Consider the following 230,686-nt stretch of genomic DNA (forward strand, 5'->3'; position numbering starts at 1 on the left):
CGTGGGGAAGAGCCGGCGGGTGCCACCCTCGGGGCCGGTAGCGTAGGCGAGGGCTCCGACTGGACAAGGCCCGTCAGGGGGCCGGCCAGGACGGCCGGCCGTTTTCGCGCGACAGGAGTCGCGTCGAAAACCCCCAGGCGGAGCCCGACCCGGCCCGCAGGGCAATAAGTACACGGCCGCTTTTGGGCGGCCCTTCCCTAGCGGGTCGCCGCAGTCGTGGCCCCGAGGGTGGCACCCGCCGGCTCTTGCGCCGCACCGCGAGCGCAAAACGCAAGGCCGAAGGCGAGCCCTCCCGCAGCGCTTTTATCGCCAGTCAGAGGTGATCGGGTACCTACGCTCGCGGCCGAAGGCCTTGGTGGTGACGCGCGGCCCCGGGGCGGCCTGGCGGCGTTTGAACTCGTTGATGAAGACCATGCGGATCACCCGGCGCACGGTGGCGTCGTCGTGGCCGGCGGCGATGATGTCCTCGGCCGAGGCTTCGCCTTCGATGAACTGCTCGAGGATCGCGTCCAGCTCGTCGTAGGGCGGCAGGGAGTCCTGGTCAGTCTGTTCGTGGCGCAGTTCGGCCGACGGCGGGCGGTCGATCACGGCCATCGGGATGGCGCCGTCGATCGCCGCGCGCCAATGCGACAGGGCGTAAACCGTGGTTTTGTAGACGTCCTTCAACGGGGCATACGCACCGCACATATCGCCGTAAAGCGTGGCGTAACCGACCGCCATCTCGCTCTTGTTGCCGGTGGAAAGCAGCAGCTTGCCGGTCTTGTTGGACATGGCCATGAGCAGGACGCCGCGGGTCCGCGACTGCAGGTTTTCCTCGGTGATGTCCGGGTTGCGACCGGCAAACACGGGTGCCAGCGCGCCGGTAAAGGCCTCGTAGATGCCTTCGATCGGCAGCACGTGGTATTCGACGCCGAGATGTTCGGCCTGGGCCTTGGCTTCACGCAGCGAAAGATCCGAGGTGTAGACCGTGGGCATCATCACCGCGGTGACCTTGTCCTTGCCCAGTGCATCCACGGCGAGCGCGAGGGTCAGTGCGGAGTCGATGCCGCCGGACAGGCCGAGCAGCACGCCGGAGAAGTGGTTCTTGCCGATGTAGTCACGGATGCCGCGGACGATGCCCGCGTACATGATCGCTTCGGGGGAGCGCGTGTCGGCGGTGGGCCAGTCGATAGCGACCAGACGCCTGGTTTCCGTGTCGAATTCGACCGTGAGCAGCATCTCCTCGAACGACGGCGCACGGGCGAGTACCTCGCCATCGGCCTGGACCAGCAGCGAATGGCCATCGAAAAGCAGGTCGTCCTGGCCGCCGACGAGATTCACATAGGCGATCGGCAGGCCGGTTTCGCGCGCGCGCTGCTTGAGCAGCGCCTCGCGGGTGGCGGCCTGCCGGCGGTCCCAGGGCGATGCGTTAATGACGAGGATCAGCTCGGCGCCGGCCTGCGCGGCATAGGCGGCGGGTTCAGCCTCCCAGATGTCCTCGCAGATCAGCATGCCGACGTTGACGCCGTCGATGGTGAACACACGCGTGGCCTGGCCGTGCTGGAAGTAGCGCTTCTCGTCGAAGACCGTGTAATTGGGCAGTTCCTGCTTGTGGTACGTCCACTCGATCTGGCCTTCGCGGATGAGGGACGCGGCGTTGAACACCTCGCCCTGCGAATCCGGGTAACCCACGATCGCGGAGATGCCCTGGATGGTCGGCGCAAGAGCGCCGAGCTCGCGATGGCAGGCATCGAGAAAGCTCGGCCGCTGGAGCAGGTCTTCCGGCGGGTAACCGGAAAGCGTCAGTTCGGGGAAGGCAACCAGCGAGGCGCCCAGGCGGTCGCGTGCCTCGTCGGCCAGCGCCTTGACCCGTCGCGCGTTGTCGGCGGTGGCACCCACCGGGAAGTCGAACTGGGCCAGGGCGAAGCGGAACGTGGACATGGGGGATCCGTGCGGTCGCGGGGACTGCCTATGATAAGGCACAAGCCCTCAGGGGCGCCTCAGCGAAACAGGTCGCCGATCGCCAACGCCGTCCTGTACGGCTCAGGGTCATTTCGGTTGCTCAGCAGGACGACCGTCAGGTGCCGCTTCGGGTAACGAACGATCACGTTGCGAAACCCGATCGTCTCCCCCGAATGCCACAACGTCTCACCGGTCATCCGCCAGCCGTAGCCGTATGCCACGGTGGGATCATCCGTCGCCGTCCACGGCGTGAAGGCCGCCTTGCGCGACGCATCGCTCAACAATCGGTTGTCGTACAGCGCGGCATCCCAGCGCGCCAGGTCGTCGATCGACGAATAGATGCCACCATCGCCCAGCACCGAACTGGTCATGCTCTGGTCGGTACGCACCCAGTGCCCGCCCTCTTCGCTGTAACCGAAAGCGCGATGCGGCACGGACGGACCTTCGGTCACATAAGCGAGCGTATTCGTCATGCCCAGCGTCAGGAAAATGCGTTGACGCAGGAAATCCTGGAATGGCATGCCGGAGGCCCGCTCCACGACCAGCGCGAGCATCGCGTAACCGCCATTGCTGTAGCGGTACGAGGTACCCGGCGCAAAGTAGAGATGGTCGGTCTTCTCCAGCAACGCGAGCACATCCCTGTCGCGCAACGGCACGCGCGTGTCGGCAGCCATGATGTCTTCGTAGTCGATCAACCCGCCCTGATGGCTCAACAATTGGCGTAGCGTGATCGCGTCGGCAGCGGCCGGTAGCGACGGAAGCCAGCGCCGGACACGATCGTCGAGCGAGAGCCTGCCGTCCTGGGCGAGCAGGAGGATAGCCGTCGCCGTGAACTGCTTGGTCACCGAAGCGAGTCGATAGTCGGTCTGCGGCGACGCAGGTACACGGTGTTCCGCGTCGGCAAAGCCGTATCCGCGCCGCACCAGCGGCACGCCATCGCGAATCACCAGGAGCGACGCCCCCGGTCCGTCGCCGTCGTAGCGCTTCATCAAGGTATCCACCGACGCGTCACGCGACGGTGCGGACCCACATGCCGAAAGAACGCTGCAGAAGACCAGCAGGAACGCGAGGCGCATGCTCACTCCACGGGAACGTCGTAAATGGTGTCGGCGGCCACTGCGGATGGCAGCGAGTAATGCCACCACTCGAGCGCGTAGTTGACGAAGCCTTCGGCTGCCATCGCCTGCAGCAGACGCTGCCGGTTCGCGCGCTGCACGGCGGACACCCCAGGGTTGTCGGTATGCGCGCGCGGATCGAAGAAATCGAAGTCCGTGCCCATGTCCAACGGCGTGCAACGCGTGCTTTCGCAATGCATGAGCGTGAGGTCGACGGTGGCGCCGCGGCTATGGCCCGAGATCGGCGCGATGTACTCGCCAAGCAGCTTGTCCTTGCCCAGGTTCGGATAATGTTCGGCCTTGGTACGTGTTTCGGAAAGATCGCCAGCCCAACGAACGAACGCCGCCACCGCGCGCGCGGGTCGATAGCAATCCCATAACCGCAGGCGATACCCGTCCCTGCGCAGGCTTGCCTCCACCCGCGCGAGCGCCTGGGCGGCGGCCGTACGCAGGAGGCACTTCGGCGCGCCATAGCCGTCGACCGGCGCACCGGTGAAGTTGTCGCTCTTCGCGTAGTGGATGTCCTCGGCGATGTCCGGCACCAGCGAACGGATGTCGCTCAACCCGGCCTCCTGCGGTGTGCGCGCCGGCGACACCCGAGATAGGGGCTCGGCGGCTTGCGCGCTAAGGGCAAGCGCGCAGGCGAGTAAAAGCCAGGTCTTCATAGTCATTGCTGAAATCGGCATCGGGATCGACCTTGGTCAGGCGCAGCTGGTCCGGTGCAGGGAGGTCGAGCCAGGGCTCGGCGTCCATGCGCTGTCCATTCCACTGTACGAGGTATCGCGTGCCCACGCGCTTGAGCATGCCGGTCATCACCGGCGAGCGCGCGGCGGCAAAGCGCACCCCCTCCTTTGCTGGGCAGATACTCACCTCGCCGAACCACGGATCGCGCCACACGCCGAGCATCGAGCTTGCATCCTTCGTGGTGGCAGCGACGCGCGACGACGTGTCCGGGGCCCTCGATGCACCGGGCACCGAGGCCTCGGCCACGATGCGATCGGCGTACTCGCCCACCGTGTGCACCTCGGCCGGCGCGGTGAAGCGCTTGAGCAGGACCTCTGCGAGCGTGTCACGCGCGTCCTCACCACCACCATTCATGAGGATCACGAAGCCGCTGTGTTTCTCCGGCAGGAGGCTCACGGTGGAATACATGCCGGACAGCGTGCCCGTATGCGACACGCTCCATTGCCCGTCCACATCGGCGAGGCGCCAGCCATAGCCATAACCGTAGAGATGCGTGTCGTTCCAGTTCTTGCGGCGCTGGCCAACCGGCATGGGATTCTGTATAGACCACAACGGTTCGCGTTGCTTTGCGTCCAGCCAGGACAGTTGTGTCGCATCCGGCGCGAGCCAGTTGCCGGCCCAGCGCAACATGTCGTGCAGATCGCAGCGCACGCCGCCCGCGGCTGCCGAGGTGATCGCCGGCACGGTGGCAGGGTCGGCGTTCATCACTTCGTTGCCATGTTCGCCCAGACGATGTGGCTGGGCCACGTTGCCCACGCCATCGCGTGACCAGGTGCCGATCTGGCAACGACTCAGGCCGAGCGGTTCGAACACCTCACGCCGCAGCAGCGTTTCATACGGCACGCCACCCGCCGCGGCGGCTACCTCACCCGCCACGACATAGAGCAGGTTGTCGTAGGCATAGCGCGAGCGGAAGCTGTGCTCGGGCTTCAGGTAGGCCAGGCCGGCGAGGATATCCTTGCGAGTGAAGTCGTTCGGCTCGGGCCACAGCATGAGGTCGCCCGCACCTTCACGTAGCCCGCTGTTGTGGATCAGCAAGTCGCGCACCTGGATCTCGCGAGTGACCCAGGGGTCGTTCATGCGGAAGTCCGGCAGGTACTTCGTCACCGGGTCGTCCCAGTGCAGCTTGCCAGCGGCCACGAGCCGGGCCAGCAGCGCCGTGGTCATCGCCTTGCTGTTGGAGGCAATCTTGAACAGGGTCTTGTCGTCGACCTTGTGCCCCGAGCCGGCGACCAGCTCGCCCGCGGTCCGGGTGTAAACCACCTTGCCGTCTTCGATCACGCCGACGGCGATACCAGGAATGTGGTAGCGCGCAACGGCTTCGTCGACCAGCTTGTCCAGGGAACCGGCCGAGGCCGCTTCGTCGGCGGCCCAGACTCGCAGCAGGTTGCCACTCCACAGCTTCGCGGTGTCTACGTCGGAGAAGCCCCGGCGCTTCAGACCTGCGGTGACATTGCGCGTCTCCGAGGCATCCATCCACCCCGTCACTTCGCCGCCACCATCGAAATCCGAAGCGATGCCGACATGATCGACGCCTGCCACCTTCACCATGTGCTGGATATGGTCGAGGAAGTCGTCCAGCGTCGCCAGGGGGTGCTCGCGCTGGATCGCCTTCATGCCTTCGACATAAGCAGGCAGGTAGTCGTGTTTTTCGCTGTCGTAACTCTTGTCGCCGGCCCCATGGGCCACCTTGTCCTGCAGCGTCTTCTCCGCGGCCTCGCGTGCGGGATCTTTCTTCAGGAACTCCTTGTACGCAACAGCCTGGATGACACCGCCCTTCGCCGCGATGGCCACCAGCAAGTCGTCGGGAAGGTTACGCGGGTGGTCCGTAATCGCACGCGCGGACGAATGAGAGGCGATGATGGGCGCCTTTGAAAGCGCGAGCACATCGCGGACGCAGGCGTCGGAGGCATGCGAAACGTCGACCATCATGCCCAGCGCATTGGCCCGCTGGACGACCTGGCGGCCGAAGTCGGTGAGACCGAGGTTGCTGTCGGGCTTGTCGCCGAGCTCCTCCTTCGGCAACGAGCTACCGCAGAGATCATTGTTGCCCACATGCGCCAGGCCGACATAACGCGCCCCACGTGCGTAAGCCACATCGAGGCGATGCAGCTCGTGGCCGAGCGAGTAGCTATTCTCGATGCCGATCATGGCCGAAAGCCGTCCGGCCACCTTGTTCGCACGCACATCGGCCGGCGTGCGCGCCAACCGAATCTGGTCCGGGTAGCGCTTCAGCATGAGATCGATGGCGTCGTACTTGCGTGCCGCCTGTGATACAGCTCTGGCGTAGCCCGCTGGCGTCAACGGGCCCTGCTCCACGTAGATCACGAAGAACGCGGCATCAAGGCCGCCCCGGCGCATCTTCGGCAGGTCCACTTTCAGCGGCCCGTCCTTCCCGGCATCGAACCTGGGATCGTGCATGTACGACAGAGGAATATCGACGTGCGTGTCGAGGGTCAGCGGGTGGTCCTGAGCCTGCGTGGCGGCGCAGAAGCCCAGGCTAAGTAGAACGAGTCGCTTCATCGTTGCCTCCCTTAAAAAAAGGCACCCCGGTCCTGGGGTGCCGGCAAGTGGACCTTAGAAGTCCAGGGAGACAGTAAGTTGACCGAAACGCGGGGACTGGAAGCGCTGAGGCTGCAGGTAGGTCGGGTTGAGCCCGCCGACCGATGTCTGAAGATCCTGGTCGACACCCAGCGTGCGTTGCTGGTTGAGCACGTTGTACACAGCGAGCTTCACGCGCAGGTTGTTCTTCTCGTCCAACGGCAACAGGTAGGTGATGCTGGCGTTGAGATTGAACGTCCACGGCGTGCGGTCCGCGCCGCGGGGCGAACGCTGGTACACGCGATTCTCGGACACGGGATCGGCACAGTTCTCCACGCAGATGAAGTAGCTGTGGTAAACCGTGGCGTCATAGGGATTACCCACGCCATACCCAGTGATCGGGCTACCGGAAAGCGCCGTCACGTCTGCACCCACCTGCCACTGCCTGGTGATCGCATAGGTGCCGCGGACCTTGAACTGATGGCGATGGTCGTTGGGCAGGTAGCCCCCGTTGAGGTTCACCCAGGGGTCGTCGAAGTTCTCGGTACGGCCGGTGTCGTCGAAGTTCGTGTCGGAGTTGACCGGTCCTTCCGCGTTGCCGCGGTTCCAGGACAGCACGTACGAGGCATTCAACATCCACTTCTCGTCCCAGGCGCGATCGATCTGGAACTCCAGCGAGCCGAAGGTGCGCTTAGGCTTCTTCCAGCCGCGCTGGCCGAGGTAGTTGCCATCGGCGTCGTACATCGCCCAGCCCTGCTTCGAGGTATCGATATTGATGTAGCCGTCGGGCGTGCCGTCACAGTTGGTATCCCCATAGACCGTGAGTTTCTTGCCGGGGTTGCCCATGACGTAGCCGATGTAGCCATCACCGCCGCACTGCGGGGTGGCGCTGATCTCCATGTCGTCGATGGCATTGTGCAGCTTACGGTAGGTTCCACTCACGCCCCACGACCATTTGTCGTCGAGCGCCTGCTGGAAGCCGAGGATGGCCTCGTCCTGGTAGACCGAGTTCATCTTCTTGTCGACTTCGGCGCGCAGGTCACCCACGGTGCCATCACCCTGCGAGTCGTCCACCGCCCCGATCTGCGGCCCGAGGATCGGCATGGCGTAGGGCGAACCGTTGCGATCGAGGATCTGATAACCGTCGAAGGCGTAGTACGTACGCTCGTCAAGCAGGCCGCCGGCCTGCTTGATGTTGATGACATTCGCCACGGGCAGGTAGTAACGCCCGAGGTTGCCGAAGATCTTCGTGGTGCCGTCGCTCTTGAGGTCCCAGGAGAAGCCCAGGCGTGGAGCGATCATGTTGTCCATCTTGATATAGCTGGCGCCCTCGCCCGTCTTGTTGTCGAAGGCGTCGCGACGCAGGCCTGCGTTGAGCAGGAAGTCCGGCGTGATGTTCCAGTTGTCCTCGATGTAATAGGCATTGTTCGTGGTTTCGAACGTGCCGTCGATCTCATATCTGCGTGCACGCACGTAGGCGTCATAACCCGGAGGCACGACGCCGCCGTTTTCGATGGTCGCGCCGGGCGTGGTCGAGTAAATGTTGTAGTAGTACGAACCCGGTCCCGGATAGCGCCGCGAGTAATCGGAGGTGTCGACTTCATGGTCGTAACCGAAGCGCAGCACGTGGTCGCCCAGTGTCCACTCGAAGTCGGCACGGCCCTGCTTGCGCGTATCGTTGCGCTTCTCCACCGCCGTGCTCGTGCTGCAGCCGAGCGGGACGCCCGGACCGGGTACGGCCGAGACCTTCGCGACCGGGTTGCAGTCGATGTCCGACTGCGCACGGGTGAAGTCCTCGCGTTGATTGCGGCCGTACATCAGCTTCATCGAGAGGTCGTCGACGATGTAGCTGGTAAACGTGCCGTTCCAGTTGAGGCCACCGGTGTTGCTGTAGATCTCGTCGTTCTTCTTGCTCGTGGTGTCCGTGTCGTAGTCGTAGTTGTAGACCGAGCCGAGGTTCTTGTCCTTGTCCGAGAAGGCCATCAACTCGAGCAGGTTCTTGTCGTTGATATGCCAGTCGACCTTGGCGCCCCAGAAGCCGGAATCGGTGTCGTTCTGGGTGAGCACGGTCCCGAGGTTGTCGGTGTTCTGCGGGGTGTAACCACGCGCCTCGTACATGGCGAAGAAGAACAGCTTGTCCTTCACGATGGGTCCGGACGCGTACACGTTCATCTTGGTACGCGAGTAGTGATCCTCGGACGAGGTGATGTAGCGCTCGCCATCCCAGTAGCGGTTCTTCGTGGTGGCTTGCCAGTCGCTGGCTTCGAAGGTCATCTCCGCGCCGGTCTTGAACTCATTGGTACCCGAACGGGTCACCGCGTTCACCACGCCGCCGGTGGTGCGGCCGAACTCGACGGAGTAGCCACCGGTCTTGACCTGGAATTCCTGGTAGAACGCGAACGGCGCTTCGGAGAAGCCGTTGCGGTTGTAGAAGTCGGTGACGTTGAGTCCGTTCACATAAAACGAGTTCTCGGCCACGGACGAACCGCCGAAGGAGATGCCGCCGAACCCGGCATTGCCCTTATTCACACCCGGCGCCAGCAGCGCCACGGACTGCACGTTCTGATCAACCGGCAGGCGGCGGATTTCCTCGCGGCTTACATTGGTCGAGATTTCGGTCGAGCTGACATCGACTGCCGAGACGACCACTGGCGCACTGACCTGCACACCCTCCAGTTCCGTGGTCGCGGCATCCCGATCGACCAGGTTCACCGTGGTGGAATTACCCAGGCTTACGTCCACCTCGGTCGCGCCCACCGGCTTGCCATCCTTGCTGCTCTCGAGCCGGTAGTGGCCGATCGGCAGGAACGGAAAGCGGTAATTGCCTGCGTTGTCCGCGGTAACCGTGCGTGTCAGGCCGGTGCCCGGGTCGCGCACGGTGACCGTAGCGCCCGCCTTGGTACGGCCGACGATCGAGCCGTCGGTGTTCGCGCCGAAGGCACTGCCGGATACGGCAAGGCCCAGGCCAATGGCCATGCACAAAGCGCCGTGACGCAGGACGCGCCGGTTCGTCTTGATCTCCCCCATCTCCCCACTCCCATAAGATGATGTTTCGGGTTGTCGTGCGTTGTCCGGTCAGCGCGCCGTGTCACCGCCCCCTCGCGGTGTATCGACACGGTGCCACCGGAAGTCGTAATCGAACTGATCGAAGTAAAGGTTGCCGCCCTTCCACTCGACTTCGCCGCGCTGCGAGTCGACCGTCTCCGAACGGAAGAAGGTCTTCGGCGGCGCGAACGGCTGTGAATAGTCGTCGTTGAAGGCAATGCGGTAGGCATCCAGGCCGCCGAGGTAGAACCACTCGAGCTTGTCGTCGCCCGGCTTTGCGTTCGCTCCGGCCATCAGGCGGCCGAAGGTCACGTCCATAGGAACCCAGCCATAGGGCGCAACGTAGACCTGGCCCCAGTCGTGGATGTTGTTGTACTTGCCGTCGGAAAAAATCCAGCCCGACTGCCAACGGGCTGGAATGCCGTTGAGGCGCAACAAGGTCATCAACAGCAAGGTCTGCTCACCGCAATCGCCGTGCCCGGCATGCAGGGTGTAGTCGCTGATGTTGGAAAGGGTCGAGTATTCGCGTGCGCCCGCCCAGGGGATCGTGTCTACCGCGGCGAACAACTTCTGGGCGATGCGGTAGGGATTGGTTTCGTTGCCGACGACTTTCTTCGAGTACGCGCGCATGGCATCGGTAAAGACGATATGCGGTGCGCGTTCGGCGACGAAGGCTGCCAGCGCCGGTGTGATCGGACTGCGCGTGACCTTGGCCGGATCGATATCCACGTAGCTCGCGTAAAGCGTCAGTTCGTAGGTGATCGAGAATTCGGTGGGCTTGCCCGCCTCGGCTTTCTTTTCGAGGTAAGCGGTGCGCTGCAGCGTCGATTCGGGCGCGATGTCCACCTTGACCGGATCACTGGCCGTCAGGCGGATGTCTTCCTGCTGGCCTGCGATCGCGCGTGGATAAGGAATCCATGCGCGGATCGTCTCGCCCGCGGGCACCGCGTCGGCGTTCACCGTGAGGATCTGGGTCACGCTCTCGCGACGTGGCAGGACACTGGTCGCGTGGTTAGCGAGTGCAGCGTCGCGCACGGCACGGTGATGGTCGTTGAGGATTTCGTTGGGGCCGTCATCGAAGGGCACCTGCTCCTTGCGGCGGGCGCACGCCTCGGCACTGATACGGAACAGGTTTCCCGGTGCACGCTTGAAGTAGAGCGTGCGCCCGTCGATGACTTGCTTCTCGAGCAGGCCGGCCGCGTCCCACTTCGCGAATTCCGCGTCGGTGAGGTCGGGGATCTGCTTGCGCAGACGCGTCTTTACCGCGTCGGCGTCGAGCGTGAAGTCGATGAGGATGCGGCGCATGCGCTCGCGTTGAAATTCGAGGGTGCTGCGCTGTCCGGTGGTGAGGCCGGGTTTCGCCAGGGCGGTTGCGATGGAGGCTTCGGCTGCCTTGAAGCGGCCTGCGTCTATCTGCTTCGACGGAGCATCGCCGACGAAGTCGGCTCCTACCGAGCCTGGTCCGGCAAACGCGCCTGGTTCGGGAATGGGGGCTGGTTCGGGAACGGGGGCTGACGCGGCCAACGGGAAGGCGGCCGCGATGGCAGCGCAAACTATTGCGTTTCGTGTGGCCGCTTTCACCGTTCGGTATCCCCGATGCAACCGTGGTGGGTGGACGTGCGTCAGGGCTGTGTAACATGCTTGCAAAGCGCGGTCAATAATTTATGCTTCGCCCTACCTCGTTCGGAATACATATTCCTGACGACCGTCGTGACACCACCCGGGGAGGGACGCGTGATCCAGTCGGTTTGGCTTTACCTGGCCGTGATGCTGCTTGCCGCCGGCTTCTGGCCCGCGATCGAACGGCGTTTCGGCTGGAAGGTATTCGAGATCCTTCCACCCATCGTCCTCACCTACCTCACCGTCACCGCGCTATCGGTCGCCGGCCTCTGGACGGCCTCGGTGGAGATCCACGCGGCGCAGAACATGCTGGTGGCGCGGCTCGTGCCGGCCCTGCTCTTCCTGTTGATGATCAACTGCGACCTGCGCGCGATCCTTGCCCTGGGCCCACGGGTGCTCGGCGTCTTCGTCTGCACCTCGATCAGCCTGTTCATCGCCTTCCTGCTCGCCTTCCTGATCTTCCGTCACTGGATGCCGGGCAACGGCTGGATGCCGTTGGCCTCCCTGTCAGGAAGCTGGATGGGCGGCACGGCGAACATGATCGCGGTGAAGCAGGCGATCGGGATGTCCGATACGGCATTGGCGACGACCCTGCTTACCGACGCACTTTGCTACTCGATGTGGGTGGTGGTGCTGTTCGCGGTGGCCCGGCTCGCGCCCGCGTTCAACCGCTGGACGCGTGCGGTATCGAGTGCGGACCTTACCGTCGCCGAGGCCGCGCCGCGCGCTCCCGCCACGCCGGACAGCGTGCTGCTCTGGCTCGGCCTCGCCGTGCTGGTGGCCGCACTGTCCAGCGTATTCGGGGCGACACTGCCTGTCGGGAGCATGGTCTCCGCCACCACCTGGACCATCCTGCTGGCGACCGGCGCCGGCCTGGTCGTGGCGCATACACCGCTGGCACGATTGCCCGGTGCACAGACGGTATCGAGCGCGATGTTGATTTTCGTCGTGGCCGTGCTTGCCTCGCAGAGCAGCTTCGCCGGCATCGCCGCGGCACCTGTGTACCTGCTCGCCGGCGTCACCGTGATCACCCTGCATGCCGTGCTGCTCTGCCTCGCCGCACGCATCTTTCACTTCGACCTGTATCTGTGTGGCATTTGCTCACTCGCCCATATCGGCGGCGTGGCGGCCACGCCGGTGCTAGCCGCTACGTATTCGCGCTCGCTGGTGCCGGTGGGCATCCTGCTCGCGCTGCTCGGATATATCCTCGGGACTGGTTTCGGTCTCGTGGTCTCCACGGTGCTTTCGGCGCTGGCTTCCTGACCAAGGATCTCGCTATGACGACGCTTCGCCACACCTTGCTCGCCGCCATGCTCTTGCTGTCCCTGGGTGGGGCCGTCGCGGCGCGCGACACGCCCGTGCCGCCTTCGGGGATACCGGGTATCTCCGACGCGCAGCTCTCGCCGGAATTCTGGGTCGCGCGCCTGCCGGACGCCGACAAGGTCGTGCTCGATACGGCGGCCATCGCGGCGATCAACGAGCGCGTCGCCACGCTCGATCCATCGATGCACGACATCCGCCACCTGCCAGCCGCGTTGCCACGTGAGCAGGTGAAGGGATGGATCGAGAAGCTGACCAGCCGCCCCGGTAAGCCGCTGTTCGACATCGAAGGTAAGCCGGTGACCGCCACGGCCATCGACGCGGTGATGACCAACGCCGCCCTCACCGCGATTCCCGCGCAGGTAACCCCGCGCTATGGCATGGCCACCCGTCGTGGCGCACTGCGCGGCTATCCCACCGACCTTCGTGTGTTCAGCCACGCCGGTGACACCGACATCGATCGCTTCCAGGAAAGCACGCTGTTCCCCGGCGATCCGCTCGTCGTGGTGCATACGAGCCAGGACGGCAAGTGGGTGTTCGTCGTCAGCCCGCGCTATGCGGCCTGGATGCACGCCGACGAGGTGGCCTATGGTGAGCCCGCCGCGGTGTTCGCGCATGCCGATGCCACGCCATATCGCATCGTCACCGGCGCCAGACCGCTGACCGTCTACACGCCCGAGGCACCTGCGGTTTCGGAGCTGCAACTGGACATGGGTACGCGCGTACCGCTGGATACCTCGTTGCCGCAGGACCAGCCGGTGAACGGCCAGAGCCCGTACACCTCATGGGTGCTGAGCCTGCCCGTGCGCGGTGCGCAGGGCGCGCTGTCGTTCCATCCCGCCCTGCTCCAGCGGAACCAGGATTCCTCGGCCGACTACCTGCCGCTCACCCGGGCAAACATCGTGCGCCAGGCCTTCAAGTTCCTCGGCGAACGCTACGGCTGGGGTCATGCCTACAACGGCCGTGACTGCAGCGGCTTCGTTTCCGACGTGTACCGGAGCATGGGCGTGCAGATGCCGCGCAACACGCGCGACCAGAGCATCAGCCCCGGCCTCACCCATACCGTCTACACCGACAAGGACAGCCACGATGCGCGCGTGAAGGCAGCGATGGCGCTGGAGGTCGGCGACCTCGTCTACATCCCTGGCCACGTGATGATGGTAATCGGCAAGATTGACGGCGAGCCTTATGTCATTCACGACGTGGGCGGCATGAGCTACAGGCAGGCCGACGGCAGCCTGCGTCGCATCAAGCTCAACGAGGTTTCGGTGACACCGCTCCTACCCATGATGTTCAGCGACGACAAGACGTTCGTCGATCGCATGACCAGCATCGTGCGCATCCGCTAATCCGCCCAGCGAGACTCCATGAAGATCACCGATATCCGCTTCGGCATGCTGCGCGTGCCATTGAAGACTGCCTTCAAGACGGCCTTGCGCACGGTCGACAAGGTCGAAGACATCGTCGTGATGGTGCATACCGACGAGGGCAACGTGGGCTACGGCGAAGCGCCGGCCACCGCGGTCATCACCGGCGACACCCACGGCTCGATCGTCGACGCCATCCGCCATTACATAGCGCCACGCCTGATCGGCGAAGACATCGCCGATCTCAACCGGATCACCAAGCTGATCCAGGGCACCATGGAGAAGAACACCAGCGCCAAGGCGGCGGTGGAGATTGCGGTCTACGACCTCTGGGGCCAGCTCTATGGCGCGCCGCTGTACAAGCTCCTTGGTGGGGGCGACCCGGTTATCACCACCGACATCACCATCAGCGTCGACTACATCGACAAGATGGTCGCCGACTCCGTCGCCGCGGTGGAACGCGGCTTCGAGTCGCTGAAGATCAAGGTCGGCAAGGATATCGGCGTGGACATCGAGCGGGTCCGCGCGATCTACGCCGCGGTGGAAGGCCGTGCCCTGCTCCGCCTCGATGCAAACCAGGGCTGGACGGCAAAGGAAGCCGTCTACGCACTGCATGCGCTGGAAGATGCGGGCGTACGCCTCGAACTGGTCGAGCAACCGGTGAAGGCACGCGATCTGGAAGGCATGCGCTATGTCACCGAGCGCGTGCACACGCCGATCATGGCCGACGAGAGTGTCTTCGGGCCGGCGGAAGTCATGGACCTTATCCGCATGCGTGCCGCCGATATCATCAACATCAAGCTGATGAAGACGGGCGGTATCTCCCATGCCATCCGCATCGCGGACATCGCCGGCCTCTATGGCATCGAATGCATGATCGGCTGCATGCTGGAGAGCAGCATCAGCGTCGCCGCTGCCGTGCATGTGGCGGTGGCAAAATCCGATGTCATCACCAAGGTCGATCTCGATGGGCCTTCCCTGTGTGCGTACAACCCCGTCGATGGCGGCGTGAACTTCAACGAATCGGAGATCTCGGTGAGCGATGCGCCGGGCCTTGGTATCCGCGAGATCCGCGGCCTCGAGCCGCTCTGAGGGACGCCGCCATGTCGCCACTGGTGAAGATCCGCTCCGAACGCGACCGCATGTCGGCGGTGGAGCGGCGTATCGCCGACTTCATCCTCGAGAACGCCCAGCTGCTGCGCGACTACTCGTCGCAGCAACTGGCCAATGCACTGGGTATCAGCCAGTCCAGCGTGGTCAAGTTCACCCAGAAGCTGGGATTCCGCGGCTACCCGGACCTCAAGTACTCCGTGGGTGAAGCGATCGGCCGCACGGAGGAAGGTGGCAGCGAAGCCATGCCGGTCACCGAACGCCCGGGTGGCGACCCCCTCGGCGCGGCGCTGTGGCAGCGCAAGGCGCGTGCCGAAGAAGCGACTCGCCTCATCAACAGCGCCGAAACCTTGCATGGCCTGGTCGATGCCGTCGAGTCGGCGGGGAAGGTCTTCCTCATCGGCCTGGGCGAGGACGACCTGCACGCGCGCGGGTTCGCCGTGCGCCTGTCGTTGTTGGGCATCGTGGCTATCCGGCACTTCGACGTAAGCCGCATGGCGGCGCAGGTCGCGATGTCCGCGCCGGGTGACCTGCTGATCGTGTTCTCCGAGCACGGCAAGCATCCCGCGCTGGTCAAGATCGCCCGTTATTTCCGCGAGCAGCGTGGACGTGTGGTTACCGTGACCCGCCATACCTCCAATCCGCTGCGCGCGCTGGCCGATATCGCCCTGGCGGTGGCCGCGCACGACGATGCGTCCTACGTCCAGTCGTTGATCTACCAGTCCACCGTGCAGCAGTTACTCGACACCGTCTTCGTCCACCTGTGCGAGGGCGACGAGGCGCGTCATGCGCGCCTGGTGCAGAACCTCGACCGCATCCAGCAGATGCTCGAACCCTGACCGGAACGCCACATGACGTCACCCCGAACACTCAGTCGGCTTCTCGGCCTGGCCGCCTTCTTTCTCACCGCGTCTACGGGCGCCTTCGAGACGCCGTCCGCCTGGTCGGTGTCCCGCCAGATGATCGTTGTGACCACCGACGGCTGGGACGTCGATCATGGAAGGCTGCGCGCGTATGTCCGCGAAGGCTCCCAATGGAAACAGGAAGGTCCCGCCACCGATGTGACCATCGGCAAGCACGGTAGCGCCTGGGGCGTGGGCCTGAATCCACCCGGGCACGATGGCCCGGTGAAGAAAGAAGGCGACGGCCGCAGTCCGGCGGGCGTGTTCCGTGTCGGCGAGGCGTTCGGCTATGCGGAGAAGAACCCCACCGCACTGCCGTACCGCGGCCTGACTGCGTCCGACTATTGCGTGGACGTGGACAGCTCGGCTTATTACAACCAGGTCGTCGACGCGAAGAAAGTCGGTGAGAAGGCTGTCGCCGGCGCCACCGAACCAATGCGCCGCGACCTGCACTTCGATGGCGACCATGCCTATCGCATTGGCTTTGTCATCGAGCACAATCCCGACGGTCGAAGGGGTGCAGGCAGCTGCATCTTCGCCCACCTGTGGAAATCACCTACCTCGCCGACCGCCGGCTGCACGGCCATGGCCGACGACGCGATGGAACGGCTGCTTGGCTGGCTCGATCCGAAGAAGAAGCCGGTCTTCGTGCTGCTGCCGAAGTCCGAATACGCTCGCCTGCGCGAAGCCTGGAACCTGCCAGCCCCATGACTGCCACCCAACGGATCCTCCTTGGCCTCGCGCTTGGCGCCATGACTGGCATCGCCCTGGCGTCATGGGCACCCGACGTAGCGGAACGCATCGCCGATGCCGTGCAACCGGTGGGCAAGCTATGGCTGAGCGCGTTGCAGATGACGGTGGTGCCGCTGGTGCTTTCGCTGGTGGTCGTCGGTGCCAACACCGCGACCGACGCCGCCGCGTCGGGCCGCATCGCCCGTCGTGCCATCGTGGTGTTCCTGCTCCTGCTTGCGTTGGGCGCCGCCGTCGCTGCCTTGACCGCGCCTGCACTGTTCACGCTGTTCCCGCGTAGCGATTCGCTCACCACAGCGTTGAGCGCCACGGGCAGCCATCTTCCCGCGACCGCGCCAATCGGCTGGTCCGACTGGCTGGCCGGCATCGTTCCCACCAACGTGGTCATGGCAGCGGCGCAGAGCGCGATGCTACCGTTGGTGGTGTTCGCCATGTTCCTCGGCTTCGCCCTCACCCGGATCGCCCCTGAGCGCCGCGCGCTGGCGGTGGAGTTCTTCCGGGCGATTGCCGACGCGATGATCGTCATCGTTCGTTGGGTACTACTGCTCGCGCCCTTGGGCGTGTTCGCACTGATCCTTTCCGTCTGCGCGCGAGCAGGCCTGCACATGCTGGGTGCGCTGGGCGTCTATGTGCTGGTGGAATGCATGGTGTATCTCATCGTCACCGCGCTGATGCTGGTCGTCGCCCGCGCCTGGGGTCACGAGCCCTTCGCCCGCTTCGCAGCCGCGATCGCACCGGCACAAGTCGTCGCCGCGAGCACGCAGTCCTCGCTCGCTTCGCTGCCGGCCATGATCGAAAGCGCGGACCGTCGCCTCGGCTATCCCACCGCCGTGACCTCGCTCGTGTTACCGATGGCGGTGTCACTGTTCCGGCTCACCAGCCCGGTGCAATACGTCGTCTCAGCGAGTTTTATCGCGTGGGCGCTGGGCATCGAACTGAGCGTGGCACAGTTGGCTGCGGGTGCGGCACTCGCGGTGGTGATAAGCCTGGGCTCGGTCGGCCTGCCCGGGCAGGTCACGTTCATCGCAACCAACGTCCCTGTCGCGCAGGCCATGGGCCTGCCTATCGGTCCGCTGGGCATCATGCTCGCGGTGGACACCCTTCCGGACACGCTGGCGACACTCGGAAACGTTACCGCCGATCTCGCGGCGACCAGCATCGTCGCCGCGCAATCCCGTAAGGACGAGGCATGAACGAGACACCCGTCGATGTGATCGTGATCGGCGCCGGTATCGCCGGTGCATCGGTCGCCTGGTTCCTTGCGCCGCACGCGCGCGTCGTCGTGCTCGAGCGCGAATCGTTCGCCAGCTTCCACACCACGGGACGGTCGGCCGCACATTTCAGCGAAAGCTACGGCTCACCGCAGGTACGGGCGTTGAGTCGCGCCACGCGTCCCTTTCTGGCATGTCCGCCTGGCGGATTCGCCGAGCACCCGATTCTTCAGCGTCGTGGTGCCCTCGTGATCGGCAACGCGGCACAGGCTGATCGCGTACGCGAGGCATTTGAAGCCGTACGCCGCTTCACTCCTGCGCTGACCTTGCTCCATAGCGAACAGATCGCGGCACTCGTGCCGGTGCTTCGTTCCGACGCCGCGAGCATTGCGTTCTTTGAACCCGATTCGGCCGATATCGACGTCAATGAATTGCACCAGGGCTTCCTGCGCGGCGCGAAAGCGCAAGGGGTCGCCTTGCATGTCGACACCCGGGTCCACGCTATCCGTCGCGAAGGACGCGAATGGATCGTCAACGAACAATGGCGCGCGCCTGTGGTCGTGAACGCCGCCGGGGCATGGGCTGACACCGTGGCCGAACTCGCTGGCGTGGATACCATCGGTCTCGAGCCGCGCCGCCGTTCCGCCTTCACCTTCGCCGCTCCCGCTGGTATCGATGCAGCCGGATGGCCCTTCGTCGTCGACGTCGATGAAACCTTCTACTTCAAGCCAGACGCAGGCTTGCTTCTCGGCTCGGCCGCAAACGCCGATCCGACGCATCCGCATGACGTACAGCCCGAGGAGTACGACATCGCCCTGGGCATCCACCGTATCGAGGAAGCCACGACGATGACGATCCGCCGTCCCGCCCGTACCTGGGCCGGCCTGCGCAGTTTCGTCGCGGATGGCGATCTCGTCGGTGGCTTTGCGCCGGATGCACCGGGATTCTTCTGGCTCGCCGCACAGGGCGGCTACGGCATCCAGACCAGCGCAGCCATGGCGGAGGCCTGCGCATCGATGATCCTCGGCAAGCCGATGCCGGAGCACCTTGCGGAAGCCGGCATCACAGCGGCGTTGCTAAGCCCCGCAAGACTCCGCCGGTAGCAGGATCACCCCCGCCCTTGTAGGAGCCGATTCATCGGCGATCCCGCGACAGCGGGCCAGGGCACGGCGAGCACCTATCGCCGCTGAAGCGGCTCCCACACCGAAGCGGCCCCACACGATGGTCAGAAATCGTACGAAACGCTGAGCCGCCCGTACCGCGGCGCCTGCCGCTGTGTAATCACCCCATACGCCGGCTCCGGCACCCCCGGACCCGCTTCCGAATAGGGATACTTCTGCAGCGCCCGCTGTTCGTTGAGCAGGTTGAACACGTTCGCACTAAAGGCCAGTTTCCCTTCACTGAAGGAAGGACGCCAGGTCACGCCAAGATCGATCTGGCGGATCCATGGCAGCCGGCCCTGCTCGCCCGGAGGCGAGGGCAAGCCGTCGCAGAAGTGGTAATCGCCGCCATAGCCGGCGGGATCCGAGTGGTCGGCACCGTAGTAGGCAAGGCAATGCCGTGGCGTGCCGGAAACGACGCTTACATTGGCCGAAGCGAGCCACTCCGGTGTGATCTGCCAATAGCCGAACACCTTGAACTGGTGCGTGTGATCGTTGCTCTGCGGCCCGTTGGTGTGCTCCATGATCGGACCGTTGTCCCAGTCCTCGCTCGTCGACGCCGCGGTCTGGTTGAGGTCCGAGCGAAGCTGCCCTTCCGTATTGCCGTAGCTGCGCGAGAATACGTAGTTCGCCCGCGCGAACCATGTACCGTCGAAGGGGTGCTCCAGCAGCAACTCCAGGCTGTAGTACTTGCGCTTGAGCCTGTCGAAGCCGAGCTCCTTGTTGGTCACTGGCACTTCCACATGGTTTCCCGCCGTATCCAGCAGGGTGAACGTGTTGGCCTGTCCGGGATTGAACAGGTAGCAGCTGTTGGTCTGGTTCGTGTCGATATCCAGGCCGAGCGACTGCCCCTTGGCGACGATGCGGTCGATGTCGCAATAATCGTCGATGGCGTTGCGCAGGTTGCGGTAGGTCAGTTTGGCGCCGTAGAGCCAGTCAGAACCGAAGGTCTTGGTGAAACCGAGGATGTACTCGTCCTGGTTCTCCGCCTTCATGCCCTTGGCGGCAACCGTTTTGGGATCCGGCAGTTCGCCGAAGTTGTTGTTCGCCGACACCGGCACGCCCGGCGCGATCGCTGTCAGCCCGCTCGGCTGGCCGTCCGCAGCAATGCCCGTATAGGTGAAATACTGCGTAGTGCTCAACGCGCCGCCAGCAGCGTTCAGGGCCGGGTTCAACGGCAAGCCGAGGTAGTAGCGGCCCGCATTGCCGTAGACCTTGAAGGTCGCGTCGCCGAACACGTCCCAGCTGAAGCCAAGGCGCGGGGCCCACTGCGGCGAGGTCTGCTTGATGTAGATGTCGCTGTCGGCGTTGTAGTTGGTGAACTGGTCGTTGCGCAGACCCAGTGTGACCAGCCACCGATCCGTGACCTGCCAGGCATCCTCGATGTACTGGGCTCGCTGGCTCGAGCGCACCGTCGCAAGGCTGGACGACACCCCGCGCGCTACGTAGTAACCCTGTTCGCCACCGGGGTAGTTACCCGGGGCGTCGACACCGAGACCGGTCGAAATCGGAAGCGTCGGGTCACCCTGGTTATAGGTCCAGGTGTAGCCCGGCCCCGAGCTCTCCGAACCCTGGTCACGCGCCCTCGCCTGCTGGTTGTCGATGCCGGCCGTGATCGTGTGATCGCCGATCACGTAATGAAGGTCGAAGCGCGTGTTCGTGGTCTCGTTGCCACGGTTCGGATCGGTAAGCGAGGCGATGGTCTGCCCGTTCTGCCGGGCGGTGCCACCCGTATACGCGGGATTCTGAAAGTCGAGGCCGGCGATGTACACGGCGTCCGGGTTGTAACCGGAAGGCGAGACGTAGCTCACCGTGCGCATCTTGCCGTACTGGGCACTGATGGTCAGGCTGTCGGTGATATAGCCGGTGTACTTCGCGGTATAGACGTCGCCGCCGTACTTTTCGTCGTTCGCGCCGGTGATACGCTCGCCGCGCGCCTGGTTCGCGTAGTCGTAATCGTAAACTGTGCCCGAGCGATGCGTCTTGTCCGAAGCGCCGGTCACCTCGACGATATTGCTCTCGTCGATATTCCAGTCCAGCTTGGCGTACCAGCGAGGCAACTGGTAGCGATAGGCGCGGTCCGGCGACTGCGGCAGCGTCACGTTGCTCACCGCGTCACCTGTCTGTCGCTCCACTTCGGCGGCCGCGAAGATGAAAAGCTTGTCCTTGATGAGCGGACCGCCGGCATAGATGCTCGCCGTCGTGGAGGTCTCGGTGTTTGCACGATTTGGCTGGTAGAGCGAGCCTGCCTTCGGCTGCGGCGGAAGTCCATTCGTGTAGTAGCTATTCTGGCCGTCCGCACGGAGCCCGTTCGGCTCCCAGATGAGCTGCGCACCCGCGTGCCACTCATTGGTACCGCGCTTGCCCACGACGTTGATCACACCACCGTCGGAGCGCCCGTACTGGGCGCTGTAGCCGCCGGTATAGACCTCCTGCTGGTCGATCGCGCCATAGGGCAGCGAGATGCCGCCGAAGCCACGGAGTGGGTCAGTCGTATTGAACCCGTTGACGTAGTACGCGTTCTCGCTGGCAGCGGATCCACCGAAGGTAACGAGCGAGTTTCCGGTCGCACTCAGGTAGCTGCCACTGTTGTTGACGGCACCCGGCGCCAGCAAGGCGATCGCCTCGGAGCTGCGTCCCAATGGCAACTTCGCCAGCTGATCGGAGGTGACGACCGTACGCGAGTCAACCGTGGAGACATCGATCTTCGCCAGCGCGTTCGCCGAGACCGTCACACCGCCAAGGTCCTGTGCGGAGGGCGATGCAAACGACACCTCGACCCCGGAGCCGACGCGCAAGGCGACGTTTTCCCGACTCAGTACCGCGGCGCCCGCATGAATGACCGACACCGTGTACGTGCCCAGAGGAAGCTGCGCTGCGGAGTAGCGGCCCCTGGCATCGACAGGCACATCACGGGAAAGCCCCGTATCGCCGACGACCCGTACCACATCCCCCTCAGACGCCTGAACCTGACCGTAGATCGAACCGGTAGTGGACTGCGCCAACGCGCCCCCTGAAAGTGCAGCGAACAAAGCGGTAGCCAACAGCGACCGCTGCAACGACGAGTTACGCATGAAAACCCTTGATCGACAGAATGAAGGCAAGCCCCGACCACATCGCCTTCCCCTTGCGAGGGCGATGGATCGACTGCAGCGGCCGGCCGGAAGAGGGGCTCAAGCGCCCGTCACGCCTGCAAGGCGTTGGAAATCGGAACCGGAGTTAGTCGAAGACGCTCAGAACGGTGTGATAACCGTGGGCGCTGGCCGCTGGATCAGCGGCAACAACAACATCGCGCGGCAGCGAGGCAGGCGCATGCGGAGGATGAAGTAACGATGTCAGGGTGGCGCATAACAACCCCTTCGTTTCTTGTTGCGATGCGCCACCGTAACACGAGCCAATATGGCCATGTCAAGCATTTGGCCGTCTAGATGTCCGTTGCACATGAAACCGTGGGTCTATTCGGGAATCGCCACCTCGACCAGCCGTTCCAGCAGGGTCAGCGACTCCTGCCAGCCGAGGTAGCACTGCTCGACGGGAATCACATCGGGGATGCCTTCCTGGACGACCTGCAATTCTGTACCGCAGGAGACCGCCCGCAGGTTGATCGTAGTGACCATGCTGCCCGGCAGGTTGGGATCGTCGAAGCGATCGTCATGGACGATGCGTTCATTGGGAACCAGTTCCAGGTAGGTGCCGCCGAAGCTGTGTCCATTGCCGGTGGAGAAGTTGGTAAAGGTCATCCGGTACCGTCCGCCGACCCGTGCGTCCAGTTCGTGCACGGTGCAGGTGAAGCCATCCGGCGGCAGCCATTTGGCGTTGGCGGCGGCGTCGAGGAAGGCGCGGTACACGCGCTCCGGGGGTGAAGCGAATACGCGAAGCAGGCGGACAGTGCCGGTCATGGAAGTTTCCTGTTGCGAGGTGGAGTCCTCATTCTGTACGACGAATGGCATGGCGGTGAATCGACATCTCGGGGATGCGGCGGATCCTGGGCGGATCGGTTGGCCGGCCCGCTGCCGCGGGATCGCCGATGAATCGGCTCCCACAAGGTACCGGCATAAAAAAACCGCGGCCCGGGGGCCGCGGTTTCTTCAACACACGCCGAAGCGGGTGAGGTTTACTTCATCAGACCGGCGAGGGTCTTGCCGAGGTCGGCGGGCGACTTGACCGTGGTCACGCCTGCCTTCTCGAGCGCGGCGAACTTGGCTTCCGCCGTGCCCTTGCCGCCGGAGATGATCGCACCGGCGTGGCCCATGCGCTTGCCCGGAGGAGCCGAGGCGCCAGCGATGAACGAGACGACCGGCTTCTTGACGTACTGGCTGATGAACTCAGCCGCGTCTTCTTCCGCGCTGCCGCCGATTTCGCCGACCATGATGATGCCTTCGGTCTGCGGATCGTCCTGGAACAGCTTCAGGCAGTCGATGAAGTTCAGGCCGTTGATCGGGTCGCCACCGATGCCGATGCAGGTGGACTGGCCGAGGCCTTCGTTCGTGGTCTGGAACACTGCCTCATAGGTGAGGGTGCCCGAACGCGAGACGATACCGACCTTGCCCGGCTTGTGGATGTGGCCCGGCATGATGCCGATCTTGCACTCACCCGGGGTGATGACGCCCGGGCAGTTCGGACCGACGAGGACGACGTCCGGGTGCGACTTGAGCACGTTCTTCACGCGCATCATGTCGAGCACCGGAATGCCCTCGGTAATCGTGACGATGATCTTGATGCCACCAGCGATGGCTTCGAGGATCGAGTCGGCAGCGAACGGCGGCGGCACGAAGATCACCGACGCGTCGGCGCCGGTCTGGTCGACCGCGTCACGCACCGTGTTGAAGACCGGTAGGTTGATGTGCTCGGAACCACCCTTGCCCGGCGTGACACCGCCGACGACCTTGGTTCCGTAGGCGATCGCCTGTTCGGCGTGGAAGGTACCCTGCTGCCCGGTGAAACCCTGGACGAGGACCTTGGTGTTCTTGTTGATCAGGACGCTCATTTAAATATGCTCCTCAGGCCGCTGCGGCCACGGCCTTCTGGGCCGCATCGTTAAGATCGTCAGCCGGCGTGATCGCCAGGCCCGAGTTGGCCAGGAGCTTGCGACCTTCGTCGACGTTCGTGCCCTGCAGGCGCACGATCACCGGGATCTGCAGACCCACTTCCTTCACCGCGGCGATGATGCCCTCGGCGATCAGGTCGCAGCGCACGATACCGCCGAAGATGTTGACCAGGATGGCCTTCACCTTGTCCGACGAGAGGATCAGCTTGAACGCCTCGGAGACGCGCTCCTTGGTGGCACCACCGCCGACGTCGAGGAAGTTGGCCGGCTCACCGCCTGCCAGCTTGATCACGTCCATCGTGGCCATCGCCAGACCGGCGCCGTTGACCATGCAGCCGATCGTGCCGTCCATCGTGACGTAGTTGAGGTTGTGCTGGACGGCGGCCGCTTCGGCGGCGTCTTCCTGCGTGAGGTCGCGCATCGCCGCGAGGTCGGCGTGGCGGAACTCTGCGTTGTCGTCGGAGTTGACCTTGCCATCGAGGGCGGCGAGGTTGCCGTCTTCGAGAACGGCGAGCGGGTTCAGCTCGACCAGGGCGAGGTCCTTCTCGTTGAACAGCTTGTACAAGCCAAGCATGATCTTGACGAGCTGGCCGACCTGCTTCGGATTCAGGTCCATCTTGAACCCGAGTTCGCGGCACTGGTACGGCTGCAGGCCTTCGACGAAGTCCACCTGGAAGGTGTGGATGTCTTCGGGCGTTTCAGCGGCGACCTGCTCGATGTCGACGCCGCCGTGCTTGGAGGCGATGAACGAGATCGACTTGGTGTCACGATCGGTGAGGATCGAGAGGTACAGTTCCTTCGCGATATCGGTCGCGTCGGTGACCAGGACCAGGTTCACCGGCAGCGCGCGGCCGGCCGACTGGTAGGTTTCCATGTTCGTGCCGAGCATGCCCTTGGCGGCATCGCGGACGGCATCGAGGCTGCGGCAGAACTTGACGCCACCGGCCTTGCCGCGACCGCCGGCATGGATCTGGGCCTTGACCATCCACTGCGAACCACCAAGGTGCTTGGCGGCGTCGACAGCGGCATCGGGAGAGTTGGCAACCTTGCCCGGCGGTACGGCGATGCCGTACTTGGCGAACAGTTCTTTAGCCTGGTACTCGTGGAAATTCATTCGATACCTCGAGCGAACGGGAGAAACATGTGGACGCGTGCAGGCCGTGAACGGCTCGCACGGGGAGGGGGGATGGATCGATTGCGCGAGTTTCACGCAATACGGCCGCGTATTTTCCCGGAAGGCGCCCCGGATGGAAAGGGGCGCCGCCGCATTGGCGGTACGACGCGCCCCGCCGACCGCTTTTCCCTGCCGCCGACGCGTGTTGCCGCGGCGCCGCCGCCACCTATACTGAGCGTCATCCAGGCCCTGGGGGCCCCGTCGGAGAAGTACCCACGTGTCCACTCCCGCGTCGACGCTAGCCGCCAGACCCCCGGCGAGTCAGGCCACCGCCCGCCACGAACTGTTCTTTTTCAACTACTTCCGTCTAGGGCAGGCGGCGGTTTACACGGCGCTGGCGTTCCATCCCGAGCACCTGAACTGGCCAAACCTGCCTGAACCCCTGTTCGCCCGCCTTTTCGCCCTGGGCTATCTGCTGGCCGCGCTGGTCATGGTGGCGCGGACCCGGCAGTCGCTGAACCGTCCGGTCCTGATCGTCTCGATCGGCCTGTCGCTGGACATCGCCGCGGCCCTGCTCGCCCTGGTGCTCATGCACGACGTGCGCATGGGCGTGGCCATGATGCTGGCGGTGAACCTGGCCACGGGTGCCCTGCTGCTGCCGTTTCGGCTATCGATGTTCTTCGCCGCCGTGGCCACCCTGGGCATGCTCGGCCATTCGTTCTTCGGCCTGGTCGACGCCGCTTCGCCGGATCGCGAGCTGGCCGAGTACGGCCTGTTCGGCGCCGCCTACTTCGCCTGTACCTCGCTCTGTTACGTGCTCGGCCGCAATATCCGTGCATCCGAGGCGCTGGCCGAGCAACGCGGTATCGACCTGGCCAACCTGTCCCAGGTCAACGAACTGATCATCCGCCGCATGAAGACCGGCGTGCTGCTCGTGGACGAAGGCAACCGCATCCACCAGCTCAACGAGTCGGCCTGGATGCTGATGGGCAACCCCTCGGCGGACCAGCGCGACCTCGGCACCCTGGCTCCCGAGCTTTCGCGACGGCTTTACCACTGGCGCACCTCGGGCAAGCTGGACGAGAGCGCCACGATGCTGGCCGACGGCACCCCGGAGGTGATCCCGCGCTTCTCCCGCCTGGCACCGAACGACGACTCGCACGTGCTGATCTTTCTGGACGACACCTCGCTGGTCTCCCGGCGTGCCGAAGAGCTCACGCTCAGCTCGCTGGGCCGCCTGTCGGCATCGATTGCCCACGAAATCCGCAACCCGCTGGCGGCGATTCATTATTCGGCGCAGCTGCTGGCCGAGTCCACCGATATGAACGATACCGACCTGCGCATGGTCGAGATCATCAACAACCACTGCTCGCGCCTCAACGAGATCATCGAGAACATCCTGCAGTTGTCGCGCCGCGAGCGCTCGCGGCCGGAGACCCTCGACCTGAGCCAGTGGGTGCACCACTTCGTCACCGAGTACCGCCAGGGCAACGACCTGGGCTCGGACATCCTGCGTGCCGTGTCCGGCGGCGAGCCGGTGGCCGCCGTGGCCGATCCCCAGCACCTCCAGCAGGTCATCTGGAACCTCGTGCAGAACGCCCTTCGCTACGGCCGCCTACCCGGCGAGCCGGCCCGCGTGATGCTGGTGGCACGCCATTCCGAGGTAGGCATTCCCATCCTGGAAGTGATCGATCGCGGGCCAGGGATCCCTCCCAAAGTGGCCGCGCAGATCTTCGAACCCTTCTTCACTACGCACGAATACGGCACGGGACTGGGTCTCTACCTGGCCCGCCAGATGACCGAGGCCAACCAGGCAGCGCTCGAATACGTGCGCGTGGCGGGTGGCGGCAGCTGCTTCCGGATCAGCCTCACACCGCCGGCCCGCAGTACTTCAGCAGCGCCCGTGGCCGCACGGGCGTGAACAGCGCGCTTTGCTCCTGCGTCCCGGGCGGTTACATTGGGAACATTCACCGAAGCCTTCGGACCCAATGAGCAAGCAGACCGTTCTGGTCATCGACGACGAGCGGGATATCCGTGAGTTGCTGACCATCACCCTCGGTCGAATGGAACTCGACGTCGACGCCGTGGGGAGCGTCAACGAAGCGCGGAGCGCACTCGCCAATCGCCGTTACGACCTGTGTTTCACCGACATGCGGCTGCCCGACGGCAGCGGCCAGGAAATCATCGAGCTGATCGCGGCCAACCACCCCGACATGCCGGTGGCGATGATCACTGCCTACGGCAACGTGGACGCGGCCGTGAATGCGCTCAAGGCGGGCGCCTTCGACTTCGTTTCCAAGCCGGTGGACATCCACCTGCTGCGCCGGCTGGTGCGTACCGCGCTGAAGCTCTCCGAGGAGCGCAAGGCCGAAGCGGGCAGCAAGGGCGCTCCGGGGGCCGACCGCCTGATCGGCGATTCACCGGCCATGGCTGAAGTGCGCTCGAAGATCGCCAAGCTCGCCCGCAATCAGGCGCCGGTCTATATCGGTGGCGAATCGGGCGTGGGCAAGGAACTGGTCGCCCGTCTCATCCACGAGCTGGGACCGCGTGCACCGGGTGCTTTCGTGCCGGTGAACTGCGGCGCGATTCCGTCCGAACTGATGGAGAGCGAGTTCTTCGGCCACCGCAAGGGCAGCTTCACCGGCGCCCACGTCGACAAGGAAGGCCTCTTCCAGGCGGCCCAGGGCGGCACGCTGTTCCTCGACGAAGTGGCCGAACTCCCGCTGCACATGCAGGTGAAACTGCTGCGCGCGATCCAGGAGAAGGCTGTACGTCCGATCGGCGGACGCGACGAGATCCCCGTCGACGTGCGCATTCTCTCGGCCACACACAAGAATCTTGCCGCACTGGTCGAGGAAGGCCTGTTCCGACAGGATCTGTTCTACCGCATCAACGTGATCGAGCTGCGCGTGCCGCCACTGCGCGAACGCCGCGGTGATGTGCCTGCCCTTGCCGAGTTCATCCTGCGCCAGTTGGCCACGGAATCCGGCGGAGCGCCCGGCCGCTTGCGGGCCGACGCACTCGCCGCGCTGGAGGCCTACCAGTTCCCCGGCAACGTGCGGGAGCTGGAGAATATCCTCGAACGCGCGATGGCCATGTGCGAAGGCGACACTATCGAGGCCGACGACCTGATGTTGCCGCAGCGCAATGCATCGGCGGCTTCGGTGCCGGCAGCGCCAGGTATGCCGGATGCGGTCGCCGCAAGCGCGGGCGCACCTGCACCTCGTGTCGCCGCCACGGACGGCTCGCTGGAGGATTACATTTCCAACATCGAGCGCGACACGATCATCAAGGCGCTCGAAGAGTCGCGCTACAACAAGACGGCGACGGCGAAAAAGCTTGGCATTACGTTCCGCGCACTGCGCTATAAACTGAAGAAGCTCGGCATCGATTGATGTGGAGCTCGCAAGTGAACTGACGCCTCCACCCACCCTGTCGGTGCGCAGCGAGGCGTCAGCCACCTACCCGATCATTTTGCCGGCTTGGCCGCCTGATCCGTCACTGCTTTGCACGAAGCGTATTCGTCACGCGTGAGCCTGGAATCGTGGTCTGCGTCGCACGACTTGAGGATCTTCGCGACGTTGTCTGGGTAGACCATGATCTCAGGCAAGGTCACGATGCCGTCCTTGTCCTTGTCGATCTCGTCGAAACTGGGCAAGGTGGGTTTGCTCTGCGGTGGCGAGGCAAACGCCATACCGGCAAAAACCAGGGAAAGAATCAAGGAAGTGAGGGCAAGACGGGCGCTAACAGCGTTCATGACAAGGCTCCTGTCAAACGAATGTCTAAGGCCGATGCGTCGGTCGACGCCGCGCCACCCTGCGGCGCGACGGTACTATGCGCCGCTTCCCACCTTGCTTCAACGGAAACGGCGGCCGGGCCGCCTGCCATCATCGTCCTAACGCGCGCGCTGGGCTGCTCGAAGCTTTTCCCACTGACGAGCCCTCCGGTAGCGATAAACGCGATACCCGGCGATCGCGAGAGTCCAGTAAAGCGCCACGGCCATGACCGCGTTGAGGGCCAACCAAACAATCAGCATCGGGTCCCGCACGTAGTCGAGATCGGGTGATGGAAGCCCGAGCCACGGGGTGATGAACAGCGGGACGTGCATGACCGCACGGAAGATCTCGAACGCGATGCCGTCGACGCACCTTGGATACGCGCACGAGGTCTGTAACGCCAGCAGCATTGCCGATGCCACAAAGTGCAGTAACGAAGCGCCGACAAGACCGGCGATGCACGTATTGCGCCGCATGCTGCGCTGCATGTGGTCGACTTTCTTTTCGTAATCCGGGTACATCGCATTCCCCACGTCTCGATGGATGTTTCGCGGCGGCGCCGGAAACACGTCTCGGTTGACGTTACGAGGGAAAGAGACGCATCGAAATGGAAGGAATCTGAAAAATCGGACCGATTGCGCGAGGCACAACCCGCGAAATTCACCTTTGCGGGGGAAAGGCAACCACGGTGTCGCTCAAGGGTAATTGGCCAGAACCTTGCCGCGGCGTCGCCGGCTTCCACCGCTCGCCCATGCCGAACAGCTGACCTTCGGTTTCCGGGCCGAAGCTGTCCACCTTGTCGAAGACATAGGGCACGCCCTCTGAGCCTTCGAAGGTAGCGGCGTTGGCCACCTGAAAATGCAGATGCGGAGCGGCGGAATTCCCCGACTGCCCCAGCGCTCCGATCAGCTGGCCGCGCGCAACAACCTCACCGACCTTCACCGCAACGCTTCCACGCTTCAGGTGCGCATAGCCGGCGAAATTGCCGCCGCCCAGGTCAATGACCACGTAATTGCCGAATAAACCATCCAGCGTAAGCGAGGCCGGTTCCGGCTGGCCTTCCAATGGCTTGTTCTCGCCCTGCCCGTCGCGCATGGCGACCACCGTGCCGTTGCCGACCGCTAGCACCCCGGCCCCGTAGCCGAACCAGTCGGCGTACGTGGTGGCGTGGATATCCTTGACCGATTTAAAGGCGAGACCGTGTTTGTCGATGCCGACGAAGTCGATCGCGAAGCGTTGCGGAATCGTCAGCGTGCCGTTCACCGCGACCAGGCTGCCCCAATGATGGGAATGCGCATTGCCCGGCCCCTCGTGCGCCAGCCAGCGACCACCCTTCAACGGGGCGCCAAGGTGCAGCGCCGTGCGCTCGGAAACGGTAACCGGCACACCATCGACGCGACTGACCCTGTCCTTTTCATCGGTGAAAGCGATGCGGTGACGCAATGTACGCGGTGCCACGCCCGTGGGCAGGGTGATCCAGACGAACAGCGTGCCGCGCTTACCCGCGGCGATGCCGGCGGGTTTGCCTTCGTCGGGAACGGGTCGGATCGCCGCGTCCACTCCGGCCTCGTCCAGATGCAGGAGTACACGGTCCTGCTCGTCGATAACCTCGAGCGACCGCGGCCGCAACGTGCCGGTATCGCCATAGACGTTGGTCACCTGAACCTCGTAGGCGAGATGCACCGCACCGTCGCTTCCGGCGAAAGGTGACGGAGCGAATGGGATTCGTGCTTCGACGGGGGCGGGCATGTCTTCCGCGAGCACGGCTCCGGCGAACCACGGAAAACAGGCCAGGCACATCAGGCTGGCAAGGACCGACTTCCTCCGCGACTTCGTGCGGCAGCGCCTATGCATCATGTTCCGCCCCCCCTCATCGTGAATGCTATGTAGCACGACGAGGGGGTTATCCGCTAAGGCTCCACGCGAAGCTGAGCTCAGGGAATCACGTTCTCCGCCATGCTCCACGCCGAGCAGCCGACGGCATCAGCTCCCGCGTCTACGGAGAAGGGGTATCCAAGCGGAACAATGGTAGGCGAGAATGGTATTTCACATAGGCCCGCAACTGACACTAGTGGCCCTCGCATCGACATTCCGGCGAGTGGCGATAGGCCTCCGGAAACGCTTCACTATCCTCTTCCGGGCGCCTCACCCCCATGACCCATCCCTTCTTCGACACCCTTGAGAAACGAATGTCCGAAACATCGGACGTCTACATCCCTCGCGGGACGGATGCAGAAAGCTATTGCAAGGGATTGGCCGACGCCATTCGAGCGCATCGCTGTGAACCGTTCGTCGCCACCGCTCGGGTAACACCGCCTGGCTTCCCGGATGCTGAAGTTGGGACCAGTATGACTGGCTGGTGCCTAGCGAGAAACGCCGGCTATTGGCTGGTATACCAACCTGACATGGATCGCTTCTGCTGTTTCTGGGGTGAGGATGCGGCGCACCTCGGGGCGCCCGGAATTTTTGGAAGCCCGCTTTATTGTTGGTCGGCGTGAGTGCTGACCTGGCATGAAGATCCTGAAAACGATCTTGTTCCACGAAATTATGGCGGCGCTCATGGCTGCCGGACTGACCGGGATCATCGTGCTGATCTACGCCCCACCCGGCCGAACGCTCAGCTTCTATTTTTCTGGCTTGTCGCGCTACAAATTGTCGCTGTGCCTCAGATCGTACGCGCCGCCAGACGTTGAATGCACCCGGCAGGCAACTTATGTCACCCCGTAAGGCCGCCTGCCAGCGGAGGCGAGATTCTCTCAGGCGCTCCCGCTGGTCTCGAGAGCCTCACGCACCTTCCGCAACAAGGCCTTGGACTGGATCGGCTTCTCCAGGACGTAGAGGTGATCCAGCTGCGGCAGTTCATCGAGGTTCAATGGCTTGTCCGGACGGGCCAGGAGCAACACCGCACCGGTATAGCCGTGGTCGAGCAACGCCGCGAGCGTGCGCACGCCGGTGAACAGATTCATGTCGGCATCCATCACGACGAGGTCGGGAACGCCGTGCGCCTCGATCCATTGCAACGCGGCCGTACCGCTCTGGCTCGCGCCAGCCTGATAGCCGTAGGCATCGAGCGTATCGGCCAGCAACGAAAGCTGCACCGCTTCCTCGACGACGACCAGCACGCGCTCGGCCTCGCCCTGCAGGCTCGACTCCATCACCAGCGGCTCGGCGTCGACACCCTCTTCGGGATTGAGCGGCAGGTAGAGGTGGAACTGCGTGCCTTCGCCGGGCTTGCTACGCACACGCATCAAGCCGCCGTGGCTGGCGACGATGCGCTTGCACGAGAGCAGCCCGAGGCCCGTGCCCAGTTCCTTCGTCGTGAAGAACGGTTCGAACAGGCGTTGCAGGACTTCGGGCGTCATACCCGCACCGGTATCGACCACTGAAAGTCGCAGATAGCGTCCCGGCGCGGGCTGCTCGCCTTCGACGAAGAAATCCTCGGGCAGGTTCGCCTGCGCCGTCTCCACTTTCAGGTGGCCGCCGTCGGGCATGGCCTGGATGGCGTTGAGACAAAGATTGAGCAGGCACTGCTGCAACTCGGTGTGATTGCCCTCGAAGGAAACGTCGGCATCGAAGATATCCACGTTCATCTCGATCGAACGCGGCACGCTTCCCTGCATCAGCAGCTTGAGGGCTTCGAGCAACGCACCCAGTCGTACCTGCTCGGCACGCCGTGCGCCGCGTGCGAACGAGAGCATCGAGGAGACCATCTCCAGGCCGCGACGGCCGCAGTCGCGCACCAGCGCGCCAAGGCGCGCCAGCCGCGGATCGTCGGCATAGTCTTCGAGCGTATCCCCCGCCAGAAGCAACGGCTGCAGCAGGTTGCGAAGATCGTGGCTGAGTCCGCCGGCCAGCAAGGCCAGGCTCTCGAAACGCTGCGCGCGGATCAGCTCGAGTTCCGCCCGGGCACGAGCGCGCTGCTCTTCGGCTTCACGCAGTGCGCGGCGCACGGCGGACGCCAGGCGTGCCGTGTTCTGCTTGAGGATGTAATCCGTGGCGCCGTTGCGCAGCGCGACGATGGCCGCTTCTTCGCCCAGCGTCGCCGAAATGAAAATGAAGGGTATCTCGGCGCTACGCTCGCGAAGGATCTGCAGTGCGCGCTCGCCACTGAAGGACGGCATGCTCAGGTCGGACAGCACGATGTTCGGCTCGAAGCTGTCGAGTGCCGCGGTGAACGCAGGCTCGTCGTCGACCAGCATCACCTCGTATTCGAGTCCGTCGTCGTCGAGCTCGGTCAATACGAGCTCGGCGTCGAGGGGATTGTCCTCAACCTGAAGGATTCTGACTTTGCTGTCGTGCCCGCCCATGCTTATGCCCGTACGCTCCGAAGTGACCGTTTACTCGCCGTCCGGGCGCTGGTTGAGCACGGCCCAGAAATGGCCGAGTGTCTGTACCGCCGTGAAGAACTGTTGCACGTCCACCGGCTTTAGCACATAGGCATTCACACCGAGGTCCCAACTGCGTGCCAGATCGCTCTCTTCCCGCGACGACGAAAGGATAACCACGGGGAGGCGCTTCCATTTTTCTTCCGTGCGCAGCTGCTTGAGCACCTCCAGGCCATCCATGCGCGGCATCTTGATGTCGAGCAGGATCACCGAAGGATCACCTTCGGGGCGATTGGCGTACTGGCCGCGACGATGAAGCCAGTCGAGGCAGTCCACGCCGTCCTCGACATGGACCACGGGATTGGCCAGCTTGGCTTCGCGAAGCGCGTCGATGGCCATTTCGGCGTCGGCCATGGAGTCTTCGACGAGGAGGATGGTGCGCAGGTCGCGCTGGTTCATGTGTCACCCATTCTGGAGCCCGGGACATCCGAGGCCGGCAAGGAAAAATGAAAGGTGGCGCCGTTATCGGGCTCGCCTCTGGCCCAGGTGCGGCCGCCGTGGCGCGCGACGATGCGCCGTACGTTGGCAAGGCCGATGCCGTTGCCGGGAAATTCGGACGCGCGGTGCAGACGCTGGAACACGCCGAACAGCTTGCCCGCATACTGCATGTCGAAACCGGCGCCGTTGTCGCGCACTGCGAATTCGTAGTCGCCGGCTGGCGTGCGGTCGAGGGTCACCTCGATCTGCGCACGCTCGCGGTTGCCTGTGTACTTCACCGCATTGCCCAGCAGGTTCTGCCACACGGTACGCAGCATGTTCTCGTCGCCGATTACGATCGGCAAGGGTGCGACCTTCCAGTCGATGTGGCGGTCGCGTGCGTCGGTCTCGACCAGCGCGCGCGCCTCCTCGACCAGCGACTGCATGTCCACCGTCTGCAGGCGCAAGGCACCACGGCCCAGGCGCGAGAACACGAGGAGGTCATCGATAAGCTGGGCCATACGCCGCGAGGAGCTGCTGATCACGTCGATATAATGCCGCGAGCGCTCGTCGGCCTTGTCGCCGAGCTGGGTCTCCAGCTTGCCGGCGAAGCCGGAGATATGACGAAGCGGTGCACGTAGGTCGTGCGACACCGAGTAGCTGAAGGCCTCGAGCTCGCGATTGACGTCGGAGATCTGCTCCACCTTGCCCTCGAGCTGGCGGTTCAGCTCGCTGACCTTCTGCTCGACCAGCGCACGCGCGGTGATGTCGCTGACCGTGAGCAGCAAGGCCGGTGCGGTGCTCTCGGGTTGTTCGATGCGGCGGGCGTTGATCACCACGAAGCGATCGATGCCATCGACAGTGCGCTGCGTGAGCTCGTAATCCCACAGCTCGCGGTCGCGCGCGAGCACGTCCGAGAGGCGCTGCAACAGCGCGGTGTCCTTCCAGGCCCCATCGCCGATATCTTCCAGGGGCGAGTTGTGATCCTTCTCGGCGTCGTAGCCGTATAGCTCGGCGAAGGCGGCATTGACCAGCAGGGTCCGCAGGTGGCCGTCGAGCATGGCGATGGGCTCGCGCACGGCCTGCAGGATCAGCTGCGAACGCTGCACAGCCTGGGCCACCCGCGATTCCGCGGCAAGGCGGATGGCTATCTGCCGTTCGGACACGAATACCACGATGCCAAGCAGGACGATCTGCGCCAGGGCGGCCACCAGGAGCACGATGCGATTGTTTGACGCGAGGTCGTGGGCTGTCTGGCGGCGCGCATCCAGCAGCTTCGACTCGTCGTCCAGTATTTCCCTGACCTGGTCACGGAACGGGAAGAGCCGACGCGAGTCTTCCATGGTGGCGAATGCGCCGGCCCGGTCACCGGCCTGAAGCTGCTGCATGGCCTTTTCGAACATGCCCGCGCGCCCGTTGGCGATCGACTCCAGGCCGCCAAGGCGCGTTAGCTGCTGCGGGTTGTCGCGCATCAGCTCGCGCAGGTTGGCAACCAGAGCGGGAAGCAGCTTGCGCGGGGCCTCGATGCGTTCAGTGAGATCGGGCGCGTCGGGCCCACCTGCCACACGCGTGTATACCGCCGCCTCACTGCTGCGCAGGAGGGCATCGACCCGGTAGACGGCGGCCTTGATGTCCGCCGTGTGGGTGACCCAGTCGCGCGAGTCGAGGGCGTCCTCGGAACTCGAGCGAGTGACCACATAAGGCAGGGCGACGATGACGAGCACAGCTGCGAGCAGGCCTGCGAGGCGCCAACGCCATCCGGTACGGAACATCATGCTCTCGTCATCCCCGCAACGAATCCTGCCCTTGAAGGACCCTCATTGTAGACGCCGCGCGCATCGCTTCGGTGATTGGGCATGACAGGACCTCAGACACGGTGACGGGTGCGCCGTCCTGCCCCGTATCTGCCGCCCCATGGGGCGGCAGATACGGATAGGGAAAGGCGCACCCGTCCAGATGGAGTCGTGCTTAATGCCGAAGGACCCGTGAAGGCCCTGTGACGGGTCCTTACGGTGCGGACGGCGTCATCGAGTACGGCAGCGACGCCGGTGTCTGGCCCCAGTCCTTCGCCGGCTCGGCCTGCATGGTGAAGTGCAGTTCGCCGCCGGCGACGATTTCCTCGTGACGGACGAAAGTGCGGTCCAGGGCTTGTCCGTTGAGGGTCACCTTGCCGACGTACGGATGCTTCGCGTCGAGGTGATCGGCGGAAACGACGAAGTGCTTGCCGCCCGGCAGGTTGAGCGTGGCCTTCTCGATGAAGGGGCGTCCGATCACGTACTGGTTGCTGCCGGGTGCCACGGGATAGAAGCCCAGCGCGGTGAAGATGTACCAGGCCGACATCTGGCCCAGGTCGTCGTTGCCCACCAAACCCGTCGGCGTCGGCGTGTACTGCGTCTGCATGATCTGCGCCAGGCGTTCCTGGGTCTTCCAGGGCTGGCCGGCGTAGTCGTACAGGTAGGCCACCTGATGGCTCGGCTCGTTGCCATGCGCGTACCAGCCGATCAGGCCGGTGATGTCCTCGACATGGGCGAAGGACTTCGGATCGACCTTGGCATCGAACACCGAATCCAGCTTTTTGACGAAGGCTTCCTTGCCGCCCAGTGCGTCGATCAGGCCGGCCACGTCCTGCGGCACGTACCAGGAATACTGCCAGGCGTTGCCTTCGGTGTAGTCGCTGCCGTAGCCGGCCGACGAGGGATCGAACGGCTCGCGATAGTTGCCGTCGCTCTTGCGTGCGCGCAGGAAGCCGGTCTTCGTATCGAAGCTGTTCTTCCAGTTGCCCGCGCGTTTGGTGAACGTCGCAGCGATATCGTCCTTGCCCATGGCCTTGGCCATCTGCGCCAGCGACCAGTCGTCGAAGGCGTATTCGACCGTCTTCGAGGCCGCTTCGGGCTGGCGATCGATCGGCACGTAGCCGAGCTTCATGTAGTCATCGAGACCGCCGTACGGACCGTAGGTGGCACTGGCCACCATGGCCTCCAGTGCGGCATTGGCGTCGTAGCCGCGAATGCCCTTCATATAGGCATCGGCGATGACCGGCACGGCGTGGTAACCGATCATGCACCAGGTTTCCATGCCCTGGTACGCCCAGACCGGCAGGATGCCGAAGGGACTGGACTGGCGCGCGGCAATCAGCGAGCTGACGAAGTCGTTGCTCTTGGCCGGCTGCAGCAGGGTTATCAGCGGCTGCTGCGCGCGATAGACATCCCACAACGACCAGGTCGAATAGAAATCAAAGCCCTTGGCCGTGTGCACCTGGTTGTCCGGGCCGCGGTACTCGCCATTGACGTCCATCGAGAGGCTGGGCGAGATCATCGAGTGATAGAGCGCGGTGTAGAACGTTTTGCGGGTTTCCGCGGGTGCCTTGAGCTCGACCGTGGACAATGCCTTCTCCCAGCTCTGCCGCGCTTCGGCACGGCGGGCATCGAAGTCGAAGCCTTCACCGTCCTTGTCGAGGTTGGCCATGGCGTTGTCCTCACTCACCGAGGAGACCGCCACCTTGACGATGAGCGGCTTGGACAGGTCGCCGAAGTCGAACACGCCCTCGAGCGCACGGCCGCTCATCGCGTCGACGTCCTCCGCACGGTTGCCCGGGCCGCTGAAGCCCTTGTACGGCACGCCGGTCTCGCGATTCTTCAGGCTGCGCGAGGTCATCGGCTGGTTGAAGCGCATAGCGAAATACAGCTGGCGACCCGGCGCCCAGCCGCGCGTGGCACGGCCACCGGTGATGGTGCCGTCGGCACGTACGCGCAGGCTCGACCAGAGCACCTTGCCCTCGTAGTCGTAGATGCTCGGACGCAGGTCGAGCAGCAGGTGGGCCGGCTTGCCCTTGGGGAAGGTGTAGCGGTGCCAGCCCACGCGGGCGCCGGCGGTCAGCTCGGCGCGGACGTCGTAGTCGGCCAGCGTAACGGCGTAGTACCCTGCTTCCGCTTTCTCGCTCTTGTGGTCGAACCGCGAGCGATAGCCGCTACCAGGCTGGTCGGGGGAGCCGGGGTCCAGCTTCACGTCACCGGCGATGGGCATGACGAGTACGTCGCCCAGGTCGGAATGGCCGCTGCCGGAGAAGTGCGTATGGGAGAAGCCAAGAATGCTCGAGTCGCCGTACTGATACCCGGCGGCCCACTTGTACGCGTGCTTGACGTCCGGCATCGCGGTATCCGGCGAGAGCTGGATCATGCCGAACGGCACGGTGGCGCCCGGGAAGGTGTGGCCATCCCCACCGGTGCCGATCATCGGATCGACGGCAGCGTAGGCGGCCGAGCCGCCCTTGTCGGAAGCCGCCGCGGCGAGCGCCGGCAGGGCAAGGCACAGGGCGGTGGCCAGCAGGCCACGGCGCAAACGGATGGTGCTCGACATCGGTGGTTCCCCTCGGGTGGACGCGTTTCGAGTGGTCACGAACATTTGGATCGTGACAAACAGACCGAAAGTAGCAAAGATGCCGCAGACTCGCATGTTGCAGTGCGTGATGCATCCCTTTCGCCGGCGAGCGATGATCGCCCGGTTTAGATCGTTTGAAGGAGCCAAGATGCCGAGGATCACCCCGCAACGCCGCAAGGTCACGCTCGCCGATATCGCCCTGGGTTGCGATGTGTCGCGGGCCACCGTGTCCCTCGTGTTGCGTGGCAGCCCCCTGGTCAATTCGGCCACCCGCGCGCGGGTCGAGGCCGAACTGAAGCGCCAGGGCTATGTCTATAACCGTGCCGCAGCCAACCTGCGCCGGCGCACCTCCTCGAGCATCGGCCTGGTCGTGAACGACCTGGGCAACCCCTTCTTCGCCGAATTCGCCGCCGGAGCGGACGAAGCCCTGGCCAGCGCCGGGTACGTCACCCTGCTCGGCAACACCGGCGAATCGCCGGAGCGGCAGCAGGCCGTCCTCAACTCCCTGGTCGAGCACGGGCCGGCCGGCATCATTCTTTCGCCTGCCGAAGGCAGCGAGGGCGAGCGCGTGCTGGCCGCCGTCGGCATGCACACGCCGCTGCTGGTGTTCAACCGCGAACTGCCCGACGACGAAGGCACCCATCGCTGGGACACCCTGGAGATGGACAACGAGCACGGCGCCCGCCTGGCCACGGAACACCTTATCGGCCTCGGGCACCAGCGCATCGCCTTCTTTGGCGGCCATCGCGAATCGAGCTCGGTGGAACAGCGCCGCCGAGGCTACGCCAGCGCCATGAGCGCCGCCGGCCTGAAGGTGGATCCGGCATGGATGATCGAAAGCACACCCACTCGCCTGGAGGCCGCACGCCAGACCGGTGCCTTGTTCGCCCGCGATCCCGCGCCCACGGCGGCGGTTTGCTACAACGACGCCGTCGCACTGGGCCTTATGCTTGGCCTGACCAAGCGAGGCCGTCGCCCGGGCGAGGATTTCGCCCTGACCGGCTTCGATGATGTCGCCGAGGCCTCGGTATGCGTGCCGCCCCTGACCACCATTGCGGTCGATCCGCGCGGCCTGGGACGGCGCAGTGCCGAACTCATTCTGGAAAGACTTCGCAATCCCGAGACGGACACGGCTTCTACAATCGCGCCCGTCCGGCTGGTCGTTCGCGAAAGCAGCTGCCCGCCGTCCTCCCCCTGAAACCACCACTGGAGCGCCCCATGGCTACCGCTTCCACGCCATTGCCCAACTCGTCGAACTCGACGGGCGCCGGCGACACCCGTTACACCTATTTCCCGCTCGCGCTTGGCGTGATGTCGACGATCTTCTTCATGTGGGGGTTTCTGACCTGCCTGAATGACATCCTCATTCCGCACCTGAAGGCCGTGTTCGAGCTGAACTACTTCCAGGCGCTGCTGATCCAGTTCACCTTCTTCGGTGCCTACTTCATCATGGGCCTGCCGGCCGGCAAGCTGGTCGCCGCCCTCGGTTACAAGAAGGGTATCGTCGCCGGCCTGATCATCGCCGGCATTGGCGCGGCGCTGTTCTGGCCCGCTGCCGGCATGCGCGTTTATCCGCTCTTCCTCGGCGCGCTGTTCATCCTGGCCACCGGCATCACGGTGCTGCAGGTCGCGGCGAACCCGTATGTCGCCCTGCTCGGTCCCGAGAAAACCAGCTCCAGCCGCCTCACCCTGGCCCAGGCGCTGAACTCGTTCGGCACCTTCCTCGCCCCGTTCTTCGGCGGCGTGCTGATCCTGTCCAACCAGGTCAAGAGCAGTGACGATATCGGCAAGCTCAGCGCCGCCGAGCAGCTGAGCTATCGCGCGACGGAAGCCAGCGCCGTGCAGGTGCCCTACATCGGCCTGGCCGTGGTGCTGGTCGCCATTGCTATCGGCGTGTATCTGTTCAACCTGCCGAAGCTCGAGGAAACCACCGAGAAGGCCGACGAAGGCCACCACTCGCTGATGGATGCCTTCAAGACGCCTCACGTGTTCTTCGGCGTGCTCGGCATCTTCTTCTATGTCGGCGGCGAAGTGTCGATCGGCAGCTTCATGATCAACTACCTGCAGCTGCCGGAAATCGGCAACATGACGGGTGAAGTCGCCGCCTCCCACGTGGCTTTCTACTGGGGTGGCGCCATGGTCGGCCGCTTCATCGGTTCGGCGCTGCTCGCCAAGTTCTCGCCGCGCAAGCTTCTGGCTGCCTTCGCGGTGATCAACGCCCTGCTCGTCATCACCACGATGATGACCACCGGCAACGTGGCCGTGTACAGCATTGTCGTCATCGGCCTGTTCAACTCGATCATGTTCCCGACGATCTTCTCGCTCGGTATCGAGGGCATGGGTCCGCTGACCGGCAAGGCCTCGAGCCTGCTGATCATGGCCATCGTCGGTGGTGCCCTGATCCCGCTGATCCAGGGTGCGATTGCCGACAAGATCGGCCTGCAGCACGCCTTCTTCATCCCGCTCATCTGCTACGCCTACATCGTGTTCTACGGCCTCAGTGGTTCCAAGGTCCGTTCGGTGCCTGTCGCGCGTTAAGCCCCATGGCGACGGCCGGCCTCGCGCCGGCCGTCGTGTAGTACTTTCTTGCCCCAAGGACAGGCCGCAGCATGTCTTCCATCCTCTGCTTCGGCGAGGCGCTGATCGATTTCCACGCACAGCCCCAGGGCGGCGCCGGTCAGCCTCCCGCTTTCGTTCCCTTTGCCGGCGGCGCGCCGGCCAATGTCGCGGTCGCCGCGGCACGCCTCGGCGCCCACGCCCGCTTTGCCGGCATGCTCGCACGCGACATGTTCGGTGATTTCCTGCTGAAGAGCCTTACCGACCTTGGCGTCGGTACGGACGACATCGCGCGTACCGATGAGGCGCGTACCGCCCTGGCTTTCGTCGCACATGACGAAAAGGGCGATCGCAGCTTCAGTTTCTATCGTCCACCCGCGGCGGATCTGCTGTTCCGCCCGGAGCACTTCCGCAAGGAAGCGTTCGACGACCTTTCGATTTTCCACGTCTGCTCCAATTCGCTCACCGAAGCGGCGATCGCCGCGACGACTGTCGAAGGTATGCGGCGTGCACGTGCCGCCGGTGCATTGGTCAGTTTCGACATGAACCTGCGCCCGGCCTTGTGGCCGGCCAGCGAAGCACCGCTGCCACGCCTGTGGGAAGCGCTGTCCGAAGCCGACGTGATCAAGCTCAGTGCGGAAGAGTTCGCCTTCATCCATGCGGGTGCGGGTTCCGACGACGCCGTGCTCGAGCGTCTCTGGCGCGGCAAGGCCGGCCTGTTGCTAGTGACCGACGGTGCCGAACCGATGCGCTGGTTCTCCCGTTCGGCACGTGGCACGGTGCAGGGCTACGCCGTCGAAGCGGTGGACACCACCGCCGCCGGTGACGCTTTCGTGGGTGGCCTGCTCGCCCGACTGGCCGCGGAAAACGTTACGCCCGCGACCTTCGACGCGCTGGTCGCCGACACGGCCCGCCTCGACGACCTGATTCGATTCGCCGCAGCCTGTGGTGCGATCACCGCCACCCGCAAGGGATCGTTTACTGCCATTCCCGACCAGGCCGAAGTCAGGGCCTTCATGGAGAAGCACGCATGACGAACTACCCCCTCCCCGATTTCCACAACGTGGATGTACTGCGCGACCACGTCGCCAAGACCATGGGTTTCTACAAGCCGAACGAGGTCGACGCCGCCGGTGGCTTCTTCCAGTACTTCAAGGATGACGGTACGGTTTACGACCGCAGCCACCGCCACCTGGTATCGAGCACGCGCTTCGTGTTCAACCACGCCATGGCTTACCTGGAATTCAACAAGCCCGAAGACAAGGACCTCGCGCTGCATGGTCTGAAGTACCTGCGCGACGTGCATCTGAATCCCGAGACCGGCGGCTACGCCTGGACCATCGCCGACGGTAAGCGCGACGACCAGATGAACCACTGTTACGGCCTGGCCTTCATGTTGCTGGCCTATTCCTGTGGCGTGAAGGTCGGCATGGCCGACGCACGCGGCTGGATGGAAGAGATCTGGAACCTGCTCGAGAAGCGCTACTGGGAGCCGGGTCCGGGCCTGTACCGCGACGAAGCCGACAAGGACTGGAACTTCACCGGTTACCGCGGCCAGAACGCCAACATGCACATGACCGAGGCGATGATCGCCGCGTGGGAAGCGACCAAGGAAGACCGCTTCCTCGATCGCGCCCTGCTGCTCGCCGAACACATGACCCAGCGCCAGGCTGGCCTGACGCCGCAGAAGCTGGTGTGGGAGCACTACCACAGCGACTGGACGATCGACTGGGAATACAACCTAGACAATCCCAAGCATCTGTTCCGCCCCTGGGGCTTCCAGCCGGGACACCAGACTGAGTGGGCCAAGCTGCTGACCATGCTCGAGCGTTATACCAAGGGCACGGCGAAGCATAAGGACTGGCTGGTGCCGACGGCGAAGCACCTGTTCGACGAGGCGCTCGACAAGGCCTGGGACAAGGAATACGGCGGCATCGCCTATGGCTTCTCGCCGGAAGGCGACGTCTGCGACGACGACAAGTATTTCTGGGTGCAGGCCGAATCGCTGGCTGCCGCGCAACTGCTGTTCGAGACCACCGGCGAAAAGAAGTACGACCAGGCGTACGAGAAAATCTGGGCGTACAGCTGGGAGCACTTCGTCGACCACAAGTACGGGGCGTGGTACCGCATTCTCAAGCGCACCAACGAAAAGTACGACGACGAGAAGAGCCCCGCCGGCAAGACCGACTATCACACGATGGGCGCTTGCTACGAGGTGATGGCTTCGCTGCGCCGGATGCAGTCGAAGTAAACGCATCTGCCTCGCACATCTCGACGGAGTGTCGCGATGTGCGAGGCAGATACCTCACAATTCGCCGATTGGCACTCTCGCATCACTCGTACACTTCGCTCATGAATCGCAGGTAGTCGTCCAGGGAGACGAGTTCGCGGTCCACCGGTCGGCCCTTTCGTTTCGCGAAACGCTGCATGTCGAGCACCAGTATCCCTATACCCGAATCCCACTCATTGCCAATCCCGGGAGCCAGTTCGACATCGAACCTGTCGGTGGGCCTGAGGAGACCTCGGGGGATGCCAAGTTCCTGAGAGACGTGCGTAAGAAGCTCGGAGAAAACCTCAAAATCGATCTCATCCGGTCGATAACTCGCGTCGAAAATCTGACCTAACGAAAGGATTTGTCTATCTTTCGGAATGGGCATGGCGGGAACCTCACTTCATAATTAGCGGATGCGCGGCGCATTGCACTCGCCAATGGCGCCGAGATCGTAAAAACCTTCCCATACCGTGGTTACAACGGCGAAGCGGCCAACAGCCCTGCCCGCGGCGCTGACTCGCGCTTGTAACGGTCCGAAGGATCGGCCGCTCGCAGCCCGCTGCATTGCCTGTCCCGCCGCCGAGGCGGCACGGTGCTGCCACGACGTGGCATGGGACGCTCTGCTGATACCCGACCCCGTCGGCCCGGACATCGCGTTACCGATCGAATTGGCCAGATTTGCCGCGCTCCCACAAACTTGGAGCCAGAGCCCAGCTTGAGCCTAGCGCTGCGTCAGCTGCCTTTGCAACGGCGTCCGAAACCGTCGGGTACAGCCATCACCTTGTAGGCAACGCCTGCTTCAGCGATTCGATCCCCTCCCAGGGATCTGCTTTCGGCCCTTCGGTTCGCTTCAGCGCCTTCTTCAGGTCGAACGCCCCGCCCGTCTTCAGCCGGGCAATCTCTTCCCAGCCCAACGGCATCGCCACCGGCGCACCGGCCCGCGCACGTAACGACCAACCCGTCACGCTCGTCGCGCCCCGTGTGTTGCGCAGCCAGTCGATGAAGATGAGGCCCTCGCGTTTGGCTTTGCTCGCCTCGGCGATGTAGCGCTTTGGCGCATCCGCGACCATGGCATCGGCGATGCCTTTGCAGAAGGCCTTCACCACGTCCCAGGACGGGCCGCGCCGGAAGGGCGCGACGACATGCAGGCCCTTGCCACCGGACGTGCGAACGAAGCTTTCGAGGCCTTCGCCCTGGAGTCGCTCGCGGATCGCGCGCGCGCACGCCACGACGGTCTTCCAGTCGACATCCTGCGAGGGGTCGATGTCGAAGATGAGCCGGTCGGGCTGGTCGGGGTTGTCGACACGCGCGCCCCAGGGATGGAACTCCAGCGTATTCATCTGGACGAGTTCGAGGATGCCTTTGGCATCGTCGACATACAGGTACTCCGCTTTGCCGCCATCCTTCTCTTTCAGCGTTACGGCCTTCACGTGCTTGCCCAGCGTGTCAGCGTGGTGCTTCTGGAAAAAGCACGCTCCCTTGGTGCCTTGCGGGCAACGCACCACCGACAAGGGCCGCCCTCGAAGTTCCGGCAGCATGAGTGGAATCACCGCGTCGTAATACGTAGCAACGTCGCCCTTGGTCGGGCCACCCTCGCCGAAAACCTCGCGCTCCGGATGGGTGACGGCTACACCATCGACAATCAGCGGCCCCATGGCGTCAACCCGCCTTGCGACGGGTGGCCGGTGACTTGCGCGAGGCGCCAGCCTTAGCGGGCGACTTCTTGGCAGCGACTTTCTTCGTCGCGGCTTTCTTCGTTATCGTCTTCTTCGCCGGTGTGCGGGTCTTCGCGCCGAGACTCTTCTTCAGCAGTGCCATGAAGTCGACGACGTTGGTCGTCGCATTTTCCGGCGCGTGATCGTCCTCGTCATCGATTGTGGTCGTGACGCCCTTGCTCTTGAGGCGCTTCTCGATAGCCTTGCGCAGCTTGTCGCGGAAGTCGTCGCGGTAATCCCCGGGCTTCCACTTGCTCGACATGGACGCAATGAGGTCCTTCGCCATGTCCATCTCGCGTGGCGATATCCGGTACTCGGAGGTCGACTTGCCGGGGAGGTCGAAGTCCTCCGCATGGACGATCTCGGACTGGTAGCGAAGGAGGTTCAAGACGAGCGCGTCGCCCTGCGGCATGACGGCCGCGAGGTACTCCCTGGTGCGGATCACGACGCGGGCGATGCCGACCTTGCCGGTCTTCTTCAGTGTCTCGCGCAGCAGTACGTAGCCTTTCTCGGCCTTCTTTGCGGGCAGGAGCACATAAGGCTTCTCGAAGTACGCGGGGGCGATTTCACCAGCATCGACAAAGGTGTCGATTTCCACCGTCTCGTGCGCGTCGCTGGCGGCATTCTTGATGTCCTCTTCCTCGAGGACCACATAGCTACCCTTCTGGTATTCGAAGGCCTTGACGATGTCCTTCCAGGGCACTTCTTCGCCGGTGTCGGCGTTGACACGCTCGTAGCGCACGGGCGTGTTGCTGCGCTGGTCGAGCATGCGGAAATGCAGGTCGTTGCGCCGCTCGCCCGACATCAGCCGGATCGGCACGTTGAGCAGGCCGAACGATAGGGTACCGGTCCAGATGGGACGGGCCATGGGGCGATCCTCGAACCTCGGGGAGGTCGAGGATCGCCCTACGGGCGTGCACGGAACGCCAAAGGGGTCAGTGCTTCGGCTCGTCCAGTACCGGCAGTTCGATGGCACTGGCCGTCCCCGGCGCGTGCCAGACCTGCTGCGTGGCCTTCTGGTAGTCCGAAGGCTTCGCGAAGAAGATGTTCGGCACGTAGGTCTGCGGGTTACGGTCGTAGAGCGGGAACCACGAGGACTGCACCTGCACCATGGCGCGGTGACCCGGCAGGAAGGTGTGGTCCACGGTGGGCAGGCCGAACTTGTACTCCAGCGGGGTATTCGGCGTGATCGCCTTCGGATCCGAAAAACTCTCGCGATAACGGCCGCGGAAGATATCCATCGAGATGGCGAGTTCGTAGCCACCCATGGCCGGCGACGAGGCATTCGTCTCCGGAGCCACATCGATCAGCTTGACCACCCAATCGCTGTCCGTGCCGCTGGTGGAGGCGTAGAGGTTCACCTGCGGGGCGCCAGCCACGCGCAGCGGCGCGGTAAGCGGCTCGGTGACATAGGTGAGGACATCCGGGCGTCCGTCCACGAAACGCTGGTCCTGCACCAGCCAGGTGGTCCAGGAGGTGCGATCGGTGAAGCGAACGGGGCGCGGCACATAGGACACCGGCTTGGCCGGGTCGGAGACATACTCGTCGTACTTCGCCGCCGAAGCGTCGGGGGCAGTGAACGACAGGCCGCCGTTGGCAACGAGGTAGAGCGGCTTCGTGCCTTTGGCCTGGGGCCAGGACTTGAAGCGGTCCCAGTGGTTCTCGCCGGTGTTGTAGATGAGCACGGGCGGGGTGTTCGCCTTCGGCGCGCCGTCCATCAGGTACTGGTTGAAGAACGGCAGGAGCACGTCGCGGCGGAACTGCAGGGCGGTGTCGCCATCCCAGTTCAGCGCGCCGAGCGAGGACGCGCTGTAGTTGACCTGGCTGTGCCGCCACGGGCCCATCACCAGGTAGTTCTTGTCGTTGCCCTTGTCCTTCGGCTCCACAGCCTCGTAGCTGTGGATCGCGCCCCACATGTCTTCCTGATCCCACAGGCCCTGCAGCCACATGGTGGGCACCTTCAGCGGCTGCTTCGCCATTTCCTTGTCGAGCGCCTGCCCCTGCCAGTAGGCGTCGTACGAGGGATGCTCACTGAGCTTGCGCCAGTAGGGCAGCTGGTCGAGGCCGGCGGCCTTCGCATAATCGCCGGCCGAACCGGCCTTCAGGAAATTCGTGTAGTCGTCGAAACCGGCGCGCGTGATCTCCGCGCCCTTGCCACGTTTGGCGTTCTGGCCGGTGATGTAATCGAAATTGGTCTGGCGAAAAGCGCCGTAATGGAACCAGTCGTCGCCCATCCAGCCATCCACCATCGGGCTTTCCGGCGCAGCTACCTTGAGCGCGGGATGCGGGTTGACCAGGGCCATCACCACGGTGAAGCCCTCATACGACGAGCCGATCATGCCGACCTTGCCGTTGGACTCGGGCAGGTTTTTGGTCAGCCAGTCGATCGTGTCGTAGGCGTCGGTGGAATGATCCACCTCGGACGAATTGAGTGGACCACGCAGCGGGCGGGTCATCACGTAGTCGCCCTCCGAGCCGTACTTCCCGCGGATGTCCTGGAAGACGCGGATGTACCCGGCGTCGACGAACACCTCGTCGCCCTGGGGCAACAGGTCGCGCATGGTCGTGGCCCCGGCGCGCTCGGCGCGTCCGTCGGCGTTGTACGGTGTGCGGGTCAACAGGATCGGCGCGTGTCTGGCGTTCTTCGGAATCACGATGACCGTGTGCAGCTTCACCCCGTCGCGCATCGGGATCTCGACCTCCCGCTTGATGTAATCGTTGGCGGTGGTGGGCGAATCGAATTTTGCCGGGATGTCCGGCGTCATCGGCGCGGTCTGCGCCACCGCCAGGCTGGAGGCGACGGCCAGTGACAGGGCGAGCATGGGAAGCAACGAGCGATGCGACATGGGCATTCCTGTGGCGTTGGGACGAAACCCGCCTAGCCTGCCGTATCGCGGGCGCTGAAGCCATGGCAAAAAAAGGTTCTTCGCGGATTACCGGGGCCGGGCGCTCAGCTTTCAGGCCGTGCATTCTTTCGCACCTCGCACCTCGCACCTCGCGCATGGCTCGGCTTCGCCATCGCTCTCTACACTTGGGCGTCTCGCGGGGGAGACCTTGGTGTCCACCCTCGCTGCTCAGACAGTCCTCCGCGTTCGGATCGGAAGGCCGCTTCGCGGCCCATGTATCTATCTGGCCTACGGCCGCTCACTTGTGCGGAACTCGCCTCGAGGGTGGACACCAAGGTCTCTCACGACGATACGGTTGGGTGGAAGGAGAGCCGTTGCGTGGTGCCGTCGTCGGCCCCGGTCGCTTCCGGAACACCGGGGCGATGCGGACGCGGTTGCTAGCACCCGGTTGCCCAACACCTTCCTCGCGCCCGTGCTGGCATGCCGGCCGACGATGCTGCCGCGCGCTTTGGCTCGACCCACACGAACCTCAGGGCTCGGGAGAGCCTTCGGTGTCCACCCTCGAGGCGAGTTCCGCACAAGTGAGCGGCCGTAGGCCAGATAGATACATGGGCCGCGAAGCGGCCTTCCGCACCGAACGCGGAGGACTGTCTGAGCAGCGAGGGTGGGCACCGAATGCTCTGCGCCGCGACGTCACGCTCTGCGCCGCTACGTCCACGCCCGCAGCGACGTCCCCGGAATTCCGCGATGAACCAAAAAAAAACCCGCCACTCCCTGGGGAGCGGCGGGTTTGGTCGTACTTACTGCTTACTGAGCCGGAGCGGTCGAAGCCGGAGCCGGAGCAGCCGTGCCGGCAGCAGCCGGAGCGGTCGTGGCAGCAGCCGGAGCGGCGTCAGCCGGGGCAGCAGCCGGAGCGGCCGGAGCCGTGGCAGCAGCAGCCGGGGCAGCGGCCGGGGTAGCGTCTTCGCTCTTGTTGCAAGCGGAGAGCATGGCGGCAGCGACGAAGGCGAGTGCAGTGATCGAAGCAATCTTCATAGGTTTGGCTCCTCAGTTGTTATGTATAGGCGCAAGCGCGACGGCGGATACCCACTGGTTGGTGGGTCCTCCACGGCTTTCGCCGCGCGTGCAGATGATAAATGGTTTCATCCCTGGCGTGCCCGTGCGAAGACAGACACGACAAGATTGCAACGATCATGATGAAGCGTAGATGTCTGGTGACGCAAGCGTGACGCAATCGCACGCTTTTTTCAGAATAATCGCCTTACGCCTCCGGAAGCCAGCCCCTAGCCTTGTCAGTCATAAATTGCGATTTGGACAACCTGTCCCGTCGCCTGACAAGGAGAGAATGGATGCGCACGCAAAAACTCATTAAAACCCGGTACATGGCTGCGATGATAGCCACTTTTGTGCAGCCCGCCGTGGGCGCGGAAAGCCCACCCTGGGTTGCCGATGGGACTGAACTGGACCTTTCCGCAGGATCCTGGGAAACGACATCCCCCGGGGTTTCCGGCCTGCGGATCAAGAATGGAGGCAGGGTAACCGGCCTGGACGTCGAGCTCAAAACCCTCGGTAACGCCGCGCATGCCGTCTGGACCGACGGTGCCGACAGTGAACTCAGCCTGCGTGGCGGGGTACTGCAGACGACCGGCGACAGTGCGCATGGCCTGTTGATCGCCGGGTCGGGCCCCACCACGCTGACCGACGTCGCTATCGTCACCGAAGGAGGTAGCGCCCATGGCGCTCGGTTCGAAGGAGCCGATGTGGAAGGCCAGTTCGTTGGCGGCAGCATCACCACCACGGGCCACGCCGCCCTTGGCATCCTCGCGGTCGCCGGCGCCCATGTCACCATCGAGTCCACAAGGATTTCCACGAGCAACACCGCGGCGCACGGACTTGCGGCAGAGGGTTCCGCTGCGAGCATCAGGGCGGAGAAGTCCACCATCGAGACCCACGGCACGGAGGCGCACGGCGTACGCGTCTCCGCGACGGTCAGCGCCGCCCTTGCCGATACGTCGATAACGACCACCGGTGACGCTGCCAGCGCCCTGCACGCCGACCACGACAGCGGCCTCGTCACGGTGACCGGCGGCAAGTGGCAGACCACGGGAAAGCAGGCGGCAGGTTTCGACGGCGGAACGCTGCCACTGGCACGAATCAGCGGCACCCGGATCGAGACCTCGGGCGTGAATTCGGCGGGTATCGACAACCGCACAGGCTCGCTCAACATGACCGATGTAAATATCGCGACCCGGGGATACGAGTCCTTCGGCATCATCGCATTCGGTGACGGCCTTGTCGGACGTCCGCCCTACGTCACCGCCACGCGCACGACTATCGTCACTGAGGGCCGACTTGCCTATGGCGCCAACGCGCGGGACGGCGGCCGGATTACGCTCAACGACAGCAACATCCTTACGTCCGGCGAAGGAGCCTTTGGCCTGCGTGCGTGGAACGGCTCGATCACGGCCAACCATACCAACGTCCAGGCCATCGGCAGCGCCGCCTACGGTGCTGAAGTTCGCGAAGGCGGCTCGCTCACGCTGACGGGCGGCTCGATCGATAGCCCGCAAGCTGCCGCTCTTGTCCTCTACGACCCGGTGAAGGTCCGGATCAGCGGCGGAGCGGTTCTCAGTGGCGTCGCTTTCGCGGAGGTATATCCCAATTCCACCGCTCCTTTCACCATCGTGCTCGACGGCAAAAGCCAGGCGATCGGTGACATCCGACTCGCGCAGGAGAGCGGGACGCCCACACCAGATGCCACGAAGGCATCCGTGACACTCCGCAGCGGGGCCATGTGGCTCGGCGGCACCGACATCGTTCGCGACCTGACGCTGGAAGACGACGGCCACTGGATGGTCGGGCGCGACAGCCGCATCGGCAGCCTCACCAGCGACCATGGTGTCGTGACGTTCGCCTCTGCGCCCGGCAGCTTCGCGACGTTGACCATCGCCGGCGACTACGACGGCAACAACGGGCTGTTCCGCATGCGTAGCCGCCTCGGCGACGACACCTCGGCGTCCGACCTGCTGCACATCATGGGCAATACGTCCGGCAACAGCCTCATTGCCGTGGATGCCCTCGACGGCGCAGGCGACTACACCGTGGACGGCATCCGGCTGGTGCAGGTCGACGGTATGTCGAATGGTCAGTTCGAACTTGCCGGTCGCGTCGTTGCCGGTGCGCACGAGTACTTCCTGCATCAGGGCGCCCTCAGCGCAGCGAACGACGGCCACTGGTATCTCCGCTCGTCGCTGGAGCCCGAGACGGTCGACCCGACCATCATCGAACCGCCTGTTACACCGGAAACGCCCGATCCCGAGCTCGACCCCGACCCCGTCGTGGTACTCCCGCGCGTACTTCGCCCGGAAGTCGGCGCCTATCGAGCCAACCAGACCGCTGCCCTCGAGATGTTCCAGGGCGGCCCCGGCGCAGGCGAAGACGATGAACGCGATGGTGCTCGCCAGACGGTCTGGGCGCGTTTCGACCGCCGCCACACCAGCTTCGATATCGGCAGGCAGCTGACCACCACATCCTCCTCCAGCGAGCTCACGCTGGGTGCCGACCTGTTCCGCGATCCGGACAACGAGGCTCACCTGGGCGTCATGGCAGCCGCCGGCCGTGCCGACACACGCGGCACTTCGCTGCTGACACACTACGCCGCCAGGGGGCGAGTGCGTGGCGCGGCCGCGGGCGTGTACGGCGGCGTTCGCAGTGGTGACGGAACCTATGTGCGCGGCTGGACGCAGTACGCTCACGTCAACCAGCGCGTGGAAGGCGATGCCCTCGCGGCCGAGCGGTACGGCTCTGGCATGCTTACGGCAAGCCTGGAGGCAGGCCACCGCTGGCGGCACGCGCTCAGCCGTGAAACGGATACATACATCGAACCGCAGGCGCAGATACTCACCACCCGGCTACGGGGCGGCACCCATCGCGAGGCCAACGGCACCCGCATCTCGCCCCTCCATGGAAGTGGCACCACGGCGCGGCTCGGTGTGCGTGCTGCCGCGCGCTGGAACACGCCGAACGGCCACATTGCGTCGCCCTACTTCGCGGCAAACTGGATCCGTCGTCTCGGACGTCTCGATGCCACGCAGTTCAACGCCGAGTCGTTCGATGCCGGCGTCCCGCGCAACAGCTACGGGCTGAAACTTGGCGTCGCACTCATGCGCAGCAGCGGCTGGCGCCTGTGGACGGATGTGGAAACCCGCTTCGGTGCCCATCGCTACCGCCGGGTGACCGGTTCGATCGGCATTCGCAAGGCCTGGTGAGGCTCAACTGCGTTCGGGGCGTCGCATTACTGGGCGCCCCGACTCGATCAACTCACAAGTTCCGCCACTTCGGGACGCGCCCTGCGCGCCGTCACCGTACTGCCGATCGAAGCCATCACGATGAATCCGATAGCCAGCCACTGGCCACCCACGAGATGCTCGCCGAGCAGCACCATCGCCAGCAACGACGCCACGGCCGGCTCCAGGCTCACCATGATGCCGAAAGTTTCACTGGGCAGTCGCTTGAGCGCCATCATCTCCAGCGACATGGGTATAGCGCTCGACACGATGGCTACGCCGAGGCCGGCCAGCAGGATCATTGGATCAAGCAGGCTGGCACCCGCATGCGCGACCCCGTAGGGCACGACCACCAGGCTCGCCGCCACGAGGCCAAGAGACACCGATTGCCCGGCATGCAGGTGACCGGCCTGTTTGCCGAAGAGGATATACAGGGCCCAGCAGATGGCCGCGCCGAGAGCGAGCATCACGCCCGTCGGATCGAGTGTGCTGTCGTGACCGAGCGGTAGCAGCATCACCAGGCCGGTGATCGCACTGGCCAGCCAGACAAAATCGATCGCGCGACGCGACGCGATCATCGCCACGGCGAGCGGACCACTGAATTCGATGGCCACGGCGATCCCGAACGGAATGGTCCTCAGCGCCAGGTAGAACAACAGGTTCATGACGCCGAGCGTCAGTCCATAACGAATCACAAAACCCGCATCCCGCCGGCTCAGCGGCCAGCGCCACGGCCGCCAGAACAGAAGCAGCACCAGAGCCGAGAATCCGACGCGCAGCGCGGAGGTGCCTTCCGCGCCGATGAGCGGAAAGAGCTTCTTCGCGAACGACGTGCCGATGCACAGCGATGTGATCGAGCCGAGCACGGCGAGTGCCGGTAGCACGAGAGAGGGGCGCGGGGAGGTCATAGATGCACTTTAGCGGTTGCCGGGGATGCCGCCCATGGGAGTGCGCGCATCTGCTGACACGAACGATAGACAAATTGTTCATGATGGACATATAGTCCATACCCATGACTACCCTGCCCGATTTCCGCCTCGAAACCTACTTCTCGCGCTGGGAATTCGCCGCGCGCTATCACCTGACGGCGTCGGACGCCCAGAGCATGCGGGTGGACGAACTCCTCGCGCTGGCCGAGCCAGCGGATCGTGAAGCCTTCCAGTCCCTGCATCTGGGCTACACGCAAACCTACGGCGCGCCAGCACTGCGCGAAGCCATCGCCGGCACGTACGACACGCGCGGAGCCGACGACGTCCTCTGCTTCGCCGGTGCCGAGGAAGGCATCTACATCGCCATGCGCGTCCTGCTGGGTGCGGACGACCACGCCATCGTGGTGACGCCGAACTATCAGTCGGCGGAAACCGTGCCCCTGTCGATCTGCGAGGTCACCGGCGTCCCCCTCGATCCCGACGATCGATGGTCCCTGGATATCGAACGCGTCGCTGCGGCCATCAGGCCGAAAACACGGGTGATCTCGATCAACTTCCCGCACAACCCGACAGGCAAGATGCTGGAGCGCGACCGCTACGACGCGCTGGTGGCGCTGTGCCGCCGGCACGGCATCTGGCTCTTCAGTGACGAGGTTTACCGTCCACTCGGACCGCCAGGCACCGAACATCTGCCGCAAGCGGCCGACGTGTATGAGCGTGGTATTTCTTTGGGCGTGATGTCGAAGGCCTACGGCCTGCCCGGCCTTCGTATCGGGTGGATCGCCTGTGCTGATCGCGCGCTGCTGCAGAAGATGGAGCGCTACAAGCATTACCTCTCCATCTGTAACTCGGGTCCTTCGGAGCAGCTGGCACTGATTGCCCTCAAGGCGCGGGACACGATCCTCGAAAAGAATCGCCGGATCGTCGGCGATAACCTTACGCTACTCGACGCATTCTTTGCCGAATGGCCGGAGCACTTCGACTGGTACCGGCCTGACGGCGGCTGTGTCGCTTTCCCGCGCTATCTCGGTGCGGGCACGGTCGAGGCCTTCGCGGCAGACCTGGTCGAGCAGGCCGGCGTGCTCTTGCTACCCGCCGAGCACTACCGGTCCGAGCTGGCTCCTACGCCAATCGACCGTTTCCGCATCGGCTTCGGTCGGGCCGATTGCGCCGTAGCCGTGGCGGCCCTCGGCGACTATCTGCGGCGCTGACGCTCAGCGATCCTTTGCCTTGCGCTTCTCGACGTATTCCCTGAAGGCCTCGATGCCGACGTCACGCCGAAGCAGCTTCGAGTCCGGGTCGAGCGTGTAAGTGGCGCGCTCGGGTAGCGTGACGTCACCTTGGCCATCGGCCATGGGCAAAGTCACCACGTGGTCGCCTATGCGTACGTCTACCGGCATGGGGAAGGGCCCCTTGCCGGGCACCGACCATGCGAGGTGTAACTGCTGTCCGCTACGGGTTACCTGCAGGTCAGGCAGCGCCGCCTGGAAGAGGTATACGTTGAAGAACCAGTGCAGGTCCTTGCCCGTGACCTTGTCGACGTTGTAGATGAACTCGTTCGTGGTGCCGTATCGCGGCGAGAAATTGCCCGGCACGGGGTGCTCGGTGCCGTAAACCAGTAGGCGCGTCGAACGGTAGAAGGCTTCGTCACCAATGAGATTCCTCAGGGCGTGCAACATCATTGCACCCTTCCCGTAGATGTCCTGGCCCGGACCACCGCGCGAGTCCTCATACACGTCTTCTTCCCGTCGCGGCTTTCCCGAGACGATCGGATGGCGATTGGTGAGCCCGCTGCGGATACGCATGAGGCTGGCGAAATAGGCCTGCTTGCCGCCGATCGACTCGGCATAGAGCGGCTGCATGTAAGTGGCGAATGCCTCGTGCAACCACATGTCGTCCCAGTTGGCGTTGGTCATCTGGTTGCCGAACCACTCGTGCGAGAGCTCGTGCTGCAACAGGTCGTCATAACCGTAGGGCGTCTTGGCGTAGCCATTGCCGTAGGCGTTGATCGTCTGGTGTTCCATGCCCTTGAACGGCGTCTCCGCCACGCCCATTTTCTCGGCGCCGAACGGATACGGGCCGATCGTGCTTTCGAGGAAGTCGAGCATGGGCGGGAACTCGGCGAAGAGCGCCTTTGCCTGCTTCTCGTCATCCACATACCAGTAGTGCAGCGGAATGATGTTGCCGAAACGACTGGCGTAGGAGCTGGAAAGTTCGTGATAGGGCGCGATGTTCAGCGCGACGCCGTAGGTGCTCACGTCGTGGCTGCGCCAGTGATACGTGCGCATGCCATTGGCCTCGTCCACGCCCGCGGCAACACCGTTGCCGACAGCTACCAGCGGCGCCGGCACAGTCACATGCTCGTCGACCAGTTTCGGTCGCCCCATCGGATGGTCGATGCAGGGCCAGAACACGTCGCAGCCCTCCCCCTCCACGGCAGTAGCGACCCAGGGCTTCCCATCGGGCGTCTTCGCCCAGACGAAGCCGCCGTCCCACGGCGCGCGCACGGCGACATGGGGACTGCCGTGATAGGTCACGCGCACCGTCGTGCGCGCGCCCGCATCGAGGGGATGCGGAAGGTCGATCTCCAGGCGTCCCTGCGGATTGCGAAAGGCGCTGCGCGGCAACGGCTCACCGTCGACTTCGACCGTATCGATGGGCAGATTGCGGTCCAGATCGAGCACCACGCGACGCAGCGGCGCGGTCAGGCCAAAGGTCAGCTTCGCGTCGCCCTCGATCCAATGCCGTACCGGATCGACGCGAAAACTGAGATCGGCATGCTCGAACGTCACGGCGAGCTGTTCCGGCGCGCGCGGTGCACCAGAGTTAACCGTGTAATCGGTCAGCGGTGGGGGCCCCGGGGGAGCCGAAGGCGTGCAGGCAACCGAGCTCAGCGCAAGGCTTACGCCTAGCAGGAACGTGTTTCGCATAATCGCAACGGCCATCAGGGGAAAAGGGGGCGCGGGGCCACCATACGCACCCTCGTGCTCGTCGTCATCGGTCTTTAGATGGGTATGCAGCGGATATCCGCGGCATGTAAAACCTGATACCCGGGCCTATCGACACTTCGTGCAAGCCATCCGGCCCCGGGTGGCGCATCTTGGGAATGGCATAAGGCCAGGGGTCAATACCACCGTGCGACTACTCAAGCTGCTCCTTCTCACGATGACAGGCGCCCTCGCCTTCGCCGACGCACCTTCCGCGGCCGGATCTTCTCCCGCGCAGGCATTGCCCGTGGAAGGCCAGTTTCCTGCATTGGGCGGGGCGACATCGTGGCTCAACGGTCCGGCCCTGACGCCTGCCGGTCTGCACGGCAAGGTGGTCCTCGTCGATTTCTGGACGTTCTCGTGTATCAACTCACTCCGACCGCTGCCGTATCTGCGCGCCTGGACGACGAAGTACCAGGCGCAGGGACTCGTGGTGATCGGAGTGCAGTCACCTGAGTTCGCTTTCGAGCAGCGGCTCGACAGCATTCGTGACGCCGTGACCCGTCAGGCGATCCGCTTCCCCGTGGCCATCGACAACGGACACCGGGTATGGAACGCGTTTCATAACGAGTACTGGCCAGCGATCTACCTGATCGACGCCGAGGGACGCATTCGATACCACCGCTTCGGTGAGGGCGACTACGACCAGACCGAGCGAGCGATACAACAGCTCCTGGCCGAAGCAGGTGCGTCGGGTGTCGACCGAAACCTGGTCGGCGTGCAGGGAACAGGCGTCGAAGCGGCCCCCGACTGGGATCATGTGAAATCGCCCGAAACGTACGTGGGTTATGCGCGCTCGGAACGCTTCGCATCGCCTGGCGGTCCCGTGCAGGACACCCGCCATGCCTATACGGCACCGACGCCGCTCGATCTCAACGACTGGGCACTCTCCGGCGAATGGTCCATGGGCGCCGAGGCCACCACGGTACGCAAAGCCAACGGGAGACTGCTGTTTCGGTTCCATGCCCGCGACCTGCACCTGGTGGCGGGCCCTGCCACACGCGGCACCCCTGTGCGATTCCGGGTACGGATCGATGGGAAGCCGCCGGGCAGCAGTCACGGTGCGGATACCGATGAACAGGGCAACGGGACCATCGACGGCCAACGCCTGTATCAACTGATCCGACAGAAGGCACCGATCGAAGACCGGACCTTCGAAATCGAGTTCCTTGAACCCGGGGCGGACGTGTTCGCTTTTACGTTCGGCTGACCGACGTCGGTCGACCGACACAGAAAAAAAGGCAGAGCGTTTGCTCTGCCTTTTTTTCTGAACTGGCGCGATACATCATTTCGCCGCTGAAGCGGCTCCCACACCTGCGTGACACTGATCGACGATCAGAACGGAATATCGTCGTCGTCGAAGCCTTCGTTTGCGGGCGGGGCAGAGCGCTGCGGCGGCGCATTACCACCGCGAGGCTGACCGTAGTCGTCGCCACCGCGCTGCTGGCCACCGCCGTAGTTACCGCCACCACGCTGCTGGCCACCGCCACCGCCGCCGGCACCGCCGCCGTAGTTGCCACCGCCACCACCGCCACCACCGGCAGCGCGTGCCTGCTGCGGACGAGCGCCACCACCCTGACCACCAGCAAACCCGCCGCCTTCGCCGCCGGCGTTGCCACCTAGCATCTGCATCTCGTTGCCGATGATGTCGGTCGAGTAACGCTCGACGCCATCTTTATCAGTGTACTTGTCGGTGCGCAGGGAGCCTTCGATGTAAACCTGACGGCCCTTCTTCAGGTATTCGCCAGCAATCTCGGCAAGCTTGCCGAACAGCTTCACACGGTGCCACTCGGTGCGCTCCTGCTTCTCGCCGGAGGCCTTGTCGGTCCAGGCTTCCGACGTGGCAATGCGCAGGCTGGTGATGGCCGTGCCGCTGCCGGTGTACCGGGTCTCGGGATCCGCGCCGAGGTTGCCGACAATGATGACCTTGTTGATACCGCGTGCCATGGATTTCCCTCTTATATGTGTCTTCCCGCCCATCATAGCCAGCCTGCGCGATGTGCGGGCCGACGGGGTCGGACCGGGTAGTTTGGGCGATGGCCGCCCTCACCGCAAACCTTTCGATGTGGGCAGGATCCGTCACGAGCCCGGGCGCCAGTCTCATTCCCATGTGATCTGCACGAGGGCCGTCGCCGGGGCGTTCCCTGGCCCCAGTGGGCCGACCCGGACATACCTGGCCTCAAAGCGAAGCTCGGGTGACGCGCCCGCAAGATCGAAGCGTACCGGCGTCGTCCCGTCGGGCAGGACCGGCTGGCCGGACCCCGTACGCAACTCGACGGCGACACCGCGAGCATCCCCCGTGGTGGCGATGTAACGGGAGTCTTCCGCGGCAGAATCCGCACGCATAACCACCGAAGCATGCGTGGCACCGACGCAGTCCGCGCCAATGAACGCCGCCGCTCGCCAGCGGCTTCCCTCGCCCACCAAGGCAAGTTCGGACACGGGGACATTGCCCAGATCGATACGGATCCGGTTCGCGACCAGCGCACAGGACGGCGTAATCGCACCGGTGACGTCGAACTGGAGCGTGTCGGCCGACCCACCCGACGGTACGCGGAGGGATTCAGCGGCGACTTTGCAGGGAAGCGGGCCAAGAAAAAAGCCAAACAAGGCTACGGCAACGAGTCCGAGGGGCCGCCCGTTCATTCGCACACTCCCGTCAGACGCGCCAGGCCTTGCGCGGCCTCGCCGCCCCTCACCGCCCGAACGACGCAGCGGTCCGTCGACCGATCGCCCCAGCGGACCGTCAGGGGCGCACCCGGCTCCACGTCGCGGACAAAAATGTTACCCGCCTGACCGACGACCCCGACCGAACGGCCCTGTCCGTCCAGCACGTCCGCACCGAAGGCTGGTGGAGAACCGTCGGCCAGACGCGCCACAAGCAGCGACGTACGACCGACGTCTGTTTCGAACGGCACCAGAACCAGCGCGCCTGCCGTAGGCGCGACTCGCCTGCGCGTCGATGACAGGCTGACATCCAGCGACATTCCGGTCGGGTCGATCTCCACCGCATTCCATCGGAAGGCTGCAAGGTACGGCACCACGCCATAGCCACGCCGATCGAGCCGCACGCCCGTCGCGGATGGCAGTCTTGCGCCTGCCGCTCCCGGCGCATGCACGAGGGCCATCGCCTCCCCAAGCCTTTGCGCACGCGTGATGCCATGGCGGTGAAACACCAGGGCGCCAGCCGTCGAGAACGACTCTCCGTGCGCGGCACCGGCGCGATCGATGGCGAGGCTCGACTCACCCGCGCCGGACAGGTGGGAGGCGGACAGGCCCAGTCGACGAGCACGATCGGCGCCGTTCTCCACGAATGCCCCGTAGCCAAGTTCGCGTTCGGAACCGATGGCGCCACCCACTCCGACCTGCAAACGGCCGCCGTTGGTGCGACTTTCATGACCGGTCACCGTCAGCAACGTCGGCGATGACGGCGACCCCAGCGGCATCGAGATACCGACCCGCGCGCTCGTGTCGTCAGTGTCATGGCGCATGGACACGTCGAGCGTGGCCCTTTGCCATCCGCGCGTCCATGCGAGCGCATACGACCTCTCCGATCCGGAATGACGGGAAGGAACAGGACGCAGGCTGCGACGTTGACTGGCACTCGCCGTCAGGATGCCGTTGTCAGCGGGTAGTTCGCGATGGAACACGACGTCCAGGCGCTCGTGACCCGCGTTGCGGCCCTCGCTTGAGTGCCGGCGCCCGCCGACGGCCTGCGCTACGCTTCCGCGCTCTCGTACCAGGTTTAGCCACATGCTGGTTCCGTCGTGCCAACGCCGGCCATGACGCACGCGCCAGGTCCTGCCCCGACCCGACGAGCCGAAGTGGGAGCGTGTCGCCATGCGGGCACCGGTGAAGTCCACGGCGAAGGCACCCGCCAGGGTGTCGATCGCTGCTCCGATAAGTGCCGAGTTTCCGCTTCCCTGGCGGCGCAGACCCGTGTAAATCGTGGTGTCCCGCGCGAAACCTCGCCGCCAGGTCGCCTGCATCAAGTCACTCCCCTGACCCCGCGTCGCCACCGTATGGCCTGCACTCATCGCTACCGTGCTTTGACCTTCGCCGAGCAACTCGGGCATCGCGAAGAACGGTACGCGAAATGATGTGCGGCCACCGTCTTCCTCGTCGATCGTGACATACAGGTCACCGCCTCGCCCGAGGCCCTGAAGGTCATCAATCACAAAGAGTCCGGGTGGGACCGCAAGTTCCCGCAGCAGCACGGCGGCCTGGCTCACACGCACCCGTGCATGCGTTCGGGCGACGCCACGCACCGTCGGCTTGTAGCCTAGGTTCGCGTCATCCTCCATGCGCGCATCGCTCGCGATAGTCATGCCACGCAGGCGGACGGGGGCGAACGTGCCGTCAGCTACCATGACCTCACCGAGACGCCATTGTGCCCGCCAGGCGTCGACCTGTCGCTCGACATAGAGATGATGGCGCGCGTAGCGCGACGCGCTCCACGAACCCGCACCACGTACGCGCCAGTGTCCGGCATTGATGCCTGCCTCATGGGCAAGAAGTCGCACCGTCCGCGAGCGCCTTCCCGACGTGCTTCGATGGAGATTGAGGCGCCAGGCCAGCTGCCCTGACGGGATGCCATCGTCGCTCTTCCCTGGTGGAACCATGCCGAATCTGTGACGGATCAGTGCAGCCTGCGGCACCTCGATATCCAGCCTTTGTTCACTCACGTCGAAACGCGCGGTAGCACCCGGCGCGTGATCGGAAACCGGAAGGCATAGGTCATCAGCCGCCGCTCCCGCCGCCAGCGCGACCCCGAGTGACGTCAATGTCACGCCCGACAGGCAGGGCACGGCGTCGGATTGCGTGTCGTCGGCGGCAAAATGAACGCTGCGACGCACCTGCCATTCGCCATTCAACCAGACATCGGCTTCATAGGTACCGGGCATGACCGGGTTACGTCGGGCATAGCGAGAAAGATCGATCTTCATGGCGGAGCCACCTGGAAGAAATGCGGAATTGAACTGGACGGGTTTGCCGTCCTTCGGAGGAAGGTCCTCCGCCTGCACGAGCACCGCGCATAGCATCAGCGTGATCCCGATGCCTAGCACGCAGGCACGCGGCCCATGCAAAGCGACGCAACGGGACGCTCTTGCCTTAGTCATTGGCCCCGGGAACAGCGACCACCTTTGCCGTTCCGGGAACGACCGCGCCGTAATCGTTGATCGTCGCGAACATCACCACGGCACCGGTCGGCAACGATGCGCCCTCCGGCAATGACCACGTCGTCTTCCCCTCCGCAGCGACCATTCCACCGCCGAGGGGAAACTTCTTGCCTGGTGACCCCGCACCCATGATCGCCACCTCGTTGAAGGACAGCACATAGGGCGAAGGATTGCTGACATGCAACCGGGGCAGCGCACCGTCGGTTTCGATCGACCAGACCAGCAGTGAGGGCGCAGCAGACGGTTCGACGCTCAGGCCAGATGGCCGGTGCAGCAGCTTGAGCCTGTGCCGGAACGCGAACTGCAATGTGTTCATGGACTTTCCGGCGTCCGGGCTCGGTGGAATCTCCAGGACATTCAGCCAGTACAACACCTCATGCTTCGCAGGCGGAACGTCGCCGATATGGACGATACGTAGCGCATGCCCCCGACCGGCATCGATGCGAAATACCGGCGGTGTTATAGCGAACGGCACGTGCGCACTCTCCGGCGTGGATCGATCATCGCCATCGTCGATCCACGCCTGAACCAGACCCGGCTCCTGCCCCTTGTTCTCGATCCGCACGGCGACATCGCGACTTGCTCCCGGGAACACGATGCGCGTGGCGCCGATGACGATGCCGGCGTGGGCATCACCGGTCGCGCAGGCAGCACTTACGGCAAGCCAGATGATCGCTCGCGCGCGAACCATCACTGGTAGACGACCTGGAATCCCACCCGGGAGTTCGCGGCACCCTTCTCCGCCTTGCCCGTGCTGTAGTACCGGGCGATAAGCGGAATGATCGCGCTGGTGCCGACGATCGTCGTTCCTTGCGAGTCTTCCGTGTACATGTTGATCGGCGTGCCATCCTGATTGGCGATCTGGATCTGGACGTTCTTCGCTGCGTCGGCTACCGCGTCGATGTTGAGGCGGCCGGTCGTGCGGTCCAGTGAGGGACTGGCCGGATCGAAGCGAATCTTCGCCAGACCGCCATCGATGCACTCCGCATTGCCGCCGATATGGATCTGGAACCCGCGGTCTCCCGATGTCTGGCCCTCGGTCGCGAGATTTCCCGCACTGATGTCACCAAAGTCGACCGTCTTCGTGACGGCTCCCGAACCGGGAGGCTTGCCTTCTACCTCGCAGGTGGTCGCGGTGATCCGGCCGCTGATTTCGATCGTGCCATCGTTGGCGGCGATGACCGGCGAAAGAGGCATGGCGACGAGCACGGTAATGAGGGATGACGCGGTGATGATGTTCACGGTGGTGACCTTCTCGGTGGAGGAAGGTCAGTGTCTGCGCACGACGTGCATCTATCGATACGCGCTGGCTGAAACCTGCGGCGTCGCACGGCTCGTTTGCACGCGAGGATTCGGTGCGCCGCCGGGCAGGAGCATCCGGCACGGGTTGGGGGGAATGCCTAGGGGAACGCTGGGGGCGGGTCAGGTCAGGGACGGGGGCCAGCACCGAGGTCGTTCCGAACAGGCGACCCCCACCGGCCAGCGCGGTACCGGCCCCGGCAGCCCCCTTTGACCCGCGGTGCGTGCCCCGCCGGACGCCGATTATTCGGATCGCGCGGACGCGGACGGCGGAACGCCATGGCAGACCCTATACTGTGGACCGATTTGTCGCACACGAACCTGGTCCATGGACTCCATCGCCGATCGCACCACCTCCCTCGACTTTGCTGGCGTCCGCGCCCTGGCAGCCGACGACATGAAGGAGGTCGACGCGCTGATCCGGCACCGACTGTCTTCCGACGTCGTACTGATCAATGCCATCGCGGACCACATCATCGCCGGTGGCGGCAAGCGCCTGCGTCCGATGCTGCACGTATTGGCGGCCCGCGCCGCGGGCTACGGTGGCCAGGAGCATGCAAAGCTGGCAGCGATCATCGAGTTCATCCACACGTCCACCCTGCTCCATGACGACGTGGTCGACGAGTCCGACATGCGCCGGGGCCGCAAGACCGCGAATGCGCTCTGGGGCAATGCAGCCAGCGTGCTGGTAGGCGACTTCCTCTACTCGCGTTCGTTTCAGCTGATGGTGGAACTGGACGACATGCGCATCATGCGCATCCTCGCCGACACCACGAACACGATCGCCGAGGGCGAGGTGTTGCAGCTGCTCAACATCGGTAATGCCGACGTCGACGAAGCGTCCTACCTGGCGGTGATCGAACGGAAGACCGCCGTGCTGTTTGCCGCCGCCACCGAGCTCGGTGGCGTACTGGGCGGGCTGCCGGAGAACCAGGTGGCGGCCCTGCGCCGCTATGGCATGGAGCTCGGCTATGCCTTCCAGATCGCGGACGACCTGCTCGACTACGTGTCCGATGCGGAGACTCTGGGCAAGAACATCGGCGACGACCTGGCCGAGGGCAAACCGACCCTTCCGCTCATCTATGCGATGCAGTCGGCGGATGCGGAGCAGCTGAAGTCCCTGCGCCACGCCATCGAGCATGGCGGGCTCGACTCGCTTGACCGCATCGTGGCCGCGATTCGCGATTCGGGTGCGCTCGAGCGCACCCACGATCGCGCGGTGTCCCACGCCAACGCCGCGCGAACGGCGTTGGGGGAAATCGCCGCATCGCCCTTCCGCGACGCGTTGGCCGCCCTGGCCGACTACTCGGTCGAGCGGCGCTTCTGATCGACTGCGTCGATCACTTCTTCGCGAATGCTTCCGTCAGCCATGCGCGCATGGCGGCGTAGGCCCGGTTCGCCACTTTGGCGTCGTAACGGCAGTTGCCCGTCGGTGTAGTGGCTTCCTTTTCAGTGAAGCAATGCACCGCGCCGCCGAAGTCGGTGGAGACCCAATCCACCTTCGCATCGCGCATTTCCGACTCAAAGGCGGCCCGCTGCTCGGGCGGCACGTTGGTGTCGTCGGCACCGTTCAGGGCCAGCACCCTGGCATGGATGTTCGAGGCGAGTTTCGGATCGTCCGTGGCCAACAAGCCGTGGAAGCTGACCACAGCGGCGATATCGGCGCCGGTGCGCGCGAGGTCGAGCACGGCGGATCCGCCGAAGCAGAATCCGATAGCGGCCAGCCGCGCCGGGTCGATCGGTGCGTTCTTTTCCTGTGCCTTCAGTTCGGCGAATGCGCGCGACACACGCGAGCGCATGATCTTGCGATCCGCATACAGGGGCTTGACCGCCGCACCGGCCTCGGCTTCCGACTTCGGCCGCGTGTCGCCGCCGTACATATCGGTAAGCAGGATGACGTAATCCTTGCCGGCGATGTCCTTGGCTTTTGCCAGCGCCATGTCGTTGATGCCATACCAGTTAGGCACCATTACCAGGCCCGGGCGCTTCGTGGCGACGGCATCGTCATAGACCAGGAAGCTCTTGTAGGTCACGCCAGCATCGGTCCACTGGACCGGTTTGGCGACCATCGCGGCCGCCGCCGCTCCGACATGACCGAGGACGAGCAAGGACAGGACAAGCAACGAACGGCGCATCGGCGTGATTCCCTGGTTGAGTGCGGCAAGCATAGGACCGGCCGCACGACCTTGGGTAGCTACAGCCCCGCGGCGTGGCGTGCCAGCCGGCTCTTCAGCGGGCCGATGCGGCCGAGCAGGCGTACGCCAAGGCCACGCGCCGTAACCAGCGGTGGCGCTTGCCACGCATAGATCCGGGCCAGCGCATCGAACGACCACGCATCCAGGCCGTCGGCGCTGCGGCGACGCCTCGCATAGCGCCGGAGCACGTGCGTTGCGGCGAAATCCCTTCCGGCCTCGCGCGCCTCCACCAGCGTGTCGCGCAGTTCGGCGACATCACGTAGTCCGAGGTTCACGCCCTGCCCCGCGAGGGGGTGAACGGCATGAGCGGCGTCGCCGAGCAGCACCACTCGCCCAACTTCATATCTGCCGGCCAGCTTCAGTCGAAGAGGAAAGGCGGCGCGCCGGGTGACCGCGCGGATCGGACCGAGGCGGAAGTCGCTGGCAACCCCGAGCGCCTGCCGAAACGCCTCGTCATCCAAGGCCAATACACGCTTTGCCTCGGCATCGGGCAGGGACCAGACGATCGAGCTGCGGCCGTCGGCCAGCGGCAGGAAAGCCAATGGACCGGAAGGCAGGAATCGCTGCCAGGCCGTGCGCTGGTGCGCCTCGGTGGTTTCGACGTGGGCAACGACAGCACGCTGCGCATAGTCCCGGCCATGCGTACCGATGCCAACCATGGTTCTCAACGGGGATTCGGCGCCGTCGGCAGCGACGACGAGGCGCGAGGTAACGACCTGACCGTCGGCCAGGTCCAGTTGGGCCCGGTCGTCGCGCATGGTGTAGGCGATCACTTCGGCCGGTACGATACGGCGCACCCCAGCGGCGTCCAGCGCCTGCCAGAGTGTCGCCTGGACGAGGCTGTTCTCGACGATGTAGCCGAGCACGTCGCGCCCCTGGTCTGCCGCGTCGAAATGGATGGCCGCACCGTTTTCCGCGTCCCATACGTGCATGCGCTCGTAAGCGGACGCGCGCGCCTCGCGAATCTGCGGCCACACCCCGAGCTGATCCAGCAGCGCGACTGACGAGGGCGCCAGCCCGACCACGCGAAGGTCTACCTCGTCGACCGCGGCCCAGGCCGCGGGCTCGCGGGCATCGATCAGGGCGACCGAGAAACCGGACCGTGCCAAGGCCAGCGCGGTGGCGGCACCGACCATGCCGCCACCCACCACGGCCACATCGAGGAGGCTACCGCGGCGGCGCGCGGGCTCGTTCTGCCAGGCCTCGCTCATGGCGTTTTCTCCCGTACCGCGAGTGGCGCATGGGGCTTGAAGCCCATGCCGCGGCGGCTCAGCGCATGCCGCAAGGTCGGCACGCGATCGAAGGCGAGCATCGCCAGCGATCGCAGCGGGCCCAGCAGCGGCTGGTTCAGGCAGGCGAGACGGACCAGGCCGTGGCTCATGGCCATGGTCCCTTCGCGGTCCGCCGCACGTCGCGCGGTGTATTCAACCAATAAAGCCGGGGCACCCGGATCGTTCGCCCCGGCCACGAGTTCGGCCAGGGTCAGTGCATCACGCAGGCCCAGGTTGAAGCCTTGTGCGCCGATGGGATGGACGGTCTGCGCCGCGTTGCCGACCAGAACGGCACGCGGCGCGACAAGGCTGTCGGCGGCCACACGCCGGATACGATAGGGCGAACGCTTGCCAGGACGCGACAAGCGGCCGAGCCGCCAGCCGAAACGCTCCTGAGCGAGAGCAACGAAGGTCGCGTCGTCCATGGCGGCCACCGTGTCGGCCTCCCCAGCGGCGACGGTCAGTACGACGCCGACACGGCGATCAGCCAACGGCAGCACGGCCACCGGGCCTGAGTCCGTGAAACGCTCGAAGGCGCGGCCGCGCGGGTCACGCTGCGGCGTCATCGTGCTGACGAAGAGGGCCTGTTCGTAGTCGTATTCGGCCGTGCCGATGCCGAGCTGGGCGCGAATACCCGACAGTGTCCCGTCGGCACCGATGAGGAGCGGGGTAACGATGTGCCGGACTTCCCCATGGGCCGGGACGGTCACCGACCAGCCGCCATCCACGGCTTCGATACCCTCGACCCGCGCCGGGGCGAGGCGCGTCAGCAGGCGGCAGCGGTCGAGGCGGCGCAGTAGCGCGGCGCCGAGCTCCCGCGCCGGGAGAGTCCAGCCCAGGGCGTCCACGCCTTCCGCCGCGGCATCCATGCGCACGCTGCCGAAGTCGCCGGCGCGGCTTGTACGAATGTGTGTGATCGGGGTAGCCCTGTCCTGCGCGAACTCCCACACGCCGATGGCCGCCAGGCCGTTCACGGTCGCACGGGCCAGGGCCAGGTTGCGCTCGTCGTAGCTGGGCTGGTCGTCCACACGTGGTGCGGCGGCCTCGACGAGGATGGCCGGCAAGCCCGCGTTATCCAGGGCGATGGCGAGGCTGGCGCCGACCAGGCCGCCGCCGACGATAAGAATGGGTTCGGAAGAAGTCATGGCCGGATGATAACCCCGCCACGTGAAGGAGCCCGCGCAACGATAGAATGTCCCGATGGGCAATCGACTTTCCAAGATCTACACACGCACCGGCGACGACGGCACGACCGGCCTGGGCGATGGCAGCCGTACCGGCAAGGACTCCTTGCGCGTCACCGCCTACGGCACCGTGGACGAACTCAACAGCGCCATTGGCATGACCATGGCTGCCGAAGGGGTGGACGACGATATCCGCGAGGCACTCGTGCAGATCCAGCACGAGCTGTTCGACCTCGGCGGTGAGTTATGCATCCCCGGCATGGCCATGGTCGAAGCCCGGGACATCGACCGCCTTGAGGCGGTGCTCGACGCCCTCAACGCGGATCTTCCCGCCCTGAAGGATTTCATCCTGCCCGGCGGCGGGATGGCGGCGGCGTCCTGCCACCTCGCCCGGACGATATGCCGGCGTGCCGAACGCGATGTCGTCGCCCTCGGCCGGGTCGAAGACGTGAGGCCCGAGGCGCAGCGGTACCTGAATCGATTGTCCGACCTGCTCTTCGTCATCGCACGCGTTCTCGCTCGCCGTAGCGGGCACGGCGAGGTGCTCTGGCAGCATGAACGCCGCCCGCGCGGCTAAGCCGGCGGTGTAAGCTCAATTGCCAGGCGCGGCGATCGACGACGCGCTCTCCAGGGGTCCAGAGCTATGGGTGACTTGCCATCGTGCGGTGTTGCTGACGATTCTGCTAAGTTGGCCGCCTTTCGAACGAATAAGACCGAGCCTGTGACGTCACGCAACAGCATCCTGCCTAAACGCCGCCTGCTGGCGACAGCCGTCGCCTTCATCGTGTCCAGTGCCGCCCAGGCCGCCCAGGCGCCTGCCACGGTCGCTCCATCGGGCACGACTACCCAGACTGCGCCGGTGGCCACCTGTGCGCTGGGCTCGTTCTTGTGCCCACCGCGGCCGATCAACTACAACCTGTGCCGTCCGAACGCCATGCTCGCCTTCTACGAGCCGGCGATCACCAAGGACACGACGCTGCGCGAGACTGCCGTCACCGACGTACATTCAGGTATCGACGACGGCAATGCCAGCGGCGTCAAAGTCGAGAGTCCGGAGCCCGACGTCTACCACCTGACCGGTGGTGTACGTCTGGAGCGCGCCGACCAGGTCATGCGCGCCGACGACGTGACCTACAACTCCGCCTCCACCGCTTACGATGCGAAGGGGAATGTGCGGTACCAGGAGGCGGGCATGCTCGTTTCCGCCGACCGCATGACAGGCACTACTACGCCCAACCAGGCCGACGCCGACCATGTCACCTACCAGCTGCTGCAGTCGCGCGGCAATGGCGTGGCCGACCACGCCAAGGTGATGGACCCGCAGCATGGCCGCTTCAACATGGCCACGTATTCCACCTGCGATGTCGGTAGCCACGTGTGGGAGTTCCGCGCGAAGACGATGAACCTGAACAAGGACACCGGTGTCGGCGAAGCTCGCAGCGCGACCATGCGGTACAAGAACGTGCCGTTCATGTACCTGCCCTACTTCAGTTTTCCGCTTGACGACCGCCGCAAGAGTGGCTTCCTTTACCCGACGTTCGGCTCGAACACCTATTCGGGCGTGTACCTGACTCTGCCGTATTACTTCAACCTCGCGCCGAACTACGACGCCACGGTGGAGCCGGGTTTCTACAGCGATCGCGGCCTGATGCTCGGAGGCGAGTTCCGTTACCTGCTGCCGCAGTCGAACGGCAGCTTCGACCTGCACTACATGGCGCACGACAAGGGCGAGGACCAGGACGTCAGTCACACGAGCGACCGCGACGGCTCCAAGCAACGGTGGCTGCTGCAGATTGCCAACTCCACCAACCTGGGCGACGGCTTCCACTTCGGCGCGAACATCAACCGGGCTTCGGACAACCAGTATTTCCGTGACTTCGGTAACGATATCTACACCACGGGCGTCACCTTGCTTTCGTCCAGCGCGTACGTGAGCAAGGGTGGCAAATACTGGTCCGCCTCCCTCGGCGCGGACGATTACCAGAACGTCGACGCGGGCCTGCCGAATTACGTGGCACCGTACCGTCGCTGGCCGCGCGGCACCTTCAACTTCAACGCACCCGTGCTCAGCTGGCTCGACGGCGGCATCGACACCGAAATCGTGAACTTCCGCAAGGAAGATCCCGCACCGGTCTCCCCTGGCTTTCCCGGTCAGGTGGATGGCACCCGACTGGATCTCGCCCCGTTTCTCGCTGCCGACTTCCAGGGTGCCTCCTGGTTCGTCCGTCCGCGTATCGAGTACCGCTACACCGATTATCGCCTCGACACCGATTACCAGCACTACAACTACACGCAACGCGACCCATCCCGCTCCCTGCCGATCGCCAACGTGGATGCCGGCCTGATCTTCGACAAGCAGACCAGCCTGTTCGGCACCGACTACACGCAGACGCTCGAGCCACGCCTGTATTACCTGTATGTGCCGTACCGCAACCAGAACAACCTGCCGCTCTTCGACACCAGCGCGATGTCGTTCGATTTCTGGCAGCTGTTCACCAATAACCGGTTTTCCGGCGCCGACCGCCAGATGGACGCGAACAACCTCACCGCCGCCCTGACGACGCGCCTGCTCGACGATCACGGCGTGGAAAGGTTCTCAGCCAGCCTGGGCCAGATCCGCTACTTCAGCGACCAGAAGGTACAGACGCCTGGCGTGGCGCCGACCAATTTCGCCGGTTCGGACTACATCGCGCAGGTGGCCATGCAGTTCAACGACGACTGGCGGATGAACAGTTCGTACCAGTGGAACCCGAACAAACAACAGAGCCCCTACCTGAATACGGACGCGCAGGCATTCGTCCAGGGGCACGAGACCGACCTGGCCACGGTCCAGGTCCAGCGCCGCCTCAAGGGCGACGGCATCATCAACTTCTCGTACCGCTATCGCCGGAACGTGATGGAACAATTCGACACATCCGTGGTCTTTCCTGTGTCCGAGCGCTGGCGTGCACTGGCGCGATGGGTCTTTGCCCGCCGCGACGTCCTGCCTGTCTATGCGCCCGGCGGCATCGGGCCCTTCAACACCTTCACGTACTCGCATCGCACCCTGGATGCTGCCGTGGGCGTCGAGTACGACAGCTGCTGCGTCGCCTTCCGCGTACTCGGCCGCCACTTCGTTCGCGACTACACCCGCGAGACAGCCAACGCGATCATGTTCGAGATGGAATTCAAGGGCCTGGGCTCCTTCAACCCCGAGACGGGTAGCTTCCTGCGGCGTGCTATCCTTGGCTATCAATAAGAGGGGCAAGTGCCCCGGGCTCCCTATTCGATGAAGCAGATTCTTGCGTACTCCCTGCTCGCCGCGGCTCTCGCGTCGGTCGTCCCCACCGCCCATGCCCAGCTGATGCCCTCGGCCCAGCCGGCACAGGGCGGAAGTGCTTCAGGCAACGGTGCTTCCGGCAACGGCCCGATCGACCGCATCGTTGCCGTGGTCGAAGACGACATCATCCTGCAGAGTGAGCTCGACGAAGCGATCAACGCCATCGTCAAGCAGTACGCCGCCAATCCCGCCCAGCTGCCGCCGCACGACGTGCTGGCGCGGCAGGTGCTGGATCGCCTCATCCTGATGAAGATCCAGGTGCAGCAGGCCGCCAACCAGAACATCAAGGTCTCCGACCAGGATGTCGACCAGGCTGCGGCAAACGTCGCCCAGCAGAACAAGATGAGCCCCGAGCAGCTGCGCGCCGCGGTCGAGCAGGACGGCTACAGCTACGCCGGCTTCCGCCAGCAGCTGTCCGACCAGATCACTGCCCAGAAGCTTCATGAGAGCGTGGTTCGCGACCAGGTGAACGTGACCGATACCGAGGTCAACAACATGCTCGCCAGCCCGACCTACAAGGGCGGCGAAGTTCACCTGGCGCACATCCAGATCAGCACGCCGGCCAACGCCAGCGCGAGCGACATTGCCGCTGCCCAGGCCAAGGCCGAGGACACGATCAAGGCGATCAAGGGCGGCATGGACTTCAACGCCGCGGCCATTCGCTTCTCCGACGCACCCGACGCCCTCGATGGCGGCGACCTCGGCTGGCGCCGGCTCGACGAGGTGCCGCCTGCCTTCGCAGACGCCGTCACCGGCCTCAAGCCGGGGGACAATACCGCCGCGCTGCGTGGTCCGACCGGTTTCCACATCCTCAAGCTTGTCGAGACCCGTCAGGCCGGCCGTCAGATCGTTACCGAGTACCACGCCCGCCAGATCCTGATCAAACCGTCGGAAATCGTCACGCCCGAACAGGCTGAGAAGAAGGCGCAGGACATCTACACCCGCGTGGTCGACAAGAAGGAAGACTTCGCCAAGATCGCGAAGGAAGATTCCAAGGACACCACCACCGCGAACAACGGCGGTGACATGGGCTGGTTCGCCGCTGACGCCTGGGGCCAGGCCATCGGTAGCCAGATCGCCAGCCTGAAAGACAACGAAGTGTCGCAGCCGATCAAGACCGACGCCGGCTGGATCGTCATGCAGCGCCTGGGTACGCGCCAGAGCGATCTGACCGACCAGTTGCAGCGTGACCAGGCCCGCCAGGCCATCGGCAACCGCAAGGCTGATGCGGCTTACGAGAGCTATCTCCGTGAGCAGCGTTCCTCCGCCTACGTGAACATCCTCGTGCCGGAACTCAAGGATCCGGACGACAAGCAGGCTTCGGCCACACCCGCCGCCCAGTAAGCTGCCATGACCGCGACCTCCCTGCCACGGCTCGCCGTCACTGCCGGTGAGCCTGCCGGGGTAGGTCCGGAACTGGTCGCCCGCCTTGCCGCGAGCGACCTCCCCGCCGACCTCGTCGCGATCACCGATCGCGACCTGCTTCGCCGGGCCGCCGCGATCTGCGGCATCGACCTCACCATCAGCGACGACGACGGCACCCGCCTGGCGACAAGGGCCGCTGGTCATGTCCGCGTGCGACACGTGCCACTGGCAACACGGGAGGTACCCGGCCAGCCGAACCCCGCCAATGCCCGCCACGTGCTCGATATGCTGACCGTTGCGGCCGACGGCTGCCTCGGTGGCGAGTTCGACGCGGTGGTCACCGGACCCGTGCAGAAATCCAGCATCAACGACGCCGGCGTGCCCTTCAGTGGACACACCGAGTTCTTCGCCGAGCGCGCCGCCAGCGAGGTGGTCATGATGCTGGCGAGCCCGACGTTACGCGTCACCCTGGCGACGACGCATCTGCCGCTATCGGCGGTGCCATCGGCCATTACGCCGGAGCTGCTGGAGCGCACGCTGCGCATCGTCAGCGGCTCGCTGACATCGCTTTATGGCTTGCTTCGCCCACGCATCGCCGTGCTCGGCCTCAACCCGCATGCGGGAGAAGACGGCCATATGGGGCGGGAAGAGATCGACACCATCATCCCGCTACTCGAGCGTCTGCGCGCGGAAGGCATGGACCTGCTCGGACCACTTCCCGCCGACACCGCCTTCGTGCCCGCCCTGCGCGGTCGCTACGACGCCGTGCTGGCGATGTACCACGACCAGGCGCTGCCCGTCCTCAAGAGCGAAGCCTTCGACAGCACGGTGAACGTGACCCTCGGCCTCCCCTTCATTCGCACGTCGGTCGATCACGGCACAGCGCTGGACCTGGCCGGCACGGGCCGCGCGGATCCAGCGAGCCTGTTCGCAGCGACACGACTTGCCATCGACTTTGCCAACCATCGGGCCGCCGTATGAACGCACGCCCCAAAAAGAGCTTCGGGCAGCACTTCCTGCACGATAAGCGCTACATCGATCGCATTGTCTCTTCCATCGCACCGAAGGACGGCGACACGGTCGTCGAGATCGGGCCGGGCGAAGGCGCCATGACGATGCCCCTGCTGGCCGTCGCGAAGCGGATGACGGCAATCGAACTGGACACGGACCTGATCCCCGGCCTGCAGCAGCGCGCTGCCTCCATCGGCGAATTGCGCATCGTGCACTCCGATGTGCTGAAGGTGGATTTCACGGCGCTCGCCCGGGAGCTCGGCGCCGAACGCCTGCGCATCGCCGGCAACCTGCCTTACTACATTTCCAGCCCCATCCTCTTTCACTGCGTCGATCATGCCGCCGCGATCCAGGACATGCATTTCATGTTGCAGAAGGAAGTGGTCGACCGCATGGCCGCCGAACCAGGCAGCAAGGTCTATGGACGATTGAGCGTCATGCTCCAGCTCGCCTGCAAGGTCACTCCGCTCTTCCTGGTCCCACCTGGCGCCTTCCGGCCACCTCCGAAGGTGGACTCGGCGGTGGTCCGACTGGTACCGCTGCCACCCGAGCAACTGCCAAAGGGCGACCCGGCCAATATCTACAAAGTCGTGAAGGCAGCTTTCGCCATGCGCCGCAAGACGCTGTCCAACACGCTCAAAGGCCTGGTGGATGAAGCGACCATACGGGATCTCGGCATCGATCCGCGCGCACGCGCGGAAACCCTGCCCCCCGGGGACTTCGTCAAGCTCGCCAACGCGATGTGAAGGTCCTTGCGGGCATACTTGCCCGCCCTGTCCCTGTCCCCGACAATCGGTCCATGAACTCCAAAACCCCCTACACGATCGACGTGGAGGTCGAATCCCGCTTCGTCCCCGACCAGTCGCAGCCCACCGACAACCGCTACGTCTTTGCCTACACCATCACGCTGCGCAATGCCGGCGACACGGCCGCGCAGCTGATGACCCGCCATTGGGTCATCAAGGATGCGAACGGCAAGGTAGAGGAAGTACGCGGCGACGGCGTGGTCGGCGAGCAGCCCTGGATGCGCCCCGGGGAGTCGTTCGAGTACACCTCCGGCGCTGTCCTCGAGACCGCGGTCGGCACCATGGAAGGCACCTACAGCATGATTGCTGACGACGGCACCCAGTTCGATGCCCCGATTCCGACTTTCGTGCTTTCGATACCCCGCACGCTCCACTAGGATCGACTCATGGATAGCGTGCACGCCGGCAACGGCGCCATGGAGCAGCAGGACTGATGGCCGTCTACGCAATCGGCGACGTCCAGGGCTGCTACCCCGAACTTCAGCGCTTGCTGGAGAAGATTCGCTTCGACCCGGCGAATGATCGCCTGTGGTTCTGCGGCGATCTGGTCAATCGTGGCGGAGAGTCGCTGGCCACCCTGCGCCTGATTCATTCGCTGCGCGAACAGAGTGTCATTACGCTCGGCAACCACGACCTTTCGTTGCTGGCCATTGGTCAGCGCCGCGAAGACGCGCAACAGCGGGTGAACCCTGAGCTGCGCGAGGTCCTGTTCGCTGACGACGCCCCGGTTCTTCTCGAATGGATGCGCATGCAGAAGTTGCTGCACCACGACGAGGCGCTCGGCTGGACGATGATCCATGCGGGCATGGCACCGAGCTGGACACTGCGCCAGGCGCAGCGTGCGGCGCTGGAAGTCGAACGCGAGCTTGGCGGCCCGCGGCATCAGCGCCTGCTCAAGAACCTGTTCGGCAACCGCCCGCCAGGCTGGAACAATCGCCTGCAGGGCGTCGAACGCCATCGCGCCACGATCAACACGCTCACGCGCATGCGCTACTGCGACGTCGCCGGGCGCATCGACTTCGAAGGCAAGGGCACGCCTGGTACGCAGAAACCGGGCATGTATCCGTGGTTCGAAGTACCGGGCATGCGTCGTCGCGAAACGAAGATCGTTTGCGGGCACTGGTCGGCACTCGGCCGGTTTGCCGGCCTGGGCATCTACGCCATCGACACAGGTTGCGTGTGGGGCGGCCAGCTAACCGCGCTACGCCTGGATACGCCGGAGCCCGAGTACTTCACCGTAGAGGCCGAGCCCTATCGCCAGAAGCCCAAAGGTGGCGGCGACTGACGGGCCGACAACCCACCCTGTGGGAGCCGATTCATCGGCAATCCCGCGGCAGCGGGCCGGGTGAAGGGGAGCACCCCATCACCGATGAATCGGCTCCTACAAAAAGCCACAAGCCCAAAAAAACTACACTTGGGCGTCTCGCGGGGGAGACCTTGGTGCCCACCCTCGCTGCTCAGACAGTCCTCCGCGTTCGAGAAGGAAAGACCGCTGACGCGGCCCATGTATCTATCTGGCCTACGGCCGCTCCACTTGTGCGGAACTCGCCTCGAGGGTGGACACCAAGGTCTCTCACGACGATACGGTTGAGTGGAAGGCGAGCCGTTGCGTGGTGCTGTCGTTGCCCCCGGCCATTGTCGGAGCCCCGGGTCGATGTGGAGGCGGTGGCTGGCACCCGGCTGCCGAACACCTTCCTCGCGCCTGTGCCTGCGCGCCGGCCGGCGATGCTGCCGCGCGCTTTGGCTCGACCCACGCGAACCTCAGGACTCGGGAGAGCCTTCGGTGCCCACCCTCGAGGCGAGTTCCGCACAAGTGAGCGGCCGCAGGCCACATAAGACATGGGCCGCGAAGCGGTCTTCCGAACCGAGCGCGGAGGACTGTCTGAGCAGCGAGGGTGGGCACCGAAGGCTCTGCGCCCCTACGTCCACGTCCGCCGCGACATCCCCGGAATTCCGCGATGAACCAAAAAAAACCCGCCTTTCGGCGGGTTTTTTTATCAGCTCAGCTGACCGTGACAGTGCTTGTACTTCTTGCCGGACCCGCAGGGGCAAGGATCGTTACGACCGACCTTCGGGCCGTCGTTGAGTACAGGCGCGATCACCGGCTCTGCTACCGCGTTGTCACCACCCACACCCAACTGTTGGGCGTCGGCGTGCTGGAACTGCAGGCGCTGCCCTTCGGCGGCACGCTGCTGTTCGGCTTCCATCGCGGTGACTTCATCTTCGCTGCGGATGCGAATGCGCGCCAGCATCTGTACCACTTCGCTCTTGATGCGATCGAGCATTTCGCCGAACAGCTCGAAGGACTCGCGCTTGAACTCCTGCTTCGGCTGCTTCTGTGCGTACCCGCGCAGGTAAATACCCTGGCGCAGGTAGTCCATGCTTGCCAGATGCTCCTTCCACGCGTTGTCGACCACCGAGAGCATCACGTGCTTCTCGAGCGAGCGCATGGTTTCGGCACCTACCTGGAGCTCCTTCTCGGCAAACAGCGCATCCACCGCCGCACGCACGTGCTCGAGGATGGCTTCCGCTTCGATGTCCTTCTGGCCTTCCACCCAATGCGGCAGGTCGATGCGCAGGTTGAGCTCGCTGGCCAGTTCGCGATCGAGGCCGGCGACATCCCACTGGTCGTCGATGCTGTCGGCGGGCACGTACTTGCGCACTAGCGCCACGACGACGTCCTGGCGGATGTCGACGATCATGTCGGCAATATCGTCGACCTCGAGAAGCTCGTCGCGCTGCGCGTAGATCACCTTCCGCTGGTCGTTGGCGACATCGTCGAACTCGAGGAGGTTCTTGCGGATGTCGAAGTTGTGCTGCTCTACCTTGCGCTGCACCTTTTCGATCTGGCGCGTGATCAGGCGATCCTCGAGGGCCTCGTCTTCCTTCATGCCGAACATCTGCATCCAACGGCCGATGCGCTCGCCGCCGAAGATGCGCATCAGGTTGTCCTGCAGCGACAGGTAGAAGCGCGAGGAGCCGGGATCGCCCTGTCGGCCCGAACGGCCGCGCAGCTGGTTGTCGATACGACGCGACTCATGACGTTCCGTGCCGACGATATGCAGGCCGCCCGAGGCGAGCACCTGCTCGTGGCGCTTCTTCCACTCTTCGCGTGTTTTCTGGCGATCGGCATCGCTCGCCGTTTCCGGCAACGTGGCCAGGAGCGCCTCGAGGCTGCCGCCGAGCACGATGTCGGTACCGCGACCGGCCATGTTGGTGGCGATTGTGACCGAGCCCGGCGCGCCCGCCTGCGCCACGATGTGCGCTTCGCGCTCATGCTGCTTGGCGTTGAGGACTTCGTGCGGAATCCGCTCTTTCTTGAGCAGCTCCGACACGAGTTCCGATACGTCGATGGACGCCGTACCCACGAGCACGGGCTGACCGCGCTCGAAGCAAGCCTTGATGTCGGTAATGACCGCCTTGTACTTGGCATCCGGGCCGAGGAACACGGAATCCGGATTGTCCACGCGAATCATCGGCTGGTGCGTCGGGATGACCACCACTTCCAGGCCATAGACGGTCTGGAACTCGTAGGCTTCCGTATCCGCCGTGCCGGTCATGCCAGCCAGCTTCTTGTACATGCGGAACAGGTTCTGGAACGTGACCGTTGCCAGCGTCTGGTTCTCGCGCTGGATGGGCACGCCTTCCTTCGCCTCGACCGCCTGGTGCAGGCCGTCGGACCAGCGACGGCCTGCCAGCGTGCGGCCGGTGAACTCGTCGACGATGATGACTTCGCCGTCGCGCACGATGTAGTCGACATCGCGCTGGTAGATCGCGTTCGCACGCAGCGCCGCGTTCATGTGATGGACGACGGCGAGGTTCTTCGAATCGTAGAGGCCGCTGTCCGGCTCGATGACGCCGGCCTCGCGCAGCAGCTGTTCCGCATGCTCCATGCCCTCTTCGGACATGTGCACCTGTTTGCCCTTCTCGTCGACGAAGTAGTCGCCGCCGGTGTCTTCCTTTTCCTGACGGGACAGGCCGGGGACGATCTTGTTCACCGAGATGTAAAGTTGCGGGGAATCTTCGGCGGGGCCGGAAATGATCAGCGGAGTACGGGCTTCGTCGATCAGGATCGAATCGACTTCGTCGACGATGGCGTAGTGCAGGCCGCGCTGGTTACGCTGCTCCTTGCTGAGCGCCATGTTGTCGCGCAGATAGTCGAAGCCGAACTCGTTGTTCGTACCGTAGGTGATGTCTGCCTGGTAGGCGCTGCGCTTGTCGGCGTGGTCCATGCCCGGATACACGACGCCGACCGTAAGGCCGAGGAAGTTGTAAAGGCGACCCATCTGTGCGGAATCGCGCCGCGCGAGGTAATCGTTCACGGTGACGACGTGAACGCCCTTGCCTTCGAGCGCGTTGAGGTAGACCGGCAGTGTGCCGACCAGCGTCTTGCCCTCGCCCGTCCGCATCTCGGCGATACGACCGCCATGCAGCACCATGCCGCCGATGAGCTGGACATCGTAGTGACGCATGCCGAGCGTGCGCTTGGCGGCCTCGCGGGTGACCGCAAAGGCTTCGGGCAGCAGGGCGTCGAGGGTCTCGCCGGCAGCGAGACGCTGACGGAAGTCATCGGTCTTGCCACGCAGCGCGTCGTCGGAAAGCTTTTCGAATTCCGGCTCGAGGGCGTTGATACGCTTGACCGTCTTGGAGAGGTCACGCAGCACCCGCTCGTTACGGCTGCCGAAAATACTCGTCAGTGCACGATTGAACATCGATCATCCGGATCTGAAACGAAAAGGGCTGCCGGAAGGCACAAAGCCGACCGGCACGAAGGGACGATCATACTACGGGCGTCCCCGGCTTTCCTCGGGGTGGCGGCTGTCGGGTCCGGATTCAAGCCCGATCAGCGGTGGCTCTTGACGAAGGCCAGCGGATTCACCACCCGATCGTGGTACCAGACCTCGAAATGCACGTGCGAGCCGGTCGAACGGCCGGTGGAACCGGCCTTGGCGATCACATCCCCCACGCGGACGCGCTGCCCCGGATGGGCGACGAGGGCGCTGTTGTGGGCGTAACGGGTCATGTAACCGTTACCGTGGTCGATTTCGATGACATCCCCATAGCCGCTGCGCTGACCCGCAAAAGTGACCATGCCTTCAGCCACGGCCGTCACCGGCGTACCTGTGGGTGCGGCGATGTCGATGCCGGTATGGCGTGCGCTATGGCCGCTGAAGGGATCCGGGCGACCGCCAAAATACGAAGAAATGTAGCCGTTGACCGGCATGCCGGTGGGCCGCAGGCTCGATTCGATGCTGCGGTCCATCAGCATGTCGCGCAGGGCTTCGAGCTGGGCCTGCTGGGCGTCGAACTGACCCGACAGCTGGTCGATGCTCTTACCGAGGGACTCAGGCAGCGCGTAGGCGCCGGCATCCGGTCCATTGGCGACCTCGAGGCCGCCCTGACCGGGCTCCTCGTCGAAGTTGAACTCGCCGTCGTCCAGCTTGCCGACCTGGGTCAGGCGCTCACCGAGTGCGTTCAGGCGGACCGACTGGGCCTGGAGCTGGCCAAGCTTGACCGCCAGGGCATCGAGATCGCGCTGGGCATCACGCTTGATCCGGGCTACCTGGGCATTCTGGCCGCCCACCTGCGCCTGAAGGCCACTGAGGTCGCCAAGTGCACGGTCCTTCGGGCTGGCGACGGCAAGGGCCACCGCGGCGCCGACGCCGGCAATACCGATGAATCCGGCCAGGGCCATGGCTGTCATCCTGCAGCGCATGCGCCGACAGGTGAGATCCAGCGTTTTCGGCCCTTTCTGGCCACGAGACACGAGTATGATCTGCATACGTTCCACATCGAATAGTTGAAGCCGGTCCATGCCACCGCCGTACCAACCGACCCGACGCTCCACCCATGGACTGAAGTCCATCTCGGAGTTCGGGCCTGTCGCATCGCTGGCCAAACGGGCCCGCGAACTCGACACGTTGGACCGCCAGCTGCGCGCGACGCTGCCTCAACCGTTGCGCGACAACGTCCGCTTTGCGGACCTGCGTGACGGTCGGCTCGTCTTCCTTGCGCCCTCCTCGGCCTGGGCTTCGCGGGTGCGTCTTTACCAGACGCAGATCCTCGAGGCCGCCCGCGCCATCGGCGCTAAAGCCAGTTCGGTTGCCGTGAAAGTGGCCCCCCTACCGGTCGAGGAAGTGATTCCCGACCGACATAAACCGCTTTCCGCCTCGGCCGCCCGCCATCTGCGAGCCGCCGCGGCGTCACTCTCCGACCCCACGTTGCGGGATCTGTTCCTGAAGCTGGCCTCCGAGGCCGAAAACTCAGATTAATTCTATACTTACGAGCCAAAAGCTAGATCCGTAAGTAGCACCGGATCCACCGGGGCGGCAAACTTTATAGCACGCACTTGCCGTTTCAACACCTAAAATGGACGTAAAGTTCACGCAGGCGTGACGGAGATCACGGGTGCGGTTACAGGGAAATGTGGGAGCCGCTTCAGCGGCGATGGGCCCTGCCGCGTCTCCGCTCCGTTGGTTTTTCGCCGCTGAAGCGGCTCCCACATGAGCAAGAAAGCCCCCGAATCCCAAAGCCCCCAATCCCAACGAAAAAAGGCCGCGATCGCTCGCGGCCTTTCTGCTGTGACGGATGCCCCGAAGGGCCTTGCCTCAGACCGCGTGGGCGGGCTGGGCGTAGGAAATCGGCGCCTTGGCCGGATCCTTGAAGCTGACTTCTTCCCAGGCCGTGACATCGGCCATCAGACTGCGAAGGAGCTTGTTGTTGAGCTCGTGACCCGACTTGTGCGCGGAATACGCGCCGATCAGGCTGTGGCCCAGCATGTAGATGTCGCCGATGGCGTCGAGGATCTTATGTTTGACGAACTCGTTGTCGTAACGGAGGCCGTCTTCGTTGAGCACGCGGTAGTCGTCGAGCACCACGGCGTTGTCCATGGAGCCGCCGAGCGTCAGGTTGCGCTCGCGGAGCATCTCGATGTCGCGCATGAAACCGAAGGTGCGGGCGCGGCTGACTTCCTTGACGAACGACGTCGTCGAGAAATCCATCTCGGCCTGCGAATTGCGCTTGTTGAACAGCGGGTGGTCGAACTCGACCGAGAAGCCCACCTTGAAACCGTCGAACGGCTCGAGCTTGGCCCACTTGTCGCCGTCCTGGACGATGACCGGCTTCTTGATACGGATGAAGCGCTTCGCCGCCTCCTGCTCCTCGATACCAGCGGACTGGATGAGGAAGACGAAGGGACCGGCGCTGCCGTCCATGATCGGCACTTCCGGCGCGGACAGGTCGACATAGGCGTTGTCGATACCCAGACCGGCCATGGCCGAGAGCAGGTGCTCGACCGTGGACACGCGAACGTCGCCGTTGATCAGCGTGGTCGAAAGACGCGTATCGCCGACGTTCTCGGGACGCGAATGCAGTTCGACAGGCGGATTCAGGTCGGTGCGACGAAACACGATGCCTGTGTTCGGCGCCGCCGGACGAAGCGTCATGTACACCTTGTCGCCGGTATGAAGACCGACGCCGGTGGCGCGAATGATGTTCTTGAGCGTGCGCTGCTTAATCATATTGGGTCAAACCTTAGCCGGCAGCAGCCATAAGTGGCGAATAGGCTAACACAGTCTTAACCTCGTAATAAACGAACTCGCCAGTACAGTCAAGCAACGCTTTACTGTCCCTTCAGCATTAAGCGCGAGCTATTCTCATTCAATCTGCGACAGAAACCCAGATCATTCAAGAACTTGAGAATATTCGTAATTCTGTCCCGGCGACACGGCAACGCTCCGCCGCCCGGACGGGACCGGCGGCGGAGCGTCGGGTGACCCGGCATCGTGCCGGATCAGCCTCACGTTGTCCTTAACGTGCCTCTATTGATGTGACGCGGCAATCAATCGGCCTGGCGGCGCAGGAATGCCGGGATGTCCAGGTAATCGATCGTCGGCTCGGCGCCCTTCGCCGGTGCCGGCTCCGAGCGCGTCGATGAAACCACGTCGGGCTGAGCGTAATCGACCACTTCATTGCCGGTACCCGTGCGCAGCACGACCGGACGCGGGCGCTGGCGCATTTCGACCTGCTGCTGCACCGGCTGACGCACCGGCTGCTTCGATGCCACGCCCGCACGGTTCAGCCCCGTAGCGACCACGGTCACGCGGACGTCGTCCTGCATGTCCGGATCGAGCGAGGTACCGATGACCACGGTCGCGTCTTCCGAAGCGAAGTCGTGGATCACCCGGCCGATCTCGTCGAACTCGCGCATGGTCAGGTTCGGACCGGCGGTGACGTTGACCAGGATGCCGCAGGCGCCGTTGAGGTTCACGTCCTCGAGCAGCGGGTTGTTGATCGCGGCCTCGGCGGCAGCCTGCGCGCGGTCGTCGCCGCGGGCCGTACCCGAGCCCATCATCGCCATGCCCATCTCGCTCATCACGGTACGGACGTCGGCAAAGTCGACGTTGATCAGGCCCGGGGCCGTGATCAGGTCGGCAATACCCTGCACCGCGCCCTGCAGCACGTCATTGGCCGCCTTGAACGCATTGAGCAGGGTCACTTCGCGACCGAGTACCGAGAGCAGTTTTTCGTTCGGCACGGTGATCAGCGAATCGACGTGCTGCGACAGGTCCTCAATACCCTTGAGGGCGACCTGCATGCGGCGACGGCCTTCGAACGGGAACGGCTTGGTGACGACCGCGACCGTGAGGATGCCCTTTTCCTTGGCGAGCTGGGCGACGACCGGTGCCGCGCCGGTACCCGTGCCACCACCCATGCCGGCGGTAATGAAGACCATGTCCGCGCCTTCGAGCATTTCCTCGATGCGCTCACGGTCTTCAAGCGCGGCCTGACGGCCCACTTCCGGATTGGCACCCGCACCCAGGCCCTTGGTGACATTGCCACCGAGCTGGAGATGGGTGCGCGAGTTGCAGCTCTTCATGGCCTGCGCGTCGGTGTTGGCGACGACGAACTCGACGCCTTCGATATTGGAGTTGACCATGTGGGCCACGGCGTTACCGCCACCACCACCCACGCCGATGACCTTGATGACCGCGTTCGGCGCCAGCTTTTCGATGAGTTCAAACATTTCCCGTCCTCCGCAGAACTTTTAGTTTTTATGGTTTATGTCCCAAGTCCGACTCCTGTCGGCCATGGGTTGCGGGCCATCCTCTTGCCCCGGCACCCCCCTTCCATCGGGCACCGACATTCCGGGTACTGCCTAGAAATTCTTGGTGAACCAGCTTCGGAACTTTTCGACCACACTGCCGACGTTGCCGACGGCGGAACTCGTGTTACGCGAAGCGCCGCTCGACCGCGAGCCGTGCAGAAGCAGGCCCACGCCGGTCGAATGCAGCTCGCTGGATACGACATCGCCCAGGCCCGACACGTGCTGGGGCACGCCGATGCGGACCATCTTGTGGAAGATCTCTTCCGCCAGCTCGAGTGCGCCTTCCATGCGCGATGCGCCGCCGGTCAGGACGATGCCGGCGGCGACGAGGCTCTCGTAACCGGAGCGGCGCAGTTCGTCCTGCACCATCTCGAAGATTTCCTCGTAACGGGCCTGCACCGACTGCGCGAGCGCCTGGCGCGCGAGACGGCGCGGCGGCCGATCGCCGACGCTCGGTACCTGGATCGTTTCTTCCGCATGCGCAAGCTGGGCGAGCGCGCACGCGTATTTGATCTTGATCTCTTCCGCGTGAGCGGTCGGGGTGTGCACGCCGTAGGCGATGTCGTTGGTGACCTGGTCGCCGCCGACTGGCAGCGACTTGGTGTAACGGATCGAGCCCTGCGTATAGATGGCGATATCGGTGGTGCCCGCGCCGATGTCGACAAGGCAGACGCCGAGCTCGAGCTCGTCTTCGGTCAGCACCGCCTTCGCGCTGGCGACAGCAGCAGGTACCAGTTCGTCGACCGAGAGACCGCAGCGCTGGATGCACTTGGATATGTTCTGCACCGCGCTGGCCGCACCGGTGACCAGATGCACGCTGGCTTCCAGGCGTACGCCACTCATGCCGACCGGATGGCGAATGCCGTCCTGGCCGTCGATGCGGTACTCCTGCGATTCCTTGTAGAGCACCTTGCGATCGGCCGGGATGGCTACCGCGCTGGCGGCTTCGAGTACCTGCTCGAGGTCGGCTGCCGTCACCTCGCGGTCGCGGATGGCCGCGGTACCGTGCGAGTTGCGCGTCTCCAGGTGGCTACCCGAAATGGAGGCGTAGACCGAGCGGATATCGCAGCCGGCCATCAGCTCGGCCTCTTCGACGGCACGCTGGATGGAATGGACCGTCGATTCGATGTCGACCACCGAGCCACGCTTCATGCCGCGCGACACATGGGTGCCGATACCGATCACTTCGATCGGTTCGCCCGGCTCGTATTCGCCGACGATCGCGACGACCTTCGAGGTTCCGATATCGAGGCCGACGACGAGCTGTTTGTCGTTCTTGTTTCTCATGGTTTAGCTCAGCTTCCGACCTTGGGTGTGGCCGTGGTTTCCGATTCCGGCCACCGGATGGCGAATCCGTTGGTGTAACGAAGGTCGGCATAGGCGAAACCGCCACGCCGACCGGCGACAAGTTGCGGGTAGACATCGAGGAAACGGGCGAGGCGACGGTCGGCCTGATCGCGGTCGCCGATGACGATCTCGGCACCGCTTTCGGTCGTGACGCTCCAGCTACCACGTTCGCTCAGGCTCACGCCGACGATGGCGAGCTGCGCCCTGCCCTCGAAGGCTTTCTGCGCCTGCGCGTAGAAGCTCACGACTTCGGCCAGCCGCGAATCCGGTCCGCGCAACCGTGGCAGGTCGCCCATCTGGTCGGCGCCGGGGGCATCGAAGACGAGGCCCTGGCGGCTGATCAGGCGGTCTTCGTTCCAGCGCGCGAACGGCTGGCGCTCGTAGATACGCACCAGCAGTGTGTCGGGCCAGCGCTTGCGCACTTCCACCGACTCCACCCACGGCAGCGAACCGATCGCGTGGCGCACGTCTTCCAGGTCGGTCGCGAAGAAACCCTTGCCAAGCCGAGGCAGCACGGCGCTGCGGATCTGTTCGGCACTGACGTGCGCGAACTCCGCCTCGACCTTGATGTTCGTCACCGGCCAGCGGCCAGCGGCGAACCAGCCCTGCATCACGCCGACCACGGGAAGTACCACCAACGTAATGGCGATACCCCAGGCGACGATCCGCGTGGCGGCGGCTCCTTTCATGCCTTCGCGCCCTCCCGTTCCACGGAGGTTTCCAGGACGCGCCAGCACAGGGCCGGGTAATCAAGGCCCTCCACGGCAGCGGCTTTCGGCACGAGCGAGTGCGAGGTCATGCCCGGTGCGGTATTCACTTCGAGCAGCCAGTTCTTGCCATGGCGATCGCGCATCACGTCGACGCGACCCCAACCGAAGCAGTCGAGCGCGTCGAAGGCGGTCAGCGCCAGGGCGCGCATCTCGTCTTCGGCGGCCGCGGTCAGGCCGGGCACGATGTACTGCGTGTCTTCAGCAATGTATTTGGCGTTGTAGTCGTAGTACTCACCCTTCGGCACGATCTTGATCGTGGGCAGCACTTCGCGGCCGAGGATGCCGACGGTGAACTCGCCACCCTCGTCGCCATCGCCTTCGATCAACGTCTCCATCAGCATGTCGCCGGGGTACTTGCGCGCGAGCTCCACCGCGGCATCGAGACCGGCTTCGTCGAACACGCGCGTCACGCCGACACTGGAACCTTCCCATGCCGGCTTCACGATCAGCGGGAAGCCGACCTCGCGTGCCGCGGCGTGAACGTCGGCACCACGTGGAAGCGCGCGGAACTTCGGGGTCGGCAGGCCGAGTGCGATCCAGACCTGCTTTGCGCGGACCTTGTCCAGTGACAATGCCGAGCCGAGCACGCCGGAGCCCGTGTATGGCACGCCGAGCGCCTGCAGCGCACCCTGAAGCTCACCGTTCTCGCCACCGGCGCCGTGAAGAATATTGAACACGCGCGCGAAATGCCCGGCACGTACCGCGTCGAGCAGGGCCGGGATGCCGTCGATGGCATGCGCATCCACGCCGCGCGAGCGCAGCGCCTCGAGCACGCCGCGACCGGAGTCGAGCGAGACTTCGCGTTCGGCCGAATTGCCACCCATCACCACCGCCACGCGGCCGAAGTCGGCGGCGTCGGTGACCAGGCGGGGAAAGCGTGTGTCATCCATTACTTGTTCGTCCTCAGGTGGCCGGCATTACCCAGCTCGACGGCCGCCGCGCCGATGTCACCGGCGCCCAGCAGCATGATCAGGTCGTTGTCGCGCACCAGCGCGGACAGCGTGTCGCGCAGGTCGCGCGGGTGGTCGACAAGCACCGGGTCGGTCTTGCCGCGTGCACGGATGGCACGCGCAAGGGCCTTGCCGTCGGCACCGGCGATCGGCGACTCGCCCGCCGGATAGACCTCGGTGAGCACCAGCACATCCACTTCGGCAAGCACGTTGGCGAAGTCGTCGAGCAGGTCGCGCGTGCGGCTGTAGCGATGCGGCTGGAACGCGACGACCAGGCGACGGTCCGGCCAGCCGCCACGTGCGGCGGCGAACACGGCCGCGAGCTCGCGCGGGTGGTGGCCATAGTCGTCGATCAGGAGTGCCTTGCCGGTATCGAGCGTGACTTCACCACGACGATGGAAGCGACGGCCGACGCCTTCGAAGCGGGCCAGCGCGCGGGCGATCGCTTCGGCCTCGACACCAAGCTGCCAGCCCACCGCCGCGGCCGCGAGTGCGTTCTGCACGTTATGCCGGCCCGGCAGGTTGAGCGTGACCGGCAGCGTGCCGGCCATGCCGGGCAGGTGCAGGTCGAAGTGCATCTCGAAGCCGATCTGGTGCACGTTCGTCGCCGTGACATCGGCGCCGGGCTTGTCGATTGCGTAGGTCAGCATGCGGCGCGAGGTGTCCTGCGCGAGCAAGGCTGTTTCCTCGTCGTCGATACACAGCACGGCCATGCCGTAGAACGGCAGGCGATGCAGGAAATCGCGGAAGGCTTTCTTCACCTGGGCGAAGTCGCCGTTGTAGTTCTCGAGGTGGTCGGCGTCGATGTTGGTCACGACCGCCATCACCGGCGACAGCATCAGGAACGAGCCGTCCGACTCATCGGCCTCGGCGACGAGGTACTGGCCCGTACCCAGGCGCGCGTTGGCACCGGCGGCGTTGAGCTGGCCACCGATGACGAAGGTCGGGTCGTAGTCCGCCTCGGCGAGCACGCTGGCTACCAGGCTGGTCGTGGTCGTCTTGCCGTGCGTCCCCGCGATGGCGATACCACGACGGAAACGCATCAGTTCGCCAAGCATTTCCGCACGCGGCACCATCGGCACGCGGGCGGCCTGGGCGGCGACGATTTCAGGGTTGTCCTGGCGGATCGCGCTCGAGGTGACGATCACATCGGCGCCATCGATGTTGGCGGCGTTATGGCCGATGTGTACTTCGACGCCCAGCCTGGCCAGGCGCTCGGTGGTCTGCGACGGCGCGCGGTCGGAGCCCGACACGCTGTAGCCGAGGTTCTTCAGCACCTCGGCGATGCCGCTCATGCCGACGCCGCCCACGCCGATGAAATGGACACGGCGGAACGAAGTCATGAAATCGTCGTGGGCACGCAAACGACCGGGCGTCATGCGGAAACCTCCATGCAGTGACGTGCAATCGTTGCTGCTGCGTCGGGCTTGGCCAGCGTACGGGACGCATTGGCCGCGGAAAGGATGTGTTCCCTGTCCCGCAACATGCGGGACAGGATGAGTGCAATTTTTTCGTGTCCGTCGGACGAGGCGGCCATGGCATCGGCCAGCAGCAGGGCGCCGCCGACATCGACCATGGCGCGCGCGTTCACCGCCTGGTGATCGTCGACAGCGTGCGGGAAGGGTACGAGCAAGGCTTCAAGGCCGGCCGCACACAGCTCGGCCACCGTCAACGCGCCAGCGCGGCAGACCGCGACATCAGCCCATTCGTAGGCGCCGGCCATGTCCTCGATGAAGGGCACGACGTTGGCGTTGGTGATGCCGGCGGAAGCGTAGGCCGCACGCGCTTCCTCGAGGCCGCGCTCGCCGGTCTGGTGCACGACTTCCGGTTCGACGGCGGCGAAGTCCGGGCTGCTGCGCATGAAAGCAAGTGCCTTCGGCAGCGCGAGGTTGAGCGTGCGCGCACCGAGACTCCCACCGAGCACCAGCAAGCGTGGACGGCCATCGCGGCCAGCCATGCGCTGGTCGGGCGTCGGCAGCGCGGCGATCCGCGCACGCACCGGATTACCCACCCACTCGCCATTGGGCAACACGTTGGGGAAGCCCGTGAGCACCTTCTTCGCGAAGCCGGCGAGCTTGCGGTTGGTGAAGCCGGCGACGGCGTTCTGCTCATGCACCACCAGCGGAATGCCGGCCAGGCGAGCGGCGACGCCGGCGGGACCGGCGACGTATCCACCCATGGAGAGCACGCAACGCGGGCGCAACTTGCGCAGCAACTTCAGCGAGGCGAACAGGGCGCGGGCAAGCATCAGCGGTGCCACCAGGCGTGTGGCGATGCCTTTGCCGCGAAGGCCACCGACGGCGACGGTGTGCAGGTCGAGACCGTGTGCCGGCACCACCCGCGTCTCCATGCCGCCCTCGGCACCGAGCCACGCAACCGGCACGCCGCGCGAGCGCAGCTCGTCGGCGACGGCGAGCCCCGGGAAAATGTGTCCGCCGGTTCCGCCGGCCATGATCAGCACGGGAGCGCTCATGCCATGCTCCCGAGCGGCGCGGAGGCATCCGGCACGGCGTTGGCGGGCAGGCGCACCGCCGTCTGGCGTGCATCTTCGGCGCGATTGATCTCGAACGTGGCGCGCAGGAGCACGCCGACCATGGCGCAGGTCATCAGCACGGACGAACCGCCCGAGCTGATCAGCGGCAGCGTGAGACCCTTGGTCGGCAACACACCCAGGTTCACGCCGATCGAGACCATGGCCTGGAAGCCCATCATCAGCGAGATACCGTAGGCGACATAGCCTGAGAAGCGGTGGCCGAGCTCGACGCCCTTCAGGCCGAGGTAAAGCCCGCGGCCGATCAGCACGACGTAGAGGAAGATGACCAGGACGATGCCTGCCAGGCCAAGCTCTTCGGCAAGCACCGCCAGGATGAAGTCGGTGTGCGCTTCGGGCAGATAGAACAATTTCTGCACGCTCGAACCCAGGCCCACGCCGGTCCACTCGCCTCGACCCACGGCGATCAGCGCCTGGCTCAGCTGGAAGCCGTCGTTGTAGGGATCCTTGAATGGATCGAGGAACGAGGTAAGGCGCTTGATGCGGTAGTCCTCCGCGGTCGCCGCGTAGATCAGCGCGGGAACCAGCGGCGTCGCCAGCAGGAGCAGGTTGCGCATGCGCGCGCCGGCCAGCCAGACCATCCCCACCGTCGTGGCAACGACCAGGGCGGCGGAGCCGAAGTCGGGCTGGGCGAGCAGCAGAAGCACGATGAGACCCGCCACGCCGACCGGCTTGACCACGCCGAACAGCTCGTACTCCACGCCTTCGCGATGGCGGACCAGGTAGCTGGCGAGGTAAACGACGAGGATGAGCTTGACCGCTTCGACGGGCTGGAAGCTCGTCACCAGCAGGTTCACCCAGCGGCGCGCACCGTTGATGCGCATGCCGAACACAGGCAGGAACACCATGAGCAACATGATGATGCCCAGCAGCAGGAGCAGGAAGCTGTGCTTCTCGAGCGTCTTCAGCTCGGTGCGCATGGCCGCGGCGGCGAAGCAGCCACCGAGGAACAGGAACACGAGGTGGCGCTTCAGATAATAGAAAGCACCCTGGTGCGAACCGTCGGCAACGGCGATCGAACTGGAGGTGACCATCACCACGCCCAATGCGGCGAGCGCGAGCGCGGCCAGGAGCAACGGGAGGTCGAAGCTCCCCCGCGGGCCCTGTCGGCGTTGCGCCTGTTTTGTGCCGAAGCCAAACATGATTCTCAGCGCACCTTCAACGTGGCCAGACCGATAAGCACCAGCACGACGCTGATGATCCAGAAGCGGACGATGACGCGGGGTTCCGGCCAGCCCTTGAGTTCGAAGTGGTGGTGAATCGGCGCCATGCGGAAGATGCGCTTGCCACGCAGCTTGAAGCTGGCGACCTGCAGCATCACCGACGCGGTTTCCATCACGAACACGCCGCCCATCACCAGCAACACGATTTCCTGCCGCACGATCAGCGCGACGCAACCAAGGGCGGCGCCGATGGCCAGTGCGCCGACGTCACCCATGAAGACCTGGGCCGGATAGGTGTTGAACCAAAGGAAGCCGAGGCCCGCACCGGACAACGCGCTGCAGAAGATCGCCAGCTCGCCGGCGCCCGGGATAGCCGGAATGCCGAGGTACTCGGAGAACAGCTTGTTGCCGGCGAGGTAGGCGAAGATACCCAGCGCACCGGATACCAGCACGCTCGGCATGATCGCCAGGCCGTCGAGACCGTCGGTCAGGTTCACCGCGTTGGAGAAGCCGACGATGATGAAGTACCCGATCACCACGAAGAACAGGCCGAGTGGCACCGCCACCTGCTTGAACAGCGGCACGTACAGCGCGATTTCCGCCGGCGCCTGATGCGTCTTGTAAAGGAACACGGCCGCGGCCAGGCCGAACACCGACTGCCAGAAATACTTCCAGCGGCTGGCCAGGCCACGACTGTCCTTGAGTACCAGCTTGCGGTAGTCGTCGTAGAAACCGATGACGCCGAAGGCGAGCGTGACCAACAGCACCACCCAGATGTAGCGGTTGCCGAGATCGGCCCAGAGCAGCGTGGCGATGCCGATGGCGAACAGGATCAGCGTGCCGCCCATGGTCGGCGTACCGGCCTTGGAAAGATGCGTCTGCGGACCATCGCTGCGCACCACCTGCCCGGCTTTCAGCGCAGCCAGCTTGCGGATCAGCGCCGGGCCGAGCAGGAGCGACACGGCCAGCGCGGTGAGCGCCGCCATGATCGCGCGGAAGGTGATGTACTGGAAAAGATGCAGCGACGTGAAGTGCCGAGCCATCCATTCCGCCAGTTCAAGCAGCATCGGATGCTCCTTCAGCATGTTTCTTCATTGCCGCCACGACCCGGTCCATGCCGGAGGAACGTGACCCCTTCACGAGGCAGGTCACGCCCTCGTGGATCTGCGTGCAGGCCGCCTCGATCAGCGCCTCCTGTGTAGCGAAATGCTGCGCACCCGGGCCGAAGGCCTCGACCGCGGCGACCGTTTTCGTGCCGGTCGCGAGCAGCCGTTCGATACCGCGGTCATGGGCGAGCTTGCCGATGCCGGCATGCAGCTTGATCGCCTCCGGACCGAGTTCGGCCATGTCGCCGAGGATCAGCCAGCGTTCGCCACGAGCAAGCGACAAGGTGTCGATCGCGGCGGCAGCGGAACCCGGGTTGGCGTTGTAGCTGTCGTCGATCAGGACCCAGTTGCCCGGCATCACTTCCAGGTTGAGGCGGCCGGCGACACGCGGCACCTGCTCGAGACCTTCGACGATGACCTCGACGGGCACATCGAGCGCGGTCGCGATGGCGGCGGCGGCAAGCGCGTTCGCGACATTGTGACGACCGGCCATCGGCAGGTGCACGTCGCCGTCGCCATGCGGCGTCGACAGGACGAAGTGCGTGCCGTCGATGCGTTCCTCGATGATGTCCGCACCGATGTCGGCGCGGTGCTCGAGGCCATAGCGGAGAATGGTGCGCGTCCCGGCGAGGTTGGCGAAGAAGCCAGCGAAGCGCGTGTCGTCGGCGTTGATCACCGCGACGCCATCGACGGGCAGCGACTGGTAGAGCGCGCCCTTGGTTTCGGCGACGCCTTCGATCGTGCCCATGCGCTCAAGATGCGCGGGCGCGATGGAGTTGACGAGGCCGATATCGGGCCGCGCGATGGCAGCCAGGTAGTCGATGTCGCCCGGCTTGCCCGCGCCCATCTCGAGCACGAGGTATTGCGTATCCGCCGGCATGGCCAGCAGGGTCAGCGGCATCCCGATCTCATTGTTGAGGTTGCCGGCGTTGACGTGCGTGCGGCCGTGACGGGACAGGATGGACGCGGTCAACGTCTTCACCGTGGTCTTGCCGTTGGAGCCGGTGATACCAACCACGCGCACGCTGGTCTGGGCGCGTACGGCACTGGCCAGATCCCCCAGCGCGATCTGCGTGTCGTCGACGATCACCTGGGGAATCGCCACGTCGACCGGGCGCGTGACCAGCGCGGCGACGGCGCCGCGCTCGGCGGCTGCGGCAACAAAGTCATGGGCGTCCACGCGCTCGCCCGGAAGGGCGACGAACAGGTCGCCAGCCTTCAGCGTGCGCGTGTCGATGGAAAAGCCGGTGACCTCGGCATCGGCGCCTTGCAGGCGGCCGCGGGACCAGAGGGCGACGGCGGACAGGCGCATCATGCGCGGGCTCCTTTACTGCTGCTCTTGGCCATCGCCTCACGGGCAACGGCGAGGTCATCGAAGGGCAACTTGCCCTGCGGACCTTCCTGATAGGTTTCGTGACCCTTGCCCGCGATGAGCACGACGTCGTCGGCTTTCGCATCGGCCAGCGCCAGGGCGATGGCTTGCGCGCGATCGCGCTCGACCCGGATGGTGTCGCGGTGGGCAAAGCCTTCCATGATCTGCGCGACGATCGTGTCGCCGTCTTCCGAGCGCGGGTTGTCGTCGGTGACGATGACCGCGTCGGCGAGACGCTCGGCGATCGCGGCCATGATGGGGCGCTTGCCCTGGTCACGGTCGCCACCGGCGCCGAACACGCAGATCAGCCTGCCCTTGGTGTGCGAACGCAGCGCCAGCAACGCTTGCTTGAGCGCGTCCGGCGTATGCGAGTAATCGACGACGACCAGCGGCTTGCGGCCGTCGCCGCCCAGACGGCTCATGCGGCCGTTGACCGGTTCCAGGGCTTCCAGCGCCGCATGGATTCGGTCGAATGGCTCGCCCAGCGCACCCAGTACGGCTGCGACGGCGAGCAAATTGGCGACGTTGAAGCGGCCCAGCAGCGCGCTACGCACGGTGCGCATGCCCCAGGGCGTATTGAGGTTGAACGAGAGACCCTTGGCCGACGTCACGATGATGTCGGCGCGGACTTCGGCGTCCTTATCCGTGCTCTCGCCCGCCATCGTCGTGCGCAGCTTCGCGATGCCTTCGCCCAGACCCTTGGCCAGCTTGATGCCGAATGGGTCGTCGATGTTGATCACTGCGGCGCGCAGGCCTTCGAAGGCGAACAGCTTCGCCTTGGCGGCGCCATAGGCTTCCATCGTGCCGTGGTAGTCGAGGTGGTCGCGGGTCAGGTTGGTAAACACGGCGACATCGAATGCCAGCGCGTTAACGCGCCCCTGTTCCAGCGCGTGCGAAGAGACCTCCATCGCGACGTGCGAGGCACCGGCGTCACGGAAATCGGCCATCAGGGCCTGCATGCTGATCGCATCCGGCGTGGTCCGTTCGCCTTCGACGACGGCGCCGTGCATGCCCGCGCCAAGCGTGCCGACCGTGGCCGGCTTGCGACCGAGGAAGGCCAGTGCCTGCGCGATCAGCTGCACGGTGGAGGTCTTGCCGTTTGTGCCGGTGACGCCGATGAGATCGACCGACTGCGATGGCTCGCCGAAGAAGCGGGCGGCGATCGCGCCGGTCTTGTCACGCAGCTTGTCGACGACAACCACCGGCACGCCAGCATCGGCTTCGGTGAACGGCGGCTCGGCGAGGATCACGCTGGCACCCTGCGCCACGGCGTTCGCCGCGAAGTCGATGCCATGCCCCTTGCCGCCGCGCAATGCGACGAAGGCGTTGCCGTCGGCGATCTCGCGAGAATCCAGCGAAAGCCCCGAAACGACGATGTCACCGGCACCCGAGGCGTCGGCGAAGCCATGAAGAAGTTCGGCGAGCGGCATGGTCACGGGACCACCTCTTCCGCCGCGCTGTCGTCCGCCTGCGGCGGCGGTGCGTTGGAGCCGCCGATCAGACCACCCACGCTGGGGCCGCCGACGTACCAGCGGCCAACGTTGTCCGGCGGGATGTCGAGCAGGCGCACGGCACCTTGCATCACCTGGGCGAAGGCCGGACCGGCGACCGAGCCGCCATAGTAGTGGCCGCCTTGCGGGTCGTTGATCACGACGACGGTGACGATACGCGGCGCCGTGGCCGGGATCATGCCGACGAAGAGCGAGATGTAATTCTTCGCGTAGTAACCGCCGACGGAGAATTTATGCGAGGTACCCGTCTTGCCCGCCACGCTGTAGTTGGCCACTGACGCGAAACCAAAGCCGGTGCCGCCCGGCTGAAGGACGGTCTCAAGCATCCGCACGATCTGATGCGCCACCTCTGAGGTGATGACCTGGTTCGGCGGATTGTCCGCACCCTTGATGAAGCTGGGCGATCGCAGCGCGCCGCCGTTGGCGATCGCGGCGTAACCGGTGGCCAGCTGCAAAGGCGTCACGCTCAGGTTGTAGCCGTAGGCCATGCGTGACTTTTCGATCGGCTTCCAGGTACGGCTGACCGGCAGATAGCCGGCCGCTTCACCCGGGAAGCCGCTGCCCGTGCTGCTGCCGATGCCGAAGGACTTCCACATGGTGTAGAGGAATTCGGTGTCCAGCGTCATGGCGATTTTCGCGGCACCGACGTTGGACGACTTCGTGATCACGCCGGTCGGGGTGAGCGTGCCCCAGTTGTGCGTATCGCGGACCGGGTGCCCACCCATCATCCAGGTACCGGGCGAGGTCTCGATCAACGGCGAGGTGGGGGTGTACTTGCCGCTGGTGAGCGCGGCAGCCATGGTAAACGCCTTCATCGTCGAACCCGGTTCGACCACGTCGGTGACCGCGCGGTTGCGACGGTCGTTGGGCGTGCTGCCACGCACGGCATTCGGGTTGAAGGTCGGCAGGTTGGCCATGGCGAGCACTTCACCCGTGTGCACGTCCATGACCACGATGGAGCCGGAGTCGGCCTTGTTCTTCTCGAGGGCGTCCTTCAGCGAGCTGTATGCCAGGTACTGGATGCGACGGTCGATGGACAGCGTGATGTCGCGCCCCGGCTGCGGCTCACGCACCAGCTCCACGTCTTCGACCGCGTGACCCATGCGGTCGCGAATGACGCGCTTCGCACCCGGCTTGCCGGCCAGCCATTCGTCGAAGGCCAGCTCGAGACCTTCCTGACCGTGGTCATCGATATTGGTGAAGCCAAGGATGTGGCTGTTCACCGCACCTGACGGGTAGTAACGGCGGTACTCGCGCTGGGAGGCAATGCCCGGGATCTTCAGGTCGACGATGGCCTGCGCGTCCTCGGGACGCAACTGGCGCGCGATGTACATGAATTCCTTGTCGGCGCGGGCGACGATCTTCTGCTTGAGATCGTCGGCGTCGACGTGCAGCGCCTTCGCCAGCTCGGGAATGCGGTCTTCGTTCTCCAGCACTTCCGGCGGATTGGCCCAGATCGAGGCGACCGGAGTGGACACCGCCAGCGGCTCACCGTTGCGGTCGAAGATGGTGCCACGCGATACGGCGATAGGCATTTCACGCAGGAAACGGGCATCGCCCTGATCCTGGTAGAACTGCTTGCTCACCACCTGCAGGTAGAACGCGCGAACCACGAGGCCCGACGCACAGAGGCTGAGCAGCGCGACGACCACGGTCATGCGCTTGCGCGGGCTTGGGCCCTGGCCGCGGCGGCGGCTCGGCACGACCGGCTTGCCGTAACGCGCTTTCATCGACGCACCAGCTGGATGTCCTGCGGCCTCGGCGTGAGCATGCCGAGCTTGGCGCGAGCTTCCGCATCGATGCGGCTTGGTTCGGCGTACGTGGCCTGCTCCAGCTCGAGACGACCGTACTCGACGCCGATGTCGTCCTTCTGACCCTGCATGCGCGACAGCTCAACGAAGAGCACGCGGCTTTCGTGGCGCGTCCATACCACCCCGATCGCGCTGGCGAGGACCGCCAGCAGCAGGATCGAGAGGCAGATCGCGCCGAACACTTTCATGCGAGTTTCTCCGCGATGCGCAGCACGGCGGAGCGCGAACGTGGGTTCGCTGCCACCTCGGCGTCGGACGGGAAAATCGCCTTGCCCACCGGCTTGAGGCGGGCCTGTTTCGCTGCCTCCGGCGGCGGCCCGCGGCGGTTGCCCTGCACACGGCCCTCGTGGGAGCGGATGAACTGCTTCACCGTGCGGTCTTCCAGCGAATGGAAGCTGATCACGGCGAGACGACCGCCCACCTTGAGCAGGTCCAGCGCCGCTTCGAGGCCGCGCTCGACGGATTCGAGTTCGGCGTTCACGCGGATACGCAGCGCCTGGAAGGTGCGCGTCGCCGGGTTCTTGCCCGGTTCGCGGCGACCAACGCAGCCGGCGACGAGGTCGGCCAGCTCGGCTGTCCGGGTGATCGGTGCGGTGGCGCGGCGCTCGACGATCACTTTGGCGATGCGTCGGCTGAAGCGCTCTTCGCCGAAGCGCCAGAGCACGTCGGCGATCTCGACCTCGTCGGCTTCGGCGAGGAAGTCAGCGGCGCTGATGCCACGCGTCGTGTCCATGCGCATGTCGAGCGGCGCGTCAGCCATGAAGCTGAAACCGCGACTGCGATCGTCGAGCTGGGGGGAAGACACGCCGAGGTCGAGCAGGATGCCGTCGAGTCCGCCTTCGAGCGCGGTCCATTCGCCCATGGTGGCGAAGTTCTCGTGGCGCAGGGCGACACGCGGATCGGTGGCGAGATCGGCTTCAGCCACGGCGATCGCCGTGGGGTCGCGGTCCATCAGGAACAGGCGGCCATCGGCGGACAGGCGATCGAGGATCACCCGGGCGTGACCGCCACGGCCGAAGGTCCCATCCAGATAGCGCCCGTTCTCGCGCAAGGCGAGGCCCTCCACCGCTTCGTCGAGCATCACAGGGATGTGCACATCGCGCCCCGCCATTGCCACATCCCGCTCCCGTTCCACCAAGACCTCGAATTAGTTCGTCACAACCGCAGTTCCGCCATGTCGTCGCTGATCTCGTCCTCGCCGATCGTTTGCCGGATCTTGGCGAGGTGGGCTTGTTCGCTCCAAAGCTCGAACTTGTTGCCCATGCCGAGGAGGACGGCCTTTTTTTCTATTCCAGCCGCCGAGCGTTGGCTCGATGGAAGGAGGATGCGGGCCGCTCCGTCAGGCTCGACGATGGCCGCGGCACCCACCAGCTTCATCTGCAAAGCCCGATGTACGGCCTTGACGCTGGGCAGCGCATTGACCTGGTCACGGACCTGCTCCCATTCCGCGTACGGAAAGATCCACAGGCAACCCGTGTCGAAGGGGTTGTAGGTAACGACCAGACGATTCGCACAGGCGTCGGCAACCAGATCCCGATACGACGTCGGGATCGTCAGACGACCTTTGTCGTCGACCGTGATGGCTGTCTCACCTTGAAACATCTTTGTTGGCCGCCCCACCAAATCCCACGATTTCACACTGGGGCCCACGATAGTCTCGGGTCCTGAGACTGTCAAGGAAATTTTTCTTGTGAATCAAGGAGAAAGCTCACGTTCATCACCAATTCCAGCCGTTTCTGAGGAAGGCACGGAAGGTGGTTGAATCGTTGAGGTTTTTTAGGTTCGACGTCGCCGTTTCAGGGGCCCCGTAAATGCGAATTCGAATGTGTGACTGAACTCACGTTCATGCGACGACGAACAACCATGTAGGAGCCGATTCATCGGCGATCCCGCGGCAGCGGGCCAGGGTGAGGCGAGCACCCATCGCCGATGAATCGGCTCCCACATGACCTGACAAACAAAGCGGCGCCGTCGTTGTCGACGGCGCCGCGATGCCTTGAAGAAAAGGAGTCGGCCTGTAAGCCGGGTTCTGTTCGTCTTGCGACGTGACAGTCATTCTTCTCGGCCTGGCGTCACCGCCAGGCTCTAGCAACCTACCCGGGAACGACGCGGGCCGCGTCATAGTTCCCTTATTTGGTCTTGCTCCGGGTGGGGTTTACCGTGCCATGCGACGTTAGCCCCGCATGCGGTGCGCTCTTACCGCACCCTTTCACCCTTACCTGATCCCCTTGCGGGGCCATCGGCGGTCTGCTCTCTGTTGCACTAGCCGTCAGCTCACGCTGCCCAGGCGTTACCTGGCACCCTGCCCTATGGAGCCCGGACTTTCCTCGATACGCCCGAAGGCGTGACGCGACTGTCCGGCCGACTCCACCGCCAATGATACATGTGGGAGCCGCTTCAGCGGCGAAAAAGGACACGTAGGAGCCGATTCATCGGCGAATGGCAAATAAACCCGCTGCGCGGCAGCGCTCCTTCCACATTCCTGGCCCCATTCCCCATCGAAGGAAGAGCATCGCCGATGAATCGGCTCCTACAATGCCCGGTCTCACCCACCGGATTACCCTGATGTCTCTTTCCCGCCCCGGCATGCTCCATGTGGTCGCCACGCCGATCGGTCATCGCGACGACATCAGCGCCCGTGCGATCGAAACCCTGAAAAGGGTCAAGGTCATTGCCGCCGAGGACACCCGGCACACGCGCCCCCTCCTCCAGCATCTGGGCATCGACACGCCGCTCGTCGCCTTGCACGACCACAACGAGCGCACCGCCGTGGATGGCCTGGTCGAGCGCATGCGCGGTGGCGACGATGTGGCCCTGGTCTCCGATGCCGGCACGCCCCTGATCAGCGATCCGGGCTTTCGCCTGGTCCGTGCCGCGCGCGCGGCAGGCCTGAAGGTAAGTCCGGTTCCCGGCGCCAGCGCCGTCATCGCCGCCCTGTCCGTGGCTGGCCTGCCCAGCGACCGCTTCATCTTCGAGGGCTTCCTGTCGGCCAAGGCGGGCGCCCGACGGGCACGCCTGAACGAATTGACTGCTGAATCGCGCACGCTCATCTTTTATGAGTCGTCGCATCGCATCCTCGAGTCCCTCGAGGACATGCGCGATACCTTCGGTGCGGACCGGGAGGCCGTGGTCGCGCGCGAGCTGACCAAGATGTTCGAAACCGTACTCGACGGCGCGCTTTCGAGCCTGGTCGAGCGGGTCGCCGCCGATCCCAACCAGCAGAAGGGCGAGTTCGTGGTGATGGTGGCCGGGCGGGAGGAAGGCGAGGACGAGCGACTGGCCGAAGGCCTGCGTGTGTTCGCCATCCTCAAGGAAGAACTGCCGCCGGCCAAGGCGGCGAAGATGGCCGCCGCCATCACCGGTGCGCCCCGCAAGGCCCTGTACGGCAGTTGATCGGGCCTGCCCTTCGCGGGCAGCGCCTCACATCGGCCTCGCGAAGCGATGGGCTATGATCCGGACGTTTCAGTGCCGCCAGCGGCGCTGCCGTGCTGCCCAAGGAATCTTGCGATGCGACCGATCCGCGCTACCACCCTCGGCCTCCTGCTCTGCACCGGTCTCGCCGGCTGCGTGACCCAGGGCGGCGTGAGCCAACACGGCTCCGCCCCCACGGGCGAAGCCACGCAGGCGGCGCAGGCGCTCTACACCAAGGGACAGTTCGACCAGGCCGCCCAGGCCTACCTCGCTCTGGCTGGCCAGGATCCGGCGCATCGTGACTACTACAAGCTTCTCGCGGCGGAGGCTTACCGCCAGGAAGGTGCGCTCGACCGCGCCGCACCCGTCGTCGCCGATATCCATCGCTCGCACCTCGAGGGCGAAGACGCACTGCGCTTCGATGCCCTGCGCGCCGAGATCGCCCTGAAGAACAACGATCCAGCTGCTGCCCTTTCGTATACCGGCAAGCCCTCGTCACGCGTGTCGCCGCAGATCGACCAGCGGCTGGCCGAACTGCGTGCCCGCGCGCAGGCCGCGTCGAACGATCCCTGGAGCGCCGCGCAGACGCGCGTTGAGCTCGACGGACAGTTGCGCGGCCTCGACCGCGAACAGAACCGCAGGGAAATCCTTTCCCTCCTCACCGGCATGGGCGCGCAGCCGCTGGCCGAACGCGGTGGCGCGTTGCAGCCCAACGACCCGATGCGCCCCTGGGTGGTCGAGGCTCAGAGTCAGCTCGGTAGCGTGACGCGTACCCCCGCCGTGCTCGACCAGGCCGTGGGCACGGTCACGGGCGACAAGGGCGTGCGCGAAGGCTACAAGGTGCCGACCAAGGTCGCGCTGCTGCTGCCCCTCACCGGCCCACTGGCGGGCGCGGGGACGGCCATCCGGGATGGCTTCTTCACCAACTACATCGAAGCGGCACATACCAATGCGCCTCGCCCGGAAGTCGTCGTCTACGACGCCGGCAACGACGCGGCGCATGCCGTTGCCGCCTACGACAAGGCCGTCGCCGAAGGCGCCCGCTTCGTCGTCGGTCCGCTCAATCGTGACGGCGTGACGGCCATTTTCGCCAAGGGCGCATTGCCCGCGCCGATGCTTACGCTGAACTACCCCAACGACAACAAGAACCTGCCGCCGGCCGGTGCGAACGAGTTCGGTCTGTTGCCGGAGACCGAAGGCGCCCAGGTGGCCGACCATATGGCCGATCGAGGGATGCGCACCGCCACCGTCATCATCTCGACCGATGATTTCGCCCGCCGTGCCGGCAACGCCTTCAAGGCGGAGTGGCAGGCCCGCGGTGGCACCGTGGCGAGCCAGGCGACGCTGGACCCCGCGAGCATCGATTTCGCCTCGCAGCTTTCCGCGCCTCCCGCCGACCAGGATCCCGCCACCAGCGGTGTCTTCATCAGCATGAAACCGCAACAGGCGCGTCTGCTCCTGCCGCAGCTACGCCTGGCCAAGAACACCTTGCCGGTGTTTGCCACCTCCCACGTATACAGCGGCGGCGACGACGCCACGGCCGATCGCGATCTCGAGGGCGTGGAGTTCTGCGACGCCCCGTGGCTGTTCGATGGACAGCCCGGCCTGCCGCGCCGCGCCGACCTGTCATCGGCGCTGCCCTCGACCAAGGGTGTGGCCGCACGACTGTTCGCGTTCGGCATGGATGCATGGGGCCTGGTGCCGTACATCGACTGGATGCGCGGGCATCCTGGCAGCTATCTGCCGGGCGCCACCGGTCAGCTGGTAGCCGATGAGTTCGGACGCGTGCGACGCGTACTCATCTGGGCGCGCTTCACCGACGGCGTGGCCCACCCGGTCGCGGGTAGCCTCGAGCTTGAAGCGCCGGCAGCGGCCCCGAACGTGGAAAGCGGCGGCGGCTGATTCCCGCCGGCGCGGCCAGGGAACGCCGCGTGACCACAAAGAAGAACACCACCGAGCGCCGCGCCACCGGAGACCACTTCGAGGGCGCGGCGTTGTCGTTTCTGCAGGCACGTGGCCTGCGCCTCGTGCGCGCCAACTTCCTCTGCCGCCACGGCGAGATCGACCTGGTCATGCGTGACGGCGACACCGTTGTGTTCGTGGAAGTGCGCTATCGGCGCAGCGCTGCGTTCGGTGGAGCGCTGGGGTCCGTCACAGCGGCCAAGCGGCGCAAGCTGATCAGCGCGGCACACCTGTGGCTGGCGTGGCATCCGCATGACGCGCGAAGGCCATGCCGGTTCGATGTACTGGCGTTTGAGGGGGATGCCGTGGAATGGGTTCGGGGTGCCTTTGAGACGAGCCGCTGAAGCGGCTCCCACAACAACACGATCAGGCGGTGGCGAGGAAGGCCCCGCGGCCCATGTTCGCCAGCTCGCCGACGGCGTCGATCGTGATATCCGGCGGTGTTTCCTGCAGTTCCGCGCCGGCCGCTGTGGCGTAGTGGCCCTGCCTCACGAACACCGTGGTCACCCTGTCGCCGAGAAGCTTCTTCAGCGCGACGAGGATGCGTGGCTTGTCGTCGACCATGACGTAGTGGTCGGCCGGATAGCGCTTCTGCATATCGTCGAGCATGTCTTCCTTGTGGACATAGATCAGCACGTCTTCGCGGAACGCCTCCCACAGACCGGCGCGACGAATCTTGCGCGGCTGGAACACGGTATCGCCGTCGGACATGATCACCGGCCGGCCAAGCGTGCGAAGGTGATCGATCGCTTCGAGCACGCCCGGGAAACGGCGCTCCTCGAAGGGATAATCCAGCAGGAAGAAGGACATTTCCATGAAGGCCGGGCTGCTCTGCTGGCCACGCAGGCGCTGCAGCGCACCGAGATAATCCGCGTAGCCGACCTGGTCGCGGATCTCCTTGTCGATGGCCTTGTAGCGAGCCCGCCCTTCTTCGCCGAAATCACGCACCAGGCGTGCGGCGAGATCGGCGCTGAAACGGTCGTTGTCGATCAGCGTGTTGTCGACGTCGAACAGGAAAACGATGGGGTCGCGGGTGGACACGATGGATCCTTGCACGGGTAACTTCCCGGTTATATGGGGATGCTCATCGTGGACCGAAGGGGTCGGCGGGGTCTTGTATCAGCGGACCGTTCAAGCCCGGCGCGGAGGGACCAGGGAAAGCCGGGTACCACCGCTCGTCTTCGCATGTGGCGCCAGCAGGCGCTCGATCTCATCCGGCGGCAGCGGGCGCGAATAGAGGAAGCCCTGACCTTCCTGACAGCCGGCACGCAGCAGGAAGTCGTGCTGGGCTTCGGTCTCGATACCCTCGGCGATCGTGTGCAGGTCCAGGCTTCGGGCGATGGCCACCATGGCCTCGGTAATGGCCACGTCGTTGCCGTTGGTCGGCAGCCCGGTAATGAAGGAGCGGTCGATCTTCAGATAGGCCACCGCCGGCAGTTTCAGGTAGGCCAGCGAGGAATAGCCGGTGCCGAAGTCATCGATAGCCACGCCGACGCCCAGCTTGTGCAGGGCGAGCATGGCGCGCTCGGTGTCTTCGCCAAGGCGCAGGATCGCGCTCTCGGTGAGTTCCACCAGCAAACGTTTGGGCGCGATGCCGGTGGTAAGCACGGCCTGGCTCACGCCCGCAAGAAAATCCGGATGACCGAACGAACCCGCCGACACGTTCACCGCCAGACGCAGCGGCGGCAGCCGCGCGACGTCCCACAGGCGCAGCTGCTCGCACGCGGTCTCGAGTACCCATTGGTCGATCTGGCGGATCAGGCCGAGGCTCTCGGCCAACGGAATGAATTCGTCCGGCCCCACGTTGCCGCGGTCGGGGTGACGCCAGCGGATCAATGCCTCCACGGCGACGATGCGACCGCTCTTCATTTCCACGCTGGGCTGGTAGACCAGGTGGAACTCGCGACGCGCCAGCGCCTGGCGCAGTTCGGACGCCAGCTTAAGGCGGCGCCGCGCGTCGGCGTGCATCTTCGGCGTGTAGAAGCGCAAGGCATTGCGCTCTTCGGTCTTGGCCACGTACATGGCCGCATCGGCGTTCGCGATCAGGGTGACCGCATCGTTGCCGTCGAGCGGGTAACCGGCGATACCAATGCTCGCGCTGACATACAGCTCGTAGTCGCCCAGGTCGAAGGGACGTGCCAGCGCGGCCAGCATGGCTTCGGCGACCACGAGCGCCTCCTCGCGCGAGCGCAGGTCGGCAAGCAATACGGTGAATTCGTCGCCACCGATACGGCCCGCCACATCGTCCGGTGTCAACTGCGCACGGATGCGCTCGGCCACGCGCATGAGCAGGGCATCGCCCGTAGCGTGGCTGTAGCTGTCGTTGACCACCTTGAACGCGTCGAGATCGACGAAGAGCACGGCGATGGCCCCCCGCTCGTGCGCGGCACGCGTGATCGCTTCGGCACAACGGCGCTCGAATTCGGCGCGCGTGACCAGGCCGGTGAGCGGATCGTGCGTGGCCATGTGCTGCAGGCGCTGACGATCGGCCTTGCGCGTGGTGATGTCGGAGACCACCGCGACGTAATGTTGCGGGCGTCCCTCATTGTCACGAATGGTGCTGATACTCATCAGCTCCGGATAGGTACTGCCATCGGCACGCCGGCTTTCCACTTCGCCGAGCCAGTTATCGCCAGAGGCGATGTCTTCCCACAACGACGCCGGCAGGGGGCGACCATCCGGTAGCGTGCGCGTGGCGTCGAAGCGCGTGCGGCGCAGGGCCTGTAGCGAGATGCCGGTGAGTTTGGCGTGCGCCGCGTTGGCCGTGGTTACACGGCGGTCGGCGTCGGCGATGATCACACCTTCGGCGATGCTGGCCAGGGCCTCGGCGGCGATCCTGCGCTCCTGCTCCATCGCCACGCGGTCGGAGATGTCGCGCACGATCGCCTGGCAGACCTGACGCGAGCCCCAGACCACAAGACTGCTTTGCGTTTCCACAGGTCGATCGCTGCCATCGGCGTTGCGCAGCACGCCGGTACCCGCGTGATCGGAGCCTTCGACGATCAGGCTGGAAAGCTGGATACCGATCAGCTCGGCGCGTGAACTGCCCACCCAGTTGGCGGCCCTTCGATTCGCGTCGAGGATGCGCCCGCTTTCCTCGTCGACCATGAAGATGGCGTCGGCCGCGCTGTCGAACAGCAGGCTGTAACGCTCTTCGGTACCGCGGATGGTGGCGACGATACGCCCGGCCATGCGCAGCCAGAGCAGCGAGGCGAGCGTCGCCACGCCGAAGACCGTGAAGAACAGGACGCGGCCGATCCACGAGGCGCCGTTGGCGATGTCGAGTGAGAAGGCTTTGGCGCGCGGTTCGATGTAAGTGTTGAGCGCCGCGATATGGGCGCGTTCCGTGTCGATCGTCGCGGCCGGTGGCGTGCCTGCCGCATACGCGCGGTCGAGCCGGTCGGCGGTGTCGGCAAGGTCGATCAGGCTGGCGTCCACGGAACGCCATTCCGTCACGGCTTCGCGCACGTAGGGCATGCCGGAAAGGTATTGGAAGATGAAGACCATCCCTGGGATGGCCTCGGGAATCACGCCGCCCCTGGCGAAGGCGTCGTTGACCTCGGCGTGGACGAAGTCCCCGCTCGCGATCGAGTCACGTGCCCAGCGGTCGGCCACCAGCACGTCGTAATTTCGCCGGAACCCGGCAAGGTCTGACGGACGTCCATGCGTGGCGTATTCGTCAAGATCGATGACGGCCTGCTTCTGCGCCTTGGACCAAAGACTCTCGCCGTTGAGGAAACCGGCGAGAGTCACCTGCGTCTGGAGCGCCACCCACGTGAGGGCGAGGATCAGGCCAACGACCGCAACGAGCGCATAGGCCAACGGCCTGAGGCGCCTCGAAAGGGGCAATTGGTGGCTGGTCTCAACGCGTTGCATCGGTCCCTCAGATCCTCATCCGGTCGTGATAGTGCGCTACATGATGCCCAACTTGCGAGTTACGCGGCCGCCTCGTTCCACGTGCGAATCGACGTGGTGGCGTCCATGCAGCGATCAAGCGTAATGCTCATGCTGACGTAGCTGCGACGGACACACTCCCTGATGTGCTCGATCTGGTCTACCGGGGGGTTGGTTCCCAGCAGGGTGCAGACGATCTCAAGCGCTTCCCACGGATGTGTATCGTCATAAGCGGCGTGAAGCTGAAGCCAACGCAGGCCGGCTTTACGGCCCGTAATCGGCAGGCTTTCGGCGTAGGCCACGCTTTCATAGACAATTTGCGACCAATCGCCCGTTGCGCCTTCCACCGCATAGTTGGTGGCGGCGATACCCGCGGCCAGCGAATCGTTGCGGCTCACCTCCTCGCACCACTGGGCCAGGGCCTGCGTGCCCTTGGGCGGCTCGGCCCGGAGCAGGTCCTCACGGGACACCCCCGCGCTCTCCGCCCAGTTCAGCCAGTACTCGGCGTGGTTCTGTTCCACCCGGATGTTACGCACCAGCCAGCGACGGGCGAGGTCGTCGCCCGGGCTGCGGCCGTAACGTGTCTTCAGCAGGCTGTGCGACATATAGCCCGGGAAGCGTTCGATGACCGGCCAGACGCCGATCATGAAGTTGCGGGTGGTCTCCGGATCGAGGGTGGCGTCGATCATCGACGACCACATCTCATGGCCGACGATCTGTCGCCGCGTGTCCTCGCAGGACGAAACCATGTCCTGTGCCCAGAGCGGATAGCTGGCGATATCGGTCTGTGAGCCGGTCAGTTCGAAACGAGCGTTCATAAAGATCTCCCTAAGGATCTGCTGCCAATTGAAGGTCCAGGCAGGCCCGGGCGACCCGCGGCCCGCCTTGCCGGCCCTGTTGCAGGGCCGGACGATCATTAGGCCACGTAGCCCATTCGTCATGGACACAGGCGCCGCGGCGGGGTCTATCGTTGGCTTCCCGAATCCAAGGACATCGCTCCCATGGCCACGATCAACCGCATCCTCGCCGCTGCCATCGCCTGCGGCCTCGCCTCCACGGGCGCGCTCGCCGCGGGCGCACCTGTCGGCGTGGACCTGAAGGGCATCGACCATTCGGTGCAACCGGGCGACGACTTCGACGGCTATGCCAATGGGACCTGGAAGAAGACCGCGGAGATCCCCGCCGACCGGGCCAGCACCGGCGTGTTCCTGGAGGTGTTCCAGAAAGCCGAGAAGCGCAACGCGGAGCTGATCAAGGCGGCTGGCGAAGGCCACCCGGCGGCCGGCAGCGAGCAGCGCCTCATCGCCGACTACTACAAGGCGTACATGGACGAGGCCGCCATCGAGAAGGCAGGCCTGAAGCCGCTTGAGCCCGCGCTGGCTTCGATCGATGCGATCAAGGACAAGGGTGCGCTGTCGGCCGCGCTCGGTGCGCAACTGCGCGCCGATGTCGACCCGATCAACGCGACCAACCTCGACACCGAGCACCTCCTCGGCCTGTTCGTCGCGCAGGGGCTGGAGGATCCATCGAAGAACATGCCTTACCTCTTGCAGGGCGGCCTGGGCATGCCCAACCGCGACTATTACCTGAAGACCGACAAGGACATGGTCGACACGCGCGCCAAGTACGCCGCGTACGTCGAGGCCGTGCTGGCGCAGGCCGCCACGCCCGATGCGGCCGGCAAGGCCAAGGCGATCGTGGCGCTGGAAACGAAGATTGCCCAGGCCCAGGCTTCGATCGTCGAAAGCGAGGACATCCACAAGGCGAACAACCCGTGGCCGCGCACCGCCTTCGCGAGCAAGGCGCCGGGTATCGACTGGGCTGCCTACTTCAAGGCGGCCGGCCTGGACGACCAGCCCACCTTCATCGTCTGGCAGCCGGCGACCGTGGCGAAGTTCGCCGCGCTCGTTTCCAGCGAGCCGCTGGACACGTGGAAAGCCTGGTTACGGTTCCACACGATCAATGCCGACGCTTCCGGGCTGCTGCCCAAGGCCTATGACGACCTTTCCTTCAGCTTCTACGGCCACACGCTCACCGGCACGCCGAAGCAGCGCGACCGCTGGAAGCGTGGCGTCGGCCGCGTCAACGCGGATCTCGGCGATGCCGTCGGCCAGGTCTATGTGAAGCAGTACTTTCCGGCCTCCTCACGCGCCCAGGTGCAGGACATGGTGAAGAACATCCTGAAGGCGTTCGATGCACGCGTGGACACGCTGGACTGGATGTCGCCGGCGACCCGGCAGAAGGCCAAGGCGAAGATCGCCACGATCAAGGTCGGCGTCGGTTACCCGGATACCTGGCGCGACTATTCGAAGCTGGAAGTCCGTCCGGACGACGCCCTCGGCAACCATGAGCGGTCCAGACTTGCCGAATATCACCATCAGCTCGCCAAGCTAGGCAAGCCGGTCGATCGCGACGAGTGGTGGATGACACCGCAGACCGTGAATGCGGTGAACCTGCCGCTACAGAACGCGCTCAACTTCCCCGCCGCGATCCTCGAGGCACCTTTCTTCGACCCGAAGGCGGACCCCGCGTCCAACTATGGCTCCATCGGTGCGGTGATCGGTCACGAGATCAGCCACAGCTTCGACAACACGGGTGCCGAATTCGACGCCCAGGGTCGTCTCGACAACTGGTGGACCGATGCCGACCAGAAGCATTTCAAAGACGCTGGCCAGCGTCTGGTCGAGCAGTTCAATCAGTACGAGCCGCTACCCGGCCTGCACATCAATGGCCAGCAGACGCTGGGCGAGAACATTGCCGATGTGTCCGGCCTGACGATCGCTTATGCGGCGTACAAGGAGAGCCTGCACGGCAAGCCGGCACCGGTCATCGACGGCCTGAGCGGCGACCAGCGCTTCTTCCTCGCCTTCGCCCAGTCGTGGCGAACGAAGACCCGGGATGCCGCGTTGCGCGCGCAGGTGATCGGCGACGGCCATGCGCCCGGCGAATTCCGTGCGCAGACCGTGCGCAACCTGGATCCCTGGTATGACGCGTTCCAACCGAAGGCGGGACAGAAGCTTTATCTGGATCCGAAGCAGCGGGTGAAGATCTGGTAAGCCTGTAAGAGCATCGCCGCTGAAGCGGCTCCCACAAAGAGCAGGTCTGGCTCCTGTGGGAGCCGATTCATCGGCGATGTGGGAGCCGATTCATCGGCGATGTGGGAGCCGATTCATCGGCGATGTGGGAGCCGATTCATCGGCGATTCCTTCGGATCCGCCGCTCGACACTGCCGAGCAACCCATCGATCGACAACGCCAGCGCCCCGACCAGCAACGCCCCCTGCACCACGTAAGCGGTATTGTTCCCGACCAGCCCCTCGACGATCGGTGACCCGAGCGTCGTCGCTCCCACGGCCGAGCCGATGGTGGCGGTGCCGACACCGACGATCGCCGAGAGCCGCACGCCAGCCATGATCGGGCCGGCTGCCAGCGGCAATTCCACGTCCCACAACCTTCGCCAGCGTCCGTAGCCCATGCCATCTGCTGCATGCAGCGCCGCAGGCGACACATTATCCAGGCCGGCCACGGTCTGGCCGAGCACCGGCAGCACGCCGTAAAGGGTCAGGGCAAGCAAGGTGGGCGCCGCGCCGAAACCGAGCAAGGGCACGGCGATCGCCAGCACAGCGACCGGCGGAAACGTCTGCCCGATCACGGCGATCGCACGTACGGTCGGCAGCAACGAGCGCCCGGTCGGGCGCGTCGCCAGCACGCCGAGCGTGAGGCCGATCGCGACGGCCACGAATGTCGCCAGCGCGACCAGCCATAAGTGCGAAAGCGTCAGCGCAAGAAAGGACGTGCGCGCGTACAGCGGATGCGACAGTGTCGGTATCCAGGCGTGAAACCATGGCTCGCTGTGCGGCAGTACGAGCAGCAAGGCGACCAGCAGCAGCGGAGCGAAGATCACCTTCACTCGCGCGATGCCACGAGATCGGCGAGCAGGATCGTGCCGGCAGGATGCCCGTCTTCGTGCACCGGCAGGCGATCGCGACCCTGCGTCAGCATCGCTCCCAGCGCATCCTGCAATGACGAACCGCCATCGACGGCGTCGCCATCGGCGATCTCGCCCTTGCGCATGCTGTCGCGCACGAGCCGCACCGCCAGCTCGCGCAGTCGCGCACGCGATCCGCCGACGAATTCGCGCACGCGTTCGTTGACCGGCTGGCGGATCAATTCGAGCGGCGTGCCTACCTGGGCGACTTTCCCGTCGAGCATCAGGGCCACGCGGTGGCCGAGGCCGAACGCTTCGTCCATATCGTGCGTAACGAAGAGGATCGTCGTAGCCGTATCGCGCTGAATTGCTTTCAGGCTGGCCTGCAACGACTCGCGGGTGACCGGGTCGAGTGCGCCGAACGGCTCATCCATCAGCACGATGCGCGGCCGCGCGGCGAGCGCACGTGCAACGCCGACGCGCTGCTGCTGTCCGCCGGATAGCGTATCCGGATACCGATCGACGATGCCCGGTTCGTCCAGCTTGAGCAGGATGAGCAGCTCCTCGACACGCGCGTCGATTTCCGCCTTCGACCAGCCGAGCAGGTGCGGGACGGTGGCAACGTTCTCGCCGACGGTGCGATGCGGAAACAGGCCGACGGACTGGATGGCGTAACCAATGCCACGACGCAACGTTTCGACATCCTGTGTGGCCACGTCCACACCGTCGATGCGCACGTTCCCCGCATCGATGTGGACCAGGCGGTTCACTGTGCGCAGCAGCGTGGACTTGCCCGAGCCCGATGGTCCGACGAGAACGAAGAATTCGCCATCCTCGACGCGCAGCGACAGGTCGTCGATGACGACGTGCTCGCCGAAGCGTTTGTGGACGTGGTCGAACTCGATCATGAGCGGCGTTCCGTAAAGGCGAGCATGGCCTGGAAGAGGAGGTCGACGGCGAGCGCCAGCGCGATGATCGCCAGCGTACCCAACATCACCATGTCGTTGGCGCCCTGGCCGATACCGAGGAAGACGAAACGTCCCAGACCGCCCGCGCCGATCAGGGTGGCGACTGCCGCCAGTCCGATCGTCTGTACCGCGACGATACGCAAGCCGGCGAGCAACACCGGCCAGCCCAGGGGCAACTGCACACGCGACAGCAGCTGCAGGCGACTCATGCCGAGCCCGCGAGCCGCTTCACGCGCGTCCGGCGGCACCGCACCGAGGCCCGCGACGGTGTATCGCACCACCGGCAACAGGGCGTACAGCACCAGCGCAAAGACGGCGGGCGCGGCGCCCGTGCCACCAAAGCCAAGCGCGCCAAGGGCAGGCCATGCCCGCGCCAGCCATGCGAAGGGGCCGATCAGCAGCGCGAACAAGGCCAGCGACGGTACGGTCTGCAGGAAGGCAAGCACGCCGACGACGGCCCCGTCCGTTCGCCGTGCGCGCCATGCCCACCAGCCCAGCGGCGCGCCGATGACGAGTGCCAGCACCAACGTCGTCGCGGCAAGGCTCAGGTGGGTAAGCAGTGCGTCCATGAAAGGACCGCGCTGTGCGTGGAATTCACGGACCAGGGCCAGCGATTCGAAGGCGCCGGCCCTGCTCATCGCAACGAGTGCCACGAACAGCCCGGCCCAGGCGACGATCCGCCCCGACGTTCGCACACCGCGCAGGCGATCGAGCAGGAGCAGGTTCGCCGCGAGCCACATCAGCCAGAAACCCGCGCCCAATGGAACACGCGCGCTGGCTGCCGTCGCATGGAGCAAGGCGCGTGCATCCATGCCTGCAACCAGGGGCAGACCGGCGATCAATGCCCACGCCAGCAGCGCGACGGCAACCCGGCTACCCCGGACCTCGAGCATGCCAAGCCCCGCGAGCAGAACCCACGACAGAGCCAGCGCTACGACGTGTGGACTGTGCGGCTCGCCGCTCAGGAGCCGGTTGGGCGTGACATAGAGGAAGGGAAAGGCGATCGCGCAAAGGAGGCCGATGCCGGCCAGCACGAGGACAGGAAGCGCGCGCGGGTTCACGGCACCAGCCCCTCTTCGCGGAGATAGTCGCCGGCCACGACGGCCGGATCTTCGCCGCTGATCTGTGTTCGCGCGTTGAGCTTGCGCAATACCTCGACCGTCAATGGCCGGAAGGCGGCGTCCAGCGAACCGCGCATCGCAGGATAGCGGCGCAGCACATCGTCGCGAACCACGGGGGCGGGCTGATAGACCATTTCCACGTGTCGCGGGTCGGCAAGCACGACCAGGCCGGTGACGGCGATGGCACCGTCCGTCGAATAGACCATGCTCGCGTTCACTCCCGAAATACCTTCGGCGGCGGCCTTGATGGTCGCCGAGGTATCCCCGCCCGCGAGCACCAGCAACTGGTCACCGCGCAAGGTGAATCCGTAGGCGGCCTGGAATGCCGGCAGCGCCGCATCGCTCTCCACGAACTCGGCCGATCCGGCCAGGAACACCTCGCCCTTGCCGTTTACCCAGCGCGCGAAATCGTCGAGCGTGCCGAGCTGCGCCGCTCGTGCCACGTCGCCACGCACACCGATCGCCCAGTGATTGTCGGCAGGTGCCGGTGTCAGCCAGACCAGGTGGTTGGCGGCACGGTCGAGTGAGGCGGCGAGTGCGTACGCCTGGCGCGCGTCGCGAAAGGCGGGGTCATTCTCGCGATGAAAGAAAAACGCCGCGTTGCCGGTGTATTCCGGGTAGACGTCCAGATCGCCGTTGAGCAAGGCGCGACGCACGATGGACGTGGGGCCGAGCTGGGTCCGGTCGATCACCGGCACGCCGTCATGGCGAAGCACCTGCAACAGGATCTGCCCGAGTACCGCACCCTCGTTGTCCGCCTTCGAGCCCACCCGGACCGCGGCCTGCCCGTACGCTGTCGAAGCGAGCATGGTGAGCAGGGCGCAGAGCAGGCGACGCAACGGTCAGCGCCCGAGAAGGCTGGTAAACGTACGCTTGAAGGTCTCGTCGATCGGCGTGGCATACACGCTCGCCGGCAACCCGCGGAAGCGCGCTTCGAAAGCGAGTACGGCCGCCATGAAGCGGCCCGCACGACCTTCATCGTCGCCATCTTCCACCGCATAGGCCAGCACGCGCGCCGCCTGACCGGCAAGGTCGACGTCGTCAGGCAGTGCCGAGATGTCGCCCCATACCTGCTTCAGATAGTCCACGGCGATGCCGGCACGGCGCATGCGGTGCAGCAGGCCAGCCGGCATCGTGTGCTCAGGTGTGAACCGCGCGACGATATCCTGCGGCTCGTCCAGCGATACCGACCCCAGGTCGACGCGGATGCAAAGCGATGCCGTGTCGAACAGCCAGGTCCGCGGCGCGGGCGGCTCGCTGTACGGCAACGCCACACCGTTGACCTCGACACGTTCCGGTATGCCGGCGTCGAGCAGCTCGACGATGTACGAACGCGCGCTGGGACGTCCTTTGTAGTCTCCGCGCATGGCGTCGATGTGCACGCGTTGCGCACGATCGCCACGACGGCTGCGCACACAGGTGCGCGCGAATTCGCCGCGCTGGTAGCCCTGGCTCTCGCCGTCGTCATCGTAGAGCTCCGTGGCACCTTCGTCGCCGGGGAAAATCTGCAGGATCAGGGCGTCGGGCACGCTGGCGAGGTTACGCATGCCCTCGGGATACAGGGGCACCACGCTGCCCGGCCGGACGAAGATGGGAATCTCCTCGAGCGTGTAATGGCGTTCGATCATCTGCCCACCCTCGAACGCCTCCGCGCCGTCGCGGCTGTACCAGAGGCCGGGCGGTAACCACACCGGAAACGATGCGGCACCGTCCTCGCCTACCGGTGCCGTGACCGGCGCCACGAGGATGTCGTTGCCGAACATGTATTGCGCCGGGTGGCTGTACGCCTCTTCGTGCTGTGGCCAGTGGTAGTACATCGGCCGCACGATCGACAGCCCGGTGTCGTAAGCGTGGCGTGCGGCAGCGTAGATGTACGGCGCAAGCTGATAACGCAGCCGGATCGCGGCGAAGATCGCGTCGCCATAGGGCGGACCGAAGTGCCACGGCTCCTTGTGCAGACTCGCTTCCTTCGCCGAGTGCGTCCGCAGTACGGGACTGAATACGCCCAGCTGCATCCATCGCGCATAGAGCTCCGGCTCGAGATGCCGTTCCGGCCGCGGAATATGCTTGTGGAAGGTATGCCCACCGATGTCGTGGCTCCAGTAGCCGTAAAGCACATTGGACGCCATGGCGGTGAAGTGCGGCTGGAACGCCAGCGAATCCCAGGAGATCACGCTGTCGCCGGAGAAGCCTATGGGATACCGATGGTTACCGAGCCCGCCCCATCGATGGTAGATCAGTCCGCGCCGATCGCCGTCGCGCTGCATCTCGGTGAAGAATGTGTGGTTGAGCCACCACGTGTTCGACAGTCCCGGGTGTGCCTTCGACTCGGGCCATTGCTGCCAGTCGAGCCACCAGAAATCGACACCGACCTTCTCCAGTGGATGCAGCACCGTGTCGAACAAGGCACGCATATACGGCTGCGATGTGCCTTCGAAGGGAATGGCCGCCTTTGTCGAGGTGTCCCAAGACAAGGCCTTCGCCATGGCGTCGTATTGTTCTTCGTGAGGCAATACACCCGATGCCGGGTGCAGGTTCAGGGTCACCCGCAGGTGCTGTCCGTGCGCCCAGCGCATGAAGGCCTTCGGATCGGGAAACAGGCTGCGATTGAAGGTGTAGCCGGTCCAGCCGGATTGCTCGCCGAAGACGTCCTTGTGCTCGTGCCCCGGCCGCAGCGACAGGCCAGGCGTGGTATGCCAGTCCATGTCGAGCACCAGCACGTCCAGCGGAATGCGTTCCTTCTCGAAGCGAGCACCGAGCGTGCGCAGTTCTTCGTCGGTGTAGTTCCAGTACCGCGACCACCAGTAGCCGAAGACGAAACGTGGCGGGATTGGCTGGGGTCCCGCGATGGCGGCGAAATCGCCCAGCGCGGCACGGTAGGCATGGCCGTAGCCAAAGAAGTACAGGTCCTGTCGCTCACCCGCCGGACGCTCGAGCACCCAGCCTTCGTCATCGATGCCGTAGCCTTCGGTATCGTCCACCACGTGCCAACCGTCACGCGCGATCAGCCCTTCCTCGATCGGCAGCTTGCTGCCGTCCTGCCAGGTGTCGCCGTCATAGCGGTCCAGCGTGCGATAGGTACCGCCGAGGTTGACCTTCTGGGCATCGCCCGGTTTCCAGGTCAGGTCGTCTTCGCCCTGGCGAACGTGGATGGAAAGGTTGGCCGCGGTGAAGCGTCCACTGCCTTTCTCGTAGCGCAGCCGCAGCGCGCCGGTGTCGATCTCCAGCACGTGCTCGTCTTCGGCAATCCGGAACGGCGGCACGTCCAGCGCCCGGTGCACCACGATCTGGGTGCGGTTGTCGCGGAACTGGCCCGAGGCGCTCCATTCCAGGCGAATGAGCCGTGGCGTGAGGACGCTGAAGCGCACCCCGGCGCGCTCGATCACGGCCTCGGGGTGGGCCGCTGCGCCGGCATCGGGCCGGTGGTCTGTCGTGGCTTCCATGGGCGTGGAGCCCCCTTCTTCGACGCGAGGTAGGCCATTATGACGCGTTGCCGCATGGAACCGGTGAAAGACTGCGCTTGACGGGGTCTTGCCGCGCCATGCACATCCGGCCCATCACCTTCGTTGCTTCAATCAACGTCGGGAGCGGGACCATGAACGAAGACCAGATCCGGGGCGCAGCGAACACCATCGGTGGCCGCGTGCAGCGGGCAGCCGGCGCACTGGGCGGTGACCACGGCCTCGAAGCCGAAGGCGCCATTCGCGAGACCGCCGGCCGCGTCCAGGCCAAAGCCGGCGAAGCGGTGGACAGCGCCCGCGACGTCATCGCCCACCGCCCCCTCGGCGCGATCCTGAGCGGCTTTGGCGTTGGCATCCTGGTCGGCATGCTGCTCGCCCGCCGCGACTGAATACACAACTCTCGTAGGAGCCGCTTCAGCGGCGAACCCTCAGGTTGTCGAATTTGCGAATGAGGCCTTGCAATGATCGGGCGAGCGGTTGGACCGCCGGCACGATGCAATGCAATGCCTCATTCGCCACCGGCCTTTCGCCGATGAATCGGCTCCCACATGGCTCAGAGCAGGGCTCCCACATGGCTCAGAGCAGCAAGCACCGATTGCGCCCCGCTCGCTTGGCGGCATAAAGCGCCCGGTCCGCGCGGTCGAAAACGGTTGCGGCGGTGTCATCGGCGAGGAAACGCGTGATGCCGCCGGACATCGTCACGGTCACCGGTTTCTGGCTGGCGTGGAAGGCGAGAGCAGCGACCGTTTCGCATAGCGCCTGGGCGGCCGCTATCGCTTCTTCGGCGGAAATACCGGCGAAGACCACGACGAATTCCTCGCCGCCATAGCGCGCGACGAAGGCAGGTTCGGGCAGTTCGCGGGTGAGGGTCTGAGCGACGATGCGTAGCACCGCGTCGCCCGCCGCGTGACCGAAGCTATCGTTGATCACTTTGAAATGATCGATGTCGAAAGCGCCGACGCAGGCCATGCCGCCGTCTTCGCGCACGTCCTGTTCGATTTTGGCCATGCGCCGTTCGTAAGAAAGGCGGTTGGGCAGACCGGTCAGCGGATCGGTAAGTGCCAGTTCGTGCTCGCGACGCAGCGAGTCCTGCAGCGATGTCGCCTGCGTTTCCAGCTCTTCGACGCGATCTTTCATGCGTTCGGCGCGATCGCGATACGTTGCCAGGCGCTCGTCCTCGCGCACGCGAAAAGCACGAAAATGCTCGTCGATCATGGAAAGGCGCGCGTTGACCTGCGCCTGCAAGGCTTCGAGGTCGGTGGCACCCCGCGTCTGTTCGACGAGCAGCCGCATCTCCTCGCGCACCGTCGCGTCCAGGTCCCGGCCCTGCTCGTCACCCGCGCCGACGTTCCCGGTTTCGGCCACGAGATAGCGGGTCATGTCGCCGAGCCTTCCGCTGACGTCAGCCAGAAGCTCCTGCAGCTGGGCGATGTCATGGCGCAGCGAGTTGCGCTGTTGGTTGACCACATCGGCGACGCCGCGGGCCGCCGACGAGATGGCAGCCATGTCGCGGGCCTGGCCCAGCATAGCGTGCAGTGCGTCGACTCGCCCCGCGAACACAGGCATGAGCACGACGTGGAACAGCACCTGCCGCAAGGCCTCCGTCGCTTCCTGAACCCCATCGTGCTGTGGCGTCGGTTCCGGGCGCTGTTCGAGTGCGGTCACCGCCTCGGCCAGTGCTTCGAGCAAGGCATCGAGGGCATCCGGATCGGAAGCGAGGCTCAAGCCGTCGCCGAGCTGGTCCAGCAAGCGATCGGCTTGTGCGCTTTGCCCACGCGCGAGCGCAGTGAGTCGCAGCACAAGCCTGCGCAACCCCTCTTCAAGCCTGCGGAAGTCGCGCTCGTCGCGCTCCATCCGCTCGAGAGCGAGATGGTATTTGCGCTCCCATACGTCGTGCACCGTGCCGTCGCCATCGTTCATGTCAATAAAGTACCCGGGCGAGCAATTGCAGCTGGTTACCGCGTTCATGCGGTGCAAGTCCCACGTCCTCGCGATCCTCGCGCGTCGCATCGACGTGCAGCCATTCGGCGGTGAGACGCAACCAGCCGCTGGGCCGCCAGTTCAACGCCGCCGTAACGGCATGCCCGCGCTCGCCGGAAGGCCACGTGCGAAAGCGTTCGACGCGAAGGGTCGGACGCCATGCGCCACGGTTCCAGCCTGCCAGCAGGAAGCCTGACTGGAAATGGGTAAGGAGAGTCCTCTGGCGAGGGTGGACTTCGGTATCGCCGTCCATGCCCTGCGCGATCCATGTGATCGGTCCGGTCGGGAAGCTCGCGCCTGCCGACCAGAACCGCGTGCGCCAGGCGAAAAGCCTGTCGCCATCCGAATAGAGCCGGTGCGCCTGCGGATCCGCGCGGTTGTCGTACCGGAGCACGCGGAGGTCGAGACCGGAAGCGCCCTTCCAACTGGCGTCGGCGTACCAGCCGGTGCGGCCACCGATGCTCTGGAAGGGAGCGTACTGATCGCGACCGCCATCGTCGGAGGGCTCACGCAGGCGACCGCCCACGCCGTAGACCAGATCGCTGAGCGACCATCCGCGCATGGCCAGGATATTGCCAGCCGGATCGTTGTGCCGGAACAGGCCGCCACCGAAACCAAGCGTACCGGCGTCGCCACGCCATTCCTCGCGGGCTTCGGCACCCAGGCCACGCAGTTCCTCACCCACCCAGCTGTTGATCGCCGAGGGCGTGATCGTCCACGGGCTGGTCCAGCCGATGCCATCGTTCTCCAGTGAGATCGGGATGAAGTACAGGCCGCCCTTGATCGATGCCCGCCACGCCGACAAGGAGACCGGCCGGTAACGCAGGAAGGCTTCCGTCAGCTGGGGGCTGGCGTGATCGGTCTGCTGGAGCTGCATGTCGGCCAGCGCGAACAGGGCCGGCGTGAACTGCGCGGTCACCACGAGGGCGGCGGCGCCAAAGCGCGCTTGCGTGTCGCCGTCACCGTAACGCGTGCGTCCCGGGCCGCCGTTGACGAAGCTGGGGTCGTTGGGTGCGTCAACCAGGCGCACATCCGCATAGGCATGCACTTTCACATCTTGCGCGCCAGCAAGGGGTATGACGAGACAAACGGTGATAGCGGCGAATGCGCGGCGGAATCGACTCACGCGGATCCCACGCCTTGCGCGCCGTGGCGCGCGACCAGGGCCGCGAACGTCATCGGCCGGTCGACGTGGAATCCCTGGGCATGATCGCAGCCGACGTCGCTGAGGAAGGCGATGGTCGCTTCGTCCTCCACGCCCTCGGCAGTCACCCGATAACCCAGGCGATGGCCGAGTTCGACCAGCGATCGGACGATCACGCGGTCGGTTTCATCGGTGGCGAGGTGTTGGACGAACATCTTGTCGATCTTCAGTTCCCGGACGGGCAGGCGGCGCAGGTAGGCGAACGAGGTCTGGCCGACCCCGAAATCGTCGATCGCCATGTCGATACCCATATCGGCCAGGCGACGGAGGACTTGAAGCGCCGCCTCCGGTTCACCGATCACGGCGCTCTCGGTCACCTCGAGGGTGAGCAAGGTGGCTGGCAGGCGGTGGACCCGGAGCAGATCGGCCACGCGGTCGGGCAATTCCGTATCGCCGATGTCGCGCGCGGACAGGTTGATCGAAATGCGCATGGGCTGACCGGCGCGGGCCAGCTCGGCGGCCTGGGCAATGCCGCGGGCCAGGACCCAGCGGGTCAGCCGGCCGATGTTGCCGGTCTCCTCGGCCACGGTGACGAACTGCTCGGGCGACACCGTGCCGCGCCCCGGACGGGGCCAGCGCACCAGCGCTTCGGCGGCGTCGACGCGGCCGTCGGCAAGGTGACGCTTCGGCTGGTAGTACAACTCAAGAGCATCGCCGTCGATGGCCGCGCGCAACTCGCTCATCAGGGAAAGGCGTTCGGGCCGGTGCGGATCGGCCTGCGGGTCATAAACATCCACGCCTCGAGCCGAGCCCACCGCGGCGAACTCGGCCACCTCGGCGCGCCGCAGCAGGGCGGCCGCGCGCTCGCCATGGCTGGGTGCCAGGGCAATGCCCACCGCCGGGCCCATGTCCACATTTACCTCGGCCTCCTGGTAGGGCTGGGCAAGCGCATCCATCACCCGGAATGCCACCGAAATCGCCTCGGCACGGTCGGCCCCACGCAGCCAGACAGCGAACTGCGTATCCGTGGCCCGCGCCACGTAATGCGTGCCGGCGGCCTGCCCCACGCGAGCGCCGGCATCGCGCATCAGGCGGTCGGCCAGCGCATGACCGATGGTCTTGATAATGTCCGGAAGGCGCGTGACGCCAACGATCAGCAAGGCGCCCTGCTGGCCCGGCGCGGTCGCGAGGTCCTGGTCGATCGCTTCCTCGGCGGCCGCGCGGTTGGGCAAGCCGGTCACGCCGTCGTGCATGGCCTGATGGCGAATGCGCAGTTCGCGTTCGCGCACCGCGTCACCCATCGTGCGGAACGCGGTGGCCAGCTCGCCGATCTCGTCGCGACGGCGCACAGCGGGCGCGTCGTGGTAGTCGCCGCCAGCGATACGCCGCGCCGCCGCGGCAAGCGCCTCCACCGGCCGCGAAACACCCCGCGCCACCAGCCAGGCGACGAGCAGTCCTGCGCCGAGGCCCATGGCGAGCAATGCCAGCCATGCGTGCCATACCGCCTTGTAAGGCCGCAACGCATCGTCGAGCGAGTAACCCAGTACGGCGTACACGGCCCCGCTGCCCTTGGGCTGGCGGAGCAACTGCGCAAGCACAAGATAGTCACGCCCGCCGATAGTCACCGCGGTGGGCTGGGAGGGCAACGAACGGTCGCTGGAAGAGAAACTCGCGGTGAGCTCGGAATGACTGCTGCCACGTGCGATCACCGAGTAGTGGCCCGAACCGCTCGGCGTGGCCAGTTCGACATCGCGCGGCAGGGCCGACAGCTGTTGCATGTGCGCGATCATCGCGTCGTCGACCGGAATGCTCGCGGCCACCAGACCCACCGGCTGGGGTGCATAAACCGGCACGACGACGATCCAGAAGGCTTTGCCGTCGACCACGGTGACGGCCGCCGTGCGTTCATTGAACGCCCGGCCCAGCAGATCCGGAAACGCGAATGGTTGGCTGTCGTCGGAAGCGTCGACCGTGTCGGCCTGGATCCTGCCCTCGAGGTCCACCAGTTGCATGCGCGACGCACCGACGCGACGGCCATGGTTACGCAGGACGGAAAGAATGGTTTCCTTATCCCGCGCGCCGATGGCCGAGCGCAGCCCGTAATCCAGCGACATGATCTGCACGCCGTTGGCGACGCTGGCCGAAAGATCGTTCATCTGCGCCACGAAGGCACCGGCATTCGCGCTCAGCTGGTGGCCGCCTTCCTTGACCAGCTGGCGACGCGCGACATCGTAGGCCAGCACGGCGGTAAGCCCCTGGACCAGGATCAGCGTGGCGACGAAGAACAGCGCCAGCCGGGTGCGGAAACCGAGGACCCGCATGGCCCGCTCAGTAGCCGATGTGCTCGCGATCCATCGCGCCGCGCGGATCGGGCAGCAGGGCGAGGTTGAAACGGACGGTGGCCGGCGCCGCCTCGCTCACGGTGACACCCTGGATCGGCAGGGTCACCCCGGGGCGGAGTTGCGGGTGCCAGGCGTGGGCGCGGTACTGCCCCGCATTGACGCCATCGATGCTTGCCCTGCCCTGTGCGTCGGTCGTCGCCATCTCGGGATCCTTCGTCACGTAGAGATAGGTGAGCATCTGGTCGTGGATGTTGCAGCCGACCGCGGCGTTGCCGGGATTGTTCATCAACAGGGCGGGCGAACTTTCGCCGGGGCCGAGCATGTACTCGAACTTCACCATGTCCGAAAACGAGTAGACGTGGTGCCGCGTGTTGTCGCTGTTACGGAAGATCACGCTGTCGCCGGGGTGCAATGCGGTGACGTAGGGTAGGAAGGTTTCGTCCTTCTGGTCGACGAATCGGGTGGCCGGCGCGATCCCTCGTGACGTGGTGCCAGGCATCGGCGCAAGGCTCACGATCGCATCCGCCACGGGGCGCCCGTTCGTATCCACGACTTCGATAACCACCCTTCCGGCATGGGCCGGCGCGGCGCCCAGGATCAATACGGTCGCAACGGCGAGCAGGCAGCGCATAGGAATCCCCTGTGTCCCGCGGCTAGCCTAGCTCAGTTGGCGGTTCAGCCGCGAACGGGGCGCAGCATGCGGCAGATGGCGACCATGGGACGATGCGGACCGCAGGGGTCCGTACTCCAGAAGTCGCCGCGATGCGAAGCGGCGACAGCGTCGAACGGCGGTTGCCCTGGACCTTGTGCGCGGCCGCAGGCCAGGGCGAGCAGGAGCCCGGCCAGCATCGCTATGGACTTCGTGGTGACGTGCATGGCCTTCCCCCCGGTTGACGAGGCCGACGTTAGGCTCCCGCGCGTGAAGGAACAATAGACCGAATGGAGGGGCCGACGGTCACGCAGTGCTCGGCCAGCGCGCAAACGCCTTCGCGATGGGAGACGACGATCAGCAGGCTTCGCGGCAACCGGCGCTTCATGGCCGAGAGGACGGCCAGTTCCGAGGCTGCGTCCAGCGCGCCGGTCGCTTCGTCGAGCACGGCCACCGCAGGCTCGCGCAGGATCACCTGGGCCAGCAGTAACCGTTGCAGCTCACCGCCGGACAGCCGGCTGGATGCATCGTGCAGCGCGGTGTCCAGGGGCTTATCGAGGCCGACATCGCGCAGGACCTGACGCAATTGTCCGTCTGCCGCCGACGGCGCCGCCCAGCGCAGGCAGTCCCTGACCGTGGCCTGCCACGGCCGCACGCTCTGGCTGACGTAGGCGCCATGACGGACATAGGCGCGATAGGTGTCGTAGTCGATGGCATGCCCGCCGACACGCGCATCGAAGACCGCCGGTCGCGCCATGCCGGCGAGAACGTCGACGAGGCTGCTTTTACCGATCCCGGAATCACCCTGGATGAGCACGAGCTCTCCGCGGCGCATGACCAGGTCACCGAGTTCGATGCCGGGCACCGGCGGGGTGACATGAATGCGCCGGAGATGGATGCCGGCCTCCGGGAGCGTCGGCCGTGCCGTCGCCGCAGGTGGCTCTTCAGATGTCGGCAGGTGCATATAGCGCTGCCACAGTTCCAGGGCCGGCGCAGCCGAGCGTATCTGCTGGATGCTCTGCCGCGTCGAGACCAGGTAGGGCAACAGCCGGCCGAGCAGGAGGCACACGGCGATCAACGCGCCCTGGTCGATGCCATGCCAGCGCTGCGCAAGCACGAACAGCGTGGCAATGCCGCCGACCGCCAGCAGTTCCAGGATCAGCCGGCCCGACGCGATCAGCTCCAGTTGACGCGCGTAGCCGCGCGAAAGGTCCCTGGACACCTCGCCGTAACTGTCACGTTCGACATCCTCGCGGCCGAACGAACGGACATGGCGAAGCCGGCGGGGAAAATCCTCGCTGTGCCAGAACAGCCGTGTCATGTTCGCCACGTAGCGGCGGCCCACCTCGATCTGTTCGCGACCGTAGAAGCGCGACGCAAGCAACGCAAGGACAGCCAGCGGCGGCGCGACGAGAAGCAGTGGCGGCGATACCCAGAAGGCCAGCGAGAGGCTGACTGTCGCGGTGACCCCGGCGATCAGTAACTGCTGCAGCGCGCTGAAGCCCTGCACGACGATCTCGACGTTATAGGTAAGCACATTGGCGATCTCCGCCGAGCTGGCGGCGGCGAGCGGCCCGATCTCGGCGGCGATCAGGCGTGCGTGCACCTGGCGACGCAGGCGCATGCCGTAGCGGCCGACAAGACGTGCACCGAGGCACGACGCCTGCCAGCGCAACAACGCGAAGGCGAGCGTCACGCCAGTGAATGCGGCGGTCCGCCAGCCCATGCTCATGGAGGCATGGAACCAGCGGCCCTCGAACGGCAACCGCGCATCCGGCTGCACCAGCGGCACCAACAACATGGCGGCAAGGGCACCGGCGAGTGCCGAGCCCAGCGAGAGAGCGACGTAGATACCGACTTTCCAGCGGTCCGCCGGTGGCAAGGTCGCGACGAGCGATCGCAGGACAGTGTGCAAACCCGCGCCCGGTATCGCGTCCTTCATCGTCATGCGCTCGCGACGTGGCTCGACGTCAGCAACCGGCGCAAGGCATCGACCGAGGCGCTCGGGTGGCGGCCACGTCGGAGCAGGTGCACATCCATGTCTGCCAGTTGATGGACGAAGCGGTGCCATCCGGCCTGACCCGACGCATAGGGCTGGTCGGCAAGCAGCCGGGCGGCAATCTCGTCGTGCTCCAGCGGCAGGAGCATGTCGGCGGCGTCATCGACCACCTCGGCGGAAACGAACACCGCGCCCATCAACGCCAGCGGGGACGTTGCGACGTGTCCGCCACCGTGACGAAGATCGGCTTCGTATTTCTCCACACCGCTGCGCCGCCGTATCGTTGGCGACTGCTCGATCCATTGGCGCATCGGACCGTCGTCGATGAAGCGCAAAGCGTCCTCGCGCACGTGCAGGAAATTGCCGACGCCACGCGCTTGCATGCTGCGCGGATCGACGAAGATCGCGTCCTCGGCGACGAAGTCCATCCCGCCGAGCAACCCATGCAGGGCAAGCGTGGACTTACCTGCGCCACTGGCGCCAAGGAGGAGAACGCCACGGCCATCCAGGCCCAGGCATGCGCCGTGCAAAGGAAGAAGGTCCATGCCGCGTGCGGCGAGCACGAACACGGCGAACTCGACCAGTTCGTAGCGCACGTGATAACGCCAGTCGAGCATGTCTTCGGACACCACTACCAGCGCCCGTTGACGCGCGTGGTCGACGATCACGTAGTTGGAGGCGTCCATGATGCCGCAGAGCAGGCCCGCCCCCGATTGCGTAAGCAGCGGCGGCGGCTCGTCGAGCACCGCCGTGCGACGCGGCGGCGCCAGACGCAGCTCGACCTGGAAGCTCGGCTGCGGCGTGCCGGATACGTCGCGCGGCAGGCCGCCGTAGGCGGCCTCTACCGGCTCGAGCAGCGCCGGATGGGTGCTGTCGAAGCGGAACTGTGCACCGAGGATGGTCTTGACCATGGCGAAGGGATAGGGCGAGCGCTCGAAGAAGGGATCGATCTGGGCCATGCGGTATCCCGGCAGGTGAACCCGTGGGTGCGGAGCCCCGGCGGAAAGGTTGCGCAGACGCAGGTTGCAACCCTCGCCGTGCGCGGGGGCACTCACTGACCAACGCGATGATCGAGGCTCCCCCGACATGCTCAAGATTCAGGTCGGCCACTCCTACTTCCTTCGATACGATCCGAAGCAGTGGGAACGTGGCAAACCCTATCCCCCGCTCGCCACCATCCAGGTGGCCGCCCTGCTTCGCGAGATGGGCCATGAACTGGCGTTGTTCGACGCGATGCTGGCCGACGGCGTGGAGGAGTACTCCGGCGCCTTGCATGCCGCGCGTCCTGACCTCGTCGTCATCTACGAGGACAATTTCAATTACCTGACCAAGATGTGCCTCAGCCGCATGCGCGACGCGGCGTGCCAGATGATCGCGGAGGCCCGTGCCTACGGCGCGCGGGTCATCGTCGCCGGCTCCGATGCGTCGGACCAGCCCGAAGCGTTTCTCGCCGCAGGAGCCGATGCGGTATTGGTTGGCGAAGGCATCGCCGCGCTGGCAGCCCTGGTCGACCGGCTGCAACGCACGCCGGATATCGATCCCGCCGACTGGGCGGCCGGCCTCTCCGGCGTCGCCACCCTCGTCGACGGGAAGGCCGAGCTGGTTCGTCTCGGCGCCGTTCCGCCGGACCCGCGCGTGGTCGGGCGCCCTGCGTGGGACCTGGTCGACATCGAGCGCTATCGTTCGCTCTGGCAGGAACGCCACGGTTATTTCAGCCTTAACATGGCCGCGTCACGCGGTTGCCCGTTCCGCTGCAACTGGTGCGCCAAGCCGATCTGGGGCAACCACTACAAGCAACGCAGCGCGGAAGACGTCGCCGCGGAGATGACCTACCTCAAGCGTACCTTCCGGCCCGATCACATCTGGATGGCCGACGACATCTTCGGCTTCCACGTCGGCTGGGTGGCAGCGTTCGCCGAGCACCTGCGCGAGAGCGACGGGTCCGTGCCGTTCACCATCCAGACCCGCGCCGACCTCGGCAGCGAGCGCATGGTCGCCGCCCTGGCCGACGCCGGTTGTGCCGAAGCCTGGATCGGCGCGGAAAGCGGTAGCCAGCGCGTGCTCGATCGAATGAACAAGGGCACCACGGTGGCCGAGCTCATCGCGGCGCGGCGCCGCTTCGGCGAGCACGGCGTGCGCGTGGGGTTCTTCATCCAGCTGGGTTACCTCGGCGAGCAGTTGACCGATCTGCTTGCCACCCGCGACCTGGTCGCGGAGGCGGCTCCTGACGATATCGGTGTCAGTGTGTCGTATCCGCTACCGGGGACGAAGTTCTACGAGGAAGTAAAGGCGCAGCTGGGCAGGAAGACGCATTGGCGCGACAGCAACGACCTCGCGATGATGTTCCGCGGCGCCTACGACTCCGATTTTTACCGCAGCATGCGCGACCTGCTCCATCAGCAGGTCAACCTGCGCCAATCACGTGAAACGCTATCGGCCGCACGCCGAAACGATGCCCACGCCGTGCTCGAAACGCGCTGGAACACGCTGTTCGCACACGAAGCCGAACATCGCACGGAACAACCCACGCCCTCGCCGTTCATGGCGATGCAGACCATCGCCCTGCCCTTACTGTAGATACCGCCATGATGCCCTCCCTGAAGCTCGTCCGTAGCGGCCTGAACCGCACCACCGAAGCGCTCGCCGCGGAGCTGGCGCTGGCCAGGCCGGGCAGCCGGCTTCCGGCATGGACGGACCTCGAATGGAGGCTGGCTTCCGCGGTGGCGGTGGCGCACGGGGTTTCGCCCCTGCTCAGTCGCCTGTCGACCTGGCAGAAGCCCGCGTGGCGGCTGTTTCTCGCTGCCCAGCGCGAGCACGTGGAACAGCGGCATCGCCGGATCGCCGCGCTGCTGGATCGCATCGACGACGGCGCGCGCGATGTCGGCGTGGCCATCGTGCCGCTGAAAGGCTCGGCGTTGCACGCGCTGGGTATATACACCCCGGGGGACCGCCCCATGGCCGACATCGACCTGCTCGTTCGCGAGGAGGACGTCGGCCCCACCACCGCCCTGCTCCACGAACTCGGCTATGTGGAGTCATTTACACAGTGGAAACACCGCGTGTTCAAGCCGGTCGACAGCAATCCATTCGCCGGTCTGGGTGAACATCGCGACACACCGGTCAACATCGAACTGCACACGCGTATCCAGGAGCGGCTACCGGTTTCCGCGGTCGATATCACCACGCGTATCTATCCCCGCCATGCGCGACCCGGCCTCAATCCCTACCCCTCCACGGGGGCGCTGATGAGCCACCTGTTACTGCACGCGGCCGGCAACGTCTGTGGTCGCAGCCTGCGACTCATGCACCTCAATGACATCTCGCTGCTGGCCACTCGCATGCTCGCCAGCGACTGGCAGGCCTTGTGGGACGACGGGCGCCCTGGTTCGGCCTGGTGGGCGCTGCCACCGTTGCGCCTTGTCGCACGCTACTACCCGCACGCGGTGCCACCGATCATCCTCGCCAGGCTGGAACGTGAGTGCCCTGCCCTGCTCCGCACCATGTCGCGACGCTGGACGCTGACCGACATGTCCTGCTCGGACCTCTGGCTGCACGCCCTGCCCGGGGTGGAGTGGTCGCGCAACCTGACCGAGGTGGCACGTTGCGTCAGGAATCGCCTGCGGCCATCCGCGGAGAGCGTGAGCGAACGCGCCGACATGGTGCGTACGCAAGTGTGGTTGCAAGGCCAGAGCTGGGTGACACAGGGACATCGTCGACGCATGCTCACCTGGCTGACCCGGCCGGTGCCGCGCATGGACACCCTGTACGTCGTCCGCGCCGCGCTCGAACCCGCCGCGCCGCTCGCCTAGGCCACGGCGCCACGCCGCGCCAAAAGCTCCTGGTACAGGGCTTCGAAGGAGCGCGCGGTGTAATCGGCATCCTCGGCGAGTGCACGTCGTTGGGCGGCTTCGGCGAGGCGGCAACGCAGTGCCTCGTCCACCAGTACGCGCTGGATCGCCATGGCCAGGCCGACCCAGTCGCCCACCGCGACAGCGAGCGCAGCCGATGGCGACCACTCCGCGATATGACCCACGGCCGTACCCACCGTGGGCACGCCGGCGACCGCCGCTTCGAGCAGCACGAGCGGTCCGGCCTCGTGTAACGACGACATCACCAGCAGGTCGCAAGCCGCCACGAGCGGACGCAGTTCACGCTGCGTGCGGAAGCCCAGGAAGCGCACGTGGTTCTCCAGACCCAACTCATGAACCAACCGTTCCATCCGCCCCTGCAAGGTGTCGACGCCGACGATAGCCATCTCGAAGTCCACACCGGCATCGCGTAGCGCGGCCAGTGCGCGCAGCAAGGTGGTCTGGTCCTTCACCAGGTTGAGGCTGGCGACATGCATCAAACGGGCGCGCGGTGTGGCGCGGCGACGTGGCGCGAGCGGTGGCCACGCCGTCAGGTCGACACCGAGCGGGATGCGCCGCGACCGAATGCCAAGCGCGCTCAGCGCGTCGACGATGGGCGCGCTGGCTGCCGTCACGGCGTCCGTCGCGCGAAGCACGACGGCTTCGCGAAGCCGGCCCTTCCAGCGCCGACGACCGCCGTATCCGATCGCGTGCAGGGCCACCAGTTCGCCGCCGGCGATGTGCACGAGGCTGGATATGCGTAGCAGCTTTGCCGCCGCCACAGCGATGAAGCTGCACGAACCGGAGAAGATCGCGTGAATCATGGCGAAGGGGGCCACCCGGTGCTCCGCACGAATCGCGGCGATCGCACGCAGGCGCGGCCAACCATCACCTATGTTGTGCACCGTGGCGCCCAGTAGCGGCCAGGTCGCCGGCAAGGGTTCCTGATGCAGGACAAACACATGGACGTCATGCACGCGCGCGAGTCGTGCGATGAGGGCAAGGAAGACCGGGATCACGCGGTATTCGCCCGTGCGGTCCATGCCGCCCGGTACGACGATGGCGAGTTTCACGATCGACCCTCCCGCCGGTCCGCCAACAGTCGCGCATAGGCATCGGCCCATTGGCGACCCACGGCGGCGAAGGAGAGCGTGGCGTCGAAGAAGGAGCGCACGTCGGCGCGTGACGGGCGGATGCCCGCTGCGCGCACCAGCGCCTCGGTCAGTCGCACGGCGTCGCCGCACGGCCACAGTTCGCCGACGACGTTACCCGTGAGCGAACGAAACGACGGAATGTCCGTGACCACCGGCGTGACGCCACAGGCCAGCGCCTCGAGCAGCGCGAAGCCACAGCTCTCGCCGTGGCTACCCGAAACGAAGAGGTCCGCGGCACGCATCAGCGTTTCGATGCGCGCATGCGGCTGCTTACCCAGAAGATGCACCCGGCCATGCAGACGAGGATCGCTGTCGATCTTGTGACGCACCTCGTCCAGCAAGGGCGCGCTGCCAAAGGCACAGTAGAGCTGTATGCCCGGAAGGCGCTGCGCAGCACGCGCGACGCCCTCGAGCACGGTCAGCGGATCCTTGCCGTGGCTCAGGTGCCCCACCCACAGCACGCACGGATCGCCGCGCAATCCCGTCTCGACGCGTGCGGCCTGGTGATCGCCCGGATGAAAACGACTGCTCGATTCGGGAATGGCAAACAACCGCGTGCGTTGCGCGAACAGGCCGGCGCGCGTGAATGGCCCGGCCAGTCCCGGCGAAGTGAAGGCGATACCGGAAGCCGCCGCGTACCAGGTGCGCCAGCGGGGCCGCCGCCACCAGCGCGGCGGACGGTCGGCGTGGTCCTGGATGAGGATGGGCACCCGCGGCAATCGTTGGGCCACGGCAAACGCATCGGCGGCAAAGCCGAGGCTGTGCACGTGAAGCACCTGGCTGCCGATATCGGCGACGAGATCGGCGAGGAAGCGACCACGCGTCGTCGGCGAATGCATGCCGCGCAGGTCGACGAAGTGATAGTCGATGCCATGGCGAGTGAATATTCGTGGCCGCGCGGCGACCTGGATCACCGATACGCGTGTGCCCGACGCGGCCGCCGCTTCCGGAATGTCAGCCAGCGACGGCCAGCGTTCGAATAGTTCGTCCGGCGTGCAGTCCGCCGGCGCGCGGAGGAAATTGATCTGGGCGACATGCACGGGCGTACCTCGCCTAGAGACCGGAAACCTGGGGCATGCGCAGGCGCACGAGCCGGTTGGCGAGGTTGAGCTCCCAGGGCCGGTCGTACTGGCGTCGACGGTAACGCCACGAAGCCATGGCGCTCAGGCCACGCTTGGCCCACGACGGCGAGCGCAGGTCCTGCACGGTCGGGAAACGGCAGCGCAGCACGGTGACGAAGTCCTGGATGTGCCGGCGCAGGTCATCGGTCAGCCATGGGGCATCGGCGTGGCAGGCATAGTCCACCCAGCGACGCTCCGTCCATTCCTCGGGAGACGACGGGAAGACCACGGGCTCGCCATGCAGGTCGAGCAGTGGCATGGAGGCGTGCTTACCACGGTCCTTCTCATGCTTGCTGCTTTCCGGCAGCGGCGTGTAGATGTAGACGATGATCTCCGACGCCGGGTTGATCCGTTTCAGCTCGCGGATGAACTCGAACGTGTGCTCGGTTTCTTCCAGCGTGTTCTGCGGCGGCGCCACCATGAACGAAAGTTCGGGAATCACGCCGTTGCGGCGGCACAGTTCGGCAACCTGCAGCGTCTGGTCGGGCCGCGTGCCCTTACGGATCTCCTTGAGCATGGCGCCGCTGGGCGATTCGGCGCCCACGTAGGCCATGCGCAGGCGGCTCTTGCGTACCAGTTCCCAGGTGCTCTCGGACAGGTTCAGCAGCGCATCGGAACGTGCATAACACCACCATGGCATTTCCAGTTTCGCCATGACTTCGAGCAGCGGAATCATGTCGACTTCGCGATCGAAGAAATTGTGGTCGAAGAACTGGATCGAATCGGCACCGAGTTCGTACTTGAGGTAGCTCAGGTCGCGTTCGAGCCGCTTCGCCGTGGGCAGCTCGGTCTTGCCACCGAACATCGCGTTCACGCCGCAGAACGTGCAGCGAAAACGGCAGCCGATGGACGCCTGGTGCGCGGCCGTGCGCTCGCCAAGGAAGGTGCGCGCGAGATACCGGCGCGGATCGCCCAGCTTGTCGTACGGCAGGACGATACCGCTGTCACCGAGGGAGAAGCGCCGGTTAGGGTTGTGGACGACCGCGCCGTCGCGCTTCCAGGACAGGCTGCCGATGTTCGAGACGGCCGGCTCGCCGGGCCGGGTCAGGGCCGCGACCAGTTCCGGCAGACTCTCTTCAGCCTGGCCGCGTATCGCGTAATCGACATAGGCCGCGGAAAGTGCCGTGTCCGTGTAGAGCGTCGGGAAGTAACCGCCCCAGATGATCGGCAACTGCGGATAGCGCTCGCGGATCACGCGGGAGACTTCGATGGATGGCGCGACCTGCGGGCCGCCCATCACGCTGATACCGACCGCGTCGAATCGATCACCCTCGATCGCGGCCAGCGTGGCCCCGATGAGGTCGCGATCGACGTTGCCGTCGATGATCTGGCTATGCCCGTTGCGATCCAACGAGGCCGCCAGGTTGAGCAGCGCAAGCGGGAAGCGCGCGCTCGAACGCGATGTGATCGTCGGGTTGATCAGCAACGTCCGTGGCGAACGCCCCGTGTCGGGCGTCGATGTGTCGGATAGGCTCACGCGATACGCCTCAGCTGGAAGACCAGGGCCACGGGAAGTTCGAGGGCCATCGGGTCGAAATGCGCACCGACGGGGATATCGGCAGGATCGAGCATCGGTTCTTCCACGCGTTCGATGGCCAGGCCGAGCGTCGCGCAGGCCGCATGCCAGTGGCTGTAGAGATGCCGAGTATGGCGCACCGCGTAGCTCCGGCCGCCCGCTCGAAAGTCGCGCTGCCAGCCCAGTGCGTGCCCGATGGGGTGCACATCGCTGCAGAGGATGCGGCCGCCAGGACGGGTGGCCCGGCGCAGATCCGCCAGTGCGGGAGCCAGCGTTTCGAGATGCCCGATGGTCAGGCCGCATATCGTCAGGTCCGCCAGCGAACCGGGCACGGGCATGGCGGCAAGGTCGCCCTGGCGCAGCTCGACACGCCCTTCGGCGATGTATCCGTCCAGCGCCTCGCGCGCCCGACCGAGCATGTCGGGGGAGAGGTCGACGCCGGTCACGCGCGACGCGTCGCGGCGCAAGGCATGCAATAGATAGCGTCCGCTACCGCAGCCGGCGTCGAGCACGTGCCGACCTCGCAGGGCCTCGGGCATCAGGGCCAGCATCGCACGCTCCTCGGCCATCATCACCGGGTTGTGCGCGTGTGCGGGGTAGTCGGACGACCACAGCGCATAGGCTGCGAGGGGCTCCAGTACCGGCAAAGGGGACGTCAGTGACACCGGGCCTCCATGGCGAGATCGATCTCGCTTTCGTCATGAGAAAAGGAAACCTCGAGACCGGGCTCGAGCGCGAACACCGCGGGTTCGGCCAGCGAACGCGCGATCAGCTTCGGGCGGCCGTCCAGTTGCACCGCGATGGTGTCCACGCCGGCGGCGGCGAACCAGTCGGCGAAGTCGGGATCGGCGATGCGCGGCACGCCTTCGCGCACGACCGCGCGGATGTCGCTACGTGTCAGACCGACCAGGCTGTCCGCGGCCAGGCCCTCGCGATCCCGCACGATCAGCAGGTCAGCCGGTGCGCCGGCGGCCAGGCCGCCGCGCAGGCCGAGGCGGAAGATGCGAGCCGCTTGTGTCGTGACGAGAGCGAGCAGCGCCGTGCTCGACAATTCACCTCGCGCCGCGACATCGCTCAGCTCATCGAGCAGGTCGCGACGACCGCTGAGCCGCGAGTCGCTACCCAGCGCCAGGCAACCTGCCGCGTACAACCGGCGCGGGTCGAGCGTGCGTCCGAGCAGGGCGCGGTTGCTGCCGGGACACCAGACCACGGCAGCGCCACGGGCGATGACACGTTCGATATCGGCGGCGTCAAGACCGACGCCATGGATCAATACCGTATTGCTGCCGAGGCAGCCGAGCGCGTCCAGGCGCGCCAGCTCCGCGGCGGCCACCGCGTCAGTGCCTTCGGCAAGATGGATCATCCAGGGGCGGTCCGCAGGCGTCGAATGGTAGCTCGCGCTCACCGGCGGCCCGAATTCCGGACCATCGAGCGCGTAACTCCAGCCGTGGTCGCGGAGCAACGCCACCGGGAAGTCATCCTCATCGAGCGCCGCGTGCCAGGGGTCGTGGTGGACCACGCAGGTGGTCCCGGCGAGCAGGTTCTTCAGCGCGCCATGGCGAAGACGGACCGACTTCGGGACCCGCAGGGCGGCGGCGACATCGGCGTCGTGGAAATGCTGCTGGAAGGCATCTATCCAGGCGTAGCTGTTCGGAAAAGGCTCGGCACGGCGCAGCGGAGGCACGGCGTTAACCTGTAGATGCTCATGCGCGTTGATCAGCCCCGGCAAGATCCGGTGATCGCGCACGTCGACAGGGAAAGCGTTAGCTGCGGACGACGATGCGACGCGCCCGCCGCGGAGATTCAGCGGCGCGCGCGACGCACCCTGAGGCAGCATCGTCACTCCGCCTACCAGGGTCGAATCCGTCGAGGTAAGTCGCGCGGACATGGCGTCAGCGCCGGTGCATCACGATCAGGAAGTGATCGCCCATGTCGCGCAGCAGCGGCAGCTTGCCGAAGCGGTCATCCAGCCGGCCCAGGCGCTCGTACCAGCCCGGCCGCCGTTCGTAGCGATCGACCATGTACGGCGGCGGCATGAACAGGCTCAGCGCGCTGTAGCCCGCCAGCCGGAACTGGCCGGCGAAGGCACGGTAGAACTCGCGCGGCAGGTAGTACTTCGTCCAGATGGTATGGCGGTTCATGCCCACCGCCGTGGCCCCACGTGCGCCACGCACCGCCGCGCGACGGAACCGGCCGCGCAAGGCGTAGTGCGCCGCTTCCCAGGGGCAGATGCGACCCATCACCGAGAAAACCATCACCCCGCCAGGCCGCAGAAGCCGCGCGCACTGGTCGGCCACGTCTTTCAGGTCCGGCGCGCAGTTGAGCGGTCCGAAATTGGAGTAGATGCCGTCGAAACTGCCGTCGAGTCGACCGAGCTCCTGCACGCCGAGGTGCCTGGCCTGGAGGCGCCCGCCCAGCGAGACGTCGCCGGCGCGGGACAAGGTGCGCGCGACCATGGAGGGCGACCAGTCCGTCGCGACGACGTTGTAGCCGCGCCGCGCGAATTCGGCCGCGTCGATACCGGTACCGCAGCCGAGGTCGAGCAGGCGCGAGCCGGCGCCCAGCTCGGCCACCACGGTATCCCACAGCGTCTGGCGCATGCGCTGGATCAGCGCGTTGTTGCCGCGCGGGCCATCGTAGTCGGCGGCGACGCTGTCGAACGCCCGCTGCGTGTCGAGCAGACGCGCGTCGTCGATCGGTTCAGGCGTCGGTTGAGCACTCATATCGGTCGTTTCCGGGGGTTCGGATCAGTGAGTGCCGAGCGGGCGCGCTTTGGTTGAACGACGCCGTAGCGCATTGCGTCCGATCGCCGCCACGCCGGCAAGGAACAGGCCGAACACGATGCCGATCCCGATGCTGAGGACGCTGTTGGGAAAGGCACGGTATTCGGGCACGTACACCGGCCACGGCATGGAGGTCTCATAGGTGTAGTTGGGTGCAAGGCGCACGACCAGCTCGCTACGCGCCTGCTGCAGCGCGCGGATGTCTTCGTTCTTGCTGGCAAGCAGGACGCCGGCAAGCGCCGCGGCCGCGTGGTCGGCGGATTCGGTGCCGCTTGTCAGGCGGACGCGGTCGGCAAGCGCGATGCGCAGGTTGCTGTCCAGCTCATCCAGGCGATCGTTGGCCAGCTTCAGCGGCAGCGCATCGAGTCGCTGGTGTACCGCCTGCAGCTGGGTGAGCGTGGCCCTGGCGAGCTCATTCGCCTGGCGTGCCGAATAGGCGCGGATGGTGAGCTTGAAGAGATTGGCAAACGGGTTGGGATCGATCTTGAGGCTTCTGCGATACAGCCGCGCCTCGGCCGAGTCCGGTACGAGCCCCAGGCTGCGGACCACATCGTCCTGGAACGGCACGGTCTGCACGCGCGCAATCACGCGAAGCAGTGGCTCGACCTTGGGGTCCTGGCCGACCGGCGCGGATCCCACCTGACCGATCTGGATCCACGCGGTGGCTTCCCACTGGCTCCTCGCCGTGGATACCCAGGCAAACGTAAGCCCGAGCACCACGACGAGCACGGCGACAAACCAGCGCCATTCGCGTCGGAAGATGTGCCACAGGTCGATCAGGTAGATCTCGTTTTGTTCCATGCGTGAGGCTCGTTGGGAAGGTGAATGGCGACGCCGTCACGCCGGCTCGGCAGCAAGGCCGCGAAGAGCTGCATGAGCAGGCACAGAACGATGAAAGCCGCGTTGGTCCAGATGAAGGCCTGCGGCGCGAAGGGCGACATCAGGCTGACATAGGCCACGCGCAGGAAAATCAGCAACGAAAACAGCGACACCGAGGCACGGAGCCGGCGCACGCTCCATAGCAACAGGGCATAGAGAAGGATCATCGAGAGCACGGCGCCCCAGGGACCGAAGGCGAGCAGGAAGGGGAGAAACTCCGTGCCCACGTTGATGTTCGGCGCATCGAAGGGAATGTCCGCTGCGGCGGTGACCGTCGGGCCGCTGAGCGGGACGAGCTGGCCGACAAGGATGCTCGCGTTGGCGTAGCCCTTCGTCACCATCGATGCGAAGTTGTAAGGTCCGGCGCTCACATACAGGGCCAGCCATTTGATGCCCTGGGGCGAGGCACGATACAGCGCGCTGAATGGCAGGTTCACGTTGTCCAGCGAACCCGAGCGAACGGCGCCCAGCACCGAGAACACGGTGGCCCCGATCACGCCGATCACGCTGACCGACTTCCACGGCAACGGCCGGTGTGGGTCGCGGCGAAACAGGATGACCAGGGCGAAGGAGAACAGCGCCGCGAAGATCCGGTTGCGGTCGATCACCAGCACAGGGAACACCAGGCCCACCGTGATGAGCACGTTGCGCAGGCCACGGTAGCGCGTGCAGAGCAATCCGATCGGCGGGAGGGTCCAGCACAGCGACGAGATATGTCGCACGTGTTCGCGCCCAGGCTCCATCGTCGCGTAGGAAGCCGGATTGTCCAGCAAGGGCACCGGGAACAGCGTCAGGTCCAGACCACAGAAGACGATGACCACCGCAGCGAATATCAGCGCAACGAAGGCCTCGCGGCTCCCCGTGTAGTCGTGGGCGCGGAAACGGGCGATCGAAGGCAGGCGGATACCCGCAAAGGCGTCGAAGAGGATGATGCCGACCGCGCCCACCACCAGCAGCAGCATGCCCTCCACATAGCCGGCCGGAAGATCGTAGGCAAGCAAGGTCAGCCCGCACGCAAAAAGGAGGGGCCAGGCGATATAGGTTGCAGGCTGGCGCAGGAATCGCTTCATACGCCCTCCGCGTGGCGGTGCGCGGTGCGCAGGCGCAGCTTCGACAGGGCAAGCAGGGAGACGTAGGCGGCCAGATGCAGCGCCACGCGCGAGTGGCGCTTCTGCAGGAAGGCGATCTTTGCGCTGATGTATTGCGCCTGCGCACGCAACAGCGTGCGATACGGCTCGTCGAACAGGCACAGGCGACTCATCGCCACCTCGCGCGATTCGGCCAGGTTCACGATGCGCGTGGCGGTATGCCGTGTCTTGCTGAAATTGGCACCATGCAGCCGGTAAGCGCAGACGGTGACGTCGATGAAACCCAGCGCATCGCGCGCGGCCAGGCGAAGGAACATGTCCCAGTCGTCGATGCGCAGGCCCTCGGTCCAGCGCGCGACGGTCTCCAGCACGCTCTTGCGCAGCAGGGTGACCGGACCACCGATGGCCCAGTGACCGATCACGGCGCGACGAATGCCGTCGCTCGAATCATACAGGCGCTTGTCGGCACCATGCAGGTCGCACATGCCGCTGTCGTAGAGGCGGTTGCCGTCGCCGTCGATCACGATCGAATCGCCGATGACGGCGCCCTTGTGCCTGTGCGACATCAGGTAGCGCACTTGTGCCTCGAGGCCGCCGGGCAAGAGGTAGTCATCGCTGGCGCCGATACGAAGGAACTCGCCATGCGAGCGCGCCGCCAGCTCGTTGAGCGTCGCGGCGATCCCACGGTTCTCGCGCCGCACGAACTCCACCGCTATCTCGGCACCGTGCACGGCGACCCAGTGTGCGATGCGCTCGGCCGTATGGTCCGTGGAGCCGTCGTCGATGATGACGATCTCCTTGGCCGGGTAAGGATCCTCCAGGACGCTATCCAGGCAGCGCTCGACAAAACCTTCATGATTGAAGGCGGGGATCAGTACCGATACCAGCGGGGAGCGCACTGCCTCGTTCAGTTCGCCCGTCATGTGCGTAACCCTCCGAGGTAATGGCGAACCACCAGCACGTTGAAAAGCAGGTAGCCGACGTAGTTGATGGCGAAGGCGTACATGGCGCCGACCAGGCCGAAATGTGCCGTGCACACATAGACAAGCAGCAGGTAGGTCACGCCGAAGGCGATCTCGGAGGCCACGAACAGACGGGTCATCGCCTTGGCCAGCATCACGTAGGAGAGGACGAAGGAAGCGATCTTGACCACGTCACCGACCAGCTGCGGCGCATAGAGATCGTCGGCCGTGGTGAAGTCCGTGCTGAAGAGCATCCGTGTCACCCATCCGCGTGCCACGTACACCAGCGCGGCCAGCACGAGCACGGCAGGAAGGATGTGCCGGTAAGCGTTGCGCAGCTCGCCGACCAGTGCCCCACGCTCGCTGATCGAAGCGAGTTTGGGCAGGTAATAGATGTTTATCGCCGCGGTAAGGAACAGCAGGTAGGCATCCGACACCTTGCTGACGGCCTGCCAGTTGCCGACCTGTTGCCAGCCGAACTGGAGCGCGAGGTGGTCGCGTACGGCGATGTTCACCAGCGGCGGAAGCAAGGCCGAACTGATCGTCATCAACGAGAAAGCGGCAAGCCGGCCGTTCATCTCGCGATCGAAGCGAAGCCGCGGCAGGCTCTGGCGAAAGTACGGGCTGCGCCACCACGAGGGCAGCGCCACGGCCAGCCATGCCAGCTGACCGAGTACGAGGGCGAGCAAGGCGCCGTAGAGCTGGAAGCGACTGGCCAGCCACGCAGCCATGGCGATACCGAGCACCGAACCGATCACCTGGATGAAAGCCAGTCGCCGCACGTCCATGAAGCCGTTGATCACAGCCAGCACATAGTTCACCGCGGCGATGCCCAGCTGGGCCAGTGCAAGCACGCGGATGAGGCTCTCGAAGCTAGCGTCGCCGAGGATCCAGATCGCGAGCTGCCGGCTGAAGACCAGTGCGGCAAGCCCCATCAGGCAGGACGCGCACAGCGCGTATGAAAGTGCCGCGGCGAGCAGGCGCGAAAGACGCGGCGGGTCGCCGCGATACTCGGCCACGTACTTGACGATGCCAGCGCTGATGCCTCCACCGGCGAGCACGGCCAGCAGCGACATAAGGCTCATGAACTGCCCCAGCCGGCCGACGCCTTCGGGCCCGGCGAACCATGCCACCAGCTTGATCACGACCAGGCCGGCCAGCAGCCGCGCGGCTGTGCCTATGGCTGAGTAGAAGCCGGCGCGAGCCAGGTTCATGCCGGTGCGCCGAAGCTCATGCAGGCCGCGATAACGCGTTCCACCGCCTCGTCGCCGAGCGTCGGTCCGATCGGAAGGCTGAGTACCTCGTCGTGCAGGCGCTCCGTCAGCGGCAGGCTCACTGCATCGGCTACGGCGTAGGCCGGTTGCCGGTACGGAGCCACGGGGTAGTGAACCTGGCTATGGATGCCCTGCGCCAGCAGGTGCGCCTGCAGCGCGTCGCGACGGGCACTGCGGACCACGAACAGGTGCCAGGCGTGGCGCTCGTCGCTGTGAAGCGTCGGCACGAGGATGTCCGGATGATGGATGGCCGCGAGGTAGCGCCGGGCGATCGCCCGGCGGCGAGCGACATCCGCGTCCACGTACGGCAGCTTCACGCGCAACATCGCCGCCTGCATCTCGTCCAGGCGAGAGTTCACGCCCTGGTAGAGGTGCCGGTACTTTTCCAGCGAACCATAGTTGCGCAGCGCGGCCACGCGTCCGGCCAGTTCGGCGTCGGCGGTGACGACCGCGCCGCCATCGCCCAGCGCGCCCAGGTTCTTCGCGGGAAAGAAGCTGAAGGCCGCGGCGTCGCCGAAGGCGCCCGCACGGCGCCCTGACCAAGTGGCGCCGTGCGCCTGGGCCGCGTCCTCGATCACCAGCAGCTCATGCCGATGGGCGATGGCCGTGAGTGCATGCATATCGGCCAGTTGACCGTACAGGTGCACCGGCATGATCGCGCGTGTTCGTGGCCCGATGGCCGCCTCGACGCGCGCCGGATCGAGATTGAAGGTGGACAGCTCCGGCTCCACGGCGACGGGTACCAGTCCGCTCTGTGTGATCGCGAGGAAGCTCGCGATAAACGTGTTGCCGGGCACGATGACCTCGTCCCCGTCGGCCAGCCTGCCCAACGATTTGTACGCGCGCAGGATCAGCGACAGCGCGTCCAGTCCGTTGCCGACACCGACGGCGTGGGGCAGGCCGCACCATTGAGCGAACTCCCGCTCGAAGGCTTCCACTTCCGGGCCGAGCACATACCAGCCGGAGTCGATGACGCGTGCCGCCGCCGCCTTCAGCTCATCGGCGTGGCGGGCATTGATGGCACGCACATCGAGGAACGGCAGGTCCATTACGCTGCCTTCGTCACAGGGCAACCCCTTCCAAATAACGTTCACCGTGTACTTCGCGCAGGAACTGCGCGTAGTCGGTGATGTAGTCGGCCGGGTCGTAGAACTGGTCGGCCAGGACCATCAGCACGCAGTCGTCGCTGAAGTCGTAGAGCTCACGCCAGACCATGCTACCGAGCAGCAGCCCTTGGGTGGGATCGTCGAGTACGACCGTCGCCGGGCCGCTGCCATCATCGAGCAACAGCGTGACCGAGCCACGAACCGGCACCGCCAGTTGGGTGAGGTGGCGATGGGCATGTTGCCCGCGGTGTACATCCGGGGTGTTGGCAAAGATGTAGTAGACCCGCCGGATTTCGAACGGCACGTTCCGGTTCTGCTCCAGGGAAACGAGCATGCCCCGGCTATCGCCGTGCTTCTGTAACTGGATTCGCTCGATTTCCATGGGATCAGCCAGGCACTGTTTCGTTGATGGCGTCGTACGAAGTTGAGTGCCGGCCCTGTCGCCAAAGGTTGCGGCAACCTTCCGCCGCCTGCACGGCACTCAATCGCATTGGCAGCGATGCGAAGGGCAGCTCGGGCATGGGACTGAATCCACTGACGCCGTTGAAAGGCGGCTCCTTGAGGGGCAAGCCGGCGAGGAGCACGGGCCAGGTGGCCCTGACCCCCTTGCCGCGACGGCTGCGCGTACTGCACTGGCTCACGGTGATCTGCGTGGTGATGGCAGCCGCCTTCATCCTCACCCGCGACCAGCTCGATGGGCGCAACGTGCGCCTGTGGTTGCTCGAGGGGCATCGCCATTTCGGCCTGTTCGTACTGGCGCTGTTCGCCGTCCGCGTCTTCGTCCGCCTGCGGGTCGGCAAACTGTCCCCATCCGGCGAATCGCCCTGGCCGATGCGCGCCGCCGCCGGGCTGACCCATATCGCCCTCTACGCCCTGCTGGTCACCCTGCCCCTGCTCGGCTGGGCGCTGAGCAGCGCGGAAGGAAAGCCCGTGCATCTGTTCGGCGTCACGCTGCCCAACTTCGTCGCCGCCGACGAGGATCTCGCCGACACCCTGCAGACCTGGCACCTCAATGCGGCCTGGGTGCTGCTGGGACTGGTATGCCTGCATATCGCCGCCGCGCTCTGGCACCACTTCGTCATGCGCGACGGCGTGCTCCGCCGGATGTGGCCCAAACGCCGTCGCTGACCACACGAAAACAAGGAACTGTCATGTTGTCCCACCTGATCCGACGCGTCACCCGCCGGGCGCGGCCTGCACACCTGGGCTGGGCCGTCGCGGCGCTGCTGATGTTCGCCAGCACGTCGGTACAAGCGATTCCCGCCTACGCACGACAGACCGGCTCGGCCTGCGCCGATTGCCACGCCGGCTCCTATGGCCCGCAGCTGACGCCCTACGGCATGCGCTTCAAGCTCAACGGCTATACCGATACGGACGGCAAGGGCTTCAAGATCCCGGTCTCGGGCCAGTTGACCGAAACGCACACGAATCCGGCGACGGGTAAGAGCACGACGGACCTCACCGAAGGTGACCTCTACCTCGCGGGCCGTCTTACCGACCAGATCGGTGGCTTCGTAAAGGTCGAGGCCGATCGCACGGGAAAGAACACCTACAACACGCGACTGAGCAATGTGGACCTGCGCTTCGTCGCCAAGGAGCTGAAACTCGGCGGCAAGGACCTGACCCTCGGCGTGAGCGTGAACAACAGCCCCGGCTTCCAGGATCCGATCGCGGCCTTGCCCAACGCGTCGTTCATCTCACCGATAGGCGTCACCGGCACGTTCCTCAGCCAGGCCGCCCCCAACGGACCGACCAACCGTGTCATCGGCGCGACGATGTACGCCCTCTACGACAAGAACTGGTATGGCGAAGTAGGAACTTACCGTTCGCTACCGACGTCGACGCAGGATCACCTCGGTTACAACATCGCCAGCGACCCGGGCACGTTGCACGACACCGGCTATTTCCGCTTCGCGTACATGAAGGACATGAAGAAACAGTTCTTCTCCGCAGGCGTCGTGGCATTGACGACGCATCGATCGCTGCCGCGATCCGGGCCCAGTGACGACCTCACCGATCTCGGTTACGACCTCACTTACCAGTACCTGGGCAACCGCGAGCACATTCTCCAGCTGAGCTACGTCAACATCCTTGAACAGCGGAAATATGGCGCGGACCTGTTCGGACCGGGTGGCGTGGCCGCGCCGGACCGCGGCGATGTGCACGACCAGACGCTCACGGCCACCTACACGTTCCACCAGACCTACAGCCTCTCGGTTTCGCACCTGATCAGTTCCGGTAACCACGACGAGGTGCGCTACCCACCCTTCGGTGATCCGAACGCCACGTCCAACATCGTCACGCTGTTCTGGGCACCGTTCGGCAAGGACGATTCGTACACCACCATCGCCAACCTCAAGCTGGCCGCCACCTGGTATCGCATCACGCGGTTCAACGGTCGCAATGACAACATCTTCGGCGCTCCCCCCGGCGTCCGACCAACCAATGCAGGAGATCTGAATGCTTTCTCCCTTTCCGCCAGCCTCGCGTTCTGAGGCTCACCGGGGCCGGTGGCTGCACGGCGTTGCCGTGGCCGGGTTGATCGTCGGCTGGCTCGCGGCATCCCCAGCCGTCCGCGCCGGTGACGCATCCGCCGGCGCCGATGTCTTCAAATCCGAATGCGCCGAATGCCATGCCGTGAAGGAGGGTCGCAACAAGAAGGGCCCCAGCCTCTTCGGTATCGTCGGGCGCCAGTCGGGCAGCATCGCCGACTACAACTATTCCGATGCGCTCAAGCAGGCGCAGTGGACGTGGACCCAGGACAAACTTCACTGGTACCTGTCGCAACCTGCCAAAACAGCTAATCCCGGGACGAAGATGAAATACGATGGCCTCACTGACGCGAAGCAGCTGGACGATCTTTTGTCTTACCTGAGCAGCGTTCACTGAAGACATCCGAATGACGACGTGATGCGGCAAAGCCACCCCGGGTCCATACACAGGGGTACCCCGTCGGCATGGTGGCTCGCCACCGTGCCGACGCGTTCGTGTGCCCGGCGCGCCTGCCTGGTCGCCCTGCTGCTGGGGGGCTCTTCCGGCGTACTGCACGCCCAGTCGTCGAGCTTTGGCGGCGTCGTGGCGGTCAGCAACCAACTCGTCGATCGCGGCCTCGCTGTCACCCCGAAGACCCCCGTCGTCCAGGGCGCCCTGACCTGGACCACGCCCTCGGGCTGGTCGCTCGGCCTTTCGGCCAGCAGCGAAACGCGCTCGCCCGGACAAATCGTGGAGGCCCTGGCGCAGGCCTCGTATGCCTGGTCCCTGTCCAGCGACTGGCAGATGCAGTCGGGCCTTCTCTATTACCGCTACGGCAACGACTCCCACTGGCGCATCTACGACCGCGTGGAGCTGGCTGCCAACTGGATCTACCGTGATGTCCTCACCCTGGGCGTCTCCGCGGCCCAGCTCATCCATACGGGCGGTCGCGGGCCGCGCGGGGCCGCCGATATTGGCTTTCGCTGGCCGCTGGTGTGGAACCTGTCGGTGTCGGCAGGCGTCGGCACGGCCCAATACCTCATTCCCCCTTACGAGCGCGATTACCCGCGTTACCAGTACGGGCATGCGGGCCTGGTGTGGGAGAATGAGGGCTGGCGGGTCGAGCTCAATCACATCATGACCGAGCACGCACCCCGGCCGCGTGGGTCTCCCGCCGTCTCACCGTGGAATGCGACTGTCTCGCGGAGGTTCTGAGCCGGAGCAACCTTTCCCCTCGAAAGGGGTACTCACGCTGGTCTCCCGACTTGCTGCAACCAACCCATGAATGACGCGGACACCGACGCCGACTCCACCGATCGCCTCCTGCTGCAACGCATGGCGGCGGGCGACCGCACGGCACTCAGCGTGCTTTACCGCAGCTACCACGGGCGGTTGAGCCGTTTCCTGTCGCGTCTGACCCGACGCGCGGACATCATCGAGGAAGTCATCAACGACTGCCTGTGGATCACCTGGCAGAAAGCCGGGAGCTTCCACGGTGACTCGCGCGTTTCCACCTGGATCATGGGCATCGCTTACCGCTGCGGCCTCAAGGCGTTGCGTCAGCACGGCAGCGAACCGGTCGACGAGGATTCAATTCCCGAAGACCGTATTCCCTCCCACGACCCCGACGAAGACCGCGAACTGCGCGACTGGCTGGGCAAGGGGATGGATCGTCTCACCGCGGATCAGCGGGTCGTGATCGAACTTGTCTACGGCGTCGGCCACACCCTGGACGACGTCGCCGTCATCATGCAGTGCCCGGTTGGCACGGTGAAAGCACGCCTGTTCCACGCGCGGGTGAAACTGCGCAACGTGCTCCCGGGGCTGGCCGGTGCCACATCCGTTTCGAGGGAGAATGTGCCATGAGGATGCCGACGGATACCGGCCGTGAATGTGGTCGCGCCTGGGAAGCCATGCCCTGGGTGCTCCAGGACAGTGCGCCGCAAGAGCAGACCGAGTGGCTGATGAGCCATCTGGCCGAATGCGATGGCTGCCGCGCGGAGTTCGAGCAACAGAAACGCCTGCGCCTGGCAATGTCGCTGCCGGCGGATGTGTCCATCGACCCCGAACTCGGCCTGCGCCGCCTGCTCGCCCGCATCGACGCCCCGGTGCTGGTGACCGCGCCTTCGCGCGCCACCGGCGGCAGCTGGCTGACCCGTGCGCTCGTGGCTGCCGTGCTCATCCAGGCGGTCGGGCTAGGCACGCTGGGCGCCAGGTTCCTCGCGGAAGGCACGGCTCAGCCTGCTGCCTATCGCACACTGAGCCAGGACGCCGCTCCCGTGCCGGCGGGCGCCATCCATGTCGTTCTCGATAACAGCATGAAGGTGGCCGACTGGAACACGCTGCTGCGTTCGATGCAGCTGCAGGTGGTCGGTGGGCCGAACGACGTTGGCGCATATACCGTGATTCCTGCCGGCGGTGCCGCGGCATCGACCAAGACCGTGCAGCGCCTTCGCGCCGCGCATGGTGTTCGCCTCGCCGAGCCGGTGAACGCCAATCCATGAAGATCGGGGCCGCCACCCTGCTGGTTCTGCTTGCAACGTTGGCGGCCTGCGCCCCTGCGCGCTCGATTCCGTCCGTGGAATCCAGCGCAAGCGCCACACCGGCCAGCGCGGTCACGCGCATGGACAGCCGTCGTGACATCGTGCTCGCCGTGGCCAATCCCCTCACACCGGCCGCCACGCACGCAGGCTCCAGCCTGCTCGGCTACGCGCCGTCCGCGCACTACGGCGCAGGCCAGCGGGCGATCTCCGAGCTCGCGGATCTGAAACAGCGCTACGGCCTGCAGGAAGTCAGTGGCTGGCCGATCAAGGCCCTCGACCTCTACTGCGTCGTGCTCCATCCGGCTCCGGGCATCGATCGCGACGAGCTGATCGCGGCCCTGCAGAAGGACGAACGCGTGCAGCTTGCGCAGCCGCTGCAGGACTATTCCGTGTACTCGGCCGACACCGCCGACGCGCACAAATACAACGATCCCTACGCCGACCTGCAGCGCGGGTTCGTCGAAACCGACGCCGCCCTCGCGCACAACTCGAGCCAGGGCGAAGGCGTCCGCGTCGCCATCGTCGATACCGGCGTGGACATGAGCCACCCTGACCTGCAGGGGCATATCGGCGACGCACGCAACGTCGTCGACGACGATGCCTCCGCCTTCGACAAAGACAGCCATGGCACCGAAGTCGCCGGCATCATCGCGGCCATAGGAGACAACCACCAGGGCATGGTCGGCATGGCACCCAAGGCCAGGCTGAGTGTCTACAAGGCCTGCTGGTATCCGGCTGGCGCCCAGGGCGGCGCCCGTTGCAACTCGTTTACCCTGGCCAAGGCGCTTGCCGCGGTGAACGATACCGACGCGCGCATCGTCAATCTCAGCCTCGGCGGTCCCGCCGATCCACTGCTCAGCAAACTGCTCGCCAAGATCCTCAGCGAAGGTCGCATCGTCATCACCGCCATGCCGCCGGACGGCAAGCTAAGCGGCTTCCCCGACGGGGCGCCCGGCGTCATCGTGGTCCGTACCAGCGCGACCACGCCCGCTCCGCCCGGGGTGGTCAGCGCGCCGGGAAACGACATCCTGACCACCCAGCCCGGCGGCGGCTACGATTTCACCTCCGGCTCCTCGATGGCCACTGCCCACGTGAGTGGCATCGTGGCCCTGATGCTCTCGCTGACCCCCGGTCTCGACCCGGCGTCGATCCACGCGATCCTGCTGAGCACCAGCGCGCAGAAGAAAGGAATGCTCGAAGTGAATGCCGCGGGGGCTGTCGCCGCCGTGAAAAAGACCGCCAGAACGGCCCGCTGAACCGCCTGCGGGCGCCTGGCCACGCCGCCGCCCCGGATCGCGTAAAATCGCCCCATGCGTATCGGCCCCTACTCCATCGCGCCCGGCGTGGTGCTCGCACCCATGGCTGGCGTGACCGACAAGCCCTTTCGCCTCCTCTGCAAGCGCATGGGGGCGGGCCTGGCCGTGTCCGAGATGACCACCGCCGACCCGCGCCTGTGGAATACGACCAAGTCGCTGCGCCGCATGGATCACGACGGTGAGCCCGAGCCGGTCAGCGTGCAGATTGCCGGCTACGACCCCGGCATGCTTGCCGAGGCGGCGAAGTACAACGCGGACAACGGTGCGCAGATCGTCGACATCAACATGGGTTGCCCGGCGAAGAAAGTCTGCAACGTATGGTCGGGCTCAGCGCTCCTGCAGGACGAACCCCTGGTGGCGCGCATCCTCTCCGCCGTGGTCAAGGCGGTGGACATCCCCGTCACGCTGAAGATCCGCACCGGCTGGGATCGCGACAACCGCAATGCCCTGACCATCGCGCGTATCGCCGAGGACGCCGGCATCGCCGCGCTCGCCGTGCACGGCCGCACGCGTGCCGACAAATATGAAGGTGACGCCGAGTACGCGACCATCGCCGCGGTCAAGGCCAGTGTGCGCATCCCGGTGATGGCCAACGGCGACGTCGTCACACCCGAGAAAGCGCGTGAGGTCCTCGCGGCCACCGGCGCCGACGCCATCATGGTCGGTCGCGGTGCGCAGGGACGACCGTGGATTTTCCGCGAGATCGCGCATTTCCTCGAGACAGGCCATCACCTCGCCGAGCCCACGCCCACCGAGGTACGCGACATCCTGTGCGGTCACCTCGACCACCTCTACGCGTTCTACGGCGAGAAGATGGGCGTGCGCATCGCACGCAAGCACCTGGGCTGGTACGCGAAGGACCGCCCGGAGAACGCCGCCTTCCGCGATGTCGTCAATCGCGCCGAAGATGCCACCACGCAGACGCGCCTCACCCGCGACTACTTCGACGCCCTCGAAGCCGGCGTATCCCTCGCCGCCTGATCCCTCGCCGCCTGATCCCTGTGGGAGCCTGATCCCTGTGGGAGCCTGATCCCTGTGGGAGCTTGATCCCTGTGGGAGCCTGATTCCTGTGGGAGCCGATTCATCGGCGATCCCGCGGCAGCGGGCCAGCAGTGAGGCAAGCTCCCATCGCCGCTGAAGCGGCTCCCACAGGAGCAGCAATTACGCCGCTGCAAGAACCGCTTTCAATTTCTCACGGTCCAGTTCCTTCTCCCACGCGCACACCACGATGGCCGCAACACCGTTGCCGACCAGGTTGGTCATGGCCAGGCCCGTGCCAAGGAAGCGATGGATACCAAGGATCAGCACCATCCCTGCCACAGGCACCACCGGCACCACGCTAAGCGTCGAGGCAAGCATCACCAGCGCGGCGCCGGCGACACCGCTGGCACCCTTGGAGGTCAGCATGCCGACGATGGCCACGGTGATCTGCTGCTCGATCGTCAGGTCGATGTTCAGCGCCTGGGCGATGAACAGGATCGCCATGGTCAGGTAGATGTTGGTGCCGTCGAGATTGAACGAGTAGCCAGTCGGCACGACCAGGCCAACCGTTTCCTTCGGGCACCCCAGCTCCTCCATCTTGCGCATCAACGGCGCCAGCACGACCTCCGAGGAGCTCGTGCCCAGCACGATAAGCAGTTCGTCGCGGATATAGGCACAGAAACGCAGGATGCTGAAGCCCGCGATGCGCGCGACGATACCCAGCACCAGCACGACGAAGATCACGCAGACCAGGTAGAAGCTGCCGATCAGTTCCATCAGCGGTACCAGCGACACCACGCCATACTTGCCGATGGTGAAGGCCATGGCGCCGAAGGCACCGATGGACGACACCGCGGTGATGTAATGGACGATCTTGAAGAACACCTGCGCACCGGCCTCGATCACGTCGTAGACGGGCTTGCCGCGATCACCCGTGGCCGCCAGTGCGCAGCCGAACAGCACCGAGATGAGCAGGATCGAAAGCACGTCACCCTTGGCGAACGCGCTGATGAAGGTGTTCGGGATGATCGCAAGCAGGAACTCGATCGACTCGATGTTATGACCCTGGGCCACGAGATTGCCGATCTCGCCGGACTTCAGCGTGGTGGGGTCCACATTGAAGCCCGTACCCGGATGGAAGATGTGTCCGGCGACGAGGCCGAAGAACAGCGCCACCGTCGAGATCATCTCGAAATAGAGCAACGCCTTGCCGCCCACCCGGCCAACCTTGCGCATGTCGCGCATGCCGGCGATGCCGGTCACCACGGTGCAGAAGATGATCGGGCCGATCACCATCTTGATCAGCGCAATGAAGGCGTCGCCGAGCGGTTTCATCTTCACCGCGTACGCGGGCGACAGGTAACCGAGAATCACGCCGATCACCACCGCGACCAGCACCTGGATATAGAGCTGCCGGTAGAAGGGCTTGCGCGGCTTCGGCGTCGGGAGCGTGCTGGCGATGCTGGGTAGTGACATGAGTGTGCTCAGGTGAAGTCGTACAGGCGCGCGGGATTGTCGACCAGGAGACGCTTGCGCAGCGACTCGTCCGGGCAGAAGCGGAACATCAGGTCGACCAGACCGCCATCGTTGGGCATGTCCCTGGAGATATTCGGATGCGGGAAGTCCGTTCCCCACAGCACGCGATCCGGCGCGGCTTCGATAAGGGTGCGGGCGAACGGGATGGCGTCGTCGAACGGACGCTTGCCGACCGAGACGCGCTCCGCGCCGCATACCTTGACCCAGGCCAGGGGATTGTCGCGCATCAGCGCCACGAGCAGGCGGAATGGTTCCTGTTCGACGCCTTGCGCCGCCTGGACACGCCCCATGTGATCGATCACGAAGGGCACGCGGATCTTCCCGAGCACATCCTGGAGCTCGACGATGTCGTTGGCGTCCAGGTGCAGCACCACGTGCCAGCCCATTTCCGCCACGCGATCCAGCACGCGCCAGAACACGCGCATGTCCGGACGACCGCCGAGGTGTTGCACGAAGTTGAAACGCACCGCGCGAACGCCGCCGGCGTCCAGTTCGGCCAGACCCGCCTCGTCGATGCCGTCGTCGACGATGGCCACGCCCCGGTAGCGGCCCTGGCCGCGGGCGATGGCGTCGAGCATCGCGGTGTTATCGGTACCGTGACAGCTCGCCTGGACGATCACGCCGCGGTCGAAGCCGAGGAAGTCGTGCAGTGCCACCAGGTGTTCGTAAGGCGCATCCGGCGGCGTGTAGCTGCGGTCGGCCGCGTAAGGAAAGCGATCGGCAGGACCGAAGACGTGGCAGTGCGCGTCGCAGGACTGCGGTGGCATCTGCTGTTCGGGCTTGGTGGGGTTCGGATCGGGCGGGAGGCAGGATTTCATGTTCATTCGTTCGGCAGGTCGTCGACGTAGCGCAGGCCGGCTTCGGCAAGACGCTGGCGCATGTCGTAGATATCGAGACCGAGTTCGCCTTCGGCCAGACGCGCGCGTTTGGCTTCCTCGTTGAGCACGCGCTTGCGCGAAGCGGCGATGGCCGCATCGACGGTCGCGAAGGGAACGACGACGATGCCGTCGTCGTCGGCGACGATCGCGTCGCCCGGCTTGATGTACTGGCCGCCGATGACGACGGGAACGTTGACCGAGCCCAGCGTCGCCTTGACCGTACCGCGCGCATGCACGGCGCGTGACCAGACAGGAAAACCCATCCGTCGCAACTCGGCGGTATCGCGTACGCCGGCGTCGATGATCAGGCCGGCCACGCCCCGCGCCATGAGCGAGGTGGCAAGCAGGTCACCGAACATGCCGTCGTCGTTCTCGGTGGTGCAGGCGACCACGAGGACGTCGCCCGGCCGGCACTGCTCCACGGCGACATGGAGCATCCAGTTATCGCCAGGCTGGGCGAGGACGGTGACCGCGCTGCCCGCGATCGCCACGTCCTGCTGGATGGCCCGGATCGGCGGTTGCAGCAATCCGGTGCGGCCCTGGGCCTCGTGCACCGTAGCCACGCCCATCGCCGCAAGCGTAGCGGCCTGGTCGTCGTTGATCGCCGGACGGTTACGTACGACCACCCCGATCATGCGAGGGTGCCCTGGGTCACGTGCGGGAAGACGCGCTGGAACGCTTCCGCATAGGTGATCTTGAAGTCCGAGTTACGTGACGCCTGTGCACCGCGCTGCAAGCCGACGCGCGTGTAGTACTCCCACAGGTGTTCCTGGGCGCGCATGGTCTCGAAAGCCGCGCGTTTCTTTTCCCACACCGGAGTGATGTCGAGGAACAGTTCCGGCTTCCACTCGCACTGCTCGGGCTGGTGCGGTTCGAAAAGGAAAACCGGCGGTGCACCAATCACCGGCACCGCCGGCTCGTGACCATGCGCCTGTGCCACCACGCGCGCTTCCTGGGCGATGTGCGTGGCCAGCGGGTGGTCGAAGTTGTAGGGATCCTTCAGCGAGTGACTCAGCACGAAGGAGGGACGCAGCTCACGGTAGATCTTCGCCAGGTGAAAAACCACATCCAGGTCGGCGCGCATCGGGTAGTCGCCGATATCGAGGAACTCGACGCTGGCACCGAGGATGCCGGCCGCTTCTTCGGCTTCGGCGCGGCGATCGGTCTTCACACGGTCCATGGTCATGCCGGGCTGGCGCCACAGCTTGGCGGATTCCCCGCGTTCGCCGTAGGAAAGGCAGACGATATGCACGCGCCAACCTTGTGCGGCATGCAGCGCGATGGCGCCACCGGCGCGCCAGACGAAGTCGGCGGAGTGGGCGCTCACGATGAGCGCGGTCTTCGTATCGGACATGGGTTTACTGCTCCAGGGGGGAGATCAGGCGGCGGGGCCGCGCCAGATCGAGGGGGAGATGGGTACGCTGCCGCGCATCAGCAGCCGGGCGGTACGCAGCAAGGCCGCGCGGATCACGCGCGTGCCGTCGAGGCCAACCTCGACGCTGAATTCGCCGCTCGGGTGCTCGATCGACAGCGAGCGCGTATCGCCTTCGCCGGCGACCGCGAGGTCGTGGGCGACCGTGCCGGGCAGCACCGCTGCCGTGGCGACCGTCACGGCGCCGAGCACGCCGATCGAGCTGTGGCAGTCGTGCGGAATGAAGGTGCGCGTGCTTATCGCGCCGCCCGCGCGGGGTGCGGAGACGAGGGTGATTTTCGGGATCGGCTTCTTGCTCACGTCGCCAAGATTCATCAGCGGGCCCGCCTGCAGGCGCAAGGCCTCGATGCGAGCCTTCAGCGCCGTATCGGCATCGAGCGCTTCCGGCCGCTCGTCACCGCGCACACCGAGATCGCTCGCCGCGATGATCATCACCGGCATGCCGTTGTCGATCAGGGTCACCGCCACGCCGTCGATGATGTCGCGCAGGTTGCCTGTCGGCAGCAGGCTTCCGCTGACCGATCCTTCGGTATCCAGGAAGCCGCAGCTCACCGGAGCCGCCGGTCGCGGCACGCCGTCGATGCGCGCGTTGCCGTCGTACACGGGGCGACCGAAAGGCGTCTCGATGGTGATCTCGGCGATGACGCCGGTATTCACCGTACGCACGCGGCGCGTGGTGCTGCCATGGTCACCGGCGAGCAGCCCGGCCTCGATAGCGGCAGGCAGTGCCGCGGCGAGCATGTTCCCGCAATTCGGCGTGGTATCGACGGTGGCATCGGCGATGCCGACCTGGGCAAACAGGAAGTCGAGATCGGCGGCTCCGTCCTCCGGAAGCGAGAGGACGCCGGCCTTGCTGGTCAGGGTGCGCGCGCCACCGAGTCCGTCGATCTGGCGTTCGTCGGGAGATCCCATGACCGCAAGGATCACCGCGTCGCGGGTGGCCTTGTCCCCGGGAAGATCGCTGGCGAGAAAAAATGGCCCCTTCGAGGTGCCACCACGCATGTACCAGCAGGGAATCTCATGAGCCATCGTTATCACCACGGTCTTGAACCGGGACGATGGTCCTCGCGGCAGGCAAGGCGAACAACGCGATGCACCACTTATCTGCTATGCACAATCCTCATGACCGAGCACCCGGATTGCATTTGATGCAACGCACCAACGCCCCCCTTGTGGGAGCCGCTTCAGCGGCGAAGCTCTTGGCTCTTCGCGAAGTTTCGGGGGCGGGCTCGCCTTCGGCCTCGTTTTCACGCTCGCGGTGCTTCGCAAGAGCCGGCGGGTATCACCCTCGGGGCCACGACTGCAGCGACCCGCTAGGGAGGGCCGCAAGAGCGGCCGTTTACTTACTGCCCTACGGGCCGGGTCGGCGCCCCACCGGAGGTTTTCGACGCGACTCCTGTCGCGCGAAAACGGCCGGCCATCCATGGCCGACCCCCTGCGGGCTTTTTCCGGTGGCACGCCTCGCCTCCGCTACCGGCCCCGAGGGTGATACCCGCCGGCTCTTCCGAGTACTGAGGTTCGTGGGGTCGAGCGCACCGCTCGCTATCCGACAGGCGACCGTTTCTTTCGCATACGTCATGCATCGTGCATCGTGCATCGTGCGGCAGGCGGCAGGCGGCAGCGAGTAAGCATGCGGCGACATCGCACGCGTCGCCAGTGACCCCTCAGCACTGACAGCAGGGCACGCTCCGCAATCAACCTCGTCGTTGGGAAGAGCCGGCGGGGCCAGTGCCACCCTCGGGGCCGGTAGCGCAGGCGAGGGCTTCGACTGGATAAGGCCCGCAGGGGGCCGGCCATGGATGGCCGGTCGTTTTCGCGCGACAGGATGCCGCGTCGAAAACCCCCAGGCGGAGCCCGACCCGGCCCGAAGGGCAATAGATAAACGGCCGCTTTTGGGCGGCCCTTCCTGTTCGGGTCGCCGCAGTCGTGGCCCCGAGGGTGGCACTGGCCCCGCCGGCTCTTGCGACGCACCGCGAGCCCAAACGCGAGGCCGAAGGCGAGCCCGCAATCCGCCGAATGCTATTCCACCGGATCTAACCGACCCTCGGCAATCAACTCATCGACCAGCACCAGGGTGCGCTCGGTAATCGTGCTCATCGGGCGCTGAGTCGGCGTGGCCACGACCAGACGCGTCACGATGCTCGGCATCACGATCGGCACCGCGCGCAGGTGATGCTCACCGCGTCGTGCCAGCAGCGCATTGCGCGAGAGTACGCCGTACCCCACGCCACGCTCCACGAGGTCCAGCAGCGAGCGCACGGCGTCGATCTCGAGGCGGATGTCCAGCGAGACACCGTAGCGTGCGGCGTCGGCTTCGATCAGCTGGCGCACCGAATGCAGGGGCGAGGGAATGATCAGGGGATACTGGCCAAGCGTCCCCAACGGCACGGCGTCGGGTAGCGTACGTCCGTCGCGCGTGCTGCCGATCAGGTAGAGCTCTTCGGAATGCACGTGGCGGAAGCGCATGTTCGCGTTCACCGCGGGGTTGTACAGGAGCGCGCAGTCGAGGCGGCCCAGCTGCAGCCATTCCAGCAGGCTCGCGCTCAACGCCTCGACCACGCTGATCTGCGCGGCAGGGTAGCGTTCGCGAAAGCGCATCACCAGTTCGACCGTCAGCAGCGAGCCCACGCTGGGCGGCACGCCGATGGCGAGCTTGCCTGCCTGCACCCCGCGGGCCTGCCCGAGCTGCAGCCGCGCCACTTCCACCTGCCGAAGGATACCCCGCCCGTGCTCGACCAGCTCGCGGCCCGCTTCGGTGGCGACGACGCCGCGACCGTTGCGCTCCAGCAGGTGCGTGCCCAGCTCCATCTCGAGCTGGCGCACCTGGCGGCTGAGCAGCGACTGGGAGACATCCAGCGTCGCCGCGGCACGCGTAAGGCTGCCGAACTCGACGATGCGGATGAAGCTCTGCAGGTGTTTCAGGTCCAAGGTTGCGTCGCGCACCGGCTGTCCAGGGTGATCCGATTATGGCGCGAATGCGGCGGGAGCAGCGTCACTGGCTACCCGGGCCACCCATGTTCACCATGACCCGCAGGCCGATGACGATGGCGTTGGCCGGCACGCGCTTCACGCCCACCGTGTTGCCGAGGATGTCCGGGTGCACGATGTACTGCAGGTTCGGCACCAGGCTGACCACGGGGAACAGCTTGTAGCTGTAGTTGAGCTCGGTCATCCATTCGTTGCGGGTGAAGTGGTCGTTGGTGCCGCTGTCCTTGTGGATCACGTCGTCTTCGTAGCCGATGGCCTTGCGGCTGAAGCGGAACAGCGTGCCCTGGAAGCCCAGCGAATCCGTCGGGCGGGCCGCGGACAGGCCGGTCCACAGCAGGCCGAAGGTGGACTGCAGCGTGTAGTTCTCGGCATTGTCGAGCGGGCCGGTCAGCGAACCGAATACCGCGAGATTGCGCGTATTGGTGTTCGGATCCGGCTTCCAGACCACCTTGTCGGCGAGCACATAGACACCATACCGGCCGCCATCGTAGCTACGTGCGGTGCCACCGACGAGACCGCGATGCAGGCCCTTCGTATTGAGTTCCGGATCGGTGAAGTCGGCGGAGTTGTACCAGCCACCGATCTTCAGGTGCTTCGGATAGGGATCGTTGGCGAAGCTGGTTTCGTAACCGGCTTCCACCGGGATCATCACGCCGGTGGCATTGTTGAAGCCCCAGTTGAGACCGTTGTTGTTACGGCGGTCGGGATTGATCTCGAACGCGCCGATCGACAGGTAACGCGCGTCCGGCTGGTACTTCACGCGTGCACCCCAGTTCACATAGGGAAAGCCGCTGAAGCCACCGGAGGTGTTGGTGAGCTGGTACGGGCAATCCGGCGCACTGACGAAACGGCAACCGTAAGTGGAGCGCGCGAACTGCCAGGTCGCGTTGAGTCGGCCGGCGAGCACGTTGATGTGGCTGTCGGAGAACTGCTGTTCCCAGCTCAGCTGCGCGAGCTCCCACTGGCGTTTCGGGTACCAGTAACCCTGGATCTTCTGCAGCACGCCGATGTCATTGGCCGCCACGCTCTGGCCGTAATAGCGGGCGAAGGTGATGTGCATCTTGCCACCGTCGATGCCGGCCAGCTTGCCCATGTCCAGATCCGCACCACCGACCACGCCGCCGCCGTTGGTCGCGCCAAGGCGCTCGCCGCCACGCACGCTACCGGCCCAGTCGTTGGCCCAGACGAAGCGCAAGGCGATGCCGTCGTCACGCAGGCGATCCACGGGACCACGGGTGTCCTTGGGCTTCTCCGGTGTCGTCTGGCGAGGTTCCTGTGCGTCCGGGGTCGTCTGCGCCACGGCAGCCGAAGTGGCGAGAGCGAACAATGCGGCGATGGCGAAACGATGGATCATGGATTGAAGCCCCCTGGAGCCGCCGAAGGATGGCGGAGCGGGGGCGATGCTGTCGGCCCGGGGGCCGCAGAACAACGCGATGGGGCAACTATCAGGTATGCGTAGAACGCATGACTTGCGTTACGTCATGAATATTGTGCATTGCAGCAACGGGACCGATGCTCCGATGAGCGCCCTGTGGGAGTCAGGCAGGGCGTGATTGCGGCAGAGGCACATATGCCGCGACACGCAAGGATTCTGCCAGTCCGCCGACAACGGACGGCACATCGCGCGATTAATAACGCCGTCCCGTTTAGGATTGGCACAGGTGTCAGATCACGAGGCGAACCCATGAGCGAGAAAGAACTGCCCGATGTCCCAGGCGTCGCCGACTACGAAGCGGCGGCGGGCGGATGGGGCGCGCTTGGCGCCGTAGCGCGCGCCATCAGTGGGCAGCTCGCCTTCGGCCGCGAGACCCTCGCGCTGCACCGGATGAACCAGCCGGCTGGCTTCGATTGCCCGGGTTGCGCCTGGCCCGATCCGAAGGAAACCTCCTCGTTTGAGTTTTGCGAGAACGGCGCCAAGGCCGTCACCTGGGAGGCCACGGCCAAGCGCGTAAAGCCGGAGTTCTTCGCGAAGAACAAGGTCGCCGACCTGTGGAACCTCACCGACTACACCCTCGAGGGCCTCGGACGGATCACCCACCCGATGGCGTACGACCGCGCCAGTGACACTTACCAGCCGATCGAATGGGACGAAGCCTTCCGACGCATCGGGGAAGCGTTGCGCGCCCTGCCCGACCCGAACATGGCCGAGTTCTATACGTCCGGGCGTGCCTCGAACGAGGCTGCCTTCCTCTATCAGCTGTTCGTTCGCGAATACGGCACGAACAATTTCCCCGACTGCTCGAACATGTGCCACGAAGCCACCAGCGTGGGCCTGCCGAAATCAATTGGTTCGGGCAAGGGCACCGTGCTGCTCGAGGATTTCGACCACTGCGATGCGATCTTCTGCATCGGCCACAATCCGGGCACCAACCATCCGCGCATGCTGTCGACGCTACGCGAAGCCTCGCTGCGCGGCGTCCCCATCGTGGTGCTCAATCCGTTGCCGGAGCGCGGCCTGGAGCGCTTTACCTCACCCCAGCATCCGGTGGAGATGATCACCAATAGTTCGGTGCGCATCGCCTCGACGTATTACAAGCTGAAGATCGGCGGCGACGTAGCCGTTCTCAAGGGCATGATGAAGTTCCTGCTCGCCGCCGACCAGACCGCGATCGCCGCAGGCCTGCCGGGCGTCATCGACCGCGAATTCGTCGAAGCGAACACCACCGGCTACGAAGCACTCGTCGATGACATCCATGCCACCGGTTGGGACGCCATCGAAGCGAAGTCCGGACTGAGCCGGACCGAGATCGAAACGGCGGCCGATATCTACGCCAGGGCCAAACGCGTCATCGTTTGCTACGGCATGGGTATTACCCAGCACGCCCATGGCACCGAGAACGTGCAGCAGATCGCCAACCTGCTGCTCCTGCGCGGCAACATCGGTCGCCAGGGTGCCGGCATCTGCCCGTTGCGCGGTCACAGCAACGTGCAGGGCGACCGCACCGTCGGGATTACCGAGAAGCCGGACGACGGTCTCAACAAAGGTATCCGGAGCACTTACGGATTCGAACCCCCCGTTGAACACGGACACGATGCGGTCGCCGCGGTGATCGCCATTCGCGACGGCCGCTCGAAGGCGCTGGTTGCCCTTGGCGGCAACCTCGCCGTGGCCATGCCCGATACCGAAGAAACGTTCGAAGCGATGCGTGGGCTTGACCTCGCTGTGCACATCGCGACCAAGCTCAACCGTTCGCATCTCATCCTCGCGAAGCAATCGTTCATCCTGCCCTGCCTCGGTCGCACCGAGCTGGACGTTCAGGCGACCGGGCCGCAATCGGTCACCGTGGAAGATTCGATGTCCATGGTGCATGCCTCCGCCGGCAGTCTGACGCCGGCTTCCGAACACCTGAGGTCGGAGCCGTGGATCGTGCGCGGCATCGCCAAGGCCACGCTCCCACAAACGCGTGTCGACTGGGATGGCCTGGTCGGCGATTACGACCTGATCCGCGAGGACATCGAGAAGGTCTTCCCGATCTTCTTCGACTTCAACCAACGGCTGCGCCAGCCGGGTGGTTTCCGCCTGCGCGTGGCGGCGAGCGAGCGCGACTGGGCCACCCCCGACAAGCGTGCCCGGTTTCTTCTTGCGCGCGGCCTGGATGAGGATCCCTCGCCCGAAGATGGCGACCTGATGCTGACCACGATCCGCTCGCACGATCAGTACAACACCACGATTTACGGGCTGAACGATCGCTACCGCGGCGTGACAGGAAGGCGCGACGTGATCTTCATGCACGCGAAGGACCTCGCCGCACGCGGTCTCAAGCATGGCGACCGGATCGATGTGGTCGCCACGGGCATCAACGCCGCCGATGGCAAGCGACGCGCCGTGGATGGCTTCGTTGCGGTGGAGTACGACATTGCCGAAGGCTCGGTGGCGATGTATTACCCCGAAGGCAATGCACTCATCGCCCTGGAAAGCCACGACCGCCGGTCCGGCACGCCAGCGTACAAGTCGGTGCCGGTACGAATCACGGTTTCCGCCCAGCCGGCACGAAAAGCGCCGAAGGCACGCGTCGCGCATGCCGTCTGATCGGGATCTACCGAAAGGATGTGCGACGCGGCCCGTGCTCCGCGTGGAGCGCGGGGTCGCGACGCCGGACGACGACCGCCTTGCCGAGGAAGTGCCGATCGCGATGCACTTCGACGGCGAGCCGTTCGCGGTGATGATGGCAACGCCGACCGACCTCGAAGACTTCGCGCGCGGGTTCGCCCTCACCGAGGGTCGCGTCGGTTCGGTCGCGGAAATCGAGCGGATCGATGTGCAGGAAGTCCTCGAAGGCATCACCGTAAACATCCGTACGTCGAAGACCTGTAGGAGCCGCTTCAGCGGCGAAGGCAGCTCGCCTCAGGCTTCAACGGAAGGCTCCGCGGGGATCGCCGATGAAATCGGCTCCTACAAGAGCACTGACGATGAAATCGGCTCCTACAAGAGCACTGACGATGAATTCGGCTCCTACAAAGGCATCGCCGGCGGAGCCGGCTCCCCCAAAGAGCGGCTGTTGCCCGGTCGCAGCGGGTGCGGCATTTGCGGCAGCCGCGAGCTGGAGGATGTGGTGCGTCATCCCGATCCCGTGGGCATGGGTCCGACGATCGGCGTCGACGCCATCGAGCGGGCGCTGGAATCGCTGCGCGCATCGCAGCCGATCAACGCCTTTACCGGCTCCGTCCACGCGGCGGCATGGGCGCTACCCGATGGCGCCCTCACCTGCGTTCGCGAGGATGTCGGCCGGCACAATGCGCTGGACAAACTCATCGGCGCGATGAGTACAGCGCAGATCGATGCTAACGACGGGTTCGTCGTGATCACCAGCCGCGCGAGCTATGAGATGGTCACCAAGGCGGCGGTTGCCGGCATCACCATCGTCGTCGCGATATCGGCACCGACGGCGCTGGCCGTGCATCTTGCCGCCGATTGTGGACTTACCCTGATCGGGTTTGCGCGGCCGGGGCGGTTCAATGTTTATAGCCGGCCGCAGCGGATTATCTGAGCCGGGGAATCGCCGCTGAAGCGGCTCCCACATTACCTCGGTCAGCGGCGGCGGCGCAGGCTGTCTTTTACGTCGACATCGAAGCGAACGGTGGTCGCCACGGTATCGTGTCCAGGGATGTCGAACACGAGGCCATCCTTGCTCGGCAGGCGCGACTGCAAGGCGGATAATTCGCTCATCGGCACCTTGAGTCGCCATTCGTGGGCGTTGCCCTCGAGCGTGCACGAGCCGCCCCCGGTGGCGTCCACCGAGTAGCGCATGACGAACGCCTTGCCGAAGGCGGTCGAGCCGAGCAGGGCCACATTCCCGAGCAGTTCGCCCAGTTCGTCCTCGTCGATCCGCACGCGAACTGTATCGTTCTCCAGCTGTACCCTCATGCGTTCGCCTCGCGCCATTCGTCAGGGGTGTTGCAGTTGGCCAGAAGGAGCGGATCCAATCCGTCCAGGGCCAGTGTGGTCGTGCCGATCCGTGTCTGCAAGGCGGAGACCGAACAATCCCGACCGATCTGCGTCATCAATATCGCTAGTGCATCACGCGTTGCGGCGTCGAGGGTGAGCCGCATCGGCAGTGGATGTCCCGCCCATCGCGTGGCCCGCAGGGAGCGATGCGATAACAAGGGCCCGAGCACGGCGTGACCCAGCCGGGGCATATCCACCGGCACGACCAGCACCTCGGCGTCGGGGAGGACCCGGGCAGCGCTGGTCATGCCTCCGACCGGGCCGGCCTCCGGCCAGCGGTCGGGAATGCCGCCAGGACGCGAACCACTCACCGCGACCAGTTCGGCACCCATGCCGCGGAGGATACGCGCGGTGCGGTCGAGCATGCTCAGGCCATGGATCGTCATCAGCGCCTTGTCCTCGCCCATGCGCGAGGACAAGCCACCAGCGAGGATGAGGCCGATGATCATGAGGCGTCCGCCGGATCCAGCGGCCATGCATCGACCGATGTCCCGTAGGCTTCCTGTGCCGACAACCAGACGTTCGCGAGCGTATACGGCAGGATGCGATAGGCCGCCTGCGCGGGCGTCATGTGCGCCGTCGGCAAACCCGTCTCATCGCGGGCAAGCTGGCCCAGGGCAAAATGCTGCATGCCTTCGCGCACCGCCGGCGGAGACACGAGGCGCGTGCGTGTGGGTCGTTCCGGGGGCAAACCCGCCATGGCCCGGAGCACTGGCGCGACGAAAAAACGATAGCCCACGGCCACGGCGATGGGGTTACCCGGCAGGGCAATAACGAGGGGACCGTTCTCGAAACGCGCGGCGAGCAGCGGCTTGCCCGGCCGCATCGCGACCTTGTGGAAGAGTTCGCGGGCGCCCAGTGAGGCGAGTGCCGCGGGCACGAAGTCGAATCGGCCCGCCGATACGGCCCCTGTGGTGACGATCAGGTCGGCGCGGCGCGCCAACGCGTCCCGGATCGCAAGGTGGAATGTGTCGCCCTGGTCGGGCACCCGCGTACGCCCGATGGCGTCGACACCCCAGCGGGACAGGCTCGCGGCAAGAAAGGGTCCGTTGGAATCGTGGATGCCGGCCAGTGGCAACGGGCCGCCTGCATTCAGTTCGCTGCCGGTATTGATGATGGCCACGCGGGGGCGTCGCACGACATCCAGATGATCCAGCCCCAGTGCGGCAAGCAACATCACGGCCGCCGCGTCGATACGCCGCGCGAGGTGCAACGCGATGTCGCCTGCTTCGAGATCACTACCGGCACGACGTACGTTCTGGCCGCGACGTTCGTCCGCTACAAAGCGCACACGATCGCCATGGCGCTCGGTACGTTCCACCGGTACGACGGTATCGAAGCCGGCAGGCATGCGCGCACCCGTGGCGATCTCGCAGGCCTCGGCCTCGGGATAGTCGTAGGTATCGTCGCCGGCCGCATGCATGGCGGCTACGACATAGGCCGAATCGGCGGGGATCGTCTCCCCTTGCGCACGAACGGCATAGCCGTCCATCGCGGCGTTATCAAAGCCCGGCAAGGCATCGGGGCTGACGATGTCACGTGCCAGGAAGCGTCCTGGCGCGGCGTCGATGCCGACACGCTCGCTATCGAGCGCGACGGCTTCGCCTAGTAACAGCGCCAGTGCATCGGGATAGGAAATCATGGGTGGAGCGTAACCCGGCGATGGGTCGCCGTGTAGGAGCCGCGTCGGCGGCGACCGATCGGTGTCGCGAGCACCCATCGCCGACGAATCGGCTCCCACAAAAGCCATCGGCTCCCACAAAAGCGGCTGGCTCCCACAAAGACAGCCGGCTCCCACAAGACACCCGGACCGGCCGGGAACCCTGTGGGAGCCGCTTCAGCGGCGATGCTTCACCGCATCACGCCAACTTGCGCGAAGCCTCCTGCACGGCCGCGGGACGGTAGGCATGGAAGGCCACCGTCGCCGAGGCGCGGCCCTGGCTCAGGGAACGCAAGGCCGTGCTGTAGCCCTCAAGCTGGGCAAGCGGAACATCGGCCTCGATCTCCGTGCGTTCCTGCGTGTCGGTCAGGTTCACGATCTGCCCGCCACGACGCTGCAGGTCACCCAGCAGATCGCCCACCGCCGAACCCGGCGAACTCACCGAGACGCGCATCACCGGTTCCAGCAGCACGGTACCCGTGGCTTCGAGCGCAGCCTTCACGCCGATCTGCGCGGCACGATGGAACGCCATCTCGTTCGAATCCACGGCATGCGCCTGGCCATCCGTCACCACGACATGCGCACCGACCACCGGGTAACCGCGCGGGCCTTCGATCAAGGCCGACAGGACACCCTTCTCCACCGCCGGCTGGAACTGCTTGGGAATCACGCCACCGGTGGTCTTGTCCTCGAAGCGGTTCGAGTCCTCACCCGTGGGGGTGACCGAAAGCACCACGCGTGCGTACTGACCACTGCCACCCGTCTGCTTGGCAACCTTGCCTTCCATCGAACCCGACGCCGAAGCCGGGGTTTCCTGGTAAGCCACGCGCGGCGAACCGGTGCGCACCTGCACACCCCACTCGCGGCGCAGGCGTTCCACCATCACTTCGAGATGGAGTTCGCCCATGCCCCAGACCAGCGTTTCGCCGGTGTCCGGATCGGTCCCCACGCGGAAGGACGGGTCCTCCTGCGCAAGACGAGCGAGCCCGTTGCCGAGCTTGAGCAGGTCGGCCGAGCGTTCCGGCGAAAGCCGCCACGACAGCACCGCCGGTTGCGCCTGGATGGTTTCCAGACGCAGCGGATGATGCGAGTCGGCCAGCGTTTCGCCCGTGGCGACGTCCTTCCAGCCGGCGATCGCAACGATGTCGCCTGCCTCCGCAGCCTCGACCGCTTCGGTATCTTCGGCGCGCACGACGGCAAGGCGGCCAACGCGCTGCACGCGATCGGTCCCGCTACGCCAGACGGCATCGCCCACATGGAGGCGACCCGAGTACACACGCACGAACGCCAGCGGCCCATGCGCCTGGTTAACCACCTTGAAGACCAGCGCAGCCAGCGGCGCGTTCGCATCGGGCGCAATCATCACGTCGCCGCTGTCGGTATGTGCGACGACGGCGGGACGATCCAGCGGCGACGGCAGGTAGGCGACGAAGGCATCAAGCAAAGGCTCAATACCGACGTTACGGAACGCCGAGCCCGGTAGTACCGGCGAACCGGCGCGAGCCAGCGTGCCGCGACGCAGGGCAGCAGTCAGCGCAGCCGCATCGATCGGCTGATCGGCGAGCCACAGCTCGGCCAGCACCTCGTCGCGGTCAGCCACGGCGGCGACGAGCTCGGCACGCGCGCCCGCATGGATCGCATGCTCGGCGTCGTCCCAGGGGTGGATACTCGGCGTACCGGCATCGTCGAATCGCCAGGTCCGCTCGCCAACGAGGTCGACCAGGCCCGTCATATGCTCGCCTTCGATGACCGGGCGGGCGACCACCCACGGATTGGCGCCGAGCTTGTCACGCATCTGCGCGACGACGGCATCGAAGTCCGCACCGGGGCGATCCATCTTGTTGATGAAGGCCATGAGCGGCACGCCGTGTCGACGCGCCTGGTGCCAGACGGTTTCCGATTGCGGCTGCACGCCGGCGACGCCGGAGAACACCGTCACCGCGCCATCGAGCACACGCAGCGAACGCTCCACCTCGATGGCAAAGTCAATGTGACCAGGCGTATCGATAAGGGTCAGCCGATGCGGCTGGCCGCCTTCGGGCGTCCAGTTCGCGCGCACGGCCGCGGCGCCGATCGTGATGCCACGCTCGCGCTCGAGTTCCATGTGATCGGTGGTGGTGGCGCCGTCGTGCACCTCGCCGGTGCGATGGATCGTACCGGTCTTGTAGAGCAGGCGTTCGGTGAGCGTGGTCTTGCCGGCATCGACGTGCGCAATGATGCCGAGGTTGCGCCAACGGTCGACGGGAATGGTGGTTTCGCGCGTGGTGGTACTCATGGCTAACGGTTCCTGATGGGGTCGCCAGGGGCTCGATGGTTCGTCGAGCGAGGCACTCCCCGATCCTGTTACCGCCGCCCCTGGCTGAGCGGGACGGTCAGGATCGAGGGTCGCGGCTGTTCTTCATGACACGCTGCTCCGGTGTGGACTGGCAGATTCGAGACAAAAAAAAGCACCCTTTCGGGTGCTTGTCGTGTTCTTCGAGGCCGGCGCGCCGTTACGTGAACGACGCTCCGCCGTGCATGGGACGCGCGCACCCGCGACGCACCCATGGGGCGATCGGTGTGACGAACATCAAATCATGCTTGCAGCGGAACATGGCTGGGCTCTCTTGGTGAGGGGCAGGATGCTACGCCCCGCCGGTGATGGCCGGCAAGGGCATCGAGTCTTCGCTGGGCCCTAAGTTAGGGAGGGTTCGGCGTGTTTCAAGGGGACGCTTCGCAGGGATCGCCGCTGAAGCGGCTCCCACAGAGGTGCAGGGCTCCTTGTGGGAGCCGATTCATCGGCGATGGACGCGCGGGACGAAGCCCTGGATGCCAGAAATTAAGGAAGTTTCATTTCCCACATGCCTTTTAGGGATCACACTTCCGGAAGTCCCCATCGGAGTATCCCCATGCGCTACGTGAAACTCGGCCGCACCGGCCTCGACATCTCCCCGCTGGTCCTGGGTTGCATGACTTACGGTGTACCCGATCGTGGAAACCACGAGTGGACCCTGGACGAAGAAACCAGCCGACCGTTCATCCGGAAGGCCCTCGATCTGGGCATCAACTTCTTCGATACCGCCAATGCCTACTCCGACGGCACGTCGGAAGAGATCGTCGGCCGCGCGCTGAAGGATTTCGCACGGCGCGATGAAGTCGTGATCGCCACGAAGACCTTCTTCCACTGGCGCAAGGGACCGAACGGCGGTGGCCTTTCGCGCAAGGCGATCTTCCATTCGGTGGACGACAGCCTCACGCGCCTGGGTACCGACTACATCGACCTGCTGCAGATCCATCGTTTCGATCACACCACGCCCGTGGAGGAAACGCTCGAAGCCCTGCACGACGTGGTGAAGGCGGGCAAGGCGCGCTACCTCGGCGCATCGTCCATGTTCGCCTGGCAGTTCGCAAAAATGGTCTACACCTCGCGCCTGCATGGCTGGACCGAATTCGTCAGCATGCAGGACCACTACAACCTCCTGCAGCGCGAGGAAGAGCGCGAGATGATTCCCTTCTGCGAAGACCAGAACATCGCCGTGCTGCCATGGAGTCCGCTTGCACGTGGCCGCCTCACGCGCGACTGGGACCAGAGCAGCACGCGGCAGGAGAGCGATGTCTTTGGAAGCACGTTGTACAACGCCACCGAGGATTCAGACCGTGCGATTGTCGAAGCGGTGAAGAAGGTCGCCGAACAGCGCGGGGTGCCGCGCGCCCAGGTTGCGCTGTCGTGGGTGGCGCATCGTTCGGGCGTGACCGCACCGATCGTCGGTGCCTCGAAGCCACATCATCTGGACGATGCCGTCGCCGCGATCGACCTCATTCTGTCCGACGACGAGACGGCGACCCTGGAAAAGGCCTATGGACCCCACCCCTTCGTAGGCTTCGAGTAGCCCCGTCTTCTGTAGGAGCCGATTCATCGGCGATGGCCGCGGCAACGGCCGCCAGTTCGGGGGTGCTTGACACATGTGTGTATGCACGGTCATGATGCCCCCATGGCAACCCGTAATGACTTCTGCAACTGCTTCGCGGCCCGCCAGGCCGCGCGGGCGTTGACACGCTCCTATGAGCGTCATCTGGCCCCCGCCGGCCTCACCAGCTCACAGTTTTCCATCCTGGTGGCCGTTGAAGACCGTCCGGGTATTGGCATGCGCGAGCTGGCCGATGAGATGGTCATGGATCGGACGAGCCTCGTGCGCGCTCTGAAACCCCTTCAGCGCGATGGCTTCATCGCGGTGGCGGCCTCGGCCGAGGACACGCGCCAGAACGTTTACGTACTCACCCCTGCGGGTCTGGCCAAGTCGGCCCAGGCCGGCGAGCTTTGGGCCCAGGCCCAGGCGGAGTTCGTCTCGAAGTTCGGTGGCGAGTCCGCCGCCGAGGCGGCGCGCGAAGCGTTTCATCGCATGGGCCAGATGGGCTGACTTTTTTTGTTCGCAATAGTGCATACACACATACTTCAAGGGATCAAAGTCATGAGCAACAATTCTCTCGGCACGGCCCTGGTCACAGGCGCTTCCTCCGGCATCGGCGCCGTCTACGCCGACCGCCTTGCCCGTCGTGGTTACGACCTCGTGCTGGTCGCGCGCAGCAAGGACAAGCTCGACGCTCTCGCCAAGCACATCACGACCACCACCGGCCGGCATGTCAGCATCGTCGCGGCCGACCTGACGCTCGATGCGGATCTTCGTCGCGTCGAGCAGGTCATCAGAGAAACATCGAACCTCACCCTGCTGGTCAACAATGCCGGCGTCGGTGCGACAGCGCCTCTCCTGCAGGCCGACATTGCCAGGATGACCGACCTCATCGCCCTCAATGTGACGGCACCGACGCGCCTGGCCTATCAGGTCGTTCCGGGCTTCGTTGCGCGCGGCAAGGGCGCCGTCATCAACATTGCGTCCATCGTCGCGATCGCGCCGGAGCTGCTCAATGGTGTGTACGGCGGCAGCAAGGCGTTTGTGCTGGCCCTGAGCCAGTCGATGCATCACGAACTCGCCGACAAGGGCGTCAAGGTGCAGGCGGTGTTGCCGGGTGCGACCGCGACCGATTTCTGGCCCGTCGCCGGCACGGCAGTAGAGAACCTGCCGAAGGATTGGGTGATGAGCGCCGAGGACATGGTCGACGCGTCGCTGGCGGGTTTCGATGCGGGTGAGCTGGTGACGATTCCTTCGGTGGAGACGACGGCGCTGGTGGATGCGTTGGAATCGGCGCGTCGTGCGCTGTTTCCGGAGCTGTCGAAGTCGGTGCCTGCGTCGCGTTATGGGGTGAAGGCCAGGGTTGCTGCGTAAGCGCCAGCACCCAATCGCCGCTGAAGCGGCTCCCACAGAAAGCAGGCCCCGATACGCGGCAAGCTCTGTAGGAGCCGCTTCATCGGCGATGCTCCGTGTGGGAGCCGCTTCAGCGGCGAACCCGCGCAGCGGGCCTAGGTCCGTGGACGCCGCGCAATCGCCTGCTCAATGACATCCGCGGCGACATGCGCACCGTCTTCTGCGCGGATCGCCGCGGCGGCGCGCTGGGCTCGCACTGCGACGCCCTCGTCCATCAATAGGGCACACAGTTTCTCCGCAGCCAGGTCGGCGCGATAACGCGATGCGGGCAACACGTCGCCGACCCCAAGTCGAACGACACGCGCCGCGTTATCCGGCTGGTCGAAGCCATGGGGCACGACCAGTTCCGGGCAGCCTGCACGCAAGGCTTCCTGCGTCGTGCCGACGCCACCGTGATGCACCACCGCTGCGGCGCGCGCGAACAGCGCGCCATGTGGCGCGTACTCCGCCGCGACAATACCTGCGGGCAGCACGACCGGCAGGCGCGCACGCATTTCAGGCGATCCCGTCAGCAGCACGGCGCGTCGACCCAACGCGGCGGCAGCGGCCATGCTCTCGCGAAGGAAGGTCTCGCCGGCATGCACCGCCGCCGAGCCCAGCGTGAATACGAGCGGGGCCTCACCGGCGTTGAGAAAAGCAGTCAGTTCGAGCGGCAACACGTCCCCGGATGGCGCGTAGCGGCAATAGCCTGTGACCACGCTATGCGCGGGCGCGTCCTTCGGCGGGCGCCCGAGCAGCGGCGAGTACATGGCCAACACGCCATCCCGAGCGTGTTGGCCGCGATGAAACGGGTCGCCCCACACAGATACGGGAGCAAGCCCCAACGACTGCCGGAAGCTGCGCACCGCCTTCGTCCAGGGCGATGTCACCGTCTCGCCAATGCGCCGTACCCAGGCGCCTCGCCTGGGCGACGAACGCAGGAATCGATCCAGCCAGTCGATGCCCGTGGCCGGAGGATCGAATGCCGAGAGGAATACGGCGGGGGACAACGCCGCCGATAGCCAGGCAATCCGCCGGGTTTCGCCAAGGATTTGCCCGGCAAAGGCGAGCGTGGAGGTGACGATCGCGTCGGCGTCGACACAGACGGGCGCCAGCGCCGCATAACTGCTTGCCACATCGGCAGCGGCGAGGTCGCGGACAACGAAGCGCGGTCCGCGCCAGGGATGGAAGGCACGCGCGGCGAACGCGGCCTTGTCTTCGGGCTCGGCGATGCCGCTGGCCAGCACGAAGTCGAGGCCCGCCTCCAATACGGCATCGCGATGGATGCCGTGGGCGCCGATCGTCACCCGATACCCCCGTTCCCGCAGTTGCCGCCCCACCGCCAGGAAAGGGAAGAGGTCGCCCTGCGATCCGACGGTCGCCATCACGATGTGCCTTCCGCTCATGCAGCGCTCCCCGGGTGTCGGCACATGTTCGCCGCCCGGATGTCGACACGATGCATCGCCGTCGATTGACTTCGGGCGTCCATACGGCTAATTTTCCGCCGGTCAGCGGTCTTTATCTCTTTATGCGAATAGAAAGATAAAGCTAAGAGGGAAGCCGGTGGGAATCCGGCGCTGCCCCGCAGCGGTATGTGGAGACGAGTCCGTCACAGGCACTGGATCGATCGGGATCCGGGAAGCGACGGACAAGGCGGCACCAGTCCGGTGCCACATCCACGAGCCCGAAGACCTGCCGCCGACCGGAACGAGCGCGCCGTCATGGGTGCGAACGGTCCGTCCGACCTGGATGTCGTCCCGCGAGGGGCGGCTCCGGTTCGCCCGCGGGGGCGAAGGTCGACGGCTAGCCACATGACGCCCTTCGGCCCGCCGTGCTCCGTCGCGACGGCACGCGTGCGTCGGCGACCAGCCGCCCTTCCCTCCTCTTTGCCACGAAGAGGAATCATCCATGCCACACGTAACCTACCCGGGCTTCCCCCGCATCGGCCGACGCCGCGAACTCAAGCGCGCCCTCGAGAGCCACTGGAAGGGAGAAAGCCACGCCGACGAACTGCTCGCCGTCGCCCGTGAACTGCGCCAGCGTCACTGGAAGCTTGCCCGCGACGCCGGAGCCGACAGCGTCCCGGTCAACGACTTCTCACTCTACGACCACGTGCTCGACGCCGCCGTGCTGGTCGACGCCATTCCCGAGCGCTACCGCGGGCTTACCGGGCGCGATGCCCTGGCCGGCTATTTCGCCATGGCCCGCGGCCACCAGGACGGCGATGTCGATCTGCATGCCCTGGAAATGACCAAGTGGTTCGACACGAACTATCACTACATCGTGCCGGAGCTCGAGGCCGGACAGCGCTTCGTCGCGCGCCCGGACAAAGTCGTCGCCGAGTATCGCGAGGCCGTCGCGGCGGGTCACATCGCGCGCCCGGTGCTGTTGGGACCGGTAAGTTTCCTGCGCCTGTCGAAGACCGTGGACGGCAGCGACCCGCTCGCCCTCCTCGATACCTTGCTGCCCGCATGGCTCGACGTCGTCGACGCCCTGGCCGGGGCGGGTGCGGACTGGGTCCAGGTGGACGAACCCACCCTCGTGCTCGACCTGGACGCGGACTGGCGCGACGCGTTCCGGCGAGCGTATGCCGCCATCGCGGCGCACGGTCGCGTTCGTGTGCTGCTGGCCACCTACTTCGGTGAGCTTGGCGCCAACCTTGAACTGACCACGTCGCTCCCGGTCGCTGGCCTGCACGTCGATCTCGCGCGCGCTCCCGACCAGCTGGATGCGGTACTCGACGCCCTCCCTGCCGATCGCGTGCTTTCCGCCGGCCTGCTCGATGGCCGCAACATCTGGCTGAGCGATCCAGCGACCATCCTTCCCCGCGTGGATCGCCTGCTCGCCCGCCTGGGCAACGATCGCCTGTGGCTCTCGACGTCGTGCTCGCTCCTGCATGTGCCGATTGACGTTTCCGAAGAGAAGCACCTGCCATCGCACCTCGCCGGGTGGTTGTCGTTTGCCCGACAGAAGATCGCCGAACTGCGCCGTTACGCCGACGCCGTTGTCGGCAATGAAACGGCACGCAAGGCGCTGACCCGCCAGCATGAGATCGTTGCCGGCCGCCAGGCCTCCGGTGACGTCGTCCGTGCCGATGTACGCACCCGAGTTCGCCAGCTCACGCCGCAGTTCGGGCAGCGTCGTTCCGCTTTTGCGTTCCGCGCCGCCGTACAGCGCGAGCGTTTCGGCCTGCCCGACCTGCCGACAACGACGATCGGTTCGTTCCCGCAGACCAGTGACCTGCGTATCGCGCGTGCGGCGCATCGTTCGGGCAAACTGGACGATGACGCTTACGCCAGCATCCTGCGTGACGAGGTGCGTCGCGTGGTGCGTTTCCAGGAAGATGCCGGCATCGACGTGCTGGTGCACGGCGAGCCCGAACGCAATGACATGGTCGAGTACTTCGGCGAGCAGCTGAGCGGCTATGCGTTCACGTCGCTCGGCTGGGTGCAGAGCTACGGTTCACGCTGCGTCAAACCGCCGATCATCTACGGTGACGTCGCGCGTCCCGCGCCGATGACGGTAGCGTGGTCGGCCTATGCCCAGTCGCTCACCGAGAGACCCATGAAGGGCATGCTCACCGGCCCGGTGACCATGCTGCAGTGGTCCTTCGTCCGCGACGATCTTGCCCGTTCCGAAGTCTGCCGACAGATTGCGCTCGCCCTGCGCGACGAAGTACACGACCTGGAGAAAGCCGGGATCGGTATCGTCCAGATCGACGAACCGGCCCTGCGCGAGGGCCTGCCCCTGCGTCGTGCCGACTGGGACGCTTACCTGGCCTGGGCGGTCGACGCCTTCCGCATTACCGCTGGCGGGGTCAGCGATGCCACCCAGGTGCACACCCACATGTGCTACTCGGAGTTCAACGACATCATCGAGGCCGTCGCCGCGATGGACGCCGATGTCATCTCGATCGAGACCAGTCGCTCACGCATGGAGCTGCTCGACGCCTTCACCCGCTTCCAGTACCCCAACGGTATCGGGCCGGGCGTCTACGACATCCACTCGCCCCGAGTGCCGACCGAGGTCGAAATGGCCGCCTTGCTGGCTCGTGCCCTCCAGGTCCTCCGCCCCGACCAGCTCTGGGTGAACCCAGACTGCGGGCTGAAGACCCGAGGCTGGGCGGAGGTGTCCGTTGCCTTGAAGAGCATGGTGGCGGTGGCAAAGGCGGCCCGGGAGCGCCTCACCGCCGCGGTCTGATCCCGAAGACTGTGCTTGTTTTGGGAGCCGCTTCAGCGGCGAAAGGGTGCTCGCCCCGGAGCCCGGAGCCCGGCTTCCGCCGGGTATCGCGGCTGAAGCGGCTCCCACACTTAATGCCTGAGGTCAGCCTGGCGCAGGGCAACCCTGCCCCGGGAGCCTGAACATCCATGCAATCGTCACCCCCCGGGCGTACCCTTCCCCCTGCAAACCCGGCAAAGGCCGTGTATCATGGCGCGCCCCATTCATCTCTTTATCCGTAAAGAAGGATATATACCCTCGATGAGCAACTTCCTCTTCACCTCCGAGTCGGTCTCCGAAGGCCATCCGGACAAAATCGCCGACCAGATCTCGGACGCCGTTCTGGACGCCATCCTGGCCCAGGATCCGCGTGCCCGCGTGGCCTGCGAGACGCTGGTGAAGACCGGCGTTGCCATCGTCGCGGGTGAAATCACCACCAGTGCGTGGATCGACCTCGAAGCGCTCACCCGCAAGGTCATCCTCGACATCGGCTACAACTCGTCGGAAGTCGGCTTCGACGGCGAGACCTGCGGCGTGCTGAACCTCATCGGCAAGCAGTCCCCGGACATCAACCAGGGCGTGGACCGCAAGAAGCCGGAAGAACAGGGCGCTGGCGACCAGGGCCTGATGTTCGGCTACGCAACGAACGAGACCAGCGAATACATGCCGGCGGCGATCCACTACGCCCATCGCCTCGTCGAGCAGCAGACCAAGGTCCGCAAGAAGAAGAACTCGCCGCTGCCGTGGCTGCGCCCGGACGCGAAGAGCCAGGTCACCCTGCGCTACGAGGATGGCGTAGCCGTTGCCATCGACGCCGTCGTGCTCTCGACCCAGCACGATCCGGACGTGAAGCAGAAGGACCTCATCGAAGGCGTGCGCGAGCTGATCCTCAAGCCCGTGCTGCCGGCGAAGCTGCTGCACAAGGGCACCAAGTTCCACATCAACCCGACCGGCAAGTTCGTCATCGGTGGCCCGGTGGGCGATTGCGGCCTGACCGGCCGCAAGATCATCGTCGACACCTACGGCGGCTGGGCCCGTCACGGCGGTGGCGCGTTCTCGGGCAAGGATCCGTCCAAGGTCGACCGTTCGGCTGCTTATGCCGCGCGTTACGTCGCCAAGAACATCGTCGCGGCCGGCCTTGCCGACCGTTGCGAAATCCAGGTCAGCTACGCCATCGGCGTCGCCGAGCCGACCTCGATCTCGGTGACCACCTTCGGCACCGGCAAGATTGCCGACGAGAAGATCGAGAAGCTGATCCGCAAGCACTTCGACCTGCGCCCGTTCGGCATCATCAAGATGCTCGACCTCGTGCACCCGATGTACCAGCAGACCGCTTCGAACGGTCACTTCGGTCGCAAGCCCTACGATGTCACCGACAAGAACGGCAACACGTTCACGGCGTTCTCGTGGGAGAAGACGGACAAGGCCGAGATCCTGCGCGATGCCGCCGGCCTCGGCGTGAAGGCTGCTCGCAGCAAGTAAGCGATTTGCACGACGCAAGAAAAAAGGGGCGCCTCAGGGCGCCCCTTTTTGTTGCCCCTTCTCGCTACACCGCTACCCTGTAGGAGCCGATTCATCGGCGATAGGGTCCTCGCGACAAACGCACAAACCACGCTCAGCCCGACACCCGCGACGCAGCAAACCAGCTCCTGACATCGGCAACTACCGCCGCGCGGTGCGACCCGTCGACAAAAGCCCGCTGCGGAACAACCATCGCATTCCCATTGTCGCCGACGATGAGCAATCCCTCCGGCGTCTCTGCAAGACCGCGGATCTCCTTCCAGGGCTTCGACCCTGACTTGCTTCCAATCGTGCTGGACCATCCCTCCGGAGTCAGCTGCAGCATCCGCTCCTGCGGCTTGAACATGAGCTGGGGAAATGCCGCGAGGCAGGCAACGACGATGGGCAGCAAGATGACAAACCACAAAGCGATCGACGCACGATGTCCATGGTCGTCATAAGCCCCCTCAACAGACAGCATCGTACCCGGCGCTAGCCCGCGACCACCAGATCGCCCGTGGAAGCCACTTACCCACGGATGTGATGGACGAATCATCACCTGTGGCACAGTGCGGTAAATCCGTCTGGAGCAGCCCCATGGTTCGCTTTTTATGCGCCGCGATAGTTCTTGCTGCACTTAGCCTTCCAGCGATAGCCGATGTCAGGCCGTTTCCGGCTTCCTTCCGTGTCCAGGACATCCATACCGACGGTGCCACCATCCATGTCCGCGTTGGCGGCAAAGGTCCGGCCGTCGTGCTGCTGCACGGCTTCGGCGATACCGGCGACATGTGGGCGCCGCTTGCCGGCAACCTGGCCCAGGACCACACCGTCGTCGTACCCGATCTCAGGGGCATGGGCCTGTCGTCGCATCCGGACGGTGGCTACGACAAGAAGACCCAGGCGGGGGACATACGCGCGGTCCTTAGCCAGCTTGGCATCGACCGTGCCGTGGTCGTCGGCCATGATATCGGCACCATGGTGGCCTATGCGTACGCAGCCCGTTACCCGGACAAGACGGTGCGCCTGGTCGTGATGGATGCGCCCGTCCCCGGCATCCCTCCCTGGGACCAGATCGTGCGCTCGCCTCTTCTTTGGCACTTCGATTTCGGCGGTCCGGACATGGAGCGCCTGGTCGCGGGGCGCGAGCGAATCTACCTGGATCGATTCTGGAACGAGTTTGCCGGGGACCCCAGCAAGATCGACGAGGGCACGCGACAGCACTATGCCGACATCTATGCCCGCCCGGGCGCGATGCACTCAGCGTTCGCCCAGTTCCGCGCTATTCGCCAGGATGCCGACATCAACCAGGCTTCGTTGGCCACCAAACTGACCATGCCTGTGCTCGCCATCGGCGGAGAGAAGTCGTTTGGGGCTAACGAGGCCCTCGTCATGCGCAATGCCGCGGGGAACGTCACGGGTCTGGTCATTCCCGGCGCAGGCCATTGGCTGATGGAAGAAGCGACGGACACCACGGTAGCCGCCATACGGAGTTTCGTCGACGGTAAGCCGGTCGTCGGAGCGATGGTGCCGTGAACTGAGGGCCCGTGAGGGCCGACATTTCAAGGCACCACCTTATGGTCACAGCCATTTCATGGCCCGGGTGCGACATCTGAGGCTCGTCTACGGAGAGCCACCATGTCACGCACCCTGCCCCGCCTCATGGCCACTGCCTTCCTCGTCGCCGCCATGCCCATGGCCGCGTTCGCCCAGCACACCGACTCCAAGGGTGGCACGCCGACCGACGCCGGCTTCGTCACCAACGCCAGCGGTGCGGGCGCTGCTGAGATCGAGGCCGGACAGCTGGCCGAGACCAACGCCGGCTCGGACAAGGTGAAGGCCTTTGCCCGGCAGATCGTCGCCGATCACACCAAGGCGGGCGAGGAACTAAAGAGCCTCGCCGCGGGTGACCGCGGATACGCGCTCGCCGATTCGCCGCCGCCGGCGAGCCAGAAAGACATCAACGCGCTGAAGATGCTCAACGGGGCGGCATTCGACAAGGAGTTTGCCAAGGTGATGGTGGCCGATCACCAGAAGGCTGTTGCGATGTTCGAGGTGGAAGCGGAGAAGGGCTCGAACAAGGAGCTGCAGGCGTTTGCCACGAAGACGCTGCCTACGCTGAAGGAGCATTTGAAGATGGCGCGGGCTTTGAACGGCGGAAAGTGATCGCGGGCACCCATCGCCGCTGAAGCGGCTCCCACATAAAGCAGACTCTGCTCGGTGTGGGAGCCGCTTCAGCGGCGATAGCTACGGAGCGTTACGCCGAACGAAGCCACGCAATGTCAGCCCCGGCGAGGTCACGAATTCAACCGGCCGCGGCATGCCTTCGTCCGCCGCGACGAAGACGAACGAATCACCGTCCAGTTCGTAGATCGCCGGCAACAGCTTGCCCGTGTCATCGCCCATGCTGTCGATCCAGGTGATCGAACGCGGCGTGGTGGTCGGGTCGAAGATGAAGCGCCCTGCGAGCAGCAATTCGCCCGTGGGCAGGTGGACGGCGAAGGTATCGCCTTCGATGGTGGTGATCGCGCCGTTGCCGCCGTGGACATCCGGGGGATCGATGACGCCGTTCTCTTCGAAACGGGTTTGGGTCCAGGTGCCCTGGAGGCGTTGAAGGTCGTCCATGGTATTTCCTGATGGTTTTGGCCAGTACCCATTCGCCGATGAATCGGCTCCCACAAAAAAACCGGCTCCCACAATGAGAGGGACTCGCTCTGTGTGGGAGCCGATTCATCGGCGATGCTTTGGGTAAGCGGCGATGCCCGACGCAATCAACCGTTGCGGTTGGAGCCGGAAAGTACGTCGACCCACACGGCGAGGACGAGGATCACGCCCTTGATGATCATCTGCCAGGAGTTGTCGACGTCCATCAACTGCATGCCGTTGTCGAGGCTGGCCATGACCAGCGCGCCGATGAGCGCGCCGTAGACCGTACCCGACCCACCGCGCATGGAGGTGCCGCCGATGAAGCAGGCCGAGATCGCGTCGAGCTCGCCGCCGGTACCGGCGGAGGGCGACCCCGAACCGGTACGTGCCACGGTGATGATGCCGGCGAAGGCGCACATCAGGCCCATGATCGCGAACACGACGAGTTTGACGCGTGCCACGTTCACGCCGGAAAGGCGCGTGGCTTCCATGTTGCCGCCCACCGCGTAGATGTGACGGCCGAACACGGTCTGCGTGGAGACGTAGGTGAACACGGCAAGCAGGCCGAGCAGGATCATCACCGGAATGGGAATGCCGTTGGCGTCGTTGAGCATGCGCACGAAGCCGAAGATGAACGCACCGATCGCCACGATCTTCGCCACGTCGATCCACACGGCGGCTTGCTGCAAACCAAGCTTGGTGCGGCGCACGCGACGGCGCGCGGTCAGGGCGACCATGGCCAGGAAGATCAGCCCGCCGATCCATCTCGACACGTCAGGCGGGACGAAGCCCTGCCCGATCGCGATGAGATTGTCCGGCGCGGGAGCGATGGTGGAGCTGCCAGTGATGAAGAGCACGATGCCGCGAAAGGCGAGCATGCCGCCCAGGCCGACGATGAATGACGGCACGCGCATCTTGGTGACGATGTAGCCGTTGACCGCGCCGATCAGCAGGCCGAGCACCAGCACCGCCCCGATGGCGGTCCACGTGCCCCAGCCCTGGTTCACGGTGAGGATGGCGACCACGCCGCCAAGCAGACCAAGTTGCGAGCCGATCGACAGATCGATTTCGCCGGCAATGATGACGAAGACCATGCCGCAGGCGAGCATGCCGGTGATCGCCATCTGTCGGAACAGATTAGACAGATTGCCCGGTGTGACGAAGGCCGCATCGGTCTTGATGTGGAAGAACACCCAGATGATCGCGACGGCGATGAGCAGCGCGAGGATCTTGTAACGGACGAACAGTTGCTGGATTTGCTGCGACTGCATGGAGGAGCTTCCCTGGTAACGCGTGAAAAGGTTTGAGGATCAGGCCGCGTGTGCGGGCCCCTCGGCGGCATGCGAAATAGCGGCGGCGAGCACCTGCTCCTGCGTCAGGCCGACATTCTTGAAGTCGCCACGCAGCTTACCCTCGCCGACGACCAGGACGCGATCGCTCACGCCGAGCACCTCGGGCATTTCCGAGGACACCATGATGATCGCGACGCCCTTGGCGGCCAGCTCGAACATGAGTTTATAGATGTCGTACTTGGAGCCGACATCGACGCCGCGGGTGGGCTCGTCGAGGATCAGCACCTTGGGACCGGGCAGCAGCATCTTGGTCAGCACCGCCTTCTGCTGGTTGCCACCGGACAGGCCCATGATGGCGAGCTCCGGGCTTGCTGTCTTGACGCGCAGCCGCTTGATCTCGGCTTCGACCACCTGCAGCTCGGCCTGACGATCGATCTGGCCCGCGTGCGCGTAATGCGACAGCGTGGCGAGCGTGATGTTGTCGCCCACACCAAGCAACGGGACGATGCCCTGGCGCTTGCGGTCTTCCGGTACAAGCGAGAGGCCGGCCTTGATCGCCTGCTCGGGGCTCTTGATCTTGATCGACTTGCCTTCGAGGACGAGTTCGGCCTCGTAACGACCCGGATAGGCGCCGAAGATCGCGGAGACGAGCTCGGTACGGCCGGCGCCCACGAGACCGGCGATGCCGAGGATTTCACCCCGCCGAAGCTGGAAGGAAATATCGTCCACACGCTTGCGGTTCGGGTTGGCGAGGTCCCAGCAGGTGACGTGCCTGGCTTCGAAGATCACCTCACCAATGTCGTGGTCCACCTTCGGGAACAGGTTCTCGATATCCCGGCCGACCATCGCGGTGATGATCGAATGCGTGGTCATCTCGCTCATCGGTTTGGTGACGATGTGCTTGCCGTCCCGGATCACGGTGACGGTATCGCAGACGCGCGCCACTTCCTCGAGCTTGTGCGAGATGTACACGCAAGCCACACCATCATGCTTGAGGTCCTCGATGATCGCCAACAGCGTGTCGGTCTCGGAGGAAGTCAGCGATGAGGAGGGCTCGTCGAGGATGAGCAGACGTGCATTCTTGGCCAGCGCCTTGGCGATCTCGAACAGCTGCTGGTAGCCGCCGCCGTAGTTCATCACAGGTGCCGCGACGTTGACGTCCTTCAGCTTGAGCCGGGCGAGCAATGCATCGGCTTTCGCATACATCGCGTCGTAATCCATCACACCGCCGAACTTGCGGATCTCGTTGCCGAGAAAAATATTCTCGGCAACGGAGAGCTGCGGAACCAGCATCAGCTCCTGGTGGATGATGACAATGCCGGCCGCCTCGCTGTCACGCACGGATGCCGCGCGCAGGGGCTTGCCGTCAAAAAGAATCTCGCCTTCCCAGGTACCGTAGGGATACACACCGGACAGGACTTTCATCAGGGTCGACTTGCCGGCGCCATTCTCACCGCACAGGCCGACGCACTCGCCCGGCCGGACAGCCAGGTCGATGCCATTGAGCGCGCGCACGCCGGAAAATTCCTTGACGATGTTGCGCATCTCGAACAGGTATTCGCTCACCAATATTTCCTTTAGCAGGGCGACGCCCCGCCGTGAGGCGGGGGCGTCGCCGATCTTACGCTAACACTAGCTTACGGGCCGACCTGGGCCTGCGTGTAGAAACCGTCCTTCACCACGAGGTCGACGTTCTGCTTGGTCAGCAGGGTCGGGGTGAGCAGGATGGTGTTGATGTCGCCCTTGCCGTTGTTCATCTTGGAGGTGAACTGCGGCGTCTTACCCTGGGCAAGGTCGATCGCCAGGTTGGCGGCATCGGTGGCGATCGTCTTGATCGGCTTGTAGACCGTCATCGTCTGCGTGCCAGCCTTGATGCGCTTGATCGCGGCCAGATCGGCATCCTGGCCCGACACGGCGACCTTACCGGCCAGCTTCTGGCCGGTAAGCGCGGCGATGGCGCCGCCGGCCGTGCCGTCGTTCGAGGCAACGATGCCCTGGATGTTGTTCTTGTTCGCGGTGAGCGCGTTCTCGATGATCGACTGGGCGTTCGAGGCGAGCCACTCGTTGGTCCATTGCTGGCCGACGATTTTGATGTCGCCCTTGTCGACCAGCGGCTTGAGGACCTTCATCTGGCCTTCGCGGAGGATCTTGGCGTTGTTGTCGGTCGGGGCGCCGCCGAGCAGGAAGTAATTGCCCTTCGGTGCGGCATTGACCACGCCCTGAGCCTGCATCTGGCCGACCTTGTCGTTGTCGAACGAGATGTAGGCGTCGACGTCGGCGTTGAGGATCAGGCGATCGTACGAAATCACCTTGATACCTGCCTTCTTCGCCTCGTTGACGACCGTGGTCAGCGTCTTGGCGTTGAACGGCACGATGACGATGACGTCGACCTTGCGGGCGATCAGACCTTCGATCTGCGAGATCTGCTTCTGCTCGTTGGCATCGGCCGACTGAACCGAGATGGTGCCACCCTTGGCTTCGACGGCGGCCTTGAAGTAGTCGCGGTCCTTGGTCCAGCGCTCGACGCGCAGATCGTCGATGGAGAAGCCAATGACCGGCTTTTCCTTGCTGGCATGCGCCTGCGGAGCGGCGAATACGCCTGCGGCGACCATCGATACGGCGAGGACCGTGTATAGAGCCTTCTGCTTCATGCTTATCTCCGTGCTTTATGGAACGCCCGTCAGGAAGGGCGGAAATCGTCGCCGCGAACGGCGTCGGTAGTCAGGGACTTCAACTGTTCGTAGGTACGGCGGAACAGAGGGTGGCGCGTTTGCAGGAAATAAGCATGACGCGCTGCATCGGGCTCGTAGGTCGCCGTCACGGCAGGCATCGGACAGACCTGTTCCAGCGTGGCCTGCGGGTCCACGGCGAGGCGGGCCAGACGCGCCGCGCCGAGCGCCGGACCGACTTCACCTCCGCTGCGCAGGACCAGGCGCTTGCCGAGGATGTCGGCCAGCATGCGGATCCAGTAGGCGCTGCGTGAACCACCGCCGATAACCGTGATCTCTTCGGCAACCAGGCCGGTGGATTCCACCGCGAGCAACCCATCCAGAAGGCCGAGGCCAACGCCTTCAAGCGTGGCATTGGCCAGATCGGCGCGATCGGTGTCCGGACCCAGGCCGGTGAAGGAACCGCGTGCGTGGGCGTCGTTGTGCGGCGTGCGTTCCCCCGTGAGGTACGGCAGGAATATCGGACCGTCGGGCTTGAGGCCACGGGCTTCGGCCTCGGCGAGCAGGGCCGGTACGTCTTTCTGGCCGGTCAGGCGAGCGGTGAAATCCAGGCAGCTGGCGGCATTGAGCATGACCGACATGAGATGCCAGGTATCGGGCAAGGCATGGCAGAAGCTATGCACGGCCTGCTCCGGACTCGAGCGAAAGCCATCGGAGACCGCGAAGTAAACGCCGGACGTGCCCAGCGACAGCATGGCTTGTCCGTCACGGACGATGCCGACTCCGACCGCCCCCGCCGCGTTGTCACCACCGCCGGCCGCCACCGGCACCGTATCCATGCCCCAGCGCTCGGCCAGCTCCTTGCGCAACCGACCGGCGGGCTGGCTGCCTTCGAACACCTGCGGCATGTGCGACCGGTCGAGTCCCGTGGCCGCGAGCATGGCATCGCTCCACTGGCGTTTTGCAACGTCCAGCCAGAGTGTGCCGGCAGCGTCCGAGGCGTCGGTCATGTATTCGCCGGTGAGCAGGAGGCGAAGGTAGTCCTTCGGCAGCAGCACCTTGGCGACGCGGCTGAACACCTCCGGCTCGTGCTTGCGTACCCAGGCCAGCTTAGGCGCGGTGAACCCGGGCATGGCGAGGTTGCCGGTGATCTCGCGGAAACCGGGCACCTTCTCCAGCTCCGCGCATTCGACGTCCGAGCGGCCGTCGTTCCAGAGGATGGCTGGCCGCAGGATGTTGTCGGACTTGTCGAGCAGCGTCGCTCCGTGCATCTGCCCCGAGAGGCCGATGCCCGCCACGCGGCGGGCATCGGTTCCCTTGAGAACATCCGCAACAGCGGCCTCGGTCGCCGCCCACCAGGTCGCGGGGTCCTGTTCGGACCAACGCGCCCTGGGATGCGAGACCTCGAGCGGACTGGTGGCGCTGGCGCGCACCTCTCCCGCGTCGTCGACGAGCACCGCCTTGACGGAGGAGGTGCCGAGATCGATACCGAGGTACATGCGTGCCGAAGCGTCCATGTCGGGTTTCATATCACCCATAGATATAGCGGTTCACGATGTTTTCCAGCAACTCCTGGCCGCCCGAAACATGCTTCGGATGGATGTCGCGGGAGATTGCCTCGTCCGAAAGCGAAGCCAGCGTGAAGCCACCTTGCAGGATCTTGCTACCGAAGTCCGCGTCCCAGCCGGCGTAACGCTTTGCCTTGAAGTCGGCCAGCGCATCGCGCTCGATCATCTTCGCCGCCCGCTCCAGGCTGAGCGCCAGCGCGTCGATGGCACCAATGTGACCGTGGAAGAGGTCTTCCGGCGCGCTGCTCTGGCGGCGGACCTTGGTGTCGAAGTTGTAGCCACCCGTGGTGAAACCGCCGGCCTTGAGGATCTCGTAGGTGACCAGGGTCAGCTCTTCGACGCTGTTCGGGAACTGGTCGGTGTCCCAACCGTTCTGCGGATCGCCGCGGTTGGCATCGATCGAGCCGAACAGGCCCAGCGCGATCGACGTGGCGACCTCATGCTGGAACGAGTGGCCGGCGAGCGTGGCGTGGTTGGCCTCGAGATTGGTCCTGACCTCGTTCTCGAGACCGAAGTCCTTGAGGAAGCCGTAGACCGTGGCGCTGTCGTAGTCGTACTGGTGCTTGGTCGGCTCCTGCGGCTTGGGCTCGATCAGGATCGTGCCCTTGAAGCCGAGCTTGTGCTTGTGCTCCACCACCATCTGGAAGAAACGGCCGAGCTGGTTGCGCTCGCGCTTGAGATCCGTGTTGAGCAGGGTTTCGTAGCCTTCACGGCCACCCCAGAGAACATAATTCGCGCCGCCGAGGCGATGCGTGGCTTCCATGGCGTGACGCACCTGGGTCGCCGCATAGGCGAACACTTCCGGCTGCGGGTTGGTGGCCGCGCCGGCGGCATAGCGCGGGTTGCTGAATACGTTGGCCGTGCCCCAGAGCAGCTTCACACCGGTCTCGGCCTGCTTCTTCTCGAGCACGTCGACCATGGCGGCGAAATTGTTCTTGTACTCGGCCAGGTTCGCGCCTTCCGGGGACACGTCGGTGTCATGGAAGGTGTAGAACGGCGTGCCCAGGCGGCTGAAAAAATCGAACGCCGCGTCGGCCTTTTCGCGGGCCTTTTCCATCGGGTCGCCGGCGGTGTGCCACGGGCGGTCGAAGGTGCCGGCGCCGAACACGTCCGAACCCGGCCAGACGAAGGTATGCCAGTAGCAAACGGCCAGACGCAGGTGCTCGGCCATGCTCTTGCCCAGAACCTGCTTGCCGGCATCGTAGTGGTGGAATGCCAGCGGATTGTTCGAGCCGGCGCCTTCGAAGGCGATCTTGGGGATGTTGGAAAAGTACGACATAACAATTCCTTGACGAACGTGGGGACGAATTCCAACGATGCTGACGAGCAGGGGGTATGCGGCGCAATTGCGATTTCCCTCGCCGTTCCCGTTGTTTTCTTTGCCGCGGTGCGTCATGACCCGTTTAACGCGTGGCGTGGTAATTTCCCCGGCCATGGCACCCCATCGCATCGCCCTTCTATTCAACGCGAACAAGGTTTATGACCGCCAGGTCATCGCCGGCATTGGGCATTACCTCAACAGCACCCGCGTCGAGTGGGATCTCTTCATGGAAGAAGATTTCCGCAGCCGCATGCGCGACATCAGCCAGTTCCGCGGCGACGGCGTCATCGCCGACTTCGACGATCCCGAAGCGCCCGAGGCGCTGAGCGGGCTGCATATCCCCGTGGTGGCCATCGGCGGCTCCTACCACGACCCGGCGAACTACCCGGCCGAAGTGCCCTATATCGCCACCGACAACGCGCGGCTGATTCGCCTCGCCTACGACCACCTGATCGAGCAGGGGCTCACCCGGTTCGCCTTCTACGGCCTGCCGCCGCATCCCACCAGCCGCTGGGCCCACGAACGCGAGCACGCGTTCCGCGCCATCGTGGATGAGGAGTCGGTGGAAGGCATGGTCTACCAGGGCTCGCCGACCAGTGCCGGCGGTTGGGGGCAGGCCGTCGAGGAACTGGTGACCTGGCTGGCCGAACTGCCCAAGCCGATCGGCATCGTCGCCGTGACCGATGCGCGCGCCCGCCAGTTGCTGCAGGCCTGTGTGATGGGCGGCATCGCGGTCCCGGAACAGATCGCCATCGTCGGCATCGACAACGATCCGATGGCCCAGCTGCTCACCCGCATTCCGCTCACCTCGGTCATCCAGGGCGCGGAGGAAATGGGACGCACGGCCGCTCACCTTCTGCACCAGATGCTGCGCGGCATGGATTGCGCCGGCACGCGTGTGCTGGTGCCGCCGGTCGGCATCAACGTGCAGGCGTCGAGCAAGTTCCATCCGATACGCAGCCCGCACGTGATGCGCGCCAGCCACTACATTCGCCAGTACGGTTGCCTCGGCATCAAGACCGAACAGGTGGCCGATTACGTCGGCGTGTCGCGCACGGTGCTCGAAGAACACTTCAAACGCGAGCTCAAGCAGACCGTGCACCAGGTGATTCTCACGCACAAGCTCGACACCGCGTGCGACCTCATCGCCAACTCGGATGTACCGCTCGCCGACATCGCGCTGCGCTGCGGCTTCACCTCACTGCAATACATGTATGCGGTATTCCGGCGCGAGTACGACTGTACGCCACGCCAATACCTCGACCTCCATCGCAAGACGGCGGCAACCTGATCGTTGCCCGCAGGGACCGCACCATCCATGCCTGTATCCAATGCCACCGCCTGGGGCCAGTTTCCCGACGGCCGACCGCTCCACCGCTGGACCCTGCGCAACGCACGCGATGCGCAGATCGACATCACCGATCTCGGTGGCACCCTGCTCTCCTGGCAGTCGCCCGATCGCCAGGGTCGCGTGGGCGAGGTATTGCTCGGCCATGCCACGGCGCAGCAGTACATCGAATCGAACGCGTACATGGGCGCCATCGTCGGCCGCTGGGCGAACCGCATTCGCGGCGGCCGTTTTCGACTCGATGGCATTGACTACAAGGTGGATCGCAACGATGGTGGCAACCACCTGCACGGTGGACACTACGGCTTCCATTTGCAGCGCTGGGATGTGGAACCGGACGGCGAGTCGCTGGTGATGCGCCTGGTCTCACCTGAAGGCGACGGCGGCTTTCCCGGCGAGGTGCATGTGGAACTCCGCTACCGGTTCGACGACGACGGCACGCTGGACCTGCAATACAAAGCAACCTCCGATGCGCCGACCCCGCTGAGTCTTACCGCACATCCCTATTTCAATCTCAACGACCGCCGTCCGGATGTCCGCGATCACGTGATCCGGATCGACGCGGACGAGTTCCTTGCCATCGATGCGGGGGCGATTCCCGTCGGCCGCCAGCATGTGGCGGGCACGGCGTTCGATTTTCGCGACGCGGCGCCGATAGGCTCGCGGCTGCACTGGCCCGATCCGCAACTGCGCCTGGTCGGCGGTTTCGACCACTGTTATATCCCGCGCGGGCCGACGGGTTCGGCGCTGCGACCGGTCGCCGTCATTACCGAACCATCCAGCGGCCGTCGCCTGAGTGTCGAGACCGACCGGCCGGGACTGCAGTTCTACAGCGGGCAGAAGCTCACCGGCCAGCCCAGCCGCGGCGAAGATCCCTACGGCCCGTTCGCCGGCTTTGCGCTCGAGGCTCAGGCCTTCCCCGACCAGATCAACGGCCCCGAGGCCGAAGGCGCGATCCTGCGACCCGGTGTCACGTGGCGCCAGCACACGCGCTACAGGGTGGATACCGCCTGATCATGGCGGCCCCGCCTGGGGACCCGGCTCTCCGTGGGAGCCGATTCATCGGCGATGGGTGCTCGCCGCTGCCTGGCCCGCTGCCGCGGGATCGCCGATAAATCGGCTCCTACAAGAGCCTGAAGGGCCCCCCGGGCGGGTAGAATGGGCGGATGTCCCTTATCCAACTCCTCAATGTCGACTACAGCGTCGGCGGCCCGCTCCTGCTCGAACAGGTCAATCTTTCCCTCGATGCCGGCGAGCGTGTCTGCATCGTCGGGCGCAACGGCGCCGGAAAGTCCACCCTGCTCAAGCTGATCGCCGGCGAAATCCATGCCGACGACGGCGAGATCCGCCTGCAGGGCGGCACGCGGATCGCCCGCCTGACCCAGGAAGTGCCGCAGGACACCACCGGCAGCGTTTTCGACGTGGTGGCCGATGGCCTGGGCGAGTTGGGTCATCTGCTCGCCCGCTACCATCACGCGCTGGAAGAAGGCGACATGGACGCACTGGGCGAAGTCCAGACGAAGATCGAAACACTGAACGCCTGGGACCTCGAGTCCCGCGTGGAGCAGGTGATCGAGCGACTCGAGCTGCCAGCCGATACCGATTTCGCCGACCTCTCAGGCGGCATGAAGCGTCGTGTATTGCTCGGCCAGGCGCTGGTACGCGATCCCAACCTGCTCCTGCTCGACGAGCCGACCAACCACCTCGACATCGAGGCGATCGCCTGGCTCGAAACTTTCCTGAAGAATTTCAGCGGCAGCATCGTCTTCATCACCCATGACCGCAGCTTCCTGCGTTCGCTGGCCACGCGCATCGTCGAGATCGACCGCGGCAACGTCACCAGCTGGCCGGGCGACTACGACAACTACCTGCGCCGCCGCGAAGAGCGCCTCCATGCGGAAGCGCAGGCCGTCGCGCATTTCGATCGCAAACTGGCCCAGGAAGAAGTCTGGATCCGCCAGGGTATCAAGGCACGACGCACTCGCAACGAAGGCCGCGTGCGCGCACTCAAGGCGCTGCGCAACGAGCGCGCCGAACGCCGCGAACAGTCTGGCACGGCCAAGATCACGCTTGCCGTCGCGCAGGCGGGCGGGCGCAAGGTCGTCGATGCCAAGCACATCACCCAGGCCTACGGCGGCCGTACGCTACTCGGCGACATCTCGACCACGATCATGCGCGGCGATCGCGTCGGCATCATGGGCCCGAACGGCGCAGGCAAGTCCACGCTGCTGAAGATCCTGCTTGCCGAGCTCAAGCCGCAACAGGGTGAAGTCACCCTCGGCACCGGCCTGCAGATCGCCTACTTCGACCAGCACCGCTCCACGCTGGACGACAGCATGAACGCGCTGGACAACGTGGCCGAGGGCCGCGAGTACATCGAGCTCAACGGCCAGCGCAAGCACATCATCGGCTACCTGCAGGACTTCCTGTTCTCGCCGGAACGTGCGCGTGCGCCGATCACCCGTCTCTCCGGCGGCGAGCGCAACCGATTGCTGCTGGCCAAGCTGTTCGCCCAGCCATCCAACCTGCTGGTCATGGATGAGCCGACCAACGATCTCGACGTGGAAACGCTGGAGCTGCTCGAAGAGCTCCTTGGCGACTACACCGGTACGCTGCTGCTGGTGTCCCATGACCGCGACTTCATCGACAACGTGGTGACCAGCACCCTGGTGCTCGAGGGCGACGGCCAGGTCGGCGAGTACATCGGCGGCTACACCGAGTGGCTGCGCCAGAAGCCGATCATCGCTGCGGCGCGTGCGTCGAATGCAAAAACCAACGTGGCACCTGCCGCAGTGGCGGCTCCGGCACCGGCACCCGCCTCGGCGCCGAAGAAAAAGTTGTCGTTCAAGGAACAACGCGAGCTGGACCTGCTGCCAGCGAAGCTCGAGGAACTCGAGACGGAAATCGCCAGGCGCACCGCGGCGATGAACGATCCGAAGTACTTCCAGCAGGATGCTGCGGCGATTACGCGTGGCAACGAGGAACTGGCGAAGGTACAGGCCGAACTGGATACCGCGTTCGCGCGGTGGGGAGAGCTGGAAGGGTGATCGGGCGACATACGTGATCGCGAGCACCCTTCGCCGATAAATCGGCTCCCACATAAAGCCCGGCTCGCCCGCGACCGCAAGCGGCCTTTTGTGGGAGCCGCTTCAGCGGCGATGCTCCTGCTTACAGCCGAAACACCTCGACCACCCGCGCCAGCTCACCCGCCTGATCTTCCAGGCTCTTCGCCGCCGCAGCCGCCTCTTCCACCAGTGCCGAATTCTGTTGGGTCGAATCATCCATGCGTGACACGGCATGATTGATCCTTCCGATCTGTTCGGATTGCTCGTTCGTCGCCCGGCTGATGTTGCCCATCAGGTCGGCCACGTCGCGAATGCGACCGAGCACGGTGGCCATATTGCGGCCCGCTTCGGTCACCAGGCCGTGGCCAGCGTCCACCTGCTCCACCGATTCAGTGATCAGCGATTCGATTTCCTTCGCCGCCGTGGCGCTGCGATGGGCCAGGTTGCGTACCTCCTCCGCCACCACCGCAAAGCCCCTGCCCTGCTCGCCCGCGCGCGCCGCTTCGACAGCCGCGTTCAGCGCCAGGATGTTGGTCTGGAAGGCGATGCCGTTGATGATGCCGATCACGTCGGCGATGCGTTGGGCCGAGGTCTGGATGCCGTTCATGGCCTCGACCGCTTCCTGCATCGCACCGGCCTCCTGCTGCACGGCAACGCTGGCATGCTCGGCCAGCGTGCTTGCACGCGCCGCGTTGGTCGCGTTGTCACGCACGGTACGCGTCAGCTCGTCGAGGCTCGACGCCGTCATCTGCAGCTCGTGCGCCTGGGTTTCGGTACGCGTCGACAGGTCGGCGTTACCTGCCGCGATTTCCGACGTGCTTCCCGTCATGCTTGCCGTAGCCTTGCGCACGGACCGGGCGATATCGCCAAGGCCGTCGCCGATGCCGTCGATGGAACGCATTAACTGGCCGATCTCATCGCCGCGCGTGGACTCCAGCCGCGCCGTGAGATCGCCCTCGGCCAGGCGCCTGGCCGCCTCGACCGCGTGCGACAACGGCCGCGTGATGCGCGCACGGATCGCAACGAAGAGCAGCATGCAAAGCACCGCGACCATGCCGACGGCGGTGCCGACCGCGACCATGCGCAGATGCCTCACCGGGCCATACAGCTCATCCATGTCCACCGTGCCGGCGACCAGCCAGCTCCAGGCGGGATCGGTGGCGTAAATGGCGAGGCGGTTCACCGTGTGACCGTCCACGCTCGCGCTGTAATGCAGCTCTCCGTGCTTGCCGGACAACATGCGGCCGAACACAGGCTGGCCATCGACATCCATCATCTTGAGGGCGGCGCCGTCGGCCCTCATCGCGGCATCCTTTGTCATCGGATCGACGATGAACGTGCCATAGCGCTTGCCGGCGCTGGCGTCGATCACCGAGTAGTAGCCGCTCTGGCCAATCCGTATGGCGGCGATTTCCTGGGAGAGATTGGCCATCTCGCTGGTGATCTCGACGCCGACGAACCAGGCGCCGACTACGTTGCCCGAGGCGTCATGGATCTGCTCGTAGCGCGTGATATAGGGGCGGTCGAACAGGACGGCGGGACCGCCGTACGATTTGTTGGACAACAGCTGCGGAAAGGCCGGGTGGGCGTGGTCGATGGACGTGCCGACCGCGCGCGAGCCGTCTTCCTTCTTGAGCGAGGTGGTCACCCGGATGAAGTCCGGCCCGTCACGGACGAACAGCGTCGCGACAACGTGTGCACGCGCGGAGAACTCGTCCACCTGGGTGAAGTCGCCATTGAGCGCCTTGCCGTCATGCAACAGGGTGGGCACGGTGTGGCCGCTCATCATCACTCGGTGCTTGTCGTCCACTGTGAACGTGCCGGGGTAATAGCTCTTGAACAGGCCGAGGAAGCGATCCGACTCGGCCAGCAACGCACCACTGAAGGTATTCACCGTGGCGATGATGGCGCGGTTGCCCCGTTCGAGATCGTCGCGTGCACGCGTCTCGAGCTCGTGCGAGACCATGGTGGTCACGACGATGGTCAGCACCGCGACACCGACGGCTACGATGCCGACCACGAGCAGCGTAAGGCGGGCGCCCACGCTCATGCTGCGCGCCGTGGCGCGATTGACGATGCTGTTCATACGGTGCCTTTGCGAAGTCCTCGGGCATCCCTTGCGGATGCCCTTACACCGGCGTTGTCGGCAGACTTCAGGGGGACTTTAGGCCCGAAGCGGATTCTCTTTGCGCGATGAGACGGCGAAAGCCGCCGTCTCATCGACTTTTACGGCAGTGGCTCAGCCGGTGTTCTGCAGGCCCTGGGATACGCCGTTGACGCAGGCCACGAGGGCATTGAGCAGCGCGTCATCCTTGCCGCCCGTCGCGCGCCAGCGCTTGAGCAGGTCGACCTGGAGCAGGCTCATCGGATCGACGTACGGGTTGCGCAGGCGGATCGAGGTGGCAAGGCGCGGGTCGCCGGCCAGCAGTTCATCGGCGCCCTTGAGCTTCAGCACCCAGGCCACGGTCCGTTCGAACTCGGCGCGGACCATGGGGAAGAAGCGCTCATGCAGCGGCCCGGCAAGTTTCGAGAACGCTTCGGCGATGTCGATGTCGGCCTTCGCCAGCACCATTTCCACGTCGTCCAGCATCGTCGACACGAACGGCCATTCGCGTGCCATGTGCACGAGGTGTTCCTCACCGCATTCTTTCGCCACGACTTCCAGGGCGCTACCCAACCCGTACCAGCCGGTAAGCACGGCGCGGCACTGCGTCCAGGAGAACACCCAGGGAATCGCACGGAGATCTTCCACGCCCTTCATGCTGCGGCGGCGCGCCGGGCGCGATCCCAGGGTCATGCGCTCGATCACGTCGATGGGCGTGGCACCACGGAAATAGTCGACGAAGCCTTCGGTATCGACGAAGGCGCGGTACGCCTTGCGACTCTCCGCGGAAAGCTTCGCCATGGTGTCCTTCCAGGCCTCTTCGCGCACTTCCACCTCGCGCGGGCGCAGCGAAGCGCGCATCACCGCACCCAGCGTCTGCTCGAGATTGCGCACGGCGAGCGCGCGGATGCCGTACTTGCGGTGGATCACTTCGCCTTGCTCGGTCACGCGCAGCACACCGCCGACCGAACCGCGCGGCGAAGCCATCAGGGCCGGCGTGATGCGTGAACCGCCGCGACTGGCCGAGCCACCGCGACCATGGAAGAACGCAACGCGAATACCCGCCTTCGCCGCCACGTCGAGAAGATCGACCTGGGCCCGCTGCAGGCTCCACTTCGAGGCCAGGGTGCCGCCGTCCTTGCCGCTGTCCGAATAGCCGAGCATCACCCACTGGCGATCGCCGCGCGCTTTCAGGTGCTCCCGGTACACCGGATCGTCGAGCAATGCCTGCAAGGTCTCCGCGCCGCCGGCGAGATCGTCGATGGTCTCGAACAGGGGAGCGACATCGAGCGGCACGCGACCGTCTTCGACCAGGCCTCCCCGACGCGCGAGCGCCAGTACGGCAAGCACGTCGGCCGCGCTCTCGGCCATGCTGATGATGTATAGCCCCGTCGCTTCCTGGCCGTAACGCTTGCGCGAATCGGCCAGCGTGGCGAACACCTCGCGCAACATCGTCGCCGCCTCGTGGTCGTCGCCAGCGACGAAGTTGCGCTCACCCGCCGCATACGGACGCAGCGTCTTCACGCGCGTTGGCGTGTCGTGATTGGCGAACTCCGCGTCATCGAGCAAGGCGGACAATGCTTCGTCGTGAATGCGCGCGTCCTGGCGTACATCCAGGCGCGCCAGATGAAATCCGAACGTGCGTGCGCGCCAGAGAAGACGGCCGACGGCGTAGGCGCCGGCATGCTTGCCACCATGGGCAACGAGGCTTTTTTCGATCAGCCCGATGTCATCGATGAACTGGTCGGCGGAGGCATAGGCCCCGGTCTGCTCGTGCAGTGTGGCTTCGAGCCGCGCAGCAACGAACTTGAGGAAGCTTCGGTACGGCATGTCCGCATGGCGCGGACGGATGCGCGCCGCAGCGTCGGGGAGTTCTTCGTGGTAGCGCTCCAGGCGGCGCACGAGCCGATCGTCGAGCGCCACCCGGTCGTCGGTCTGGCTGAGCAGCCGGCCCAGTTCCGCCGTGTCGTCGAGGTAACGTTCGAGCACCAGCGAACGCTGCGCACCGAGTGTCGCTGCGATGGTCTCCGCGTTAACGTTCGGATTGCCGTCCATGTCGCCACCTACCCAGGTGGCGAAACGCAGCAGACGCGGAATGGTCACGCCTTCGCCGTAGGTTTCCGCGATGGCCTGCTCCAGCGCCTCGTACAGCGCCGGAAGCACGCGGTAGATCGGCCGCGCGATGTAGAAACCCACGTGATCGAATTCGTCCTGCACACTCGGCCGCACCGGCGAGGCCTCGGCGGTCTGCCAACCGGCCGACAGTGCCATGAGGATGCGCGCGTCGTCGTCGCGCAGTTCCTGCGGTGTGCGCGTCGGGTCGAACTCGTCGACCAGGGCGCGCACGATCTCCTGCTCTTTCTCCAGCAACGAGCGGCGCACCGCTTCGGTCGGGTGCGCGGTGAACACGGGCTCGACATCGAGACGGCCGAGCAGCGCGGTGAGTTCGTCGCGGCTGACCCCGTCCTTCTTGAGGCGGGCGAGCACGGCAGCCAGCGACTCCGGCTGCGGCGCGCCACCCTCCCGCTGGTAGTCGCGACGGCGGCGAATGCGATGGACGCGTTCGGCGGTGTTCACGGCCTGGAAATAGGTGGCAAAGGCGCGGGCCAACGACTCGGCGTCGGCCGCTTCCAGGCCGGTCAGCGGCTCGGCGAGCGCATCCACGGCGGCGCCACTGCGCCGGCGGTGGATCGCGGTCGTTCGCACGTGCTCCACGCGCTCGTAGAAGGCCTGGCCGCCCTGCTCGGCGAGCATCTGGCCGACCAGGGTGCCGAGGCGGCGTACGTCCTCGCGCAGGGGGCCGTCGTGGGGCAGGAATTCGGGATCGCGGGCGGCTTCCATCGGGCTCTCTGCAGTCATCGGAACCCCGAGAGTACCTAAAAAAGTGTGTTCATCCCTGCATCCGGATTCCGCGATACAATGGGAGACCGTTTTGCCCGCCGAGGGGCGCTGCGACCATGGGGTCTCCCATAGGCCAGGCTCGGCGCGGCCTCCTGTACAACGGCGCCCCCGTAACCAATCGGAGCTACGCCCCATGAACGCCGTCACCAAAGATACCTCTTTCCAGGACTTCAAGGTCCGCGATATCACGCAAGCCGCGCTCGGTCGCCGCCGCATCCGCATGGCCGAGGAAGAAATGCCGGGCCTGATGCAGATCCGTGCGCGCTACTCCAAGGAAAAGCCGCTCCAGGGCGTGCGTCTCTCCGGCTCGCTGCATGTGACCAAGGAAACCGCCGTCCTCGCCGAGACCCTGCGCGAACTGGGCGCCTCGGTGCGCTGGGCCTCCTGCAACATCTTCTCCACCCAGGACGACGTCGCCGCGGCGATGGCCGAGGGCGAGCTGCCGGTGTTCGCCTGGAAGGGCGAGTCGCTGGAAGAGTACTGGGACTGCACGCTCGACATGCTGACCCACCCGGGCGAACTCGGCCCCCAGCTCATCGTCGACGACGGTGGCGACGCCACGCTCTTCATCCATAAGGGTGTCGAACTCGAAGACGGCAGCGACTGGGTCAACACGCCCAGCGGCAACCACGAAGAGCAGGTCATCAAGGACCTGGTCAAGCGCACCGCCGCCGCCCGTCCGGGCTGGTTCAAGAAGGTCGCTGCCGAATGGCGCGGTGTCTCGGAAGAGACCACCACCGGCGTGCATCGCCTGTACCAGCTCGCCGAAGCGGGCAAGCTGCTGGTCCCGGCCATCAACGTCAACGACTCGGTGACCAAGAGCAAGTTCGACAACCTCTACGGTTGCCGTGAGTCGCTGGCCGACGGCATCAAGCGCGCCACCGACCTGATGGTCGCGGGCAAAGTAGCCGTGGTCTGCGGTTATGGCGACGTCGGCAAGGGCTGCGCACATTCGCTCAAGGGCTTCGGCGCCCGCGTGATCGTCACCGAGATCGATCCGATCAACGCCCTGCAGGCGGCGATGGAAGGTTTCCAGGTCACCACGATCGAAGAGACCCTCGGCCTCGGCGACATCTACGTCACCACCACAGGCAACAAGGACATCATCACGCTCGAGCACATGGCGGCGATGAAGAACAACGCCCTGGTCTGCAACATCGGCCACTTCGATAACGAAATCCAGATGGATCGCCTCAACGGCGCGAAGGACGTCACCCGCGAGACGATCAAGCCGCAGGTCGACCGTTACACCTTCGCCAAGGGCAACGCCATCTACATGCTGGCCGAAGGCCGCCTGGTGAACCTCGGTTGCGCCCATGGCCACCCGAGCTTCGTCATGTCGAACAGCTTCTCCAACCAGACGCTGGCGCAGCTGGACCTGTGGGCCAACAAGGACACCTACGAGAAGACGGTGTACCGCCTGCCGAAGAAGCTCGACGAGGAAGTCGCCCGCCTGCACCTGGCCCAGATCGGCGTGAAGCTCACCGTGCTGACCAAGGACCAGGCCGACTACATCGGCGTGCCGGTGGAAGGCCCGTACAAGCCGGACCATTACCGCTACTGATCGATGGCTTCATAGCAACACCGGAAAGGCGCCCCTCGGGCGCCTTTTTTTGTTTATGACGCCCGCTTTGTGTGGGAGCCGCTTCAGCGGCGATAGCCAGATCAGCGCAAGGACCCATTCGCCGCTGAAGCGGCTCCCACATGGAACAGCAGGCTGCTTGCAGCATTCAGCCATCTTTCCATCTGGATGGAAAGATATATACTCAGGCCATCGTTCCGGGAACCGCACCCATGCCCGCCATTAGTTTCGAGTTTTTCCCGCCCAAGACCGACGAGCAGCGCGCCCAGCTCGACACGACCGTCGGCCGGCTGAAGAAACACACGCCGGACTACGTCTCGGTGACTTTCGGTGCGGGCGGTTCGACGCTGAGCTACACCGACGAAACCGTAAAACGGCTGCGCGCCGAGCACGGCCTTTCCGTGGCGCCTCACCTGTCCTGCATGGGTGGCACCCGCGCCGAAATCGCCGCCTTGCTCGACCTGTACAAGGCCACCGATTGCCGGCGCATCGTCGCCCTCCGCGGCGACCTCCCTTCGGGCATGGCCTCGCCAGGCGACTTCCGCTACGCAGCGGAACTGGTCGCCTTCATCCGCGAGCACAGCGGCAACCACTTCCACATCGAAGTGGCCGCCTATCCGGAAACCCATCCACAAGCCGAGAACGCGCTGGTCGACCTGCGCCACTTCAAGGCCAAGGTGGACGCCGGTGCCGATGGCGCGATCACCCAGTACTTCTTCAATCCGGACGCTTATTTCCGCTTCGTCGACGACGTGACCCGCCTGGGCGTGAAGGTTCCGATCGTGCCCGGCATCATGCCGATCGCGAACTTCGCCCAGCTTCGCCGGTTCTCCGAGCAGTGCGGCGCGGAGATTCCCCGCTGGATCGTCAAGCGCATGCAGGCGCACGGCGACGATGCCGCCGCCGTGCGCGACCTCGGTGCCGACGTGGTGGCCGAACTCTGCCAGCGTCTGCTCGACGGCGGCGCCCCTGGCCTGCACTTCTATACGATCAACCGGGCCAAGGCGACCATCGGCGTGCTGGAGCGGCTCGCGGCTCGCTAAACGTGCGCGCCGTCACTCTCCGCTGAAGCGCGTACGCGGATGATGGCGCACCGCCGCCACGCATGACGCCTTTCGTGAAACGTGCCCTCGTCCTGTTGCTGCTGCTGATCGCCCTTCCTGCCGCCGCGCAGACGACGATCCACCGATGCGTCGGCACGGACGGCCGCCCCGTGTTCACCGACCGGCAGTGCACGAGCATCGGCGCGACCTCGCTCATGCCACCGGCGCTTCCCGCGACCAGTTCCAGCTCCCCCGACGCGCCGGCCGGCCCCAGCACCGGCCTGCTCTGCGCGAAAGACGTGGCCGGGCTGCGCGAGGGCATCGCCCAGGCCTTCGCCAACCGCGACGCCAATCGCATCGGTGGGCTGATCCTCTGGAACGGCTATGGCAGCGGTGGCGCGGTGGAGAACATCCGCAACATGGAGACGCTGGTCCACCAGCCCCTGCTGGCGGTGGAGGGCAATGAAGCCGGGGGCCTCGACGCCGTGACCTCCGGGCCCGGCAACGAGGCCGCCACCCGGCGCGCCCATTTCAGCGTGGTGCGGGACTCCGGCTGCCTCTGGCTGCGCCCACCAGCCTGACCCTGGCGGTGCGCCTTGACGCGTCGCGCCATGGCCTGACTGGCGCCGCGCGTTATCATGGGCGGTCCCCTGGAGAGCGAACCCATGCAGAACTACCCCGATTGGATCTGGCAGAACGGGCAGATCAAGCCCTGGCGCGATGCCACCGTCCACGTCATGTCGCATGCGCTGCACTACGGATCCTCGGTGTTCGAGGGCATCCGCAGCTATGAGACACCGGAAGGCGCGGCCATCTTCCGCCTCACCGACCACCTCAAGCGCCTGTACATGTCGGCGAAGATCTACGACATCGAGATCCCCTACTCCATCGACGAACTCGCCGCGGCCTGTCGCGACGTGGTCAAGAAGAACGACCTCAAGGCGGCTTACCTGCGTCCGGTCGCATTCCGTGGCCTGGGTGGCTTCGGTCTCTCGGCCGAATGCCCGACCGACGTGGCCGTGGCCACCTGGCCGATGGGCCCCTACCTCGGACCCGAGGCGCTGGAAAACGGCATCGACGCCTGCGTGTCCAGCTGGCAGCGTTTCGCGCCGAACACCATTCCCGCGGGCGCCAAGGCCGGCGGTAACTACCTCTCCGGCCAGCTGATCGCGCGTGAAGCGCGTCGTCTCGGCTTCGGCGAAGGCATCGCGCTGGCCTCGACCGGCCTGCTCAGCGAAGGCGCCGGCGAGAACCTGTTCCTCGTGTTCGACGGCGTGCTGCATACGCCGCCGGCCAGCGCGTCGATCCTCACCGGCATCACCCGCCACACGTTGATGACCCTCGCCCGCGAGGACGGCATCGAAGTCGTGGAGCGTGACCTGCCACGCGAATACCTGTATCTCGCCGACGAAATCCTGATGTGCGGCACGGCGGCGGAAGTCACGCCGATTCGCGCGGTCGACGGCAAGCAGATCGGTAATGGCAAGGGTGGCCCGATCACCCGTCGCCTACAGGAGCTTTACTTCGGCCTGTTCAGCGGGAAGACCGCGGACCGTTGGGGTTGGCTCGAGGCGCTCTGAGCAAGAAGCATCGCCGCTGAAGCGGCTCCCACAGGGGGCATGGTCGCTTCCTGTAGGAGCCGATTCATCGGCGATGCTCTTAGAGCAACTTAATTGCAGAACCCGTTCGGATACGACGACGAGCGATACGCATACAGCCAGCTCGTCTTGCCGCCATCGTTGGCGATATTCCAGTTGTTGCCGATCGAACCGATCGCCGTGTTCAGCGTCTGCGAACGCGTCAGCACCGGCGTGGTGAAGTAGTTGTCCTCATCGGCGTCGACGCGGAACGACAGCTCGGCCAGCGCCGGCGTGGTGGCGCCGTCGATGTACCAAAGAGTCAACGTGAACTCCGCGATAGACTCACCGATGTCGGACACCGGACCGTCGTACTCCTGCTGGGTCACGGTTACCCCAGCGACCTTCGACAGCGCGGACGTGGACATGTCGGACAACGCCGTCGCACCGGGGAACAACTTGATCAGCGCGGCCACCGTGGTCGGCGTGGTGGTCGCGTCCTGCTTGGTCGAATGCGCCAGCACGAGGTTGCCCGGCGTCACGTCGGTCTCGAGCTTGGTCGACTTGTTCTTGCCCGCACCGGACACGTCCGTCCAATAGGACAGCTCTTCGTCCGCATGGCGGAACTTGAACTGGATATCGGTATCGCCGCCGGCGCGCGTACGCACCGAGTAGCCGCGCTTGTTCAGCGGGCACGTCCCCGGCGTGTCGTAGTAAGCCAGCGTGTCGCGGTTGGCTGCAGCGAAGTTGCCGGTGACGGTCTTATCGAAACCCAGAGCGGACAGGCGAGTGGAAAGATTCGTCAGCAAGGTGGCTGCTGCGCTCGACGGATTGCTGGCGAAGCGCGAGGGGTCGACCAGGACCTTGTATTCCTTGCTGTCGACGTAAGCCGGCGTATTGGCGTGGCTGGCGACGGAGCCCAGCATGAGGGTCGCCGAGAGCAGCGAAAGAACCGTACGTTTCATCATGCGCATAACCCTTTATCGGTGGTTGGAGGCGGCGGTGGAACGCATGCCCGGCAAGGTCAGCCGGTACACGAGAATGCGGTTGTCGTTGTCGATGGCCGAATCGCAACCCTGCCCGTCCATGACGCAGTGCTTCGCGATGAAGTCGTTGTCGTTGCCGACAAGCAGGAACCAGTCGTCGGGGCGCGTGGGGTCCAGCGCCGGAACAAGGTCCATCGCTTCCCACTTCTCGGAGAGTTGGGTGGTGTCCTTCCTGCCCCCTTCGATGCCGAGACCGAAGCGTGCGAGGTCGGTGGGATCGAGCAGATTGACCAGCGGCTTCCATGTCGCGACGCGGATGTCGTCGCGCAGCTTGCCGTCTCCGCCAAGAACCGACGTCGTCGATGTCTCGTACGTCGTCCCCGACAGGTTGCTGGCTCCATCGGTGTCGACCAGCAGCACGCTCTTGTAGACGATAGGCTTGCCACCCTCGGCACCAAGGCCGTTGCCGTCGCGTGCCAGCATCAGGAAGGTGTGGTTGTCGAGGACGCGGATTTCGCTTTGGGCAGCGGTCTTGTTCGGTGCGCCGCCGTCGCCGCGATCGGCATAAACGGGCAGGCGCACGACGTAGTGACCCACCGGCATCTTTGGCACGCCGCCATGGCTTACGTCATACACCAGCACGCGGGCGAGCGAGCGACCCGATGCATCCGCGGGAACCTCACGGGCTTCCGCGTCCTGAATCAGCGCACTCTGCAAGACCACGAACAGCCGCGTGCCGTCCGGCGACAAGGCCATGCCTTCGACGCCCTGGTTATTGCGTCGGCCGGTAACCGGCGGCTTCAGCGAGGTAAAGTCAGGCTTGCCGTCCGCATCCAATGGACGAACCGCCTTCGGCGGCACGATGATGCCCGTGAGCTTGCCCTTCGCATCGAAACGATAGACGTTGGCGGCGTACTCGTCGCCGACGTAGAAGCCACCGTCGCGGGTGAACTGTAACGACTCCGCATCGAGCGATACCTTGCCTTCGCCGATACCGCTGGCTGGCGAAGGCAGCACGATGCCGCGCTCCTTCCGCACGCCCTTCCCGGGCTCCGCACCCGTAAAGGGCTTTCCACCAAGGTCGCGCAGCTCGAGCCCGCCATCGACCTGCAGGGATACCGCCCCCGATGTAGGAGCCGCTTCAGCGGCGATAACAGGTTGCGACGCGGCTTCGTTACCGCGCTCCGCAGGAATCGCCGGCGCAGCCGGCTCCCACACTTTTCTAGCTGGCTCCCACACTTTCATCGAGAACCGAAAACGATGCAGCCGCCCGCGGTAATCGAAGAACACGTTGTGCTCGGGATCATTCCGCCCACGATCGGGCAAGGTCCAAAGCACGCCCGTATACGTGTCGCCATCGCGCTTCCAGCTACCCGGCTCGATCGCCAGCGACGAGAACGAACCCAGCGTGTCGCCGAGGAAGTCGATCGTCCCCGCGGGCAAGGAGCCGGTGGCGACCAGACCGTGATCGACGTACGTCTTGCCGCCGAGCTCCACGGAACGCGGTAACGGCGCCTGCGCCACATCGGCAACGCGCACATCGACGTTCTGCGCCGAGGCGCTGCCAAGCATTAGCACCGCGCCGAGACCCGCGATCCGGTGGACCATCAGAACCGCACATCCAGCGTAGCGAAGACCTGCAGCGGCGCCGACGCATGGAACACATAGGCGGTACCAGCCGGGTCGCTCGGCACGAAGGCGCTGGAGTCGAAGTTGCTCGCGTAGCGCTTGTCGGTGAGGTTGGTGACATTCAGAGCCAGGCGCACGTCCTTGGCGACGGACACCGGGCCGAAGTCGTATCCACCCGACATATCCCACGTGGTGAAACCACCGAAGCCCTGGTCGTTGGTGTACGTGTAGTAGCGCTTGCCCGTGTACTTGCCGCGCAACGAAGCGAACCAGGGACCCTGGGTCCAGTCGATCTGCGTCGCGAACAGCTTGGTCGGCGTATCGGTCTGGATCTTGCCGCTGGTGTGCTGGACCACCCCGGCCTGCACATAGTCGCTCGCGTAGGTCGAGCGGTTGAACGAGGCCGAGTTGTACCAGCGCAGGTTGCTCGTCGGCTGCCAGACGAAGGTCAGCTCGACGCCATGGCTGTTGACGCCGCCGACGTTGTAGAAGCGGTTACCGCAGCTCGGCCCGACCGGCTGGCGCGAGTCGCAGGGGTTGTACTGGAGCAGGCGGTTATCGAAGCGCACGTTATACGCGGCGACCGAAGCGGCCACCTGGTCGGTCTCGATGCGGTAACCCGCTTCGAGACTGCGCGACTTCTCCGGCTTCAGGTCTGCCTGCGTGTCCCAGACCGACTGGGCCACGGCCTGCGGGCCGAGCTTGAAGCCACCCTGGAACATGGCGATGTTCTTCGAGAAGCTGGTGAAGATCTCCTGACCTTCGGCAAGCTTGTAGCGTGCGCCGAACTGCGGCAGAAGCGCCTTGCTCGCGCTGAGCGAACCCGTCGCGAACTGGTTGTTCGAGTTGGCGGGAATCGGCTTCGCGGCGTCGCCGGGCAGCGCCTGCGCACGCGAGGTGACGTGCGGGCTCTTCACGCCAACGTCGATCGTGAGCGCGTCATCGAGGAAGGTGAGCGTGTCCTGCAGGAAGGCCTGACGCGTATTCCACACCGTGCGCTGGTCGAAGACCCCGAGATCGGGCGTCGCGTCGATCGGCCCGCTGAGGTCACGTGGACCGGTCACGTAGCTGCTGTAACGCGAGGCAGTGGATACGTTGTGCTCATACCAGACACCGCCTTCGATATGCTGGTTGGCGATATCCCAACCGGCCGAAAGCACCGCACCGGTGCGATTGATCGTATAGAGCGTGTTGCGGAAGATGATCGGCAACTGTTGCGGCGTACCCGGGTAGGAATACGTGCCGCTGTTCCAGTTGTGACCCTCACCGGCGTCCTCGTGGTGGTAGACCTGGGCGTGGATGGTGACCGAATCGCTCGGGAAGAAGTCACCGGCGAGGTAGTAGAGATCGTCGTTGCGCAGGATCTGGCCCGCGGTAAATGCACCATCCGCGTCGGTATCCGCACCGCTCTTATCGCAGAGCTTCGCGTTGAGCGTGCCGGCGTTGCAGTACGCCTTGCCGATCGCCTTCTGCCAGTTGGGCGCGGAGCCACCCCAGTCCCAGCCAAGACCGCGAGCCAGCTCACTCTTGGACAGATAGAAGTAGTCCGCCTGCGAGGTGCGCGAGGTGTCCGCGAAACCGGTGAAGCGCGCCCAGTCCAGGTTCCACACGGCCTTGCCGTTGAACTGTTTCGTGGTCGAGCCGTTGTAGGCCGTCTGGTCGTTCCACAGGTCGGACGTGGTCTTGGCGCCGGACAGGTACATCGAGAAGCCGTTGTACTCGCCGGTATCGAAGCGCGCATACGTGCGACGGTTGGCATCGCTGCCCAGGGTCTCCGAGACGCGACCGCCCATCGTCTTCGACGGGTCGTTCGAGGTGTAGGCGATGGTACCGCCCAGGTTGCTCGTCGACGGCGTGCCGAGATTGCCGATGCCCTCGGAGAGTTCGGCACCGGCGAAGTTTTCGGAAATCAGCGCGCGGTTGATCGAAAGGCCGTTGTAGTTGTTGTAGGCGCTGTCACCCAGCGGCATACCGTCGAGCGTGTAACCCAGGCGCGTGCCGCTGAAGCCACGCAGGCTCAGCGTCATCGATTGTTCGTTGGTGCCCAGCGCGTCGACCGATTGCGCATTCACGCCCGGAAGCGTGTTGAGAACTTTCTGGAGGCTCGTTCCCGGCGGCAGGGCTTTCTGATCCGAGGGGCGCAGGCGCTGCACCTGACGGGTTTCGCCGGTGCCGATCACCGAGACCGCATCGAGGTCCTGCACCTTGTCGCGCTTGGCGGCGCTGGCGCTGGTGTCAACCGGAGCGGTGGTGTCGGTATCGGTCGCGTAGGCGACGGAGGTCAGGGCCATGCCGAGGGCAACGGCCAGAAGGGTCTGCTTGAACAAGGGACTGCATCCTTACACTCGCGGACGCGTCGCGGCACACCTCCCCTGAGGGTGCCCATCACGCGCCGTGGAAGCGTCGGATAGTCGTGCAGTTAAATGGCAGCTTAGTGACAGCTGATGTGACAGGACGTCTGGACGTCTGCCCCGGTCAGCGAAAATCGATCGTCGAAATCGCGCCGGCCATGTCCGAGCGCGGCCGCAGGGAGACGTCCCATTCGTACAGTTCGCACAGGCGACGCACGATCGCGAGACCGAGACCCGCACCGCCGCCCGTGGCGCTTTCGCCGCGGATGCCACGCTGGAACAACTTCTCGGCGTCCTCGGGCTTGATGCCGGGGCCGGTGTCGATCACGTCCACGCGGCCGTCGAGCACGCGCACGGTGACCTTGCCTTCCATCGTGTACTTGATCGCGTTGCCGATGAGGTTCGTCAGCGCGACCGAAAGCACCGAGGCCGGTGCATTCACCGACACGGAGCCGTCGGAGATCAATTCGATCTCGATCGGCTTGCCGCCCATCTGCGGGCGCTGGCTTTCGATCACGTCCGACGCGACTTTGGCCACGTCGGTGGTTTCTCCGCGCGTGGGACCACGCCGTTCGGCGCGCGACAGCAACAGCAGCGCTTCGATCAGCTCGGTGGCCTGGCGCGACGCGCGCTCGATGCGCTTCAGTCGCTCGCGCAGTTTGTCGGTCAGGTCGGGCGATCCCTGCAGCAGTTCCGTCGTGCTGGCAATCACCGCGAGGGGGGTACGTAGCTCGTGGCTGACGTCCGAATTGAATTCGCGATCGCGCTCGACCACCGAGGTCAGGCGCATGGCGTATTCATCGAGCGCCACGGCCAGCTCGCCCACTTCGTCGTCGGCGAAGTGCGGAGCGAGCGCCTCGGCCTTGCCCACGCGGCGGAAGTCGCGCAGGCGGCGCGCGAGGTCGGTCACGGGACGCAGGACGCGCGAGGACAGCCACACACCGAGTACGAGCGAGAACAGCCCGAACAGGAACACCGCCGCGATCACGCTGGTGACCAGCTGGCGCTTGCCGAGCTCGTCGCGCGAGACATCGAACTGAAGGAAATTGATGATGCCGCCCTTCCGGCGAACGGCCACCTTGTAGTGGTGGTCGCGCCCGTCCTTCCCCGTCTCGTAGATGTCGTGGACACCCGTATCGAGCGGCTGCCACGCGAGCGGCGCCTTGTAGATGGTGCGCTCGCTGAAGGTCGCGCCCTTCACAATTTCGATGGGCGGCGCTTCGTTCGGGTTGGCGAGGACCTTCTCGTTGATCGAGTCGACCTCGTCCTGCATGGCCGAGTTGATCAGCTGCTCTTCGACGCGCTCACGAATGTTGAGCGCCGCGTACGCGAAAAGAGCGCTCAGGCTGAAGCCGAACAGCGTGAAGGTGACTATGAGGCGAAAACGAAGCTTACGTCTGGACCGCATCCGGATCGACCATGCGATATCCGATACCGTGACGCGTATGGATCAGCGGCTTCTCGAAAGGTTTGTCGATGGCCGCACGCAGCCCGTGAATGTGTACGCGCAACGAGTCCGAGTCCGGCAGTTCCTCGCCCCATACCCGTTGCTCGAGGTCCTGCCGCGTCACCACGGACGGGCTGGCCTCCATGAGCGCCTGCAACAACTTCAGGCCGATCGGGTTGAGCTGGATCGACTTGCCCTCGCGGGTCACGGTCAGGGTGTCGAGGTTGTAGGTGAGGCCATCCACCTTGAGCACGCGGCTCTGCGGACCCTTGCCGCGACGTGCCAGCACTTCCAGCCGCGCCGCCAGTTCCTGCAGGGCGAAGGGCTTGGTCATGTAGTCGTCGGCGCCGGACTCAAAGCCGGTGAGCTTGTGCTCCAGCGAGTCACGCGCCGTGAGCATCAGCACCGGCGTCTGCTTGTGCGCCTCGTGGCGGAGTTTCTTGGCGACATCCAGCCCGTCCATCCCCGGTAGGGTCAGGTCGAGCACGATGACGTCGAAATCGTGTACGACAGCCAGGTGCAGCCCGGTGACGCCGTCGCCGGCGAAATCGACCACATGGCCGCGATCCTCGAGGTAATCCCCGATGTTGGTCGCGATGTCGGTGTTGTCTTCGATGACCAGAACGCGCATTCGGCACTCCATTGTGCGGTCGCGGGTGAGTCTTATCAGTATTGCGACCGGAAGCTTAACGCCGAATCCGTGAAGCGGACAGCAGTAAAAGAGAGGCCCGGACGGGAAAGCCCGCCCGGGCCTAAAGAACTACTGCCCCGATACCGTCACCCCGCGTCGCGGAATCACAGTGGGACCTTTATAGGCGACGCCCGTTTAAATCGCTGTTAATCCCTTCGGGGCCCTTGGGCGGCGGGCCTTGACGACCGCGGGGCGCGAGGCGAGGCGGCTTTCACAGTGGGCGATGATGGCGTCGGCGACGTCCACGCCGGTGCTGCCTTCGATGCCCTCCAGGCCCGGCGAGGCATTCACTTCGAGCAATAGCGGACCCCGGGACGAACGCAGCAGGTCCACGCCCGCCACCTCCAGGCCCAGGGCCGAGGCGGCCTGGATGGCCACGCGGCGCTCGTCGTCGGACAGTTCGACCGCGGCCGCCGAGCCGCCCCGGTGCAGGTTGGCGCGGAATTCGCCCGGTGCCGAGGACCGCTGCATGGCGGCGACCACCTGGTCACCGACCACGAAGCAGCGCAGGTCGCTGCCGTTGGCCTCGCGGATGAACTCCTGGACCAGGAAGTTGGCATAGAGGCCGCGAAAGGCCTCGATGACGCTCTGCGAGGCCGAGCGCTTCTCGGCCAGCACCACGCCGGCACCCTGGGTTCCTTCATTCAGCTTGATGATGTGCGGCGGGTCGCCCAGCATGGCCAGCAGGTCCGAGGTGTCGTCCGGGTTGTCGCCGAAGGCGGTCACCGGCATGTCCACGCCTTTGACCGCGAGCATCTGCAGGCTGCGCAGCTTGTCCCGGGCGCGCAGGACGGCGTCCGACGGATTGGGCGTGAACACGCCCATCAGTTCCAGTTGGCGGAGCACGGCGGTGCCGTAGAAGGTGCTGGAGGCGCCGATGCGCGGGATCACGCAGTCGATCGGTCCCAGCGGCTTGCCCTTGAAGTGAATGGCGAACATCTGCGGCGCGATGCTCATGTAGCAACGCAGCGGATCGATCACGCGGACGGTGTGCTTGCGCTTGCGCGCCGCCTCCACCAGTCGCTGCGTGGAGTACAGCCGCGCATTGCGCGACAGGATGGCGATCTTCATGTGGGTTCCCGGACGGCGCGGCGCGGCGTCTGTGAATAGGAAAGCGAGGGATCGACCTGGAAGCGCCCGTTCAGCGCCGTCCGGCCAAGCAAAAGGGGAAAGAGCATGTGCCGCCGGTCGGTCAGGTTCACTTCGGCAAGGAACGACTGCCCGGCCAGCTCGATTTCGGTCTGGATGAACCAGCGCGTGGTCGCGTGGCCGCCAGAGTCGGTCACCGTACGCTGGCCGATGGCTTTCGCCTCGCAGGGATCGGACACGCCACCCTTGCGGGTGGTACGCACCTGGAAGCGTAGCCAGGTGCCGTCCTCGCGTTCGTCCACCTCCAGCCACTCGACGTGCAACGACGACGAGCGCGCGCCCGTATCGAGCTTGGCCTTGAGGACAGGGACGCCGAGCGACGGAAGTGCGAGCCGTTCGCGCCAGCCTAGGGTGATGACATCAGTCATGGGTCTGGTGCGAAGGTAGGGGGACGGCGGTGGACCGGGGGAGCGGTCCGGATGCAAAAGCATGCCGAAGGTGGTGTCCGGTTTCAACCGGCACGATCACCGGGCCCCTCGGGACTGTCACGCCCATGAAATCGACGTGAACAGTCCAGCGACCCCCGGAGACTTCAACGGCGCAGGGAACCCCGCCCGGTTCGCATCATGTAGATCGACGCGGCCACCCCGGCCAGGGCGACGATCGCTACATAGTGCGCCGGCCCCAGGCCGCCGGCCGTCCTGGCCAGGTAGCCGACGAGTACCGGCGTGGCCGCGCCCGCGATGGCGTAGGCAATGTTGTAAGACACGGATATCCCGGAAAAACGGATCGCCGGCGGGAACGACGCCACCAGGATGGCCGGGACGATGCCCGCCACCCCGGCAAACACGCCGGCGAGCGCGTAGAGCGGAAACAGGTTGGCGCCGCCCGCCTGGAGATCCAGGTACAGCGCGTACGTGCTCAACGTCAGGCCGAGCGAGGCGATCAGCATGGCGCGAGCCGTCCCCACCCGGTCGACCAGCAAGCCACCGCCGATACACCCGAAGCAAAGAGTAAGCGCCGCGATGCTGCCTCCGGCGAATGCCCGCGCGGGAACGATGTGGAAGGCCGTCTGCATCAGTGTCGGCGTCATCAGGATGACCACGACGATCGCCGCGGTGAGCACCCAGGTCACCGTCATCGACAACAGCACGCCCGGCAGGTGATCGCGAACGACGACCAGCGCTGGCAGTTCTTCAGCGAGTTCCTTGCGCTCACGCATGCGCGCGAAGACCGGCGTCTCACTTAGCCAGCGGCGCAGGTAGACGGCGAAGAAACCGAACACCCCGCCGAGTATGAAGGCGATGCGCCAGCCGTGATCGAGCATGTCGGCCTCGGAGAGACTGGCATTGAGCCACGCCGCAAGCAGCGAGCCCATGAGGATGCCGGCAGTGAGGCCCGCCGAGAGGCTGGCGACAGCGAGGCCCACGCGGCGTTGCGGCACATGCTCGGCCACGAACACCCAGGCGCCAGGCACTTCGCCGCCGATAGCCAGGCCCTGCAACACGCGAAGCAGGGTGAGCAGCAGCGGCGCAAGGACGCCCAGCGTCGCATAGGTGGGCAGAACACCGATGAGTAGCGTCGGCACCGCCATCAGGAACACGCTGAGCATGAACATCCGCTTGCGGCCGATGCGATCGCCAAAGTGCGCCATCACGATGCCGCCGAGCGGCCGGGCGAGGTACGCGACGGCGAAGATACCGAAGGCCTGCAGCTGCGCCAGCCAGTCCGATGTGCCCGGCGGAAAGAACAGGTGGCCGATGGTCTTCGCGAAGTACACGAAGATGACGAAGTCGTAGAACTCCAGCGCGCCGCCGAGGGCGGACAGGAGCAGCGTTTTTACGTCACCGCGGCCGAGCGTGCGGCGTTCCGGGATATCGAGAGTCGCGCTCATGGTTCGTTTCAGTCCTCGAGCAGGTTCGCGACGGAATCGAGGATTTCAGCCGGACGGAACGGATAGCCCTCCACGTCCTCGCGAGTGGCAATGCCGCTGAGCACCAGCACCGTGTGCAGACCTGCCTCGATACCAGCGACGACGTCGGTGTCCATGCGGTCGCCGATCATGCCGGTGTTGTGCGAATGCGCGCCGAGCTTGTTCATCGCCGAGCGGAACATCATCGGGTTCGGCTTGCCGATGACGTACGGCTCGCGGCCGGTGCAGCGGGTGATGAGTGCGGCGACGGCACCCGTCGCGGGCAAGGGGCCCTCGGCGCTCGGGCTGGTCGCATCCGGATTGGTGCAGATGAAGCGCGCGCCATTGCCGATGAGGCGGATCGCCTTGGTGATCGCGGCAAAGGAATAGGTGCGCGTCTCGCCGAGCACCACATAGTCCGGCGCGGTGTCGGTCATGATGAAGCCCGCCTCGTGGATCGCCGTGGTGAGGCCGGCCTCGCCCATGACGAAAGCCGAGCCGCCGGGCGACTGGTCCTTGAGGAAGGTGGCTGTTGCCAGCGCCGAGGTCCACAGCTGCTCTTCGGGCACATCCAGGCCTGACCGTCGCAGGCGCGCACTGAGGTCGCGCGGGGTGAAGATCGAGTTGTTGGTCAGCACCAGGAACGGCGTACCGCGGTCCCGCCACTGGCGGATCAATTCGGGCGCCCCCGGCAAGGCCTTGTTCTCATGGACGAGGACGCCGTCCATGTCGGTCAGCCAGCTGGCAACGTTCTTGCGATCGGTCACGGGGAATTCCTTGCAGAAAAACGGGACACAGGCGCCAAGGGTACCGCGCCGGCATGCCATTGGGCATGGCATGACTAATCGCACGCTTGTCGCCGATCGCAAGCTCCTACGATGGAATCGAGCCCAGCACGGGCCCAGGGGAAAGGAAGCATCATGCTCAAAGCCGTCGTAGCTCTCGCGGCGTTTGCCGTCGCCTCCGCCCACGCCGAACAGGCTCGCCACGACATCGTCGTGGACGGCGTACGCATCACCTACTGGACCTCCCGCGACATCAAGCCCACGGATACGCCCGTGGTCTTCCTGCACGGTGGTCCCGGCTACAACAGCTACAGCTTCCGTCGCACCGCCGGGCCGATGCTCGAAGGCGATGCCCCCATGGTCTACATGGACGAGCGCGGCTCCGGCGCCAGCGAACGGCCGATCTCCAGGGACTATTCACTGGGCGCCATGGCCGCTGACGTCGAAGGTGTGCGCAAGGCCCTGGGCGTGGATCGCATCATTCCGATGGGCCATAGTTTCGGCGGCGCCGTGGCGGCCACCTATGCCACGACCTATGCCGCACACGTGGACCGCCTGATCCTGGTCGACGCGGCCATCGACATGCCGGCGGCAATGGGCGTCTGGATGGATGCACTCAAGGCGAGCCAGCCGGACGCGTGGAAAGCGGAACAGGCCACTGACGCTGGCCGCGCGCTGGCGGCGACGGACCCGAAAGATCGCTGTGCCCTGAGCAGGGCGCGATTCGCCTTCGTCATGGAGGCGGCCGAAAAGCTTCCCGATCCGACGGTGTTCTACACCATGCAGCAGTTTCGCAAGCCCGAGGGAAAGACCGAGCAGAAGCGTATCGACGCCGAGGGCGGCTTCCGCAGCTCGGGCGAGGTCGCGGGGGCCGTCTTCGGGCCGAAGTCCGATTTTGTTTGCTACCGCGCGGACCCGACGGGCTTGTCCATGCCCGTACTGGTCATCGTCGGCAAATACGATTACTCGGTCGGCGCCGCACCGCTTAAAACCTTCGCGAAGGAGCTCAAGAACGGCCACTTCGTCGAGCTCACCGATAGCGCCCACTTCAGCTATCAGGAGCAGCCGCAAGCATTCGTCAGCGCCGTGGAGGGCTTTCTCCGGCAGCGCTGACGCCACTCGGACCGACAGGGCCTCGACGGCGCGCAGGCCCTGAATGTTCTGAAAGTTCGCGCACGGAAATCGTCAATACGGCCTCGGGTCCGGTTCCTGCGCGACGCTTTTCCAGATGCCGTTCAGGAGCAGGTGGCGAACGCGACCGACATAGTTGTCGGTTGCCGCAAGCACCCTTGGTCTCGCATGGTCACTGAACGAAACCACCGTGCGCGAATGGTCGCACAGGGCCGACAGCACGTTCGCATCGTCAGCACTCGCGTTTGACAGCTGTGCCTTCGGTTGAACGGCGCATAGCGTATCGGAGCGGCCGGAGAAATTCCCGATGTAGACCTCGACACGATCCGCGCCGCTGGCCTCGATGTGACTTCCAGCATCTGCCCACGCCTTGCCGTGATCGTCGAAGGCTTCCGTGCGACCATCGGGCAAGTGGAACAGGAACGGCATGTGATCCATCTTCTCGGACCAGTGCTGGTACGTATCGGATGTCTCGACCGTCCTGGTCTGGGTTACCGCAGTGCACCCGACAGACAAGCCGGTGCTGGCGATGATGACCAGGGCGTGTCGAAGGGTTCGATAGGCGCATGACATGGTGCTGATTCTCCTTGGGGTATGAAACAAGACACGCTCCGACAAACGACTAACGCTCGGTCCAGCCGCCACCCAGGGCGCGGATCAGGTCGACACTGGCTTGCAGCTGGCGGGTGCGCACACGCTCAGCCGTGCGTTCGGCCGTCAGCGCCGTCGCCTGTGCCGTCACCACTTCCAGGTAACTGACGACGCCTTCGTTGTAGCGGTTGGTGGCGAGCGTCTGCGACTGCTTTGCCGCCTCCGCCGCTGTGTTCTCCTGGCGCTCTTCGCGGCCCAGCGCCTGCAACAACGACAGGTTGTCTTCCACCTGTTGAAAGGCCTTCAGCACGACGCCGCGATACTGCGCCGAGGCGGTCGCGAACTCCGCCCTCGCCTCGGCCTCGCGCCCGTGACGCAGCCCGCCATCGAAGAGGTTGAGCGAAGCCAGGGGACCCAGGCTCCAGAACTGGTTGCCCGCGGACAGAAGATCGCCGTGGCCAACGTCCTGCCAACCCAGCGCGGCGCCGAGGCTCAGGGTCGGATAGAACGCTGCGCGCGCCACGCCGATGCCGGCATTGGCCGCATACGCGCGACGTTCGGCCGCGGCGATATCCGGCCGACGCTGCAACAAGGTGGAGGGAACACTCAAGGGAATACCCGGCACCGTCAACGAGGCGGTGTGGTCGGCCAACGAGAAAATGGATGCGGGCTCGCCAACGAGTGCCGCGATGGCGTGCTCGGTGAGCGTGCGCTGGACGCCCAGTTCGGTGGCCTGGGCCTGGGCATCGGCATACAGCGCGTTGGCTCGCGCCACGTCGAGCCCCGAGGACACGCCGCCGGCCATCCGCTGCTGCGTCATCTGCTGGCCCTGACCGAAGGCGACCAGGGAGTCGCGGAGGATACGCAGTTCGACATCGTCGCCGCGAAGACCGATGTAGAGGTCGGCCAGGCGGCCCTGCAAGCTCAGCCGGGCTGTCGCCAGATCGGCCTGGGCCGCATCACTACGCGCGCGGCCCTGCGCCACCTCGTTGCGGATGCGTCCCCACAGATCCAGCTCATATCCCGCACCAAAGGCCACCGTGCGGGTGTCGTACTCGTTCGGTTGGCTGGACCCACGAAGCGGGCGATTGTCGGACTGCCGGTCATTCGTGGGGCTCGCATCGATACCCGCATGCGGCGCCTGCTGCGAACCGACTTCCTGCAGGTACGCTCGCGACGCATCCAGCCGCGCCACCGCCACCCCGATGTCCGGGTTGTTGGTGTCGAGTTTGTCTTCCAGGCCATCGAGCACGGGATCGTCGTAAATTTTCCACCACGAGCCTCTGGCGCCAACATCGTCGGGTCGGGCAATACTCCAGCCCTTCGGATCGGCAACGCCCTTGTATGCATCCGGCAGATGGCCGATCGTTGGCCTGACATAGTCGGGTGCGAGCGAACAGCCACCCAGAACCAGAAGGCATACCGCGGACACCGCACGCACGATCGACTCACGCGTTCGCGTCATGTCGGCTTCCATCGGCCTGCGGCAGGGCAAGACGAACCACATCGCCCTGACCGAGTGAGTCGGTGGGATGATCGATGATCCGGTCATGCGGCTGCAGGCCCTGGTCGATCTCAAGCCTGTCGCCCAGGTCCATTGCGATATGCACGTCGCGCAATACCACCTTGTTGTCCGGGCCCAGGACGGCAACCTGCGGACCGGCGGCGCGGAACAGCAAGGTCGTCGCCGGCACCGTCATCGTGTTAGCGGCGGCGAGCGTCGTCAGCTGAACCTCGGCGAAGTCGCCCGGCAGGAGATCCTGATGCGGATTCTTCACTTCGAACTGCGCCAGCAACGTGCCGGATGCGCGGTTGATGGCCCGCGATGTGCCGATCAGCGTGCCTTCCACGATTTCACCGCCGTGACCCAGCACCAGCAGCTTCACCTTCATGCCTGGCAGGATCGACGATGCATAACCCTGGGGAACCTGGGTATACAGGCGCATCCTGCTGGTGTCGGCCACGGAGAACAGGGGCTCGCCGCCGTTCGAATTGGCTGTGATGAGGTCGCCGATGTCCGTGTTGCGTGCGGTCACCGTGCCATCGAACGGGGCGACAATGCGTTTGAACGATTCGAGCGCAGCCAGGCGGTCGACATCGGCTCGCGCGGCGAGTTGGTTCGCGCCCGCCGTCTCCGCTTCGCTGGCCTTCTCGTCGGCTTCCTGCTTGGACACCGAATGCGATTCGAGCAGGTTCTTCCAGCGTCGGGCCGTGGTGTCGGCAAGGCGGACGTTGGCCTGGGCGCGAACGAGCTCGGCCTTGGCCTGCTCGAACTGTTGGTCCAGTTCCGGCGTCTCGATGAGCCCGAGCAACTGGCCAGCGCTCACCTTCTCGCCGATGTCCACATTCCATTGCTTCAGGTAACCGCCCACGCGTGCGTGGATGGGCGCGGCGATCCATGCATCCAGGTGGCCCGGCAAGGTGAGTCCCTGCGCGGAGCTCAACGCGGAGGCTGAGATGACCTGCACGCTGGGCGTGAGCTGTGCCTGCGTCCATGTGCTGAGATCGCGCGACTGGACCGCGCGCAGAGCAAGCCCGGCAATGACGCCGACCGATGCGAGCGCGACGCCGATGGCGAGGGCAAGGCGGACACGGGGTGGCCGCCCCGCGATGGCGGTGGTGGCTTCATGCGACATGAGGCTGGTCTCCAATGAGGCGCTGATCGGACGTTGCGGTCGCGGCGCGACCATGCACGATGGCGAAGATGACGGGGACGAAAAGCAGCGTGGCGAAGGTCGCGAACATCAGCCCGCCAATAACGGCACGGCCCAGTGGTGAGTTCTGCTCCTGGCTGAGCGCCATGGGCAGCATGCCGATGATCATCGCCAGTGCGGTCATGCACACCGGGCGGAAGCGGGTGAAACCGGCCTCGAGCGCCGCCTTGACCGGGTCGCCATGCTCGGCAAGGCGTTCGCGACAGAAGCTCACCACGAGGATCGCGTTCGCCGTCGCTACGCCCATGCACATGATCGCGCCGGTGAGTGCCGGTACCGAAAGGCTCGTATGCGTGAGGAACAGTATCCACACGATGCCGGCGAGCGCGGCGGGAAGCGCGGTGATGATCACGAACGGATCCACCCAAGACTGGAAGTTGACCACGATGAGCAGGTAGATCAACACGACGGCGCCAACGAGGCCGAACAGCAGGCCGCTGAAGGCCTCGTTCATCGTGCCCACCTGGCCGTGCAGACTGACCAGCGAGCCTTTGGGTCGCTGGGATGCGAATCGCGCCAGGACATGCTGCACGTCACTGGCCACGCCACCCAGATCACGCCCCTGGATGGAGGCATAGATGTCGTACGCCGGCATGATGTTGTAGTGGGATACCACGGCGTCGCTGGGTCCGCGGGTGAAGCTGGCCACGCCACCGAGGATTTGCGTGGCACCGTCACCGGACGCCGTCACCGGCAGCGCCTTCAGGTCGGCCATGGAATCCATGAGGTATTGCGGCGTGGACGCAACGATGGCGTAGGACACGCCGTTCTTCGGATTCAGCCAGAACGCGGGAGCGACCTGCGAGCTACCGGCCAGCGATGACACCATGCTGTTGGTGACGTCGCGTTCGGTGATACCCAGGCTGTCGGCGCGTATCCGGTCCACCTTGACGTTGAGCTGCGGATAACTGGAACTTTGCTGGAGGCGCACATCGACGATGCCGTCGATCTTGCGGAGCTCCTTCATGAGAGCCTGCGCATAGGCTTCATTGGCTTTCCTGTCGCGCCCCGCGACTGATACATCCAGCGGCGAGGGAGAACCGAAGTTGAGGATCTGACTGGTCATGTCCGAAGGCAGGAAGGCGAACTGTGTCCCGGCGAACTGGCGCGGAAGGGTTTCCCGCAAGCGCTTCATGAAGTCGGCTGCCGGCCGATGCCCTTGCCTGAGCACGATCTGGATATCGCCATCCTGCGAGCCGATCGTGCCGCTGCTGCTGTAGACGAGGTTCACGCCACTGAGCGGCAGCCCGATGTTGTCAATGATGGCGTCGAGCTGGTCGGGGGGAATGACTTCGCGAATGGCCCGTTCGATGTGGTCGAACTCGGCAGCCGTTTCTTCCACGCGGGTGCCCATGGGCGCGCGCACATGCATGGATAGGGAGTCGGAGTCGACCGCGGGAAAGAAGTCGCGACCCAACGCGGGAACCAGCGCGAAGGACAGCAGGACAACGCCGAGGAACCCCGCGACGAACTGCCTGCGATGGTCCAGCGCCATGGCGAGCGTGCCGTAGTAGGTATCGCGAATCCGGGTAAAGCGGCGTTCGAAGCCGGCCTGGAACGCAAGCAGCCCGTGCACCAGCACGCCATGCCGTGCCGGACGGTGCTGGTCTCCCTCGTGATGATTGAGGTAGCCGTCCTCCGGATGACCGCCCTTGCCGCCCTCGACGCGATGGGGCTTCAACAGGAACATGGCGAGCGTCGGCACCAGCGTGCGCGAAAGCATGAAGGACGACGCCATGGCGAAGATGACGGCCAGCGCCATCGGCCGGAACAGGAAACCGGCGATACCATCGAGCATGAACATCGGCACGAACACGATGCAGATGCAAAGCAGCGACACGAAGGCCGGCGTCACGATCTGCTTCGCGCCATCCATGATGGCGCTCACCACGCCCTTACCCTGCTCGAGATGCCAGTTGATGTTCTCGATGGTGACCGTCGCATCGTCGACGAGGATGCCGACGGCCAGCGCGAGGCCGCCCAGGGTCATCACGTTGAGGGTCTGCCCGAACAGCGACAGCAACGCGATAGCCGACAGGATCGACAAAGGGATGGACAGCGCGATGATGACCGTGGATCGCCAGCTGCCAAGGAACAAGAGGATCATCACCGAGGTCAGCACCGCGGCGATCACGCCCTCCCGCGCCACCGATGCGACGGCGGACTTCACGAAGATCGACTGATCGCTCAGGAGACTCATCTTCAGCGACTTCGGCTGGGTCTCCCCGATCAACGGCAGCAGCTTCTTGATGCCGGCGACGACATCGAGCGTGGACGCATTGCCGTTCTTGAGCGCTGGCATCAGCACGGCGCGTTTGCCGTCGACGCGCACGATATTGTTCTGCGGTGGCGCACCGTCGCGAACGTGAGCCACGTCGCCGATGGTGATCGTGGCGCCATTGACCGTCTTGATCGGCAGATCGTTCAGCTCGTCGATCGCGGCCGGGCTGTTGTTGAGCTGGACGTGATACTCGTAGGTGCCTATCTTCGCCGTACCCACGGGAATGATCTGATTCTGCGCGGCCAATGCATTGCCCACGTCCTGCGCGGATAAACCCTTGGCCGCAAGCGCTCGCGGATTGAGGTCAAGCGTCACTTGCTTCTGCTTGCCGCCGTACGGCGTCGGGATTGCCACCCCGGGCACCGAGATCAGCGTCGGCCGCATGAAGTTCTGGGCTATATCGCGGATGGTGGCTTCGGAAAGAACCGGGCTGGACAGCGCCATCTGTAGCACCGGCACCGTGGAGGCGTTGTAATTGAGGATCAGCGGTGGCGTGATCCCCGGCGGCATCTGCTTGACCACCGTCTGCGAGATGGAGGTGACCTGCGCCGTTGCGGTGCGAATATCCACGCCGGGCTGGAAGAAGATCTTCACGACGCCAACGCCGGGCAGCGACTGCGACTCGATGTGCTCGATGTCGTTGACCGACGTGGTGAGCTGACGCTCGTAGTAATAGATCACGCGCCCCGACATCTGGTCTGGCGGCAGGCCGTTATAGGTCCAGACGACACTGATCACCGGAATGCCGATGTTCGGAAAGATATCCGTTGGCGTGCGCAAGGCCGCGAGCGGGCCCGCGATGAGGATCAACAGGGCCAGTACGATGAAGGTATAGGGACGCGCCAGCGCGATACGGACTAGCGCCAGCATGTGCAGCGCTCCGCCGCGATGGGGTCCGGGGGCGTGACGAGGTTACGTTTCATCGGCGGTATCGATGGCATCTGACCCGGGCAGAAGTGCCCTGGGTCATTCTCCGTACCGATGCTTGTGGAATTCTTTTGTCCGGCTAAGGAGCGTCGATGGAGATATGAACGAGCAGACCGTGTCCGGACGGCGCTTCCAGCAAGGTGATCCAACCATCGTGCAGTTCCACAGCGCGCTGGACGATGCTCAGCCCGAGGCCGAACCCCGTCTGCTTGCTGTCGGAGCCACGATGAAAGCGCTGAAATGCCGCCTCGCGTCGTTCCGCGGGAATACCCGGACCGTCATCGCAAACGGTGATCAACGCCCTGCCCGCCTCGCGTGTGAGTGCGATGTCCACGTGACTGCGATCCTGTGTATGGCGCAGCGCGTTCTCGATCAGGTTACGGAACATGGCGGTCAAGGCGACTTCGTGACCGGAGACGTAGAGCTGGGGTTCGTCGTGGTTCAGGCTGAGCTCGATCTCCTTTTCCGCCATGCCCGGTGCCAACTCCTCGATCACCTCGGTAGCGATCGTTACCAGGTCGAGCGGCACGCGGTGTTGGGAAGCGGCCCCCGCTTCGAGCCGCGCGATCGCCAGGATCTGCTCGATGCGGCGAGCGAGGCGTGCGAGGCTGCGGCGCGCGTTACGCACGGTGTATTGAATCTCTACCGGATCATCGGTAAGAAGCGCACCTTCCATGTGAATCATGGTGGCGGCAAGCGGCGTGCGCAGTTCGTGGGCGACATCGCCCGCGAAGCGCTGCTCGCGCTCGATGGCGTCCTCCAGCCGTTCCAGCTGTTGGTTGAGGGTCACGATGAGCGGCTTGATCTCGTCTGGCGAGCCATCGACGGCGATGAGCTTGCGGCTGCCGGGTTCGCGCCGCGCCAGGATACGGGTCAGCGTGTCCACCGGCCGCAGGCCACGCCTTACGGCAACGCCCGCCAGGAACGCGAGCAGGGGCAAGCCGATCACCAGGGGCAGGCCATGCTCCAGGATGAGTCCGTCGGTAATGTCGCTGCGATTATCCGCGCGCTCACCGATGCGAATAGTGAGGTTGAAACGATTGGTCAGCGTGAATAACCGCCATCGCGCACCACCGTGTTCCATGTTGCTGAAGCCGCGTTCGCCAGGCGCAGGCGGCGGAAGGTCGGCCAGATTGGCGGTGGCCGCAATCAGGGTGCCGTGAGGGTCGTAAGCCTGGAAACCGACCTCCGGCTCGAAGTTCCTGGCATGTACCGAGATCACCACGCTACCGCGCTGGGCTTCGGTGGCCAATTGCAGCGCACGACTGGGATCCTGCCCTGCATAGCCACCCTGGCCATAGGCGATCAGGGTACCCAGTGTGCGTCCGGCTTCGGCCAGACGCCCGTCGAGCAGGTGGTTCATCTCATGCAATTCGCTCTGGAAGCTGAAGATGCCCAACGGGATGAGCACCGCCACCTGCACGAGGATGATCAGCCACGTGATGCGCGTGCGGAGGCTGCTCGAGCTCACTTCGGCTCCCTCGGCATCATGTACCCGATCCCGCGCACGGTCTGGATCACCTCCGCGCTCAGCTTGCGACGCAGCCAGTGCACGTGCACCTCGATGGCGTTGCGGTCCACCACGGTATCGAAGCCATAAACCGAGCCTTCGAGGGATTCGCGCCGTACGATCCGGCCAGCGCGTTCCATCAGGATCCGCAGCAAGGCAAACTCGCGACGGGTGAGCGAGATGCGTTCGCCACGGAAGGCAACGTCGGTAGTGGCCAGGTCGAGCACCAGACCGCCGACCTCCACGCGGTTGTCGACCAGGCCCTGGGCCCGGCGCGTCAACGAGCGGATACGCGCCGCCAGTTCGCCCAGATGAAACGGTTTGACCAGATAGTCATCCGCGCCCAGGTCGAGCCCCTTGATGCGTGCCTCGGGTGCATCCCGCGCCGTCATCACCAGGATCGGCGTCTTCACCCCTGCCCGACGGGCCTCCAGCAACACCTCCAGGCCGTCCTTGCCTGGCAGGCCGAGGTCGAGCAACACCAGATCGACCGAGCCGTCGGCCAGTGCCGCCGCGCCCTGGCGGCCGTCGGTAAGCCAGGTCACCGCATAGGACTGCTGCTCGAGCGCGTGCTTGATCGCTTCGCCCAGTTCGGCGTCGTCTTCCAACAGGAGAAGGTGCATGGTCGGGGCGCGGGCTCGGTGTCAGGCGGGGGTCGAAGGCAGGATGATCCCCGAAAAGGCTTTTCCCAAGCTTTCCTTCGGCAGCGCTGACCGCTACTCGCTGGCGAGCCGCTTGTGCAGGGCGAGATACTCCTTGCGGTATTTCTTCGCCAGCGAGGTCTTCTGCCGGGCGGTAAGGATCTTGCCGCCCAGCTGGAAGAAGCTGCGCTCTTCCTCGCGAAGATGGTCGTGCAGCTCCTCGGAAAGCTTGCCGAGGTTGGCGGCCCACCTGCGACCGGCGTGAGTCACCGTCTGCAACGCCTCGACGAGGTCGTCCATCTTGTGATGATCGGCCAGCGCATCGCGCGACGGGTGCAGCCCGCGGTCGTCCATCAGCATCGGCACGTAGAGGAAGCGCTCCTCGGCCGCTTCGTGGGCGGCCAGCTCGATACGTAGCGCGGAGAACAACTCCACCCGGTACTCGCCCGGCTCTGAACGCATGAGCTTGCGCATCAGTGAGCGCTGGATAACGTGGCTCTCGCGGAGAGCTTCGAAGATCGTCTCGGACATGGCGTTCCCGGCTTTGTCATGGAGGCACCATCGTCGCCGTTGTGGTGTCAGGGTTTCGTCAGCGCTCTGGAGCCGCGATGGCGGGCTCCAGCGAGTGAGTGGCGACGGGTCGTCCAGGCAAGCGCCTGCCCAATCCCCTCAGCAGGGGCTTCTCGAGGAAGCGATAGCTGAGCAGGCCCGCGCCGAGCCCGATAAGGCCCATGACCAGGGCAAGGAGGGAACGGTTGACCACCCCTACCCACCCGAGGCGATCAAATACGGCGGCGGCGCTCGTGAAGATCACCTCGTGCCAGAGATAGATCGAGAACGACGCGTCACCCAGGTACTGCAGCGCCATGGGCATGACTCGCGACTTGCCGAGCTCGAACGCCGCTGCACCGTAGACGATGAGAGCCGCCGGGAATCCCCAGCACGCGAGGCGCAGGAGATACGAAAGCGCTGCACGACCGCCGTCCGCGTGCAATGGGACGGCTCCGATGAGCAACAAGGCCACACCCGCGCAAAGTGCGAGCAGGCGGTAACGGCTCTCGCCGCGCTCGATGAGAACGGCGACGCCCATGCCCAGCAGGAACTCGAGAAGGATCGGAGCGAACACGTAGTCGAGCGGAATATTCAGGCGGAACACCGCGGCAAGCACAGTGACGATGCCGATCGTCGCGAACCACCCAAGCAGGCCCGTGTAGATCCGCTTCGGAAAGAAAAGCATGCTGAGCGCCGTGGCCGCGTAGAAATAGACTTCGAACGTCAGGGTCCACGCCGCCTGGACGCGATAGTTGGGAAGGCTGTTCACCAGCAGGAGCAGTTCGAGCTGGGGTTTCTTCACGAAGGAGCTCGCCGGCGGCAGCCAGATCAACATCACGGTGGCGACACCGAAGACGATCCAGTAAAGCGGATAGATCCTGATGAAGCGTTTCATCGCGAATTCGTGGAACGCCGCGCGCCGCCCGATGAGCGCGGCCTGGCCGGCCGATCGCCGGGTCACGTGATAGATGATGAAACCTGAAATAACGAAGAAGATATCGACGCCGGAGATCCCGACGGCCGTGAACCCTGTCCTCGCCCAATGCGTCCGCATGGGAACGATGTCCCAGAACAAATGGCTGGTCAGGACCATCAGGGCTGCGATCGCGCGCAGGCCCTGGATGTTCCGATAGTTCGTGCGGGCCAGTTCCATGATGCGTCGGGCGAGCCCCGGCTAAAGGCAGGTAGTGCCGATAGCTCCACGATTGGTTGCGTCAGCCTTTTCCGTTCGGGTATGAGACCAGCTCGAGCTGCATGCCCCAGGGACTGAGGAAGTACACCCATGTCTCGCCCGCGGTAGGTCCCTGCTCCATCACGGTCGGTTCGCCAAGAACGGTCAGTCCCTGTGCGCGCAAGTACTCGACCGCTTGATGCATGTCATCGACATAGAACGCCACATGATGGCCACCCACGTCCGAGTTCAGCGGCCCGACCTTGTTCTGCGCCTGCGACGCAGCATATTCGAAGATCTCCAGAAGCATGTTACCGGCTTCCATCATGACGATCTTCTTTAGAACATCGCGCGACTTGACGTTCAGATGAACGCTCATCCAGTCGTCGTCGGACGCGAACGGGCCGTGTTCGTAGGCAACCTTGAAGCCAAAGTGCTTCTTGAAAAATTCAACGGCTTGATCGATCGAAGGCACGGTAAAGCCGATGTGATCAACTTTGCTTAAGGTGGGGATGCTCATTGCTTTCTCCGTTCAATGCCATCGCTTGCGCACCCTGCCGGGCGTTACTGCGATAAATCAGGAAGAGCGCGATGGCGAGCAGGATCATTGCCGCGTAGCGGGCGCCGCTCAGCCGGATGACGGGATTGTTCAACCAACCGAAGTTATCGATCAGAAGGCTCATCAGAAGCTGACCACTGATCACCGAAACCGTCGCGGCGGCCGTGCCCACGCGAGGCATCGCAAATACGATAACGAGCATGTACACCACGCCAAAGAACGCGCCGGTGACCTGCCAACGCGGTGCCGTGAACAGCGTCAGCGCATGCTGGGGTTCAAACAAGAAGGCATAGAGGAGACTGAGCATGGCGCCCAGGGTGAAGGTCAGCCAGGCGCTTTCGAGCACGCCTACGTGCGAACCGAGGCGACCGTTGATAGCCGACTGCGCGCACAGGATGGCGCCGCTGGCGACAACAAGCACGATCATGAAAATGAGCATGGCGACGTTCCTTAATGGATCAACCAGAGCGCAACGAGGATGGCCACGAGAGCGGCCACGCGATAACCGTCGACTTCGCGCCTGGCACTCCCCAGCCAGCCGAAATGATCGATGACCAGACTCGCGGCGACCTGACCGAACAGGATGCCGACCATCGTCAGGCCCACGCCGACAAACGGAGTCGCGATGGTCAGCGCTGCCACGTAGACGGGCCCGAGGACGCCACCGGTGAGCAGCCAGCGCGGCTGCGAGAACATCAGGGCAAGACGCGGGCGACCGAAAATGAGGCCGAAGGTCAGGAGCAAGGAGCCCAGGGCGAAGATGCCCACGACAGCCCAGGCGTGCCCGACCTCTTCGCCCAGAGGCCCCAGAAGTCCCGCCTCGACCGACAACCCCATCCCGGCGGCGACAACCAGCGGGATAAGCCAAACGTGTTTCATGAGTTGAGTTCCGCCAACAGAGTGGCAAACGTGGTGCAATGCCTTCATCGGAACAATTAGTCGAAAATTGAATACATCATTGCCTGCAGGACAACTCGATGCAGCTCAATTCCTTACGTTACTTCGCCATGGTCGCGGCAACGGGAAGTTTCATCGCGACCGCGCGCCACTTCCGTGTCCCGGCCTCATCGGTCTCCCGGCACATCGCAGCGCTGGAAAAAGAAGTGGCCCAGCAACTGCTTTACCGGCATACGCGCGCGGTGCGCCTGACCGACTCGGGTGAGCGGTATTACCTGGTGGTGAGAGAAGCCCTCGACCTGCTGGACATGGCCGCGGAACAGGCGGCCGATAAGGACGCCAACCCCAAGGGCCTGGTGCGCATCAATGCACCGGTCGCCCTGGGTCGATTACACATCGCGCCGGTCCTGAACAACCTCCTGAAGACGTATCCCGACCTGTCGGTCCAGCTCACCCTCACCGATGCCTTCATCGATCCGGTGCAGGAGGGAGCGGATATTACGGTTCGCGTCGGACACCTGGAGAGTTCCGGCCTGGTCGCCCGCGACGTGGGACCGCAGCGCTACATCATCTGTGCGAGTAAAGAGTATCTGGACGCCCACGGGATACCCGGGAGCCCTGCCGACCTCGCCCGGCACAACTGTCTGGTGTATCGCGGCTATCGGGGCGCGCAGCGTTGGTACTTTCGCAAACCCGGCGATGCGCAGTATGAAGGATTTGACGTCAACGGCAGCTTTCAGAGCAACAACGCGGAAACACTGGTCTCCGCCGCTGAATCATCATTGGGCATCGTGCTGTTTCCCACGTGGCTGTTTCAGTCCGGCAGCTTCAGGAAGGGTCGTCTGGTGAAACTGTTGACCAACTGGGAGAGCTCCGTGGAAGCGGAGCCTCCCGGCATCCATCTGGTCTCGCCTGAAAATCGCTCGCGGTCGAGAAAGGTACGGGTAGTGAGGGACTTCCTGCTCGAACACATTGGCAGTCCGCCCTACTGGGACCGGGTCTGATACCGGAACGCGAGCGCCGCTGGACCCGCGAAGGGTTGCGTCGGATACTCGCCAGCACCGAGTGACAGGGCTGGGTTGACAGGGGGCAAGCAATGCGTCGAATCATCGTGCTGGCATGCGCCGCATGGGTCTTCATGCTGGGCACCGTTCTTCCGGTGGCCGCGGAAACGGCCTCCCCGGGGGCCTTCCGCCGTGGCATTTCCACATGACGCCGGACCAGGTCCGTTCGTTCAATGATTACAGTCCCTACGACGGCGTCGGCAAGGACTCGCTCGGCACGCATAACGCCGTTTTCAACGGCGGCCTTGAATTCGTGCAGTTTGATTGAGGACGGCGGCCTCTCCCGACTGGGCGTCTTACTACGAGCCGCCGCGTACCTGAGAGGGGTACGCGTCGCTCTTCTACTGCACCACGTCGATGGCACCGACGCTGACGTGCCCACTCCAGCCTTCAAAGACGTCCGCGGCCTTGCTGTCGACATACTTCACGACGACCTGTGACGGGACGCAGGACGAAGTCATGGAACTGATCGTCCCGGCATCCATGCTCCCCACTCCGGCGAGCTGGCTGGCGTCCCGTACACCTTCCATGCAGTAGGTACCGGACGCCGCGGCGCCCACCAGACGACGCACGCCGTCGCCATAACGTTGCTCGGCGCGGGGTCCCGCCACGGCATCTGCGTAGGTTTTCTTCATGGAGTCCAGATAGTCATCCGCCTTCGCCAGTTCCGCGGGGCTTAGCTGCCCCTTTAACTCATCGTAAGGTGCCTGGAACCGCGGAGTATGACGTTCCGACGCCAACGCGAACCAGGCCAGCGCAAGAGGTCGATTCACCGGTTGCTGATCGCCGTTCAAGGCCATGACACCCAGAACGTATTGCGCAGGTTTGCTGGCCCAGCCTGCCGCCTCCTTGAAGAACTTCTCCGCATAACGGTGCTTGTTCTCGCCGTAGCTCTGGGCTGCCAGGCAATAGAAATACTCACCCGGAAGAAATTTCTCCATGCCCGAGATGCACTTCGCGCTGGCCAGCTGTTCATCGCTTGGCGGTGACGCCGGTTGTTGAACATCCTGTGCCTTGAGCGCTGGTACGCCGAGGCACAACAGGATGGTAAGGAGGATCGTTCTTGCGCGACCTGACGAAATGCTCCGGCGTGACTGACGCATCGTGTATCTCTCCGTGATTCTGCAAAAGTCTACCTGCAGAAATATCTCAGGAGAACGGCGCAAAAATGCGAAGTGACCGTACGAGTTTGCGAGCTTGCATGCGGACAACCGGGCCTATCGCGTGACGCGATTACGATCTGCGGAAATCGCCCGCAAAGACTGTGGCGGCGAAAGGATCACTTCGTCACATGTGTCGCACACGCCGAACAGGAGGTCGCGCACTACACCCGACCCATCGGAGAAGGAGACATCCCGATAGCGAAAAGTCACCGTCACCACCCCATCGACATCGCAGACCGCTCGCTCGACGTGTCCTTCGTGAAAGATTCTCATGGCATTCCTGTGCTGTGTACGCTGCGCACACCCTATGCGAAAAATGTCGTTCCGACAAACGAAACGAACTCGCTTGGTTTCACACCTACAGACAACCGTAAGTTGATTTGATACGGTCCTAACCGTTGCCCGCATCGTCGACTCAAACGCCTCGCGGACAACCATCGCTTTACGCGGTGAAGAAGCGCGAGCCAGAGGTGCTACTAACACCCCTGGCCCGCTAACCAAAACCAACATCGAGAGTTGATAATGGCTGAGATCCATCATACGGCACCCGCTCGCCCGCCGAGTCCCCTCGGCGACACACCCACCGGTTATCGAGCCGTCTGCTCACGTCGCAGACACAGCTGAAGAACCGCGGCGGAAGCCGTTGTACTCAGAAGTTTCTTGGTCGTCTTACCCGGCATGTCGCCGCGTGGACTGCTGAAACGGTCTGACGTCGCGACCCACTTCATCAGCTATGCCACCCGCCGCCCGGTCACGGGTCGCCTGTGAACCCGCGAGTCCGTTTGGGCCGCGGCACGTCGTGCCACGCATGGCGTGCCGCACCTGGACGTGAGGAAGGAAACGTAAGGAGAGAGGCAATGACTGCATCGAACAGCCACAGGTTGGATGGGCGCATCACCTATCACGTCGATCCCGAAGCGTCGGCACACGAGCTTATGAATGCGGCGACCGAGTGGCTTCAATTTGCACGCGGTCTTACCGCACTGTTAGCCGATCTGGTGCACGAAGCCGACGCGGTCGACTGCCAGCGCATGGCGCTTGGATTGGAAGCAATTGGGGCACTGACGCAGATGGGCGTGCAATGCACGGCTCACGCCCATGCGCGCATGACGTGGGAAACGCCCAGTCCACCTGACAGTCACACCCTCAGGTAGCAACCGGTTTGGCGGCAATCCAGGCGACTAAGAGACAAATGGCGATGATCGAGGCCATCACGCAAGGTACCGCGAAGAAGTACATGGCGGCGATGATCGCATTGGCGATGAATGCGATCAGGAAGACCGCGATGAAAGGCCGCATGCGCGCCGGATCGAGACGGGCCTGCCCGGCAATCAACCAGAGCAGGACGGCCTGGGCGAGCATGAAGACGCTGATGCTGATCCCGAAGCCAAAATAGAAGTCCTGCATCGATCGCTGCGCGCCCATCGCGTCGAAACGGTGTGCCGCCATCGATTGCACGATGGCCATCGTTTCAGGGCCTTCGTCGGGCACCCATGGCATGCCCAGGGTGTGACCGAGTGCGTAGAGAAACGCGACAATCGCCGCGACCCGCAACAGAACAAACGGTTTCATCGCAACTCCCCCGAGCCCCGTGAATGACGCGAGCCTAGCGGTGCGGCGGCTTGGTGGCAATGTGCGTGGGGAATGTCTCGGCGCTGGAAATGGAAAGAGCGCTGCGCGAACTGGAGCGGGTGAAGGGAATCGAACCCTCGTCAGTAGCTTGGGAAGCTACAGCTCTACCATTGAGCTACACCCGCGTCGGCAGGGGATGGTAATACGTCAGCGCCGCGAGGGGAAAGGTGGCGCCCGGCTGAACGCCCCAGGGAGCCGCCCCACCGCCCCCCGGCGGCGGGCGCATAATCGTGGCAGGGAATTCCTACGAGGACCGGGCCATGCATCGAATGCTCTCGCTTTCCGTCATCGCCGCGCTCGCGCTTGGCGCGGCCGGCGCGGCCTCGGCCCAGTCCCGGACCGTTTCTACGGCCGACATGCCCAAGCCGGGCGTCAGCTATATCTCTGGCCCGTCCACACCGGTCCGGCGGGAAACCGTCAGCACCGGCACCCTGCCCCAACCCGCCCGCCTGTACGTGAACGGCCAGGTCTCGGGCGGCAGCTACGAGGGCCAGGGCGGCAGCTACGGCAATGGTGGCTATGGCGACCAGACCGCCAACTACGGCGGTGGTGGCTATTACTCGGGCGGCTACGGCAACTACCCAGGCAACGGCAACTACCCAGGCAACGGCGGCAATAACGGCTACGGCCATAACCACGACCACGACCACGGCGGCTACCCGGGTAACGGCGGCGGCCACGACGGCAACGGTTACCAGCCCCCCGGTAACTCGGTCACCGTCGGCGCGAAATCCAATCCTCCGAACGGCAAGCCCGGCGCGCAGATCGCGGCCCCCAGGCAGGAACGCGACTCGAACCACAACGGCAACTACGGCTGGAACCAGTATCCCCAGCCGATTCCCGTCAACACCGGCGTGAACGCCAATCGCGGCTCGGTGCCGGGCACCGGCATGGGTACCGGCAACCAGCCGGGCACCGGCATTCCCCTGCGCAGTGGCAATGGCGGCGGCAACGGGTACGGGCGCGGCCGCTGAGGCAACCGGTTCGCGGCGGCCACGGCCGCCCGTTACAATGGCTGGATGCATATCACCCTCAATGGCGATGCGCGTGATTGCGCGCCCGGCACATCCGTGTCGTCCCTGCTCGATGCCGCCGGCTATGCCGGCAAGCGCGTGGCCGTGGAAGTGAACCTCGAGATCGTGCCGCGCAGCGCGCACGCGACCCATCGGCTCGCCGACGGCGACCGGGTCGAGATCGTCCATGCCATTGGCGGCGGCTGAGCCGCGCCCACCGACGGAAGACCCCGCATGAACCACTACTCCCCCGCTGGCGACGACCTGCTTACCGTCGCCGGACGCACGTTCCACTCGCGCCTGCTCACCGGCACGGGCAAGTACAAGGATTTCGACGAGACCCGCCGGGCGACGGAAGCCGCCGGCGCGCAGATCGTTACCCTGGCCATCCGTCGCGTGAACATCGGCCAGGACGCGAGCCAGCCCAACCTGCTCGACGCCCTGCCGCCGGATCGCTTCACCCTGCTGCCGAACACCGCCGGCTGCTATACCGCCGACGATGCGGTGCGCACCTGCCGGCTCGCCCGCGAGCTGCTCGACGGCCATAACCTGGTCAAGCTCGAAGTACTCGGCGACGAGCGCACGCTCTATCCCGACGTCGTGCAGACCCTGGTCGCCGCCGAAAAGCTCGTGGCCGACGGTTTCGACGTCATGGTCTACACCTCGGACGACCCGATCCTGGCGCGTCGCCTGGAGGCCATCGGCTGCGCGGCGATCATGCCGCTGGCCGCACCGATCGGTTCGGGCCTCGGCATCCAGAATCGCTACAACCTGCTCGAGATCATCGAGAACGCCAAGGTCCCGGTCATCGTCGACGCCGGTGTCGGCACCGCCTCGGACGCCGCCATCGCCATGGAACTCGGTTGCGACGGCGTGCTGATGAATACCGCTATCGCCGGTGCGAAGCATCCGGTGCTCATGGCGCATGCGATGAAGCTCGCCGTGGAAGCCGGTCGCGCCGCGTTTCACGCCGGCCGCATTCCGCGCAAGCGCTTCGCCTCGGCGTCGAGCCCGATCGATGGGTTGGTCGGCTGACATGACGCACGACGAAGACAGCACGGGCGACGCGCCCTACCTCCGCCGTATCCGCAGCTTCGTACTGCGCGAAGGCCGGATGACCACGGCGCAGCAACGCGCCTTCGACGATCACTGGTCCCGTTTCGGGCTCGACTACAACGCGAGCGAACGCGATCTCGGCGCCACGTTTGGCCGCGAGGCGCCGCGCGTGCTCGAGATCGGCTTCGGCAACGGGGAAGCGCTGGCCTGGGCGAGCGAGCACGACCTGGCTCGCGACTACATCGGCGTGGAAGTGCATAGTCCGGGCGTCGGCCGCCTGATGAACGCACTCGCTGCGCGCGAGGCCAGCAACGTGCGCGTGTACAAACACGATGCGGTCGAAGTGCTCGAGCACGAGATTCCTCCCGCCAGCCTGTCCGAAGTACGCATCTGGTTTCCGGATCCCTGGCACAAGAAGCGCCACAACAAGCGTCGGCTGGTCCAGCCGGCGTTCGTCGAGCTACTGGCCTCGCGCATGGCGCCGGGCGGCCTGCTTCATCTGGCGACGGACTGGGAGGCCTATGCGGAACACATGCGTGAAACCATGGAAGCCGCCTCGGGCTGGCATAACCGCGTGGGTCCGGGCGTGAGCGCCGAGCGCCCCGCCTGGCGCATCGAGACCCACTTCGAGCGTCGCGGCACGCGGCTGGGCCACGGTGTCTGGGACTATCTGTACGAATGGCGCGGTTTGACCACGACACCTTGACCGCTTAGCTGGCATAAGGGGGGCTTCGTGCTTACGGAACCCTCCCGATGTCCATTTCAAGCGTGGCCGATCTGATCGCCGAAACCCTCGAAGAAGCCGGCGTCCGCCGCATCTATGGCCTGGTCGGCGACAGCCTCAACGCGATCACCGACTCCCTGCGCGAACGCAAGCGCATCGAATGGGTCCATGTGCGCAATGAAGAAGCCGCCGCTTTCGCGGCCGGTGGCGAATCCCAGCTGACCGGCGAGCTCGCGGTCTGCGCCGGCAGCTGCGGCCCCGGCAACCTGCACCTCATCAACGGCCTGTTCGATTGCAACCGCTCGCGCACGCCCGTGCTGGCCATCGCCGCGCATATTCCCAGCGCCGAGATCGGCAGCGGCTACTTCCAGGAAACGCACCCGACCGAGCTGTTCCGCGAGTGCAGCGTGTACTGCGAGATGGTGTCCGATCCCGCGCAGATGCCGCACGTCCTCGACTCGGCCATCCGCGCAGCGGTAGGCCAGCGCGGCGTGGCCGTCGTAGTGATCCCCGGCGATGTGGCCATGCGCAAGGCCCTGGTCAAGGCCGTGACGCCGGCCGCCGGGCTGTTGCCACCGAAGCCCAAGGTGATTCCGGCGGAGCGTGAACTCGACGCGCTCGCGGCCCTGCTCAACGCAGGCAAGCGCATCACCCTTCTTTGCGGGCGCGGCACGGCCGGCGCGCACGACGACCTGATCGCCCTGGCGGACACCCTGAAATCGCCGATCGTGCATGCGCTCGGCGGCAAGGAGTATGTCGAGTACGACAACCCCTTCGACGTCGGCATGACCGGCCTGATCGGTTTCAGCTCCGGCTATCACGCCATGGAAGACTGCGACACCCTGCTGATGCTCGGCACCGATTTTCCTTATCGGCAGTTCTATCCGGAGGACGCGAAGATCGCCCAGGTGGACCTGCGTCCGGGCAACATCGGCCGGCGTTGCCGTGTCGACCTCGGCATCGTCGGCGACGTGGGCGAAACGATCCGCGCCCTGCTTCCCCGCCTCGAGCCCATGCGCGTGCGCGGCCATCTCGATCGCTGCCTCGCTCATTACGCCCGGGCACGGCAGGATCTGGACCAGCTCGCCGCGATCGAACCGGGGCGCGAACTGATCCATCCGCAGCAGCTCAGCCGACTGGTCAGCGAACTGGCCGAAGAGGACGCGGTCTTCACCGTCGATGTCGGCACGCCCACCGTCTGGGCCGCGCGCTACCTGCGCATGAACGGCAAACGCCGCCTGCTTGGCTCCTTCGTGCACGGCTCGATGGCCAACGCCATGCCGCAGGCAATCGGCGCGCAGGCATCGCATCCGGGCCGCCAGGTCATTTCGCTATCCGGCGACGGCGGCTTCTCCATGCTGATGGGCGACTTCATCACGCTCGCCCAGGAAGGCCTGCCGGTGAAGGTCATCGTGCTCAATAACGGCACCCTGGGCTTCGTTGAGCTGGAAATGAAGGCGGCCGGACTGCTGGAAACCGGCGTGGAGCTGAAGAACCCCGATTTCGCCGCAATGGCGAATGCCATGGGCATCCATGGCCGCCGCGTCACCCGTGCCAGCGACCTGCCTTCGGCCGTCGCCGAGGTGCTTTCGCATGAGGGCCCTGCCCTGCTTGACGTGGTCAGCAATCGCCTCGAGCTGTCCATGCCGCCGAAGATCAGCGGCGAGCAGGTGAAGGGCTTCAGCCTTTATGCGTTGAAGGCGGTGATGAGCGGGCGCGGCGATTCGATCGTCGACCTCGCCCTGAGCAACCTCAGCCGCTGAAAGGGCAGCCACTGACCGGAGAAACGCGGGCTGCCATGCGGCCCGCTTCAGCCGGGAGCCACCCCCAACGCGTATACTCCTGCGGCATCACTCGCCGCCTGGCAAGACCATGCCACCGCACGTCCCAACCGACCGGATCCGGATAGCCGGCTAGTGGCTCTTACCCTCACTCCCGAAATGATCCTTGTGCTGGGCCTGGTGGGCTTCACCATGCTCATGCTCGTTCTGGAGTGGATCCGGGCCGATATGGTGGCCCTGCTCGTCGTGGTCGCGATCGGCCTCACCGGCCTGATCCCCGGCGACCAGGTATTCAATGGCTTTGCCGGCAACGCCGTCATCGCCATCATCGCCATCATGATCATGGGTGCGGGCCTCGACCGCGCCGGCGTACTGAACCTTACCGCTGCCTTCGTCATGCGCATGGCGCGTGGCGTGGAGTCGCGGCTCGGCGTGGTGGTGAACAGCGTCACCAGCCTGTTCAGTGCGGTGATTCCCAGCCAGGCGCTGGCGGCGCTGATGATTCCCGTGACCAGCCGCCTTTCCGCCCGCACGGGCGTGCCGATGTCGCGCCTGCTGTTGCCCATGGCGTTCTGCATCCTCACCGCCACCAACACCACGCTGATCGCCAACTCGCCGCTCATCGTTCTCAACGACCTGATCGCCAGCGCGAACAGCAATCTGCCGCCGGGCGCGCACACCATTCCCAAGTTCGGCCTTTTCAGCGTCACCCCCGTGGGTCTGGTGCTGGCCGTGGTCGGCGTACTGTTCTTCTACCTGTTCACCCGCAAGCTGCTGCCCGAGCGCGAAGACGATCGCCTCAAGGTCACGCCGGGACGCACGGAAAGCTACTTTGCCGACACCTATGGCATCGTTGGCGAAACCGCCGAGCTCACCGTCACGGCGGAAAGCCCGCTGGTCGGCATGAGCATCGGCGAAGTGGAGCAGCTGCATGGCGCGCCGCTGATCCTGGCGATCAAGAACGGCAACGAGAGCCGCGTGGCGCCGCCGTCCGACCAGATGATCTGGGTGGGCACGGTGCTTGGCGTACTGGCTCCGCGCGATGCCATCAATGCCTTCGCCAACAACCAGTTATGCCGCGTGTCCATGCGCCTGCGCCAGCTCGGCGAGCAGTTCAACACGACGCGCGCCGGTATTTCCGAGGCGGTGGTGCCGCCCAGCTCGCGTTTCATCAAGCAGACCGTCGGTGAGCTGCGCCTGCGCAAGCGCTTCGGCATCTCCGTGCTCGCGGTGAATCGTGGCGATGAAGTGTTCCGCGAGGACGTCCGCGCGGTGACCCTGCGCGCCGGCGACACGCTGGTGCTGCATAGCAAGTGGCGCGACCTGATACTGGCCGAGGAAGACCGCGACTTCGTGGTGGTCACCGACGTACCCAAGGAGGAGGCGCGCCCGGGCAAGATCTGGCAGGCCGTCTTCTTCTTCGTGCTGGCCAAGTGCCTGGCGCTGTTCACCCACCTCGACCTCTCCGTGGCGATGATGACCGGCGCCGTCGGCATGCTGCTGACCGGCGTGCTGAACATGGACGAGGCTTACAAGGCGATCAACTGGAAGACCATCTTCGTCACGGCCTGTCTGATTCCCCTGGGCTGGTCGATGGACTCCACCGGCACCGCCTCGTGGATCGCCCAGGAAGTGCTGGCCGTACTTGGCCATGCGCCGCAGTGGACGCTGCAGCTGTCGATCGCCGTGCTTACGCTGATGTTCTCGCAGGTCATGTCGAACGTGGGCGCCACCGTGATGATGGTGCCGATCGCCATCAGCGTGGCGGTGAGTACGGGGGGTAACCCGTCGGCTTACGCGCTGATTGTCGCGGTGTCGTCGTCGAATACCTTCCTGCTGCCTTCGGGCCATCCGGCACTCATGATGGTGGCGGGTCCGGGTGGTTATCGCGCCAAGGATTTTCTGCGCGTCGGCCTGCCTCTGACAATCATCGTGCTTACACTGACCCTGGTCACGATCAACTTCATGTATCGCTGAGGGGGAAGCCCTCGGCCGAGACGTTTCTCAGGCCAGTCGCACCACACCCTCATGCACCGCCACCGGCACGCCGCGCAGACGCTCACCCCTGCAAGGCCCCGCCGTGCAATCGCCGCTGTCCGCCGTGAAGGTGGCGCCATGGGCCGCGCAGATGATCGTCCCGTTGCGGACCAGAAATCGCCCGGGCGCGTAGTCAAGCCGACGGCCCGCGTGCGGGCAGACGTTGAAATAGGCGCGGGCCTGGTCACCGTGGCGGTAGACCATGAGCGACTCCACCTCGAGGTTGACGATGGCTTCGACTTCGATGGCATTGCCGTCGGGAATGTCGGCCAGGAGGCAGAGCGGAGGGGTGTCGGCGTTAGGAGTCATGGCACTTGTCTATGAGGATGGGTTGCCCCAAGGTAAAGGGGTACCACGCATGTCATTGTGCCATACGGATTTTTAACCAATGCGCTTCGTCTTCCCGCCCATTCGCCGCTCGCGGAATCCGCTCGCCCGCGCCCTCTCCGTCGTGGCCGGTCTGGCCGTGCTTGGCGTATTGCTGGTATTCGGCGTGGTCGTCATCGGCGTGCTGCTGGCCGGTGGTCTCGTGTTCCTGGCCGTGCGCCAGTGGAAGCTCGCTCGCGGGGGCGCCACCGCGACGCCGCGCCCGTCGGCCTCGCACACCTCGCAGGATCCGAAGGTGCTAGAGGGCGAGTTCGTCGTGATCCGCCAGCGCGACCCCGTCCACCACTAAGCACCCTCGCAAGCAGATCCGCGCGCAAGAAGCGGATGGTGACGGGGCACAGCCCCGCCTACGCTGGTCTCCAACCCTTGGAGGCCACGATGAAAACCCAGGTTCAGCTCATGCGCCCCGCCACCGACGACGCCCTTGAACGTGTCCGTGCCGCGCTCGATAGCGAGGACGGCGCCAGCGATCTCGCCACGCTCGCCGCCGTCGCGGGGCTTAGCCCCACCCATCTGCAACGCGCCTTCCGACGCCGCTACGGCGTCAGTCCGGCCGAGTACGCCCGCGCGCGCCGGTTCGGCCAGCTACGCGAAGCCCTGCGCGACGGCGCCCCCGTGACCGACGCGGTCTACGAGGCCGGCTTCGGCTCCGGCAGCCGGGTCTACGAGGAAAGCGACCGCCGGCTGGGCATGACCCCGGCCAGCTACCGCGCGGGCGGCGCAGGTGCTTCGATCCGCTACACCACCACCGGCACGCCGCTCGGGCGGCTGCTGGTCGCCACCACAGCGAAGGGCATTTGCTCGGTGACGCTCGGCGATGACGACACGGCACTGGAAACACGGCTGGCGGACGAGTTCCCGCTGGCCGGACGCGAACGCGTGGACGAAGGCCGCGACGAGTGGCTGGATGCGGTGATCGCGCGTGTCACCCGCGACCTCGGCTGGGACGACGGCGATACGCCGGCGATGCCACCGGTGGATGTTGCCGCGACCGCATTCCAGTGGCGCGTCTGGGATGCGCTGACACGGATTCCGCGCGGTGAAACCCTCAGCTATGGCGAGCTGGCCGCGAAACTCGGCGTACCCAAGGCGGCGCGGGCGATCGGTCGCGCCTGCGGCAGCAACAAGCTTGCCCTGCTGGTTCCCTGCCATCGGATCATCCGCGAGGACGGTAGCCTGGGCGGCTGGCGATGGGGCCTGGAAATCAAGCAGCAATTGCTGGCCACCGAGCGTGCCATGAGCGCGGCTCAAGGCTGACCTTCGAACGTTTCGCTACCGCGTTGCGCGTCGCGACGATATCGTTCCGAATTCAGCCTGGATCCGCCATGTCCGACCCTGCCTGTTCCACGACGCCCGCGCCCGCCTCCGTCGCCACCGACCCGAGGTGGATGGTTCCGCTTTCGCTGTTCGCGCTGTACGTCATCTGGGGCTCGACCTACCTCGGTATCCGCTATGCGCTGGTGAGCTATCCGCCCTTCATGCTCGCGGCGATTCGCTTCGCCATCGCCGGGGTATCGCTGTTCGCCGTGTTACGCGTGCGCGGCGCGACCCTGCCGACCGCCGCCCAGTGGAAGAACGCGGCGATCGTCGGCACCCTGCTGCTGGCCGGTGGCAATGGCCTGGTCTGTTTCGCCGAACAGTCGGTGAGCTCGGGCATCGCCGCCGTGGCGGTGGCGAGCATGCCGTTGTTCGCCGCGGTATTCGGCGGTATCTATGGCGAATGGCCCACGCGTGGGGAAACCGCGGGCCTGATGCTGGGTTTTGTCGGTGTCATCGTGCTTAACCTCGGCGCGGGCCTCTCAGGCTCGCCGCTCGGCGCCATCGCCCTGATCTGCGCCGCCATGGCCTGGGCATTCGGGTCGGTGTGGTCCAGGCGCCAGGACATGCCCAAGGGTCCAATGAACACCGCTGCGCAGATGCTCTGCGCCAGCGTCTCGCTGAGCATCATCGCCCTGCTCCATGGAGAGCGTTTTCCGGCACATCCGCAAGCGGGCGCCACGGCCGCTGTCGCCTATCTCATCGTTTTCGGCTCGATCATTGCCTTCAGCGCATACCTTTACGTGTTGAAGACCGTGCGTCCCGCACTGGCCACCAGCTATGCGTATGTCAATCCGCCGGTGGCCGTGCTGTTCGGTGTAGCACTGGCTGGCGAGCATGTCGGGCCGTTCGACCTCGCCGGCATGGCGATCATCCTGGTCGGTGTGGGCATCATCACGATGATGCGCGTGCGCAAGGCCTGAAAACCCCGGAGTGTGATGCAGGTCTCACTCCGGCTTCGCCACCCATTTTTTCAGAATTATTCGATGTCGGTCCGCGATAGCGCGACCTAGGCTCGGACTCCTCAGTTGGAGGAGCGTCCCATGTCCCGGCTTACCCCGAAGTGTGTTGCGCGCGGTGGCACCCTGTTCGGCATCGCCATCCTGGCCGTGGCTTCGTGCCAGAGCTTTCGCGAAAAGCCGGCCACGGGTATCTCATCGCCCGTGGCGGACTACCTGGAGTACGACGCCTGCCTCGACCGCGGCGGTCGCTGGCTGATGCATGCGCACGCCTGCATCGAGCAGGACCGGGCCGGTGTGCGCGAGCCGCGCGAAGCCCTGTAAGGCTCCGCGCGATCCGCTGTCTCAGAGTTCGCGAAGTGCCGTTGTCACCGGGACACGCGCCGCACGCAGCGCCGGGAACAATCCGCCGATGAAACCGATGGCGAGCGCCCACTTGATACCCGTCCAGAGCAGTTCGCCACTGACATGGAAACGAAAGACCACCTGGCTGAAGTTGGCCCCGAGCGTGGAGGTGGTGTAACCGTTGAAGATGATCCACACCACGCCGGCCCCGATGAGTCCGCCGAGCAGGGCGAGCATCATGGTTTCGAGCATCACCGAGACCACGACCGGCACTCCACGAAAGCCGATGGCGCGTAGCGTGGCGATCTCCCGGGCCCGTGCCTGGATGGCGGCGAACATCGTGTTGAGCGCACCGAAGATGGCACCAATAGCCATGATGACGCCGACGGTGATACCCACCGCGCGCAACACCTTGGTCAGGCCTTCGGACTGTTTGCTGAAATAGTCCTGCGTCGTACTTACGTCGACCTTAAGCCGCGGGTCGGCGACGAGGTTGGCCTTGAACGTGTCGAAAGCTTTTGGTGAATCCAGCAGCACGGTGAC

192 protein-coding genes, 1 tRNA gene, 1 other RNA gene and 2 riboswitches (1 of these 196 only partly in view) are annotated in these 230,686 nt (G+C 65.1%); of the genes, 71 read left to right on the forward strand and 123 right to left on the reverse strand.

The features are described 5' to 3' along the window. Window positions 1–303: 303 nt before the first annotated feature. From C8J98_RS00280 to C8J98_RS00305, 6 genes are read right to left on the reverse strand one after another with little or no spacing between them, the layout of a single operon-like run. Window positions 304–1,920, reverse strand: a complete 1,617-nt coding sequence (locus C8J98_RS00280; RefSeq protein WP_107909824.1) for an NAD+ synthase — start codon at window positions 1,918–1,920, stop codon at window positions 304–306. A 59-nt stretch (window positions 1,921–1,979) separates the two neighbouring features. Next, window positions 1,980–3,017 carry a serine hydrolase domain-containing protein gene (locus C8J98_RS00285; protein WP_107909826.1) on the reverse strand — a complete coding sequence of 346 codons (1,038 nt, stop codon included), beginning with the start codon at window positions 3,015–3,017 and terminating at the stop codon, window positions 1,980–1,982. A gap of 2 nt (window positions 3,018–3,019) precedes the next feature. Further along, a complete protein-coding gene (locus C8J98_RS00290) occupies window positions 3,020–3,742 on the reverse strand; it encodes a M15 family metallopeptidase (RefSeq protein WP_107909828.1) in 723 nt (240 codons plus the stop codon). Beyond that, window positions 3,681–6,323: a membrane dipeptidase gene (locus tag C8J98_RS22435; protein ID WP_107909830.1), complete on the reverse strand. Its 2,643-nt coding sequence runs from the start codon at window positions 6,321–6,323 to the stop codon at window positions 3,681–3,683. The genes C8J98_RS00290 and C8J98_RS22435 overlap by 62 nt, the downstream gene beginning before the upstream one ends. Before the next feature lie 54 nt (window positions 6,324–6,377). Beyond that, entirely contained in the window at window positions 6,378–9,368 is a 2,991-nt protein-coding gene (locus C8J98_RS00300) for a TonB-dependent receptor (RefSeq protein ID WP_199229764.1), read from the reverse strand. Between the two features lie 48 nt (window positions 9,369–9,416). Then, the gene (locus C8J98_RS00305) at window positions 9,417–10,799 is read right to left on the reverse strand and encodes a transglutaminase-like domain-containing protein (protein ID WP_233260098.1); all 1,383 of its coding nucleotides are present in this window, start codon (window positions 10,797–10,799) and stop codon (window positions 9,417–9,419) included. 321 nt (window positions 10,800–11,120) lie between these two features. On the opposite strand from C8J98_RS00305, the gene C8J98_RS00310 reads away from it, so the two are divergent. From C8J98_RS00310 to C8J98_RS00340, 7 genes are read left to right on the forward strand one after another with little or no spacing between them, the layout of a single operon-like run. Further along, window positions 11,121–12,269 carry a DUF819 family protein gene (locus C8J98_RS00310; protein ID WP_107909832.1) on the forward strand — a complete coding sequence of 383 codons (1,149 nt, stop codon included), beginning with the start codon at window positions 11,121–11,123 and terminating at the stop codon, window positions 12,267–12,269. Window positions 12,270–12,283: 14 nt separating this feature from the next. Continuing rightward, a complete protein-coding gene (locus tag C8J98_RS00315) occupies window positions 12,284–13,675 on the forward strand; it encodes an SH3 domain-containing protein (protein ID WP_107909834.1) in 1,392 nt (463 codons plus the stop codon). Window positions 13,676–13,693: 18 nt separating this feature from the next. Further along, window positions 13,694–14,785, forward strand: coding sequence for a dipeptide epimerase (locus C8J98_RS00320; RefSeq protein WP_107909836.1), 1,092 nt, complete (start codon window positions 13,694–13,696; stop codon window positions 14,783–14,785). 11 nt (window positions 14,786–14,796) lie between these two features. Further along, window positions 14,797–15,642 carry a MurR/RpiR family transcriptional regulator gene (locus C8J98_RS00325; RefSeq protein ID WP_107909838.1) on the forward strand — a complete coding sequence of 282 codons (846 nt, stop codon included), beginning with the start codon at window positions 14,797–14,799 and terminating at the stop codon, window positions 15,640–15,642. Between the two features lie 12 nt (window positions 15,643–15,654). Further along, entirely contained in the window at window positions 15,655–16,416 is a 762-nt protein-coding gene (locus C8J98_RS00330; RefSeq protein ID WP_107909840.1) for a L,D-transpeptidase family protein, read from the forward strand. Next, on the forward strand, window positions 16,413–17,648 hold the full coding sequence (locus C8J98_RS00335) for a cation:dicarboxylase symporter family transporter (protein ID WP_107909842.1): 1,236 nt from the start codon (window positions 16,413–16,415) through the stop codon (window positions 17,646–17,648). The genes C8J98_RS00330 and C8J98_RS00335 overlap by 4 nt, the downstream gene beginning before the upstream one ends. Beyond that, complete coding sequence (locus C8J98_RS00340; protein ID WP_107909844.1) at window positions 17,645–18,769, forward strand: FAD-dependent oxidoreductase; 1,125 nt, start codon at window positions 17,645–17,647, stop codon at window positions 18,767–18,769. Before C8J98_RS00335 ends, C8J98_RS00340 begins: the two co-directional genes overlap by 4 nt. A gap of 122 nt (window positions 18,770–18,891) precedes the next feature. Here C8J98_RS00340 and C8J98_RS00345 read toward each other — a convergent pair whose 3' ends face one another. From C8J98_RS00345 to sucC, 4 genes are all read right to left on the reverse strand, one after another. Beyond that, window positions 18,892–21,900, reverse strand: a complete 3,009-nt coding sequence (locus tag C8J98_RS00345) for a TonB-dependent receptor (RefSeq protein WP_107909845.1) — start codon at window positions 21,898–21,900, stop codon at window positions 18,892–18,894. 381 nt (window positions 21,901–22,281) lie between these two features. Beyond that, entirely contained in the window at window positions 22,282–22,725 is a 444-nt protein-coding gene (locus C8J98_RS00350; RefSeq protein ID WP_107909847.1) for an SRPBCC family protein, read from the reverse strand. Between the two features lie 215 nt (window positions 22,726–22,940). Beyond that, window positions 22,941–23,813 carry a succinate--CoA ligase subunit alpha gene (sucD, locus tag C8J98_RS00355; protein ID WP_036137555.1) on the reverse strand — a complete coding sequence of 291 codons (873 nt, stop codon included), beginning with the start codon at window positions 23,811–23,813 and terminating at the stop codon, window positions 22,941–22,943. A 13-nt stretch (window positions 23,814–23,826) separates the two neighbouring features. Next, entirely contained in the window at window positions 23,827–24,987 is a 1,161-nt protein-coding gene (gene sucC, locus C8J98_RS00360) for an ADP-forming succinate--CoA ligase subunit beta (protein WP_063572903.1), read from the reverse strand. A 277-nt stretch (window positions 24,988–25,264) separates the two neighbouring features. On the opposite strand from sucC, the gene C8J98_RS00365 reads away from it, so the two are divergent. After that, a complete protein-coding gene (locus tag C8J98_RS00365; protein WP_107909856.1) occupies window positions 25,265–26,908 on the forward strand; it encodes a HAMP domain-containing sensor histidine kinase in 1,644 nt (547 codons plus the stop codon). A gap of 67 nt (window positions 26,909–26,975) precedes the next feature. Further along, window positions 26,976–28,382, forward strand: coding sequence for a sigma-54 dependent transcriptional regulator (locus tag C8J98_RS00370; protein WP_107909858.1), 1,407 nt, complete (start codon window positions 26,976–26,978; stop codon window positions 28,380–28,382). Between the two features lie 74 nt (window positions 28,383–28,456). Here C8J98_RS00370 and C8J98_RS00375 read toward each other — a convergent pair whose 3' ends face one another. The 3 genes from C8J98_RS00375 to C8J98_RS00385 form a co-directional block, all read right to left on the reverse strand. Next, window positions 28,457–28,744 carry a hypothetical protein gene (locus C8J98_RS00375; RefSeq protein ID WP_107909860.1) on the reverse strand — a complete coding sequence of 96 codons (288 nt, stop codon included), beginning with the start codon at window positions 28,742–28,744 and terminating at the stop codon, window positions 28,457–28,459. A 138-nt stretch (window positions 28,745–28,882) separates the two neighbouring features. After that, a complete protein-coding gene (locus C8J98_RS00380; protein ID WP_158272549.1) occupies window positions 28,883–29,251 on the reverse strand; it encodes a hypothetical protein in 369 nt (122 codons plus the stop codon). A 172-nt stretch (window positions 29,252–29,423) separates the two neighbouring features. Beyond that, entirely contained in the window at window positions 29,424–30,620 is a 1,197-nt protein-coding gene (locus C8J98_RS00385; RefSeq protein WP_107909864.1) for a M23 family metallopeptidase, read from the reverse strand. Between the two features lie 654 nt (window positions 30,621–31,274). Here C8J98_RS00385 and C8J98_RS00390 point away from each other — a divergent pair. After that, window positions 31,275–31,490, forward strand: coding sequence for a hypothetical protein (locus C8J98_RS00390; RefSeq protein WP_107909865.1), 216 nt, complete (start codon window positions 31,275–31,277; stop codon window positions 31,488–31,490). A 29-nt stretch (window positions 31,491–31,519) separates the two neighbouring features. Here the strand turns inward: C8J98_RS00390 and C8J98_RS00395 are convergent, their stop codons facing one another. The 4 genes from C8J98_RS00395 to C8J98_RS00410 form a co-directional block, all read right to left on the reverse strand. Further along, entirely contained in the window at window positions 31,520–33,070 is a 1,551-nt protein-coding gene (locus C8J98_RS00395) for a response regulator (RefSeq protein WP_107909867.1), read from the reverse strand. Between the two features lie 30 nt (window positions 33,071–33,100). Then, the gene (locus C8J98_RS00400) at window positions 33,101–33,547 is read right to left on the reverse strand and encodes a response regulator (protein WP_107909869.1); all 447 of its coding nucleotides are present in this window, start codon (window positions 33,545–33,547) and stop codon (window positions 33,101–33,103) included. Next, window positions 33,544–35,340: an ATP-binding protein gene (locus C8J98_RS00405; RefSeq protein WP_107909871.1), complete on the reverse strand. Its 1,797-nt coding sequence runs from the start codon at window positions 35,338–35,340 to the stop codon at window positions 33,544–33,546. Before C8J98_RS00405 ends, C8J98_RS00400 begins: the two co-directional genes overlap by 4 nt. Before the next feature lie 232 nt (window positions 35,341–35,572). Continuing rightward, the gene (locus C8J98_RS00410) at window positions 35,573–37,921 is read right to left on the reverse strand and encodes a GH92 family glycosyl hydrolase (RefSeq protein ID WP_107909873.1); all 2,349 of its coding nucleotides are present in this window, start codon (window positions 37,919–37,921) and stop codon (window positions 35,573–35,575) included. A 169-nt stretch (window positions 37,922–38,090) separates the two neighbouring features. Here C8J98_RS00410 and C8J98_RS00415 point away from each other — a divergent pair, with 169 nt between their 5' ends. From C8J98_RS00415 to C8J98_RS00430, 4 genes are all read left to right on the forward strand, one after another. After that, window positions 38,091–39,140 (forward strand): LacI family DNA-binding transcriptional regulator, encoded by a 1,050-nt coding sequence (locus C8J98_RS00415; RefSeq protein ID WP_107909876.1) that lies wholly within the window; start codon window positions 38,091–38,093, stop codon window positions 39,138–39,140. Between the two features lie 20 nt (window positions 39,141–39,160). Continuing rightward, window positions 39,161–40,480: an L-fucose:H+ symporter permease gene (fucP, locus tag C8J98_RS00420; RefSeq protein ID WP_107909878.1), complete on the forward strand. Its 1,320-nt coding sequence runs from the start codon at window positions 39,161–39,163 to the stop codon at window positions 40,478–40,480. 71 nt (window positions 40,481–40,551) lie between these two features. Beyond that, window positions 40,552–41,532, forward strand: coding sequence for a carbohydrate kinase (locus tag C8J98_RS00425; RefSeq protein ID WP_107909880.1), 981 nt, complete (start codon window positions 40,552–40,554; stop codon window positions 41,530–41,532). Then, entirely contained in the window at window positions 41,529–42,749 is a 1,221-nt protein-coding gene (locus tag C8J98_RS00430) for an AGE family epimerase/isomerase (RefSeq protein ID WP_107909881.1), read from the forward strand. Before C8J98_RS00425 ends, C8J98_RS00430 begins: the two co-directional genes overlap by 4 nt. Window positions 42,750–42,831: 82 nt before the next feature. Here C8J98_RS00430 and C8J98_RS00435 read toward each other — a convergent pair whose 3' ends face one another. The 5 genes from C8J98_RS00435 to C8J98_RS00455 form a co-directional block, all read right to left on the reverse strand. Beyond that, window positions 42,832–43,155, reverse strand: coding sequence for a hypothetical protein (locus tag C8J98_RS00435; protein ID WP_107909883.1), 324 nt, complete (start codon window positions 43,153–43,155; stop codon window positions 42,832–42,834). A gap of 391 nt (window positions 43,156–43,546) precedes the next feature. Next, window positions 43,547–44,425, reverse strand: coding sequence for a non-homologous end-joining DNA ligase (ligD, locus tag C8J98_RS00440; protein WP_107909885.1), 879 nt, complete (start codon window positions 44,423–44,425; stop codon window positions 43,547–43,549). A 4-nt stretch (window positions 44,426–44,429) separates the two neighbouring features. Then, window positions 44,430–45,353 (reverse strand): Ku protein, encoded by a 924-nt coding sequence (locus C8J98_RS00445; RefSeq protein WP_107909887.1) that lies wholly within the window; start codon window positions 45,351–45,353, stop codon window positions 44,430–44,432. Between the two features lie 67 nt (window positions 45,354–45,420). Then, window positions 45,421–47,331 carry a CocE/NonD family hydrolase gene (locus C8J98_RS00450; protein ID WP_233260058.1) on the reverse strand — a complete coding sequence of 637 codons (1,911 nt, stop codon included), beginning with the start codon at window positions 47,329–47,331 and terminating at the stop codon, window positions 45,421–45,423. Between the two features lie 807 nt (window positions 47,332–48,138). Continuing rightward, the gene (locus C8J98_RS00455; RefSeq protein WP_107909891.1) at window positions 48,139–48,366 is read right to left on the reverse strand and encodes a hypothetical protein; all 228 of its coding nucleotides are present in this window, start codon (window positions 48,364–48,366) and stop codon (window positions 48,139–48,141) included. Window positions 48,367–48,722: 356 nt separating this feature from the next. On the opposite strand from C8J98_RS00455, the gene C8J98_RS00460 reads away from it, so the two are divergent. Then, entirely contained in the window at window positions 48,723–51,599 is a 2,877-nt protein-coding gene (locus C8J98_RS00460) for an autotransporter outer membrane beta-barrel domain-containing protein (protein WP_158272550.1), read from the forward strand. Window positions 51,600–51,646: 47 nt separating this feature from the next. Here the strand turns inward: C8J98_RS00460 and C8J98_RS00465 are convergent, their stop codons facing one another. Continuing rightward, window positions 51,647–52,525, reverse strand: a complete 879-nt coding sequence (locus tag C8J98_RS00465) for an EamA family transporter (protein WP_107909895.1) — start codon at window positions 52,523–52,525, stop codon at window positions 51,647–51,649. A 104-nt stretch (window positions 52,526–52,629) separates the two neighbouring features. Here C8J98_RS00465 and C8J98_RS00470 point away from each other — a divergent pair, with 104 nt between their 5' ends. Then, window positions 52,630–53,757 (forward strand): aminotransferase class I/II-fold pyridoxal phosphate-dependent enzyme, encoded by a 1,128-nt coding sequence (locus tag C8J98_RS00470; protein WP_107909897.1) that lies wholly within the window; start codon window positions 52,630–52,632, stop codon window positions 53,755–53,757. Between the two features lie 3 nt (window positions 53,758–53,760). Here the strand turns inward: C8J98_RS00470 and C8J98_RS00475 are convergent, their stop codons facing one another. Continuing rightward, window positions 53,761–55,338: a M1 family metallopeptidase gene (locus C8J98_RS00475; RefSeq protein ID WP_233260059.1), complete on the reverse strand. Its 1,578-nt coding sequence runs from the start codon at window positions 55,336–55,338 to the stop codon at window positions 53,761–53,763. A 343-nt stretch (window positions 55,339–55,681) separates the two neighbouring features. Between C8J98_RS00475 and C8J98_RS00480 the strand changes: the two genes are divergently transcribed. Further along, on the forward strand, window positions 55,682–56,743 hold the full coding sequence (locus C8J98_RS00480) for a redoxin domain-containing protein (protein ID WP_199229766.1): 1,062 nt from the start codon (window positions 55,682–55,684) through the stop codon (window positions 56,741–56,743). A gap of 125 nt (window positions 56,744–56,868) precedes the next feature. Here the strand turns inward: C8J98_RS00480 and ssb are convergent, their stop codons facing one another. The 5 genes from ssb to C8J98_RS00505 form a co-directional block, all read right to left on the reverse strand. Next, the gene (ssb, locus tag C8J98_RS00485) at window positions 56,869–57,480 is read right to left on the reverse strand and encodes a single-stranded DNA-binding protein (RefSeq protein ID WP_107909898.1); all 612 of its coding nucleotides are present in this window, start codon (window positions 57,478–57,480) and stop codon (window positions 56,869–56,871) included. Window positions 57,481–57,633: 153 nt separating this feature from the next. Further along, window positions 57,634–58,179, reverse strand: coding sequence for a fimbrial protein (locus C8J98_RS00490; protein WP_107909900.1), 546 nt, complete (start codon window positions 58,177–58,179; stop codon window positions 57,634–57,636). Continuing rightward, the gene (locus C8J98_RS00495) at window positions 58,176–60,653 is read right to left on the reverse strand and encodes a fimbria/pilus outer membrane usher protein (RefSeq protein ID WP_107909902.1); all 2,478 of its coding nucleotides are present in this window, start codon (window positions 60,651–60,653) and stop codon (window positions 58,176–58,178) included. Before C8J98_RS00495 ends, C8J98_RS00490 begins: the two co-directional genes overlap by 4 nt. Then, on the reverse strand, window positions 60,646–61,404 hold the full coding sequence (locus C8J98_RS00500; RefSeq protein ID WP_107909904.1) for a fimbria/pilus periplasmic chaperone: 759 nt from the start codon (window positions 61,402–61,404) through the stop codon (window positions 60,646–60,648). The genes C8J98_RS00495 and C8J98_RS00500 overlap by 8 nt, the downstream gene beginning before the upstream one ends. Then, the gene (locus C8J98_RS00505) at window positions 61,404–61,955 is read right to left on the reverse strand and encodes a fimbrial protein (RefSeq protein WP_199229767.1); all 552 of its coding nucleotides are present in this window, start codon (window positions 61,953–61,955) and stop codon (window positions 61,404–61,406) included. The genes C8J98_RS00500 and C8J98_RS00505 overlap by 1 nt, the downstream gene beginning before the upstream one ends. A gap of 385 nt (window positions 61,956–62,340) precedes the next feature. Between C8J98_RS00505 and C8J98_RS00510 the strand changes: the two genes are divergently transcribed. Then, window positions 62,341–63,339 carry a polyprenyl synthetase family protein gene (locus C8J98_RS00510; RefSeq protein ID WP_107909906.1) on the forward strand — a complete coding sequence of 333 codons (999 nt, stop codon included), beginning with the start codon at window positions 62,341–62,343 and terminating at the stop codon, window positions 63,337–63,339. 13 nt (window positions 63,340–63,352) lie between these two features. On the opposite strand, the gene C8J98_RS00515 is transcribed toward C8J98_RS00510, so the two are convergent. The 3 genes from C8J98_RS00515 to ubiH are packed head-to-tail and all read right to left on the reverse strand — an operon-like array spanning window position 63,353 to window position 66,623. Further along, the gene (locus tag C8J98_RS00515; protein WP_107911072.1) at window positions 63,353–64,147 is read right to left on the reverse strand and encodes a dienelactone hydrolase family protein; all 795 of its coding nucleotides are present in this window, start codon (window positions 64,145–64,147) and stop codon (window positions 63,353–63,355) included. A gap of 59 nt (window positions 64,148–64,206) precedes the next feature. Then, complete coding sequence (locus tag C8J98_RS00520) at window positions 64,207–65,418, reverse strand: UbiH/UbiF/VisC/COQ6 family ubiquinone biosynthesis hydroxylase (protein WP_107909908.1); 1,212 nt, start codon at window positions 65,416–65,418, stop codon at window positions 64,207–64,209. Next, entirely contained in the window at window positions 65,415–66,623 is a 1,209-nt protein-coding gene (gene ubiH / locus C8J98_RS00525) for a 2-octaprenyl-6-methoxyphenyl hydroxylase (protein WP_107909909.1), read from the reverse strand. Before ubiH ends, C8J98_RS00520 begins: the two co-directional genes overlap by 4 nt. Window positions 66,624–66,678: 55 nt before the next feature. Between ubiH and C8J98_RS00530 the strand changes: the two genes are divergently transcribed. The 7 genes from C8J98_RS00530 (at window position 66,679) to C8J98_RS00560 (ending at window position 74,448) form a co-directional block, all read left to right on the forward strand. Further along, window positions 66,679–67,239 (forward strand): cob(I)yrinic acid a,c-diamide adenosyltransferase, encoded by a 561-nt coding sequence (locus tag C8J98_RS00530; protein ID WP_107909910.1) that lies wholly within the window; start codon window positions 66,679–66,681, stop codon window positions 67,237–67,239. 144 nt (window positions 67,240–67,383) lie between these two features. Beyond that, entirely contained in the window at window positions 67,384–69,900 is a 2,517-nt protein-coding gene (gene lptD / locus C8J98_RS00535) for an LPS assembly protein LptD (protein ID WP_233260060.1), read from the forward strand. A 30-nt stretch (window positions 69,901–69,930) separates the two neighbouring features. Beyond that, window positions 69,931–71,325 carry a peptidylprolyl isomerase gene (locus tag C8J98_RS00540; protein ID WP_107909912.1) on the forward strand — a complete coding sequence of 465 codons (1,395 nt, stop codon included), beginning with the start codon at window positions 69,931–69,933 and terminating at the stop codon, window positions 71,323–71,325. Between the two features lie 6 nt (window positions 71,326–71,331). After that, complete coding sequence (gene pdxA / locus C8J98_RS00545; protein ID WP_107909913.1) at window positions 71,332–72,327, forward strand: 4-hydroxythreonine-4-phosphate dehydrogenase PdxA; 996 nt, start codon at window positions 71,332–71,334, stop codon at window positions 72,325–72,327. Then, window positions 72,324–73,103, forward strand: coding sequence for a 16S rRNA (adenine(1518)-N(6)/adenine(1519)-N(6))-dimethyltransferase RsmA (gene rsmA / locus C8J98_RS00550; protein ID WP_107909914.1), 780 nt, complete (start codon window positions 72,324–72,326; stop codon window positions 73,101–73,103). Before pdxA ends, rsmA begins: the two co-directional genes overlap by 4 nt. Before the next feature lie 53 nt (window positions 73,104–73,156). Beyond that, window positions 73,157–73,540, forward strand: coding sequence for a Co2+/Mg2+ efflux protein ApaG (gene apaG / locus C8J98_RS00555; RefSeq protein WP_107909915.1), 384 nt, complete (start codon window positions 73,157–73,159; stop codon window positions 73,538–73,540). 56 nt (window positions 73,541–73,596) lie between these two features. Further along, window positions 73,597–74,448 (forward strand): symmetrical bis(5'-nucleosyl)-tetraphosphatase, encoded by an 852-nt coding sequence (locus tag C8J98_RS00560; RefSeq protein WP_107909916.1) that lies wholly within the window; start codon window positions 73,597–73,599, stop codon window positions 74,446–74,448. A 712-nt stretch (window positions 74,449–75,160) separates the two neighbouring features. Here the strand turns inward: C8J98_RS00560 and secA are convergent. Together secA and C8J98_RS00570 are read right to left on the reverse strand one after the other, a co-directional pair. Then, window positions 75,161–77,875, reverse strand: a complete 2,715-nt coding sequence (gene secA / locus C8J98_RS00565; protein WP_107909918.1) for a preprotein translocase subunit SecA — start codon at window positions 77,873–77,875, stop codon at window positions 75,161–75,163. A 131-nt stretch (window positions 77,876–78,006) separates the two neighbouring features. After that, a complete protein-coding gene (locus tag C8J98_RS00570; RefSeq protein ID WP_107911074.1) occupies window positions 78,007–78,945 on the reverse strand; it encodes a M23 family metallopeptidase in 939 nt (312 codons plus the stop codon). Window positions 78,946–78,976: 31 nt separating this feature from the next. Between C8J98_RS00570 and C8J98_RS00575 the strand changes: the two genes are divergently transcribed. Next, entirely contained in the window at window positions 78,977–79,435 is a 459-nt protein-coding gene (locus tag C8J98_RS00575) for a DUF721 domain-containing protein (protein WP_063574324.1), read from the forward strand. Window positions 79,436–79,771: 336 nt separating this feature from the next. On the opposite strand, the gene lpxC is transcribed toward C8J98_RS00575, so the two are convergent. The 16 genes from lpxC to rnpB all read right to left on the reverse strand — a co-directional run bounded on the left by lpxC (window position 79,772) and on the right by rnpB (window position 97,219). Further along, window positions 79,772–80,683 (reverse strand): UDP-3-O-acyl-N-acetylglucosamine deacetylase, encoded by a 912-nt coding sequence (gene lpxC, locus C8J98_RS00580; protein ID WP_107909920.1) that lies wholly within the window; start codon window positions 80,681–80,683, stop codon window positions 79,772–79,774. 320 nt (window positions 80,684–81,003) lie between these two features. Continuing rightward, complete coding sequence (gene ftsZ, locus C8J98_RS00585) at window positions 81,004–82,188, reverse strand: cell division protein FtsZ (RefSeq protein ID WP_107909922.1); 1,185 nt, start codon at window positions 82,186–82,188, stop codon at window positions 81,004–81,006. 132 nt (window positions 82,189–82,320) lie between these two features. Continuing rightward, a complete protein-coding gene (ftsA, locus tag C8J98_RS00590) occupies window positions 82,321–83,556 on the reverse strand; it encodes a cell division protein FtsA (RefSeq protein ID WP_107909924.1) in 1,236 nt (411 codons plus the stop codon). An 8-nt stretch (window positions 83,557–83,564) separates the two neighbouring features. Continuing rightward, window positions 83,565–84,305: a cell division protein FtsQ/DivIB gene (locus tag C8J98_RS00595; protein WP_107909926.1), complete on the reverse strand. Its 741-nt coding sequence runs from the start codon at window positions 84,303–84,305 to the stop codon at window positions 83,565–83,567. Then, complete coding sequence (locus tag C8J98_RS00600) at window positions 84,302–85,276, reverse strand: D-alanine--D-alanine ligase (RefSeq protein WP_107909928.1); 975 nt, start codon at window positions 85,274–85,276, stop codon at window positions 84,302–84,304. Before C8J98_RS00600 ends, C8J98_RS00595 begins: the two co-directional genes overlap by 4 nt. Further along, a complete protein-coding gene (gene murC, locus C8J98_RS00605; protein ID WP_107909930.1) occupies window positions 85,276–86,715 on the reverse strand; it encodes a UDP-N-acetylmuramate--L-alanine ligase in 1,440 nt (479 codons plus the stop codon). Before murC ends, C8J98_RS00600 begins: the two co-directional genes overlap by 1 nt. Next, window positions 86,712–87,809 (reverse strand): undecaprenyldiphospho-muramoylpentapeptide beta-N-acetylglucosaminyltransferase, encoded by a 1,098-nt coding sequence (murG, locus tag C8J98_RS00610; protein WP_107909932.1) that lies wholly within the window; start codon window positions 87,807–87,809, stop codon window positions 86,712–86,714. Before murG ends, murC begins: the two co-directional genes overlap by 4 nt. Then, complete coding sequence (ftsW, locus tag C8J98_RS00615) at window positions 87,806–89,029, reverse strand: putative lipid II flippase FtsW (protein ID WP_107909934.1); 1,224 nt, start codon at window positions 89,027–89,029, stop codon at window positions 87,806–87,808. The genes murG and ftsW overlap by 4 nt, the downstream gene beginning before the upstream one ends. Before the next feature lie 5 nt (window positions 89,030–89,034). Further along, window positions 89,035–90,117: a phospho-N-acetylmuramoyl-pentapeptide-transferase gene (gene mraY, locus C8J98_RS00620; RefSeq protein ID WP_107911076.1), complete on the reverse strand. Its 1,083-nt coding sequence runs from the start codon at window positions 90,115–90,117 to the stop codon at window positions 89,035–89,037. Then, on the reverse strand, window positions 90,107–91,471 hold the full coding sequence (gene murF / locus C8J98_RS00625; RefSeq protein WP_107909935.1) for a UDP-N-acetylmuramoyl-tripeptide--D-alanyl-D-alanine ligase: 1,365 nt from the start codon (window positions 91,469–91,471) through the stop codon (window positions 90,107–90,109). The genes mraY and murF overlap by 11 nt, the downstream gene beginning before the upstream one ends. Further along, on the reverse strand, window positions 91,468–92,958 hold the full coding sequence (locus C8J98_RS00630; protein ID WP_107909937.1) for a UDP-N-acetylmuramoyl-L-alanyl-D-glutamate--2,6-diaminopimelate ligase: 1,491 nt from the start codon (window positions 92,956–92,958) through the stop codon (window positions 91,468–91,470). The genes murF and C8J98_RS00630 overlap by 4 nt, the downstream gene beginning before the upstream one ends. A 2-nt stretch (window positions 92,959–92,960) precedes the next feature. After that, window positions 92,961–94,769, reverse strand: a complete 1,809-nt coding sequence (locus C8J98_RS00635) for a penicillin-binding protein 2 (protein ID WP_233260061.1) — start codon at window positions 94,767–94,769, stop codon at window positions 92,961–92,963. Further along, window positions 94,766–95,038, reverse strand: a complete 273-nt coding sequence (gene ftsL / locus C8J98_RS00640) for a cell division protein FtsL (protein ID WP_107909939.1) — start codon at window positions 95,036–95,038, stop codon at window positions 94,766–94,768. Before ftsL ends, C8J98_RS00635 begins: the two co-directional genes overlap by 4 nt. Then, complete coding sequence (gene rsmH, locus C8J98_RS00645; RefSeq protein WP_107909940.1) at window positions 95,035–95,961, reverse strand: 16S rRNA (cytosine(1402)-N(4))-methyltransferase RsmH; 927 nt, start codon at window positions 95,959–95,961, stop codon at window positions 95,035–95,037. Before rsmH ends, ftsL begins: the two co-directional genes overlap by 4 nt. A 44-nt stretch (window positions 95,962–96,005) precedes the next feature. Continuing rightward, window positions 96,006–96,452 (reverse strand): division/cell wall cluster transcriptional repressor MraZ, encoded by a 447-nt coding sequence (gene mraZ, locus C8J98_RS00650; protein ID WP_107909942.1) that lies wholly within the window; start codon window positions 96,450–96,452, stop codon window positions 96,006–96,008. Between the two features lie 400 nt (window positions 96,453–96,852). Next, an RNA gene (rnpB, locus tag C8J98_RS00655) (RNase P RNA component class A) lies at window positions 96,853–97,219 on the reverse strand. A 196-nt stretch (window positions 97,220–97,415) separates the two neighbouring features. Here rnpB and rsmI point away from each other — a divergent pair. From rsmI to C8J98_RS00670, 3 genes are all read left to right on the forward strand, one after another. Next, window positions 97,416–98,243: a 16S rRNA (cytidine(1402)-2'-O)-methyltransferase gene (gene rsmI, locus C8J98_RS00660; RefSeq protein WP_107909944.1), complete on the forward strand. Its 828-nt coding sequence runs from the start codon at window positions 97,416–97,418 to the stop codon at window positions 98,241–98,243. A gap of 114 nt (window positions 98,244–98,357) precedes the next feature. Beyond that, complete coding sequence (locus tag C8J98_RS00665; protein ID WP_107909946.1) at window positions 98,358–100,163, forward strand: penicillin-binding protein activator; 1,806 nt, start codon at window positions 98,358–98,360, stop codon at window positions 100,161–100,163. A 29-nt stretch (window positions 100,164–100,192) separates the two neighbouring features. Then, window positions 100,193–100,567, forward strand: coding sequence for a YraN family protein (locus C8J98_RS00670; protein ID WP_107909948.1), 375 nt, complete (start codon window positions 100,193–100,195; stop codon window positions 100,565–100,567). 22 nt (window positions 100,568–100,589) lie between these two features. On the opposite strand, the gene C8J98_RS00675 is transcribed toward C8J98_RS00670, so the two are convergent. The 3 genes from C8J98_RS00675 to C8J98_RS00685 all read right to left on the reverse strand — a co-directional run bounded on the left by C8J98_RS00675 (window position 100,590) and on the right by C8J98_RS00685 (window position 104,935). Then, window positions 100,590–101,264, reverse strand: a complete 675-nt coding sequence (locus C8J98_RS00675) for an HAD family hydrolase (protein WP_107909950.1) — start codon at window positions 101,262–101,264, stop codon at window positions 100,590–100,592. Window positions 101,265–101,354: 90 nt separating this feature from the next. Continuing rightward, window positions 101,355–104,099, reverse strand: coding sequence for an EAL domain-containing protein (locus tag C8J98_RS00680; protein WP_107909951.1), 2,745 nt, complete (start codon window positions 104,097–104,099; stop codon window positions 101,355–101,357). 59 nt (window positions 104,100–104,158) lie between these two features. After that, window positions 104,159–104,935: an iron-containing redox enzyme family protein gene (locus tag C8J98_RS00685; protein WP_107909953.1), complete on the reverse strand. Its 777-nt coding sequence runs from the start codon at window positions 104,933–104,935 to the stop codon at window positions 104,159–104,161. A 183-nt stretch (window positions 104,936–105,118) separates the two neighbouring features. Here C8J98_RS00685 and C8J98_RS00690 point away from each other — a divergent pair, with 183 nt between their 5' ends. Beyond that, a complete protein-coding gene (locus tag C8J98_RS00690; protein ID WP_107909955.1) occupies window positions 105,119–107,173 on the forward strand; it encodes a M13 family metallopeptidase in 2,055 nt (684 codons plus the stop codon). A gap of 136 nt (window positions 107,174–107,309) precedes the next feature. On the opposite strand, the gene C8J98_RS00695 is transcribed toward C8J98_RS00690, so the two are convergent. From C8J98_RS00695 to C8J98_RS00715, 5 genes are read right to left on the reverse strand one after another with little or no spacing between them, the layout of a single operon-like run. Then, complete coding sequence (locus C8J98_RS00695; RefSeq protein ID WP_199229769.1) at window positions 107,310–108,020, reverse strand: ABC transporter permease; 711 nt, start codon at window positions 108,018–108,020, stop codon at window positions 107,310–107,312. Between the two features lie 2 nt (window positions 108,021–108,022). Continuing rightward, entirely contained in the window at window positions 108,023–108,952 is a 930-nt protein-coding gene (locus C8J98_RS00700; protein ID WP_107909959.1) for an ABC transporter ATP-binding protein, read from the reverse strand. Then, window positions 108,949–110,073, reverse strand: coding sequence for an ABC transporter permease (locus C8J98_RS00705; RefSeq protein WP_107909961.1), 1,125 nt, complete (start codon window positions 110,071–110,073; stop codon window positions 108,949–108,951). Before C8J98_RS00705 ends, C8J98_RS00700 begins: the two co-directional genes overlap by 4 nt. Then, window positions 110,070–110,972, reverse strand: a complete 903-nt coding sequence (locus C8J98_RS00710) for a glycine betaine ABC transporter substrate-binding protein (RefSeq protein ID WP_233260062.1) — start codon at window positions 110,970–110,972, stop codon at window positions 110,070–110,072. The genes C8J98_RS00705 and C8J98_RS00710 overlap by 4 nt, the downstream gene beginning before the upstream one ends. 3 nt (window positions 110,973–110,975) lie before the next feature. Further along, entirely contained in the window at window positions 110,976–113,576 is a 2,601-nt protein-coding gene (locus C8J98_RS00715; RefSeq protein ID WP_107909963.1) for a glycoside hydrolase family 31 protein, read from the reverse strand. Between the two features lie 152 nt (window positions 113,577–113,728). Between C8J98_RS00715 and C8J98_RS00720 the strand changes: the two genes are divergently transcribed. Continuing rightward, window positions 113,729–113,983 carry a CsbD family protein gene (locus C8J98_RS00720; protein ID WP_158272552.1) on the forward strand — a complete coding sequence of 85 codons (255 nt, stop codon included), beginning with the start codon at window positions 113,729–113,731 and terminating at the stop codon, window positions 113,981–113,983. A 187-nt stretch (window positions 113,984–114,170) separates the two neighbouring features. Here C8J98_RS00720 and C8J98_RS00725 read toward each other — a convergent pair whose 3' ends face one another. The 7 genes from C8J98_RS00725 to C8J98_RS00755 are packed head-to-tail and all read right to left on the reverse strand — an operon-like array spanning window position 114,171 to window position 122,667. After that, window positions 114,171–115,514: a GGDEF domain-containing protein gene (locus C8J98_RS00725; protein ID WP_158272553.1), complete on the reverse strand. Its 1,344-nt coding sequence runs from the start codon at window positions 115,512–115,514 to the stop codon at window positions 114,171–114,173. Between the two features lies 1 nt (window position 115,515). Beyond that, window positions 115,516–116,700 (reverse strand): hypothetical protein, encoded by a 1,185-nt coding sequence (locus tag C8J98_RS00730; protein WP_146171482.1) that lies wholly within the window; start codon window positions 116,698–116,700, stop codon window positions 115,516–115,518. Then, window positions 116,697–119,039 (reverse strand): EAL domain-containing protein, encoded by a 2,343-nt coding sequence (locus tag C8J98_RS00735; protein ID WP_107909971.1) that lies wholly within the window; start codon window positions 119,037–119,039, stop codon window positions 116,697–116,699. Before C8J98_RS00735 ends, C8J98_RS00730 begins: the two co-directional genes overlap by 4 nt. A 7-nt stretch (window positions 119,040–119,046) precedes the next feature. Next, the gene (locus C8J98_RS00740) at window positions 119,047–119,691 is read right to left on the reverse strand and encodes a carboxypeptidase regulatory-like domain-containing protein (RefSeq protein ID WP_107909973.1); all 645 of its coding nucleotides are present in this window, start codon (window positions 119,689–119,691) and stop codon (window positions 119,047–119,049) included. A 44-nt stretch (window positions 119,692–119,735) separates the two neighbouring features. Further along, a complete protein-coding gene (locus C8J98_RS00745) occupies window positions 119,736–119,936 on the reverse strand; it encodes a hypothetical protein (protein WP_107909975.1) in 201 nt (66 codons plus the stop codon). Between the two features lie 29 nt (window positions 119,937–119,965). After that, window positions 119,966–121,657 (reverse strand): ABC transporter ATP-binding protein, encoded by a 1,692-nt coding sequence (locus tag C8J98_RS00750; protein WP_233260063.1) that lies wholly within the window; start codon window positions 121,655–121,657, stop codon window positions 119,966–119,968. Further along, on the reverse strand, window positions 121,654–122,667 hold the full coding sequence (locus tag C8J98_RS00755; protein WP_107909979.1) for a serine kinase: 1,014 nt from the start codon (window positions 122,665–122,667) through the stop codon (window positions 121,654–121,656). Before C8J98_RS00755 ends, C8J98_RS00750 begins: the two co-directional genes overlap by 4 nt. Before the next feature lie 127 nt (window positions 122,668–122,794). Here C8J98_RS00755 and C8J98_RS00760 point away from each other — a divergent pair, with 127 nt between their 5' ends. Both C8J98_RS00760 and C8J98_RS00765 read left to right on the forward strand, forming a co-directional pair. Beyond that, window positions 122,795–124,285 carry a radical SAM protein gene (locus tag C8J98_RS00760; RefSeq protein WP_107909981.1) on the forward strand — a complete coding sequence of 497 codons (1,491 nt, stop codon included), beginning with the start codon at window positions 122,795–122,797 and terminating at the stop codon, window positions 124,283–124,285. 8 nt (window positions 124,286–124,293) lie between these two features. Next, window positions 124,294–125,517 (forward strand): nucleotidyltransferase family protein, encoded by a 1,224-nt coding sequence (locus C8J98_RS00765; RefSeq protein WP_107909983.1) that lies wholly within the window; start codon window positions 124,294–124,296, stop codon window positions 125,515–125,517. On the opposite strand, the gene C8J98_RS00770 is transcribed toward C8J98_RS00765, so the two are convergent. From C8J98_RS00770 to C8J98_RS00825, 12 genes are read right to left on the reverse strand one after another with little or no spacing between them, the layout of a single operon-like run. Further along, complete coding sequence (locus C8J98_RS00770) at window positions 125,514–126,629, reverse strand: glycosyltransferase family 4 protein (protein WP_107909985.1); 1,116 nt, start codon at window positions 126,627–126,629, stop codon at window positions 125,514–125,516. The two genes, C8J98_RS00765 and C8J98_RS00770, sit on opposite strands and share 4 nt — an antisense overlap. After that, window positions 126,626–127,750: a glycosyltransferase family 4 protein gene (locus C8J98_RS00775; RefSeq protein WP_107909987.1), complete on the reverse strand. Its 1,125-nt coding sequence runs from the start codon at window positions 127,748–127,750 to the stop codon at window positions 126,626–126,628. Before C8J98_RS00775 ends, C8J98_RS00770 begins: the two co-directional genes overlap by 4 nt. Before the next feature lie 13 nt (window positions 127,751–127,763). After that, window positions 127,764–129,308, reverse strand: coding sequence for a radical SAM protein (locus tag C8J98_RS00780; RefSeq protein WP_107909989.1), 1,545 nt, complete (start codon window positions 129,306–129,308; stop codon window positions 127,764–127,766). Then, on the reverse strand, window positions 129,305–130,006 hold the full coding sequence (locus C8J98_RS00785; RefSeq protein WP_233260099.1) for a class I SAM-dependent methyltransferase: 702 nt from the start codon (window positions 130,004–130,006) through the stop codon (window positions 129,305–129,307). The genes C8J98_RS00780 and C8J98_RS00785 overlap by 4 nt, the downstream gene beginning before the upstream one ends. After that, window positions 130,003–131,235: an amidohydrolase family protein gene (locus C8J98_RS00790; protein WP_107909991.1), complete on the reverse strand. Its 1,233-nt coding sequence runs from the start codon at window positions 131,233–131,235 to the stop codon at window positions 130,003–130,005. Before C8J98_RS00790 ends, C8J98_RS00785 begins: the two co-directional genes overlap by 4 nt. 4 nt (window positions 131,236–131,239) lie before the next feature. Continuing rightward, window positions 131,240–132,070, reverse strand: a complete 831-nt coding sequence (locus tag C8J98_RS00795; protein WP_107909993.1) for a class I SAM-dependent methyltransferase — start codon at window positions 132,068–132,070, stop codon at window positions 131,240–131,242. 24 nt (window positions 132,071–132,094) lie between these two features. Next, on the reverse strand, window positions 132,095–132,931 hold the full coding sequence (locus C8J98_RS00800) for a Wzz/FepE/Etk N-terminal domain-containing protein (protein WP_107909995.1): 837 nt from the start codon (window positions 132,929–132,931) through the stop codon (window positions 132,095–132,097). Then, on the reverse strand, window positions 132,907–134,079 hold the full coding sequence (locus C8J98_RS00805) for a hypothetical protein (protein WP_107909996.1): 1,173 nt from the start codon (window positions 134,077–134,079) through the stop codon (window positions 132,907–132,909). Before C8J98_RS00805 ends, C8J98_RS00800 begins: the two co-directional genes overlap by 25 nt. Then, window positions 134,076–135,020, reverse strand: coding sequence for a glycosyltransferase (locus C8J98_RS00810; RefSeq protein WP_107909998.1), 945 nt, complete (start codon window positions 135,018–135,020; stop codon window positions 134,076–134,078). Before C8J98_RS00810 ends, C8J98_RS00805 begins: the two co-directional genes overlap by 4 nt. Continuing rightward, on the reverse strand, window positions 135,017–136,273 hold the full coding sequence (locus C8J98_RS00815) for an O-antigen translocase (protein ID WP_107910000.1): 1,257 nt from the start codon (window positions 136,271–136,273) through the stop codon (window positions 135,017–135,019). The genes C8J98_RS00810 and C8J98_RS00815 overlap by 4 nt, the downstream gene beginning before the upstream one ends. Beyond that, complete coding sequence (locus C8J98_RS00820; protein ID WP_107910002.1) at window positions 136,270–137,382, reverse strand: DegT/DnrJ/EryC1/StrS family aminotransferase; 1,113 nt, start codon at window positions 137,380–137,382, stop codon at window positions 136,270–136,272. The genes C8J98_RS00815 and C8J98_RS00820 overlap by 4 nt, the downstream gene beginning before the upstream one ends. A 13-nt stretch (window positions 137,383–137,395) precedes the next feature. After that, window positions 137,396–137,821 carry an FdtA/QdtA family cupin domain-containing protein gene (locus C8J98_RS00825; RefSeq protein WP_107910004.1) on the reverse strand — a complete coding sequence of 142 codons (426 nt, stop codon included), beginning with the start codon at window positions 137,819–137,821 and terminating at the stop codon, window positions 137,396–137,398. Window positions 137,822–138,036: 215 nt separating this feature from the next. Between C8J98_RS00825 and C8J98_RS00830 the strand changes: the two genes are divergently transcribed. From C8J98_RS00830 to dusB, 8 genes are all read left to right on the forward strand, one after another. Further along, window positions 138,037–138,567 carry a cytochrome b gene (locus C8J98_RS00830; protein ID WP_233260100.1) on the forward strand — a complete coding sequence of 177 codons (531 nt, stop codon included), beginning with the start codon at window positions 138,037–138,039 and terminating at the stop codon, window positions 138,565–138,567. Between the two features lie 23 nt (window positions 138,568–138,590). Beyond that, window positions 138,591–139,934, forward strand: a complete 1,344-nt coding sequence (locus tag C8J98_RS00835) for a cytochrome C (protein WP_107910006.1) — start codon at window positions 138,591–138,593, stop codon at window positions 139,932–139,934. A 34-nt stretch (window positions 139,935–139,968) separates the two neighbouring features. Further along, window positions 139,969–140,328 (forward strand): c-type cytochrome, encoded by a 360-nt coding sequence (locus C8J98_RS00840; protein ID WP_233260064.1) that lies wholly within the window; start codon window positions 139,969–139,971, stop codon window positions 140,326–140,328. 84 nt (window positions 140,329–140,412) lie between these two features. Next, window positions 140,413–141,126, forward strand: coding sequence for a hypothetical protein (locus C8J98_RS00845; RefSeq protein ID WP_107910010.1), 714 nt, complete (start codon window positions 140,413–140,415; stop codon window positions 141,124–141,126). A 66-nt stretch (window positions 141,127–141,192) separates the two neighbouring features. Continuing rightward, window positions 141,193–141,777, forward strand: a complete 585-nt coding sequence (locus tag C8J98_RS00850) for a sigma-70 family RNA polymerase sigma factor (protein ID WP_107910012.1) — start codon at window positions 141,193–141,195, stop codon at window positions 141,775–141,777. Continuing rightward, window positions 141,774–142,415 carry a hypothetical protein gene (locus C8J98_RS00855; protein WP_107910014.1) on the forward strand — a complete coding sequence of 214 codons (642 nt, stop codon included), beginning with the start codon at window positions 141,774–141,776 and terminating at the stop codon, window positions 142,413–142,415. The genes C8J98_RS00850 and C8J98_RS00855 overlap by 4 nt, the downstream gene beginning before the upstream one ends. After that, the gene (locus tag C8J98_RS00860) at window positions 142,412–143,710 is read left to right on the forward strand and encodes a S8 family serine peptidase (protein ID WP_107910015.1); all 1,299 of its coding nucleotides are present in this window, start codon (window positions 142,412–142,414) and stop codon (window positions 143,708–143,710) included. Before C8J98_RS00855 ends, C8J98_RS00860 begins: the two co-directional genes overlap by 4 nt. A gap of 54 nt (window positions 143,711–143,764) precedes the next feature. Further along, window positions 143,765–144,751 (forward strand): tRNA dihydrouridine synthase DusB, encoded by a 987-nt coding sequence (dusB, locus tag C8J98_RS00865; protein WP_107910017.1) that lies wholly within the window; start codon window positions 143,765–143,767, stop codon window positions 144,749–144,751. 180 nt (window positions 144,752–144,931) lie between these two features. Here dusB and C8J98_RS00870 read toward each other — a convergent pair whose 3' ends face one another. From C8J98_RS00870 to C8J98_RS00900, 7 genes are all read right to left on the reverse strand, one after another. Further along, window positions 144,932–146,227 (reverse strand): dicarboxylate/amino acid:cation symporter, encoded by a 1,296-nt coding sequence (locus C8J98_RS00870; protein ID WP_107910019.1) that lies wholly within the window; start codon window positions 146,225–146,227, stop codon window positions 144,932–144,934. An 8-nt stretch (window positions 146,228–146,235) separates the two neighbouring features. After that, window positions 146,236–147,105, reverse strand: a complete 870-nt coding sequence (locus C8J98_RS00875; protein WP_107910021.1) for an amidohydrolase family protein — start codon at window positions 147,103–147,105, stop codon at window positions 146,236–146,238. 2 nt (window positions 147,106–147,107) lie between these two features. Beyond that, on the reverse strand, window positions 147,108–147,800 hold the full coding sequence (locus C8J98_RS00880) for a 4-carboxy-4-hydroxy-2-oxoadipate aldolase/oxaloacetate decarboxylase (RefSeq protein WP_107910023.1): 693 nt from the start codon (window positions 147,798–147,800) through the stop codon (window positions 147,108–147,110). Continuing rightward, entirely contained in the window at window positions 147,797–148,519 is a 723-nt protein-coding gene (locus tag C8J98_RS00885) for a PIG-L deacetylase family protein (protein ID WP_107910025.1), read from the reverse strand. The genes C8J98_RS00880 and C8J98_RS00885 overlap by 4 nt, the downstream gene beginning before the upstream one ends. 24 nt (window positions 148,520–148,543) lie before the next feature. After that, complete coding sequence (locus tag C8J98_RS00890; RefSeq protein ID WP_107910027.1) at window positions 148,544–149,626, reverse strand: 4-oxalomesaconate tautomerase; 1,083 nt, start codon at window positions 149,624–149,626, stop codon at window positions 148,544–148,546. 990 nt (window positions 149,627–150,616) lie between these two features. After that, window positions 150,617–151,540, reverse strand: a complete 924-nt coding sequence (locus C8J98_RS00895) for a LysR substrate-binding domain-containing protein (protein ID WP_199229772.1) — start codon at window positions 151,538–151,540, stop codon at window positions 150,617–150,619. Window positions 151,541–151,589: 49 nt separating this feature from the next. After that, window positions 151,590–152,939 (reverse strand): carbohydrate porin, encoded by a 1,350-nt coding sequence (locus C8J98_RS00900; RefSeq protein ID WP_107910029.1) that lies wholly within the window; start codon window positions 152,937–152,939, stop codon window positions 151,590–151,592. A gap of 330 nt (window positions 152,940–153,269) precedes the next feature. Between C8J98_RS00900 and C8J98_RS00905 the strand changes: the two genes are divergently transcribed. After that, window positions 153,270–155,615, forward strand: coding sequence for an FdhF/YdeP family oxidoreductase (locus tag C8J98_RS00905; RefSeq protein ID WP_107910031.1), 2,346 nt, complete (start codon window positions 153,270–153,272; stop codon window positions 155,613–155,615). A 34-nt stretch (window positions 155,616–155,649) separates the two neighbouring features. Then, window positions 155,650–156,573, forward strand: a complete 924-nt coding sequence (fdhD, locus tag C8J98_RS00910; RefSeq protein ID WP_158272554.1) for a formate dehydrogenase accessory sulfurtransferase FdhD — start codon at window positions 155,650–155,652, stop codon at window positions 156,571–156,573. Between the two features lie 41 nt (window positions 156,574–156,614). Here fdhD and C8J98_RS00915 read toward each other — a convergent pair whose 3' ends face one another. From C8J98_RS00915 to fusA, 4 genes are all read right to left on the reverse strand, one after another. Continuing rightward, a complete protein-coding gene (locus C8J98_RS00915; RefSeq protein ID WP_107910035.1) occupies window positions 156,615–156,950 on the reverse strand; it encodes a hypothetical protein in 336 nt (111 codons plus the stop codon). Beyond that, window positions 156,947–157,480 (reverse strand): molybdenum cofactor guanylyltransferase, encoded by a 534-nt coding sequence (locus tag C8J98_RS00920; RefSeq protein WP_158272555.1) that lies wholly within the window; start codon window positions 157,478–157,480, stop codon window positions 156,947–156,949. The genes C8J98_RS00915 and C8J98_RS00920 overlap by 4 nt, the downstream gene beginning before the upstream one ends. Beyond that, a complete protein-coding gene (locus C8J98_RS00925) occupies window positions 157,477–158,673 on the reverse strand; it encodes a molybdopterin molybdotransferase MoeA (protein ID WP_158272556.1) in 1,197 nt (398 codons plus the stop codon). The genes C8J98_RS00920 and C8J98_RS00925 overlap by 4 nt, the downstream gene beginning before the upstream one ends. A gap of 217 nt (window positions 158,674–158,890) precedes the next feature. Further along, window positions 158,891–160,966 (reverse strand): elongation factor G, encoded by a 2,076-nt coding sequence (gene fusA, locus C8J98_RS00930; protein WP_107910040.1) that lies wholly within the window; start codon window positions 160,964–160,966, stop codon window positions 158,891–158,893. Window positions 160,967–161,579: 613 nt separating this feature from the next. On the opposite strand from fusA, the gene C8J98_RS00935 reads away from it, so the two are divergent. From C8J98_RS00935 to C8J98_RS00945, 3 genes are all read left to right on the forward strand, one after another. After that, complete coding sequence (locus tag C8J98_RS00935; RefSeq protein ID WP_107910042.1) at window positions 161,580–162,560, forward strand: aldo/keto reductase; 981 nt, start codon at window positions 161,580–161,582, stop codon at window positions 162,558–162,560. Between the two features lie 102 nt (window positions 162,561–162,662). After that, window positions 162,663–163,088 (forward strand): MarR family winged helix-turn-helix transcriptional regulator, encoded by a 426-nt coding sequence (locus C8J98_RS00940; RefSeq protein ID WP_199229773.1) that lies wholly within the window; start codon window positions 162,663–162,665, stop codon window positions 163,086–163,088. Window positions 163,089–163,139: 51 nt separating this feature from the next. Then, a complete protein-coding gene (locus C8J98_RS00945) occupies window positions 163,140–163,952 on the forward strand; it encodes an SDR family oxidoreductase (protein ID WP_107910046.1) in 813 nt (270 codons plus the stop codon). A gap of 134 nt (window positions 163,953–164,086) precedes the next feature. Here C8J98_RS00945 and C8J98_RS00950 read toward each other — a convergent pair whose 3' ends face one another. Next, window positions 164,087–165,376, reverse strand: a complete 1,290-nt coding sequence (locus tag C8J98_RS00950) for a glycosyltransferase (protein ID WP_107910048.1) — start codon at window positions 165,374–165,376, stop codon at window positions 164,087–164,089. Between the two features lie 89 nt (window positions 165,377–165,465). After that, window positions 165,466–165,685, forward strand: a riboswitch (cobalamin riboswitch). 193 nt (window positions 165,686–165,878) lie between these two features. On the opposite strand from C8J98_RS00950, the gene metE reads away from it, so the two are divergent. Continuing rightward, window positions 165,879–168,170, forward strand: coding sequence for a 5-methyltetrahydropteroyltriglutamate--homocysteine S-methyltransferase (gene metE / locus C8J98_RS00955; protein WP_107910050.1), 2,292 nt, complete (start codon window positions 165,879–165,881; stop codon window positions 168,168–168,170). Window positions 168,171–168,449: 279 nt separating this feature from the next. Further along, window positions 168,450–169,670: a methionine adenosyltransferase gene (gene metK / locus C8J98_RS00960; RefSeq protein ID WP_107910052.1), complete on the forward strand. Its 1,221-nt coding sequence runs from the start codon at window positions 168,450–168,452 to the stop codon at window positions 169,668–169,670. Window positions 169,671–169,803: 133 nt separating this feature from the next. On the opposite strand, the gene C8J98_RS00965 is transcribed toward metK, so the two are convergent. After that, entirely contained in the window at window positions 169,804–170,169 is a 366-nt protein-coding gene (locus C8J98_RS00965) for a YcxB family protein (protein WP_107910053.1), read from the reverse strand. 116 nt (window positions 170,170–170,285) lie between these two features. Between C8J98_RS00965 and C8J98_RS00970 the strand changes: the two genes are divergently transcribed. Beyond that, the gene (locus C8J98_RS00970) at window positions 170,286–171,221 is read left to right on the forward strand and encodes an alpha/beta hydrolase (RefSeq protein ID WP_107910055.1); all 936 of its coding nucleotides are present in this window, start codon (window positions 170,286–170,288) and stop codon (window positions 171,219–171,221) included. Between the two features lie 102 nt (window positions 171,222–171,323). After that, on the forward strand, window positions 171,324–171,851 hold the full coding sequence (locus C8J98_RS00975; RefSeq protein ID WP_107910057.1) for a DUF4142 domain-containing protein: 528 nt from the start codon (window positions 171,324–171,326) through the stop codon (window positions 171,849–171,851). Between the two features lie 81 nt (window positions 171,852–171,932). Here the strand turns inward: C8J98_RS00975 and C8J98_RS00980 are convergent, their stop codons facing one another. The 6 genes from C8J98_RS00980 to xylA form a co-directional block, all read right to left on the reverse strand. Continuing rightward, window positions 171,933–172,310 (reverse strand): TIGR03067 domain-containing protein, encoded by a 378-nt coding sequence (locus tag C8J98_RS00980; RefSeq protein WP_107910059.1) that lies wholly within the window; start codon window positions 172,308–172,310, stop codon window positions 171,933–171,935. Between the two features lie 146 nt (window positions 172,311–172,456). After that, window positions 172,457–173,602 (reverse strand): sugar ABC transporter permease, encoded by a 1,146-nt coding sequence (locus C8J98_RS00985; protein WP_107910061.1) that lies wholly within the window; start codon window positions 173,600–173,602, stop codon window positions 172,457–172,459. A 39-nt stretch (window positions 173,603–173,641) separates the two neighbouring features. Then, window positions 173,642–175,189 carry a xylose ABC transporter ATP-binding protein gene (locus C8J98_RS00990; protein WP_107910063.1) on the reverse strand — a complete coding sequence of 516 codons (1,548 nt, stop codon included), beginning with the start codon at window positions 175,187–175,189 and terminating at the stop codon, window positions 173,642–173,644. Between the two features lie 71 nt (window positions 175,190–175,260). Then, a complete protein-coding gene (xylF, locus tag C8J98_RS00995) occupies window positions 175,261–176,274 on the reverse strand; it encodes a D-xylose ABC transporter substrate-binding protein (RefSeq protein ID WP_107910065.1) in 1,014 nt (337 codons plus the stop codon). Window positions 176,275–176,303: 29 nt separating this feature from the next. Further along, entirely contained in the window at window positions 176,304–177,809 is a 1,506-nt protein-coding gene (xylB, locus tag C8J98_RS01000; protein WP_343125711.1) for a xylulokinase, read from the reverse strand. Between the two features lie 13 nt (window positions 177,810–177,822). After that, the gene (gene xylA, locus C8J98_RS01005; protein WP_107910067.1) at window positions 177,823–179,139 is read right to left on the reverse strand and encodes a xylose isomerase; all 1,317 of its coding nucleotides are present in this window, start codon (window positions 179,137–179,139) and stop codon (window positions 177,823–177,825) included. A gap of 115 nt (window positions 179,140–179,254) precedes the next feature. On the opposite strand from xylA, the gene C8J98_RS01010 reads away from it, so the two are divergent. From C8J98_RS01010 to C8J98_RS01020, 3 genes are all read left to right on the forward strand, one after another. Further along, window positions 179,255–180,472 carry a XylR family transcriptional regulator gene (locus tag C8J98_RS01010; RefSeq protein ID WP_233260065.1) on the forward strand — a complete coding sequence of 406 codons (1,218 nt, stop codon included), beginning with the start codon at window positions 179,255–179,257 and terminating at the stop codon, window positions 180,470–180,472. Window positions 180,473–180,499: 27 nt separating this feature from the next. After that, window positions 180,500–181,543 carry an aldose epimerase family protein gene (locus C8J98_RS01015; RefSeq protein ID WP_107910071.1) on the forward strand — a complete coding sequence of 348 codons (1,044 nt, stop codon included), beginning with the start codon at window positions 180,500–180,502 and terminating at the stop codon, window positions 181,541–181,543. A 152-nt stretch (window positions 181,544–181,695) separates the two neighbouring features. Continuing rightward, on the forward strand, window positions 181,696–183,576 hold the full coding sequence (locus C8J98_RS01020) for an ATP-binding cassette domain-containing protein (protein ID WP_107910072.1): 1,881 nt from the start codon (window positions 181,696–181,698) through the stop codon (window positions 183,574–183,576). A 121-nt stretch (window positions 183,577–183,697) separates the two neighbouring features. On the opposite strand, the gene C8J98_RS01025 is transcribed toward C8J98_RS01020, so the two are convergent. Together C8J98_RS01025 and ppc are read right to left on the reverse strand one after the other, a co-directional pair. Next, window positions 183,698–185,680: a methyl-accepting chemotaxis protein gene (locus C8J98_RS01025; RefSeq protein ID WP_107910074.1), complete on the reverse strand. Its 1,983-nt coding sequence runs from the start codon at window positions 185,678–185,680 to the stop codon at window positions 183,698–183,700. Between the two features lie 153 nt (window positions 185,681–185,833). Beyond that, on the reverse strand, window positions 185,834–188,539 hold the full coding sequence (ppc, locus tag C8J98_RS01030; RefSeq protein WP_107910076.1) for a phosphoenolpyruvate carboxylase: 2,706 nt from the start codon (window positions 188,537–188,539) through the stop codon (window positions 185,834–185,836). A 94-nt stretch (window positions 188,540–188,633) separates the two neighbouring features. Continuing rightward, a riboswitch (S-adenosyl-L-homocysteine riboswitch) is annotated at window positions 188,634–188,714 on the forward strand. Window positions 188,715–188,732: 18 nt separating this feature from the next. Between ppc and ahcY the strand changes: the two genes are divergently transcribed. The 4 genes from ahcY (at window position 188,733) to C8J98_RS01050 (ending at window position 192,804) form a co-directional block, all read left to right on the forward strand. Then, window positions 188,733–190,163: an adenosylhomocysteinase gene (gene ahcY / locus C8J98_RS01035; RefSeq protein WP_107910078.1), complete on the forward strand. Its 1,431-nt coding sequence runs from the start codon at window positions 188,733–188,735 to the stop codon at window positions 190,161–190,163. Window positions 190,164–190,393: 230 nt separating this feature from the next. Then, on the forward strand, window positions 190,394–191,224 hold the full coding sequence (metF, locus tag C8J98_RS01040; RefSeq protein ID WP_107910080.1) for a methylenetetrahydrofolate reductase [NAD(P)H]: 831 nt from the start codon (window positions 190,394–190,396) through the stop codon (window positions 191,222–191,224). A 74-nt stretch (window positions 191,225–191,298) separates the two neighbouring features. Next, entirely contained in the window at window positions 191,299–191,805 is a 507-nt protein-coding gene (locus tag C8J98_RS01045; RefSeq protein WP_158272557.1) for a DUF4124 domain-containing protein, read from the forward strand. An 84-nt stretch (window positions 191,806–191,889) separates the two neighbouring features. Next, entirely contained in the window at window positions 191,890–192,804 is a 915-nt protein-coding gene (locus C8J98_RS01050; RefSeq protein ID WP_107910083.1) for a branched-chain amino acid transaminase, read from the forward strand. An 89-nt stretch (window positions 192,805–192,893) separates the two neighbouring features. On the opposite strand, the gene C8J98_RS01055 is transcribed toward C8J98_RS01050, so the two are convergent. From C8J98_RS01055 to C8J98_RS01095, 9 genes are all read right to left on the reverse strand, one after another. Next, entirely contained in the window at window positions 192,894–193,769 is an 876-nt protein-coding gene (locus tag C8J98_RS01055; protein ID WP_146171484.1) for a hypothetical protein, read from the reverse strand. A gap of 12 nt (window positions 193,770–193,781) precedes the next feature. Next, window positions 193,782–195,395, reverse strand: coding sequence for an esterase-like activity of phytase family protein (locus C8J98_RS01060; protein ID WP_233260066.1), 1,614 nt, complete (start codon window positions 195,393–195,395; stop codon window positions 193,782–193,784). Continuing rightward, complete coding sequence (locus tag C8J98_RS01065) at window positions 195,395–197,707, reverse strand: TonB-dependent receptor (protein WP_107911092.1); 2,313 nt, start codon at window positions 197,705–197,707, stop codon at window positions 195,395–195,397. Before C8J98_RS01065 ends, C8J98_RS01060 begins: the two co-directional genes overlap by 1 nt. A gap of 184 nt (window positions 197,708–197,891) precedes the next feature. After that, window positions 197,892–199,175, reverse strand: a complete 1,284-nt coding sequence (locus C8J98_RS01070) for a HAMP domain-containing sensor histidine kinase (protein ID WP_107910087.1) — start codon at window positions 199,173–199,175, stop codon at window positions 197,892–197,894. After that, window positions 199,159–199,845, reverse strand: coding sequence for a response regulator transcription factor (locus C8J98_RS01075; protein ID WP_107910089.1), 687 nt, complete (start codon window positions 199,843–199,845; stop codon window positions 199,159–199,161). The genes C8J98_RS01070 and C8J98_RS01075 overlap by 17 nt, the downstream gene beginning before the upstream one ends. A gap of 195 nt (window positions 199,846–200,040) precedes the next feature. After that, window positions 200,041–200,976, reverse strand: a complete 936-nt coding sequence (gene rimK / locus C8J98_RS01080) for a 30S ribosomal protein S6--L-glutamate ligase (protein ID WP_107910091.1) — start codon at window positions 200,974–200,976, stop codon at window positions 200,041–200,043. After that, window positions 200,973–201,422 (reverse strand): RimK/LysX family protein, encoded by a 450-nt coding sequence (locus C8J98_RS01085; protein ID WP_107910093.1) that lies wholly within the window; start codon window positions 201,420–201,422, stop codon window positions 200,973–200,975. Before C8J98_RS01085 ends, rimK begins: the two co-directional genes overlap by 4 nt. A gap of 164 nt (window positions 201,423–201,586) precedes the next feature. Then, window positions 201,587–202,888 carry an MFS transporter gene (locus tag C8J98_RS01090; RefSeq protein WP_107910095.1) on the reverse strand — a complete coding sequence of 434 codons (1,302 nt, stop codon included), beginning with the start codon at window positions 202,886–202,888 and terminating at the stop codon, window positions 201,587–201,589. An 8-nt stretch (window positions 202,889–202,896) separates the two neighbouring features. Beyond that, complete coding sequence (locus C8J98_RS01095; RefSeq protein ID WP_199229774.1) at window positions 202,897–203,673, reverse strand: HAD-IIA family hydrolase; 777 nt, start codon at window positions 203,671–203,673, stop codon at window positions 202,897–202,899. A gap of 153 nt (window positions 203,674–203,826) precedes the next feature. Here C8J98_RS01095 and C8J98_RS01100 point away from each other — a divergent pair, with 153 nt between their 5' ends. Then, window positions 203,827–204,804: an alpha/beta hydrolase gene (locus C8J98_RS01100; protein ID WP_158272558.1), complete on the forward strand. Its 978-nt coding sequence runs from the start codon at window positions 203,827–203,829 to the stop codon at window positions 204,802–204,804. Window positions 204,805–204,876: 72 nt separating this feature from the next. On the opposite strand, the gene C8J98_RS01105 is transcribed toward C8J98_RS01100, so the two are convergent. The 11 genes from C8J98_RS01105 to C8J98_RS01155 all read right to left on the reverse strand — a co-directional run bounded on the left by C8J98_RS01105 (window position 204,877) and on the right by C8J98_RS01155 (window position 216,647). Beyond that, window positions 204,877–205,395, reverse strand: coding sequence for a hypothetical protein (locus tag C8J98_RS01105; protein WP_107910100.1), 519 nt, complete (start codon window positions 205,393–205,395; stop codon window positions 204,877–204,879). Between the two features lie 49 nt (window positions 205,396–205,444). Continuing rightward, complete coding sequence (locus C8J98_RS01110; protein ID WP_107910102.1) at window positions 205,445–206,878, reverse strand: efflux transporter outer membrane subunit; 1,434 nt, start codon at window positions 206,876–206,878, stop codon at window positions 205,445–205,447. Further along, on the reverse strand, window positions 206,862–208,049 hold the full coding sequence (locus C8J98_RS01115; protein WP_107910103.1) for an efflux RND transporter periplasmic adaptor subunit: 1,188 nt from the start codon (window positions 208,047–208,049) through the stop codon (window positions 206,862–206,864). Before C8J98_RS01115 ends, C8J98_RS01110 begins: the two co-directional genes overlap by 17 nt. Continuing rightward, window positions 208,039–211,278, reverse strand: a complete 3,240-nt coding sequence (locus C8J98_RS01120; protein ID WP_107910105.1) for an efflux RND transporter permease subunit — start codon at window positions 211,276–211,278, stop codon at window positions 208,039–208,041. The genes C8J98_RS01115 and C8J98_RS01120 overlap by 11 nt, the downstream gene beginning before the upstream one ends. Before the next feature lie 136 nt (window positions 211,279–211,414). Beyond that, on the reverse strand, window positions 211,415–212,806 hold the full coding sequence (locus C8J98_RS01125; RefSeq protein WP_107910107.1) for an ATP-binding protein: 1,392 nt from the start codon (window positions 212,804–212,806) through the stop codon (window positions 211,415–211,417). Further along, on the reverse strand, window positions 212,803–213,468 hold the full coding sequence (locus C8J98_RS01130; protein WP_107910109.1) for a response regulator: 666 nt from the start codon (window positions 213,466–213,468) through the stop codon (window positions 212,803–212,805). Before C8J98_RS01130 ends, C8J98_RS01125 begins: the two co-directional genes overlap by 4 nt. Before the next feature lie 93 nt (window positions 213,469–213,561). Next, window positions 213,562–214,017 (reverse strand): hemerythrin domain-containing protein, encoded by a 456-nt coding sequence (locus C8J98_RS01135; RefSeq protein ID WP_107910111.1) that lies wholly within the window; start codon window positions 214,015–214,017, stop codon window positions 213,562–213,564. 58 nt (window positions 214,018–214,075) lie between these two features. Continuing rightward, on the reverse strand, window positions 214,076–215,191 hold the full coding sequence (locus C8J98_RS01140) for an acyltransferase (RefSeq protein ID WP_107910113.1): 1,116 nt from the start codon (window positions 215,189–215,191) through the stop codon (window positions 214,076–214,078). A 61-nt stretch (window positions 215,192–215,252) separates the two neighbouring features. Then, entirely contained in the window at window positions 215,253–215,729 is a 477-nt protein-coding gene (locus C8J98_RS01145) for a VOC family protein (RefSeq protein WP_107910115.1), read from the reverse strand. Continuing rightward, window positions 215,701–216,207 carry a DMT family transporter gene (locus C8J98_RS01150; RefSeq protein ID WP_107910117.1) on the reverse strand — a complete coding sequence of 169 codons (507 nt, stop codon included), beginning with the start codon at window positions 216,205–216,207 and terminating at the stop codon, window positions 215,701–215,703. The genes C8J98_RS01145 and C8J98_RS01150 overlap by 29 nt, the downstream gene beginning before the upstream one ends. A gap of 11 nt (window positions 216,208–216,218) precedes the next feature. Then, on the reverse strand, window positions 216,219–216,647 hold the full coding sequence (locus tag C8J98_RS01155) for a DMT family transporter (protein ID WP_107910119.1): 429 nt from the start codon (window positions 216,645–216,647) through the stop codon (window positions 216,219–216,221). Window positions 216,648–216,745: 98 nt separating this feature from the next. Between C8J98_RS01155 and C8J98_RS01160 the strand changes: the two genes are divergently transcribed. After that, window positions 216,746–217,669 (forward strand): LysR family transcriptional regulator, encoded by a 924-nt coding sequence (locus tag C8J98_RS01160; RefSeq protein ID WP_107910121.1) that lies wholly within the window; start codon window positions 216,746–216,748, stop codon window positions 217,667–217,669. Between the two features lie 205 nt (window positions 217,670–217,874). Continuing rightward, window positions 217,875–217,997 carry a hypothetical protein gene (locus C8J98_RS22440; RefSeq protein WP_255417709.1) on the forward strand — a complete coding sequence of 41 codons (123 nt, stop codon included), beginning with the start codon at window positions 217,875–217,877 and terminating at the stop codon, window positions 217,995–217,997. Window positions 217,998–218,070: 73 nt separating this feature from the next. Here C8J98_RS22440 and C8J98_RS01165 read toward each other — a convergent pair whose 3' ends face one another. Beyond that, window positions 218,071–218,832, reverse strand: a complete 762-nt coding sequence (locus tag C8J98_RS01165) for an SEL1-like repeat protein (RefSeq protein ID WP_107910123.1) — start codon at window positions 218,830–218,832, stop codon at window positions 218,071–218,073. A 917-nt stretch (window positions 218,833–219,749) separates the two neighbouring features. Between C8J98_RS01165 and C8J98_RS01170 the strand changes: the two genes are divergently transcribed. Next, window positions 219,750–220,046, forward strand: coding sequence for a hypothetical protein (locus tag C8J98_RS01170; protein ID WP_107910125.1), 297 nt, complete (start codon window positions 219,750–219,752; stop codon window positions 220,044–220,046). Here C8J98_RS01170 and C8J98_RS01175 read toward each other — a convergent pair. Together C8J98_RS01175 and C8J98_RS01180 are read right to left on the reverse strand one after the other, a co-directional pair. Then, window positions 220,039–220,464, reverse strand: coding sequence for a hypothetical protein (locus C8J98_RS01175; protein WP_107910127.1), 426 nt, complete (start codon window positions 220,462–220,464; stop codon window positions 220,039–220,041). The two genes, C8J98_RS01170 and C8J98_RS01175, sit on opposite strands and share 8 nt — an antisense overlap. 111 nt (window positions 220,465–220,575) lie before the next feature. Beyond that, window positions 220,576–220,649: transfer RNA gene (locus tag C8J98_RS01180), tRNA-Gly, on the reverse strand. A 135-nt stretch (window positions 220,650–220,784) separates the two neighbouring features. Between C8J98_RS01180 and C8J98_RS21980 the strand changes: the two genes are divergently transcribed. The 6 genes from C8J98_RS21980 to C8J98_RS01210 all read left to right on the forward strand — a co-directional run bounded on the left by C8J98_RS21980 (window position 220,785) and on the right by C8J98_RS01210 (window position 227,075). Next, on the forward strand, window positions 220,785–221,498 hold the full coding sequence (locus C8J98_RS21980) for a hypothetical protein (RefSeq protein ID WP_158272559.1): 714 nt from the start codon (window positions 220,785–220,787) through the stop codon (window positions 221,496–221,498). 45 nt (window positions 221,499–221,543) lie between these two features. Then, window positions 221,544–221,744, forward strand: a complete 201-nt coding sequence (gene thiS, locus C8J98_RS01190) for a sulfur carrier protein ThiS (protein WP_107910131.1) — start codon at window positions 221,544–221,546, stop codon at window positions 221,742–221,744. A gap of 27 nt (window positions 221,745–221,771) precedes the next feature. Further along, a complete protein-coding gene (locus tag C8J98_RS01195) occupies window positions 221,772–222,572 on the forward strand; it encodes a thiazole synthase (protein ID WP_107910133.1) in 801 nt (266 codons plus the stop codon). Between the two features lies 1 nt (window position 222,573). Then, the gene (trmB, locus tag C8J98_RS01200) at window positions 222,574–223,299 is read left to right on the forward strand and encodes a tRNA (guanosine(46)-N7)-methyltransferase TrmB (RefSeq protein WP_107911094.1); all 726 of its coding nucleotides are present in this window, start codon (window positions 222,574–222,576) and stop codon (window positions 223,297–223,299) included. 62 nt (window positions 223,300–223,361) lie between these two features. After that, window positions 223,362–225,080, forward strand: coding sequence for a ubiquinone-dependent pyruvate dehydrogenase (gene poxB / locus C8J98_RS01205; RefSeq protein ID WP_199229794.1), 1,719 nt, complete (start codon window positions 223,362–223,364; stop codon window positions 225,078–225,080). Window positions 225,081–225,257: 177 nt separating this feature from the next. Next, the gene (locus C8J98_RS01210; protein ID WP_107910137.1) at window positions 225,258–227,075 is read left to right on the forward strand and encodes an SLC13 family permease; all 1,818 of its coding nucleotides are present in this window, start codon (window positions 225,258–225,260) and stop codon (window positions 227,073–227,075) included. A 27-nt stretch (window positions 227,076–227,102) separates the two neighbouring features. On the opposite strand, the gene C8J98_RS01215 is transcribed toward C8J98_RS01210, so the two are convergent. Next, complete coding sequence (locus C8J98_RS01215; protein WP_107910139.1) at window positions 227,103–227,444, reverse strand: Rieske 2Fe-2S domain-containing protein; 342 nt, start codon at window positions 227,442–227,444, stop codon at window positions 227,103–227,105. 79 nt (window positions 227,445–227,523) lie between these two features. On the opposite strand from C8J98_RS01215, the gene C8J98_RS01220 reads away from it, so the two are divergent. From C8J98_RS01220 to C8J98_RS01235, 4 genes are all read left to right on the forward strand, one after another. Further along, the gene (locus C8J98_RS01220) at window positions 227,524–227,811 is read left to right on the forward strand and encodes a hypothetical protein (RefSeq protein ID WP_107910141.1); all 288 of its coding nucleotides are present in this window, start codon (window positions 227,524–227,526) and stop codon (window positions 227,809–227,811) included. A gap of 89 nt (window positions 227,812–227,900) precedes the next feature. Further along, window positions 227,901–228,779, forward strand: coding sequence for a methylated-DNA--[protein]-cysteine S-methyltransferase (locus C8J98_RS01225; protein ID WP_233260067.1), 879 nt, complete (start codon window positions 227,901–227,903; stop codon window positions 228,777–228,779). 68 nt (window positions 228,780–228,847) lie between these two features. Continuing rightward, on the forward strand, window positions 228,848–229,762 hold the full coding sequence (yedA, locus tag C8J98_RS01230) for a drug/metabolite exporter YedA (protein WP_107910143.1): 915 nt from the start codon (window positions 228,848–228,850) through the stop codon (window positions 229,760–229,762). 120 nt (window positions 229,763–229,882) lie between these two features. Beyond that, entirely contained in the window at window positions 229,883–230,122 is a 240-nt protein-coding gene (locus C8J98_RS01235; protein ID WP_107910146.1) for a hypothetical protein, read from the forward strand. A 21-nt stretch (window positions 230,123–230,143) separates the two neighbouring features. Here the strand turns inward: C8J98_RS01235 and C8J98_RS01240 are convergent, their stop codons facing one another. After that, on the reverse strand, window positions 230,144–230,686 hold the final stretch of the coding sequence (locus C8J98_RS01240) for an ABC transporter permease (RefSeq protein WP_107910148.1). Its footprint extends 780 nt past the window's final position; 543 of the gene's 1,323 nt are visible here — the last part of the coding sequence; its start codon lies beyond the right edge, outside the window; it ends in the stop codon at window positions 230,144–230,146.

This window comes from Luteibacter sp. OK325 (assembly GCF_003050935.1).
Lineage (GTDB): Bacteria > Pseudomonadota > Gammaproteobacteria > Xanthomonadales > Rhodanobacteraceae > Luteibacter.

Coding starts and splice junctions, on each gene's coding strand:
- C8J98_RS00280 (WP_107909824.1), bottom strand. CDS start 1,920: ATGTCCACGTTCCGCTTCGCCCTGGCCCAGTTCGACTTCCCGGTGGGT.
- C8J98_RS00285 (WP_107909826.1), bottom strand. CDS start 3,017: ATGCGCCTCGCGTTCCTGCTGGTCTTCTGCAGCGTTCTTTCGGCATGT.
- C8J98_RS00290 (WP_107909828.1), bottom strand. CDS start 3,742: ATGCCGATTTCAGCAATGACTATGAAGACCTGGCTTTTACTCGCCTGC.
- C8J98_RS22435 (WP_107909830.1), bottom strand. CDS start 6,323: ATGAAGCGACTCGTTCTACTTAGCCTGGGCTTCTGCGCCGCCACGCAG.
- C8J98_RS00300 (WP_199229764.1), bottom strand. CDS start 9,368: ATGGGGGAGATCAAGACGAACCGGCGCGTCCTGCGTCACGGCGCTTTG.
- C8J98_RS00315 (WP_107909834.1), top strand. CDS start 12,284: ATGACGACGCTTCGCCACACCTTGCTCGCCGCCATGCTCTTGCTGTCC.
- C8J98_RS00320 (WP_107909836.1), top strand. CDS start 13,694: ATGAAGATCACCGATATCCGCTTCGGCATGCTGCGCGTGCCATTGAAG.
- C8J98_RS00325 (WP_107909838.1), top strand. CDS start 14,797: ATGTCGCCACTGGTGAAGATCCGCTCCGAACGCGACCGCATGTCGGCG.
- C8J98_RS00330 (WP_107909840.1), top strand. CDS start 15,655: ATGACGTCACCCCGAACACTCAGTCGGCTTCTCGGCCTGGCCGCCTTC.
- C8J98_RS00335 (WP_107909842.1), top strand. CDS start 16,413: ATGACTGCCACCCAACGGATCCTCCTTGGCCTCGCGCTTGGCGCCATG.
- C8J98_RS00340 (WP_107909844.1), top strand. CDS start 17,645: ATGAACGAGACACCCGTCGATGTGATCGTGATCGGCGCCGGTATCGCC.
- C8J98_RS00345 (WP_107909845.1), bottom strand. CDS start 21,900: ATGCGTAACTCGTCGTTGCAGCGGTCGCTGTTGGCTACCGCTTTGTTC.
- C8J98_RS00350 (WP_107909847.1), bottom strand. CDS start 22,725: ATGACCGGCACTGTCCGCCTGCTTCGCGTATTCGCTTCACCCCCGGAG.
- sucD (WP_036137555.1), bottom strand. CDS start 23,813: ATGAGCGTCCTGATCAACAAGAACACCAAGGTCCTCGTCCAGGGTTTC.
- sucC (WP_063572903.1), bottom strand. CDS start 24,987: ATGAATTTCCACGAGTACCAGGCTAAAGAACTGTTCGCCAAGTACGGC.
- C8J98_RS00370 (WP_107909858.1), top strand. CDS start 26,976: ATGAGCAAGCAGACCGTTCTGGTCATCGACGACGAGCGGGATATCCGT.
- C8J98_RS00375 (WP_107909860.1), bottom strand. CDS start 28,744: ATGAACGCTGTTAGCGCCCGTCTTGCCCTCACTTCCTTGATTCTTTCC.
- C8J98_RS00380 (WP_158272549.1), bottom strand. CDS start 29,251: ATGCAGCGCAGCATGCGGCGCAATACGTGCATCGCCGGTCTTGTCGGC.
- C8J98_RS00385 (WP_107909864.1), bottom strand. CDS start 30,620: ATGATGCATAGGCGCTGCCGCACGAAGTCGCGGAGGAAGTCGGTCCTT.
- C8J98_RS00390 (WP_107909865.1), top strand. CDS start 31,275: ATGAAGATCCTGAAAACGATCTTGTTCCACGAAATTATGGCGGCGCTC.
- C8J98_RS00395 (WP_107909867.1), bottom strand. CDS start 33,070: ATGGGCGGGCACGACAGCAAAGTCAGAATCCTTCAGGTTGAGGACAAT.
- C8J98_RS00400 (WP_107909869.1), bottom strand. CDS start 33,547: ATGAACCAGCGCGACCTGCGCACCATCCTCCTCGTCGAAGACTCCATG.
- C8J98_RS00405 (WP_107909871.1), bottom strand. CDS start 35,340: ATGATGTTCCGTACCGGATGGCGTTGGCGCCTCGCAGGCCTGCTCGCA.
- C8J98_RS00410 (WP_107909873.1), bottom strand. CDS start 37,921: ATGTCGAGCACCATCCGTTTGCGCCGTGGCCTGCTGGCCACCGCCCTG.
- C8J98_RS00415 (WP_107909876.1), top strand. CDS start 38,091: ATGCCGAGGATCACCCCGCAACGCCGCAAGGTCACGCTCGCCGATATC.
- fucP (WP_107909878.1), top strand. CDS start 39,161: ATGGCTACCGCTTCCACGCCATTGCCCAACTCGTCGAACTCGACGGGC.
- C8J98_RS00425 (WP_107909880.1), top strand. CDS start 40,552: ATGTCTTCCATCCTCTGCTTCGGCGAGGCGCTGATCGATTTCCACGCA.
- C8J98_RS00430 (WP_107909881.1), top strand. CDS start 41,529: ATGACGAACTACCCCCTCCCCGATTTCCACAACGTGGATGTACTGCGC.
- C8J98_RS00435 (WP_107909883.1), bottom strand. CDS start 43,155: ATGCCCATTCCGAAAGATAGACAAATCCTTTCGTTAGGTCAGATTTTC.
- ligD (WP_107909885.1), bottom strand. CDS start 44,425: ATGGGGCCGCTGATTGTCGATGGTGTAGCCGTCACCCATCCGGAGCGC.
- C8J98_RS00445 (WP_107909887.1), bottom strand. CDS start 45,353: ATGGCCCGTCCCATCTGGACCGGTACCCTATCGTTCGGCCTGCTCAAC.
- C8J98_RS00450 (WP_233260058.1), bottom strand. CDS start 47,331: ATGTCGCATCGCTCGTTGCTTCCCATGCTCGCCCTGTCACTGGCCGTC.
- C8J98_RS00455 (WP_107909891.1), bottom strand. CDS start 48,366: ATGAAGATTGCTTCGATCACTGCACTCGCCTTCGTCGCTGCCGCCATG.
- C8J98_RS00460 (WP_158272550.1), top strand. CDS start 48,723: ATGATAGCCACTTTTGTGCAGCCCGCCGTGGGCGCGGAAAGCCCACCC.
- C8J98_RS00465 (WP_107909895.1), bottom strand. CDS start 52,525: ATGACCTCCCCGCGCCCCTCTCTCGTGCTACCGGCACTCGCCGTGCTC.
- C8J98_RS00470 (WP_107909897.1), top strand. CDS start 52,630: ATGACTACCCTGCCCGATTTCCGCCTCGAAACCTACTTCTCGCGCTGG.
- ssb (WP_107909898.1), bottom strand. CDS start 57,480: ATGGCACGCGGTATCAACAAGGTCATCATTGTCGGCAACCTCGGCGCG.
- C8J98_RS00490 (WP_107909900.1), bottom strand. CDS start 58,179: ATGAACGGGCGGCCCCTCGGACTCGTTGCCGTAGCCTTGTTTGGCTTT.
- C8J98_RS00495 (WP_107909902.1), bottom strand. CDS start 60,653: ATGACTAAGGCAAGAGCGTCCCGTTGCGTCGCTTTGCATGGGCCGCGT.
- C8J98_RS00500 (WP_107909904.1), bottom strand. CDS start 61,404: ATGGTTCGCGCGCGAGCGATCATCTGGCTTGCCGTAAGTGCTGCCTGC.
- C8J98_RS00510 (WP_107909906.1), top strand. CDS start 62,341: ATGGACTCCATCGCCGATCGCACCACCTCCCTCGACTTTGCTGGCGTC.
- C8J98_RS00515 (WP_107911072.1), bottom strand. CDS start 64,147: ATGCGCCGTTCGTTGCTTGTCCTGTCCTTGCTCGTCCTCGGTCATGTC.
- C8J98_RS00520 (WP_107909908.1), bottom strand. CDS start 65,418: ATGAGCGAGGCCTGGCAGAACGAGCCCGCGCGCCGCCGCGGTAGCCTC.
- ubiH (WP_107909909.1), bottom strand. CDS start 66,623: ATGACTTCTTCCGAACCCATTCTTATCGTCGGCGGCGGCCTGGTCGGC.
- C8J98_RS00530 (WP_107909910.1), top strand. CDS start 66,679: ATGGGCAATCGACTTTCCAAGATCTACACACGCACCGGCGACGACGGC.
- C8J98_RS00540 (WP_107909912.1), top strand. CDS start 69,931: ATGAAGCAGATTCTTGCGTACTCCCTGCTCGCCGCGGCTCTCGCGTCG.
- pdxA (WP_107909913.1), top strand. CDS start 71,332: ATGACCGCGACCTCCCTGCCACGGCTCGCCGTCACTGCCGGTGAGCCT.
- rsmA (WP_107909914.1), top strand. CDS start 72,324: ATGAACGCACGCCCCAAAAAGAGCTTCGGGCAGCACTTCCTGCACGAT.
- apaG (WP_107909915.1), top strand. CDS start 73,157: ATGAACTCCAAAACCCCCTACACGATCGACGTGGAGGTCGAATCCCGC.
- C8J98_RS00560 (WP_107909916.1), top strand. CDS start 73,597: ATGGCCGTCTACGCAATCGGCGACGTCCAGGGCTGCTACCCCGAACTT.
- secA (WP_107909918.1), bottom strand. CDS start 77,875: ATGTTCAATCGTGCACTGACGAGTATTTTCGGCAGCCGTAACGAGCGG.
- C8J98_RS00570 (WP_107911074.1), bottom strand. CDS start 78,945: ATGCAGATCATACTCGTGTCTCGTGGCCAGAAAGGGCCGAAAACGCTG.
- C8J98_RS00575 (WP_063574324.1), top strand. CDS start 78,977: ATGCCACCGCCGTACCAACCGACCCGACGCTCCACCCATGGACTGAAG.
- lpxC (WP_107909920.1), bottom strand. CDS start 80,683: ATGATTAAGCAGCGCACGCTCAAGAACATCATTCGCGCCACCGGCGTC.
- ftsZ (WP_107909922.1), bottom strand. CDS start 82,188: ATGTTTGAACTCATCGAAAAGCTGGCGCCGAACGCGGTCATCAAGGTC.
- ftsA (WP_107909924.1), bottom strand. CDS start 83,556: ATGAGAAACAAGAACGACAAACAGCTCGTCGTCGGCCTCGATATCGGA.
- C8J98_RS00595 (WP_107909926.1), bottom strand. CDS start 84,305: ATGAAAGGAGCCGCCGCCACGCGGATCGTCGCCTGGGGTATCGCCATT.
- C8J98_RS00600 (WP_107909928.1), bottom strand. CDS start 85,276: ATGGATGACACACGCTTTCCCCGCCTGGTCACCGACGCCGCCGACTTC.
- murC (WP_107909930.1), bottom strand. CDS start 86,715: ATGACGCCCGGTCGTTTGCGTGCCCACGACGATTTCATGACTTCGTTC.
- murG (WP_107909932.1), bottom strand. CDS start 87,809: ATGAGCGCTCCCGTGCTGATCATGGCCGGCGGAACCGGCGGACACATT.
- ftsW (WP_107909934.1), bottom strand. CDS start 89,029: ATGTTTGGCTTCGGCACAAAACAGGCGCAACGCCGACAGGGCCCGCGG.
- mraY (WP_107911076.1), bottom strand. CDS start 90,117: ATGCTGCTTGAACTGGCGGAATGGATGGCTCGGCACTTCACGTCGCTG.
- murF (WP_107909935.1), bottom strand. CDS start 91,471: ATGATGCGCCTGTCCGCCGTCGCCCTCTGGTCCCGCGGCCGCCTGCAA.
- C8J98_RS00630 (WP_107909937.1), bottom strand. CDS start 92,958: ATGCCGCTCGCCGAACTTCTTCATGGCTTCGCCGACGCCTCGGGTGCC.
- C8J98_RS00635 (WP_233260061.1), bottom strand. CDS start 94,769: ATGAAAGCGCGTTACGGCAAGCCGGTCGTGCCGAGCCGCCGCCGCGGC.
- ftsL (WP_107909939.1), bottom strand. CDS start 95,038: ATGAAAGTGTTCGGCGCGATCTGCCTCTCGATCCTGCTGCTGGCGGTC.
- rsmH (WP_107909940.1), bottom strand. CDS start 95,961: ATGGCGGGGCGCGATGTGCACATCCCTGTGATGCTCGACGAAGCGGTG.
- mraZ (WP_107909942.1), bottom strand. CDS start 96,452: ATGTTTCAAGGTGAGACAGCCATCACGGTCGACGACAAAGGTCGTCTG.
- rsmI (WP_107909944.1), top strand. CDS start 97,416: ATGTCTCTTTCCCGCCCCGGCATGCTCCATGTGGTCGCCACGCCGATC.
- C8J98_RS00665 (WP_107909946.1), top strand. CDS start 98,358: ATGCGACCGATCCGCGCTACCACCCTCGGCCTCCTGCTCTGCACCGGT.
- C8J98_RS00680 (WP_107909951.1), bottom strand. CDS start 104,099: ATGCAACGCGTTGAGACCAGCCACCAATTGCCCCTTTCGAGGCGCCTC.
- C8J98_RS00685 (WP_107909953.1), bottom strand. CDS start 104,935: ATGAACGCTCGTTTCGAACTGACCGGCTCACAGACCGATATCGCCAGC.
- C8J98_RS00690 (WP_107909955.1), top strand. CDS start 105,119: ATGGCCACGATCAACCGCATCCTCGCCGCTGCCATCGCCTGCGGCCTC.
- C8J98_RS00700 (WP_107909959.1), bottom strand. CDS start 108,952: ATGATCGAGTTCGACCACGTCCACAAACGCTTCGGCGAGCACGTCGTC.
- C8J98_RS00715 (WP_107909963.1), bottom strand. CDS start 113,576: ATGGAAGCCACGACAGACCACCGGCCCGATGCCGGCGCAGCGGCCCAC.
- C8J98_RS00720 (WP_158272552.1), top strand. CDS start 113,729: ATGAACGAAGACCAGATCCGGGGCGCAGCGAACACCATCGGTGGCCGC.
- C8J98_RS00725 (WP_158272553.1), bottom strand. CDS start 115,514: ATGAACGATGGCGACGGCACGGTGCACGACGTATGGGAGCGCAAATAC.
- C8J98_RS00735 (WP_107909971.1), bottom strand. CDS start 119,039: ATGCGGGTCCTCGGTTTCCGCACCCGGCTGGCGCTGTTCTTCGTCGCC.
- C8J98_RS00740 (WP_107909973.1), bottom strand. CDS start 119,691: ATGCGCTGCCTGCTCGCCGTTGCGACCGTATTGATCCTGGGCGCCGCG.
- C8J98_RS00745 (WP_107909975.1), bottom strand. CDS start 119,936: ATGCACGTCACCACGAAGTCCATAGCGATGCTGGCCGGGCTCCTGCTC.
- C8J98_RS00750 (WP_233260063.1), bottom strand. CDS start 121,657: ATGACGATGAAGGACGCGATACCGGGCGCGGGTTTGCACACTGTCCTG.
- C8J98_RS00755 (WP_107909979.1), bottom strand. CDS start 122,667: ATGGCCCAGATCGATCCCTTCTTCGAGCGCTCGCCCTATCCCTTCGCC.
- C8J98_RS00760 (WP_107909981.1), top strand. CDS start 122,795: ATGCTCAAGATTCAGGTCGGCCACTCCTACTTCCTTCGATACGATCCG.
- C8J98_RS00765 (WP_107909983.1), top strand. CDS start 124,294: ATGATGCCCTCCCTGAAGCTCGTCCGTAGCGGCCTGAACCGCACCACC.
- C8J98_RS00790 (WP_107909991.1), bottom strand. CDS start 131,235: ATGTCCGCGCGACTTACCTCGACGGATTCGACCCTGGTAGGCGGAGTG.
- C8J98_RS00795 (WP_107909993.1), bottom strand. CDS start 132,070: ATGAGTGCTCAACCGACGCCTGAACCGATCGACGACGCGCGTCTGCTC.
- C8J98_RS00800 (WP_107909995.1), bottom strand. CDS start 132,931: ATGGAACAAAACGAGATCTACCTGATCGACCTGTGGCACATCTTCCGA.
- C8J98_RS00805 (WP_107909996.1), bottom strand. CDS start 134,079: ATGAAGCGATTCCTGCGCCAGCCTGCAACCTATATCGCCTGGCCCCTC.
- C8J98_RS00810 (WP_107909998.1), bottom strand. CDS start 135,020: ATGACGGGCGAACTGAACGAGGCAGTGCGCTCCCCGCTGGTATCGGTA.
- C8J98_RS00815 (WP_107910000.1), bottom strand. CDS start 136,273: ATGAACCTGGCTCGCGCCGGCTTCTACTCAGCCATAGGCACAGCCGCG.
- C8J98_RS00820 (WP_107910002.1), bottom strand. CDS start 137,382: ATGGACCTGCCGTTCCTCGATGTGCGTGCCATCAATGCCCGCCACGCC.
- C8J98_RS00825 (WP_107910004.1), bottom strand. CDS start 137,821: ATGGAAATCGAGCGAATCCAGTTACAGAAGCACGGCGATAGCCGGGGC.
- C8J98_RS00835 (WP_107910006.1), top strand. CDS start 138,591: ATGTTGTCCCACCTGATCCGACGCGTCACCCGCCGGGCGCGGCCTGCA.
- C8J98_RS00850 (WP_107910012.1), top strand. CDS start 141,193: ATGAATGACGCGGACACCGACGCCGACTCCACCGATCGCCTCCTGCTG.
- C8J98_RS00855 (WP_107910014.1), top strand. CDS start 141,774: ATGAGGATGCCGACGGATACCGGCCGTGAATGTGGTCGCGCCTGGGAA.
- C8J98_RS00860 (WP_107910015.1), top strand. CDS start 142,412: ATGAAGATCGGGGCCGCCACCCTGCTGGTTCTGCTTGCAACGTTGGCG.
- dusB (WP_107910017.1), top strand. CDS start 143,765: ATGCGTATCGGCCCCTACTCCATCGCGCCCGGCGTGGTGCTCGCACCC.
- C8J98_RS00870 (WP_107910019.1), bottom strand. CDS start 146,227: ATGTCACTACCCAGCATCGCCAGCACGCTCCCGACGCCGAAGCCGCGC.
- C8J98_RS00875 (WP_107910021.1), bottom strand. CDS start 147,105: ATGAAATCCTGCCTCCCGCCCGATCCGAACCCCACCAAGCCCGAACAG.
- C8J98_RS00880 (WP_107910023.1), bottom strand. CDS start 147,800: ATGATCGGGGTGGTCGTACGTAACCGTCCGGCGATCAACGACGACCAG.
- C8J98_RS00885 (WP_107910025.1), bottom strand. CDS start 148,519: ATGTCCGATACGAAGACCGCGCTCATCGTGAGCGCCCACTCCGCCGAC.
- C8J98_RS00890 (WP_107910027.1), bottom strand. CDS start 149,626: ATGGCTCATGAGATTCCCTGCTGGTACATGCGTGGTGGCACCTCGAAG.
- C8J98_RS00900 (WP_107910029.1), bottom strand. CDS start 152,939: ATGATCCATCGTTTCGCCATCGCCGCATTGTTCGCTCTCGCCACTTCG.
- C8J98_RS00905 (WP_107910031.1), top strand. CDS start 153,270: ATGAGCGAGAAAGAACTGCCCGATGTCCCAGGCGTCGCCGACTACGAA.
- C8J98_RS00915 (WP_107910035.1), bottom strand. CDS start 156,950: ATGAGGGTACAGCTGGAGAACGATACAGTTCGCGTGCGGATCGACGAG.
- C8J98_RS00920 (WP_158272555.1), bottom strand. CDS start 157,480: ATGATCATCGGCCTCATCCTCGCTGGTGGCTTGTCCTCGCGCATGGGC.
- C8J98_RS00925 (WP_158272556.1), bottom strand. CDS start 158,673: ATGATTTCCTATCCCGATGCACTGGCGCTGTTACTAGGCGAAGCCGTC.
- fusA (WP_107910040.1), bottom strand. CDS start 160,966: ATGAGTACCACCACGCGCGAAACCACCATTCCCGTCGACCGTTGGCGC.
- C8J98_RS00935 (WP_107910042.1), top strand. CDS start 161,580: ATGCGCTACGTGAAACTCGGCCGCACCGGCCTCGACATCTCCCCGCTG.
- C8J98_RS00940 (WP_199229773.1), top strand. CDS start 162,663: ATGGCAACCCGTAATGACTTCTGCAACTGCTTCGCGGCCCGCCAGGCC.
- C8J98_RS00945 (WP_107910046.1), top strand. CDS start 163,140: ATGAGCAACAATTCTCTCGGCACGGCCCTGGTCACAGGCGCTTCCTCC.
- C8J98_RS00950 (WP_107910048.1), bottom strand. CDS start 165,376: ATGAGCGGAAGGCACATCGTGATGGCGACCGTCGGATCGCAGGGCGAC.
- metE (WP_107910050.1), top strand. CDS start 165,879: ATGCCACACGTAACCTACCCGGGCTTCCCCCGCATCGGCCGACGCCGC.
- metK (WP_107910052.1), top strand. CDS start 168,450: ATGAGCAACTTCCTCTTCACCTCCGAGTCGGTCTCCGAAGGCCATCCG.
- C8J98_RS00965 (WP_107910053.1), bottom strand. CDS start 170,169: ATGCTGTCTGTTGAGGGGGCTTATGACGACCATGGACATCGTGCGTCG.
- C8J98_RS00970 (WP_107910055.1), top strand. CDS start 170,286: ATGGTTCGCTTTTTATGCGCCGCGATAGTTCTTGCTGCACTTAGCCTT.
- C8J98_RS00975 (WP_107910057.1), top strand. CDS start 171,324: ATGTCACGCACCCTGCCCCGCCTCATGGCCACTGCCTTCCTCGTCGCC.
- C8J98_RS00980 (WP_107910059.1), bottom strand. CDS start 172,310: ATGGACGACCTTCAACGCCTCCAGGGCACCTGGACCCAAACCCGTTTC.
- C8J98_RS00985 (WP_107910061.1), bottom strand. CDS start 173,602: ATGCAGTCGCAGCAAATCCAGCAACTGTTCGTCCGTTACAAGATCCTC.
- xylF (WP_107910065.1), bottom strand. CDS start 176,274: ATGAAGCAGAAGGCTCTATACACGGTCCTCGCCGTATCGATGGTCGCC.
- xylB (WP_343125711.1), bottom strand. CDS start 177,809: ATGGACGCTTCGGCACGCATGTACCTCGGTATCGATCTCGGCACCTCC.
- xylA (WP_107910067.1), bottom strand. CDS start 179,139: ATGTCGTACTTTTCCAACATCCCCAAGATCGCCTTCGAAGGCGCCGGC.
- C8J98_RS01010 (WP_233260065.1), top strand. CDS start 179,255: ATGACCCGTTTAACGCGTGGCGTGGTAATTTCCCCGGCCATGGCACCC.
- C8J98_RS01015 (WP_107910071.1), top strand. CDS start 180,500: ATGCCTGTATCCAATGCCACCGCCTGGGGCCAGTTTCCCGACGGCCGA.
- C8J98_RS01020 (WP_107910072.1), top strand. CDS start 181,696: ATGTCCCTTATCCAACTCCTCAATGTCGACTACAGCGTCGGCGGCCCG.
- C8J98_RS01025 (WP_107910074.1), bottom strand. CDS start 185,680: ATGAACAGCATCGTCAATCGCGCCACGGCGCGCAGCATGAGCGTGGGC.
- ppc (WP_107910076.1), bottom strand. CDS start 188,539: ATGGAAGCCGCCCGCGATCCCGAATTCCTGCCCCACGACGGCCCCCTG.
- ahcY (WP_107910078.1), top strand. CDS start 188,733: ATGAACGCCGTCACCAAAGATACCTCTTTCCAGGACTTCAAGGTCCGC.
- metF (WP_107910080.1), top strand. CDS start 190,394: ATGCCCGCCATTAGTTTCGAGTTTTTCCCGCCCAAGACCGACGAGCAG.
- C8J98_RS01050 (WP_107910083.1), top strand. CDS start 191,890: ATGCAGAACTACCCCGATTGGATCTGGCAGAACGGGCAGATCAAGCCC.
- C8J98_RS01055 (WP_146171484.1), bottom strand. CDS start 193,769: ATGATGAAACGTACGGTTCTTTCGCTGCTCTCGGCGACCCTCATGCTG.
- C8J98_RS01060 (WP_233260066.1), bottom strand. CDS start 195,395: ATGGTCCACCGGATCGCGGGTCTCGGCGCGGTGCTAATGCTTGGCAGC.
- C8J98_RS01065 (WP_107911092.1), bottom strand. CDS start 197,707: ATGGCCCTGACCTCCGTCGCCTACGCGACCGATACCGACACCACCGCT.
- C8J98_RS01070 (WP_107910087.1), bottom strand. CDS start 199,175: ATGCGGTCCAGACGTAAGCTTCGTTTTCGCCTCATAGTCACCTTCACG.
- C8J98_RS01075 (WP_107910089.1), bottom strand. CDS start 199,845: ATGCGCGTTCTGGTCATCGAAGACAACACCGACATCGCGACCAACATC.
- rimK (WP_107910091.1), bottom strand. CDS start 200,976: ATGAAGATCGCCATCCTGTCGCGCAATGCGCGGCTGTACTCCACGCAG.
- C8J98_RS01085 (WP_107910093.1), bottom strand. CDS start 201,422: ATGACTGATGTCATCACCCTAGGCTGGCGCGAACGGCTCGCACTTCCG.
- C8J98_RS01090 (WP_107910095.1), bottom strand. CDS start 202,888: ATGAGCGCGACTCTCGATATCCCGGAACGCCGCACGCTCGGCCGCGGT.
- C8J98_RS01100 (WP_158272558.1), top strand. CDS start 203,827: ATGCTCAAAGCCGTCGTAGCTCTCGCGGCGTTTGCCGTCGCCTCCGCC.
- C8J98_RS01105 (WP_107910100.1), bottom strand. CDS start 205,395: ATGTCATGCGCCTATCGAACCCTTCGACACGCCCTGGTCATCATCGCC.
- C8J98_RS01110 (WP_107910102.1), bottom strand. CDS start 206,878: ATGACGCGAACGCGTGAGTCGATCGTGCGTGCGGTGTCCGCGGTATGC.
- C8J98_RS01115 (WP_107910103.1), bottom strand. CDS start 208,049: ATGTCGCATGAAGCCACCACCGCCATCGCGGGGCGGCCACCCCGTGTC.
- C8J98_RS01120 (WP_107910105.1), bottom strand. CDS start 211,278: ATGCTGGCGCTAGTCCGTATCGCGCTGGCGCGTCCCTATACCTTCATC.
- C8J98_RS01130 (WP_107910109.1), bottom strand. CDS start 213,468: ATGCACCTTCTCCTGTTGGAAGACGACGCCGAACTGGGCGAAGCGATC.
- C8J98_RS01135 (WP_107910111.1), bottom strand. CDS start 214,017: ATGTCCGAGACGATCTTCGAAGCTCTCCGCGAGAGCCACGTTATCCAG.
- C8J98_RS01140 (WP_107910113.1), bottom strand. CDS start 215,191: ATGGAACTGGCCCGCACGAACTATCGGAACATCCAGGGCCTGCGCGCG.
- C8J98_RS01145 (WP_107910115.1), bottom strand. CDS start 215,729: ATGAGCATCCCCACCTTAAGCAAAGTTGATCACATCGGCTTTACCGTG.
- C8J98_RS01150 (WP_107910117.1), bottom strand. CDS start 216,207: ATGCTCATTTTCATGATCGTGCTTGTTGTCGCCAGCGGCGCCATCCTG.
- C8J98_RS01155 (WP_107910119.1), bottom strand. CDS start 216,647: ATGAAACACGTTTGGCTTATCCCGCTGGTTGTCGCCGCCGGGATGGGG.
- C8J98_RS01160 (WP_107910121.1), top strand. CDS start 216,746: ATGCAGCTCAATTCCTTACGTTACTTCGCCATGGTCGCGGCAACGGGA.
- C8J98_RS22440 (WP_255417709.1), top strand. CDS start 217,875: ATGACGCCGGACCAGGTCCGTTCGTTCAATGATTACAGTCCCTACGAC.
- C8J98_RS01165 (WP_107910123.1), bottom strand. CDS start 218,832: ATGCGTCAGTCACGCCGGAGCATTTCGTCAGGTCGCGCAAGAACGATC.
- C8J98_RS01170 (WP_107910125.1), top strand. CDS start 219,750: ATGACTGCATCGAACAGCCACAGGTTGGATGGGCGCATCACCTATCAC.
- C8J98_RS01175 (WP_107910127.1), bottom strand. CDS start 220,464: ATGAAACCGTTTGTTCTGTTGCGGGTCGCGGCGATTGTCGCGTTTCTC.
- C8J98_RS21980 (WP_158272559.1), top strand. CDS start 220,785: ATGCATCGAATGCTCTCGCTTTCCGTCATCGCCGCGCTCGCGCTTGGC.
- thiS (WP_107910131.1), top strand. CDS start 221,544: ATGCATATCACCCTCAATGGCGATGCGCGTGATTGCGCGCCCGGCACA.
- C8J98_RS01195 (WP_107910133.1), top strand. CDS start 221,772: ATGAACCACTACTCCCCCGCTGGCGACGACCTGCTTACCGTCGCCGGA.
- trmB (WP_107911094.1), top strand. CDS start 222,574: ATGACGCACGACGAAGACAGCACGGGCGACGCGCCCTACCTCCGCCGT.
- C8J98_RS01210 (WP_107910137.1), top strand. CDS start 225,258: ATGATCCTTGTGCTGGGCCTGGTGGGCTTCACCATGCTCATGCTCGTT.
- C8J98_RS01215 (WP_107910139.1), bottom strand. CDS start 227,444: ATGACTCCTAACGCCGACACCCCTCCGCTCTGCCTCCTGGCCGACATT.
- C8J98_RS01220 (WP_107910141.1), top strand. CDS start 227,524: ATGCGCTTCGTCTTCCCGCCCATTCGCCGCTCGCGGAATCCGCTCGCC.
- C8J98_RS01225 (WP_233260067.1), top strand. CDS start 227,901: ATGAAAACCCAGGTTCAGCTCATGCGCCCCGCCACCGACGACGCCCTT.
- yedA (WP_107910143.1), top strand. CDS start 228,848: ATGTCCGACCCTGCCTGTTCCACGACGCCCGCGCCCGCCTCCGTCGCC.
- C8J98_RS01235 (WP_107910146.1), top strand. CDS start 229,883: ATGTCCCGGCTTACCCCGAAGTGTGTTGCGCGCGGTGGCACCCTGTTC.